Raw genomic sequence first — 175,274 nt, 5'->3', positions numbered from 1 at the left:
GGCTCAGTCGACAATCGTGGCCTCTGTGGCGGCGCGCAGGTCGGCTTCGGTCACGCCATCAGCCAGTTCGACGAGTCTCAGGCCGCCGGGGACGACATCGAGCACGCCGAGGTTGGTGATGATGCGGTCCACGACCGCGCGGCCAGTCAGCGGCAGGGTGCAGGATTTGAGCACTTTGGACTCGCCGTGTTTGCTGGTGTGGTCCATCACCACCACCACGCGACCGACGCCGGCGACCAGATCCATCGCGCCGCCCATGCCCTTGACCAGCTTGCCGGGAATCATCCAGTTCGCCAGATCGCCGTTTTCCGCCACTTCCATCGCGCCAAGGATGGCCATGGCGATCTTGCCGCCGCGGATCATCGCGAAGGATTGGGCAGAATCAAAGAACGCGGTCTGCGGCAGTTCGGTGATCGTCTGCTTGCCTGCGTTGATCAGGTCGGCGTCTTCCTCGCCCTCAAGCGGGAACGGCCCCATGCCCAGCATGCCGTTTTCCGATTGCAGCGTCACCTCCACCCCCTCGGGGATGTAGTTCGACACCAGCGTCGGGATGCCGATGCCAAGGTTCACGTACCAGCCGTCCTGCAGTTCAAGCGCCGCGCGGGCGGCCATCTGGTTGCGGTCCCACATGATCAGGATGCCTTTCTGACGGTACGTTGTTCGATGCGCTTTTCGTGCTGGCCTTGAATGATACGGTGTACATAGATGCCGGGCAGGTGGATCGTGTCGGGGTCAAGCGCGCCCAGCGGTACGATTTCTTCGACCTCGACCACGCAGATCTTGCCGCAGGTGGCGGCAGGTGGGTTGAAGTTGCGCGCGGTCTTGCGAAAGATCAGATTGCCCGACGGATCGGCCTTCCACGCCTTGACGATCGACAGGTCGGCGACGATGCCGCGTTCCATGATGTAATCCTGACCGTCGAAATTCATCACCGGTTTGCCGGTCGCGATCACCGTGCCAACGCCGGTCTTGGTGTAGAAACCGGGAATGCCCGCGCCACCCGCGCGCATCCGTTCAGCCAGCGTGCCTTGTGGGTTGAATTCCAGCTCCAGCTCACCAGACAGGTATTGGCGCATGAATTCGGCGTTTTCGCCGACGTAACTGGAGATCATTTTGCTGACCTGCCGGGTTTCCAGCAGCACGCCAAGGCCAAAGCCGTCAACGCCCGCGTTGTTGGACGCAACGGTCAGGTTTTTGGTGCCCGCATCCCGGATCGCCGCGATCAGCAGTTCAGGAATGCCGCACAGGCCAAAGCCCCCAGCAGCGATGAGCATCCCATCAAACAGCAACCCGTCGAGCGCTGATCGGGCATCTGGATAGACCTTTTTCATGGTGACCTTTCCGGTATGAGCTTTGCGCCATAAAGCGGAGGATGCGGGTCCATGTCAATTGCCGCGCTGCGGCGATGGCGATTGGCTTGGTAAATGCGTTTCAGGCGTACTGTTGGCCACCCGTCATCGGTTAAGTGTTTGAACAGTCGTTGCGCCTGACAGACAGACCCGCGCTGTTCCAGGCACACTGAGCTCCGGACCATGGTCGGCAAAAGCTGCGTGGGTGCTGTTAAAGGCCGATTGATCGGCTTGACGTGAGTTGATAAAGGGCAGCCTCGGACCCGTCACCCCACGTGGTGAAATTGGTAAACACAGGAGACTTAAAATCTCCCGCCGTATGGCTTGCCGGTTCGATGCCGGCCGTGGGGACGGTCCGATTGCTTGGTTGTGGGGCTTGTGATGCAAGCGGGCCTGCGCTGCACAGGTCCGCTTTTTCCGTTGCAAACCAAGACAGATTTCACCGCAAACCAGCTTCTGGTTCCCAACGTGGGAGGCTGTTTTTTGGCAAACGGGCCTGTCAGCCGCTGAACAGGAAGTGCAGCACGTCGCCGTCTTTGACCTCGTAGGCCTTGCCTTCTACGCGGAATTTGCCTGCCTCTTTCGCGCCAGCTTCGCCCTTGCCAGCGATGTAATCGACATAGGCGATGGTTTCGGAACGGATGAAGCCCTTTTCAAAGTCGCCGTGAATCACCCCTGCCGCCTGTGGCGCGAGGGTGCCTTTCAGGATGGTCCAGGCTCGGGCCTCTTTCGGGCCGACGGTGAAATAGGTCTGCAAGCCCAGCAATTCGTAGCCCGCGCGGATCAGCCGGTCCAGCCCGGCTTCATGCAGGCCCATTTCTTCAAGGAACATCGTGGCTTCATCTTCGGGAAGCTGGCTGATTTCTTCCTCGATCCGGGCAGAGATCACGACGGTTGCGGCACCTTGGGCCTTTGCCATTTCGGCGACACGGGCTGATTGGCTGTTGCCCGAGGCGGCAGACGATTCTTCGACATTGCAGACATATAGCACCGGCTTGGCAGTCAGCAGTTGCAGGAGGCGCCATGCGCGCATGTCGTCGGCGGCGACGTCGATGGTGCGGGCGGGTTTGCCCTCTTCCAGCACCTTTTGGGCCATGGCAAGCAAGCGGTCCTGATCGGCGCTTTCCTTGTCGCCACCCTTGATTTTGCGGCCCAGATTGACGCGGCGGCGCTCGATGCTTTCCAGATCGGCCAGCATCAATTCGGTTTCAATCGTTTCGGCATCTGCGACCGGGTCGATCCGGCCCTCGACATGGGTGATGTCGCCGTCTTCAAAGCAACGCAACACATGGGCGATGGAATCGCATTCGCGGATATTGGCAAGGAACTGGTTGCCCAACCCCTCACCCTTTGACGCGCCGCGCACCAGGCCTGCGATATCAACAAAGGTCATCCGCGTCGGAATGATCTGCTTTGACCCGGCAATCGCCGCCAGCTTGTCCAGTCGCGCATCGGGCACCGCGACTTCGCCGACGTTGGGTTCAATGGTGCAGAACGGAAAATTCGCAGCCTGCGCCGCTGCGGTCCGGGTCAGTGCATTGAACAGGGTCGATTTGCCGACATTCGGCAGACCCACGATACCCATTTTGAAACCCATGATATTCTCCATTCCGCAATGGATTGGCTCATAAGCGCGATATGGCGCGGGATCAAGCAGGCCGCGCTCGTGCCCCCAAAGTTTGACTGGCATTGATTTTCCCCGCCCGCCCGTGCAAACCGCAAAGGGACAAACGGGATGAGGCCAGACATGACCAGAATCGACGCAACCTTCGCACGCCTGCGCACGCAGGGGAAAAAGGGCTTCGTCGCCTACATCATGGCGGGTGACCCTGATGTGGCCACCTCGCTGGCCGTGATGAAGGGTCTGCCGGGGGCAGGGGTCGATATCATCGAACTGGGTATGCCCTTTACTGATCCGATGGCGGATGGCCCGACGATCCAGCTGGCGGGGCAGCGCGCACTGGACCATCACATGAAGATGGATCAGGTGCTGGATATGGTGCGCGATTTCCGCAGCACTGACACCACCACGCCCATTGTGCTGATGGGCTATTACAACCCGATCTATGCGCGCGGGGTGGATCGTTTTCTGGTTGATGCGGTGGGGGCCGGCATCGACGGCTTGATCGTGGTTGACCTGCCGCCTGAAGAAGATTCCGAACTGTGCCTGCCCGCACAGGCCGCAGGGTTGAACTTCATCCGGCTGGCCACTCCGACCACCGACGCCAAACGTTTGCCCGCTGTGTTGAAAAACACGTCGGGTTTTGTGTATTACGTCTCTGTCACCGGGATCACCGGCGCGGCCGCCGCGCAAGCAGCGGATGTGGGGCCAGAGGTGGCGCGTATCAAGGAATCGACCGACCTTCCGGTGATTGTCGGCTTTGGCATCAACACGCCAGAGGCGGCGCAGGCGATTGCAGGCGTGGCTGATGGTTGCGTGGTTGGCTCTGCGATTGTGAAAGATATTGGCGCAGGGAAACCTGTGGCCGAGGTGCTGGCGAATGTCGCGGCTCTGGCGGCAGGGGCGCATGCCGCCTGACCTGCCGCGCTCTCCACGCTCCCTGACGGTCGCGTCTCGCGAAGAGTGACCGCAAGTGAACGATGAGCGCTCTGGCGCGCCCCTGCGCCCCGCCCGGATTTCGCCTCAATACATCGACTTGCGATAGGCGTCCTCAAGATCGCTTTCCAGCTTTGCAAGTGTATCCGGGTGTTCTGGCGCACCCGTGGTCTGGTCCAGGATCATATGCACCAGCGATGGCATCTCGCGCCGATCCTGCCGCTGATCCGGGTTCCACAGGCCAGACCGGCGGAACGCCTTGGCGCAGTGCAGGAACACTTCCTTCACGCTGACCACGATGGCCACCATGGGCAGCCGGTCGTTCACCGCCAGACCGGACAGCAGATCCGGGTCGCGAGTCACCTGTGCGTGCCCGTTGATCCGCAACGTGTCGTCAAACCCCGGTACCATGAACAGCAGGCCAATGGCCGGGTTGGCGATCAGATTGCTCAGCGTGTCCAGCCGGTTATTGCCGGGCCGATCCGGGATCAGCAGGGTCCGGTCATCCAGCACCTTCACAAAGCCGCAGGGGTCGCCGCGCGGGCTGACATCGGCGCGCCCATCAGGGGATTGGGTGCCAATGCAGACAAAGGGCGCGCGCGATACAAATTCGCGCGCATGTTTGTCCAGATGGTCCTGGCATTTTCGCAGCGCCAGGTCATGCGTCGCCGGGAACAGAGTCCGCAGGTCCTGTTCCGTGCGGATCACAAAGGCGTCGTTCAGGGGGGCGTGTGGCATGATCGGGATATTTCTCGGGCAAAAAGCGGAGTTGGCCCGAACCCTAGGCGCAAGCGCGCCGCGCTGTCTATCCCCAAAGCCCCCCATCCGCGCCGGTATCCGGTCAGAAGGGGGGCGGGCAATGGCTAACAAAACGTACAAATAATTTAGCTAAGATTTTGATCTTAAACTATTATATGTCTTGTAGCGCAGAGGGAAACCCGCGCTACAACCCGGCGCCTTCGTCCATGCCCAGCATCAGGTTTAGGTTCTGCACCGCCGCCCCCGAGGCGCCTTTGCCAAGGTTGTCCAGCGTGGCCAGCAGAGCTACGCGGTCGCCTTCTGCACTGGCATGGACTGAGAGTTCCATCACATTGGTGCCGTTCAGCCGCTCAGGGTTGACGCGGGGCAGCAGGCTGGCCCCGTCGACCACTTTCACAAACGACCCGCCCGCATAATGCGCGCTGAGTGCGGCGTGCAGGTCACCGGCCGTCTGGCCTGCCGCCAGATGCAGCGGGATCTGAACGATCATGCCTTGGGCAAACTTACCCACCGACGGAATAAAGATCGGCCGCCGTGACAGCCCGGTATGCGCCATCATTTCAGGAATATGCTTGTGCTTGTGGTCCAGGCCATACACAAAAAACGCGCCCGCCGTGCCTTCGTCAAACTCGGCAATCATCGCTTTTCCGCCGCCGGAATATCCCGACACCGCGTTGATCGTAAGCGCCGCATCCGGGGCAACCAGCCCCGCCGCAACCAGAGGTGCCAGCAAGGCAATCGCCCCGGTTGAAAAGCAGCCGGGGTTGGAGACGCGGGCGGCGGACACGATCCGCGCCTGGTTGGCCGCCGACAGTTCGGCAAAGCCGTAAGCCCATTCCGGGTTGACGCGATAGGCAGTGCTGGCATCGATGATCCGCGTGGGCAGGCCTTCGCACAGCGCCACCGCTTCTATCGCCGCCGCATCGGGCAGGCACAGGATTGCGACATCAGCGGCGGCAAACGCCTCACGCCGGGCGTCGGGGTCTTTGCGCCGCGCCGGGTCCACCTGCACCAACTGAATATCCTTGCGCCCGATCAGACGCTCACGGATTTGCAACCCCGTTGTGCCTGCCTCGCCGTCAATGAATACCGCTGCTGTCATGATGAACTCCTGTCTTAACTGCGGGTGCTAGCGCATCTTGGCGAAGGGGGGAACCGTGTTTGGCCATCTTGTCTTTGCAATTGCGCTGAGCCTTGCCAATTGGTAACACGGGCTTACCAAAACCGAGGGGGTGGTGATGCCGGTGATTACTTGCATTGAGGATCTAAAGCGGATCTACAAACGTCGTACCCCCAAGATGTTCTACGACTATGCGGAATCGGGCAGCTATACCGAGCAGACCTTTCGCGAAAACACGTCGGATTTTGCGCAGCTGCACCTGCGCCAGAAGGTCGCCGTGGATATGCTGGGCCGCAATGTCGCCAGCACCATGGCAGGGTTTCCGGTCACGATGCCCGTCGCCCTTGCGCCGGTTGGTCTTACAGGAATGCAGGCCGCCGATGGCGAGATCAAATCTGCCCGTGCCGCTGCCAAATTCGGTGTGCCTTTCACCCTTTCCACAATGTCGATCTGTTCCATCGAAGATGTCGCGGCCAACTCGCCTGAGCCGTTCTGGTTTCAGCTGTACGTCATGCAGGACGAAGATTTCGTTGATCGCATCATCCAGCGTGCCAAGGATGCCAAGTGTTCTGCGCTGGTGCTGACGCTTGATCTGCAAATTCTTGGCCAGCGGCACAAGGATCTGAAAAACGGGCTGTCTGCCCCCCCGAAACTGACTTTGCCTGTGCTGCTGGACCTTGCCACCAAATGGGGTTGGGGGCTGGAGATGCTGGGCACCAAACGCCGCCAGTTCGGCAATATCGTTGGCCATGTGAAGGGGGTCGGGGATACCTCCAGCCTGATGAGCTGGATTTCTGATCAGTTCGATCCGCAACTGGACTGGACCAAGATCGCCCGCATCCGTGACCAATGGGGCGGCAAGTTCATCATCAAGGGGATTCTGGACGAGGATGACGCCCGCAAAGCCGCCGATTTCGGGGCTGATGCGATTATCGTGTCAAACCATGGCGGGCGGCAGCTGGACGGAGCGACATCGTCGATCCGCATGTTGCCGCGCATCGTAGATGCCGTGGGTGACCGGGTGGAGGTCTGGATGGATTCAGGCATCCGCTCGGGTCAGGATGTGTTGAAGGCGCTGGCGATGGGGGCAAAAGGCACCATGATTGGCCGCAGTTACATCTACGGGCTGGGCGCAATGGGAGAGGCCGGGGTTACCAAATCGCTGGAGGTGATCCGCAAGGAATTGGACACCACCATGGCGCTGTGTGGTGAGCGCGATGTTCACAACCTTGGTCGCCACAATCTTCTGATCCCCAAGGATTTCTCTGACGGCTGGCAGTAATCATCGGTTTGTGCGCGCCATCAGTGGCGACAGGACCAGCACTGCCAGCAGCAGGCAGGCGGCAAAGACAAAGGCCATACGCAGCCCGAAGCTTCCGGCGATAAAGCCTAGCATCGGCGGGCCGAAGAAATAGCCGAAATAGCCAAACAAGGTGGCGCGTGCGACGGCGCGCGCCCGTGCCTCTGGCCGGGCCAGCCTGCCGACAAGCGAAAAGGCGGTGGGGGCGATGACAGATGCGCCAAGCCCCATCACGATGAACCCGGCATAGGCCATCATCGGCGTCTGTGCCGCCGCAGCCCCCATTGCCCCGATTGCCGCAATCACAGCCCCACCCGTGAGCAGCCGATACGGGTTAACGCGTGACACCAGCCCTTGCCCTGCCAACCGGGCAAACCCCATGGTCAGCGCAAGCGCCGCTGGCCCCAGCGCACCCTGTTCGGGGCTGCCGCCAAGGGTCTTCTCGATATGCAACGCCGACCATGCCTCGGCTGCGTTCTCGGTCATAAAGGCGATCAGCACCACGCCGCCGCCCAGCACAGGCAACAGGCCCAACCCGGCCACGCCCGGCCCTTTAGGTTTGCGCAGGCCGTCAATCTTGCCATCGTGTTCCCAAGTGTTCAACGCAAGCCCCCCGGCGACCAGCGCCATGGTGCCCAGCACCCAACCCGGCCCCCATTCCGCCCCCCGCATAGCCCCGGTGCCAATCGCCGCACCCGCATAACCAAAGCTGTAGGCCGCATGGCACAGGTTCATCAGGTGGATCTTGCGGGTGTTTTCCAGCTCGGCCACGCGGGCATTCATCAAAACATCGGTCAGGCCGGTCCCCGCGCCGCAAACCATCATAGCCAGCGGAAACAACAACAAGCTGGCGGTCTGCCCCGGCAATGCGATGCCCAGACCCATTGTCACAGCCGCCAAAGGCAAGGCCATCCGCCCCATCGCCGCGCCAAAAGCCGGGGCCAACAGCATGGCGGTGACCGCTGCCAGCGGGGTGAACAGCAACAGCAGACCAAGCTCGGCCTCGTCCACCCCCAGCATCGCCTTTATGTCGGGCAAAGCCGCTGCAAAGGTGCCCCAGACCACCCCCATGGCAGCAAAAGCCGCCAGCGGCGCACGCGCGACTGTCAGGATATTGGTCATAGGGGGGACTCCGTTCTTGCCTGCTGCGTCTAGCAGAGCCCCCTTCGCGCCGCCATCCTTTGGGCGACCCAGAGCAGTTTGCCGGCGACATGCGAGGGTCGTTTATGGCTCGGGAAACAGCAATGCGTGATGCGTGGCGGTGCCTGCTCTTGCCCCATCGGCCGCAGCAAACAGCGCGCCATACATCGGGCGGCACAGATCGCCCGCCGCAAACACCCCGGCCACAGAGGTGCGCTGCATCATGTCCACACTGACAAAGGGGCCTGTCATGCCCTGTTCCATCGCACAGCCCAGTTGGGCGGGAAGGTCGCTGGACGGTTCAGATTGAGACACTAAATACAACACCGCCCGCTGCACCTGCACCCCATCTGCGAGCAGTATGCTGCGGGAAGCGCCGTCATCCTTGATGGCAACCACTGGCATGTCATAAACCGGAATGCCCCAAGCCTTTGCCTTGGCGCGCGCTTCATCCGGCAAGGGGTGGCCGTTGCAAAACAGCGCCAAGTCATCGGTCCAGTCGCGCAGCATGGTCAGGTGATGCGGTGCGGTCGCGCTGGTCATCAGGATGCCGGTCGGCTGGTCGGCGACCTCATAGCCGTGGCAATAGGGGCATTGCATGGCCCATTGACCCCAACCTGTCGCCAGCCCCGGAATGTCGGGCAGAATGTCACGCATGCCATGGGCAAGGATCACCTTTTTTGCGCGCCAGTTCTCACTGGCGTTTATGATGAAATCCCCATCTTGGCCGCTGATTGCGTTGACACGCGCAGCCATAATGCGGGCGCTGGGATAACTGAGCAGATCAGACTGCCCGCGCCGTTGCATCTCGGCCGGGGGTAGTCCGTCCATGCCAAAAAACCCATGGCCTGCATCGGCAAAGCGGTTGCGGGTGTGGCCTTCGTCAAACACGACAATCCGTCGTCTCGCCCGGGCTAGCATCAGGCCCGCCGCCAATCCGGCAAAGCTGCCACCCACGATCGCCACATCAATATCGTTGCCCATGACTTTTCCTTGCCTTAAACGAATCATGTAACTACAATAGTTACATGAAGCGGAACAACAAGCTATCTCTCGCCCTGCACACGCTGGGCCATATGGCGGCGGTCCCGGATCAGACGTTTACGTCAGAGGTGATTGCCGGACACAACGCCACCAACCCGGTAGTGGTGCGCCGCGTACTGGGCCTGTTGCGGGTGCAGGGAATTGTGGTGTCGGGCAAGGGCCATGCGGGCGGCTGGCGGCTGGCGAAACCGGCCGACAGCATCACCGTGGCCGATGTCTACGCGGCAATCGGCGCACCGCTGATGACGGTTGAACCGATTGTGGCGGAGCAGGGCTGCGCCATCGTCGCTGCGCTGCATTCCACCATGACCGAAGCGGTGGCCGAGGCAGAAGCGGTGCTGCGCCGCCACTTTGCAAGGCGCACGATTGCAGATCTGGCGCAGGCGATGGTTCAGGGGTCAATGACCAAAGGCGATTTACACTTTCCCCCGCGCTGATTCCCCGCTATAGCCCCCCGGTCGCGCTGCGCACCCTTGGAGGGCAGTGGACTTATTTATATGGAGAACTGCAATGGCTGGTGAGATCCCTGATCTGATCGCCGAGGCACGTACGGGGACAGGCAAGGGGGCCGCCCGTCAAGCTCGTCGTGAGCAACTCGTGCCCGGTATTGTTTACGGTGGTGGTGTAGACCCGCAACCGCTTAACATCAAATACAACTATCTTCTGACCAAACTGCGCAAAGGTCGTTTCCTTTCGACGCTGTTCAACCTGAAAGTTGAAGGTCAGGAAGACGTCCGCGTGATTTGCCGCGGTGTGCAGCGTGATGTGGTCAAGGATCTTCCGACCCACGTCGACCTGATGCGCCTGCGCCGCACGTCGCGGATCAACCTGTTCATTCACGTGAACTTTGAGAATCAGGACAAGGCTCCCGGCCTGAAGCGTGGCGGCACGCTGACCGTTGTGCGTCAGGAAGTCGAACTGGAAGTGACCGCCGGGGATATCCCGGATCACATCACGGTTGACCTGACTGGCAAGAACATCGGCGACGTCATCCACATCGACGACGTTGTGCTGCCCGAGGGCGTCAAGCCGTCGATCGCGCGCAATTTTGTCATCGCCAACATTGCGGCCCCGTCGGGTCTGCGGTCGGAAGACAACGCTGAAGACGCTGAATAATCTGTCTTACGGCACGACCTAAAAGGCGCGGCAGGAAAACCTGCCGCGCCTTTTACATTTGGTGCCTTGGTCAAGACTGTCTTCCCGATGGGCAGAACTGTTGATTAGCCATTCAGCATCATCTGATAGCTGACCGGCACATAGCGGAACCCGTCGTCCATCGCCTCGGCATAGCCGATACCGGGGAAGGGCATGTGATAGCCCACAAACGGAACTTTGTCGGTGGCCAGCATGCCAAACAGCGCGCGGCGTGTTGCGGCGGCGGCGGCTTTGTCCATGTCAAAGCGCACTTCCCAATCGGGCTTTTGCAGCGACCAGACATAGTGGTTGGCCGCATCGGCGATCAGTGCCAGACGTTGACCGTCGCTTTCCAGCATATAGGCCATATGGCCGGGGCTGTGGCCGAATGCGGCCATCGCGGTCACGCCAGACACCACCGAACCGCCATCCTCGAGGAATGTCATCTGGTCGTTCAGCGGGGCCACTTTGGTGTCAAAGCCCTCATTCCCGGCGGTGGTCCAGTGGTTATGCTCGACAGATCCGGTGACATAGCGCGCGTTGGCAAAGGTCGCTCCGGCATCGCCCGCAATGCCGCCGATATGGTCGCCATGCATATGGGTCAGCACCACCACGTCAATCTGGTCAGGCGTATACCCGGCAGCCGCTAGAACCCCGGTGATCGCGTCGGGCGCAAGTCCGGTGTCAAACAGCACCAGTTCGGCGCCGGTGTTCACGATGGTGGGGGTAAAGAAATTCTGGCTGATGTTCGAAGGGATAAAGTTTGCCTCGGACAACGCGGCGAAGTCTTCTGGGGAAGCGTTGGTGCCGAATGTTTCCTGCGGGTTCTCCAGCGGGCGGCTGCCCACCAAAAGCGTCGTCACCTCAAACCCACCCAGCTTGAAACGGTTGAAGGATGGCATGGCGGCCCCCATCATCTCGGCGGCGGCATGGGCCGGGGTGGAAAACAGGGCAGGTGCGAAAGGCGCGGCGGCAGCGGCGAACAAGGCCGAACGGCGGGTCATTTTGGGCGTTGTCATAGAGAAACCTCCTGTGATGCAATCACCGAGCAGTGTAGCCCCGATCAGGTCACGGGCCATTCACAGCCCCGTCATTGCCTGTGCTGTGGCGCGCGCTGGTCGCGCGCTGACGCGCATCTGATGTCCTGCGCTATTCCCACCAAGGATCAATGCGGGCGATATCCTCATCGCTCCAGCCGAAATGATGCGCCAGCTCATGCACCAGAACATGGGTGACCAGCTCTTGGAGCGACACATCCCCCCGGTCGAGCCATTCATCCAAGATGGGCCTGCGGAACAGCCAGATCACATCGGGCTGCATCGGTTGATCAGTGATAGATTTTTCTGTCAGCGGAATTCCCTCATAAAGCCCTGTCAAGTCAAAGGGATCGTCAATCTCCAGCGCCTCCAGAATCTCATCTGGCGCGAAATCTTCGATCCGCAGGCGCACCAGTGTGGCCGCAGCGCGATATGGGCCGGGCAGGCCCGCGATGGCGCCATGTGCAAGCTGTTCGATCAGGGCAAGGTCGGGGGCAATCGCGCCGGGCGAGGTATGGGTCATGGGGCAGATATAAGCGCGCTCGCAGGGCCAGAGAAGCCCCGCGCGCAAACTGGACAATTCACAGGCACTGTGACAGGGAGAAGCGGTTGCAGGAGAGCCCCGATGACCCGCCCCACGATTACCCGTTTCGCCCCGTCGCCCACTGGATACATCCATGTCGGCAATCTGCGCACCGCGCTGATGAATTACATGATCGCCCGCAAGTCAGGCGGTCAGTTCATTCTGCGGCTGGATGATACCGATCAGGAACGGTCAAAGCAGGAATACTCTGACGCGATCATGGCCGATCTGGAATGGCTGGGCCTGCACTGGGACCGGGTAGAGCGGCAATCGCTGCGCATGGACCGCTACCGCGAGGCGGCCGAAGACCTGAAGGCCAAGGCCCGGTTCTATGAGGTGTTCGAGTCCCCGGTCGAACTGGACCTGAAGCGCAAAAAACAGCTGAACATGGGCAAGCCCCCGGTCTATGACCGCGCCGGACTGCACCTGTCAGAAGATGACAAAGCCAGACTGCGGGCCGAGGGCCGCGCCGGATACTGGCGCTTTTTGCTGAACCAGAACCGGATTGAATGGACCGATGGCATCCTTGGCCCGGTGTCGATTGATGCGGCGTCGGTGTCAGATCCGGTGCTGATCCGTGGGGATGGGCAGGTGCTGTATACCTTTGCGTCGTCGGTCGATGACATTGATATGGGGGTGACTTTCATCGTGCGTGGTGCAGACCATGTGACCAACACCGCGACACAGATACAGATCATGGAAGCGATGGGCGGCACCCCGCCCGATTTCGCCCACCATTCGCTGTTGACCGGCGCGCAGGGCGAGGAATTGTCGAAACGCCTTGGCACGCTCAGCCTGCGCGACCTGCGGGCGCGCGGAGTGGAGCCGTTGGCGCTTCTCAGCCTGATGGCGCGGCTGGGGTCTTCCAAACCGGTGGAACTGGTCGGGTCGATGGACGAGCTGATTGACGGCTTTGATGTGGGCAGCTTCGGGTCTGCCCCTACCAAATTCGACGCCGAAGACCTGTTCCCCCTGACCCGCCATCATGTGCAGGGCCTGCCGTTCAGCGCTGTGCAAGCGCGCATCGCGGCGCTGGGCGTTCCCGCCGACAAGGCCGAAGGGTTCTGGGAGGTGGCGCGCGGCAATATCACCGTGCTGGCTGATCTGGAGGGATGGTGGACCCTGTTCCGCGACGGAGCCACACCTTTGGTTGCAGATGAGGACCGCGCGTTTGTCGCGCAGGCGTTTGACCTGCTGCCTGCCCAGCCCTGGACCCGCGACACTTGGGGCCAGTGGACGACGGCGGTGAAAGAGGCCACGGGCCGCAAGGGCAAGGGCCTGTTCATGCCGCTGCGCAAGGCGATGACCGGTCAGGAACATGGTCCTGAAATGGCCGATGTGCTGCCGTTGCTGCTCAAACGTCCCAGCCTTTGATTGGCTGAAGGCGACCGGGGAGCTACAGAACGCCCGAGCACTGCTTTCTGAAAGCGCCGGGGGGCTGTCTGCCCCCCGGACCCCCCGAGTGTATTTTTGCCAAGATGAAAGCCGGGATGGTGCGGTCGTGAACGGAGAAAGCGGAGCCACGCCACGGTTCGTGACCGGCAGCCTGATGCGGCATGTTGTGGTGATGTCGCTGACATCCTCGGTCGGATTGATGGCGATTTTCAGCGTTGATCTGATTAATATTCTTTACATTTCATGGCTGCAGGATCCGGTGGCGACGGCGGCGGTTGGCTATGCTGGGGCGGTGTTGTTTTTTACCACCAGCTTTGGCATCGGGATTTCGATTGCGGTGTCTGCGGTGGTGGCGCGCGCGCTTGGCCAGCGCGATGCCTATCTGGCGCGGCGGCGGGCGACCAATGGGCTGCTGTTGGGGCTTGGGCTTGGGGTGGCGTTTACCGGGGTCGTCTGGGCGCTGTTGGTGCCGATCGTGGACCTGCTGGGGGCAACCGGGGCGACGGCCGAGGCGACGGTGCATTACCTGCGATTGTCGATGATCGGGCAGCCGTTTTTGATGCTGGGCATCACCGGGGCGGGGGTGTTGCGCAGCCATGGCGATGCCCGGCGGTCAATGATGGTGACCGTTTGGGGTGCGGTGGCGATGGCGATTGCGGACCCGATCCTGATCTTCGGCTTTGGCTGGGGGCTTTCGGGCGCGGCCTGGGCGGCGAACCTGTCGCGTGTGGTGATTGCTGTTATGGCGCTGTGGCCGCTGTGGCGCAGATATGGCGGGTTCACTGCTGTGACCGGGGCGGGGCTGACCGAAGACACCGGCGCCATGGCCGGAATTGCCGGGCCAGCGATCCTTACCCAGTTGGCCACGCCGGTGGGGCAGGCTTTTGTGACCCGGCTGATCGCGCCTTATGGCGAGGCGGCGGTGGCGGGCATGGCCATTACGGGGCGGCTGACGCCAGTTGCCCTGGGGGTGATCTTTGCGCTGGCGGGGGCGGTGGGGCCGATTATCGGCCAGAACGCAGGCGCCGGGCAGATGGACCGGGTGCGGCGCACAGTCTGGGATGCGGTCATCTTTACTGCGGTGGTGATCAGCATTGTGACGCTGTTGCTGTTCGGCTTGCGCGGTCCGATTGCTGATCTGTTTCATGCCGAAGGCGTCACCCGCGATCTGGTGTTCCTGTTTTGCGGGCCGCTGTGTTTGCTGTTTTTCTTCAACGGGCTTTTGTTCATCTCGAACGCCGCGTGCAACAATCTTGGCCGCCCGTTTCAGTCCACTTTGCTGAACTGGGGCCGGCACACTTTGGGCACCGTGCCTTTTGCCATCTGGCTGGCAGCCTATTGGGGCGCCGAGGGCGTGCTGATCGGCCAGGCTTTTGGCGGGGTGCTGTTTGGCATTGTGTCTTTGTGGCTTGCCTTTCGGGTGATCGACCAGCACCCGGCATAGGCCGCCGCGCGTCGGTTTTTCCGTTTGATGCGTCGCTTTCGTTTTCCCTCTTGTCAGTTGGCGCAGGGCCGCGCTAGATCTGCCTTGTCAGGATCGGGAGAATCCGGGGCAGCGCTTGCGTTGGTCTCGGTGCCGAAGGAGCAACCGCCCCGGTAAACTCTCAGGCGCAAGGGACCGTTCTTGGCACCGGAACTCTGGAGAGTGGCCCCACCCGTAACAGGGCGGCCCGCCGAAGGGATAATGATCTCAGGCGCCGTAGCTGGCAGGGACAGAGGGGGCATCGCAGGGCAGGGATCAGTCTGTCCGAACGGTGCCGGAATGTCTTGTCCGGCGGAACAAGAGGGGGCGGAATGGCCGACCTGAATACGTCTGACCTGAAACAGCTCGTGCTGCACGATCTGCATGCATCGCTTGGTGGCAAGATGGTGCCCTTTGCGGGGTACTTCATGCCTGTGCAATATCCCGCCGGCGTGATGACAGAACATCTGCACACGCGCGCTGCCGCCGGTCTGTTCGATGTGTCCCACATGGGGCAGGTGATCCTGCGGCCCAAGGGCGACATGGCCACGCTGGTGGCCGCGTTCGAGGCGCTGATGCCCGTTGATGTGGCCAGTCTGGCCGAGGGGCGGCAGCGCTATGGCCTGTTCACCAATGAACAGGGCGGCATTCTGGACGACCTGATGTTTGCCAACCGGGGCGATCATCTGTTTGTCGTGGTCAACGCTGCCTGCAAAGAGGCCGATGTGGCCCATATGACGGCGCATCTGTCATCCGTTGCAACGGTGGAACACATCACCGACCGCGCGCTTCTGGCGCTGCAAGGGCCGGGGGCCGAGACGGCGCTGGCCGCCTGGGTGCCCGGTGTGGCCGAGATGCGGTTCATGGATGTACGGGTGTTTGACACCGCCTTTGGCCCGATGTGGGTCAGCCGTTCCGGCTACACCGGCGAAGACGGCTTTGAAATTTCGGTGCCCGATGGTGGGGCAGCCGACCTTGCCCGCACCCTGCTGGCGACCAATGGCGTCATGCCCATCGGCCTTGGCGCGCGCGACAGTTTGCGGCTAGAAGCGGGGTTGTGCCTGTATGGCCATGACATCGACACCATGACCTCCCCGGTCGAGGCTGGGCTTACCTGGGCGATTCAGAAATCCCGCCGCACAGGTGGGGACCGCGCCGGAGGCTTTCCCGGTGCCGAGCGTATCTTGCATGAGCTGAACCACGGCCCGGAGCGCCGCCGCGTCGGGCTGTTGCCGCAAACCCGCGCGCCGATGCGCGAAGGCACGCAGCTTTTTGACCCTGACGGAACCCCGTTGGGCGAGGTCACCTCGGGCGGCTTTGGCCCCTCGGTGAGCGCGCCCGTCGCCATGGGCTATGTGGCGGCCAGCCATGCCACCCCCGGCACGACGCTGGAGGGTGAAGTGCGCGGCAAGCGCATGCCCGTCATCGTTACCCCGCTTCCTTTCCATCCAACCACCTACAAACGCTGAGGCTTTGCGATGAAATTTACCAAAGAACACGAATGGATGCGCGTCGAGGGCGATCTGGTTGTCGTCGGCATCACCGAACATGCCGCCACCCAATTGGGTGATGTGGTGTTCGTTGAACTGCCCGAAACCGAAACCATGGTGGCCGAGGGCGACGAGGTTTGCGTGATCGAAAGCGTCAAGGCGGCATCGGATATTCTGGCCCCGCTGGATGGTGAGATTGTCGAGGTCAACACCAAGCTGGTCGATAAACCGGCGCTGGTGAACGAAGACCCGACCGGCGAGGCGTGGTTCTTCAAGATGAAAATCGACGATCTTTCAGCCCTTGATGACTACATGGACGAAGACGAATACGCCGATTTCATCGGCTGATCCCTTCCCCGCTTTGATAACAGACGGTGGGCGCTATCCTGCGCCCGCCCGCACGCTGATATTCGCAGGCAAGCCATGACTTATACCCCCGTCGCCTATAATCCCTATGATTTCGCCAACCGTCGCCACATTGGCCCGTCGCCTGCCGAGATGGAGGCGATGCTGAAAGCGGTTGGCGTGCCCACGTTGGATGCGCTGATTGACGAAACTGTGCCATCGTCGATCCGCCAGTCCACCCCGCTTAGCTGGGCGCCGCTGGCCGAGCATGAACTCTTGGACAAGATGCGAAGCGTGGGCAAGCGCAACACAGTGATGACCAGCCTGATCGGGCAGGGTTATTACGGCACAGTGACGCCGCCCGCGATCCAGCGCAATATTCTGGAAAACCCGGCGTGGTATACCGCCTACACCCCCTATCAGCCCGAAATTGCCCAAGGACGGCTGGAGGCGTTGCTGAACTATCAGACCATGGTGGCTGACCTGACCGGCCTGCCGGTGGCCAATGCCTCCCTGCTGGATGAGGCGACAGCGGCTGCTGAGGCGATGACCATGGCCGAACGCAGCGCGAAATCCAAAGCGCGCGGCTTCTTTGTCGACCGAAACTGCCACCCGCAGACCATCGGCGTGATCAAGACCCGGGCGGAACCGCTTGGTATCGAAGTGATTATCGGCGACCCGGCCAAGCTGGACCCCACAGCGGTGTTTGCCGCAATCTTCCAGTATCCCGGCACCTTTGGCCATGTGACCGACTTCACCGACCAGATCGCCGCCCTGCATGGCGCCAAGGCACTTGCGATTGTGGCGACCGACCTATTGGCGCTGTGCATGCTGAAAGAGCCGGGCGCGATGGGGGCTGATATTGCCGTCGGCTCGGCGCAGCGATTTGGCGTGCCGATGGGCTATGGCGGCCCGCATGCCGCCTTTATGTCCTGCCGTGATGATCTGAAACGGTCAATGCCGGGGCGCATCGTCGGCGTGTCGATCGACTCGCGCGGCAACAAGGCCTACCGCCTGTCGCTGCAAACCCGCGAGCAGCATATCCGGCGTGAGAAAGCCACGTCGAACGTCTGCACAGCACAGGCGTTGCTGGCGGTGATGGCCAGCATGTATGCGGTATTCCACGGCCCGCTTGGCTTGCGCGCCATTGCCGAACGCGTGCATTTTCTGACCACCCGCCTTGCCCGCGCGCTGAAAGCCGCCGGGGCCAAAGTCTCACCCGCCGCGTTCTTCGATACCATCACGGTAGAGGTTGGCGTGGGCCAGACCGGTATCCTTGCCGCCGCCCGGCACGAAGGGCTGAACTTCCGCAAGATCGGCACTGATCGCGTCGGCATCGCGCTGGACGAGACTACCGATGAACGGGTGCTGGTCCGCATCCTGCGCGCCTTTGGCATCGAGGGCGTGCCGCCGCACCGTGCCACCCTTGGCTTTCCCGAAGACATGGTGCGCACCACCGATTACCTGACCCATCCGGTGTTTCACATGAATCGGGCCGAGTCTGAAATGATGCGCTATATGCGCCGTCTGTCCGACCGTGATCTGGCGCTGGACCGCGCCATGATCCCGCTGGGTTCGTGCACAATGAAACTGAACGCCGCAGCAGAGATGATGCCGATCACCTGGCCGGAATTTGGGTCGCTTCACCCCTTTGCGCCCGCCGATCAGGCGCTGGGGTATAAGGAAGCGATTGACGACCTGTCAGCCAAGCTGTGCGAAATCACCGGCTATGACGCGATGTCGATGCAGCCCAATTCCGGCGCACAGGGCGAATACGCGGGCCTGTTGACGATTCAGGCGTATCACAAGGCGCGCGGCGACGCGCAGCGCAAGGTCTGCCTGATCCCCACCTCGGCCCATGGCACCAACCCTGCAAGCGCGCAGATGGTCGGCATGGATGTGGTGGTGGTGAAAACCGCGCCCAACGGCGATATTGATGTCGAAGACTTCCGCGCCAAAGCCCAAGCCGCCGGCGATCGTCTGGCGGCCTGCATGATCACCTATCCATCAACCCATGGAGTGTTTGAAGAAACAGTGCGCGAGGTTTGCAAAATCACCCACGACCAGGGCGGGCAGGTCTATATCGACGGTGCAAACATGAATGCGCTGGTCGGGCTGGTGAAACCGGGCAAGATCGGCGGAGATGTCAGCCACCTGAACCTGCATAAAACCTTTGCCATCCCGCATGGCGGAGGTGGTCCGGGCATGGGGCCAATCGGTGTGGGCGCGCATCTGGCGCCTTACCTTCCGGGCCACAGCGAACTGGGCGGCGATGGGGCTGTTTCCGCCGCCCCCTACGGCTCTGCATCTATCTTGCTGATCAGTTGGGCTTATTGCCTGATGATGGGCGGCGACGGGCTGACACAGGCGACCCGCGTGGCGATCCTCAATGCGAACTACATCGCGGCGCGGTTGGCGGGCGGTTACCCGATCCTGTTCATGGGCAACAAGGGCCGGGTGGCGCATGAATGCATTCTCGATACCCGCCCCTTTGCCGAGGTCGGCGTCACCGTCGATGACATTGCCAAACGCCTGATCGACAACGGCTTCCACGCGCCCACAATGTCTTGGCCCGTGTCTGGCACGCTGATGGTGGAACCAACCGAGTCGGAAACCAAGGCTGAAATCGATCGCTTCATCACCGCCCTTCTGGCCATCCGGGAAGAAATCCGCGCGGTAGAAGATGGCGAGATCAGTGCCGAGGACAGCCCGCTGCGCCACGCCCCCCATACGGTCAACGATCTCGTGGCCGACTGGGACCGCAAGTACAGCCGCGAGGCAGGATGCTTCCCGCCGGGGTCGTTCCGGGTTGATAAATACTGGCCGCCCATTGGTCGCGTTGACAACGTGTATGGTGACCGAAACCTGATCTGCACCTGCCCGCCGGTGGAAAGCTATGCGCAAGCTGCAGAATAGCCCCGACGCCCCGCGCCTGATGAACAGGCGCGGGGCGCACGCATTTATTGCCGAAACTGTCATCGCAACCTTGCACATACGCCCCTATCGGCGCAGCATGGGGCAGGGGGAAAGACCATGCTTGAAATCAGCCCGTCCAAAGTTGTTCAGATCATCTTTCAGCATCGCGAAGGCCCTGTTGCCTCCGCCGAACTGCACGCTTTTATCGAACACCTGAATGAGGATGAAAAAGCTCATCTGACTGCCCTGGCATGGGTTGGGCGCGGCGCGTTCGAGCCGGAAGATTTTGCCGAGGCCCTCGCTACCGCCTATACCCAAGCCACCACGCCCACATCGGATTACCTGACCGGCATGCCGCATCTGGCCGAGAACCTGGAGGCGGGGCTAGAGTCTATGGGCATCGACGTAACGGGTGAGGAAGAAGATCTGCTCTGACCCATCGCTTTTTTCTCTCGCCCCCTTGCAAGAGGGGAAAGGGTGCTCAATATATTCAGCATATAGAATATGAGGCCGCGATGACCGACAACCAGACCGCCAATAACGCTGGCAAAGACAGCCTGAAACTCGCCTGCACTACCTGTGGCCAGATAAACCGCATCCCCGCCACCCGTGCGGGCGACCGCCCCAAATGCGGCAGTTGCGGCGATGTTCTGGTCACGGAAAAGGTTGCAGAGCTTGACGCCACCAGCCATGACAAGGCCACCCGCAATGACGACCTGCCGATTCTGGTCGATTACTGGGCGCCATGGTGCGGCCCTTGCCGGATGATGGCCCCCGAATTCGCCAAAGCCGCCAAGACGCTGACCCCACATGCCCGTCTCGCCAAACTCAACACCGAAGACCACCCCGCCATCTCGCAACGCGCCGGCATCCGTGGCATCCCGGCTCTTATCCTTTACCACCGGGGCCGTGAGGTTGCCCGTCTGGCAGGCGCAAGGCCAGCGGCAGAGATTGTGGGGTTTGTGCAGGGGTATATTGGCAAGCTGGGATGAAGGGCGCACTCAGGCGCTATGTCGGCTTTGTGGACCTTCCGGTCATTCGCTGCACTTGCGCAGAAATCCTTCGCGCTTGTGGCATGACCGATGCAGTGGGCGGAGGCTGTGTGAAAACTCGGTGACAAGGGTCGCGACGGGCGCGGTTTTGGCCTGCACGCGGATTCTGGCTCGGATTGGCCGCAAACTTGGTTGTGGACGCGTCTTGGGGCTCGAAAAGAAGCCTTGGAGCACGCTGAACCGTCGATGGAAGCCCGTGCTGATCCGATCTACCCCGGAATTGCCGCCATCAGCCCCTTGATCCCGACCAAGGCGACCAAGCGCTTGATGTTGTAGGCCAGCACGTTCAGCGCCATTTCTGTGCCTACGCCACCCAACCGCCGGGTCAGGAAATGGCAGGGCCCCGTCCAGGACTTGATCGTGCCGAACGGGTGCTCGACCGTCGAGCGGCGCACGCTCATCGGGGCGGCAGGGCTGCGTCGACGGGCATTCGATGCCTCGACCAGATGTTCATGTTCCCATCTTGAGACCCGCCGCTCATATCCTGTGGTGCAGTGTTTTTTGAGGGCGCAAGTCTTGCAGGCATTTGTCCAATACCGCCGCATTTGCAGACCCTGCTGCTCGGTTGTGGTGCGGTGTGTCAGCGCCTGTCCCGCCGGGCAGCGATAGATGTCAGCGCTGTGGTCATAGGCAAAGTCAGCCTTCACATAATGCCCTTTGGACCGGGCGCCGGATGTGTCCGATCGCGGCACGGTCGCGGTGATGCTGGCGTTGTGGCAGGCAAGGATTTCGAGGGCGCTGAAATAGCCTTTGTCGGCAAGGATGTGCATATCCTCACGCTGCAATGCGGCCTTTGCCTGTTTGGCCATCTTTGTCAGCAGGTCCCGGTCATGCCCCTGGTTTGTGACCTCATGCGCGACAATCAGGTGGGTTTCGGCATCAACCACGCTCTGAACATTGTAGCCGACATGCCCGCTATGCTGCGCACGTGTTGCCATGGCCCGGGCATCCGGATCAGTGAGCGATATCTGCCCGTCAGGCGCATCGGCCAGTTTCTCTTCCATCTCCAACAGGCGCTCGATCTCTTTGCAGATGCGGTTATATCGGCCGGTCAGATGCGCGGCGCGCTCCGTTCGTGCAGCACCGGTTTCCTGACGGTCAATCCGGTCGGCCTCCTCGATATAGCGGCCGACCTCGGCTTCCAGATGCGCGAGGCGGCTGGCAATCTTACCCTTGGTGAAATTCCGGTCGCGATTGTTGACGGCCTTAAACTTGCTGCCATCCACGGCGACGACTTCGCCCTTCAGAACGCCGATCCGGCGGCACAACTCGACGAATTTCGCGCAGGTCTTCCGGATGGCCGGACCGTTCTCAGGGAAAACGATCCCCCGGATCGTTTTCTGATCCTTCGAACTGCCGCCGGAACTCCGCGATGGTCTTGTGATCGGGAACCAGCCGCCCGGTCAGCCACATCACCTCGACATTGCGACCTGCTTCACCCTCCAAGCGGCGGCTGGAGGGGATCCGGTTCAGATAGCCGTAGATGAAGAGCTTGAGCAGCACAGCCGGATGATACCCCGGCCGCCCCGTGCGCGCGGCGGTATGACGTTGACACGGTACGGTTGTGCTGGCACGCCAGACAAAAACCCGCTTGCCCGACACCATCAGAGGCCTGCATCCAGTTGCAGGCGCTGCGTTCCCAGTTGCGGCAAAACCGCAGCGGGCCAGGGTCTGGGCTTTCCCGCCTGCCAACTTGCAGATCCGGCAGGGCACGCCAGACTGGGCCCTCGGCCTGAACCGCGAGCATGCGGTCTTCGTCCGGCAAATATCCCAGAACATTGCCGCATCGCAGGCATACCGTGTTTTCAAAATACAGGATCTGGCCGCAGCACTGGCACTGAAAAAGCTTCATGACGGATATGTCCCCGGATCATTATCTTCTACCGCAGGCAGCCCCACGGGCCAAGCGATTGCCCCGTGTCTTCCGTCACCCGTGCCATTCAACCCACGCAACTGGGTCGGGTTCCGCAAAAATTGCGATTGTCGCTGAACAAAAACGCCCCAGCTTGATCTTGGTCAAGCCGGGGCTGCGCGCAAAATGGTATCATCTGACAAATGCCCATAGCACCGAGGCCACGATGACCCGTCTGACAGCACTTCTTTTCTCGATTATCGCGCCATCCCTGATGGGTATTGCGGTCATCGTTGCCCTGACGACAGGGCTTGATACCCTGCAACCGATCATCGTTGCCGCCACAATCGGCTTTTTTGCAGCGTTTCCCGTCAGTTGGATCGTCGCAAAGCAATTGGCCTGATCGCCGCCTCAGGCTGTCAGGAAGACCCTGACCGTTTCCTCGAATTCGCGCGGCTTTTCGGCGTGGAGCCAATGGCCGGTGCCGGGGATCTTGGCAAAACGTGCGGCGGGAAACAGTGCCCTGATGATGTCCCGGTGCTCAGGTTTGACATAGTGACTGTCTGCGCCTGTCAGAAACAGCGCAGGCCCGTCAAAGGTACCTTGCGTTCCCGGCCAGCCGACGATCTTGGTCATCTCGGCCTCAAGAACATCAAGGTTCAGCCGCCAGCGGGGCCCGTCTTGCGCCTTCATATCCAGCGATTGCAGGAAAAACGCACGCAGTGAGGCGTCTTGAATTGTCTCGGACAGCGCTTTGTCCGCCTCGCCCCGCGTGGTCACACCGGTCAGATCAAGGGACCGCATGGCTTGGGCGTGATGTGATTGGTCGTGGCCATAAGCCACAGGTGCGATATCGGCCACCACCAGCCGCCGGATCCGCGCGCCATCGGTCAGCGCAAGCTGCATCGCTGCCTTGCCGCCCATCGAATGCCCCAGCAGATCTGCCCGGCCACCAAGGCTGTCGATCACTTGCGCCAGATCGGCGGCCATCTCGGGGTAGGCATGGACCGGGTCGCGCGGGCTGTCACCATGGTTGCGCATATCCACCGCCACCACATCGCGCACATCTGCGAGCCGCCGCGCAATGACCCCCCAGTTGCGCCCAGAGCCATATAAGCCATGGGCGATGACCAGCGGCAAAGCATCAGAAGGGGTGGCGGCGGGGTGGTGGATTGTGGCAAGCATGCCACCTCTTTAATGCCAGTTGCCGCGTGCCGCCAGAGCAGTTGAGGATTTCGCCTCGCGCCCCTAGAGTCCCGACAAAAGGTGCAGGGCATGAGCGCAGTCACGATCCAGCAAATGGCAGACCGGATTGCCGGGCTGATGGAAGAACGCCTTGGCGTGCGGGGCAAGGGATTGTCCGAAAAGCTGCGGCGTGGCGGGCGACTTTTGCCACGGTCTGTGCGCGCACAGGCCAAGGAACTAGCTGATCTAGCAGAAAAATCCAAAAATCCCAAACTGCTTGTGCAAATTGATCAGGCGCGCGTTGCCACCTGCTATGACACCTGTCTGCGGCATTTGACGTCCCTGCGATATGGCTCTGCCCGGTTGCGCCTGTTGATCAGCGTGGCTGCGACGCTGGCGCTTGGACTATTGGTTCTTGGTGGGGTCATTTTGATGGTTCAGCGGATGAAGGGCGGGATTTGATCCGCTCTTTCCGTCTGCCAAGGCTGCGGGAAACAACGCCGCGCGCGTCACCAGCGTGACAGTGACAAAGGCCACATACAGCAGCAGATACCACGACCCCAGCTTGCCAAGGCTGACCCATTGCCCTGGCATCTGGCTGGCGTAAAGCCAGGTGCCGGTAGCGGTGCCGACATTCTCTGCGACCCAAAGCGCGAGGCTGGATGCCCCCGCCGCCCCCAGCAGCAGCGTTATACAGAACGGCGGATAAGGGGCAAAGCGCATGTCGAAAATACGGATGACGCGGGCCATATAACTGCCGGCAGCGGCATACATGAACCCCGAAAACAGTGGCACACCCATCAGCATGAACAGACCCGGTTTGGGATAGCCCCATGATCCGGCTCTGACCTTGAACCATTCCATCACCATACCGGTCAGGTGAAACAGCAAGATCACCCGCGCCTCATCCCATGTCTCGAGTCGCAGCGCCAGAAAGGCGGCCTGCGTAGCGATGGCAAAGACAAACAGCGCGTCGTAGCGGTGCAGCGGCCAATCCGCCTGCCAGATCAGCCTTGTGCCAATGATCGCCAGCAACAAAAGCCCGCCAAAAAGACAGGCCCAGCCCTGCTTGAGCACGAACATCACAAACTCGGCCAGCGCAAAAGGCAACCTCCCCCGCGCCCAGTCGCCAAGGCTGCGTTCAAGGCTGTGGGTGTTTTCTGTTTCAACCATGCCACGGTTGCAAAAGAGAAGGGACGCGAAGGAATCCCCCGCGCCCAATATCTGTCAATTTTGCAAAGTCACAAGGCTCAGAGTTCCGGGTAAATCGGGAACTGCTTGCACAGCACCTCAACTTCGGCCTTGACGCGGGACTCGACCTCGCCATTGCCATCTTCGCCATTGGCCGCCAGACCGTCCACAACTTCGGTGATCCACCGGCCAATCTGGCGGAACTCCTCCTCGCCAAACCCGCGAGTCGTGCCCGCTGGGGTGCCAAGGCGCACCCCAGAGGTGATCGTCGGCTTTTCGGTGTCAAACGGGATGCCGTTCTTGTTGCAGGTGATATGTGCCCGGCCCAGGGCCTTCTCGGTCGCATTGCCCTTCACGCCCTTGGGCCGCAGGTCCACCAGCATCAGATGGCTGTCGGTGCCGCCGGTCACGATGTCCAAGCCGCCCTGCATCAGCTGGTCTGCCAGCGCCTGTGCGTTCTTGATCACCTGTGCCTGATAGGTCTTGAACTCGGGCCGCAGCGCCTCGCCAAAGGCGACCGCTTTGGCGGCGATCACATGCATCAGCGGCCCACCCTGAATGCCGGGGAAGATGGCCGAATTGAATTTCTTGGCCAAAGCCTCGTCATTGGTCAGGATCATCCCGCCACGCGGCCCGCGCAGGGTCTTGTGGGTGGTGGTGGTCGCCACATGGGCATAAGGGAAGGGCGACGGATACAGCCCCGCCGCAACCAGGCCTGCGAAATGCGCCATATCGACCAGCAGGTAGGCGCCAACCGAATCCGCAATCTCGCGCATTTTCGCAAAGTCGATGATGCGCGGAATGGCGGATCCACCAGCGATGATCATCTTGGGCTTATGCTCGGTCGCCAAAGCCTGCACCTGATCGTAGTCCAGCAGCAGATCTTGCTTGCGCACGCCGTATTGCACCGCGTTGAACCACTTGCCCGACTGGTTTGGCGCCGCGCCATGGGTCAGGTGGCCGCCCGCATCCAAAGACATGCCCAGAATCGTATCGCCCGGCTGCAACAGCGCCTGAAAAACGCCTTGGTTGGCCTGAGAACCGGAATTCGGCTGCACATTGGCAAAGCCGCAGTCAAACAACTGGCACGCCCGTTCGATCGCCAGATTTTCGGCGATATCCACATATTGGCATCCGCCGTAATAGCGCTTGCCCGGATAGCCTTCGGCATACTTGTTCGTCATGACCGAACCCTGCGCCTCCATCACGGCGCGGCTTACGATGTTCTCGCTGGCGATCAACTCGATCTCATGGCGCTGACGGCCCAGCTCTTGCGTGATCGAGCCGAACAGCTCGGGGTCGCGCGAAGCCAAAGTTTCGGTGAAAAAGCCGTTGTCACGGTGCGGGGCGTTCATGGGCGTCTCCTGCCAGATCCGGGGGTCGGGATAGCGCCCATTTAGACCAAGCCCCGCTATCAGGAAAGGGAGGAAAACGACGCATCCCCGGATGGGGGCGAAATTTTGCAGAGAGGAAGGCGACGTTGGGTCAGGGGGAGAGGCGAAAGCCGCGCGCAGCAGGATCTGGCCGCGCCCTCTTTTCACGGCCCTGTGCGGGCGTTCCTGCCGTTTGCCGGATCGGCCCGAAAATTCCCAGGCTGGTGCAAGGCCAAGGATACCTGCATTGTCGCAGGGTATTTCCTGAAAGGTGGTTCGGATGGCGACGGCACTGACTTTAGCACTTATTCCGTGCCTTCTCGCGGCCACGGTTCTGATTCACTACGAGATCCTCCGCTTGACCGGGGCAAACCTGCCGCGCCTGCGGATCAGGCCCCGGCAGCGCATTCTCGTTGTGATTGCCGCCTGTCTGGCCGCACATCTGCTTGAAGTGGTGCTTTACGCTGCTGTGCTGGCGGGGCTGCTCCACTTTCCGGCTTTTGGGTCGATAGAGGGCGCGTTCGCCCGAACGGTGACGGATTTCCTCTATTTCTCGGCGACCAGCTACACCACACTTGGCATCGGCGAAATCTATCCGCTGGGCGCGCTTCGATTGATCGTTGGCCTTGAGTCATTGAACGGATTGCTACTGATCACTTGGTCGGCCTCTTTCTGCTATCTGAACATGCAGGCTGATTTTCACCCTGAACCCTCTGATCCGGGCTGAAAGGCGGCATTGCCAGAAACTGCAGCGGCGACAGATATGGCTCTGCCCGGAACTGATCTACCCTGTGGCGCGTTTGATGAAGGTCGTTGACGCATCCACTGCGCCTTGCCGCCGTCGCCATGCCAAACGCTTTAAGCGTTTAATCAGTAAGGGTTGAGTTCCCCTCCGCACCTCGTCAAGACTATGCTCAAGGGAGAACCGCCGTGCCCACATCGAAAATCGCCTTTCGTGCCAGCCCAACACCCATCGCGCAGGCGGCGCTTGCCGAGTTGACAGCCCGGCATGGTCAAACGCCGCTTGGTCATGCCAGCGTTGTTGTGGCGCTTGGGGGGGATGGGTTCATGCTGCAAACCCTGCACGATACCCAAAGTGCGGGCCTGCCGGTTTATGGCATGAACTGCGGCACAGTTGGCTTTTTGATGAACGGGTTTGAGGTTGACGGTCTGTCTGACCGTCTGGCATTGGCCGAAGAAACCACCATCAACCCTTTGCACATGCGCGCCACCACCGCCGATGGCCGGGTGGTTGAGGCACTGGCCATCAACGAAGTGTCGATCCTGCGCGCCGGGCCGCAGGCCGCCAAGCTTGCGATCTATGTCGATGGCAAGTTGCGGCTGGAAGAGCTGGTTTGCGATGGCGCGCTGCTTTGCACGCCTGCCGGGTCAACCGCCTATAACTATTCCGCGCACGGGCCGATTCTGCCGATTGGGTCCGATGTGCTTGCGCTGACTGCCGTTGCGGCCTTTCGCCCGCGTCGCTGGCGGGGGGCCTTGTTACCGAAAACCGCAGTTGTGCGGCTGGATGTGCTGGACCCTGACAAACGCCCGGTCATGGCCGATGCAGACAGTCGGTCGGTGCGTAATGTGGTGTCGGTGGAAATCCGGTCAGAACCCGAGATTTGCCACCGCATTTTGTTTGATCCCGGCCACGGCCTTGAAGAACGCCTGTTGGTCGAGCAATTCGCCTGAAGGTTTCGGCCTAAGGCTTAACGCCCCAGCCTTCCAGCTTGCGGTAGATGGTTGATGGCGACAATTCCAGCACCCGCGCTGCCCGCGGCACCGACCCCCCGTTGCGGGCGATGGTTTCTTCAATCACCAGCCGCTCGATTTCGGCCATGCTGCGCCCGACAAGGCTGTTCAGCCCATCGCCCCCGGCATGATCCGGTGCCAGTGCTGCGACGGGCCCTTCGCGGTGTAAAGAACCGGGCAACATATCCAGCGTCACCCGCCCGCCTTTGTTCAAGACGACAATGTTGCGAATAACGTTAAGCACCTGCCGCACGTTGCCCGGCCAGCTCAACCGACGGAACAGGTCCAGCACATCAGGTGCAAAGCCATCAAACCGCCGACTTTCTTCCCGTGCAAACCTCTCCAAAGCCATTTCAGCGATTTCGACAACATCATCGCCGCGGTCGCGCAAGGCTGGCATATGAACCGGCACCACGAACAACCGGTAATACAGATCTTCGCGGAACTCGCCGCGTCGTACAGCTTCGACCGGGTCACGGTTGGTGGCGCAAACGATGCGGACATTTACCTTGCTTGGCCGTGTTGCGCCAACAGGTTGCACGGTCGAGGTCTGGAGAAACCGCAGCAATTTGGTCTGCAAAGCCGGCGCCATCTCGCAAATTTCGTCCAGAAACAGCGTCCCGCCATCCGCCGCCGCCGCTGCGCCCGGTTTGTCAGATATCGCCCCGGTGAAGCTGCCCTTCATGTGGCCAAACACTTCGGATTCCAGCAGATCTTGTGGAATCGCCCCACAGTTGAGCGCAATGAACGGCCCGTTCGCACGCGGACTGCCCGCATGCACAGCAAGGGCGCACAGCTCTTTTCCGGTTCCGCTTTCGCCGGTGATAAACACAGTTGCCATTGACGTGGCAACCGACCGTATCGTGTCCTGTACCCGCTGCATGGCGGGAGATGATCCGATGAATGCCTCTGCCACCACTTCGGGCTCGGCCTTTGCCGCGCGCTTCTCGGCCCCTTTCGGCAAGGTGCGGGCCACCCCGCCCGCATTGGCCACCGCCCCCAGAAAGCGGGCCTCGTCAAAGGGCTTGACCAGAAAATCATGCGCCCCGGCACGCATGGCTTCGACGGCGCGGTTGATGCTGGCATTGGCCGTTATCACAATGATCCGCGCCTCTGGTCGCAGCACCAGCATATCGCGCATCAGCGTCAGTCCGTTGCGGTCGGGCAACATCAGGTCGAGCAGAACCGTCACCGCCCCGCTCTCTTGAAACAGCCGCATCCCCTCAGCTGCGGTCGAGGCCACACGCACCGAGTGCCCCGCTGTTTGCAGCACAGAGCGGTACACCATCTGCAAAGACGGCGTGTCTTCGATCAGCAGCAGCGGAGGCGCCACCCCTGTCATTTTTTCCCGCCCGGCGTGATCTGCGTGGCCTCGACAAACGCAATAAGCGTGCCCAACCCGGCCAAAAGGCCCGGACCCATCTCGTTTATCTGTGCGGTGTCACCATGATGCGCAGCCAGGTTCACCCGTTGCGCACCTTGTTCCAGGCCCCGTGCCCCTGCCGATCCGGCCAAAGCCACCAAGACATGTGTTTGCGCCTTGATCGCCTCAAGGTCCGGCAGCGCGAGTCCCCGCGCCAGAGCGATCGACACCGCCCGCAGGTCCGCCGCCATCTGGGCGACCAGCTCGGGGGCGATGTCTGGCCCCGCCATCGCCAGAAGCGAGTCAAACACACTGCGGTCAATCGCAGCACTGCCATTCAGCATCACGGTCTCTAGCGCACTTAGCGCCATCTGCGCCTCGGCCAGTGCCATCCGTGCCGTAGCTGGCAATGTGCTGCCCGCAAGCCGGGTAAGGGCCGCGCGCAACAGTGTCAGCTGCGGTGTCGGATCAAGCAATGGCAGTGCAAACGGGTCAACCATAACGCGAGTCTACCTTATGGCTTGCGGCTGTCCAGCGCCATTCCCGCTCTTTTCAGCTCTTTGCCAGCCCAAGGCTTTGCAGCGCGATCGTGATTTCGTCCAATATGGCCGGATCATCAATGGTTGCGGGCATCTTCCAAGGCTTGCCGTCGGCAATATTCACCATCGTCGCGCGTAGAATCTTGCCCGAGCGTGTTTTTGGCAAACGGTCCACCACAACGGCGCGCTTGAAATCTGCGACCGGGCCGATCTTTTCGCGCATCAGTCGCACGCATTCGGCCACCACATCGGCTGGCGTACGGTCCACCCCTTTGTTGAGGCACAACAGACCCAGCGGCGACTGGCCTTTAAGTGCATCGGCCACCCCGATCACTGCGCATTCAGCCACATCCTTATGCCCGGCCAAAACCTCTTCCATCGCGCCCGTCGAAAGCCGGTGGCCTGCCACGTTGATCACATCATCGGTGCGCGCCATGATATAAAGATAGCCATCAGCATCGACATAGCCCGCATCCCCGGTCTCATAATAGCCGGGGAAATGCGACAGATAGGATTTCTTGAACCTGTCTTCGGCATTCCAAAGGGTTGGCAATGTGCCGGGGGGCAGGGGCAGCTTTATTGCAATCGCGCCCAAAGTGCCCGGTGATACCTCGTGCCCGCCTTCATCCAGCACCCGCACGTCAAAGCCGGGCATAGGCACCGACGGGCTGCCAACCTTTATCGGCATCAGGCCAAGGCCCAGCGGGTTTGCGGCAATGGCAAAGCCGGTTTCGGTCTGCCACCAATGGTCGATCACCGGCACATTCAGATGTCGCCCGGCCCAGTCTACTGTATCGGGGTCGGCGCGTTCGCCGGCCAGAAACAGAGCCTGCATGCTGGAGGTATCGTAATCCTTTATCAGCAGCCCTTCGGGATCATCGCGTTTGATCGCGCGCAACGCGGTTGGGGCAGTGAAAAACGACTTGACCTTGTGCTCTTCGATCACCCGCCAGAACGTGCCCGCATCGGGTGTGCCCACAGGCTTGCCCTCAAAGACAAGCGTGGTGCTGCCGGCGATCAGCGGTGCATAACAGATATAGCTGTGCCCCACGACCCAGCCCACATCCGACGCAGCCCAGAACACATCGCCCACACCGCAATTGTAAATCGCACGCATGGTCCAGTTCAGCGCCACCAGATGGCCGCCCGTCGGGCGCACCACGCCCTTGGGCGCCCCGGTGGTGCCGCTGGTGTACAAGATATAAGCTGGGTGATTGCCTTCAACGGGCACGCAATCGGCAGGCTCTACCCCATATTGAAAGCTGTGCCAGGCCAGATCCCGGCCGTCAATCAGATTGGCAACCTCTTGTTCGCGCTGTAAGATCACGCAGAAATCGGGCTTGTGGGTGGCCATTTCAATCGCGCCATCCAGCAGCGGTTTGTAATGCACCACGCGCGAAGGCTCGATCCCGCAACTGGCCGCGATAATTGCCTTTGGTTTGCAATCGTCGATCCGCACCGACAATTCGGCAGCGGCAAAGCCACCGAAGACAACCGAGTGAATTGCTCCAAGCCGGGCACAGGCCAGCATCGCCTCAAGCGCTTCGGGCACCATCGGCATGTAGATGATAACCCGGTCGCCCTTGGTAATGCCCTTGGCTTTCAACGCCCCAGCCAGACGCGAGACCCGGTCCAGCAACTCGGCATAGGTGATGACATGCTTGGTGCCGGTCACCGGGCTGTCATGGATGATGGCGGGTTGCGCGCCACGTCCGGCCAGAACATGACGGTCCACCGCGTTCCAGCACGTGTTTACCATGCCATCAGTGAACCATTCATATAGAGGCGCTCGGCTGTCGTTCAGGGCGCGGGTCGGCCTTTGCACCCAGTCGATAGCCCCCGCCGCATCCATCCAGAACCCCTCGGGGTCGGCCTGCCATTTTGCATAGATGTCGGAATATCCCATCGCCCGCGCCTCCTCCCAACGCTTGGCGCTTTTGTTACGGCATCGCAGCCCGTTCATGCAACGCTGTTACCGTCTGACATCTACGGGATGCGACAAAATGTTTGCAAAATTGGCACTCTGCAAGGTGCAAACTTTTGCAAAGCGCGGATATCCTGCATGTTTGGTGCTAATTTGGCGAGAGTTTGCAAACTTAGCGCCCCGCGACGCTCCTGTGCCGCGAATCTGTCGGGGCGGGGGCACGACAGCCCCCGCCCCAGCACAGCCAAGGTCAGCCGTAATGCGCGACCGGGGTGCCCGCGATGGCCGAGACGTTTAGAAGGCCCCGCGCAGTGATCGATGGGGTCACGATATGGGCCTTGTTGCCCATACCCATCAGGATCGGCCCGACCTCCAGCCCGCCGGCCTTCATCTTCAGGATGTTCCGAACGCCCGAGGCCGCGTCGGCGCTTGCAAAGACCAGCACATTCGCTGCGCCGTCAAAGCGGCTTCCGGGCAGCAGACGGTCGCGCAGGGCCTGATCCAGCGCGGCATCGACATTCATCTCGCCTTCGTAAGAAAAGTCCGCTTCGCGTGCGTCCAGCATTTCCAGAGCCGCCCGCATCCGCTGTGCGCGTTCATTCTCCATATTGCCGAACTGGCTTTGCGTGCACAGCGCGACCTTGGGCGTAAGGCCAAACCGCCGCACATGCCGGGCAGCCCCAAGCACCGTTTGCATGATCTGCTGCGGGGTTGGTTCTGCATGAACATGGGTATCCGCGATGAACAGCGGGCCATCCTCAAGGATCATCAGGGAAAGTGCGCCCACCGGCTGCAACCCACCGCGCGCAAGCACTTGCCGGACATAGCCCAGGTGCCACAGATATTGCCCAAACGTCCCGCAGATCATGCTGTCAGCCTCGCCACGATGCACCATTACGGCGGCAATCGCGGTGGTATTGGTGCGCATGATCGCCCGCGCAATATCAGGCGACACGCCGCGCCGGGCCATCAACTCGGCATAGGTGCCCCAATAGTCGCGATAGCGCGGGTCGTTTTCCGGGTTCACCAGATGAAAGTCCTTGCCCGGACGAATGGGCAGGCCCGCCCGTTCGCAACGCGCCTCGACCACCTCGGGGCGGCCGATCAGGATCGGCAGGTCGGTGGTTTCTTCCAGCATCGCATTGGCGGCGCGCAAAACCCGCTCATCTTCGCCCTCGGCAAAGACGATGGTGCGCTCAGCCTGACGTGCGGCATCAAACACCGGGCGCATCAGCATCGCGGATTTGAAAACTGATCCGTCAAGATTGGTCTTGTAAGTCTCTAGATCGGCCAGCGGCCGGGTGGCAACGCCGGTCTCCATCGCGGCTTTGGCCACAGCACTGGCAACAACGCCCATCAAACGCGGATCGAACGGCTTGGGGATCAGGTAATCGGCCCCGAATGACAGCTTTTCGCCGCTATAGGCCGCCGCCGCCTCGGCACTGGTGGTCGCGCGGGCGAGGGCCGCGATGCCTTCGATGCAGGCGATCTTCATCTCGTCGTTGATGGTGGTTGCGCCCACATCCAGCGCACCGCGGAAGATGAAGGGGAAACACAGCACGTTGTTGACCTGATTGGGAAAATCAGACCGCCCGGTTGCAATGATCGCACCGGGGGCAACTTCGCGCGCAAGATCCGGCTGGATTTCCGGGCTTGGGTTGGCCAGCGCAAAGATGATCGGGTTGGGGGCCATGTTGGCCACCATCTCTTGCGTCAGAACGCCGGGGCCGGACAGGCCAAGAAACAGGTCCGCGCCGCCGATCACATCGCCAAGCGTCGCAGGGGTGGTGCCTTGGGAAAACGCCTCTTTCTGCGGGGTCATCTGGGCAGTGCGCCCTTTGTAGACCAGACCCTCCAGATCGCAGAGCCAGATGTTTTCGCGCCGGACCCCCAGCTTGACCAGCATCTCAAGGCAGGCGATTCCCGCCGCCCCGCCACCGGTCGAGACAATCTTGATCTGATCAAAGGACTTGCCCGCGATGATCATCGCATTGGTCGCCGCCGCGCCGACAACGATGGCCGTGCCGTGCTGGTCGTCGTGGAACACCGGAATGTTCATCCGCTCACGGCAAAGTTGTTCAACGATAAAACAATCGGGTGCCTTGATGTCTTCAAGGTTGATCGCGCCAAACGTCGGCTCCAGCGCGCAGACGATAGCGGCCAGCTTTTCAGGATCGGATTCGTTCACCTCGATGTCGAAACAGTCGATGTTGGCGAACTTTTTGAACAGGACGGCCTTGCCCTCCATCACGGGTTTGGATGCCAAAGCCCCAATATTTCCAAGGCCCAGAACCGCCGTGCCATTCGAGACAACGGCCACAAGATTCCCACGTGAGGTGTAGCGCGAGGCGGTGGACGGATCGGCCTTAATCTCAAGGCAGGCCTCTGCCACGCCGGGGGAATAGGCGCGGCTCAGGTCGCGGCCATTGGCCAGCGGCTTGGTTGCACGGATTTCCAGTTTTCCCGGCTTGGGAAATTCATGATAATCCAGCGCCGCCTGACGGGCGTTGTCCTGACGCACTTCTTCCATTTCTGCCTCCCGCAAAATTTGGTTTAGCCTTAAACTATTTTTTTTATTCCGCCAACCGGATGATAGCGCCAACAACGCTGCTCCGGCTTGCAAAATTTGCATGCCCGGACCAGCATGGCTGCAAACTCTGAGGAAATCCATGCCAGCGACATCCAAGCCTGAGACATCTGCCGAAATCCGTGCCGAGATCCTGCTGCCGACGCAAGAGCTGCGAAACGATCTGCCGTTTTACACCAAGGTGCTGGGGATGCGGCTGGATATGATCTACCCCGCCGACGACCCCGAGGTTGCGGTGCTGTCGGGCCATGGCCTGCGTCTGCGCATCCAGAAGGGTGCAACCGAAAGCCCAGGCACACTCCGCATCCTGACCGAAGACCCTGATGGCTTTGCGGGCGGTCAGCGCCATTTGACCGCACCAAATGGCACGCGGATTGAGATTGATGCGCTGAACCCGCCGTTGGTTTTGCCGCAAACAGATCATGCCTTTGTCGTGCGCCGTCTGGCTGATCAGGCTCCGTGGATCATTGGTCGCGCCGGAATGCACTACCGCGATCTGGTGCCAAGCCGTCTGGGCGGGGCGATGATTGCCAGCCATATCCGCATTCCCGATGGTGGCCCGGTGCCCGATATGGTGCATTTTCACCGGGTCGGTTTTCAGCTGATTTTCTGCATCAAGGGTTGGGTCGACGTGGTTTACGAGGATCAGGGCGGACCGATCCGGTTGCAGGCGGGGGATTGCTTTATCCAGCCCCCGGAAATCCGCCACCGGGTTTTGGAGGCCAGTGACGGGATCGAGGTGATCGAAATCGGCGTTCCCGCCGAACATGTGACCGAAATTGACCATGAGATGACCCTGCCCACCCCGCATCTGCGCCCCGATCGCGAATGGCAGGGGCAGCAGTTTGTGTTCAACCGGGGCAGCGAGGGGGAGTTTGTGCCATGTCGCCTGCCGGGCTTTGTGGCGCGTGATACCACGATCCACGACAACACGCGCGGGGTTGCCAGCGTAAAGGTGCTGCGGCCAGATGGCAGTTCGGCACCTTGGACGCGGCACAATGGCGATATCCTCTTTACCTTTGTGATGGCGGGAGAACTGACGCTGGAGGGTAAGGGCAAAGACCCCTACCGTCTTTCACCCGGCGATGCCTTTGTCATTCCACCGGGGATGGCGACGCGCTATTCCACCTCGACCCATGATCTGGAACTGCTGGAAGTAAGCTTGCCGGGCAATCCCGCCACCACCTTTCTGTGACCCTTGCGCTTTGGGCGGCATGCGCCCACAATTCCCGACCAATTGGTCAAGAACCGAGGCTGAGATGACCCTTTTGCAAGCTGCCACCGATGTTCGCCTGCACGCCTATGCGCCCTATTCCCGTTTCAAGGTGGGGGCGGCGCTGAGAACGGAAACCGGCACGGTCTATGTAGGGTGCAACGTGGAAAACGTGGCCTATCCCGAAGGCACCTGCGCCGAAGCGGGTGCGATTGCCGCAATGATTGCGGGGGGTGATACGCGCATTGCCGAGGTTTGCGTGATCGCCGACAGCCCGGATCCGGTGCCGCCCTGTGGTGGCTGCCGCCAGAAGATTGCGGAATTTGCTGCCCCAGGGGTCAAGGTCACACTTTGCACCACCGATGGAAAAGAGCGCAGTCTGACCGTGGGCGATTTGCTGCCCGGCGTCTTCACCGCCGCCCATATGGACCGCGCCTGATGGATGCGCGCGGCATTATTGCACAAGTGCGGGATGGGGAAACCCCTTCGGCCGAGGCACTGGTTTGGTTCGCCCAAGGCTTGGCCTCTGGCGCGGTGACCGATGCGCAGGCCGGGGCTTTTGCGATGGCGGTGCTGTTGCGTGGCTTTTCGGATGGAGGACGCGTCGCGCTGACCCGTGCCATGCGCGATTCCGGGCGCGTGCTGGAGTGGGATCTTCCCGGCCCGGTGCTCGACAAGCATTCCACAGGGGGGATTGGCGATTGCGTCTCGTTGCTGCTGGCCCCCGCGCTGGCTGTATGCGGGGCCTATGTGCCGATGATATCGGGCCGGGGCTTGGGCCATACGGGGGGCACTCTGGACAAGCTGGAAGCGATCCCCGGTTTCCGCACCACCCTGACAGATGACCACCTGTTAAAGCAGATGAAGGGTGTGCATTGCGCCATTGTCGCGGCAAGCGCCGATCTGGCCCCTGCCGATAAGCGGCTTTATGCCATCCGCGATATCTCGGGGACGGTTGAAAGCATAGACCTGATCACCGCCTCCATCCTGTCGAAAAAGCTGGCGGCGGGGCTGGAGGGGCTGGTGCTGGATGTCAAATGCGGGTCGGGCGCTTTTATGAAAACGCCTGAGCGGGCCGAAGCTTTGGCCCTTGCGCTGGTCCGCACGGCGCAGGGTGCGGGCTGTATGACGACCGCGCTGATCACCGATATGTCGCAGCCGCTTGCAACCGCTGCGGGCAATGCACTGGAGGTGATAGAGGTGATGGAGACGCTGACCGGTACGTCGGTCAATGCGGCGCTGTGGGATCTGACCTGTGCTTTGGGCGGTGAGGCGCTTGCCTTGGGAGGCTTGGCGGCGGATGCCGAAGACGGGGCCGGGCGCATCGCCCAAGCGTTGGAAACCGGTGCCGCTGCCGAGGTCTTTGGCCGCATGGTCGCAGCACAAGGCGGCCCTGCCGATTTCGTGGAACGCTGGCCGGATCGTCTGCCCGCTGCCCCGATTGTGCGTGAGGTGCCCGCGCTGGACGACGGCTATATCTCCCGCATTGATGGCGAGGCGTTGGGTCATGCAGTTGTGCATCTGGGCGGCGGGCGGCTGCGCGAGGGCGACCGTATTCACCCCGCCGTCGGCCTGTCCGACTTGATCGGTCTGGGCGAGGAGATCGGGGCCGGGGTGCCGCTGGGAATGGTGCACGCCGCGACAGAGGCGGCGGCAGATGCGGCGATAAAGGCAGTGCAGGCCGCATATACAGTCGGAACCTCTGTGTTGGACGAAGGGCCGCTTGTGCTGAAAAGGATCACCTGATGGCGCGCGCGTTTCTGGTCGTGCTGGATTCCGTGGGCTGCGGCGGCGCGCCCGATGCTGCTGAGTTTGGCGACGACGGGGCCAATACGCTGGCCCATATTGCGCAGGCCTGTGCCGCGGGTCATGCGGACAAAGGGCGCAGCGGTCTGTTGCAGATGCCCAACCTTGACGCGCTTGGCTTGGGGGCGGCGATTGGCCTGGCCTCTGGTGCCGATGCGCCGGGGCTGGGGGCTGCGCCGGTGGGGTTGTGGGGGGCGGCAACAGAGGTGTCGCGCGGCAAGGATACTCCATCGGGTCACTGGGAACTGGCCGGGGTTCCGGTGCCTTGGGACTGGACCTATTTTCCCACAACCGAACCGGCTTTTTCCGCTGATCTGGTGGCAGAGGTGTGCCGGTTGGCTGGGACGACCGGTATTCTAGGTAACTGTCACGCCTCGGGCGTCCCGATCATCGAAGCGCATTGTGAGGCCCATCTGCGCACGGGCTGGCCGATCTGCTATACGTCGGCGGATTCCGTGTTCCAGATCGCCGCGCATGAAGAAGCCTTTGGGCTTGACCGCCTGCTGACCCTGTGCGCCGACCTTGCGCCGACATTGCATGCAATGAGGGTTGGGCGAGTCATCGCGAGGCCGTTCACGGGCGGTTGCGGCGATTTCAAACGCACCGCCAACCGCCGCGATTATGCCATAGCACCGCCAGCCGATACCTTGCTCGATTGGGTGCTCGGGCAGGGGCGGGCCACACATGCTATCGGCAAGATCGGGGATATCTTTTCGATGCGGGGCATAGGAAAGCTGCACAAGGGCAAGTCTGACGCTGACCTTTTCGAACATCTGCTTCGATTGGGAGAGGAAGCCGAGACCGGATCACTGACCTTTGCCAACTTTGTCGAATTTGACAGCCTTTATGGCCACCCGCGCGATGTGGCGGGTTATGCCCGTGCGCTGGAACGGTTTGATGCCGCAGTGCCGCGCTTTCTGGCAACCCTTGGCCCCGGCGATCTGGTGATTTTTACGGCGGACCACGGCAATGACCCCACCTTCAGGGGCACCGAACACACACGCGAACGGGTGCCGGTGATTGGCTATGGTCTTGGCGCAAGGCCCATCGGCCTGTGCAGCTTTGCAGATGTCGGCGCAAGCATTGCGGCCCATCTTGGCGTTCCATCTCACCCCCCCGGAGTATCCTTCCTGTGACCCCGAAAATTGAGCTTCACCTGCACCTTGAAGGCGCAGCCCCCCCGGCATTCATCCGTGGTCTGGCCAAAGAAAAGCGGCTGGATATTTCGGGCATTTTCGACGAGCGCGGCAATTATCAATACAAGGATTTCTGGGATTTCCTGAAGGTCTATGAAGCCGCCACCAGCGCGCTTAAATCACCCGAAGATTATGCCCGCCTGACTCTTGCCGTGCTGGAGGAAAGTGCGGCAAGCGGTGTGGTGTATTCCGAAACCTTCCTCAGCCCCGATTTCTGTGGCGGGCGCGATATTGGCGCATGGCGCGAATACCTGCATGCGATCCGCGAGGCCGCCGATCAGGCCGAGCGCACAATGGGCATCACCCTGCGTGGGATCATCACTTGCATTCGCCACTTCGGCCCGGAAAAGGCCCGCGAAACCGCGCGATGTGCGGCGGACACGGCGGGCGACTGGATCGTTGGGTTCGGCATTGCGGGCGATGAAAAGGTTCTGGTTCCATCAGATTTCCTGTGGTCGTTTGACTGCGCACGTGAGGCGGGATTGCGCTTAACCGCGCACGCCGGAGAGTGGGGCGGGCCGGATTCGGTACGCGAAGCGGTCAATGATCTGGGCGTTGAACGGATCGGGCATGGCGTGCGCGCCATTGAGGATCTGGCGTTGGTGGACGAACTGGCCGAACGCGGCATCGTGCTGGAGGTGTGCCCCGGTTCCAACGTGGCACTTGGGGTTTACCCCGATCTGCGCAGCCACCCCATCGCCCAGCTTTATGAGCGGGGAGTGAAGGTTACTGTCAGCACCGATGACCCGCCGTTTTTCCACACCACCATGGCGCAAGAGTTTGAGGGCCTGCACCGGGCGTTTGACTGGGACGATGGTGTATTCGCGACCCTCAACCGAACGGCGCTTGACGCCGCTTTCTGTGATGCCGATACCAAGACGCGCATCGCCAAAATTCTGGAGCCTTGATCATGCTGGACCATCTGACCGTCGTTACGCACCCTCTGGTCCAGCACAAGCTGACCCTGATGCGTGAAAAAGACACGTCCACCGCGTCTTTTCGCCAGCTATTGCGCGAAATAAGTCTGCTTTTGGCATATGAGGTCACGCGCGAACTGCCGATGACCACAAAACGCATCGACACCCCGCTGGAGCCGATGGACGCGCCGGTGATTGAGGGCAAAAAACTGGCGCTGATCTCGATTTTGCGGGCGGGCAATGGGTTGCTGGATGGCATTCTGGAACTGATCCCGGCGGCGCGGGTGGGGTTTGTCGGCTTGTATCGTGACCCAGAAACGCTTCAGCCGGTGCAGTATTACTTCAAGGTGCCGACGCAATTGGAGGACCGTGTGTGCATCGTGGTCGATCCGATGCTGGCTACGGGCAATTCGTCAGTCGCGGCAGTGCAGCTTTTGAAAGACAATGGTGCCAAGAACCTGCGGTTCCTGTGCCTTCTGGCCGCGCCCGAAGGTATCAAGCGGATGCAAGAGGCGCATCCCGATGTTCCGATCGTGACAGCTTCGGTCGATAGCCACTTGAATGATCACGGTTATATCGTTCCGGGGCTAGGGGATGCGGGCGACCGGATGTTCGGCACAAAATAGCGGGTTAAGCCCTTTACTCGGAAACAATATTATTCCAGTATCCCCCATACGCTACTTGGGGGTAGTCATGGTGTTGAAGTTTGTTCCGGTTGCCATTTTGGCGGTCGTGGCTGGGTTGAGTGTTGCCAATGCTCAGTCCTCCGGTGATTTTGGTGGCCCGCGAGAGCAGCCACCTGCCTCCTTTCAGGGGCAGCAATATGTGGACAGTCGCGGCTGCGTTTTCTTGCGTGCCGGCGTCTCGGGGCGCACCAACTGGGTGCCGCGCGTTAGCCGCAACCGCGCGCCGCTGTGTGGATACCCGCCGACCTTCGGGAATAATCAGGTTGTGGTCACGGATCCCGCACCAAAAGCGGCCCCTGCACCGGTGGTGCGCGCCGCGCCAACCCCGGCGCCAGAACCTACCCCGATGTCCCGGCGCCCGATGGATACGGTCGCCAGCATAACCACCCCACCCCGCATTCGCAGCGTGCAGGCGCCCAAAACGGTTGCGCCGTCTGCATATGTGCCAGCCCCTGTTGCTGTTGCCCCACCCCCAAGGGTGGCTCAACAACCAGTTGCACAGCCCTCGAACCAACAGCAGGCTGATCGGGTCGCAACGACCGGCGGTTCCGGCAAGATTGGGTGCTACACCAATGCCCCGGTCGCCGAGCGGTTTCGGTTGCACAGTGGCGGCAGCATTGTGCTTTGCACCCGTGGCGATGGCGATATCGCCAATGCCCGCGCGCCCCGGCTGCTTGATGGCGCGGCCGCCGTCTCCCCGTCCGGTTATCTGGAAGGCGCAGACCCGGCCTCGCAAATCGGAACCCGGCAACAGCAGCGCGTTGCTATCTCGACGCAGGATCAGCACGCAGTGCCAAAGGGCTATAAGAAAGCCTTTACCGATGATCGTCTGAACCCAAATCGCGCCATAGGCACCCGCCAAGGGTGGGAGCAGCAAGATGAGGTCTGGACGCGCGATGTCCCCGCACAATTGGTTGTAGATGGGGCCCAACCAAGAGGCAAAAAGGTTGTGATCCGCAGGGTCTATGCCTCGTCAAAGTCTGAACCATCCGCGCCCAAAGTAAAACAGCAGCCGGAAAACGGGCGCAGCTATGTGCAGGTTGGCACCTTTGGCCTGCCGTCCAATGCCGATGGTGCGTCATCGCGTTTGTCGGGCCTGGGTCTGCCAGTCGCTCGCTCCAAGACATCGAAAAACGGCAAGGCCTTGCAGATTGTCATGGCCGGACCGTTCGGCTCGCGGGCCGAGGCGCAGGCTGCGCTATCTGCCGCGCGACGTGCAGGGTTCAACGACGCTTTCATCCGCTGAGCCTTTCCGCAAACTCCAAAAGGCTCCTGATCCAGTGATCGGGGGCCCTATTAATTTGTCGAACAGATGTCTTGCAGGCTGACCCATTCCCCGTCTGCCATCAGGGGCTCTGGCACCAGACCTGCCAATGGGTCGGCCTCTATCAGACCAATGGTGGACTCGCCGCTTGGGTCGATGGCGTAGGCATAGGGTGTGCTTGATACACCTGCCGATTTGAACCGCGCAAGCGCCACATCTTCGGGCACCGCCACACCCTTGTCTTGCAACAGCACCTCGCCATATCCGGTCAAAGCCGAATCCGGCAACGCACCAGACGTAAGCAGCCGGAAGGTTGCAGTCAGTCCGGCGTGTTTCAACACTGGCAGGATCGGATCACGCAACTCGGCCTGCAAACGCTCGGTCAGGGCGAGTCCGGCAAGCAGATCGGGGCCGCCCTCATCTTCCACAATTTTGCGCCCGATCAGAATGGTGCCGCCGGGCAGATGCGCAGATCGTGTCACCCCTTCTCGCAGGATCAGGATTTGCGCCCGATGTGGCCCGAACAGTTTGTCTGCCAGATCGGTCAGAGCAAAACTGCCCAAGGGGCTTGTGCAAGGTGATCCGGTCAGGCGCTGGACATCTGCCATTGCAGCCTGACCGATCGCGGCCCGTGTCGCCGCAGGAAGAACAGAGGCCGTGTGTTTCATCAACGTATCGGGCAGCCAGAAAATCCCAAGCCCAAGCACCAGAAAGGTGCCGGACCCTAGCAAGAAACCCCGCAAGCGCCCTGGCTTTGGCCTTTGTCCAGCAAGTGAACTGCGCACGGTTTCCAGTGCAGAAATCATGTCGCGATCATCCAGTTCCAGCGTCTCGATGGCCTCGGCGCCGGGGGCAAACAGGGCGGGGTTTTCTCCGGGGTTAAGCCGCTCTATGGCGGGCAAAGACCAATGGCTGACAGCCGATCCGCTTTTGGGATCAGACAAAACCAGTGTCGCCTCGCGAAAGGCCACAATGACCTCACGCCGTTGGGCCAGCGGGCTGTCACGCCACAGCCCGTTGCTTTCCAGCCGGGTGTATTTTTTCAAGGCCGTCATGGCGCGCGGTGCTTTGCCTGTCATGGTGATAACACTAGACGAAGGCTGTTCTGGCCACAATCACCCGCCATCAGATCAGGATGCCTCCAGCCTTGCCTATAATGTGTGGCAAATGTCGTTTTTGGGCGCGCTGGATGGCAGTGGACAGACTTCAAGATGGGAAAGAAGAAGGATCCCGCCATGCCCCCCGTGACACAGGACAGAACACTCGCCGCCACAGGGCTGATTTGCGGGTATGCCATGCTGATCGGCTTTACCGACAATTATGTGCGGGTGATTGCGCAAGAGCATGGGCTTTGGCAGTTCCATTTTACCCGCACGCTGATGGCGATGGCTTTGCTGGGGCTTGCAGTGCCACTTTTGGGCATGCGTCTGCGCCCGGTAAATGCGCTTGCCGTCGTGGCCCGCAGTCTGATTCATGGGCTGGCGATGGTGATCTATTTTGGCGCATTGGCGTTTTTGCCGGTGGCTATTGTTGCAGCGGGGCTGTTTACCGCGCCGATCTTTGTGTTGCTGATTTCGCGCTTTGCCTATGGCCATGCGATTGGCCCGGTGCGGATACTGGCAGTGGCCGTTGGCTTTGTCGGTGTTATTCTGGTGCTGGGACCCGAGGCGATGTCTGGCGCGTCGGCGGCTGCCATTCTGCCGGTTCTGGCCGGGGCACTTTACGCGCTGGGAAATGTTGCCACCCGTGAGTGGTGCCCAAAGGAAAGCGCGGAAACGCTGGTTGCCGGTTTCTTTGGCATGCTCGGCCTGTTCGGTGCCATCGGTATGGTGGCGTTAACCATATTGCCGCTGGTTTCCCCATCGGGACCAGACGGCTTTTTGATGCGTGGCTATGTGGCGCCAACCATGCCATTCCTGTGGTGGACCTTTGTGCAGGCAGCCGGGTCGCTGCTGGGGGTGGGTATGATGATCCGCGCGTATCAGATCACAGATGCGGGGCGTGCGTCGGTGATGGAGTATGTTATCCTGCCAGCCTCGGCCTTTTGGTCGTGGGTTCTGTGGGGCGAGATGCTTATGCCGATGGCCATGGTTGGGATGGTGCTGATCGCTGCGGCGGGCAGCATGATCGCCCTGCGCGCCAAGGCGGGCGAACCGGTCGCGCCTCAGGCCTGACGGTCTTTCTGGTTGGCGCCAGCAAATGGGGTTGAGAGGCCTGATGGGTGGGCACTCAATCGCCGACCGCCTCGCGCCAATGTCTACGGCACAGGCTGACATAGGTTTCATTCCCGCCGATCACCACCTGATCCCCGTCTCGCAGCGCCTGCCCGTCAGGGCCTTTGCGCACCACCATCGTGGCCTTCTTGCCGCAATGGCAGATCGTGCGTACTTCGCGCATTTCATCCGCCCAGGCCAGAAGTGCTGCCGACCCCGGAAATAACTGGCCTTGAAAATCGACCCGCAACCCGTAGCACATGACGGGAATGCCCAGATCATCCACCGCGCAGGCCAGTTGCCACACTTGCTCTTTGGTCAGGAACTGCGCCTCGTCAATGAAGACACAGGATACCGGGCCAAGCGCAAGGCGGGCGCGCAGTTTGGCAAGCATATCCTCGCCTGCGGCAAAGGTATCGGCGGGGTCGCCTATGCCGATCCGGCTGGCAATACGCCCTTCACCTGCGCGATTGTCGAATTGCGCGGTGATCAGATAGGTTTCCATCCCACGCTCGCGATAGTTATGTGCGGCCTGCAGCAGCAGGGTCGATTTGCCTGCGTTCATGGTGGAGTAGTTGAAGTACAGTTTTGCCATGGCAGAGGCCCTATCCGATTCCGTCAGCGCCCCGCAAGCGTGACCCGCGCTGTTTCAGCGACGGGCGGATAGATAAAACAACAGGTAGGGGCGCGGCAGGCCATCATGTTACATAACCACCGGTTGCCCGGAACTGACACCAATGACGGGCCCGCCGCATGGCCTTGCAGCCACCCCCTGCGGGACAAAAGCACGACGGACCCCCACCCAAACCGATGCTGGGGACATCGGCAACTCACTACTATTCCGGAAAACACCCAGAACATCTTTATCTATGACAATCTCTTACTTTATCATTAATGGGAAAAGCATGGGTGATTTCCCCGTGCTGGGAGATGAAGGAGTATGTGACATGTCGGTTGAAACCTATCTAAAAAAGCACAGCGAAGCCTTGGTCAAGGATGTTGGGATTGAGGCTGCTTGCAAGTTGACGGGTAAGTCAAAAGCGACCCTTGGGCGCTACTACTCGGATTCCAACGAACATGATGATCGTTTCATGCCGATCGACGTAGTGGCCCAGCTTGAGGCCGGGTCGCGGTTCCCGCATGTGACCTCAGCCTTAGCTGATCTGCGCGGGATCACGCTTTCCTACGATGGAGAAAAGCGCAATGCGACCTCAAAGGGCGTTAATCAGGATGTGGTGGTGCTCGCGCAGCGCTTTGCCATGTTGATGAGCGAGTATAACGCCGCCATCAGCGACGGCGTTATCACGGTCAACGAGGCAAAGCGGATGCTGCGCGAGACGTTGGCTATTCAGCAGGTTCTGCTGGAAATGAAGCTGAACCTTGAAGATGAGGTCAGCTAGTCCGGCGCTGTCCCGCTGGCTTGCCACCTTCAGCCCGGCGCGGTGCGTTGCCGCCACCCATGGGCTTTGGCTTGGCGGCCGGACGTGCCTGCTGCGGCTTTGATCCAGCAGGTTTTGCGCCTTGTGGGCGGCCACCTTGCGGACGGGCAGGGCGTTGGCCGCGGTTCTGACCGGGCTTGGGTGCCGCCGCCACGATATCAGCCGCCCAAGGCGCACCGCCAAGGATCGGCAGAGGCTTTTTCAGCAGCTTTTCAATCGCTTGCAATTCGCCCATTTCAGCGGGTGCGCAGAAGCTGACCGACGTTCCCTCGGCCCCGGCGCGCGCGGTGCGGCCGATGCGGTGGACATAGTTTTCCGGAACGTTGGGCATGTCAAAGTTATAGACATGGCGCACGGTCGGAATGTCGATACCGCGCGCGGCGACATCGGTTGCCACCAGCACATCCAACTCGCCATTGCGGAATTCGGTCAGGGTGCGGTCGCGTTGCGACTGCGATTTGTTGCCGTGGATGGACCCGGCCTTGAATCCCCAGCCCGCCAGCAGTTTCATCAGCTTTTCCGAGCCGTGCTTGGTGCGACCAAAGACCAGCGCCTGTTCGGTCGGGTGCTTCTTGAGGTAATCCTCCAGCACGCGGGCCTTGTCGCCGTTGGGCAGGAAGTGCACGCCTTGCGTCACCTTGTCGGCGGTTTTGCCTGCGGTGGTGACCTGAACACGGATCGGGTCGCGCAGGTAAGTGTCTGCAATCTCTGAGATATCCTTTGGCATCGTCGCGCTGAACAGAAGGGTCTGGCGTTTCAGCGGAATGTGCTTGGCGATTTTACGCAAGGAATGGATGAAGCCCATGTCGAGCATGTGGTCGGCCTCGTCCAGCACCAGATAGCCGCACTGGTCGAGCTTTACATCGCCGCGCTCCAGCAGGTCGATCAGACGACCGGGGGTGGCGACCAGAACATCGGTGCCTTTGGACAGGGCTTGCGCCTGCCGAAACAGCGATGCTCCGCCCACAACCATCGTCACTTTTACGGGCGTGCCTTTGGTGAAGACTTCAAGGTTGTCCTTGATTTGCAAGGTTAATTCCCGCGTCGGCGCAAGGATCAGGGCGCGCACGTTCTTTGGGCCAGGCGGGTGGCCGATATCGAGCAAGCGGTGCAAGAGCGGCAGACCGAAGGCTGCCGTTTTACCGGTGCCGGTCTGGGCCAGACCCATCAGGTCGCGGCCCTGCATGATATAGGGGATCGCCTGCGCCTGAATGGGCGTCGGCGTCTGAAGGTTGGTTTTCTCAAGGGCTTTCAGCAGCTTGTCGCTGAGGCCAAGATCGGCAAAAGTGGTCATTTGGGTCGTTCCATCAAACAAAAAGCAGGCGGTCCTCGCCCCCCAACAATTTGGGAGACCGTGCGCGCCGTCGGCGCCCCTGCGTGATGGTGGGAACCTGTATCCGGGCCTTTCGGTGCTCACGCGGCACGGGCTTCGGATAGGGGGGAAATGAGGGTTTTTGTGGCAGAAGTCAAGGGTCTGGTTTTTATAGGGTTCGGGTATGGCTTGCGTATGGCCTGCGTCATGACGTCAGCGCGCGGGCTGTTTACCCGTTTTGCGGCGGTTGTGATGCAGTCTGGCGGCGGAGGTGCGCCATGACAAAAGGGGACGATAATCGTAACGCCAGCTATCACCGGATGGCCGAGGGGCTGCGCAGTCTGGAACGCGCGCTGCACGGGTCCGCACGCGGCGCGGAGGCCGTGCCCGAGGAGTGGCACGCCATCGCGCAAGGTGTGGGCGCTGGCCGCAAGGTCAAGCTGACGCTGTGGGTGCAGGCCGACGTGCTGCGGTTTTTCCGCAGCATGGGGGCCGGGCACACGACACGCATGGCCGAGGTGCTGTCTACCTTTATGCATGCCCGTCTGGCGGGGGTGATCAAGGGGCCGGAGGCGGTGGATTATTCTGCGCCCTACCGCACGGAGGAGGAGGTGGCGGGCTTGGAGGAGCGGGCGCGGCGCGACCGGGCGGCGTTGGAGGCGGATCTGCGGCGGGCGGGGCGGGGGGAGTAGGGGGCTTGTGGTAAGTTGTTTCACTCGCAGGCGCGGGGATGATCCGCCCTACGTCTTCTTCTCTTGGCCCGGAATCAAGGCGCTTTAACGCCGCCGGGCCGCGCCCCACCGCTCGACAGGCGATTGTCTTTACAATCGCCGAGAGTGGACCTCCCCCCGGGAGGGCGCGTTGCAACGGGTGCGCCTAGAACTTCGGGGGAGGTGGGGGGATGAATAAGGTGCCTAGAACTGGCGTGGCCGCGTCATCCCGAGGTCGGGCGCGGCCTTGTGTGGAGACTGAATTAGTTTAACAAAGATTACACAAACACCACTTAAAATTCCTTACGGCCTGAACTTTGAGTAACTCAGAACGATGAAAAGAAATCTGAACAAATATGGTTATTCAGATAGACTCTTAGCAAATTCAGCTTTCTCTAGCCAGAAACGCCTCTGGCGGGTACATCTCACAAAGTAGCTTTCGGGTCTTACCAAGAGGCAGATACTTAAGTAATCGAAATTGGACAATCAAGTCACGCATATCTTTTGAAATTGGAGCAAGGCCATTTATTGCGATGAGCTTTATTTCAGTACTTGTGAGTTGACTGCGCAGAATGTTTCCATATTCAGCCTTCTGTGCGTCAGACAGAATTGTATCATCACGCAACTTTCCCAAAATAGTGTAAACTAGCCGGAAGTATGGAGCTAGCGTGCTTTCACTTCTGTTGTGTATGCGGGATAAGTAAATTATCGATAGCGTCTGGCTTGTTTGCTTTGGCGAATTAGACAGTTTTGCCCAGTGGTTGAATTCCAAAACAGATGCAACAAACGCTTTTCTGCCCGTCCTTGGAGCAGCAGTTAACTTTGGGTTTCGATTTAAGTTTCTAGCTTTGAGGTAGCCGGGTGAGTAAGAAAACGTAACTTCCTCTCGCACAATTCGCATCAAGCGCAGCAACTCAAAAAAATTCTCATCAAAACGTTGGATGTGTGTATCTTCTGCTTGTCTAGCAGACGCTTTTCGTTGTTCTGTCAAAGTCTGAACAACCATTGTAAAACCAAAAATTGAAATAAGCGCGTTCAGTGCACCAAAAGAGTCTCCCCACTGTCCAATTACTTCAAAGCGCTCATCATCGAATATTTTTCCAAAGATAAATTGTGAAAACAGCGCCCAAATCACCCAAAGAGCGGCGGCGCATATGAAAATTAGAAATGGAAGGTTCTTAGAAAAAAGCGACCCAACTGAAGAAAATCCTCTGCGGCAAGATTTGAGCATCTAGTTTATTCCAAAATTTGTTCTACGTTTTGCACATTAACGATCCTCGTTTGCGAAATCAAAACATTAGCCAGCTTACACGAGAATCTAGCCTCACCCCTGCAACGTCCGCACCCCATACCCCTCACCGCGTGCCTTCATCGCCGCGACCGCTGCGATGCTCGCCGCTGCGGTCGTAAAATACGGGATCTTGTCCATCAGGGCCACGCGCCGAATATCGCGGCTGTCGTTGATGGCTTGGGTGCCTTCGGTGGTGTTCAGGACGAGGGCTATGTCGTTGTTTTTCAGGCGGTCCACGATGTTGGGGCGGCCTTCATAGACTTTGGCGACGGGGGTGGTGGTCACGCCGACCGATGCCAGCCATATGGCGGTGCCTTTGGTGGCGACGATCTCGAACCCCATGGTCACGAGGTCGCGGGCGGCGCTGGCCAGGCTTTCCGTTTTGTCCATGTCCTTCACGGAGAGGAAGACGCGGCCCTGTTCTGGCAGGATGGTGCCTGCGCCCATTTGCGCCTTGAGGAAGGCCAGTGCAAAGGTGCGGTCCCAGCCCATGACCTCGCCGGTGGAGCGCATTTCAGGCCCGAGCATCGGGTCGACACCGGGGAAGCGGGCGAAGGGCAGCACCGCCTCTTTCACGCTGAACCACGGGGTGATCGGGTCGGCGAGGGTGAAGGGGTTGGCCAGCGGCAGGTCAGTATCGGGGCCGACGCCTGAGGCGTAAGGCGCGCGCAGCGGGAAGTTCGACATTGGCTCGCCGGCCATCAGGCGGGCGGCGATGGCGGCGATGGCAGAGTCGGTGGCTTTGGCGACGAAGGGCACGGTGCGCGAGGCGCGGGGGTTCACCTCCAGCACATAGATGGTGCCGTCCTTGATCGCGAATTGCACGTTCATCAGGCCCACCACGTTCAGCGCGCGGGCCATGGCGACGGTCTGGGTCTTGAGTTCCGCAATGGTGTCGGCGGAGAGCGAGTGGGGGGGCAGGCAGCAGGCGGAGTCGCCCGAATGCACGCCGGCCTCTTCGATATGTTCCATGATTCCCGCAACATGGACGTTGTGCCCGTCAGAGAGGGCATCCACATCAACCTCAATCGCGCCGGACAGGTAGCTGTCGAGTAGGACCGGGTTGTTGCCGGACACTTGCACGGCTTCACGGATATACCGCTCCAGCTGGGCATCGTCGCGAATGATTTCCATCGCGCGGCCACCCAGCACGAAGGAGGGGCGGATCACCAGCGGATAGCCGACCTGTTTAGCCACAGCGAAGGCCTCGTCACGCGAACGCGCCGTGCCGTTGATGGGTTGTTTCAGGTTGAGAGTGTTCAGGAGTTGCTGGAACCGCTCGCGGTCTTCGGCAAGGTCGATGGCGTCGGGGGTGGTGCCGAGGATCGGGATGCCTTCGTTCGCAAGCGCCTGTGCCAGTTTCAGCGGGGTCTGGCCGCCGAATTGCACGATGACACCGTGCAGGGTGCCGTTGTCTTGTTCCACGCGGAGGATTTCGAGGACGTGTTCCAGCGTGAGCGGCTCGAAATACAGGCGGTCGGAGGTGTCGTAATCAGTGGAGACGGTCTCGGGGTTGCAGTTGACCATGATCGTCTCATAGCCCGCATCGGTGAGCGCGTAGCAGGCGTGGCAGCAGCAGTAGTCGAACTCTATCCCTTGGCCGATGCGGTTGGGACCGCCGCCGAGGATGACGACCTTTTTGGCGGCTGATGGCCGGGCCTCGCATTCCACGTCACCCATGACCGGGGATTCGTAGGTGGAATACATGTAGGGGGTTTGCGCCTCAAATTCGGCGGCGCAGGTGTCGATGCGTTTGAAGACGGCGGTGACGCCGAGGCGCACGCGGGCGCGTCTGATTTGCGCCTCATCCCGGCCGGTGAGGGTGGCCAGACGGGCGTCGGTGAAGCCCATCATTTTCAGTTTGCGCAAGCCGGTGGCGTCGAGCGGCAGGCCGTCGTGGCGGATTTGCGCCTCGGCGTCGATGATTTCGCGGATGCGCGCGAGGAACCATGGGTCGAACGAGGTGATGGCGTTGATCTGGTCGTTGGTAAAGCCGTCGCGCATGGCTTGCGCGATGACGCGCAGGCGGTCGGGGGTTTGCAGCGACAGCGCCTTGGAGATGGCGGCTCGGTCGGGACCACCCGGAATGGCGATTTCGTCAAAGCCGGTGAGGCCGGTTTCCAGGCTGGCCAGCGCCTTTTGCATCGATTCGTGGATGGTGCGGCCAATCGCCATAACCTCGCCCACCGATTTCATTGCGGTCGTGAGGTTGTTTTCCGAACCGGGGAATTTCTCGAAGGCAAAGCGCGGGATTTTCGTCACGACATAGTCGATGGAGGGTTCAAACGACGCCGGGGTGACTTTGGTGATGTCGTTGTCCAGCTCGTCCAGCGTGTAGCCGACCGCCAGTTTGGCGGCGATTTTCGCAATAGGGAAGCCGGTGGCCTTGGAGGCCAGCGCCGAGGAGCGCGAGACGCGGGGGTTCATTTCGATGACGACCATGCGGCCATCGGCGGGGTTGATCGCCCATTGCACGTTGGAGCCACCGGTTTCGACCCCGATTTCGCGCAGCACGGCGATCGAGCCGTTGCGCATGATCTGGTATTCCTTATCAGTCAGCGTCAGTGCGGGGGCCACGGTGATGGAATCGCCGGTGTGGACGCCCATCGGGTCGATGTTTTCGATGGCGCAGACGATGATGGCGTTGTCGGCGGTATCGCGCACCACCTCCATCTCGAACTCTTTCCAGCCGAGGAGGGATTCGTCGACGAGGATCTGGGCCATGGGCGAGGCTTCCAGCCCCGAACGGCAGATCGCCTCGTAATCATCGCGGTTGTAGGCGACGCCGCCGCCGGTGCCGCCCAAGGTGAAGGCGGGGCGGATGATGGCGGGCAGGCCGACGTAGTCGAGGGTGTCGATGGCTTCGCGGATCGCGGCGTTGATGTCGTATTTGCCGTTGGGCAGTTTGGGGGCGGCGATGATGGTGGCCTTGGGGTTTTCCAGCCCGATCCGGTCCATCGCTTCGCGGAACAGCTTGCGGTCTTCTGCCATTTCAATGGCTTCGCGCTTGGCGCCGATCAGTTCAACGTTGAACTTTTCCAATATTCCCAGATCTGCAAGCGCCAGCGCTGTGTTCAGCCCGGTCTGGCCGCCCATGGTGGGCAGAAGCGCGTCGGGACGTTCTTTTTCGATGATCTTGGCGACGACTTCGGGCGTGATCGGTTCGATATAGGTCGCATCGGCCAGCCCCGGATCGGTCATGATTGTGGCCGGGTTGGAGTTTACCAGAATGACGCGGTAGCCTTCTTCGCGCAGCGCTTTGCAGGCCTGTGCGCCTGAGTAGTCGAATTCACACGCTTGACCGATGACAATGGGGCCCGCACCGATGATCATGATGGATTTGATGTCGGTTCTTTTCGGCATATCGGTGGCCCCTGTCCATGGCTGATCGCGGGCCCCGGTAACACCGGGTCGCGGATTCGTGCGGTCTGCGCAAATTGACGGGGGTTTAGGGGGTTGTGCGGCAAGGCGCAACCCTTTGCGAAGGGGTCGCTTGCGGCCTGTTCCGGTGGGGGGCTGCGTGCTAGATGCAGATGCGGTGTAACTGGCGGATTTCGGGCGATGATTGTCATTGAACATGGGCCGGGAGGGCAAGGCGTTGCGTTTCTGCGCCCGCAGCGGGTGTTCGTGGCGCATGAGGCCGATGAGGTCGCGGCATGTATTGCCGCCGCCGAAGCGGCGCGTGTGCAGGGCGCGTGGATTGCGGGCTATATCGCCTATGAGGCGGGCTATGCGCTGGAGCCGAAACTGGCGGCGCTGATGCCCACGGGCCGGCGCGGGCCGCTGGTGTGTCTTGCGGCGTTTGACGCGCCCGAGGAGCCAAGTGCGATGTTTGCCCGCGCGGCCGAGGAGGGCCGCGGCGTGGCGCTGGAGCCTTTGGTGCCCTGCGTTGCGCGCGAGGCCTATGCGGCGGCGTTCGAGCGGGTGCAGGACTATATCGCCGCAGGGGATTGCTACCAGATCAACCTGACCTTTCCGATGGCATCAAAGCTGCTGGGCGGCACCGCGCTGGGGCTTTATGGCGCGCTGCGGGTCGGGCAACCGGTAGGGTTCGGAGCCTTTGTCGATCTGGGCGTGGGGCCGGTGGTGGTGTCACGCAGCCCCGAGTTGTTCTTTCGCGTGGGGGGCGGAGTGATTGAAAGTCGCCCGATGAAGGGCACGGCGCCCCGGTCTGATGACCCGGTGGAAGATGCGTGGCTGGCCGGGGAGTTGCACGCCAGCGACAAGGCGCGGGCCGAAAACCTGATGATCGTGGACCTGCTACGCAACGATATTGCCCGGATGTCAGAGGTGGGATCGGTCAAGGTGCCGGAACTGTTCGCGGTGGAAAGTTTCGCGACGGTGCATCAGATGAGCAGCCGCGTGCAGGGCCGGTTGTTGCCCGGTGCGGGCCTGCCGGGGCTGATGGCGGCGCTGTTTCCGTGTGGGTCTGTCACGGGCGCGCCGAAAATCCGCGCGATGGAGATTATCCATGAGGTCGAAGACGAGCCGCGCGGGGTCTATTGCGGGGCGGTTGGCTGGGCCGGGCCGGATGGTGACCAGTGCTGGTCTGTTGCCATTCGCACTTTGCGGGTCTGGCCGGATGGCGAGGTGCGGCTGAATGTGGGTGGGGGCGTGGTCTACGATTCCACCGAAGACGGCGAATGGGAGGAGGCGCTGTGGAAAGCACGCTACGCGACGGGGCTGACACGCCGGGACTGAAGCTGATTGAGACGATGCTTTGGGACGGGGCCTGCGTGCCGCGCTGGCCGCTGCATGTCGCACGGCTGACGGCGGGGGCTGTGGCGCTGGGCTGGGCGGTGCCTGCGCTATCTGTTGCGGGGCCAGCGGGGCAGGCAGCGCGGCTGCGGCTGACGCTGGACTGTGCCGGAGTGGTCGAGGTTGAGGTGGGCGCGGTGCCGCCTGCGCTTGGACAGTGGCGGTTGGGGCTGGCGGCGGAGCGGTTGTTTTCGGGTGATCCGTGGCTTGGGGTGAAATCGACCCGGCGCGCGGTTTATGACCGGGCGCGGGCAGGGTTGCCTGCGGGTCTGGACGAGCTGGTGTTTCTCAATGAGCGGGGAGAGGTCTGTGACGGCACGATCACCACGCTGTTTTTCGATCGCGGCGCGGGGGTGCGGACTCCGCCCTTGCGCAGCGGGCTGTTGCCAGGGGTGCTGCGGGCAGAGACGGGTTGTCCCGAGGAGGTGCTGATGGCGGAAGATCTGCCAAGGGTGCGGCTATGGGTGGGCAATGCGTTGCGCGGGATGTCCGGGGCGGTGTGGGTTGGATAGGGCAGATGCGCTCCGCGCGGGGAGTATTTGGGGAAGCAGCAAGCCATGAGCGGTGTGCGTTTGCTGGGATGGACGGCGCTGGCGATGCTGGCTTTCGCGGCCAATTCGGTGCTGAACCGGATGGCGGTGGGGGCGGGGGCAATGGACCCGTTGGCCTTTGCTGCCGTGCGTGTCGTGGCCGGGGCGGTGATGCTGGCACTGCTGGTGGGATTGCGCGGCGGGGCTGTCTGGGCAGGGTGGCGCGGGCGGTTGCCAGGGGTGTTCGGGTTGGTGGTCTATCTGGTCGGGTTCTCGGTCGCCTATCTGGCGCTGGGGGCCGGGGTGGGCGCGCTGATCCTGTTCGGCGCGGTTCAGGTGACGATGTTTGCGGGGGCTGTGTTGTCTCGTGAGGTGGTGCCGGGGCGGCGCTGGCTGGGGGCGGGGCTTGCCTTTGCCGGGTTGGTTGGGCTGGTCGCGCCGGGCGGGGCAGAGGTGCCGGTGGCGGGCGCTGTCGCGATGGCCTGCGCGGGCTTTGGCTGGGGGATTTATTCGCTGGCCGGGCGCGGGGCTACCGATGCGCTGGGGGCGACGGCATGGAACTTTGTGCTGTCGGTCCCGGTGGTGATCGCGGTGGCGCTGCTGGTGGGGCAGATGCAGATGAGCGTGGCGGGCCTGTGGCTGGCGGTGCTGTCGGGGGCGGTCACTTCGGGCCTTGGCTATGCGCTTTGGTACCGGGTGGTGCCTGAATTGGGTGCGGCGCGGGCGGGTGTGGCACAGCTGACCGTGCCGATGCTGGCGGCGCTGGGCGGGGCTTTGGTGATGGGGGAGGCCGTGGGTTGGCGGTTCTGGGCGGCGTCAGCGCTGATATTGGGTGGCGTGGCCTTGGCGAGCCGTCAGAGTGCTTTGAGCAAACGGTGAATGGTGTGCCCGGTCTGTGCGTCATGGCGCGACAGGCCCGTGGGCACGAAACCCATGCGCGCCCAGAACGCCGCGCCGCGCGGGTTGGCCCCCAGCACGGCAAGGTAGAGCCGTTGGGCCTGCGCGTTACGGGCGAGGGATTCGATCTGGGCAAGGAAAGCCGCGCCGTGGCCTTGGCTGCGCGCCTGTGAAGCAAGGATCATCAGGCCGAGGTAAGCATCTGAGGGGGCAGGGAAGCCGAAGGAGAGTTCGGCGACACCTGACAGGGTGCCGTCGACAAAAAGGCCAAGGCGGTGTGAGGCGGCAGGGTCGCAACCGGGTGGGGTGGCTGTGAACACCTCCTCCACTTCGACCGGGCCGGGGGCGTGGCCCTTCCACAGCTGGTAGTAGTCTTGCGCGCGGGTCAGCATGTCTGCCACGGCAGCGCGGTCGCTGGCCGAGTTCAGCGCGCGGATCATGGGGTGGCGGATACTGGGGTGGAGGATACTGGGGTGGAGGATACTGGGGGCATCCGGCCCATCCAGTCGAAATCCCGTACTGAAATGACGCCCGAGGTGATGATCGCGGCCAGAATGCCCCAGACGATGATGGCGAACAGCGTGGTTACCTTGGCCTTGCGGCCGACCATTTCATCAAGCGGTGCGCCGCGCGGTGTGCCCGGCACAACGACGCCGGCGTCGCCTTGGGTGGTCAGGCGCAGCGGCAGCACGATGAAGAACACCATGAACCATACAACGGCGAACAGGACGGCAGCAGCGGTGATGGTCATATCTGTTCCAACTCGATCAGGCAGCCGTTGAAGTCTTTGGGGTGCAGGAACAGCACCGGCTTGCCATGTGCGCCGATCTTCGGCTCGCCCGTTCCCAGCACGCGCGCGCCAGAGGCTTTGAGCGTATCACGCGCGGCGAGGATGTCTTCGACCTCATAGCAGATGTGGTGGATACCGCCTGCGGGGTTCTTGTCGAGAAAGCCTTGAATGGGAGAGTTTTCGCCCAAGGGATACAGCAGTTCGATCTTGGTGTTGGGCAGGTCGATAAAGACCACCGTGACACCGTGGTCGGGTTCATCTTGCGCCGGGCGCACCGACGCGCCCAGCGTGCCTGCGTATTGGGCGGTGGTGGCGGCAAGGTCTGGCACGGCGATGGCAACATGGTTCAGGCGGCCGATCATGGGTGTCTCCTTCGGGCGAGTTGGCGAGGTTATGGGCGGGGGCGCGGTGTGAGGCAAGGGGCCGATCCGTCGCAGGGGGGAATTTCGCAGAGCCTTGCCTGTGTTTAACGGGTTGTTAGTCGATTCTGACGTCAGATTGATCTTGCCGCTTTCATGCTGGGGGATCGCCATGCCTGTGTCAAACCGACTGGAAACCGCCACGCGGCCAGCCTTTCTGCCCCGTGGGGTTGCAGCCCCGGAGGTGGGAGCACTGCCCTTGGCGGGCATCACGATTCTGCTGGTTGAAGACAGCCGCTTTGCCTCTGATGCGTTGCGGCTGATATGCCAGCGTTCTGGCGCGCGGTTGCGGCGTGCGGAGTCGATTGCAAAAGCGTGGGCACATCTGCGCACCTATTGCCCGGATGTGGTGATTGTTGATCTGGGCTTGCCCGACGGGCGCGGTGATCGGCTGATCCGGGATCTGGGCAACTCGGGGCGGGTGCAGGTGGTTCTGGGCCTGTCGGGGGACCCGGACGGGCGGGCGCTGGCGCTGGCGGCGGGGGCCAAAGGGTTTTTGGAAAAACCGCTTCACAGCCTTGGTGCATTTCAACGGGCGATTTTGCGCCATGTGCCGGGACGCTTTGCCCCCACCGTCCGCGATGACGACGATCCGTTCAACGTTGCAGCTGACCCTTTGGCCCTGCGCGATGATCTGGTCCATGCGGCGGCATTGCTGGCAGCCGCCCCGGATGCCGCGGCGCGGGGCTATCTGGCGCGCTTTGTTGCCGGCATTGCGCGCAGCGCGGGAGACACGGATCTGGCTGAAGCGGCCGGGGCGGCTGCGCGGGGGGATGAGGGTGTCGCGCGGTTGCGCAGCCTTGTGCAGCGCCGTCTGGGCGACAGCGCGGCCTTCTGACAGTGTTAGACGCCGGGATCAGACGCAGCGCGCACCAACCGGGACAGATCGGACAGGCGTTCGCGTTGCTTGCCCGTTGCGTCAAAATTTACCGGGGACAGCCATGCGGCAAACGCTTCGCGCAGGGCAGGCCATTCGCTGTCGATCACGGAAAGCCATGCGGTATCGCGGTTGCGTCCCTTGCTGACCATGTGGTTACGGAAAATACCTTCATAGCTGAAGCCAAGCCGCTGCGCCGCGCTGCGCGACGGCAGGTTCAAAGCGTTGCATTTCCATTCATAACGCCGATATCCGGCAGCAAAGGCCCAGTCCATCATCAGATACATCGCCTCGGTGGCGGCGGGTGTGCGTTGCAGCGCAGGTGACAGGCAGATGTGGCCGACCTCTATGCTGCCCGCCTCGGGTGAGATGCGCAGGTAAGAGGTGACGCCGACGGCATGGCCTGTGGTGGCGTCGCGCAGGGCAAAGAACACAGGGTCGTTGCGGCCCTGATGATCCTTTACCCAGCGGTGATAGGCCGAGGCCGAGGAGAACGGGCCATAGGGCATGTAATCCCACAAGGCATCATGGCCGGAAAAGGCGGCGAACAGATCGGCGGCGTGGTCATCCGCCTCCAGCGGTTCCAGCCGGATGCGCTTGCCTTCCAGCGTCAGCCCGGCGGGAGGAAGCGGCGGGGGAGACCAGTTTGCAAGCAAGTGTCCCTGTGGTGCCTGTATCTGCATTCCCGCGCCCTGTATGATCCTCGGACGGTTATGTCTTGCCTGTGGGGCGGGGCGCAATGGGGAATCTATCGGTGTGTCAGGCCAGAAGGCCGGGGTTATCGCCCATGGAAAGGCCGGGGAAAACATTGGTTTCCAGCAGGGTGCGGTCAAAGCCATACATACCGCGCATGGCCCAAGCCGCCCAAGCCCGCACATCCGACGTGGGCATCAGATCGCGGCGTTGATACAGCGCGGACTCGTCCAGCCCTGGCCATTTGCCCATGACGCGCCCGCCTTTCAGCGCGCCGCCTGCCATCAGCATGGCGCCGCCCGTGCCGTGGTCGGTGCCCTTGGTACCGTTTTCAGCCACGGTACGGCCAAATTCGGTCATCGCCAGCAACAGGGTCTTGCCCCAGATGTCGGGGCCAAGCTGTTCGGACATGCGCAGGACCACCCGCTCCAACCGGCGCAAGGGCAGGGTGATGCCGCCGGACTGGTTGCGGTGTGTGTCCCATCCGTTCAGCGAAAACGCGGCAACACGGGTATCTTCGCGCAGGCGGTCGGCGGCAAAATCGGTGAGGCGCTCAATATCGGCCAGCCGCCCCCCCGCGCCGGGGCTGGCCATGCCATCCATACGGGAAAGGTCGATGCTTTCGGTCAGCGACACGGCCTCGGTCGCGGCATCGCGGAACAGGGCGTCATCATGGTAGATGTGGTCGAGCAGCAGACGGCTTTGCGCCGACAGGTCCAACCGCAGATCGGGTTGCCAGTTGCTGACGGGGGCAGGGCCTTGCAGCAGAGGGGCAGAATCGGTGCCGATGGCAAAAGCGGTCTGCGCGCGCAGGCCGGGGACTGATTGCAGCATCCGGTTGAGCCAGCCATCGCGCACGGCGGCGTTAGGCACATCAAGCCCGGTGCCGGCCTCAAGGATATCTTGCCCGTCGAAATGACTGCGCTGGTCGCGGTAAGGGGTTGATGTGGCCTGCACAAAGCCCAGATGCCCGGCCTGCCACAAGGGCATCAGGCCGGTAAGTGTGGGGTTCAGACTGAAATACCCTGTCAGATCAGGGCCTTGGTTTGCTGACAGTGTGGGGCGGTAGCCGGCGAACAGCGGGTCACCCGAGGGGCGGACCAGATCAAGCCCGTCCATTGCGCCGCGCAGTATAACCACGATAAGCCGGTGATCGCCCAACGGCGCGCTGCCATCGGATGCGGCCAGCGTGACGGTGGTCATCATCGGGTGAGCGGCGAGTGAGCATGCGGTGCCGGTCAGGCCCTTGAGAAACAGGCGACGGTCCATTGGGCTACCTTCGGTTGAATTCGGGGCTGGCCAGCACCAGCCCCACCGCTTCGCGGATGTTTTCGGATTTCGGCACCGCCCAGGCCAACCGCTCGCCCAGATGCGCGCCAAGGCAGCGGGTCATCAGCGCCGTGGGGTCTGGCAGGGGGGTGATCAGGCGCTGTGGCATGTCCATCGCCCATGTGATCCGGGCGGCCATGGTTTCAGGGGTGATCCATGCCTCTGCCATCTCGGACCAGCCATCGGGACCGGGGGGCGATTGCCACGGCTGGCCCATGGCGGCCATCGGTTGCAGGATCACCTCGCGGAACACATCGTCGGCCATGCGCATCACATCAGCCCCATCCAACCCCAGTGCACGCAATGCGGCAGCTATGAAATCAAAGGGTTGGCGGGCCTTTTCCTGCATTTTCCCCCAAGCGGCGGGTTGGGTCAGCAGCGATTCCGTCACCGCCAGCAGATCGCCACCCGAAATCCGCCAAGCGTCGGTAAGGGCCTGCACCAGATCAGGGTTGGGTTGGTCTGACACGAAATGAATTGCCAGCTTGCGCGCCAGATGCGCGGCGGTGGACGGGTTTTCGGCCAGATCATCCAGCGCCTTTAACACCGTGGCCAGCGTGTCGCCCTCATAGACCGTGCCCAGCACGGTTTCGGGGCCCGGTTCGGCGCGGCGCGCATCGAAGGTGGGGCCTTTTTTGCCAACGGTCAGCCCGGTGAGCAGGGCCGCCATTTGCGTCACATCATCTTGGGTGTAGCCGCTGCCGACGGTGTGCAATTCCAGCAGTTCACGCGCCAGATTTTCGTTCAGACCCTTGGTCCGGCGCTGACCGATGCGCGAGTTGGGGCCAAAGCTGCGCGACTGGTCCAGATAGCCCAGCATCGCGGGGTGCTGAATCACGGCCTTGAGCATATCGGCAAAGCGGTCGGTGATGTAGGGGCGGATCGCTTCCTCTACCATCGTGGCGGGCAGGGGGCTGTCACGGCGCGAGCGGGCGACGGTGGTGAAATGGTCGGCCCAGAACTGCACAAGGCGTTCGCGAAAGCCGTCGGTGGCATCCAGCGCGCGGGCAAAGGTGGTCTTGGCCGCCATCAGGGTCACGCCCTCCAACTGGGCGATGGCCTGACGATAATCCTGGCGGGCGGCGTTCGCTTCGGCGGTTTCAGCCCGGCGTGAGGTGCGCAACATGCTGTCCGCGCGGGCCAGTGTTTCGGTCAGGTCATCCAGACGGGGGCCGGGATAGGTGGTGGCCATGGTATCGGGCCCGCGCAACGCAGCCAGCATTGACGCAGGTTCCGCCGGAGCCAAAGCGGGCAGGGGCAGGCCATAGCCAAATCGAAAGGCGGCAGTGGTCTTGTCTTGGGTCATCGGGCCGTCCTTGAGGTGCGTGCAGGATAAGGGCAAACGCGGCCCTTTGCACCGGGGATATGCACCAGCGCGGCGTCAGACGGGATTATTCAAAGATGAAATCCGGGGGATAGCCATGGAAACCATCGAAATCACCCTTGCCCAATGGGATGCCAGAAGCCCGAAGTGCGGCGTAACCCATTGTCATATGGAAGAAAAAATTTGGCATGCCGTATAGAAACACAAAGTCATGCGCAGATTGCTCCAGATCGGTAAAACCTGCGCGATGTTGGATGACGCGATCTGCCGCGCCGTCAAATTCGGCGGGTTTCATCGCACCAAGCGTGGCGCGGGCCACCGCCATGCGTGGCGCAAGGGCGGTCGGCAGGTCGGGCACCGCGCGCCCGGCCAGTGGACAGGTGATGCGCAGGGTAAAGCCCGCCGCGGTGGCGAAATGCTGTGACGCGGTGAAGCTGTCAGCAATTTGCGCAGTCATCGCCGCCCGCCCCGCTTTCTCCACGATCCCGGCCATCTGGGCGAGGTAGTGGCGAAAAACAGGGACGGTGGCGTGATACATCAGGCGTCTTTCGGCAGCACGCGCAGGCGTAATTCGCGCAGCTGGTCATTGGTGGGATCGCTTGGTGCGTTCATCAGCAGGTCTTCGGCGCGCTGGTTCATCGGGAACATGATGACCTCGCGGATGTTGGTGGTATCGGCCAGCAGCATGACGATGCGGTCGATTCCTGCCGCACAACCGCCGTGGGGCGGGGCGCCGTATTTGAACGCCTTGACCATGCCGCCAAAGCGCTTTTCAACCTCGGAATTCGGGTAGCCCGCCAGTTCAAACGCCTTGAACATGATTTCCGGCTTGTGGTTGCGGATGCCGCCCGACAGCAGTTCATAGCCGTTGCAGGCAAGGTCATATTGGTAGGCGTAAACATCCAGCGGGTCGCCCAACAGCGCGTCCATCCCGCCTTGGGGCATGGAGAAGGGGTTGTGGCTGAAGTCGATTTTGCCGTCGTCGGTTTTCTCATACATTGGGAAATCGACGATCCATGCGAAACGGAAGGTGTCTTTCTCGGTCAGGCCGAGTTCTTCGCCAATGACGTTGCGGGCGCGTCCGGCGACGGATTCAAAGGCGTCGGGCTTGCCACCAAGGAAGAAGGCCGCGTCGCCAAGGCCGAGGCCGAGTTGCTGGCGGATCGCTTCGGTGCGTTCGGGGCCGATGTTCTTTGCGAGGGGGCCTGCGGCCTCCATGCCAGATTTGTCTTCGGCTTCACGCCAGAAGATATAGCCCATGCCCGGCAAGCCCTGTTGCTGGGCAAAGGCATTCATGCGGTCGCAGAATTTGCGGCTGCCGCCTTTGGGGGCGGGGATGGCGCGGATCTGGGTGCCCTCTTGCTCCAGCAGTTTGGCGAAGACGGCGAAGCCGGAGCCTGCGAAATGGTCAGACACAATCTGCATCTTGATCGGGTTGCGCAGGTCGGGTTTGTCGGAGCCGTACCACAGGAGCGAGTCGCGGTAGGCGATACGGGGCCAGTTGGAATCGACCGGCTTTTCCGGGGCAAATTCCTGGAACAGGCCCTGAATCACCGGCTGGACCACGGCGAAGACGTCTTCCTGTTCGACAAAGCTCATTTCGATGTCGAGTTGGTAGAAATCGGTCGGCGAGCGGTCGGCGCGGGGGTCTTCATCGCGGAAGCAGGGCGCAATCTGGAAATAGCGGTCAAAGCCCGCAACCATGATCAGCTGCTTGAACTGCTGCGGCGCTTGCGGTAGGGCGTAGAACTTGCCCGGATGCAGGCGTGACGGCACCAGAAAATCGCGCGCGCCTTCGGGGGACGATGCGGTGATGATGGGCGTCTGGAATTCGTTGAACCCCATGTCCCACATCCGGTTGCGGATGGACCGCACCACGTTGGATCGCAGCATCATGTTGCGGTGCATACCGTCGCGGCGCAGGTCGAGGAAGCGGTAGGTGAGGCGGGTTTCCTCGGGGTATTCGGTTTCGCCAAACACCGGCATCGGCAGTTCGGCGGCCTCGCCCAGCACGGTGATGCCGGTGGCGTATACCTCGATCTCTCCGGTCGGCAATTTGGGGTTGATTAGCGCGGCGTTGCGGGCTTTGACGCGGCCTTCAACCTGGACCACCCATTCGGCGCGGACCTTTTCGATATCGGCAAAGGCCGGGCTGTCGCTGTCGGCCAGAATTTGCGTGATGCCGTAATGGTCGCGCAGGTCGATGAACAAGACGCCGCCGTGATCGCGCACCCGATGCACCCAGCCCGACAGGCGGATGGTTTCGCCCACATGGGCAGTGTTGAGGGCGGCGCAGGTATGGCTGCGATAGGCGTGCATCGGTAATCCCCTTTCAAGGGTTCAGTCGTCGTCGCGCCGATACACCCTTACCTGCGGCCGAAGTCAAGCTTGAGCGTACCGCAGGTGCCAGAATTCACGCGGCTTGGGGAACGCGATTTGCCTGCGTCAGTTCTGCGACAGCAGGTCTTCGACAGCACGGGCATAGGTGAGTGCAGGATCAAAGGCCCCGGTTTGCAAAAACAGGATGGTTTCGCGCATCGCAACCGGGTTCATCATCAGAAAGGTGTGCGTGGCGGGCAGGGTCAGATGGGCCGTCATGCCATCCACCTTTGTCGAGGCCACGCTGACCTTGCCGTCATCCGGGCCGGGGATCAGGCTGGAATAGACCGGGTTCAGCGACTGGTTGCCCGCGATGATGCCCAAGGGATAGTCGGGCCTTGGCAGGTTCAGGGGGATCGACCCCGGATCGGTGCCAAGCTGTGCGCCTGCGGGGCCGTTGACCCAGTCAAACGGCGCGGTATCAGAGAGCGCGTCCACCAGTTCAGACCCCTGATTGGGCGGGGCCAGCATCACCACACGGCCAAGCGCCTCGGGGCGGTGGTCGGTCAGGTAATGGCGCACCAGAATGCCGCCCATGGAGTGGGTGACAAAATGCACCTGCTCGTCCGGCTTCAGCGCGCAGGAGGCGATGCCCTCACCCACAAAACTAGCCAGATCAGGGATCGCGGCACTGGTTGAGGGGTAGGCCTGGTTGACGGTGCGAAAGCCCGCGTTGTTGAGCGCCTGAGCCATCAGGATCAGCGACGTATCACTGCGCGCCAGCCCGTGCAGAAGCACCACACAATCTGCATGGGCAGGTGAGGCCAGCAAGGCAGCAAGGGTGAGCGCGCGCAACATGTCCGCAAAATGGCGATCTTTCGTGGCGATGCCAAGGGGGAGTGGACAAATGGTGCGCAACGTCACAGGCTGCGGTCATGTCACACCGCTCGCCACGCCTTGCCACCCGCGCGCTTATTCTGGCCGATGACCGGCTTTTATTGGTCAACGCCTACCGCGGCGGGGTATCTGACCTGTGGTGCGCGCCGGGCGGCGGTGCGATGGTGGGCCAATCGCTGCATGACAATTTGATCCGTGAGATCTGGGAAGAAACCGGGTTGAGCGTCGAAGTTGGCGCGCCGTGCCTGGTGAATGAATTTCATGACCCAAGGCGCGGCTTTCATCAGGTGGATCTGTATTTCCGCTGTGAGATCGTCGGAGGCCAGATCAGTGACACATGGCGCGACCCTGAAGGCGTGGTGACCGAGCGGCGGTTTTTCAGCCGGGAGGATTTGGGCGGGATCAGGTTCAAGCCCGACAGCCTGCCCACCGCCGCATGGGGGGATGGCGAGAGCCTGTATGACCCGCTGGAGTTGATCGTGCGTTAGGGCATGCCCTTATCCAATCAACCGCGACGTGGTTTTGGACAAGAGGCGCTGTGAGCGCGGCGCCCCCGGGGCTCTGCCCCGGACCCCGGGATATTTTCAAACAGGTAATGACGTGTGGAAAGCAGGGCTCAGATTTCGAGCCAGATCGTGACGGGGCCATCGTTGTTCAGGCTGACATCCATATCCGCGCCGAAGATGCCGTTGGCGGTTGGGATGCCTGTAGCGGCGATGCGGGTGGTGAAATAGTCGTAGAGCCGTTTGCCTTCGTCCGGCGTGGCGGCGGTGGAAAAGCCGGGGCGATTGCCGCGCAGATCGGCGGCGAGGGTGAATTGCGAGACGATCAGGGCCGCGCCGCCGATGTCTCTCACCGAGAGGTTCATTTTGCCTTCGTCATCCTTGAAGATACGCAGCTTGGCGATTTTGGTGGCCATGGCATCGGCCTGCGCATCGGTGTCGTCCGCCATTGCGCAGATCAGGATGAGAAGGCCGGGGCCGATTTCGCCGGTGATGGTGCCGTCAACGCTGACCGAGGCGCGGCTGACGCGCTGAAGAACCGCCCTCACACTTCATGCGCCCAAGGCGGGTTGGCGCCGGGGCGGCTGACGGTGATGGCGGCAGAGCGGGTGCCAAGGGACAGGGCCGCATCAAGCGTGGCATCAGACAAGTCGGTGAGGGCAGTTTTGGTCAGGACCCCGGCCTGATGCAGCGCGGCCAGCGCGCCCGCGTTGAAGGTGTCGCCCGCGCCGACCGTATCGGCCACGGTGACCTTGGTGGCTGCGAAAAAACGATCCTGACTGGCCGTCACAGCCCGTGCGCCCGCCGCCCCTTCGGTGATGAAGACCACCTTTGGCCCGGTGGCGATGATCTGGCGGGCAAGCGCTGTCAGATCGCCCGCACCCATCAGCCAGTGCAGGTCTTCATCTGATAATTTGACGATATCGGCACGGGCGATCATCCGTTCGATCCGGGCACGGTACTGGGTTTCCTGCCCGGCGATGAAGCCGGGGCGGATGTTGGGGTCGATCATGGTGACGCGGGTTGCCGCCTCGCGGGTTTGAAGCGCCTCATAGGTGCTGGCAGCGGGGTCGTTCACAAGGCTGATGCCACCAAAAAACAAGGTCGAGACATCGCCGGGCAGGCTGGGCAGTTGATCGGTTGACAGCATGCGGCCCGCCGTCGCTTCATCATAGAAGGCGTAAGTGGCCTGACCATCCACCAGTTTGACAAAGGCAACTGTCGTGGACCGGTCCGAGCGGGCGAGGAATTGCGTGTCGACCTGTGAGGCCGTCAGCGTATCGGCAAGGATTTCGCCCAACATATCTGTCGAGACGCCGGAGAAAAACGCCGATGGCGCGCCAAGCCGCCCCAGTGCAATGGCGGTATTGAATACGGCGCCGCCTGCGTAGGGGGCAAAGCACGCCTCGCCCGTGGTGGCGGTGCGGGGCAGCATGTCGATCAGGGCTTCGCCACAGCTGAGAATCATTGGAGCCTCCGGCAGGTTCGGTTCGCAAATGCGTATAGCTTCATACCCGCTTTACGGCTGTTAGCGCAAACATTGGTTACGCCGCCGGAGAAAAATCCAGTGTGGTTGTCATTTTCCCCGCATCATAATGCCAGTCCAGAGAGCCTGACAAGGTGGCTGCATAGGTCTCACAGATCAATGTGCCCAGACCGGATCCGGCATGATCGCTTCTTGCAAGGGGACCACTGGCGGTATTGATCACACGAATTTCTGCTCTGGTATCGGTCTGATGTAGATGCACAGACACCTGATCGAGCCCGATACCATGGCGGACGCCATTGGCCACCAGTTCACTTACAATGATGCACAAAGCTGACGCGCGTTCGGACAGCATCGGAAGATCATCAACTGTAGTGGCACAGAACGGGATCTGGCGATCATAGGACAGCGTGAATTCGTCGCAAAGTCGCTGCAACAACGGCACGGCGGGAATGGATTTGAAATCAGTGCTGGATTGCAATTGCTCATGCACCCGCGCAATGGAGGCGACGCGGCGGGCGGCCTCATCCAGTGCCGCGCGCACCGTATCAGAGGAGCGGCGCGCCTGAAGACGCAGGATAGAGGCAACCTGTGACAGGCTGTTCTTTACCCGGTGGTCGATTTCGCGCATCAGAAAATCGCGCTGCATCAGCAGTTCGGATTTTTCTGCCAACTCTTGTTCCAGGGCTTTGGCATAGGCAAGCTGTTCACGCTCTCGCAAGACGCGTTCGGTGATGTCGCGCGATGCGGCAAGCAGCTTGTGAACAACGCCGTCGGGGCCGGATATCGGCAGGACTGTGATGTGCCACCATTTCAGAGTGCCCTTGGCGGTGGGACATTCGGCTTCAAGGCTGACACGCTCTCCGTTGCGGGCGCGGGTCATTGCGTCTTGCAGTGTGGTGCGCATCTGGTCAGGCCAGAGGTCAAACCATTGGCGGCCGGCAACCATGTCGAAGGTATCAATCTCCATCGCGCACATGCCGTTTTCGGTCATGAAGGACAATGTGCCGTCTGGTTCGACCAGCTTTACGCAATCGGGCGATGCATTCAGGACAGAGAGCAGGAAATCTCCCTCAAAACCGCTCATCAATGCCAGTGCATCACGATCACCAGACTGCGCCATGAGGGATCCTTTAAACACAACAAGTTACCGAAAGTATATGGCTAGATTATATTGAAAAACGCTGTTTGCAAAGCTGGGATCTCAGGTGAACCACGGCGAAAGATTGGCGCGGATACGGTCAAGCGGCGTGGGACCGGCGTGGTCTCCGTGGAAGGTCTGACCGGTGATGGCCTCATAAGCCTCGATATAGACATGTGCGGTCTGCGCGATGATGTCGGCAGGGATCTCGGGGATCGGGTCGGTATATGGATCACAGCGGGCAGCGACCCAAGCGCGGATCACGTCCTTGTCAAAGCTGGGCGGCCGGGTGCCGGTCTCAAAGGCGGCGGCATAGCCGTCGGCGCGCCAGTAGCGGCTGGAATCCGGCGTGTGGATTTCGTCGGCGATCAGGATGCGGCCCTGCGCATCGGTGCCGAATTCATACTTGGTGTCGGCAAGGATCAACCCGCGCTCTGCCGCCATCTGTTGCCCGCGTGCAAAAAGCGCAAAGGCATAGGCTGAAACCTCATCCCACTGGGCCGGAGTAAGCAGGCCCTGGGCGAGGATTTCATCGGGGGTCAAAGGCTCGTCATGGCCGCCGTCAAAGGCTTTGGAGGTCGGGGTGATGATCGGCTGCGGCAAGACCTGATTGTCGCGCATCCCATCAGGCAGGGTGTGGCCGTAAAGCCTGCGATGGCCCGCGCGATATTGGGTCAAAACCGAGGTAGAGGTGGTGCCCGCAAGATAGCCGCGCACCACGATTTCCACCGGCAGAATGGTGACGCGGCGGCCGATGACTACATTCGGATCGGGATAGCCCAGCACATGATTGGGGCAGATATCCACAGTGTGGTCGAACCAGTAGCGCGCGGTCTGGGTCAACACCTGCCCTTTGTAGGGAATGGCTGCCAGAATGCGGTCAAAGGCGCTGATCCGGTCTGACGAGATCAGGATGCGCCTGCCGTCCGGATACTCTGCAGTGGGGGGCAGATCGTAACAATCCCGCACCTTGCCGAAATACGGGTTTGGCAATTCCGGGATACGGGCATGGGGCAAAACGCGGTCTGGGTCGAACATAACGGCCTCCGTTCGGGGACGACTTGCGCTATTGCGCGGGCAGGGCGGCGAGTCAACGGCCTAAGGAAGCACCCGGGGCCGGCGATGATCTGAAGGAGCGCGCTTTGGGCGCAGGGTTTTGCCTCGTCGCGCGCGTGCCGCGCGGGAGTATTTTCGCAAGGTAAGGGGGGATTGGTGCTTTTAAAATACTCTCCGGGGGGGGCGGGGGGCGGAAAGCCCCCCGTCTGCCGGGTCAGCCGCGCAGGGTTTGCAGAAGGGAGAGCGAAGGCTCCCCCGTGACGGGCAGGCCGCGGGCGCGTTGGAACGCCGCGATTGCGGCGCGGGTTTTTGCGCCGATCACGCCATCGCTGCCGTCGGTGTCAAAGCCTGCGGCGGTCAGGCGGCGTTGCAGGTCTTGCCGGTCGGCCATCGTCATGCCGGTGGCGTCCGGTGGGAAATTGCTCCGGATTGGTCCGGCGCCGCGCAGGCGGTCGGACAAATGGCCCACGCCGATCACATAGTTCACCGCGTTGTTGTAGCGCGCGATGGCGTTGAAGTTGTTGAAGATCAGGAAGGCCGGGCCGTTTGCGCCTTGTGGCAGGATGATCGAGCCTGTGCCGTGGTTGGGCAGGCGGCCGCCGTCTGCCGTGGTGACGCCAAGGCCGGACCATGCGTCAGAGCTGCGCCCTTTGCCGCGCCCGGTGACGCCGGTGTTGAAGCCTGCAGGCAGGCGGATTTCGATCCCCCAGGGCTGGCCCTTGCGCCAGCCGGAGCGCGACAGGTATGCGGCGGCAGAGGCGAGCGCGTCGGTCGGATCATCCGCCCAGATGTCGCGGCGGCCGTCGCCGGTGAAATCCACCGCGAATTCCAGATAGCTGGTGGGGATGAACTGGGTATGGCCCATGGCACCTGCCCAGCTGCCGGTCATGTTGGCAGGCGTGGTGTCGCCGTTTTGCAAGATGCGCAGGGCGGCGGTCAGTTGTTGTTCAAAGAATGCCCCCCTGCGCCCGTCATAGGCGAGGGTAGCGAGCGCCGAGATCACGGGCACGGTGCCACGACGTTCGCCGTATTGGCTTTCCAGACCCCAGACGGCGGTGACCACCTCTGCCTCGACCCCGTAGCGCGATTCGATGGCCGACAGCGTGCCACGGTGTCGGGCCAGGGCCGCGCGGCCTTTGGCGATACGGTCGGGGCTGGCGGCGATGGCGAGGTAATCTTCAAGCGTGCGTTTGAATTCGGTCTGGTTGCGGTCACGCTCGATCACGCCGGGAAGGTAGCCTGCGCCGCGAAAGGCGGTGTCGATCGTGGATTGCGACAGGCCACGGCCTGCGGCGCGCGATTTGAAGCCGTTGACCCAGGTGTCAAAGCCTGCGTTGGCGACGGGCGACATGCCGGGTTCTGCCGCGCGCGAGACCACAGAGGCCATGCCTCCGCCACCACCGCCGCTGACGCAGCCAGACAACCACAACGCACCCAAGCCCAAAGTGAAGACGCGTCTGTTCGTTTGCATGACCTGCCCCTGCTTTTTATTGTTTCGCGATTCTAAACGATTGCGGCTGGATCGGAAAGGGCGGGCCTGTGCTACATCTGGCTTAGATACGCGATCCCGCCGATGATGATGGCAGCGACAATGACGGCAAAGGCGATTTTCCATGCCGAGTAAGGGCGTTCGCCCTGCACTTTTCCGGTCTGGCCGTTCACGACAAAGCGGTAGCTTTTGCCGTTGTATTTATAGGCTGCCATCCAGATCGGCAGCAGGATGTGCTTGAACGTTTCCGCCGAATAGGCGGTGTTGATCTGGTCGATCCGTTGTTCGTCGCCGCCAATGTCGCGGCGTACATCCTGCGCAATCTGGGCGGCCATCACGTCGCGCGCGATGGTCTGGCCGTCCGCGAGGCTCACGGTGTAGCCTTCCGAGGTGAAGCCAGCCAGAAAGTCGGGGGAATAGGGCAGCAAAGCGCCCAGATCCCATGGGGCCAGCGTATCGGTGTAGCGGCGGGGCAAAGAGCCGCTGGCCAGCACCAGAACATCGTCGAACCGGCGCGACACCCAGCCAGAGGCGCTATGCCAGCGGGTTTTGCGCACCTGTTCCTGACGGCGTTCAGACTTGCCGTTGACCTGCACGGTGACGGTGCGGGTTTCATAGTAATGCTCGCCCCGCGCGCCGGAATAGCGGCTGCGGGTGGCGGCGTCATAGGTCCAGTAGGGGACATAAAGGCCTGATAGCGTGCGGCCTTTGCGGGCGTATTCCACCAGACCGCCGGGGGCGAACCACAGGCCGCCCAGCCATTTGCCCATGGCCTCGCGCCCCTGCCTTTCGGTCAGGACAAACGGCAGAACCGCCTGGGGTTTGATGAGGCGCTGGGTGCCGGTGCCAATGGCCACGGGCGTGGCGCAAAACGGGCATTCGGTGGCATGCGCGGCGCCGTGGAATTCGACCTGCGATCCACAGGACGGGCAGGGAGTAATTCGCACCTCCTCCATCTCGGCGGGGGGCAGGTCGTTTTGCAGGGCAAGGTTCAGGTCCAACTCGTCCAGCGCCGAGTGCCGCGCGGGGGCTACATCGGGCAGGGTCTGGACATGGCCGCAATGGTCACATTTCAGCGCGGTATCGCCGGGGGAATATCGCAGGTCTGCGCCACAGCTTGCGCAGGGCCAACGGTGTTCCTGTTCTGCCATCACATGTCTCGGTTATTTGCCGGGCGGCGGTGGCGGAACGGAGTCGAACAGGCGTTTCAGAGCCGTATCTGTGGCCATTTTCCAGCCGTCCTGCCCTGCCGTCCAGACCATGCTGGCGCGTGAAATCTGGCCAGAGGTGGCCATGCTTGCAAGGGTGGCTTCGTCAAACGGGCCATTCGTCGCGCCGTTTTCGGCCACATGCCAGAGGGTTGTGGCGGGCGGTGGCGGTGGCGGCGGTGGTGTCGCCGCTGCGGCGGGGGCGGCGGGTGGCGCGCCCCATGGGCCGGCCTGTTGCGCCATGGCCGCACCCATTCCGGCCGCCATGCCGGCACCCATTCCGGCCGCCATGCCGGCACCCATCATTGCCCCGGCGCCAGAGGCGGGGTTGGCGATGCCTTCGGCCGCGTTGAACTGCATGTATTTGTTCAGATCGCCTGCAATCCCGATCGAGGTGCGCTTGTCGAGCACCTTTTCGACTTCTTCCGGCAGGCTGATGTTTTCGATGTAGAATTCCGGCAGGGTCAGGCCATATTCGGCCACTGTCGGGTTGATTGCAGTTGTGACAATGCGACCCAGATCGCGGGTGTTGGCGGCCATGTCCAGCACCGGAATGCCGGATTTGGCGATGGTCTGGCTGAACTCCTGCACGATGATGTTGCGGATCTGGTTGGACACTTCATCGGCGGTAAATTCCCCATCGGTGCCGACGATTTCGCGCAGGAACAGGGCGGGGTCGCTGACACGCATGGAATAGGTGCCAAAAGCACGGATGCGGACCGGGCCGAATTCCGGGTCGCGACACATGATCGGGTTTTTGGTGCCCCATTTGTGATCGTTGAACCGGGTGGTGTTGACGAAATAGACTTCGGACTTGAACGGGCTGGAAAAGCCATGATCCCAATGTTGCAGGGTGGTCATGATCGGCAGGTTGTTGGTTTCCAGCATGTATAGGCCGGGGCCGAAAACATCGGCCAGCTGGCCTTCATGCACGAACACCGCCGCCTGACCTTCGCGCACCGTCAGCTTGGCGCCGTATTTGATCGCCTGCCCCCGGCGTTCAAACCGCCAGACCATCGTGTCGCGTGTGTCATCCAGAAAGGAAATGACGTCGATGAATTCGCCCTTGAGGAAATCAAAAACCATGGAAACTCTCCTTTTGCCCGTCAGGGCAGGTCAACTTTCGCCGCCAACGAGGGCACGTGCAAGGGATTCGATGATCGGCCGCGCTTCGGATTCGGTCATGCCAGTGCGAAGGGCGGGATTGTAGAGCATGCGGAGCATCAACTCGTCCTGCCCTGTAAGCAGGGCGAATTCCTCATCGTCGTTGAAGATCGAGGGGCGCGCGCGCGGGCTGTCATTGGCGAGGCCAAGGCCTTGGGCAATTTCCTCGTGCATGCATGACAGGCGCAACAGATCGGGGTGCTCGGACCGGATCACCGCAAAAGCGCGGGTGTAGCGGCCCGAAGTGCCCTCGGACATCGCGTAAACAAGGCAATAGGTTGACAGCGGCATATTAGTGATGCCCGCCACCTCGCTTGCCGACAGGCCGGGCAGGGCCTGCGCCACGGTGGGGCCAAGCGCGCGGCGTTCGTCCTCATTCACGATGTGAATGAAGAAATTGGGCTCAGAATCGTTCAGGGCAATCGGATGGCCGGTCAGACGGCTGAGACGCCCAAGATAGGACCGGATTCGGGCCGTGTCGGTGGCGCGGCTGCTGGCGCTGACAGACGGGCCAAAGCGCAGGCCGACACGCACCGGGGTTTCCCAACGGCGCAGGCGACTGGCGGTCTGGCGCTGCACGGGGCCCGAAGGCCCGCGCGCATATTCATCATAAAGGGCAATGCGGATGAAGTTTTCTGCCAGCATGCGGTCAGTAAAAGGCGTATCGCGTCCACCCCCATCGGTGCGCAAAAGCCCATTCGACAGCAGATCTGCCTGCACCCGTGCATAATGCTGACGCACAGCCATACTCGCCGCAGAGGGCGGCGTTTGCGGGGTCACGACCGCCGCAGAGCTTGGGCGCGTGGGCGCGTTGGGTGAGCTGTGCGGAGCCTGAGGGTTGGCCACACAGCCCACAAGCGCCAACCCGCACAAAGCAGAGCCAGCCAGACGAAAGATGGCAGTCATACGCATCAGGTTGAGGTTATCCTTGGGGCTGCTGGGGGACGCTGCGTGCGGTGGCCGATGCAAGGGTATCGCGCAATTCGGCCTCCATCTTGTGCAGCTCGGCTTCGGCACTGGCGCGGCGGGCCTTGCCCTCATCCGCGATTTGCAGGCTGTCGTTGATTGTGGCGATCAGCTGTTCGTTCGCCTGTTTGACCGATGCGATATCGAACACGCCACGTTCCATTTCTTCGCGCACGACCCGGTTGGTTTCGCGCAGATTATCCGCGTTTTTGGTCAGCAGTTCGTTGGTCAGATCATTGGCGCCGCGCACCGCCTCGGCCGCTTCACGCGAGCGTTGGATGGTGACGGCCTGCGCCAGCTGCGTTTCCCAAAGGGGAACCGTGTTTACCAGCGTCGAGTTGATTTTTGTAACCAGAGACTTGTCGTTTTCCTGCACCAGACGGATCGAGGGCAGCGATTGCATGGTGACCTGACGGGTCAGTTTCAGGTCATGCACCCGGCGCTCCAGATCGTCGCGCGCGGCGCGCATGTCACGCAGTTCTTGCGCTTTTTTCACCTGATCATTTTCAGGAGCTGCCGCCACTTCGGCCTCTTTGGCGGGGATGGTTGTGGCATCCAGATCGGCCAGCTTCGCCTCACCCGCCGCGATATACAGCGCGAGTTCGTCGTAGAAATTCAGGGTCTTTTCATACAGCATATCCAAGGACCGGATGTCTTTGAGAAGCGTATGTTCGTGGCGCAGAAGGTCTTCGGTAACCTTGTCGATCTGGCCCTGCACGGTTTCATAGCGGGCCACGAAATTGGCGAAGGGGGCCGATTTTCCGATCAGCCGTTCCCACCAGCTGCGTTCGCGGCGCATGTCCAGTTCCTGCGCACCAAAGCCGCGGATCGTGGTCACGATCTTGCGCAAGCTGTCGCCTGCCGGACCTGCGTCCTTGTTTTTGACGTCGGCCAGCATTTCCTGGCTGATCACCTGCAATTCGGCCTGCGCCTTTGATCCGAAAGAGATGATCGACTGGGTGTTTTCCATATCCAGTTCAGCCATTCGTGTGCGGATTCCATCGGCCTTTTCACCGCTGGCGGTGGCCAGTGGCACGATTTCGCCCATGGGTTCGGGCAATATGACGGCCGTGACTTCCTCGATCTGGGTCAAGGCAAGGGCGGCTTGTTCACGGACGGTTTCGGTCATGGCATCACTCTCACTTTTGGCGTCACATTGGGAATGGGTCAGTTTTCGGTTTTCAGCCGGTCGCGCAAGACCGAGATTTCGACATCCAGATCGCTGCGGTTGTCGTTGAGCAGGCTGCGCGAGCGGTCGGCAAAGGTGGTTTCCAGATCATCCAGCAGGGCCAGATAATCGGAGCGTGCCTGCGTGTCACGCGCGCGGGCGTAAAGATCGGCAAACTTGATGGTCGAATCGCGCGCGCCCAGCAGATAGACTGACAGATACTTGCGGGCGGCGGTCAGGTCGCGGGGGTCATCTTCGACTGTGCGGAATAACTGGCGGGCGGCGGCGGCGAAACGGTCCACCCGCGTTTCCAGCTGGCGGTCATTCGCGCGCAGGATCGCATCACGCATCGCGGTCAGGTGTTTTTCCGCCTCATCCACCGCGCGGGCGACACGGTCGGTCTGGAAGGTATCAAGCCCCTCGGCACCCTTGTCGCGCAAGGGATCGGCGCCGAAGGTGTTGAAATGCAGCGCCGCCCCGGCAAGCCCGAACAACAGCGGGTAAAGCAAGCCGTCATGGGACATCAACCCGCCCGCCACCAATGCGGCACCGACCAGAACAGAGCCGAAGATCTTGCGCGGAAAGGCCGGACGGCGGGCGATTTTGCGCGCGTCAAAGGCGGCATGGGCCTTCATTCCTTCGCGCGTGAGGAAGGCGGCCGCCAGCATCAGCGCGGTTGCGGCAAGGCCAAACATCAGCGTGCGGGGCGTGCCGGTAAAGGCGGCAGGCAGAAAAAGCAGCGCCGAAATGCCCAGAAACTGGGCACGCCCCGCGCCTTTCAGCGGTTGTTTGCCATCAAACGGATGAGCGGGTGGCAAAGTGCCCTTGGCATCGGGCGCGGCGCCGGGGCTGAACTTTCCACCGAAACGTTGTGCCATTACAGCCCCCCACCAAAGGCCACATAGGCAACAAGGCCAATGAGCAGGATGAAAGACAGGGTTTGCATCCCGTTTCCGGACATTTCAGCCTCATTCTGGCGGCGGCATGGGGAAAACCCGGCCCTATCCGTTCGAGTATACGGGATGGAACAGCCCCTTGCCAGAGGCGACGCGGGGGGAAGTGGCATGATCTGTCCCCCGCGCCAGGACTATTTCCGGCGCGGTGGCGGTTTCGGGCCTGCGCCGCGTGGCGCGGCGGGGCGCGCATTGCGGGTGCTGGGCTTGCCGCCCGTGGTGGTGCGGCTGCGCGGTCTGGCGGCGGTGTCGCCTTCGGCTGTTTCGGTGGTGGTGCGGCGGGCGGGCTTGGTCGCGCTGGCCCAGGCATCCGACAACTGACCAAGTACCTTGCGCCCGCGTTGGCTGCTGATGGTGCCGGGGGGGGCGGATTTGGCGGTGCTGGTGCGGGGGCCGGGTTTTGCAGTGTCACTGCGCGCGCCGGGTTTTGCGGCAGCTGCGCGCGGGGATTTTGCCGTTTCTGGCCGGGGGGGGCGCGCGGGCTTTTCACCGGGTTTGGTTGCTGCGCTGCGCGAGATGCGGGCGGGGCGGTCGCTGTCAGATCCGGTGCGGCTGGTGGTGCGGACACGGGATTTCGGCTTGGTCTGCGCGTCGGAGGCGTCTTCGATCTGGCCGGAAATCAGTGCGCCCAACTGGTCACGCATCACCCGCGCCTTGATTTCCTCGACATCGCCCGGCTCCATCTCGTTCAGGCGGAACGGGCCATAGCTGACGCGGATCAGCCGGTTCACGGTCATGCCGATGGCAAACATGGCGCGGCGGATCTCGCGGTTCTTGCCTTCGCGCAACCCGATGGTCAGCCAGGCGTTGGCCCCCTGATGGCGGTCGATCTTGACCTCCATCGGTTGAAAGCGCTCGCCGTCGATGGTGATGCCCTTGCGCAAAGGTTCGATCTCGGGCTCGGTCGGGTTGCCTTTGACCCGCACGCGGTATTTGCGCAGCCAGCCGGTGGAAGGCAGTTCCAGCTGACGTTTCAGCGCGCCGTCGTTGGTGAGAAGCAGCAGGCCCTCGGAATTGAGGTCGAGGCGGCCAATTGACATCACGCGAGGCATATCTTCGGGCAGGTTATCAAAAACGGTGTCGCGGCCCTTTTCGTCGGAGGCGGAGGTGACGAGACCTTCGGGCTTGTAATACAGCCACAGCCGTGCGGGTTCGGGCGCACCGACAGGTTGGCCGGAGACGGTGATCTTGTCGGCGGCGGTGACATTTAGGGCCGGCGAGGTGACGAGTTTGCCATTGACGGTCACTTCGCCCGCCTCGATCAGCCGCTCGGCCTCACGACGCGACGAGATCCCGGCACGCGACAGCACCTTGGCGATGCGCTCGCCTTCGGGGGAGGTTTTGGCGGCGGCCTTGGGCGCGGCTTTCGGGCGGGGTGGCTTTTCATTTGTGGCCATGACTGTCATCCTCGGCTTTGGTGGCCAGTCCCGGGGCTGTCTGCCCCCAAGCCAATTGGTCTTTCGGACCAATGGCGAACCCGATTGGCTAGCCCAGAGAGTATTTGAGCCAAGATGAAAGAGCAACGCGGGTTTACCTCGTTTATGGAACTGGCGCTGGAGGAAGCGCGGGCGGCGGCTGTGCGCGGTGAAGTTCCGGTGGGGGCGGTGATGGTGTCGCCCGATGGCGTGGTTGTGGCGCGGGCGGGCAACCAGACGCGCGCGCTGAGCGATCCGACCGCCCACGCCGAGGTGCTGGTGATCCGCGAGGCGTGCCGGCTGGCGGGGTCGGAGCGGCTGCCGGGGCATGATCTGTATGTGACGCTGGAGCCGTGTCCGATGTGCGCGGCGGCAATTTCGGCCGCGCGGGTGGGGCGTCTGTATTATGGTGCGGCGGACCCGAAGTCTGGTGGCGTGACGGTGGGCGCGCGGGTGTTTGCACATGCGCAGTGCCATCACGTGCCGGAGGTTTACGACGGGATCGGGGCAGAGGACGCGGAAGCGCTGATGCGCGGGTTCTTTGCAGGGCGTCGGGGCCAGGGCCAGACAGGCAGTTTCTGACCTGTCTGGCTGAAGCGGTGGCAGTGGGACGCCACCACCGAATGGTGCCGCGCAGCCACAGGGGTTTGCGGCCGCGCCATCAAAAGGTGATCGGCTCCATCACCACCGGTTCAATCATGTTTGTGCCGGGGGGCAGGCCTGCCTTTAGCTCTGACGCGTCTTGTGCGAGCAGCCTGAAGGTCTTGTAATGGCAGGGAATCACGGTGCGGAAGTTGAAATAGCGCCGGGCGGCATAGGCGGCGCGGGCCATATCCATCGTGTAATGCCCACCACAGGACAGGATGCCGATGCTGGGTTTGTGGTAATCGGCCATCCAGTCCATATCGGCCATGATGTCGGTGTCGCCTGACAGGTAGATCACCTGACCCTCGCCCGCGATCATGAAGCCTGCCTCTGACCCGCCCGCGATGGCATTGCCGCTGGCAAAGTCGATGCTGGAGGAATGCGAGGCGTTGACCATCGTCACCTTGGCGCCGCCTGCAACAAGCGTGCCGCCCTTGCCAAAGCCGATAACATCTGTAGCGCCCTCACGTTTGAGGTATTCGGCAAGCTCATGAATAGCGGCGAGGGTGGCCCCGGTTTCGCGCGCAATGGCCAGCGCGTCCGAGGCATGGTCGCCATGCGCATGGGTCAGGAAAACATGGGTGACGCCTGCGAGTGCATCGGCCCGGCGGTCTGCGGGAAACATCGGGTTGCCGTCAAGCCACGGGTCGACCAGCAGGACGGCGTTTTCAATCTGTATCCGAAAGCCGGAGTGGCCAAGCCAGGTGATCTGCATGGGGGGGATCCTTCATGGGGTTGAAGGTGAAATTGAGGGCGCGGGGGCACTTTGACAAGGCCAGTGATGGTTTGCCGGGCTTGCAGCCTGTGGGGCGTGGGGCTAAACGATGCGGGATATTGCACGAAAAGGGGCCTCCCATGTCCATCGACATCGACACCGCCCGCAAGGTGGCGAAACTGTCCCGCATCCGGGTTGAGGAGGGCGATCTGCCCGCTTTGGCCGACAAGCTGTCGTCGATCCTTGGCTTCATGGAGCAGTTGAAGGAAGTCGATGTAGAGGGTGTCGAGCCGATGACCTCTGTCACGCCGATGCGGCTGAAGCGGCGGGTGGATGTGGTGACCGATGGCAATCAGCAGGCGGCGGTGCTGAAAAACGCGCCTGATGCGCGTGAGGGGTTTTTTGCGGTGCCGAAGGTGGTGGAATGAGCGCGAATAGCTGGACGATTGCGGCGGCGCGCGATGCGTTGCGCGCGGGTGAGGTGACGGCGGTTGATCTGACGATGGCTTGCCTGACCGCGATGGATGCGGGCGACGGGCTGAACGCCTTTGTCCACAAGACGCCCGAGATGGCGCTGGAGCAGGCGCGGGCGGCAGATAGGCGGCTGGCAGCGGGTGATGCGCCTGCGATGTGCGGGATTCCGGTTGGGGTAAAGGATCTGTTCGCCGTTAAGGGTGTGCCAACGCAGGCCGGGTCGAACATTCTGCGCGGGTTCCGGCCGGAGTATGAATCGACGGTGACCACCAAGTTGTGGGAGGCGGGGGCGGTCTGCCTTGGCAAGCTGAACATGGACGAATTCGCGATGGGGTCGTCGAACGAGTCGTCCTGCTATGGCCCTGCGGTGAACCCGTGGAAGGTCGATGAGCGGCGCTTGACGCCCGGCGGTTCTTCGGGCGGTTCTGCCGCTGCGGTGGCAGCAGATCTGTGTCTGGCGGCGACGGGCACCGACACCGGCGGGTCGATCCGCCAGCCAGCGGCGTTCTGCGGGATTACCGGGATCAAGCCGACCTATGGCCGGGTGTCGCGTTGGGGCGTGGTGGCCTATGCGTCGAGTTTGGATCAGGCGGGGCCGATGACCAAATCGGTGCGCGATGCAGCGATCATGCTGGGCGCGATGGCCGGACATGACGCGAAGGATTCGACATCTGCCGATCTGGCGGTGCCGAATTTTGAGGCGGCGTTGACCGGGGATATTCGGGGAAAGAAGATCGGTATTCCGCGCGAATACCGGCTGGACGGCATGCCGGCCGAGATTGCGGCGCTGTGGGACCGGGGCATGGATATGATGCGCGGGGCCGGAGCAGAGATCGTGGATATAAGCCTGCCGCATACGAAATATGCGCTGCCGACCTATTATGTGATTGCGCCCGCCGAGGCGTCGTCGAACCTCGCCCGCTATGACGGGGTGCGCTATGGGCACCGCGCGAAACTTGCGGCGGGCGATGGAATCACCGAGATGTATGAAAAGACCCGCGCCGAAGGGTTCGGGCCCGAGGTGCAGCGCCGCATCATGGCGGGCACCTATGTGCTGTCGGCAGGGTTCTATGACGCCTATTACAACCGGGCGCGCAAGGTGAGGGCGCTGATAAAGCGCGATTTCGAGCAGGCGTTCGCAGCGGGCATTGACGCGATTCTTGCGCCCACCACGCCGTCGTCTGCCTTTGGTCTGGGCGAGCAGGGCGGGGCGGACCCGGTCGAGATGTATCTGAATGACGTGTTCACGGTGACGCTGAACCTTGCCGGTCTGCCAGGGGTGGCGGTGCCCGTTGGGCTGGATGCCAAGGGCCTGCCGCTGGGATTGCAGCTGATCGGCCGGCCTTGGGAAGAGGCAGAGTTGCTAAATCACGCCTATGTGCTGGAGCAAGCAGCGGGTTTTGTGGCCAAGCCTGCCAAATGGTGGTAATTGCCGCCGTTGAATTAACCTTTGGGTCTGTCTGATCATGCGCGTTTCCCTGTTTTTGCTTTTGCCTTTGACCATCGCGGCCTGTGCGCCAGCGGTGCCGGACAGTGGGGCTGGGGTTGGGTTCCAAGACTATAACTCCTACATGCGAGAACGTGATGCTTCGGCGTCGCGCCCACAACCCATTGTGACGCCCGGCTTTTCCGCTGACCAGATCGGCGCGGCGATTGACCGGGCTGATGGTCGTGGCGGTATTGTCCCTTCGACAGGCCCGACGACGGGTGCCGTGATTGGTGCAACGGCGGTTGACACGTCAGCAAACCGTCCCCGCGGCAATGCGCCTGCAGGTATACGGGTGGAGTCCGGAGAAATGGCGCGGGCCGGGGGCGCGCGCATTTCAGACGAAAACGATTTTGACGCGGTTGCAGGCCGGGAAACCATCGAAAGCGACAGGGCCAGGATAGAGCGCAACCGTGCGCAGTATCAGGTCATCCAGCCCGGGGCCTTGCCCGTTCGCTCGGGGGCCGCAGGGCCGAATATTGTTGATTATGCGCTGGCCACCAGCCACCCGCGCGGAACGCAGCTCTACCGGCGCTCTGGCTTTGGCGGGGGTAATACGGCGGCGAAATGCGCAGGCTATGCTTCGCCGGATCTGGCGCAACAGGCGTTTTTGGAACGTGGCGGGCCAGAGCGTGACCGGCTGGGCCTTGACCCCGATGGCGACGGCTACGCCTGCGCCTGGGACCCGAGCCCCTACCGCCTGCGGTGAGTAAGCCTTCGTCCGATCAGGACGAGCGGCAGCCGTCGTCCATGATGGACGACCGGCGGCTATCGCCAAACTTTGGCGAGCGGCGCGGGGGGGCAGTGCCATCCCTGATCGTGATCCACTACACCGCGATGGAAAGCTGCGCCGCTGCCCGCGACCGACTGTGTGACCCCTTGGCCGAGGTGTCTGCGCATTGGCTGATCTCGCGCCATGGCACGATTGACGCCTTGGTCGATGAAGCCCATCGCGCGTGGCATGCCGGTGCGGGGGAATGGGGCGGGGTTGCGGATGTAAACTCGCATTCAATCGGGGTCGAGCTGGACAACCGTGGCAATGAGCCCTTCCCCGAACCGCAGATGGCGGCGTTGGAGCACGTGTTGCAGGGCATCATGACCCGCTGGTCTATCCCGCCACACCGGGTGATCGGTCATTCCGACATGGCGCCCGACCGTAAATCTGATCCCGGCACGCGCTTTGACTGGCAACGGCTGGCACGACAGGGCCTGTCGGTCTGGCCTGATCTCGCCACGCCGGGCGCTCCGGCGCGCGACTTCGTCTCGCAAGCCTGCCGCTTTGGCTACCCAGCATTGGGAGAAGACGTGGTGCTTCGGGCCTTTCGGTTGCGCTTTCGGCCCGGCGCAACCGGGCCAGTTTGTCTGGCGGATACAGCCATGGCCAACAACCTTGCACTGCGCTTTGGCGTTGACGAGGCAGACGCACAGGCGTAAGCGGTCCTCGCGCGGATGGCTGGATGACCGCGGGGGTGCAAACCTTCGAGGAAAGTCCGGACTCCATGAAGCAAGGGTGCCGGGTAACCCCCGGCGGGGGCAACCCCAGGGAAAGCGCCACAGAGAACAGACTTCCCTGTTGTTTGAGAAGGTTCGCCTTCGGCTTGGCAGGGAACAGGTGAAACGGTGGGGTAAAAGCCCACCGCGGGACTGGCAACAGAACCGGCACGGCAAGCCCCACCCGGAGCAACGCCAAATAGGGGCCTTGTGTGGAAAGGTCTGCGACGGTCAAAGGCGCAAGCCGGCGACGACAGCAGAGACCTCCACAGGGACGCTTCAGCCCAGAGGCCCGGGTTGGCAGCTTGACTGCATCTGGCAACAGATGTGGCAGAGGAATGGTCATCCAGAGGCGAAAGCCTTGGACAGAATCCGGCTTACAGGCCATCCGCGCATTTGTCCTACCCTTGCAAGGGGGCGTTGCCCCCTCGGCTTCGCCTCACCCCCAGGATATTTGAAAACAGAAAATGACCCTTACCTGTTCTTAAATATCCCCGCGCGGCGCGCACTGCCCGAGCCGGTTGCGGCACCGCCGCAGAGGCGAGATAAAAAGCTTGCGCGCACAGCGCGCTCAATAAGATCACAGGGGGCGACGTTTGGCTGTTGACTCTGACGGGGGCACGGGTAAAAGGCGGGCTTCAAGGATTTCGCGGGGCAACGGTGTTTCCCCGATGCAGGAGAGACGACTATGGCCAAACCGGCGACGATCAAGATCCGTCTGAACTCGACGGCTGGCACCGGGCATTTCTATGTCACCAAAAAGAATGCCCGGACCATGACCGAAAAGATGACGGTCCGCAAATATGACCCCGTCAAGCGGGAGCATGTCGAATACAAGGAAGGCAAGATCAAGTAAGATCGCGCTATTTTTTGACTGAGGGCCGCCTTTGGGCGGCCTTTTGCATTTTGAGGTCGTGGGGGAGGTTTTCTCCGTTGATCGCGGATGTTGCGGCGCTTTTCCGGTCAGTGCGGGGTCTTGTAGGGCGAGTCTGCGGGTCGCCCGTTGGCATCTGTCCAGCGCCGGGTTTCGGGGCTGCGGATGAAGTGTTGTACCCGGTCCTGATCGGGGTAGGTGATCACGTCGGATGGGCCACGGGTGCCGATCACCAGATAGCGGGCCTCGGCTGCGCTGTGGTTTTGCAGACAGTGGCCTTGCGGGCTGCCTGCCTTGAAGGTTGCGGTGTCGCCGGGGCGCATCAGGATGGTTGTGTCGCCCTCATACAGCGTGGCCTCTCCCGCCAGCATGTGGATCATCTCATCCTCATGTGCGTGCCAGTGTTTGATCGAGGACGCAGAGCCGGGCGGCAGGATCTCGATGAAGGCACCGAACTGGGTCAGCCCACCGGTGTCGGAAAGCAGATGCGCGCGGTAGGGGCCGCAGGGGCTGCCCTTGCCGTTGGACTGGTCGGTGAGCGTCTGGTCGAGGGGGAAATGCGGCATGCGGGCCTCCTTTGCGCCCAGAGTGGCGGGAGGGCTCGCAAAAGAAAAGGGCCACCCGAAGGCGGCCCGATCTGGTTGCTTTTTGTTCCGGGGTATCCGGGGTGTTATTCGCGGTTGCCCATGAAGGACAGCAGGAACATGAACATGTTGATGAAGTCGAGGTAGAGCCGCAGCGCACCCATGATCGCGGCTTTGCCAAGCCACTCATCATCCATCGATGCCGCATGCTGCACATACTCGTTCTTGATGCTTTGCGTGTCATAGGCGGTGAGGCCCGCAAAGATCAGGATGCCGATGACCGAGATCGCGAATTGCAGCGCCGAGGAGCCGAGGAAGATGTTCACGATCGACGCCACGATCAGGCCGATCAGACCCATCAGCAGGAACGTGCCCATGCCGGAGAGGTCTTTTTTGGTCGTGTAGCCGTAAAGCGACAGGCCGGCGAAGGCGACGGCGGTGGCAAAGAAGGTCTGCGCAATCGACACACCGGTGTAGACGGCGAAGATGAAGCTGATCGACAGGCCCATCAGGGCTGCGAAAGTGTAGAAGAACAACTGTGCTGCGGCTGCCGACAGACGGTTGATCATCGCGCTGAAGGCAAAGACCATGATCAGCGGCGCAAACATCACCACCCATTTCAGGGGCGTGCCGAAGATGGCGCTGATCATCGCATCGTTGGTGCCAACAGCCCAAGCGACACCACCCGTCAGCACCATGCCGACGGACATCAGCCCGTAAACTTTGTTCATATGGGCGCGCAGGCCCTCGTCGATCTGAGCGGCGCGGGCACCTGCGCCGGCCGTACGGATCGTTGTATAGTCAGCCATGTAAATGCCTCCGAAATTGACCCCGTGCCCCGCGCGGTTTGTCCGCACGGGATTTTATGGTGTTAATATCGGGAAGGATGCCGCCAATTTCAAGGATTTCCGACCGAAACATAAGTGGAAAAGCCCCAATTCGGTCGCGATCGTTGGCTTAGGCCAGAATACGGTTGTTCCAGTTGGCCGGAATGTCCCACATCGGGCGTTCGGCTTCGCTTACCGCCTGGTCGCGGGTGAGGCCGATATCAGCCAAGGTGCGGTCATCAAGCCGGGCGAGAAATTGGCGCTGGCGGTGCGCGGCAAGGGCCGAGCGCACGAGCGTCCAAAGGCGCGGGGCGCTACCAGCCGACTGCACGCGCCGGGTGGCAAGTGTGGCGGTGTGGAGCGAGGCAAACATAGTCTTTCCTTTCAGGATCATCATCAGGCGTGATGAGACGCGCTGTGGTCTCAAATCACTTGCCTCAGATAGCCGAATCAATGACATTAGGAAAGTGAATGCTTTTGAACTCTCATATCAGGATTTGTGATATGGCGCGTAATCTGGACCTGACCGCGCTGCGGTCTTTTGTGGCGGTGGCTGATGCCGGTGGGGTCACGCGGGCCTCGGGCTTTTTGAACCTGACGCAATCGGCGGTGTCGATGCAGATCAAGCGGCTGGAGGAGATGCTGGGCGTGGATGTGCTGGACCGCTCGGGCCGGCAGGTGGCCCTGACGGCGGCGGGGGAGCAGTTGTTGGGCTATGCGCGGCGGATGCTGGCGATGAATGACGAAGTGATGGGCCGCCTGACCCGTGATCCACATGAGGGTGAGGTGGTTCTCGGCGTGCCGCATGATATCGTCTACCCGGTGATCCCGCAGGTGTTGCAGCATTTCGCGCGTACTTTCCCGCGGATGAAAGTGTCGTTGATTTCGTCCTTTACACGCGTGCTGAAGGCGCAGTTCGGGCGCGGCGAGTGCGACATTATCCTGACGACAGAGGACACGATGGAACCGGGCGGCGTGACGCTGGCCGAATTACCCTTGGTCTGGGTTGGCGCGCCGGGGGGTATTGCGTGGAAGGGGCGACCGTTGAAGCTGGCCTATGAGCATAACTGCATTTTCCGCCAGGGCGTGCAGGCGGCGCTGGATGATGCGGGCATCGCCTGGCAGATGGCGGTCGAAAGCGACAGCACCCGCACGATTGAGGCCAGCGTCAGCGCAGACCTTGCCGTGCATACCGTGCTGGCCGGATCAGAGCCGCCCTATGTGGAGCGGATCAGTCATGGTGGTACCTTGCCGGACCTGAAACGGATGAAGGTGAACATGTATGTTGCAGACCCGGTGCACAGCCCTGTGGTGCTGGAAATGGCAGCGATGATCCAGCGGGCCTATCTGTCGCGAGGCGTGGGACGCGCGGCAGGGTAAGCCCGCCCGCGATGGCAAAGCTGACCACGCCGCAGTGGCCCGAGCCTTTGTGCACTGCACCCTTTTCAGGCGTTGGCCAAAGCCAGATGATGTGCGTGGCGCGGGTCATCCTCGGCCCTTAGGCCGGCTTTGGCGGCCAGTTGCGCAACGTAATCGGCGCAGCACAGGTGGTGCAGGCGGGTAACGCCGGGCAGGGCCATCATCGCGGCATGAGCGTCATCAAACGCGCGGGCATGCAGCAAGGCGCTGTCATCTGGCACTTCATTCCTGTTGTAGCGGTCAAAAAAGCCGTCGGTATAGCGATCTTTGCCCGCAACCGAAGACAGCGTCCCCTTTTTCAGACGGAAGCTTTCTTCGGACCGGATCATGTAATGGTTCATCTGCGCCGTCGCATGGCTGACCCGGTTCATCGGAACGCGGCGCAGGTAGTCGCCACCCGGCTGCCATTCGGGCAGATCCTCGCCATCGGCATTGACCCAGCGCATCCCCGGTTGCCCCCAGCGGGACGCCCGGCGCGGCAGCAACCGTTTTGGTCCATGTTCGGCCAGCCGCCGGAACCAGCCCGGATGCGCATGGATGGTCTTGACCCATGTTGACGGGAAGTCCTGGCTTTCACTGGTGGAAAGGAACTGGCGATGCGTCAGTCCATCTTGCCACGCGACCCGCCCCGAGGTTCCGAATACCCGCCAGTTGATCGCCATGCCCAGAAAATCGGCGTTCGGCGGGATCAGGTCATCTATCCGCCCGGTGCCCCGGTGAATGACCAGAAACTCATCCACGTCGCAGACCAGCACCCAATCGGCCTCGCTGACCTGCGGCAGTGCCTTTGCCGCCTCGAGCTTGCGGGCGCAGATATTGGTGCGGTCGGGAACATCGTGGCGCAGATGCGTGACGCCCATAGGTGCCAGCGCATCCAACAATGCGGGAGAGTGATCGGTGCAATCATTGGTGACCACAACAATATCGGTAAAGCCCAGACGCCGGTACCACGCCACCCATTCGACCAGAAAAGGCCCTTCGTTGCGGACAGAAGAAACGACTGTAAAGCGCATGGTGGCTTCCTTTTCCCGCCCGATGCTTGACGGCTGTGGCCCGCTTCGTCAAGGAAGGGGCAACAGGAGTGCGCAATGAAACTGATCGTCGGGCTTGGCAATCCGGGTGCGAAATACGCAGGCAACCGGCACAACATCGGCTTCATGGCCGTGGAACGCATCGCTGCGGACCATGGGTTTGGTCCATGGAAGTCTGTGTTCAAGGGTGAGGCCGCCGAGGGGCGGCTGGGCACGGAAAAGGTGCTGCTGCTGAAACCCGGCACCTTCATGAACCTGTCGGGTCAGTCGGTGCAGGGGGCGATGGCGTTTTACAAGCTGGGGCTGGACGATATCACAGTGCTGCATGACGAACTGGACCTTGCCCCCGGAAAATGCCGGATCAAGCAGGGCGGCGGCCATGCCGGGCACAATGGTTTGCGCTCTATCAGCGCAACGGTGGGCGAGGGCTATGGCCGCGTGCGGCTGGGCATCGGGCATCCGGGCCACAAGGATGCGGTGGCGGCCTATGTGCTGCACGACTTTGCCAAAGCCGATCAGGATTGGCTGGATGATCTATTGCGCGGCATCTCAGACGGTGCGCCCCATCTGGCGGCCGGGGACGGGCAGAAGTTCATGAACGCGGTCGCCCTGCGTGTGGCGCCGCCCCGGTCTTCGGACAGGGCCAAATCTGCGGTCTCTGCCGCGCCTCAGGCGAAGTCAGCGCCAGAGGCAAAGCCCGCGCCTGTGGTGCAAGACGTGGACAGTCGTAGCCCGATGCAAAAGCTTCTGGACCGGTTTCGTCAGGGGTAGCGGGCAAGAGCGCTCCGCGCGGGAGTATTTGCAAAGCAGCAAACTCATCGGGTGTGGACCTTTGCCGCTGGCGTGCCTAGCTATTGGGGCAAAGGAGACCCCAATGACCATTTTAGGCACTATTTTCGCGCAAGACTGGACCACGCCCTTTGGCTTGCCGCCGTTTGACCAGATCCGGGATGAGGATTTCGCCCCTGCATTTGACGCGGCCCTGACCGAGGCGCGGGTGAATATCGCGGCGATCGCTGATAGCACCGATGCGCCGACATTTGCCAATGTGATCGAGGCGTTGGAACTGGCTGAGGGCGCTTTGGACCGGGTGGCGGGGGTGTTCTACAACCTGTCGGGGGCAGATTCGAATGAGGCGCGCGAAGCCTTGATGCGCGATTTGGCCCCGAAGATGAGCGCGTTTTCATCGGAAGTGTCGAACAACAAGGCGCTGTTTGCCCGCATTGAGACCTTGTGGCAGGGGCGCGATGGCCTTGAGCTGACGCCCGAACAGATGCGCGTGCTGACGCTGTATCGCCAGATGTTCGTCCGCTCTGGCGCGCTGCTGGAGGGGGCTTCGGCGGAGCGGTTGACGGGGGTGAAATCGCGCCTTGCCGTGCTGGGTACCCAGTTCAGCCAGAACCTTTTGGCGGATGAGCGGGACTGGTTCATGCCCTTGGCCGAGGCTGATCTGGAGGGATTGCCGGAGTTTGTGGTGGCAAGCGCCCGCGCTGCCGGGCAGGAGCGCGATGCCGCTGGGCCGGTCGTCACGCTGAACCGCAGCCTGATTGTGCCGTTTTTGCAGTTTTCCCCGCGCCGGGCGCTGCGCCAGCGGGCTTATGAAGCGTGGGGCGCGCGCGGGGCCAATGGCAACGCCCATGACAACCGCGCCATTGCTGCCGAAACTCTGGCGTTGCGGAACGAGCGGGCAACGCTTTTGGGCTACGCCAGCTTTGCGGATTACAAGCTGGAGCCGGAGATGGCCAAGACGCCTGCCGCGGTGCGTGATCTTTTGATGCGGGTCTGGGGGCCAGCCCGCACCAAGGCCGAAGCGGATGCGGCGGTGCTGGAGGCAATGCTGCGGGCTGACGGCATCGACGGGCCTCTGGAGCCATGGGACTGGCGCTATTACAGCGAAAAGCGGCGCCGGGCAGAGCATGATCTGGACGAGGCTGTGCTGAAACCCTTTTTGTCCCTGGATGCGATGCTGGCGGCGCAGTTTGACTGTGCCAACCGGCTGTTCGGGTTGGAATTCCGGGAAATGGAAGGGCCGTTTTACCACCCGGATGTGCGGGGATGGGAGGTGACACGCAAGGGCGCGCATGTAGCGGTGTTCCTCGGCGACTATTTCGCCCGCGGGTCCAAGCGGTCGGGCGCGTGGTGTTCGGCGATGCGCTCGCAGCGTAAGCTGGGCGGTGAGGTGCGGCCGATTGTCGTCAATGTCTGCAACTTCGCCAATGGCGATCCGGCGCTTTTGTCCTATGATGACGCCCGCACGCTGTTTCACGAATTTGGCCATGCATTGCATCAGATGCTGTCGGACGTGACCTATGGCTTTATCTCGGGCACCTCTGTTGCGCGCGATTTCGTCGAGCTGCCAAGCCAGCTTTATGAGCATTGGCTGGAGGTGCCAGCGGTTTTGGAGCGACACGCGCGCCATTGGCAGACGGGCGAGCCGATGCCTGCGGCGATGCTGAAGCGACTGCTGGACGCGGGCACCTATGATCAGGGCTTTGCCACGGTAGAATTTGTGGCCAGCGCGTTGGTGGATCTCGCGTTTCACGAAGGCCCGGCCCCGGCGGACCCGATGCAAAAGCAAGCCGAGGTGCTGGAGGCGCTGGGAATGCCGCGCGCCATCCGCATGCGGCACGCAACACCGCATTTCGCGCATGTGTTTTCCGGTGACGGTTATTCGTCGGGCTATTATTCCTACATGTGGTCGGAAGTGATGGACGCTGACGCCTTTGCCGCGTTTGAGGAAGTCGGCGATCCTTTTGATCCGGCCACTGCCGCCCGGCTGGAGCGTTATATCCTTTCGGCGGGCGGGTCCGATGATGCCGAGCGGTTGTATATGCAATTCCGTGGCAAGATGCCGGGCGTTGAAGCGCTGCTGAAAGGCCGTGGCTTGCTGGACGCGGCTTAACGGCCCCACATGGTTGAAGCGGAGCGTCCGCCTAAGGGGCGGACGCACGCTTTTTGTCTCGTCGTCGGGCTGCGCCTCCTCCTCGGGGAAAAAGGTGCCGCGCTGACCTACGCTGTGCTGTCAGTTTGTCTGTCAAACCATGCATATTTGCGTGGTGAGCCACAGTCCCCCAACTTGTCCACAGAAGATTTGCCAAGAAAACGCTTTACAGGGTTTCGCTTCTGCAACACCATATCTAGTATGGCGCTGTCGGGTAATCGCAGAGCCTTGCCAGACACCCAGCATTTCGTGGGTCAGCCCCCGCGAAAGGCATCATCAAGAGGCCGGGCAATGTCACTTTCCGAAGATTTCATGTCATACGACGATATGCACCCTATCGACATCGTCGAAACCCTTGCCGAACACCATGCGTGGGAGTTTGACCGGGTAACCGATGACCAGATCGCGATGGCGGTCGAAGGGCAGTGGCGCACCTATTCTCTGACCCTTGCTTGGTCGGCACAGGATGAGACATTGCGCCTGATCTGCACGTTCGAGATGGAGCCGCCCGAGGGCAAGCTGCCAGGTCTTCTGGATGTGCTGAACCGCTGCAACGATATGGTCTGGACCGGTGCATTCACCTATTGGACCGAACAAAAGCTGATGGTCTGGCGCTATGGACTGGTGCTGGCCGGTGGGCAGGTTGCGGGGCCGGAGCAGATTGACCGGCTGATCTCCAGCGCGGTGATGGCGGCGGAACGCTTCTATCCGGCGTTCCAGTTGGTGGGATGGGGCGACAAGACTCCTGCCGATGCGATGAAGGTTGCCATTGCCGAGGCCTATGGCCGCGCCTAACCTTGCCCCACCAAGACGGGGATTGAGATGAATATGGAACTGATCAACCGCCGGGGCCTTGTGCTGCTGGGGTGCGGGAAGATGGGTTCGGCCATGCTGGAAGGCTGGCTGAACAACGGCTTGTTGCCGGCGGCTGCATGGGTGATAGACCCAAACCCTTCAGACTGGCTCAAGGCCCTTGCGCAGAAGGGGCTGACCCTTAATGGCGGCATGCCTGATGCCCCGGCGGTCGTGCTGATCGCGGTCAAGCCGCAGATGATGGGCGATGCGTTGCCGCAGATTGCCGGGTTCGGGGGGGGCGACACGCTCATCGTGACTGTGGCGGCCGGCACGACGATTGCCACCTATGAAGCGGCCTTTGGTCCCGGCACTCATATTGTGCGCGCGATGCCCAACACGCCTGCATCCGTAGGGCGCGGGATCACGGCGATTGTCGGCAATGCCGCCGCCCTGCCTGCTGATCTGGATCTTGCTGAAGCTCTGCTGTCGGCGGTGGGGCAGGTGGTCCGGCTGGACGGCGAGCATCAGATGGACGCGGTGACTGCGGTTTCAGGCTCTGGCCCGGCCTATGTTTTTCACCTCATCGAGGCTCTGGCGGCGGCGGGCGAGGCAGAGGGCCTGCCCGCCGGTCTTGCCATGCAACTGGCCCGCGCTACCGTGACCGGCGCGGGGGAGTTGGCGCATCTCGCGCCTGAAACTGCATCACAGCTGCGCATCAACGTCACATCGCCCGGCGGCACGACGGCAGCGGCGCTGTCGGTTCTGATGGCGCCGGACACGGGTTTTCCGGCCCTGCTGCGCCATGCTGTCAAGGCCGCTGCCGACCGGGGGCGGGAGCTGGGCAAATGATCAGCTATGATGATTTCCAAAAGGTCGATATCCGCGTGGGCGTGATCACCCGCGCCGAACCGTTTCCCGAGGCGCGCAAACCCGCCATCAAACTTTGGCTGGATTTCGGCGGTGAGATTGGTGAAAAGCGGTCGAGCGGGCAGCTGACGCGGCACTATACGCCAGAGACGCTGATCGGGCGTCAGGTGGTTGCCGTAGTCAATTTCCCACCCAGACAAATCGGCAAGGTGATGTCTGAAGTGCTGGTTCTTGGGGTTCCTGATGCGGAGGGTGAGGTGGTGCTGCTGACGCCCGATCAAACTGTGCCTGTGGGCGGAAGGATGTTCTGATGAAACTGCTGATCACGCGCCCCTTGCCCGAAACGGTGGTTGATGCCGCCCGCGCCCGGTTTGATGTGACACTGCGCAAACACACGATGCCGCTGACGGGCGATGAACTGCGCGCGGCCTTGCGCGATTTCGACCTGATCCTGCCCACGCTGGGCGACCGGTTTCAGGCGGATGTCTTTGCCGACGTGCCTGCCCCCCGCGCCCGGATGCTGGCGAATTTCGGCGTGGGCTACAACCATATCGATGTCACCGCCGCCCGCGCCGCCGGGTTGGTCGTTTCAAACACGCCCGGCGCTGTCACTGATGCGACGGCTGATATTGCCCTGACGCTAATTCTGATGACCGCGCGCCGCGCCGGAGAGGGCGAGCGCATGGTGCGTGCGGGTCTGTGGGAAGGTTGGCACCCGACCCAGATGCTGGGGATGAATGTCTCGGGCAAGCGTATTGGCATCATCGGCATGGGGCGCATTGGCAAGGCAATTGCAAAACGCGCGCAGGCCGGGTTCGGGATGGAGGTGGTGTTCTACAACCGCTCGCCCGTGGCCGAAGCCGGTGTGCCTGCACGTCAGGTCAGCCTGTCCGAGGCCATGGCTGCCGATGTGGTGGTGCTGGCCGTGCCCGGAGGCAAGGACACCCATCATCTGATCAACGCGGGGACATTGTCGCAGATGTTGCCACACGCCATCCTTGTGAACATCAGCCGCGGCGATGTGGTGGACGAGGCCGCTCTTGCCGCAGCGCTGGTTGCGGGCCAGCTTGCCGGTGCGGGGCTGGATGTCTATGAGTTCGAACCACAGATCAACCCTGAGCTGCTGGCCTTGGAAAATGTCACGCTGCTGCCGCATCTTGGCACGGCCGCCTTGGATGTACGCAGCAACATGGGAATGATGGCGGTGGATAACCTCATCGCCTTTGCCGATGGACGCGCGCTGCCCAATCCGGTGTAAGAGGCGTGGTTTTACCTTTCTGAAATACTCCCGTCGGAGCCTCCGGCGGGAGTATTTTGAAAGCAGCAATTCGCTGGAAGAGCGTGGGTTGCCGGACGTTCGGGGTGAGCGAAACCAACGGTGGCCACGCCGGATTTGATCAGGTGAAGCCTGCCTTGATCCGCGCCAGTTCCTTCCGTATTTCCTGCCCGTGCTGGTCAAGCAAGGGCGGCGGCAAAACGGTGGTGTGGGCCGCGCCGTCAAAGCTGTAGGGCGCGCGGACGGTGGTGAAGGTGCCCATCTGCGCATGGTCGGCACTGACCTTGATGCAGAGATGGCGGGCCTGCGGATCCTCCAGCGCTTCATCGCTGTCATAGGCGGGGGCATAGGGGACTTCGGCAGCCTCGAGTGCGGCGCACCAGTGATCCCGGGGCTTCTGTCTGAAGATTGGTGTCATAAGGCTGATCAGGTCGTCCTGATGCTTGATCCGCTCCAACCGGTCGGCAAAGCGAGGGTCGGTCGCCAGGTGGGGCTGGGCGGTCGCTTCCAAAAATCCGGTCCAGAATTTTGGCGGGCTGGACATGTGGATGGCAACCCATTTCCCGTCGGCACATTCAAAGGTGTAGGACTGGCTGACCACGGGGCGGGACAGCGGGCCCATCACCTCGTTCACCGAGTAAAAATGGGTGAAGCTGTCCAGATTGAAATGGCACATTGCCTCGAGCATCGAGATATCAAGCCGGCTGCCCTTTCCGGTTTGCCCTCGGTCTACCAGAGCGGCGAGGATGCCGGTCGCGGCATAGTGCCCGGTGACCGCATCGGCGATGGCCGGGCCGATCACCCGCGGGTTGGTGGGCGGTGTCATCAGACGCAGGAATCCGCTGGCCGCTTGCGCCACTGTGTCATAGGTCGGCCGGTCGCGGGCCGGACCCGACGTACCAAAGCCGGAAATGGCGCAATAGATGATGCGCGGATTAATGGCGCGCAGATCATCCTCGCCTGCGCCCAGTTTCTCGGCCACGCCGGGGCGGAAATTCTGGATGAACACATCCGCGCTCGCGATCAGATCATTGAACACAGCTAGATCTTCGGGTGCTTTGGTATCAAGCGCGATAGAGCGTTTGTTGCGGTTGTAGGTTTGGAAATGCGGGGAATAAAGCCCGCCTTTGAAGGCGCGGAACGGGTCGCCCTCGCCGGGGCGTTCGACCTTGATCACATCGGCGCCAAGATCGGCCAATTGCATAGCCGCCGCAGGGCCGGTGATATAGGTGCCCATTTCGATGACGCGGATGTTCCTGAGCGGCCTCATTTCGTGGTCAACCCGTCGTAGGTAATCGCCAGATCGGCGTTGTGCGACAGGATGAAACCGATGGGGCGCTGCGATTCTTCGTACAGATGCGCGGCGAGTCCACCGGCACGGGCGAGCAGCGGTACGGCCTTCATCGCCTCCAGCGGCCAGCCTGCATCAAGGATCACCGCCGGGATCGCGCCCGAGACGTTGATTGGCAGCGGGCGGTTCATGATGCCGGGCGCCTTGGCCCCCAGAAGACGCAAGGCCGTTACATGCTGGCCGGACACACCGATTTTGTCTGCGATTTCAAGCAGTTTTTCTGCGCGTGGATCGCCCGAGCTATGCTGCGGATGGCCAAGGCCGGGCACCTTCTGGCGCGCGGCTTTCAGGGCTTCAAGTGAGGCGACAGCGGCGGCCTCGTCGCCGCCTGCGGCGACAACCTCGACCAGATAGCGCCCCGCCGTTTCCGAAGAACCGGCCACCACCGACCCCATGCCCAACAGCCCGGCCGCCATCGCGCCCTGCCATGCCTCGGGCGCGGCGGCCAGCGTCATCCGTGCGGCCTGAACCGAAGGCACCAGCCCATGTTCGGCAATCGCCACCAGACAGGCGTTCATCATCGTTTTCTGGGTGTCGGTCGGGCGTATCCCGCAGACCAAGAGCCAGAAGTAGTCGGTAAAGTCGATCTCCCCGATCAGGTCTGATACCAGATCATGGCCCCGCACGGTGATCGAATCCTCGTCCGACGTGGCAATGGCCGTCCGGGCGTTGTCCTGCTTTCCGATCCTCATTGCGGGCTTCCCTTTTCGCATTGCGAATAAAAATTCACTTGCCGAATATTATGGAGCGTTCTAACTTTCCGTCAACAGCAGATTTCCGGGGGAGAGCTACGCCGTGAAAGAGATCAATCAGTTCACACTGGCAGAAGCGGTCAAAGAGTCGTTCCGGACAAAAGAGGGCAGCCGGTTCAAATTTCTGCTCGAGGGTTTCATTGACCATCTGCACGACTATACCCGCGAAGTGAACATGACCCATGAGGAGTGGATGGGTATTCTGATGTTCCTCTACGATTGCGGGCAGATATCAACGCCTGAGCGGCATGAGTTCATCTTGCTGTCGGATGTGCTGGGTCTGTCTGCGCTGGTTGACATGATCAATACCCGTGGCGGATCGACCGAAGGATCGAACCTTGGCCCGTTCTATCTGGACAATGCGCCCACGTTGGACTTGGGGGGCGATCTGGCCAAGGGGCGCGATGGGGCGACCATTCTGGTGCATGGCGTGGTACGTGATTCGCTGGGAAACCCGCTGGCGGGGGCGTTGATTGACACATGGCAGGCGGATGGGTCGGGCACGTATCCTATTCAGGAGCAAGCTTCAGGACAGAACAAGTATGATCTGCGCGGATTGATCACCACCAATGATATTGGTGAATATTGGTATACCACAGTGCTGCCCAAACCGTACACCGTGCCCTATGATGGCCCCGTGGGGCATCTGTTACGAGCGGGAAACCGGCACGCATGGCGGGCAGCGCATCTGCACTACATCGTGCGCGCCAAAGGCTACCGCGCCATTACGACCGAGCTTTTCTTTGAAAACACCGAATACATCGACAATGACGCGGTCTTCGGGGTGCGAAAATCATTGATCGCCAAGCTGGAACCAGTGAAAAAGACCGACACCCTTCCCGCAACCGAACAAAAGCCGGATGCCAAGTGCCGCTTTGATTTCGTTCTTGCACCAGAGGGTTAAGTCATGGACGGGAGTGGCACGATGGAATCGGAACGGCCGGCAGAGTTTGTCGAGGCGCTGGCCAAGGGGCTGGCGGTGCTGGAATGTTTTGATGCCGCCCATCCCGACATGACCCTTTCAGAGATCGCTCGTCGCGTCGGACTGTCACCCGCTGCTGCACGGCGCAGTCTGATCACGCTGGGCGCGCTTGGCTACGTGGGCCAGAACGGCAAGCGGTTTCATCTGCGGCCAAAGGTCATGAGTCTTGGGTCGGGGTTCTATTTCGCCGCCCGTATTGATGAATTGCTGCTGCCGGAACTGCGCAAGATTGTCGAGGCGCATGGCGATGCCGCCTCTGTTGCGATGCTGGACGGGGCCGATGTGATCTATATTGCGCATCATTCCACCCAACGCGCGCGGCGGGCAACGGCGGTGGTGGGCGCGCGCTATCCGGCACATGCCACCAGTCTGGGGCGGGTGCTCATGGCGGGCTTGGATGACGCGGCACTGGAGCGGACGCTGGCGGCTATGACGCCGGTGGCCCTGACCTCACGCACCGTGACCAGCAAAGTGGCGCTGCGGGCGCTGGTGGATCAGGTGCGCGAGACGGGATTTGCTACCACGGTCGATCAGTTGGACTACGGGATTACCGCCTTGGCAGTGCCCATTCGATGTGCTGAAGGGCATGTCGTGGCCGCTCTGAATTCATCGGGATATTCTGGGATGGTGACGCCGGATGAGATGGTTGCCAACCGCCTAGCCGATTTGCGCGCGGCGGCTAGCCGGATTGGTGCCGCGGCGGCGCGGGTGCCGGCACTTTCGGCGGTTTTTGACACGCGCTAGGGCCGGCCCTTTTGCGAGGGCGATCTTTGTCTTGTGATCAATGCGAACAAAATTTCGCTATACGAAAATCTGGGAGGATTAAGGGATGTGCAAAGTCTGTGATACCCGTACCAAGGCCCCGGCTGACAGCGGCGGCGCGTCTGCCACGCGCCCGGCTGTGGGTGCCCTGTCGGTAGCGCCCATGCCAGTGGGGATCGGCCAGCCGGGTCGGCGCACGCTGATCAGGGGCGGTCATGTGCTGTCGATGGATGCCGCTGTGGGCAACTTTGCCAAGGGAGATGTGCTGATGGAAGGGGCAAAGATCGTGGCCGTCGCGGCGCAGATCGACGCGGGCGACGCGGCCGTGATTGATGCCACCGGCCATGTGGTGATGCCGGGGTTCATCGACACCCATCACCACCAGTTTGAAACCGCCCTGCGCAGTCTGCTGTCGGATGCGATTCTGGTCAACGATGGCCGCCCGGAGAGCACTGCCAACTATTACGAATGGATGCTCCAAAAGTTCTCGGTGCTGTATCGGCCGCAGGATGTCTATATTTCGGAATTGTTCGGCGGCATCGCACAGATTGATGCGGGTGTGACCACGGTGATGGATGTCAGCCAGATCCATCACAGCCCCGAACACACCGACGCCGCGATCAGTGCGTTGCGCGATACCGGACGCCGGGCGGTGCTGGGATACTTTGAAGGCTGGGGCGATTTGGCCAAGTATCCGGGCGACGCGCGACGGGTAAAAACCGAGCATTTCTCGAGTGATAACCAGCTTTTGTCGATGGTTATGGGGGGCGAGATCTATCTGCCGTTCCACGAGGAAGCATGGGCCATAGGGCGGGAGTTGAGCATTCCGATTGCCTTGCATGTGGTGGGTACGTTCGGCATGCAGCCGACCTTTGACGGGCTGGCGATGGCGGGGAAGTTTGGCCCTGATAACATCTTCATCCATATGACGGGGATGAGCGATCTGGCATGGAAGGCGGCGGCGGATGCGGGGGCGCATATCTCGCTTTCGGTGCCGATCGAGATGCAGATGCGCCATGGCAACCCGCCGCTGCAACAGGCGCTGGATATGGGGATGCAGCCGTCGCTTTCGACCGATGTGGAATGCACCATGACGGCGGATATGTTCACGCAGATGCGGTCCACCATCACGCTGCAACGGATGATCGCCAACGAAAAGGCGCTGCGGGGCGAGGAGTATCCAAAGCTGCTGTCGGCGCTGGACGTGATCCGCTTTGCCACGGTGGAAGGGGCCAAGGGTCTGAAGCTGGATCATAAAACCGGTACCCTGACTCCGGGCAAAGAGGCCGATATCATCCTGCTGGACGCAACCGCGCTGAACGTGGCCCCACTCAACCATGTGCCGGGGGCCGTGGTCACGCTGATGGAGCGGTCCAACGTGTCGACCGTGATCTGCGCGGGCGTGGTGCGCAAGTGGCAGGGTATGATGCTGGGCCATGACATCGCCAAACTGCGGGCCGAGCTGGAGGCGAGCCGCGACTATCTGTTCGAGGCGGCGGGTGTTGAACAGGATCTGTTCCGCACCTGACCCAAGGTATGGGTCTGCCGCTGCGCCCGGCCCGGTCGTGGCGGCAAACGATTGAAAACGCAGAAAATTTCCGGTGTGTTTTGAGGCTGCGCCACGTCTGGTTCGTGTATGGCCTGCGTGATGACGTTGGTGCGCGGCAATGGCCGGTCAGATCGGGCCTTCCTTGACCGATTCCATCGCCACATAGGTTGAGGTGCTGGTGACATGGGGCAGGGCGCTGATGCGCTCTGCCAGCACGCGGCGATAGGCCTGAATATCTGCCGTGCGCACTTTCAGCAGGTAATCGAACCGGCTGGCGATCATGTGGCATTGCTCGACTTCGGGCACTGTCATCACTGCCTTGTTGAAGGCTTGCAACGCAGCTTCGCGGGTGTCGGCCAGCTTGACCTCGACAAAGGCGACATGAGCTTGCCCCATTTTGATAGGGTCCAGTCCGGCGCGGTAGCCGGTGATTACGCCCAATTCCTCTAGTCGTTTCATCCGCGCTTGGGTCGGGCTTTTTGATAGCCCGATACGGCGGGCGAGTTCTACCGCGCTGATCCGGCCCTCGGTGGACAGGACGCGCAGGATGGCGTGGTCGAAACGGTCCAGATCGGGTTCTGCAGTTGGCATCGAAAATTCCCTGATTTGCGGGCGGAATGGCTTTGGCAGGCATGATAATCGGGTGAACAGCCTTTGAATAGCGCGGTATGATGATCCAAACAGGAGATGCCAGATGCCGCATGAGTCCCCCGCCCTTGCCATGATGATCATACAGAATGAGGCGCTGCGCGATGAGGCAGCGCTGGTGCAGTCGCTGATCGCCGAGGCCGCATTGCCAGCCGAGGCGCGGGTGGCGATTTCGGCTCAGGGGGCCGATCTGGTGAGCCGCATCCGCAAAAGCGCCAAGCCGGGGTTGATGGAGGTTTTCCTCGCCGAATACGGCCTTTCCACCGATGAAGGCATCGCGCTGATGTGTTTGGCCGAGGCACTGTTGCGGGTGCCCGATGCGGAAACCATGGATGCGCTGATCGAGGACAAGATCGCGCCAAGCGACTGGGGGCGGCATCTGGGGCGGTCGGCGTCTTCGTTGGTGAATGCGTCTACATGGGCCTTGATGCTGACGGGCAAGGTGCTGGACGACCGCGAGCCGGGGGTGGTTGGGCACCTGCGCGGCGCGGTCAAACGGCTGGGTGAGCCGGTGATCCGGCGCGCGGTGGCGCAGGCGATGAAAGAAATGGGCCGCAATTTCGTGCTGGGCGAGACGATTGAGCGCGCGATGGACCGGGCGCGTGATCTTGAGGGCAAGGGCTATACCTATAGCTATGACATGCTTGGGGAAGCGGCCCGCACCGAAGGCGATGCGCGGCGGTATCATCTGGCATATACGCGCGCCATCACGGCAATAGCGGGTGCCGCCAAGGGCAACGACATACGCGCCAATCCGGGCATTTCGGTCAAGCTGTCGGCGCTGCATCCGCGCTATGAGGTGGCCAAGCGCGCGCGGGTGATGGCGGAACTGGTGCCGCGGGTGCGCGCACTGGCGGGGCTGGCGCGTGCGGCGGGCATCGGATTCAACATCGACGCCGAGGAAGCCGATCGGCTGGAATTGTCGCTGGAGGTGATCGAGGCGGTGCTGGCCGATACCTCGCTTGCCGGTTGGGACGGGTTTGGCGTGGTGGTGCAGGCTTATGGTCGGCGCGCAGGCGCGGTGATTGACTGGCTGCACGACACTGCGGAACGGCTGGACCGCAAGCTGATGGTGCGGCTGGTCAAGGGCGCCTATTGGGACGCCGAGGTCAAGCGGGCGCAGGTGCTGGGGCTGGAGTCTTTCCCGGTGTTCACCCGCAAAGAGGCGACGGACGTGTCCTATATCGCCAATGCGCGCAAACTGCTGGGTATGACCGACCGGATTTATCCGCAATTTGCCACGCATAATGCGCATACGGTCGCGGCGGTGCTGCACATGGCCGAAGACATGGGCGTGGATGCGATGGCCTATGAGTTCCAGCGCCTGCATGGCATGGGCGAGCGGCTGCATGATATTGTGTTGAGTGACCACGGCACGCGCTGCAGGATCTATGCGCCGGTGGGGGCGCATCGTGACTTGCTGGCCTATCTTGTGCGGCGATTGCTGGAGAACGGGGCCAACAGCAGTTTCGTCAACCAGATCGTGGATGAGGATGTGCCACCCTTGCGCGTCGCCGCCTGCCCGTTGACGGCGGTGGTGGGGCTGACCCTGCCCAACAAGGCGCTGCTGACCGGGCCGGAGCTGTTTGGCGACCGCCGCAATGCGCGCGGGTTTGACCTGAGCGCCGCGCCGGATCTGGCGGCGGTGGAGGCAGCGCGCGCGCCGTTTGCCGATGTGGTGTTTGAGGCGGCCCCGATGCTGGCAGGCCGGGCTGCGGGCGGGTTGCGGCATGAGGTGCTGAACCCGGCCACGGCTGCGCGGGTGGGGTTTGTGACGGATGCGGCGGGGCCGGATGTGGATACCGCGCTGCGTCTGGCCGAGCCATGGGCGGCAGAGGCCAGGGTGCGGGCCGACGTGCTGCACCGGGCGGCCGATCTGTATGAGGCGGAGTTTGGGCCAATCTTTGCGCTCTTGGCGCGGGAGGCGGGCAAAACCCACGCCGATGCGGTGTCAGAACTGCGCGAGGCGGTGGATTTCCTGCGCTATTATGCCGATGGGGCGGCGGCGCTTTGCCACCCCGCGCGGGGTGTCTTTGCTTGCATCAGCCCGTGGAACTTTCCGTTGGCGATTTTCTCTGGGCAGATCGCGGCGGCGCTGGCGGCTGGAAACGCGGTGCTGGCCAAACCTGCGGAACAGACACCGCTGATCGCGGCGTTTGCGGTGGGTTTGCTGCACAAGGCGGGCGTGCCGGTATCGGCTTTGCAGCTGTTGCCGGGTGATGGCGCAGTCGGGGCGATGCTGACGGCGGATACGCGGGTGGCGGGGGTAGCCTTTACCGGCGGCACGGATACCGCAATGAAGATCAGGGCCAGCATGGCCGAACATATGGCCCCCGGCGCGCCGTTGATCGCCGAAACGGGTGGTTTGAATGCGATGGTTGTCGACTCGACCGCGCTGCCAGAACAGGCCGTGCGCGACATTCTGGCATCCAGCTTTCAGTCGGCGGGGCAGCGCTGTTCGGCGCTGCGGTGCCTGTATGTGCAGGAAGACATTGCCGATACGGTGCTGGAGATGTTGTTCGGCGCGATGGACGATCTGAGCCTTGGCGATCCGTGGGATCTGGCGACCGATGTGGGACCGGTGATCGACGCTGAGGCACAGGCGGGAATTGCGGCCTATGTGGCGCAGGCCCGCGCCGAGGGGCGGGTGATGAAGGAAATGGCGGCACCTCGGGGGGGCACGTTTGTGGGCCCTACGGTGATCCGGGTGCCGGGCATTGCGGCCATGGCGCGCGAAATTTTTGGCCCGGTGCTGCATGTCGCAACGTTCAGGGCGGTCGATCTGGACCGGGTGATCGGGGCGGTGAATGCCACCGGGTACGGGCTGACCTTTGGTCTGCACACAAGGATTGACGACCGGGTGCAGCAGGTGGTGGCGGCCCTGCGCGTGGGCAATATCTATGTCAACCGTAACCAGATTGGCGCGGTGGTGGGCAGCCAGCCCTTTGGTGGTGAGGGGTTGTCGGGCACCGGGCCAAAGGCAGGCGGGCCGCATTACCTGCATCGTTTCACCCGCGCGGCAGCGCCCGAAAACGCGGGGAATACCGCTTCGGCGGTGACGAGCGATGCGCAGCTGCGCGCGGCCCTGAGTGCGCCGCAGGCGACGCCGGCACCGCTGACGGTTGATCTGCCGGGGCCTACGGGGGAGTCAAATCGTCTGACCCGCGTGGCGCGTGCGCCGATCTTGTGCCTTGGCCCGACGGCGGCGCAGGCGATGGCGCAGGCCGAGGCCGTTCGCGCCTTGGGCGGGTTGGCCGTTGAAGTGCCCGGACTGACGCCGGAGACGCTGGGCAGCGCCCTAGGGTTTTCCGGCGCGATCTGGTGGGGAGACGAGGCGGCGGCCCGCGACTATGCCCGCGCGCTTGCGGGGCGGTCGGGGCCGATCCTGCCGCTGATTACCGAGATGCCGGATGTGGCCCATGTCACGCTGGAGCGACACGCCTGCATTGATACCACGGCCTCGGGCGGGAATGCCCAGCTGCTTGCCGAGGTCTCTGGCTGAGGCGGTTGATCTGAAGGAGCGGCTGCGCCGCGCTGTTTTTGTCTCGTCGCGCGCGTGCCGCGCGTCTTCTCGGGCAAGCAATGGCGGGCGTGGTCGCGGTCAGGCCGGATGCCGCAAATCTTTCTGATCACGAAATCGTTATCTCATAAAGTATTGAAGTTAAGCGATAATTTATGATCTTATTGGGTGTGGCAAAATTCCGAGCAGCAAGAGCGCCGCATTTGCCATAGATTCAACCCGCAAAATCTCATTGATTTTGGTGTGTTCGCCCGGAAATGAAAAGGCCCGGTGCATGCACCGGGCCACTTTGTCGTCTTCGCCGTCGATCGGCTATTCATCATCGGAGTTGACCACCCGGGGCGTGCGTTTCCGAGGTGTGGAGGGAGGTGGTTCCTTCTCGAACAATTTGCTGGCATCGATCTTCCGCCACTCGACAGAAATGAACGGGTTGAACTCAGCGGTACAGCTTGCGCGCCGTTTGTACCCCGCGCAAAAATGCTCGAGCTCGACCGACGGGGACTCCGAAAAAACCGCGCAGCGAACCGCTTCAATCAGAACCTCGATGAAGATCCCGAACCGCGCACACGTTCCCACGATCATGCGCGGCAAAAAGTTGTCAGTCATTGAGGCATTGTCCTGAAGGCCAGCCCCGTCGATGTAGGTTTTGACAATTTTCTCGAGTCTCTTTCGATCCGTCGCGTAGTTCAGAGGCGCGAGGTTCATGGTGTTCAGGCGGCGGCCGAGCTGGTAGTCGTCGTTCAGCACCCGCTCGAGCTGTTCGGTCCCGGACAACACAAGGCACACAGGCCATGCGTTGTTCTGGGTGAGCGTTTTCAGGGTATTGAGGCAATTCCCTATTTTCTCAGCGCCTGACGGCTGTTCTTTGCGATCTTCGATATCAGATCGTCCAGCATCATCTTGTAGACAGCCTCGCGATCCGAAGTACGCGTGAACTTTGGTATCTGTGGCGGTGGCGGGGGGCCGATGAATGCCGCTTGTTTAGCTTGTATGTCATCAAGGGTTGGTCTTCGGGTCATGTTAGAAATCTCCAAAAGCTGCAGGTTTCATCAGACACTATCCTTCCTGCATTCGGAATAGGTGCCTTGAAATAAGCGTCGCAACCATCGACCAGATCTATGGGGAAGCCGCGCGCGCGAAGCCTTTCTGATCTGGCGATTTGGTGGTCTGCAGCAGGTTGTGGCCAGAGTCTCGACAAAGCCATAATTGATCTATATATAGATCTCATATCGCCTTTAAGGCTCTTTTGAGGATCAACTTCCAAGATGAAGCAAGCTCCGCAGGTCTCGACGCATGCTCGAGAGGCAGTCAGCATTCTTGGCGAAATGATTCGTGCAGCACGGGTCCAACGAGGCATGACTTCGGCTGAGCTTGCCGTGCGAACCGGAGTCTCGCGGGGGGTGATCCAGCGACTTGAAGCGGGGGAGCCCGGAACCTCCATTGGCGCGGCCTTTGAGGCGGCCGTTGTGCTTGGCATCCCGCTGTTCGACGTGCCCGTGGGATCGCTCGGCACCTTGCTGGCCCACAAACGGGAAATCAACGCACTGCTGCCGCGGAGGGCTTTCCAAGCTTCGCAGAGCAAGCCCGACAATGATTTCTGACAAGTCGAGTAATTCGGAGAGCTTAGCAATGAAGCCTAAACCCTACCAGCCGGCGTCGACCGCCTTCGTCTGGATCTGGCTCCCGAGACAGGCCGAGCCGGTGGTCTGCGGCAGGATTGATCTGGTCGATGGGATTTACCGCTTCACATACGGCCGCAGCTATCTCGCCCGAACGAATGCAATTGCGATCTGGACTCCTGAGTTGCCACTCGGCAGTTCCATCATCGTGCCGGAAGCGCCGCATGTGATTGCCGGTGCGCTGCGCGACGCCGCACCCGATCAATGGGGGCGGCGGGTGGTGCTGTACCGGCAGTTCGACAGCAGAGGGTCGGATGTCGACACAGGGGACCTCGATGAACTGAGCTATCTCTTGCTGTCTGGCTCAGACCGGATCGGTGCGCTCGATTTTCAGGCCTCACCGACTGAGTATGTTGCGCGCATTCAACAGGACGCCAGCCTCGCCGATCTTCTGAATGCTGCTGCTTCCATCGAGCAAGGCATCCCCCTTTCCGCAGAGCTGGAAGCTGCCCTGCGTCATGGCACTTCGATCGGCGGGGCACGCCCGAAGGCCTTGCTGGTGGATGGTTGCCGCAAACTTATTGCGAAGTTCTCCTCCTCACGGGACACCCTCAACGTCGTTCGTGGCGAATTCGTCGCCATGCGCATTGCCAAGTTGGCGGGTCTGAGCGTGGCGAACGTCGACCTGGCCGAGGTTGAGGGCAAAGACGTTCTATTGGTCGAAAGGTTTGACAGGGTCAAAGAAAAGTCCTTTTGGCTGCGCAAAGTGATCATCTCCTCCCTCACCCTTCAAGGGCTGGACGAAAACGGGGCACGCTATGCGAGTTACCCCGCTACCGCCGAGATTCTTCGGCATCGCGCACGTGACCCCGCAGGCGACATGGCTGAACTCTGGTCGCGGATGTGCTTCAACATCTTGGTGGGAAACACCGATGACCATGCGCGCAATCATGCCTGCTTCTGGGATGGCGAAACGATCAGTCTTACTCCGGCCTACGACATCGATCCGCGCCCGAGGCTGGGACGTGAGGCCAACCAAGCCATGGCGGTAAACGGAGAAGATCGCCGCAGCTTGTTGGCATCAGCGTTGGCCGCGGCGGGCAACTTCGGCCTTCGTCAGGAAAAAGCAATAAGTATCATTGCTGGACAAATTCGGACCATCCATTCCTACTTCAGGACGGTCGCGGCGGAGGCTGGTTTGACCAGGGTCGAACAGGATCGACTTGCCGGTCGGGCCATCCTCAATCCTTACGTCTTCGAGGGCGCACCAGAAGAAATCGCGCGGCTCGAAGCCCCCCTCTAAAAACCCTCAAGGCCCGGTCCGGGAGCGGTAACGCCTTGGTCGACCATTGACGGCGTGCGGGGCAGCCTGGTTGACCGTGGCCACGTCGAGGCAAACCGCTCGCCTATCTTGATGCGTCGATAGGCAAAACCATAGGGTCTTTCTGGCGGTCCGATAGGCCTGACCTTTGATGCTTGGAGCTCTTTCCGCGTCATGTCGCGATCGAGGTCGAGCCAAGCCGCTACGTGTTTCAGCGTGACGAAAGTCGAACAGAAGTCGCGCAGTTGCGCATCGGTCACGTAATACTGAGGTTTCTGCGTGATCGGATTGGGTGCCAGTGTGGCCAGCAGGACGCCATCCCTAATCAGAGCGCGCACTTCCCCTGCGGCAAGACCAAGGCTCTCGGAAACCTGCTCGACAGTCATGCCGATCGCCGTTTCGCGCAACAGAAGGGGTTGGATTTCGCGCACGTTCACGAGGATCGATAAGTAGCCGCTGCGACCAGTGTGTCTACCAATCCTTTGCAACCGCTCTTCGATCGCCAGACGGGCGATGTCCCTGGATGAGCACAGGAGCCGCCTCGCCGCCGTCGGGATGTCTGTAAAGTCATGCTGGGCGGCTGACATTGGCGTTGCCACGCCCAGAAAAACCCCGAGGAAGGCCGTGATTTCGGAAGCGAGAAAGGCGGGGTAGGTGCCTTCCCCGGTGGGGAGGGACTTGATGAAGCCAGCGCCTATCATGACTTCAAACTGGTCGCGGGGGAAATTGAAGTTTTGTACTACGTCAGAAAGCCCGAGGCCCTCCAGCATCGGAATCACCAGGGTCTCTGCGGTCTTGGCGTCAAACACGTCCCAGGCGTCTGACCGGGGCGAGCTTTCTGCGACCAACCCCGCGTCAAGCAAGGCTTTGCGCAAGCGCGCCGTGCCCAGACCGGTCTGATTTGCGAGGGATCGGACGGAGTGCAGGAGCCGTTTCTCCACCAATGTCCCAAGCACATTTTCACCTGCGGCCAACGGCCACGTGGTTAGCAAATGGTCCTGAAGGACCTTGCGAAATGGGTCGAACTCCGGACCATCAAGGTCTCGCGAAAAGCGATCGTAGAGTGGACCGAACCTGGCATGGGGGCCATCATTCGGTGATCCGCCGCGTTCCTGGACATCGAGCAGCGCTTTTCGAATTCCGGCTTGTCCTGCAGCCGCACTGCGAAAACCGAGGTCTGCCGCGTGCCGCCACTGGATTTCAGTCAGCTTTGAATTCTTTGAGACGCGATCCAGGAGGATCGCCCGACCCAAGAGCTCGCAAAACGTGGCTGCGGCGTAGAAATCGAATTGGTCAAGCCAATGGTCCCCAGTTTCCCCAGCAAGACGCTGTTCGATCCAGTGCTCGAAAGGCGAGGGCGGGACCGCAGCACCATCCAGCGCGCCTATCAGGATTGCCGGCAGGATGAGCCCGACACGGGAAGCAAAATCGTGGCGATGAACACGATCAGCACAAGACCAACCCGGGACAAGCGCAACATTGTGGCGGGTGCAGCTTCGAAGGAATGGCACCTGCCAATTGGACCGAAAGCCCATGCCGATCTGGTCGGCTTGGCCAGAGAGACGGGCATCCTCTCGCAAGCAGGCCGGGCAAATCCGCGCGATCTGGTACACAACGGACTGGCGAGGGAGCTGATGCCCTCCTCGCGCAAAAGACCTTGTCCCGATCCGCCGAAAGGTCGACCGTGCGATCCGGTCGGGTTCAATCCCACCGACCAGCGCCAACCACCCAATCGTAGCCGGCGCCCCGTCGATGACGTCAACGAGCTTGACGCCCAAAATGCTGGCCAGCTCTGTGAGATTGGATCCGTTTGCCATGGCAAGACGAGACAGGAAAGACGCGGGTGCCTCCCCCTCAATGTAGTCCAGTGTTTGAGGCAGTGCTCGGGGTTCGATGTGCATGGACCTGATATCGGTGACAAGCAGAAGAGTATCTGCAGTCGGATGCTTTGTTCAATGGGGCGCGCTCAACGCTGCCAACCGTCGAAAAGAACGAATGACGGCGAAAACCACTGATAATACTTAAGAATCACATCTGCGGCGCGTGCAAATGGCAATATTGCGGCGAATCCCTGTCAATGCGGCAACTTGGTATGGCAGAGAAGACCGGAGTCAGGTTGCTGTCAGAACCATTGACCCGGCTCCATCAGGCCCAGATCCATCAGTTGCTGGCTGTGCCATTCAAAAGCGGTGGAGTTGCGCCAGCGAAAATCGTGGATGTCAAACCGGGAGCCGGGATTGCTGCGCAAGGCTTTTGCGGTTCGGAACGACACCAGCGCAGTGGTGATATTGTTGTGCCACGGACAGGCGTAGGTGTTCATCTCCTCATCCGAGAGGGTGAAATCTGTGCGCAGTGTCAGGCCGCGTCTGGTTTTGAACAGGCAGATCCGGTCGATCTTGCGGCGCTGAGGTGAGATATGTTCCTCAAACCGCCAGCGCAGACCGCCAAAGAAATCAAGCTGCCGTTCCTTGGGGTGGTTCTGGTTCAGAGCATCGGGGCGGCCAAGCGCGTAATACCCGGATTTGTCCAGATGCGCGTCATGCAGTGACACGGCATTGGGAAAGCGGTTCAGGTCGCCTGCATAGAGATCGATGACATAGGCCAGCATCGCCTCGCGCCGTTCTTCGGTGTGAAAGGCAAGCATTTCCTGCACGTTGCGGGTTTCGCAAAATGGGTGGAAAAGATACTCGGCATTATAGCAGTAGAACAGCCAGACGTCGGGCACCGCGTCGGACAGGGCGTTCACAGCCGCGACAAGGGCACCTTCGGCATGAACATCATGATCCATGCGGTGAACCGCGTTTTCGATCCGGGGGTGCAGCGTGATCTCTGGCGGGGCCAGCAGCAGCACGGTTGGAAAGCCCGCAGTGAGGTGGTGGCGCAGGGTCGTGTCGACCTCTACCTCGTCTTCGGCCATGATCAGGGCGACCGGACCTTTGTCGATGATGCCTTTGGCAACGGTCAGAAACTGGGTCAATCCACTGTGGCGCATGTGTTCTCTCTGTCGCGGGCGGTGACCCGCCTTTGACGGTAGAATCGGTGATGGGCCGCCGTTTGGCAAGGGGTTGGTGCGTGACGCCGCGCGTTGCGCCCAACTGCGGTTCGCGGTAGAAGACGCGCTGATCCACGGCGGGGTAGAGCCATGACCGAAGCCAAGAAGCTGTTCATCAAGACATACGGCTGCCAGATGAACGTGTATGACAGCGAGCGCATGGCCGAGGCCATGGGCGCGGATGGCTATACGCTGACCGATGTGGTGGAAGACGCCGACATGGTGCTGCTGAACACCTGCCATATCCGTGAAAAGGCCAGCGAGAAGCTGTTTTCCGATCTGGGCAGGTTGCGGCCGCTGAAGGATGCCAAGCCCGATCTAAAAATCGGGGTGGCGGGGTGCGTCGCACAGGCCGAAGGTGCCGAGATTCAGCGGCGGATGCCGTTGGTGGATATTGTGGTCGGGCCACAAGCCTATCACCGCCTGCCCGCTTTGGCGCGGGCCAAGGGGCCGCAGGTGGATACCGAGTTTCCGGCCGAGGACAAGTTTGACCACCTGCCCGAGCGCAAAGCCCTGCGCGGGCCGACTGCGTTTCTGACGGTGCAGGAAGGTTGCGACAAGTTCTGCGCGTTCTGCGTGGTGCCCTACACCCGTGGGGCCGAGGTGAGCCGCCCCGTGGACCGGATCTTGCGGGAGACGCGCGATCTGGTGTCGCGCGGGGTGCGTGAGGTTACGCTGCTGGGGCAGAATGTGAACGGCTATCATGGGCTGGGCGAGGGCGGTTCGTGGACCCTTGGGCGGCTGATCCGGGCCTTGGGTGCGGTGGAGGGGCTGGAGCGCATTCGCTATATGACCAGCCATCCCAATGACATGGACGATGATCTGATTGCCGCGCATGGCGATGTGCCGCAGCTGATGCCCTATCTGCATCTGCCGGTGCAGTCGGGGTCTGACCGGATTTTGAAGGCGATGAACCGCAAGCACACGCGGGATGATTATTTCCGGGTGATCGACCGGATCCGGGCGGTGCGGCCGGATATTTTGTTCTCGTCTGATTTCATTGTGGGTTTTCCGGGCGAGTCGGACGCCGATTTTGCCGATACGCTGGATCTGGTGCGTCGGGTTGGCTTTGGGCAGTCCTATTCGTTCAAGTATTCCGCGCGGCCCGGCACCCCGGCGGCTGAAAAAGCACCGGTGCCATCAGAGGTTGCGGATTCGCGGCTGCAACAGCTTCAGGCGCTGATCCTGGAGCAGCAGCGGGCGGGGCAGGAAGCGATGGTCGGGCGCGAGGTGACGGTGTTGTATGAAAAGCCCGGACGCCAGCCCGGTCAGATGGTGGGCAAATCTGACCACCTGCACGCCGTTCACGTCAACGATGCGACGGGAAAAGTGGGCGAGCTTGCGCAGGTTCGTGTGTTAGCTTCGTCTGCCAACTCGCTGTCTGCGGTAAGAATTTCCTGAATCTGATCAGTGCTGCGGTCCGCCGCAGATTGTTTTCATTTTGGGGACAATGGCGCAACATGTTGCGGCCTGAACAGTCCGAACGCCTAAGGGTTGCCACATAAATGCCCTGAATTGTTCAGATTTCGCTTTACTTCACTTTTTCTCGACGGCAATTCTGGTTTAATATGTCTGCGTGTAACTAGTCACAATGAAGGGGGCTGCTGCTGTGGAACGTTTTTCCAAAGCGTTGCGGATGATCCTTGGGGGAGCTGCGCTCGCGGTCGGTATGTCGGGTGCGACATCCGCCATGGCGCAGGGCGCCCCTGAGGTCGTCGGAAAAATTGAATGGGGTGTGTGGATCGACGATGACGGTTGCATGCACTGGTGGGCTGATGGCGGACTTGAGGGCTATATGGTCCCTCGTCGCAACCCGAAAACCGGCAAGCCGGTCTGTCTGAAGCGCAACACCTGTCTGGTGGAAAACACGGACCAGATGTTCGCAACCGACAGCGCGCAGCTTACTGCGCAGGGGCGGTCACGGTTGCAGTCGTTCTTCCAGTCTGCCGGTGCGTTTGGGTATGTCATTTATGGCCACACCGACAGCCGTGCATCGGATGAATACAACATGGGTCTGTCGAAGCGCCGTGCTGCTGCTGTGGCGAATGTCGCCCGGTCGGCCGGTGCGCATGTTGAGCGTGAAATCGGCTTTGGCGAACGTCAGCCCATCGCCTCGAACAATTCGGCTGCTGGCATGCAGAAGAATCGTCGGGTCGAAGTCGTCTGCTACCGGTGGTGATCAGCATGAACAATACATTCAAAATCGGCGCAGCCCTTGCAGCTATGACATTGAGCGGCTGTGTGACCGAAAGTTTCGAGGGCACGCAGCGCTATAGCGGGCCGGATTCGATCATCGCGACCGGGTTGGACAAGGGCCGCGACACTGGCGTTCTGCGCAATGGCCAGGCGGCCATCGCCTATGATCCGGATGGGTGTCAGAACTGGATCATGGATGACGGTCTGGAAGGCTATTCCACACCGCGTTACGACCCGGTTTCGGGCCTGCCGGTCTGTAACAACCTCTACCCGCCGGGCACGGTTCTGAAAAACTATCAAACCGGGTCACCCGGCGTCAGAGATCGTGTTTCTGGGCCGGGGATCAAGACTGTGGTGCGGCGCGCGAACTGATCTTGCACCTGTGAAAGCGTCTAAGGGGCCACGGGAAACCGTGGCCTTTTTGGTTTTTCGGCCACCAGATCGTTTGCCTGCTTTTTGGGCGGGTGTCACAATTTCGTGCGGTGGCTGGACATAAAGTCGTAGCGACACGAAATCGGTGCTTGCCAGATCATGTGACGCGGCGCACCATACATACAGGCCCTAGATAAAGGAGACCTCATTGGGCATCAGCGCGCTGACCCCCCCGACCAAGCCCGAGGACATGATCGAGTCTGTTCTCGAATTTCCGGACAACCGTTTGTTGATTGATCTGTGCGGCGAGTTTGATCGCAATCTTGCGCAGGTGGAACACCAGATGGGCGTTCATATTCTGCGACGAGGCAATCGTCTTGCGGTGATTGGGGACAAGGGGGCGCGAGAGCAGGCGGCGGCAGTGCTGCGCAGCCTGTATGCCCGGCTTGAATCCGGCCGCACCGTCGCCGCAGGCGACATTGACGGGGCCATGCGTCTGGGTCAGTCGACCCTGAACGCTGAGGGCGAGCAGATTGAACTGTTCAACCCCGGCATGGAGATCCGCACCCGCAAGAAACCCATTGAGCCCCGGACCGAGGCGCAAAAGGCCTATGTGGCAAACCTGTTCAGCCATGAGCTTGGGTTTGGCATCGGGCCTGCGGGCACGGGCAAGACCTATCTTGCGGTTGCGGTCGGCGTCACCATGCTGATTTCCGGCGCGGTGGAAAAGATCATCCTGTCGCGCCCGGCGGTGGAAGCGGGCGAGCGGTTGGGCTTTTTGCCCGGCGACATGAAGGAGAAAGTCGATCCCTACATGCAGCCGCTGTATGACGCGCTGAACGACTTTCTGCCGGCAAAGCAGGTGCAGAAGCTGATGGAGGAGAAGCGCATCGAAATCGCGCCGCTGGCCTTCATGCGCGGGCGCACGCTGTCGAACGCCTTTGTGGTGCTGGACGAGGCGCAGAACGCGACCACCATGCAGATGAAGATGTTTCTGACCCGTCTGGGGCAGGGCAGCCGCATGGTGATCACTGGCGACCGCACACAGGTTGACCTGCCGCGTGGGATGCCGTCGGGGTTGGCCGATGCCGAGCGCATTCTGCATGGCGTGCGCGGCGTGACGTTCAACTACTTTACATCGAAAGATGTTGTGCGGCATCCGTTGGTCGCGCGGATCATCGAGGCCTATGAGTCGGACGAGGCGCCACAGGCCTGACGTCGGGGGCTGCTGAAAACGCCGGGGGGCTGTCTGCCCCCCGGACCCACCCCGAGAGTATTTTCGCCAGGATGAAGGGGCGGGCCATTGGTTTGGCTTGTTCACTTTGGTTGGTTGGGGTAGGGCGCGGGCATGGAACCGCTGGTCGATTGTGTGATTGAAGATGACCGTTGGGAGCGGCTGGGGCTGGAGTCTTTGTCCCTGCGTGCGGCCTCTGCGGTGCTGGCGGGGCTGGGAATGCCGGAGCCGGGATTTACCCTTTGTGTGATGGGCTGCGATGATGCGCGGATTTCGGTGCTGAACGCAGAGTTTCGTGGCAAGCCGCTGCCCACCAATGTGCTGAGCTGGCCATCGGAGGATCTGGCCGAAGATGGGCCGGGGGCAGACCCTGCGCGGCCCCTTGCAGGCGAGGCAGCAGAGCCTTGGTCCTTGGGCGACATTGCCATTTCTTATGACACCTGTGCGCGGGAGGCCAAGGCGGCGGGCAAGCCGCTGGCCGATCATGTCCTGCATCTGGTTGTTCATGGAGTGTTACATTTGCTGGGCTATGATCACGTTGATGATGCCGATGCAGCACTGATGGAAAAACATGAGGTGGCGATACTTGCCACTTTAGGGGTCGATGACCCATATTGAAGGCGCGCCCGAAGTGAGGGTATTTTTAGGACAAGGATCAATGGGCAGTAGTCACGACGGGTCTATGGCGGCGCAAGGCGCGCCGTCTGATGTGCAGGTCGAAGAAGACCAACCTCCGAGTAGAAATTTTTTCGGACGTTTGATGGGGGTGTTTTCGGGGGCCGACAGCCCGTCGGGTGGCAAGTCTGACGATTCTGTGCCTGCGGTTGCGTCTGGTGGCGGGTCGGTGCCGGGGCTGGGCAACCTGCGGCGGTTGCGGGTTGATGATGTGGCGATCCCCAAGGTGGATATTGCCGCCGTTCCCATTGATATTGGCCGCGATGATCTGGTGGAAGTATTCCGCGAGCAGGGGTTTTCACGTCTGCCGGTGTATAAGGGCACGCTGGACCATCCTCAGGGGCTGGTGTTGCTGAAGGATCTGGCCCTGCAGCATGGCTTTGGCTCGTCCGGCCGGTTCTCGTTGCGCAAATTGCTGCGACCGTTGCTTTATGCGCCGCCGTCGATGCCGATCGGCGTTTTGTTGCAAAAGATGCAGCGAGAGCGGGTGCATATGGCGCTGGTCATTGACGAATACGGCGGGGTTGACGGGTTGGTGACCATTGAAGACCTGATCGAAACCGTGATCGGTGAGATCGAGGACGAACACGACGAGGACGAAGGTCTGTTGTGGAAAGAGGAAAAGCCCGGCGTGTTTCTGGTGCAATCCACCGCGCCACTGGAGGAGTTTGAGGCCGCGATCGGGTTCAAGCTGCGCCATGACGAGGATGACGAGGAGATCGACACGCTGGGCGGGCTGGTCTTTGTGCGCACGGGCCGGGTGCCTGCGCGTGGTGAGATCGTGCCACATGAATCCGGGGCCGAGTTTGAGGTGGTTGATGCTGACCCGCGCCGGATCAAGCGGTTGCGGCTGCGTTTGCCGGGCAGTTTGCCTGATCCGGTTATTGAGGCTGCGGTGCCCGTGGTGATGGAGAAGGTCGCATCTTGAGCCTGCGGCGCAGGCTTATTGGAGCGGTCCCTGACCGACGGGTTGCAGCACTGGATGTGCTGGCAGGGGCGGCAATTGCCTTGGGGCAGGCCCCGTTGTCGGCGTGGTATCTGGCGTTTCCGGCGCTGATCTGGGCGATGGCGCGGATGATGCGGCCCGCATCGGTGGCGGGGTCGTTCTGGGCCGGCCTGCTGGTGGGGGCGGGGTATTTCGGGGCCTCGCTGAACTGGATCGTGTCGCCGTTTTTCATTGATCCGTGGGTCTATGGCTGGATGGCGCCGTTTGCGGTGGTGCTGATGGCCTTTGGTTTCGGGCTGTTCTGGGGGGTGGCGAATGCGGTGGCCTGCCGGTTTGTGCTGCGGCCCTTGGCGCTTGCGGCGGCTTTGGGCGCGGTGGAGCTATTGCGCGGCTATATCCTGACCGGGTTTCCTTGGGCTTTGGTCGGGCACATGTGGCACGGGGTGCCGGTGTTGCAGACCGTGGCGCTGTGGGGGGCGACGGGGCTGACCGTGGTAACACTGGCACTGGCGGCTTTGCCGCTGATCGGGCGCTGGTGGGGGGCGGGTGTTGCCGCCGTGGCGCTGGTGGCGGGCATGAGTTTTGGCCTTTGGCACCTTGGCCAGCCGGAACCTGCCCCACGTGCTGCATCGTTGCGGCTGGTACAGCCCAATGCCGAGCAGCATCTGAAATGGAACCCGGATCAGGCGCGCATTCTGTTCCAGCGCCAGCTTGATCTGACCCGTGATGGCTCGCCTGCGGATATGACGATCTGGCCTGAAACGGCGGTGCCCTATCTGCTGGAGTTCTCGCCCGAGGTGGCGCCGATCATCACGGCGGCGTCGGGTGGCAACAAGGTTGCCATCGGCATTCAGCGGGTTGAGGGCGACCGAGGCTGGAATTCCTTGCGGGTGCTGGAGGGTGAGGGCGCGCTGACCGCGACCTATGACAAGTTTCATCTGGTGCCATTTGGCGAATACATGCCGATGGGCGATTTGCTGCAAGAGTGGTTCGGGATCGGGGCTTTTGCGGCACAGGTCGGCAATGGCTATTCGGCGGGAACCGGGCCGCAGGTGCTGGATCTGGGCCCGGAGCTTGGATCTGTGCTGCCGCTGATCTGCTATGAGGCGGTGTTTCCTCAGATCCCGCGTGGCGCGTCCGTGCGCCCGGACTGGATGCTGCAAATCACCAATGATGCGTGGTTTGGCACGCTGACCGGGCCGTTCCAGCATTTTGAACAGGCACGGATGCGCGCAATTGAACAGGGTTTGCCGCTGATCCGGGTCGCCAACACCGGGGTGACGGCGGTGATTGATGCGCGCGGGCGCGTGGTGCAGGCACTGCCATTTGGCACGGCGGGCTATCTGGATGTGCCATCCGTTCCGGGGGCGCTTGGCGTGACACCCTATGCGGTATGGGGCGAAGGCCCGGCAATTGTAGCAATACTTATGCTTTTTGGTTTGTCCGGCTGGCGCAGGAGGCCCGGCGTCGCTTGACGCTTTGCTGCATTGGCCCTAGGCACGGGGCTGAACTGTCACAACGGCTTCCTGGCGTGACGGGGATCAATCAAATGGAGCACTACCCCATGAGCCGCAAGAATTACGTGTTTACCTCGGAGTCCGTTTCCGAGGGTCATCCTGACAAGGTCTGTGACCGGGTGTCGGACTCTATCCTTGATGCATTTTTGACCGAAGAACCCAATGCGCGCGTCGCCTGCGAGACCTTTGCGACGACGAACCGCGTGGTTGTTGGCGGTGAGGTGGGATTGTCGAGCAAGGAGGCCACCGATGCGATGCTGGAACGGGTCGAGGGCATTGTCCGCGACTGCGTCAAGGACATCGGTTACGAGCAGAAAGAATTTCACTGGAAAACCCTGACGGTGCAGAACTATCTGCACGGACAGTCGGCCCATATCGCGCAGGGCGTCGACAAGGACGGGGCGGGCGATCAAGGGATCATGTTCGGCTATGCCTGCCGTGACACCCCGGAACTGATGCCTGCGCCGTTGCAATACGCCCAAGCCATTCTGCGCCGTCTGGCAGAGGTGCGCAAATCGGGTGAACAGCCGACGCTGGGCCCGGATGCAAAATCGCAGCTTTCCTTGCGCTATGTAGATGGCCAGCCTGTAGAGGTGACATCCATCGTGCTGTCCACGCAGCATGCGCTGGAAAGCCAGACCTCGGCCGATATCCGCGCCATGGTGGAGCCTTATATCCGTGAGGTTCTGCCCGATGGCTGGCTGACGGATGACACGATCTGGCACGTCAACCCGACGGGCATTTTCGTGATCGGCGGGCCTGATGGCGATGCCGGGCTGACCGGGCGCAAGATCATTGTGGACACCTACGGCGGTGCGGCTCCGCATGGCGGCGGCGCGTTCTCGGGCAAAGACCCGACCAAGGTTGACCGCTCGGCCGCCTATGCCGCGCGCTATTTGGCCAAGAACGTGGTGGCTGCCGGGTTGGCGGATCGCTGCACCTTGCAGGTGTCTTATGCGATTGGCGTGGCGGAGCCGCAGTCGATTTATGTCGACACGCATGGGACAGGTGAGGTGGATGCCGCCCAGATCGAGCGCGCCATCGCGGCCTGCATGGACCTGACCCCGCGCGGCATCCGCACGCATCTGAACCTGAACCGCCCGATCTATGCGCGCACCAGCGCCTACGGACATTTTGGCCGCGCACCGGAAGCGGATGGCGGATTCAGCTGGGAAAAGACCGATCTGGTCGAGGCTTTGAAAAAGGCCGTTTAAAGCGTCTATCCCGCGCGCCCCATGATTTTGGGCGCGCGGGGCTTTGGTTTTCTCCTTCCCGGTTGCAGGATGGATCAATGTCATTTTTTGCCGTTTTGAAGGTGCTTTCCGCACTGGCCGTTGCCAGCGTTCTGGCGGGATGCGTGCCGTCGCAAGATCAGCTTTCCGCATCGCGGCTGGCCTCCGGCGCGCGTGAATGCCAGACTGTGGCGGATAGTTCTGCCGCCTGCTTTTTCCGCAACTCTCCGGTCCGGCTGGAAGACCGTGTGGTGCGTCTGCCGGGCCGCGCGCTGGAGTTTCGCCCCATGGCAGAGGCGCTGGCATTTGTGGATGGAGAGGGGCGGCAATGGCTGGCCCCCCGCGCGACCCTTACGGATGGGGCGTCAATTCCGGCGGTGTTCATTCCGATCGTCGGCGCCCCCCGGTCGCGGGAGTTCATCAACGCCGCTGTCGTGCATGATGCGTTTTGCGGTGTGGGCAATGAGACAGGTGCTGCGTATCACTCGCGCACCTGGCAGGAAACGCACCGGGTGTTCTACGACTCGCTGGTTGTTGGCGGGACCGAACCTGTGCGGGCAAAGGTGATGTTTGCTGCCGTCTGGTTGGGTGGCCCCCGGTGGGAGGTAAATGACCGCCGCGAGACCCGGTCGGAATCGCCGTTGCCGTCATCAGTTCTGATCGCAGGGATGCGTGAGGCGCGCGATTACATCCAGCGATCTGAGCCGACCATGCCAGAGCTGATCGGCTATCTGAACTGGCTGGAATGGGATATGGAGCGGCGCGCTTTTCGCGGTGGCCCAAGCCGCGGTTCATCAGTGCCCGTGCAGCAGTAAAACGCACCGGGGGGCGGCAATGGCCTTGATGATCTGGGGCTGACTGGCCCCTGATTCCCCTACGTTTGAATAGGTGTTGGGCGCGCCGGGTGCGGGCCAAGCCTTGACCCGCCGGGTCTGGCCTGACACTAGGCGCGGCAAAGTCGGGAACAGGATCACAGCGCATGACAGACCCAGCGGAACGTCGCAACTTTTATGGCCGGGTGCATGGCAAGACCCTGCGCGCGAGCCAAAAGGACTATCTGGAAAATGATCTGGAGTCCCTGCGCCTGCCGGGGGTGACGGCTGCGGATAACCCGGCCCGCTCGGCTCTGGACGTGGGGAAGGTCTTTGCCAGCCCGCGCCCCTTGTGGGTTGAGGTGGGCTTTGGCGGCGGTGAGCATCTGGTGCATATGGCCTCGCGCTACCCGGAGGTCGGGATCATCGGCTGCGAGCCGTTTGTGAACGGAATTGCCATGCTACTGGGCAAGATCCGGCAGGCGGAGGTGACGAACCTTGCGATCCACCCAGGCGATGTGCGCGATCTGTTTGATGTGCTGCCAGCGGAAAGCGTGGAGAAGGTGTTTCTGAACTATCCCGACCCATGGCCCAAAGCCCGCCATCACCGCCGCCGCTTTGTCACGCCGGGATATCTGGCGCTGCTGGCCCGCGTGATGAAACCGGGGGCAGAGTTCCGGGTGGCGACCGATATTCCCGACTATGTGCGCCAGACTCTCGAAGAAGTGCCGCAGGCGGGGTTTGAGCTGATCAGCCAGACCGGGCAGGGCGCTGCGTGGGAAGACTGGATTTCCACCCGCTATGAGCAAAAGGCCCTGCGCGAAGGCCGCGACCCGTATTATTTGACCTTCCGCCGCGCGGGTTAAGCCGCAGGAATAGCCCAGACGTCACCCGGAGCAAGCGGGCGGAAACGGTTTGGGGCGATCTGTCTGGCCGACAGGGCGGCGTTTAGGGCGACCAGGGGCGCCTCGCGGGCCTCATCCGTCAGCTGAAAGGTGCCCCAGTGATGGCCGATGGCATGGGCCGCTCCCGACATGAGGAAGCCCTCAACCGCCTCGGCCGGGTTCTGGTGCTGGCCGCGCATGAACCAGCGTGGCTCATAAGCGCCGATCGGCAGGATCGCAGCGCGGATTGGGCCGTGACGGGCCGCCAGATCGCGGTAGGGTCGCCCCCGATCAAAGCCGGTGTCGCCGATGTGCAGCACCTTGCCAGCCGGTCCCGCAATCACGAACGCCGCCCAAAGCGCCATGGAACGGTCGCCCATGCCCCGCGCGGACCAGTGATGGCAGGGTTCAAAATGTACGCTCAGCGGGCCGAACGGTGTCACATGCCCCCAATCGCCACAGTGATTTTGGCATCTGGAATGGTGCTGCGGATGATCGCATCATTGCCAAGTGGCGTGATGATCTGCGGTGCATGTGCGGCATGCAGGCTGGCCAGCGTGGTCAGATCAAGGTGGTCATAATGGTTGTGGCTGAGCAGGATTGCATCAATCCGGGGCAGGTCGGCAAAGGCAATGCCGGGTGCTGCCACCCGCTTTGGCCCGGCAAAGGCCAAGGGGCTGGCGCGGTCTGACCAGACCGGATCGGTCAGGATATTCACCCCCGCCATCTGGATCAGCATTGTGGCATGGCCGACCATGGTGATGGTCAGGTCATCTGCCAGCGCGGCCGGTTTGCTGGCGGCAACCGGCACCTGTTCAGGCCATTTGGCACGCGTGCCGCCAAACTGCCATTTGAGCAGATCCGAAAAGCCAGAAGGCGGCGTGCCCCCCGGATTGAAAAACCGTGTGCCGTCAAAATGATCCGAGGCTGGGCCGCCATAGTAGCGGTTGCGCGATGAGGATATGGCCATGGCTGCTGTGCCCCCGCCCAACCCGAGGGCGGTAAGAAGGGCGGTCCCTTTGAGGAAATTGCGACGTTTCATACCCATCCGATATGCGCTCTGACGCAACGACATCAACCCCCCATGGACCGCCGGCGCTGCTTGCGCTATCACGCGGGCGTTCACATTCGGGAGAAGATGATGTCCGGCCATGGCGATGCGCAACCGATGACTTCCGCGAAAAGCGGACCGCTGAAGGGGACTGCCGCCGTTCCGGGCGATAAATCCATCTCGCACCGTGCGCTGATTTTTGGCGCGATGGCGGTGGGTGAGACCAAGATCACCGGGCTGCTGGAAGGTCAGGACGTGCTGGATACAGCGCGGGCAATGCGGGCCTTTGGGGCAGAGGTGGTGCAGCACGGCGCTGGCGCATGGTCGGTGCATGGCGTGGGCGTGGGTGGGTTTTCAGAGCCTTCGGACGTGATCGACTGTGGAAACTCGGGCACCGGCGTTCGACTGATCATGGGCACTATGGCGACCACCGCGATGACGGCAACTTTTACCGGCGATGCGTCTTTGTGCAAACGCCCGATGGGGCGGGTGACTGACCCGCTGTCGCTGTTCGGCACGCAGGCTTACGGTCGCAAGGGTGGCCGGTTGCCGATGACGGTGGTGGGGGCCGCCAACCCGGTGCCGGTGCGCTATGCGCTGCCGGTGGCAAGCGCGCAGGTGAAATCGGCTGTGCTGTTGGCCGGTCTGAACGCGCCGGGTGAGACGGTGGTGATCGAGCGCGAGCCGACGCGGGATCATTCGGAACGTATGCTTATCGGTTTTGGGGCCGATCTGTCGGTGGAAAAGACTGCCGAGGGCCATGTCATCACCCTGAAGGGCCACCCCGAGCTGCGTCCGCAAGCCGTAGCGGTGCCGCGTGATCCGTCCTCGGCAGCGTTCCCGACCTGTGCTGCGCTGATCGTTGATGGTTCTGATATTCTGGTGCCGGGGGTGTCGCAGAACCTGACGCGCAACGGGCTTTATATCACCCTGTCCGAGATGGGGGCCGAGATCGAATTCCAGAACCCGCGAACCGAAGGCGGCGAGCCGGTGGCCGATCTGCGGGTGCGGTTCAGTGACAACATGAAGGGCATCGAGGTGCCGCCAGAGCGCGCGCCGTCGATGATCGACGAATACCCGATCCTGTCGGTTGTGGCCGCCTTTGCGACCGGTAAGACCGTGATGCGCGGCGTCAAGGAACTGCGTGTCAAGGAATCCGACCGCATCGACGCCATGGCGCGCGGGCTGGAAGCCTGCGGCGTACAGATCGAGGAAGACGAGGACACGCTGATCGTGCATGGCATGGGGGCGGGCGGCGTGCCTGGCGGCGCGGTCTGCGCCACCCATCTGGACCACCGCATCGCAATGTCTTTCCTTGTCGCCGGCATGGCGTCCAGGCACGAGATTTCGGTCGATGATGCCTCGCCTATCGTCACCTCCTTCCCGATCTTTGAAGGGCTGATGAACGGGCTTGGGGCCTCGATCCGCCGGGGGTAGGCGCGCCTGCTTTGAGGGTGCGCCATGGGGCACCGTTGCATGCCTCCGGCGGGAGTATTTTGAAAGCAGCAATTGTCAGGATCGTCTTTGCATTGCTGCTTTTGAAATACTCCCGCCGGAGGCGTTTCGGGCCGTGAGCGGTCAAGGTCTGACAGAACAGGTGGGGCAGCATGATCTTTACAGTCGCCATTGACGGGCCTGCGGCGGCGGGCAAAGGCACCATCAGCCGGGCGGTGGCAGAGACCTTTGGCTTTGCACATCTCGACACGGGCGCGCTCTATCGTGCCGTGGGCGTCAAGGGCGGCGATCCGGTTCTGGCGGCACAAACGCTGTCGGTTGAAGATTTGGCCCGCGATGATTTGCGCACGCTTGAGGCAGGGCAGGCGGCAAGCCGTGTTGCGGTGATCCCCGAAGTTAGGGCTGCATTGCTGGCGTTTCAGCGCCGCTTTGCGCGTCGTGAGGGCGGCGCGGTGCTGGATGGCCGCGACATTGGCACGGTGATCTGCCCCGAGGCCGAGATCAAGCTTTTCGTCACCGCCAACGCCGAAGTGCGGGCGCACCGGCGTTGGCTGGAACTGGGCGGCGACGAGGCGCAGGTGCTGGCCGCGCTGAGGGAACGCGATGCCCGAGACATGGGCCGCGCCGCTGCGCCTTTGAAACCTGCCGATGATGCGCTGGTTCTGGATACGTCTGAGCTTGCCATCGACGCGGCGATCGCGCGGGCAATCGCGCATGTTCAGGCACATCTGCGTGCCGCGCCGAAACAAAGCCCGCGTTGACAGCCGAAGTCTGAACAGCCGCTGTGCGCAGGCGCACTTTGGTTCCGGCGCCCTTCATCCTAAGTCAGTGACAGAACACAAAAGCCGGTCCATGCACGGATCGTCCTCATAAGGTCACGCAAGATGCTGAATGAAAAACTGAACTGGCGCTATGCCACCAAGAAAATGGACCCGTCCAGGTCTGTCGCACAAGACAAGGTTGACCGCATTCTGGAGGCGATCCAGCTTGCCCCCACATCCAGCGGCCTGCAGCCGTTTGAGGTAATTGTGGTCACCAATCCCGAAGTGAAGGCAAAGCTGCGCGAGGCGGCCTATGGTCAGGCGCAGGTCACCGATGGCAGCCATGTGCTGGTTTTTGCCGCGTGGGACAATTACACCGCCGAACGGATTGACGCCGTTGTGGATCAGACCGTGGCCGAGCGCGGCATCCCGCGCAGTGCTGTTGCCGAGTATTTCGACAGCCTGAAAGCCAAGATGCTGGCCCAAAGTGCCGAGGCGAATTTTGAGCACGCCGCGCGTCAGGCCTACATCGCCTTTGGCATCGGTCTGACCGCTGCCGCATTCGAGGCGGTGGATGCCACCCCGATGGAAGGCTTTGATCCTGCAAAGGTCGACGAAATTCTGGGTCTTCGGGCGCGCGGTCTGCGCTCGGTTACGCTGGTGCCGCTGGGCTACCGTGCGGCCGAGGGTGATTGGCTGCAAGGCATGAAGAAAGTGCGCAAGCCGCTGGCTGAACTGGTGACGGAAGTCGCCTGAACGGATCTGCCGCCGCGGCGCTTGCCCGTTCCGCTTGGCAAAACACTCCCGTTGTGGGCGGACCCGGTTTTTGACAGGCGCGACATCGCAGGATGTCGCGCCTTTTGCGTGCAAAGCCTTGCCACATTGGCCCGGACGGGCTATAGGCCCCCATCCTGACGCGCGCGTGCGGACCGGTTTACCGGTGCGTTCCACGTTTGTAGCCAGGGCGATCAAAGACCGGCGGAGCCAACCGCAAGGCCAGAAAACCACGAAAAAGGACAAACTGCATATGTGCGCTAAAGCTACCATGGAAGACTTTGAAGCCCTCTTGAAGGAAAGCTTCGAAATTGACACCCCCGAAGAGGGTTCGGTTGTCAAAGGCAAGGTCATCGCGATTGAAGCGGGCCAGGCCATCATCGACGTCGGCTACAAGATGGAAGGCCGCATCGATCTGAAAGAATTCGCAAACCCCGGCGAGCAGCCTGACATCAATGTCGGCGACGAAGTCGAGGTTTATCTGGACCGCGTTGAAAACTCGCGCGGGGAAGCCCAGATCAGCCGTGAAAAAGCCAAGCGCGAAGAAGCTTGGGATCGTCTGGAAAAGGCCTACGCTTCGGAAACCCGCGTCGATGGCGCGATCTTTGGCCGTGTCAAAGGTGGCTTTACCGTGGATCTGGGCGGCGCTGTTGCCTTCCTTCCCGGCTCTCAGGTTGATGTCCGCCCGGTGCGTGACGCTGGCCCGCTGATGGGTCTGAAGCAGCCGTTCCAGATTCTGAAAATGGACCGTCGCCGTGGCAACATCGTTGTGTCGCGCCGCGCCATCCTTGAAGAATCGCGTGCCGAACAGCGCGCCGAAGTCATTGGGAACCTTACCGAAGGCCAAACAGTGGACGGCGTGGTCAAGAACATCACCGAATACGGTGCGTTCGTTGATCTGGGCGGCGTTGATGGTCTGCTGCACGTCACCGACATGGCTTGGCGTCGCGTCAACCACCCGTCGGAAATCCTTGCCATTGGTGAAACTGTCAAAGTGCAGGTCATCAAGATCAACAAGGAAACTCACCGTATCAGCCTCGGCATGAAGCAGCTGCAGGAAGATCCGTGGGATGCAGTTGAGCGCGCCTATCCGCTGAACTCGGTCCACAAGGGCCGCGTCACCAACATCACCGACTATGGCGCATTTGTTGAGCTGGAAGCCGGTGTTGAAGGTCTGGTTCACGTCTCGGAAATGTCTTGGACCAAAAAGAACGTCCACCCCGGCAAGATCGTCTCGACCAGCCAGGAAGTTGACGTCATGGTTCTGGAAATCGACTCTGCCAAGCGTCGCGTTTCCCTTGGTCTCAAACAGACCCAGCGCAACCCGTGGGAAGTGTTCGCCGAGAACAACCCGATTGGTTCGACCATCGAAGGCGAAGTCAAGAACATCACCGAATTCGGTCTGTTCATCGGTCTCGACAACGACATCGACGGCATGGTTCACCTGTCCGACCTGTCGTGGGACCAGCGTGGCGAAGACGCCATTGCCAACTACCGCAAGGGTGACACCGTTCAGGCGTCCGTCTCGGAAGTCGATGTCGAGAAAGAGCGTATCTCTCTCTCGGTCAAGGCTCTGGGCGAAGACACCTTTACCGATGCGGTTGACGGCGTGAAACGCGGCTCGGTGATCACGGTCGAAGTGACCGCGATCGAAGAGGGTGGCGTCGAGGTGGAGTATAACGGCGCCAAGTCGTTCATCCGCCGCAGCGACCTGAGCCGTGACCGTGGCGACCAGCGCCCTGAGCGGTTCTCGGTTGGCGATAAGGTTGACGTTCGCGTCACCAATATCGACCCGAAAACCCGCCGCATGGGTCTGTCGATCAAGGCACGCGAGATCGCAGAAGAGAAAGAAGCGGTTGAGCAGTATGGCTCGTCCGATTCGGGTGCGTCCTTGGGTGATATCCTTGGCGCAGCGCTCAAAGGCGACAAGAACTAAGGCTTTACCTGCCATTGTTCACGAAAGGCCCTGCCGAAAGGCGGGGCCTTTTTGTATCTTACGGGGATTCCTGCATTTTCGTTTGTGTGGCGCAGATTTTTTTGCCTATAGTCTGTTCACAATAATCACAGTGGCGGCAGCATTTGCGTGATCTGAGCGCGAACCGACCACAGGGGGGACACTTCGGATGATCCGTTCGGAACTGATCCAGAAGATTGCGGATGAAAACCCGCACCTGACGCAGCGCCATGTCGAGCGCATCGTCAACACCGTGTTTGAGGAAATCATCGAGGCGCTGGCCAAAGGTGACCGGGTGGAATTGCGTGGATTTGGCGCATTCTCGGTCAAGTCGCGCGACGCCCGTGTGGGTCGCAACCCGCGCACCGGTGAGGCCGTTGAGGTTGAAGACAAAAAGGTGCCGTTCTTCAAGACCGGCAAACTGCTGCGCGACCGTCTGAACGGACGCGGCTGAGGATAGTCGGTTTGACGCCGTGCTTGTGGCGCTGCCCTTGCGCCTGACGGCCTGACAGCCGATACTTGGCCTATGACCTGTTATCGGAAAGGGTGCCCATGATCAGGATGTTGCGCTTTGTGCTGCTGGGCCTTTTGGCCATCATGCTGCTGACTGTGGCGTTGGCCAATCGGTCGGCGGTGACCCTGCGGGCTTTGCCCGATGATCTGGCCGCATTTGCCGGGTTGGGATGGCAGTTGGAATTGCCGTTATATGCCGTGATCTTTGCCAGCATTCTGGCGGGCGTATTGATTGGCTTTGTCTGGGAGTGGTTCCGGGAACACAAGCACCGGGCCGAGGCCAGCACCAAATCACGCGAGGTCTCCAAGTTGGAGCGGGAACTGGCTGTGATGCGCGACACCAAGCCCGAACAGCAGGATGATATTCTGGCCCTGCTTGATCAGCGCAAGGTTGGCTGACGCATCATGGTTGATATCCGTGTCAAGATCTGCGGTCTGCGGACCCTTGGCGATGTTGCGGCTGTGGCGGCAGCAGGCGCTGCCTATGCCGGGTTTGTGTTCTTTCCCAAAAGCCCCCGGCACCTGACGATTGCGCAGGCACGTGAGCTGACGCTGGCAGCACCTGTCGGTTTGGCCAAGGTGGCGTTGGTGGTGGATGCCGACGACGCCGCGCTGGATGCGATCACCGAGGCGATGCCCCTGGATATGCTGCAACTTCACGGCCACGAGTCGCCCGACCGCGTGGCAGAAATCCGCACGCGCTATGGTTTGCCGGTGATGAAGGCCGTGGGCGTGGCGGATGAGGGCGATCTGGCGGCGGTGCTGGATTACAGCCTTGTGGCCGATCAGATTCTGGTCGATGCCAAGCCGCCGAAAAATGCTGAGCTGCCGGGGGGCAACGGGCTGTCGTTCGACTGGCGGCTGGTGGCGCAGCGGCGCTGGCTGCGGCCATGGATGCTGGCTGGCGGGCTGACGCCGGACAATGTGGCCGAGGCGATCCGGCTGACCAATGCGCGACAGGTGGATGTGTCGTCGGGGGTGGAGGTGTCACCCGGCGTAAAGGGTGCGGCGCGCATCGCGGATTTTGTCGCGGCGACGCGTGCGCCTGCGGTGCCAAGGCTGCGGTAAGGTTTGCTGTGCCTGCGCCTGTGGCCCCTGAGGGAGCCTCTGGCGGGAGTATTTTGCCAAGATAAAATCGCAAGGCGTGCGCGAAAAAAAGGGGGACGAAAAACGCCCCCTTTGTCGGACTGTTCTGCGCTGCGGGCTTACATCGCGGGCATCACGGTGAGATCGCGCAGCACCTGATCCGTGCCGGTGATGGCCCAGGTGCCGGTGAGAGCGCCGGTGGCGAGGTCTACCGTGTGCAACCCGCCATTGGCGGCGAGCCAGGCGGTGTTGGTGCCGTCTGCCGTGGTGGAGACGTCAAAAGCAACCGGGCCTGTGAGGGTCGCGCCGAGCATCCCGATCGTGGCGTTGGTGCCGTCGTTCGGGGCTGTCTGCTGCAGCAGAGCCGACATGCCGGTGTCGATGTTGAACATCGCGGTTTTCTCTGGCTTGCCGAAGCTGTTGGTATAGGCGGTTGCGGCCACCATCAGGCCGGACCCTGCGTTGGCGTCGGCACCGTCCCAATTCAGCGCGCCGTCAACGGTCACTTCACCGGTATCCATGTTGATGCGGTGATTGGTGCTGCCTGACATGAATCGCAGGCGGTCTGCGGCCGGGTTCACGTCGACGATGACCGGGGCGCCATCGGCAATGTCCATCATCGTGTTCATGATCGACAGCGGCGTGGTTTCGCCCGTCATCGGGTCGATCACAACGATGGCTTGTTCATCGGTCACGCCGATCACGGTCATGGTGCCGGGGCGGTAGTCGATGCCGTACAGACGGGTCACGCCCTGCACTTCAACAGTTCCGGTCACAGCGGCGGTTTGCGTGTCGATCATCACCAGCGTTCTGTCGCCGGTCAGGCCGAGGGCGGTCTCGGCATAGGCGGGCGCGGTGAGGGCAGCGGTTGCCATAAGGGCGGTGAGGATACGTGTCATGGGGTCACTCCGATTTGGTATGGGAGGCCGGATTGGCCATTGCACAGCGGATACGTAAGACAGCCGGCCCGAGTTTCAGGCCGCGCGATAACGAAAGCGTTATTGCCGCACCATCGCGCGGCTTTACCCGACCCTATGGGCGCGCTAGGTAAGCCAAGACATATGAGGAGGCAGGCCATGGCCGAGGACGGAATCAACAGCTTTATGACCGGGCCGGACGAGTCTGGGCGGTTTGGCATCTTTGGCGGACGCTTTGTGTCGGAAACGCTGATGCCGCTGATCCTTGAGCTGCAAGAGCGCTATGAATTCGCCAAGACCGACCCGGAATTCTGGGCCGAGATGGATGATTTGTGGAAGCATTATGTGGGGCGACCGAGCCCGCTGTATTATGCCGAGCGGCTGACGCAGCACCTGGGCGGTGCCAAGGTCTACATGAAGCGCGACGAGCTGAACCACACCGGAGCGCACAAGATCAACAATGTGCTGGGGCAGATCATTCTGGCGCGGCGCATGGGCAAGACCCGGATCATCGCAGAGACCGGGGCTGGTCAGCATGGGGTGGCGACTGCGACGGTCTGCGCCAAGTTCGGGCTGAAATGCGTGGTCTACATGGGCGCGCATGATGTGGAGCGCCAAGCGCCCAACGTGTTCCGTATGCGGCTTCTGGGGGCCGAGGTGGTGCCGGTGACGTCCGGTCGCGGCACGCTGAAGGATGCGATGAACGATGCGTTGCGCGACTGGGTGACCAATGTGCGCGATACGTTTTATTGCATCGGCACGGTGGCGGGGCCGCATCCCTACCCGGCGATGGTGCGCGATTTCCAGAGCATCATCGGCAAGGAAGTGCGCTGGCAGCTGGCCGAACAGGAAGGCGCGGGGCGTCTGCCCGACACTGTGATCGCGGCGATTGGCGGCGGGTCGAATGCGATGGGGCTTTTCTACCCTTTTCTGGACGATCCGACGGTGAACATCATCGGGGTTGAGGCGGGCGGCAAGGGCGTCGATGACCGGATGGAGCATTGCGCGTCGCTGACCGGAGGCCGCCCCGGCGTGTTGCACGGCAACCGCACCTATCTGTTGCAGGACGAAGACGGGCAAATCCTTGAGGGTTTCAGCATCAGCGCCGGGCTGGATTACCCCGGCATCGGGCCGGAGCATGCCTGGCTGCATGACGTGGGCCGTGCCAAGTATGTCAGCATCACCGATGTGGAGGCGCTGGAAGCGTTTCAGCTGTCATGCAAGCTGGAGGGGATCATCCCGGCGCTGGAGCCAAGCCATGCCCTTGCCCATGTGATGAAAATCGCACCAACCCTGCCTGCGGACCATATCATCGTGATGAACATGTGTGGCCGGGGCGACAAGGACATCTTTACCGTGGCCAAGCATCTTGGCTTTGACATGAAGATCTGAGCGGCGCTGACCGTTTGATTGAATGACCCCGCAAGCGTTGTCTTGCGGGGTTTTTCTTTGGCAGGAGGGTCAGAACAGTTTTGGCGGGCCTGCGCTGTCACGATCCTGAATGGCGATATGCATGCCGCGCCCGATGCGGTGCGCAAGGGCTGACCATGCGGCGGCGGTGTCGGGCGGCAGGCTGCGGTTCAGGACCGAATCGAACAGCCCCAGCCACACACCGAACATCGGCGCGCGCACATCGCCTGCGGCCATATGCACTGCCATCGGGTTGCCGTCATATGCGCGCTCAAACAAAATTGCATTGCGCCAGAACCGGGCGATTTTTGCCTCATGCGCGGGCCAGTCCTGCACATGGCGGGCAAACACCGGGCCAAGGCCGGGGTGTTCGCGCACGCAGGCGTAGAACTCGGCGAGTGTTGTGTCGATCTGTTGGGCGGTGATGGGAAAACGGGGCGGGATCATGGGGCAGGGGTGCGCCTGTTTGTTTGGCGCTGCAATCGGGCCAGATGTCGCGGGGGGTTAGACGGCGTAAGTTTCAAGCACCTCTAGCGGCAGCACCTGCAGAGTGATCTGATGCGTCGCTTTCAGGTTCACATTCGGGGCGGCCCCTTCTTCATGCGCTTGCAGGAATCGCCCGGCGCACAGGCACCAGCGGTCGCCCGGATTAAGCCCGGCAAAGCCGTATTCGGGGCGCGGGGTAGACAGATCGTTGCCCAAGTATTTCGAAAAGGCCAGAAATTCTGCCGTCATCACCGCACAAACCGTGTGAAGCCCACGGTCCATCGGGCCGGTGTCACAACAGCCGTTGCGGAAAAAGCCGGTCATCGGCGCGGTGGAGCACGGCTCCAGCGTGCCGCCAAGGACGTTTACGGATGGTTCTTTCATGTGCTTCCCTTTGCTTGTCGCGATGATAGGCGGCGGGGCGGGGGTGTCCAGTCACGGTTTTGGAAAAGCCTGTCCGGCCAAGGGGGGCAGCATATCGCCCGACACCAGACGGGTCAGCAGACGGCGCACGCCGGGCAGGGGGGCCAAAGGCGCAAGCAGATAATCGCGCAACAGCGGCAGGCTGCGGCTGTCTGACTGATACATCGGGGTGAAAACCGCGCTCATCGCCTGATAGGTGCGCACATGCCAGCGGCGCATGGCGGCATAGGCCGGCAGGGGGGTGTCGGTATCCAGCGCGACAACTAGTGCCATGGCATCCAAAAGCGCCATATTCGCGCCCTGACCCAGCTGCGGGCTGGCGCGGTGGGCGCTGTCTCCGACAAAGGCCATTGCTTGTGCATAGGGACGGCGCAGGGTGCCGTGGGTATAGCGCGCCGGGGTCGTGTCTGTGCTTTGGGTCAGGGGTGACAGGAACGGGGCCATTTCGGGCCAAAGGGTTGTGGCCTGATTGCGCCATGCGGCCATATCGGTCTGTGGCCAGTGATCGAGGGCGGTGACGGGCAGTGACCAGAAGATCGCGGCATGGCGACCCGGCAGGCCGGGGCGCTGCCCCAGCGGCAGCACGCCAACCATAGTACGCGCGGCTGCATAACGTTGGCGCAACTGATCGGGGGCGAAATCGGTGCCATCAGGCCAGGGCACCGTGCCCCAGACCGCGCCAAAGGGCAGGGCGCGCGATTTTAGCGGCGACAGGCGCGACGTAGCGCCGCTGGTATCGACCACCAGATCGAACGGGCCAAAGCGGCGGCCGTCTGTCAGCGTGACCTCGCGCTTGTCGGCCAGCTGGGGGGCCGCTTGAACCGTGGCCGAGGTGATCACCGGAACGCCCCTCGCAACGCATTGATCCCACAGGGCCTGAAACAGCGCCGAGCGGTGAAGCGCCAGACCGGGGGCGGATGGCCGGTAGGCGACGTTCAGCACTTCGCGCCCCGAGACTTCATGCCCCAGCATATGGTGAATCGGTTGGCCCATCTGGCGCGCCGACGCACCTGCGCCGATGGCATCCAGCACGGCTAGTCCCACTGGCTGGATGACCAGACCGGAGCCGAGCGGGCGCGGGTTGTCGAACCGCTCGAACAGAGTCACCGAATGGCCTGCATCTTGGGCCAGGGCGGCACTCGCCAACCCGCCCACCCCGGCCCCGATGATGGCAATGGTGCTTCGCATGTCGCAGGCTTGCCGCGACTATTGAGCAAGTGCAAGCGGTGATCTGGACCACCGCCAATCTGCCGCGTATAAGGCGCGGCATGTGGATGACCCGGATCATAGCGCGAATTAGCCGCCCGGCGTTTTGACGGCTTCGTTGAAACGTCCGGGATGCCCTTTGCCTTGCGCGCGGCCGGTTCTGGCCGCTGTCTCCACGCCCCCTTCCAAGGATTTCGCCGATGTGCGCCGATACGCCTGAAACTGCCGCCACCGAAACTGTTGCCACCGATTACCGCGACTCTGTGTTTCTGCCCGAAACCACTTTCGCCATGCGCGCAGGATTGCCCGCGCGGGAACCCGAATGGCTGGCAAGGTGGGAGCGGCTGGGGGTCTATGACCGCTTGCGCGATGCGGGCAAAAGCCGCGCGCCTTTCGTGCTGCACGACGGCCCCCCCTATGCCAACGGGCACCTGCACATCGGCCATGCGCTGAACAAGGTGCTGAAGGATATGGTGGTGCGCAGCCAGCAGATGATGGGCCGCGACGCCCGCTATGTGCCGGGCTGGGATTGCCACGGTCTGCCGATCGAATGGAAGATCGAAGAGCAATACCGCGCCAAGGGTCTGAACAAGGACGATGTGGATATCGTTGATTTCCGTCAGGAATGCCGCCGCTTTGCCGAAGGCTGGATCGACATCCAGCGCGATGAATTCAAGCGCCTTGGTATCACAGGGAAGTGGGACCGCCCGTATCTGACGATGGATTACCACGCCGAAGCTGTGATCGCGGACGAGTTCATGAAGTTTGTCATGAACGGGTCGCTTTATCAGGGATCCAAGCCGGTGATGTGGTCGCCAGTGGAGAAAACCGCGCTGGCCGAGGCGGAGGTGGAATATCACGACCACACCTCGCATACCATCTGGGTGCGGTTCCCGGTCATTCGGTCGGGCGCCTCTGGCGGGAGTATTTTTACCAAGATGAAGACGGATGTGGTGATCTGGACCACCACGCCCTGGACCATCCCGCAGAACCGCGCGATCTCGTTCGGGTCGGGCATCGCCTATGGCCTTTACGAGATCATCGGGCGACCCGAGAGCAGCCAGCTGACCATAGGCCACCGGCTGATCCTTGCTGATGCGCTGTCGGAGGGCGTCTTTGCACAGGCAAAACTGGCGGGGCCAGAAATGGTGCGGCGGCTGTGTGATGTAACGGCCGAGGATCTGGCCGGCATGGTCTGCGCCCACCCCTATCACGGGATTGAGGGCGGCGCGGGCGAGTGGGATTTTGACGTCCCCCTCCTTCCCGGCGATCATGTCACCGATGATGCGGGCACCGGCTTTGTCCATACCGCGCCCAGCCATGGCGATGACGACTATCAGATGGGCCTGAAATTCGGCCTGCCTATGACCTATAACGTCGAGGCTGATGGCAGCTATCGCGCTGACCTGCCGGTGTTTGGTGGCCAAGCCATCCTGACACCCGAGGGCAAGGAAGGCCCGGCGAATGTGTCCAACATCCGCGCGCTGGCCGGGGCGGGGGCGCTGCTGGCCAAGGGCAAGATGAAGCATTCCTACCCGCATTCGTGGCGGTCGAAGGCGCCGCTGATTTTCCGCAACACCCCGCAGTGGTTTGTCGCAATCGACAAGACACTGGACGATGGCATGGCGACCTATGGCGAGACGATCCGCACCCGCGCCCTGAACTCGATCAACCAGTTGGTGCAATGGACCCCGCAGACCGGACGCAACCGCCTGCATTCGATGATCGAGGCACGGCCCGACTGGGTGTTATCGCGCCAACGCGCCTGGGGCGTGCCGCTGACCTGCTTTGTGAAGAAAGGCGCGCGCCCTGAGGCGCCCGACTTCCTGCTGCGAAACGCCGACGTGAACGCCCGGATCAAGGCCGCGTTTGAGGCTGAGGGCGCAGATGTCTGGTATGTGCAAGGATTCAAGGAAAAGATGCTGGATGGCATTGTCGATCCGGTGGAATATGAACAGGTCTTCGATGTGCTGGATGTGTGGTTCGACAGTGGCTCTACCCACGCTTTCGTGCTGCGCGACCGTGAGGATGGGGCAAGCGATGGCATTGCCGATCTGTATCTGGAAGGCACCGACCAGCACCGCGGCTGGTTCCATTCATCGATGTTGCAATCATGCGGAACCAAGGGGCGCGCGCCTTATCGGGGCGTGCTGACCCATGGTTTCACCCTGGACGAAAAGGGCATGAAAATGTCCAAGTCGTTGGGCAATACGGTCGCGCCGCAACAGGTGATCGACGAATACGGCGCTGATATTCTGCGGCTGTGGGTGGCGCAGTCTGACTACACGGTCGATCTGCGGATCGGCAAAGAGATCCTCAAGGGCGTGGCCGACAGCTATCGTCGCTTGCGCAATACCATGCGCTTCCTTCTGGGTGCGCTGAACGGCTTTGATGAGGCCGAGCGCTTGCCCATGGATCAGATGCCGGAACTGGAGCAATGGGTGCTGCACCGTCTGTCCGAGTTGGATCAGGACGTGCGCAGCGGCTATGCCAGCTATGATTTTCAGGGCGTGTTCCAGAAGGTGTTCACCTTTGCGACTACCGACCTGTCGGCGTTCTATTTCGACGTCATCAAGGACACGCTTTACTGCGATGCGCCCGATGCCCTTACCCGCCGCGCGGCGCGCACGGTGCTGGACATCCTCTACCACCGGCTGACGACATGGCTTGCGCCAATCCTTGTCTTCACAATGGAGGAGGTGTGGCTGGAACGCTTCCCCGGCGAGGAGTCTTCGGTCCACCTGACGGATATCCCCGAAACCCCGGCCGCATGGCGCAATGATGCGCTGGGCGCGAAATGGGCACAGGTCCGGCAGGTGCGCCGCGTGGTCACGGCAGCACTGGAGGTGCAGCGTACCGCCAAGGTGATCGGTTCATCGCTGGAAGCTGCTCCGGTGGTTTTTGTTGAGACTCCGGCGCTGAAGGCTGCCTTGTCAGCAGTTGATATGGCGCAGGTCACCATTACCTCGGCGATCGCGTTGACTTGGGGCGCCGCCCCGCCGGGCGCGTTTACCTTGCCGGATGTGCCGGGTGTCGGTGTGGTGTTTGGGGCGGCTCAGGGCCAGAAATGCCAGCGCTGCTGGCAGATCCTGCCCGATGTCGGCAACCACAAACACCCCGGCGTATGCAAGCGCTGCGACACGGTTCTGGGCTGATCCTGACAAGGCAATCCCGGCCTGATCGACCGACGCGCTCCGCGCGGGAGTATTTGGGAAGCAGAAAATCATCCTGCGCGCGCGTTGGGGGTTTGCGGATTTGAAAATACTCCCGCGCGGAGCGCGTCCGCAACCCGCGCAGTGTCAGTAGAAACTTTGCGGGTCGATGTCGATGGCAAGCCGAAGGTTGGCAGGCAGCTTTACTTGGGCGACCCATGCGGTAAGCGCGGCTTGTAGTTGGCTGCCCTTGTCCGCCTTGACCAGCAGACGCACGCGGTGGCGGCCGCGAACGCGGGCGATGGGGGCGGGGGCGGGGCCGAAGACCTGTGCGCCGATCTGGCGCAGCGGGCCGTCGCGCCGGGCGAGTTCAGCCCCGATGTCAAAGACTTGTGCCACATCCGGGCCAGACAGGATGATGCCGGCCATCCGGCCGTAGGGCGGCACGCCTGCGGCAAGGCGTTCGGCGGCTTCGGCCTTCCAGAACGCTTCTTCATCGCCGCCAAGGATTGCGCGGATCACCGGGTGATCGGGCTGGTGGGTTTGCAGCAGGGCAGTGCCGCGCAGCTCTGCCCGGCCTGCCCGGCCTGCCACCTGCCGCATCAGCTGAAAGGTGCGCTCCGCCGCCCGCAGGTCTGATCCCTGCAACCCGAGGTCGGCGTCTATGACGCCGACGAGGGTCAGCAGAGGAAAGTTATGGCCTTTGGCCACGATTTGCGTGCCAATGATGATGTCGGCGCCGCCCGCTGCAATCGTCTCGATCTGGGCTTTCAGCGCGCGGGCTGATCCGAACAGGTCGGATGACAGCACCGCCACCCGGGCATCTGGAAAACGGGCGGTTACCTCTTCGGCCAGACGCTCCACGCCGGGGCCGACGGCGGCCATTTTGCCGGTCACCTTGCAGGCCGGGCATTCGGTTGGCACGGGTTTGGTCGCCCCGCATTGGTGGCACACCAGCCGCTTGAGAAAGCGGTGTTCGACCATGCGCGCATCGCAGTGGTCGCAGCCGACCTGATGACCGCAGGCGCGGCACAGCGTGATCGGCGCATAGCCGCGGCGGTTCAGAAACAGCAGCGATTGCTCGCCTTTTGCCACCCGGGCAGTAACGGCGGCGGCAAGGGTGGGCGAGATGAAACGGTCATGCGACAGCGATTCTGCCCGCATGTCGATGGCGCGCATCTCGGGCATTTCGGCCGCGCCGTAGCGCGCGCCAAGATCAAGGCGCAGGTATTTGCCCGCATCGGCATTGGCCCAGGATTCCAGCGATGGCGTGGCCGAGGCCAGCACCACAGAACAGCCCTGAATCGCGCCGCGCAGCACGGCCATGTCGCGGGCGTTATACAGCACGCCTTCCTCTTGTTTGTATGAGGTGTCGTGCTCTTCATCCACCACGATCAGGCCAAGATCCTGAAACGGCAGGAACAGCGCCGACCGTGCGCCCACCACAAAAGATGCCCCCCCTTCGGCCACCATGCGCCACAAGCGGCGGCGTTCGGTCATGGTCACGCCAGAGTGCCATTCGGCGGGCCGCGCGCCGAAACGGGCCTGCACGCGGGTCAGGAAATCGGCGGTCAGGGCGATTTCGGGCAAGAGGACGAGCGCCTGCCGACCCTTGCGCAGGCATTCGGCCACGGCTTCCAGATAGACCTCGGTTTTACCCGAACCCGTCACGCCTTTCAGCAGGGTGCAGGAGTAATCCCCCCTGTCCACGGCAGCGACCATCGCGTCGCCTGCAGCGATCTGATCACCCGCCAGCCGGCCATCGGCGCGGGCGTTCAGGGGCGGGTAGGGGGTGTCTTTGGGCGCGTCTTCCTCGCTCAGCACGCCCTTGGCCACCAGACCCTTGACGACGGAAGCGGTGCAGCCTGCGGCTTCGGTCAGTTCGGCGAGCGTTACTGCGGCACCGCCATAGTCACGCAACGCCTCGATCACGCGAAAGCGGGCGTCGGTCAGCTGGTTCGGCACCGGGCCGGACAGGCGGTAGATCCGCCGGGTGGCAGCGCCCGACATCAGCCCCGGCGCGCGAGTGGCAAGGCGCAGCATGGCAGGCAGGGGGGTGAGGGTGTAGTCGGCGGCGCGGGTCAGAAAGCTGCGCAGTTCCGCCCGCATCGGCCTTGCATCCAGAACGCGTGCGATGCTGCGCAGTTTGGCCGGATCAAAGCGGCCCTCGCCCGGCCCCCAGACCACGCCCAGCACCTTGCGCGGGCCAAGCGGCACCTCGACAAAATCGCCATCCCCGCAGCCACCTTCGGGCGCGCGGTAATCCAGCACCCCAAGGCCCGACCGCCCGAGGGCTTCGGTTGTCAGCACCCCGACAGTTTGGCCTGTAGAATAGGTTCGATCTGCCACTGTTAGCGCTCACACCTATCTTTTGTTTTGCTCTGTCATGGGGTAAACCCCCATCGAACCCCTCGCAACCCATCGAAGGACGCGTCCCATGAGATTTTTCGTAGATACCGCCGATGTTGAGGCGATCGCCGAGCTGAACGACCTTGGCATGGTGGATGGTGTCACCACCAACCCGTCGCTTATTCTGAAATCCGGCCGCGATATTCTGGAGGTGACCAAAGAGATCTGTTCGATCATCTCGGGCCCGGTTTCCGCAGAAGTGGTGGCGCTGAAGGCAGAAGATATGATCGCCGAGGGCCGCAAGCTGGCCGAGATCGCCGAGAATATCGCGGTCAAGGTGCCGCTGACTTGGGACGGGTTGAAAACCTGTAAAGTGTTGTCGAGCGAAGGCTTCATGGTCAACGTGACCCTGTGCTTTTCCGCCAATCAAGCGCTTTTGGCGGCCAAAGCGGGCGCAACGTTTATCAGCCCGTTCATCGGGCGGTTGGATGACATCAACCTTGATGGGTTGGAGCTGATCAGCGACATCCGCCAGATCTATGACAACTATGGCTATGACACCCAGATTCTGGCTGCATCGGTGCGCACGGCGAACCACGTCACGCAATGCGCGCTGATCGGGGCGGATGTGATGACCGCACCGCCGAATGTGATCAAGGCGATGGCAAGCCATATCCTGACCGACAAGGGCTTGGATCAGTTCATGAAAGACTGGGCCAAGACCGGCCAGAAAATTCTGTAATCACGACAGCGACAGCCACAGACGGGCGAGCGCAAGTTCGGCCGTCTCGATGCCGCCATCGTCCACACCGACAGACCACAGCGCCGCACCTGCGGCGTAAGCGGCGGGCATCAGCCCGCCGTTTTCGCATTGGCTGACCGCCCGAAGGCGGCTGCCGTTGGCGATGGCATTTTGCAGGGCCAGCAGTAAGGCAGGATCTTGCATCATGGTGCCTGCGCCGTAAACCCGCAGCACCGCGCCATCCAACTGGGCCAAGGCGGCGCCAAGCGCGGCGGCGGGCAGGCCGGGGGAAAGCGACAGGATCGCCAGCCTGCGGTCGGCAAAGCGGCGGGCTGGTGCCGGCAGGGGGGCTTGAGCGATACTGCGAAAGGCATCCGCTGCATGGCTGTCTTGTTTCACCAGCCCGGCGGCGGGCAAAAGCCGGGCGGCAAAGGCCAACCAGACCTCGGCCGGTGCGGTCAGGGCAGAGGTCAGCGCCAGCGACAGGTTGGCCTCGGCATCACCGCCCGTGTTCAGCGGTGCCATCGAGCCGCACAGGATGACGGGCAGGCGCAGGTCTGACAGGGCCGATGACAAAGCCGCACCAGTATAAGCCATGGTGTCGGTGCCATGCACGATGATCACCCCGTCGCCCTGCCACGCATCGATCCGATCGAGCATGTGATTCCAGTCACTTGGGCGAATATTGGCGCTATCGATCAGGGGGGTGAAGTGTTCAACTCTGGTGGTGACGCCGGGAGGTGTCAGAGTGGCAAGCGCGGCCTCTAGCACGCCCGCGCCGGGCTGCAAGCCGTCGGGCCCGGGCACCATGCCGATGGTGCCGCCGGTGTAGAGGATCAATAGATGGGTCATGTCGCCCCCTTATGTCACGTTTGCGCGACATATCAGATACAGGACGGCTGCGGAATGCGGCTGTGAGCGCAGGGGCGGCGTGGAAATCCTTCGCCAGTCTTGTCTGTTTCCGCTATGGTGCGGCACAATTGACCAAGAAAAGCCGGACAAAGTTACCATGATCGAACAAGACCTGCGTGACCGCATCATCGCGGAGCCGGAGACGATTCTCGAAGACCGCGACCTGATGGCGGCGTTGATCGGCGCGAACGAGCGGGCCATGGGCAGCAATATCGTCGATCTGCGTGGCATTGCGATGGAGCGGCTGGAAAACCGCCTGGACCGGCTAGAAGACACGCACCGCACGGTGATTGCGGCGGCCTATGAGAATCTGGCCGGGACAAATCAGGTGCACCGCGCGATTCTGCAGATGCTGGACCCGCTGAGCTTTGAGGATTTCCTGAAAAACCTGTCGACGGATGTGGCGGCAACCTTGCGGGTGGATTGCATCCGGCTGGTGTTGGAATCGGTGCAGGATGCTGAAGACCCGGCGCTGCGGAAACTGGGCGAGGTGCTGTTTGTGGCCGAGCCGGGGTTTGTCGGTGAATATCTGTCGGGCGGGCGCAACGTGCCCCTGCGCCCGGTGACGCTGCGCCAGACGATCCCGTCGTCGGATGCAATCTATGGTGACCGTGCGGGGTGGATTCGGTCTGAGGCGCTGTTGAAGCTGGATTTCGGCAAGGGGCGTCTGCCCGGCATGCTGGTTATGGGGTCCGAAGACCCGCATCAGTTCAAGCCGACGCATGGCACGGATTTGCTGGCGTTTTTCGCTGGCGTGTTTGAACGGACCATGCGCCGCTGGCTGTCATGACGGCAATCTCGCCCCAGGTGCGCGAGGCGTTGGCCACATGGGGCCAGCAGCTTTCGGGGGTGCATGGGGCGGCGCAGAATACGGTTGCGGCCTATCTGCGTGATGTGACGGGATACCTGCATTTTCTGGCGATCCATCGTGGCGGAACCGAGGGTCTGGCGGGGTTGGCGGGGCTGCCACAGGGTGATTTGCGGGCGTGGATGGCGCATGAACGCGCGCGCGGATTGTCGGCGCGGTCACTGGCGCGCGCGCTGAGTTCGGTCAAGAGCTTTACTGCTTGGGTGGCCGACCGGAACGGGGTGGATGCGACCACGGTGCTGTCGGCCCGCGCTCCACGGTTCAAGCGCAAGCTGCCACGTCCGCTGTCGGTAGAGGGCGCCCAAGATATGATCGACACCGTGGCCGATCAGGGCTTTGAGGACTGGATCGGCGCGCGCGACCGGGCGGTGGTGACTTTGCTTTACGGCTGCGGGTTGCGAATATCCGAAGCCCTTGGCCTGACCGGTGCGGCGCACCCGCTGCCAGAGGTCTTGCGGATCACCGGCAAAGGCAACAAGACCCGGCTGGTGCCCGTGCTACCGGTCGCGCGGGCGGCGGTGGCGGATTATGTGCGGCTGTGCCCGTTTGATCTGGCGGCAGATCAGGCATTGTTTCGCGGCGCGCGCGGTGGTGCGTTGAATGCGCGGCTGATCTCGGCAGTGATGGAGCAGGCCCGGATGCAGCTTGGTCTGCCCGCAACCGCCACGCCGCACGCCATGCGCCACAGCTTTGCGACGCATCTTTTGTCAGCGGGCGGGGATTTGCGCTCGATTCAGGAATTGTTGGGCCATGCGTCTCTGTCGACCACGCAAATTTACACGGCAGTGGATGCGGCGCGACTGATGGAAGTTTATGAAAAGTCACATCCGCGCGCGTGATCCACGCCACAGCGGTTGCACCCGACAACGGATTGCTCCATCAAATCGCGATGGATCTTCGTTACAAAGCCCTATCCGTCCACCTGTTGACCGCCTCTGGCGCGGTTTTGTCGATGTTTGCCATGCTGGCAGCCGTTGAGGAAAACTGGAGCCTGATGTTTCTATGGCTGGTGGTTGCCCTGATCGTCGATGGAATCGACGGCCCCTTGGCGCGCCGCTATGAGGTTGACAAGAATTGGCCGAATTACGATGGGGTTCTGCTTGACCTGATAATTGACTTCCTGACCTATGTGTTCATTCCTGCCTATGCCCTGTTCAAATCGGGACTGTTGCCGGGGTGGACGGGGTGGATTGCGATTATCGTGATCGTCTATGGCTCGGTGATCTATTTCGCCGATACTCGCATGAAGACAAAGGATAAATCCTTTGCAGGCTTTCCGGCCTGCTGGAATATGGTCGTGCTGGTGCTGTTTGCAGTGGCCCCCGGAACCGGGTTGGTTCTGGCGATTGTGATTGCGTTGACGGTGGCGATGTTCTGCAACCTCAAGTTCATTCACCCCACGCGCACGAAACGGTGGCGCAACATCTCGCTGCCAGTGTCGCTTTTGTGGGTGGTGTTTGCCGGATGGGCGGCCTTTGTAGACTTTCATCCCGCGTCATGGGCGCATTGGGGGCTGATTGTGACCTCGCTTTACCTGACCTTTGCCGGGATCGCCCAGCAGGTGATCCCCGAACGGTTGGGCCGGCGCTAAAGCCGGGTCAGCAGCACTCCGGCAACGATGACGGCGGCGGCAACGGCTTTTTCGCCGCTCATCTTTTCGCCAAAGGCGATCCAGCCGATCAGCACCGCAAACAGGATCGAGGTTTCGCGCAAGGCCGCGACCACGGCGATTGGGGCGATGGTCATGGCCCAGATGGAAACGGCGTAGGCCGCGTAGCTGGCGGCTGAGGCGACCGAGCCAAACCCCCACGCCCTGCGATCCCGCGGCACAACTGACGTGCCGCGCAGGGCGAGCATGCCGAGGGTGAAGATAATCCCGTCGGCCACAAAGACCCAAGCCACATAGGCGGCAGGCGCGCCCGATATGCGCGCGCCCATGCCGTCAATCATCGTGTAGGTTGCAGTTGCGGCCGCAGAGCCAAGGGCAAAGGGCAGCATCCGGCGGTTCTCGCCACTGGAAAACACACCGCGCGCCATGAGCAGGATGCCAAGGCCCAACACCACAATGGCAACATACTGCCGCGCGCTGACCGCATCGGGCAGCATCATGGCCCCCGCCAGCGCCACAACCATCGGGGCCGCCCCGCGCGCAATGGGGTAGACGCGGGACAGATCGCCCCGGTCATAGGCGTAAGTCAGGAAAAACTTGTAGGCGAAATGGGTGCAGCCTGCGGCAATGACCCAAGGGATCGCGGCGGGGTTGATCGGCGGCGACAGGGCCACAACGGCCAAGCCTATGGGCACCTCGACAACCGACAGAATGACCATCGTGCCAACCTTGGAGGTGCCAAGTTTGATCAGCGCGTTCCACAGCGCATGCAGAAAGGCCGCCCCGAGGACCGCCAGAAACACACCAAGGCTCACGCAGCTGTCCTCGTTTTTCTTATGGGTAAGCGGGGGGCGGGGCATGCGCAAGGGCGGGGCTGTATCCAACACAATCGCGCCCTTGGCGGCGGTCGGGCTTCGGGTGTAGGAGATTGGGTATGTTTGAACGTATATCCCTTGATGATGCCCACCTTTTGCCGCGATGGCGCAGGCCGGAAGCGCTGCTGTATGTAATGGCAGCGGCGATGCCGCTGGCCTTTGCCACATGGTCGGCGGTGCTGAACAACTTTGTGATTGAAATCGCCGGGTTTACGGGCGTGGAGATCGGCTGGCTGCACACAGTGCGCGAGATTCCGGGCCTGCTGGCCGTGCTGGTGATCGCGCTGTTGCTGATCTTTCGCGAACAGGTGTTGGCGCTCTGCAGTCTGTTCCTTTTGGGACTGGCCACGGCGGTGACCGCGTGGTTTCCAAGCTTTGGCGGGCTGCTGATTGTCACCTTGCTGTCGTCGATCGGGTTTCATTATTTTGAAACGGTGAACCAGTCGCTGCAATTGCAATGGGTCGAGAAATCGCGCGCGCCGCAGGTGTTGGGGCGCATCGTGGCGGTGGGATCTGGGGCGGCGCTGCTGGCCTACGGTCTGCTAGTGCTGATGTGGGACCGGTTCAATCTGACCTACGATACTGTTTATATGGTGTCTGGCGGGGCGACGATTGCGCTGACGCTATTCGCGGCATTGGCCTATCCGCAGTTTGTGAACCCGATCAAACAGCGCAATTCCATCGTTTTGCGCCGGCGCTACTGGCTGTTTTACGCGCTGCAATTCATGGCCGGATCGCGGCGGCAGATCTTTGTGGTCTTTGCCGGCTTCATGATGGTGGAACGCTTTGGCATGAAAGTGTCAGAGATGACGGCGCTTTTGCTGATCAACTATGTGTTGCAGATGGTTGCCGCCCCCGCCATGGGCCGCGCACTTGGCCGCTTTGGCGAGCGCAGCGTGATGGCGTTTGAATACACCGGGCTGACGCTGGTGTTCCTGTTCTACGGTGGGATTTACTGGTTTGGCTGGGGCATCGTGATTGCGGGCGCGCTGTATATCGCCGACCAGATGTTCTTTGCGCTGTCCTTTGCGTTGCGCACCTATTTTCAGAAAATCGCTGATCCGGCGGATATTGCCCCTACAGCGGCGGTGTCGTTCACCATCAACCACATCGCGGCAGTGTTTTTGCCGGCGGCGATGGGGTATCTTTGGGCCACCTCGCCCGATTACGTATTCCTTTTGGGGGCGGGTATGGCGCTGATTGCGTTGGGACTGGTGTTGCTGATTCCGCGTCACCCCGAACCGGGCTATGAGACGATTTTTGGCCGGGGGCTGCCTGTCGCTGCACAGTGAGTGGCGTTTCGTGCGGCTTACCCTATATAACCAGTCTGGCTTTAGGAGAGTTTCAAGATGTTCTTCATGAACCGCACCAAATCGCAGATGGTTGACCCCAAACACGCGCTTCCGGGCCGGGCAGAGCCGCTGCCGACCGCAGAGACGCATTTCATTTCCGGCTTGCCGCTGAAATCGCCGGTGCCCGAAGGTATGGAAGAAGCGATGTTCGGCATGGGCTGCTTTTGGGGAGTGGAGCGCAAGTTCTGGCAGCATCCCGGAGTGTGGCTGACCATGGTAGGCTACGCTGCGGGCTATACGCCGAACCCCACCTACAAGGAAACCTGCACCCAGTTGACCGGGCACAATGAGGTGGTTCGGGTGATCTTTGACCCGGCTGTTGTGTCTTTTGACCAGTTGCTCAAGCTGTTCTGGGAAGGCCACGACCCGACCCAAGGCATGCGGCAGGGCAATGACATGGGGTCCACCTATCGGTCGGGTATCTACACCTATACCGACGCGCAGGCGCAGGCGGCCGAGGCGAGCAAAGTGGTGTATCAGGCGGCACTGAACGCGGCAGGGCGCGGGGGCATCACGACGGAAATCCTGCCCGCGCCAGTGTTTTATTTCGCCGAGGACTATCATCAGCAGTATCTGCAAAAGAACCCGAACGGCTATTGCGGCATTGGGGGAACGGGCGTGACCTGCCCGATTGGCACCGGCGTTTCGGCCTGATCTTGGCGCCGCCCGGCTTTGATGTGCTGGTGATCGGGGCGGGGCCTGCGGGCTCTGCTGCGGCTATCACCGCTGTCCGTGCGGGGTTGCGGGTGGCGCTGATCGACAAGGCGGCGTTTCCGCGTGACAAGCTGTGCGGCGGCGGGGTGACGGCGCGCGCGCATGGCTATGCCTGTGCAGTGTTTGGTGATCTGCCAGCGGGGTTGTTCCACATCAGCCGGACAGTGCGGTTTTCCAACGGTACTGAGACCTTGGCCCGGCTGGAGCAGGCCCCGGCGATTTACATGACCATGCGGGCGGGGTTTGATGCGGCCCTGCGTGCCCGTGCGATAGAAGCGGGCGCGGTGGATTATTGCGGCCATCGTATGGCGCACTGCGTGCCAGACGCGGGGCGGGTGGTGCTGGCGGATGGGCGGGTGCTGACCGCGCCGGTGGTGATTGGGGCTGATGGCGTGCATTCAGCGGTGGCGCGGGCGCTGTTTGGCCGGGCCTTTGACCCCGCCACCATCGGCTTTGCGCTGGAGGCAGAGGTGCCGGGCGGTCCGGGGCCGGATACAGAGCTGGACATGACCGCGTTGCCATGGGGTTACGGCTGGGTCTTCCCGAAAACCGGTGGCCGCACGCTGGGCATCGGTGGCGTCTCGGTGCAGGACAAGGACCTGCGCCCGCGGTTCCACGACTGGCTGCGCGCGCGCGGCGTCGACCCGGCGACGGTCAAGATCAAGGGGCATCACTTGCCGTCAGGTGCCTCTAACGCGGTGCCGGGTCGGGGTGCAGTGCTGCTGGCGGGCGATGCGGCGGGGCTGGTCGATCCGATCACGGGCGAAGGGATTGGCTGGGCGATCCTGTCGGGGCAACTGGCGGCAGAAGCGGCAGCAGAAGCGCTGGCGGCGGGCGCGCCGCAAACTGCGCTCAGGCGGTATCAGGTGCGGATGCGACCGATCCGGGCCGAGCTTGTGCGGGCACGGCTGCTGGCAAGACTGGTCTATCACCCGCTGTTGCAACCCCGCCTGCTGCGCGCGCTTGCGTCGTCTGATCATTTTCAGCGCCGCTATCTGGCGCTGTTGGCTGGTGAGATGGATTACGCTGATCTTGGCCCGCGCCGTCTGGTCAGCGTGGTCTTGCGGGTGTTGCGCGGACGGGGCGGTGGCACTCGGCTTGACGCCACGGGCGGCGGCGGCTAGGCCCTGAGGCGCACTTGTCCGAGGTTTTGCCATGCCCACCTATACCGTCCTGACCACCATTGCCGGTGATGATGCCGCCGAAGCCTTGGCGCAGGCGTTGGAGCGGATGCAGCCAGAGCCGCTGGAGGTCGAAATTTATGACGAGGCGGAAACGCCCGGTCTGGCCCGTGTGGTGGCGCTGTTTGCCAAAGAACCCAGTGCGGCGCTGCTGGACGTGTTGGCGCAAGCGTTTGGGGCCACGCCCTTTAGCGTAAGCGAACATGCACAGCGCACCTTTACCGCACTGACCACCCTGCCGGGTGAGGCCGCCGCCAAGGCTTTGGCCGAGGCGATCGAGACGATGGAACCGGCCCCCTACGGCGTGGGCGCGTTTGAGATCGAGGACGATTCCGGGCTGTGGGAGGTGGGGTCTTACTTCCTTGACCAGCCCGATGCCGGGATGCTGGATGCGCTTGGCGTCGCACATGGGGCCAAGCCTTTTGCCATTTCGGAACTGCCCGAAATTGACTGGGTGGCCAAGGTGCGGCGCGAATTGTCGCCGGTGGATGCGGGGCGGTTCTTTGTGTTCGGCAGTCATGATGCCGACCGCGCGGCGGATCTGGGGCCGGACCGCGTGGCCTTGCAGATCGAGGCGACGGTGGCCTTTGGCACCGGGCACCATGGCACGACTCTGGGCTGTCTGCGCGCCTTTGACCGCCTGTTCACCGGGGGCTTTGCGCCTGCGCGCGTGGCCGATATCGGCTGCGGAACGGCGGTTCTGGCGATGGCGGCGGCGGCGGTTCTGCCTGATGCGCTGGTGTTGGCCAGTGATATCGACGAGGTGGCGGTTGATGTGGCGCGCGCCAATGTGGCGATCAACGGTCTGGATGGCCGCATTGAGTGTATGGAGGCGGCGGGCTTTGCCCATCCGCGTCTGGCCGAGGCCGCGCCGTTTGATCTGGTCTTTGCCAATATCCTGAAAGGCCCGCTGATCGAACTGGCCCCGCCAATGGCCGCGCATCTGGCGCCGGGGGGGCTGTGCATTCTGTCAGGTCTGCTGGTTGTGCAGGCCGAGGCCGTCACGGCGGCCTATGTCGCTGCCGGGCATGAACTGGCCGGGCGTGACGACATCGGTGAGTGGTCCACACTGGTTATGCGGCGATTGTAAGACAAAGCCGGGCGATTGTCGCCAAAACGCCGCCACTTTTGCCCCATTATAGCCACATTTCCGCCTTAGGCTTCATCTGTGGGGCGTATGAGTGTGGAGACTGGTCATGTCGGACCCTAGCATCGCGGAATTCAATATGCGCATTGCGCGTATTGAAAATGGGCGCGCAAAAGGCCGTGGCTTTGAAGCGGAAGGGACGCTGGGTCGTTCCTTCTACACCCGGTCAGACCCAAGATATCGCCGCAAATTTCGGCTGCCTGTCCTGCGCCCTGTGTTCCTTGCACTTGTCTTTGGCACTGCCCTGAAGGCGATGTTTCTGTTTCAATTGGGCGCACCTGCCTATGATGCCCGCGTCGCGGGGCTGCTGTCGGGGCAAGGCGTGGACCGGGTTGGCGGTTGGCTCATGCAGGCCGATCCGGTGACAACGGCATTGGCCCGTCAGATATCATTGTTCGCGCGGCTGGACAGATGACGCTTTGACTGCGCCGATTATGGGCGGTCAGGCCTGAGAATGGCAAACCAACAAAAAGGCCGCCAGAGCGATGCTCGGCGGCCTTTGTCATTCGGCTGAACCCTTGTTCAAAGCCTTTGGCTTAGCGGGTCAAGGTCTCAATGTCGCCGCGGCACAGCCCGATATCATCAAGTTCACGGTCCGAAAGTTTGGACAGGGCCTTGCGGGTGATGCGAGCATCGTTCCAGGCAGAAACGGCGGCAAACATGCTGCCGACACCTTGAACGGCGCGGAAAATCGAGATGGCGCCGAACGGCGCCGTGCGGGACGTCTGATAGGCGGCCATGGCGGTTATCCTTTTTAAACTGCTTATACGAGAGGCGTTTTTGCACTCATTGTGCCAGATAACAATGCTGCATGCGCAAAGCAAGATGGCGTCTTGGCATGGCTGCCATGCGCCATTTGCATGAGGCGCCACCCCAATATTGCCTTTATTTTAAGGGCTCGGCGGCTTTCGGCAGGGTTTCGTCGCGCTTGATATGCGGAAGGTCGCTTTTGCTGCGTGTGCATAACGATTGAGTGACAAACCGGCAAGCTGATTGCAGGGCAATACCGGCATCTGGAATTGGCTTGGCCTATGTTCCCCTTTCGTGCTAACCCTTGGAAAAGCAGGAAATCTGGAAAACAGGGGCTGGGGCAGGCATGCGGGTTCTGGGAATCGATCCGGGGTTGCGAAACCTTGGCTGGGGCGTGATCGACGTGGCCGGTGCGCGGATCACCCATGTCGCCAATGGCATATGCCATTCGGACGGGGCCGAGGGGTCTTTGGCCGAACGGTTGCGCAGCCTGCATGCGCAATTGACCGATGTGCTGCGGATCTGGCAGCCGGAGTCGGCGGCGGTGGAGCATACTTTTGTCAACAAAGACGCGGTGGCCACGCTGAAACTGGGGCAGGCGCGTGGTATTGCGCTGCTGGTGCCCGCGCAGTTCGGGCTGGCGGTGGGGGAATATGCGCCCAATGCGGTGAAGAAATGCGTGGTGGGCGTGGGGCACGCGGCCAAAGTGCAGGTGGATCACATGGTGCGCCTGCATTTGCCGGGCGTTGTGATCGCCGGGCCGGATGCGGCAGACGCCTTGGCAATCGCGATTTGCCACGCGCATCATGTGCAATCGTCAGGCCGGCTTGAGGCCGCGTTGAAAAGGGCGGCAGGATGATCGGGAAAATCTCGGGTCGGTTGGACTGGCGCGGCACGGGCGAGGTGCTGATCGACGTGCGCGGCGTGGGCTACATCGTGCATGTGTCGGATCGCACGATGGCTGGGCTGCCACTTTTGGGTGAGGCAGTGTCGCTTTATACCGAGTTGGTGGTGCGCGAAGACCTGCTGCAACTGTTTGGCTTTCCAAGCATGCTGGAAAAGGAATGGCACCGGTTGTTGGTGACCGTGCAAGGTGTGGGTGCCAAGGCGGCACTGGCCATCCTTGGCACCTTGGGGCCAGAGGGAGTGGCGCGCGCGATCACGCTGGGCGATGCCCGCGCGGTACAGGCAGCCCCCGGCGTGGGGCCGAAATTGGCGCAGCGGGTTATCCTTGAGCTGAAGGCCAAGGCCCCGTCGGTGATGGCGGCGGGGGTCAGCCTGTCGGCACGGGCCGAGGTGGACGATAGCGTGATCGAGGACATCGCAGCGGATGCGCGCGCGCCGGCACATGCGGCCGCCAAAAAGCCTGGCAGGGCCGGGGAGGGCCATGCGTTGCGCGCGGCCTATACCGCTGATGCGCTGTCGGCCCTGCTGAACCTTGGCTATGGGCAGGGCGACGCCGCGCAGGCAGTCGCCACGATTGCGGGGGAGGAGCCAGAGGCGGACACTGCCACGATCATCCGCAAGGCGCTGCGACTGCTTGCGCCGAAGTAGGGGGTGCTGCCCCCCGCCTGCGGCCCCCTCGGAGTATTTTGGCCAAGATGAAGGCCGAAGGTCTTTTCAGGGCCTGCGCCATTTCCCATATCGGGGGTTGATCGGAAGGGGTTTGCAATGGGTGGATACGCCAAGACATTCATGTTGATGGCGGCGCTGACGGCGCTGTTCATGGGGTTGGGTGCGATGCTGGGCGGGACCAGCGGCGCACTGATTGCGTTGGCAATCGCAGCGGCGATGAACGTGCTTGCTTACTGGAACTCGGACAAGGCCGTGTTGTCGATGACCGGGGCGAAGGCTGTGGATGAGGCCAGCGCGCCGGGGTTGGTGCGGATGGTCAACCGGCTGGCGGATGGGGCGGGGATGCCGCGGCCCAAGGTTTATGTGATCGACACCGACCAGCCCAATGCCTTTGCCACCGGGCGCAACCCGGAGAATGCGGCGGTGGCGGCGACCACGGGGCTGCTGCGGCGGCTGACCGATCAAGAGGTGGCAGCGGTGATGGCGCATGAGTTGGCCCATATCCGCAACCGCGATACGCTGATCATGACGGTCACAGCGACGTTCGCCGGGGCGATTTCGATGTTGGCCAATTTCGCATTGTTCTTTGGTGGAAGCCGGGAGCGGCCCGGTGGGATGATCGGGACGATTGCCTTGATGATCCTTGCCCCTTTGGCGGCGGCCTTGGTGCAGATGGCGATTTCGCGCTCACGCGAATATGAGGCCGACCGGGTGGGTGCCGAGATTTGCGGCAATCCGTCCTGGCTGGCTGATGCGCTGCGAAAGATCGAGGCCTTTGCCAAGGGCATCGACAACAACGCTGCAGAGCGCAATCCGGCAATCGCCCATATGTTCATCATCAACCCGCTGCATGCCCATGCCCATGACAAGTTGTTTTCCACCCATCCCAATACCGCCAACCGGATTGCTGCGTTGGAGGCAATGCGCGGCGTGGCGCGGTCGTCGGTGCCGCGTGCGGGTGGGCAGGTTGCCCCGAAATCCGGGCCTTGGGCCTGATCTAGCGGCTTGCAAAAGGGCGGGCGTTCGGGGATTGTTCCGCCATGTTGGAACCAGACCCCGCCCTGCGCCCTGAGCGCCTTCCCGAAGACACTGACCGCGCCTTGCGGCCACAGGGATTGGACGAATTTATTGGGCAAGCGGAGGCGCGGGCCAATCTGCGCGTGTTCATCGAGGCCGCGCGGATGCGCGGTGAGGCGATGGATCACACGCTGTTCCATGGACCTCCTGGTCTTGGCAAGACCACATTGGCTCAGATTATGGCGCGTGAGTTGGGAGTGGGGTTTCGCATGACCTCTGGCCCGGTGCTGGCCAAGCCGGGCGATCTGGCAGCGATTCTGACCAACCTTGAGCCGCGCGATGTGCTGTTCATCGACGAGATTCATCGGTTGAGCCCGGTGGTGGAGGAGGTTTTGTATCCGGCGCTGGAGGATTTTGCGCTGGATCTGGTGATTGGCGAGGGACCGGCCGCGCGCACGGTGCGGATCGAGTTGCAGCCCTTTACGCTGGTCGGGGCGACCACGCGGCTGGGGCTTTTGACGACGCCGCTGCGCGACCGGTTCGGGATTCCGACCCGGTTGGAGTTCTATACCGAGGCGGAGTTGCATGAGATTGTCACCCGTGGCGCGCGGCTTCTGGGCGTACAGGCCGAGCCCGAGGGCTGCCGCGAGATTGCCCGCCGCGCGCGGGGGACGCCGCGCATTGCCGGGCGGTTGTTGCGCCGGGTGGTGGATTTCGCGCTGGTTGAGGAAGGCGGGCGGATCTCGCGCGCGCTTGCCGACCGGGCGTTGACGCGGCTGGGAGTGGATCATCTGGGTTTGGACAGCGCGGACCGGCGCTATCTGGTGCTGCTGGCCGAAAATTATGGTGGTGGGCCTGTAGGTGTGGAAACCATAGCTGCCGCGTTGAGCGAGCCGCGCGATGCGATTGAGGAAGTGATCGAGCCTTATCTTTTGCAGCAGGGGCTGATCCTGCGCACACCGCGCGGGCGTATGCTGGGGGCCAAGGCCTGGCGGCATCTGGGGCTGGAGGCCCCAAAGGTTCCGGGGCAGGGCGATCTGTTTGAGGGCTGAGACTGCGGTTGGCGGTGGATGCGCTCCGCGCGGGAGTATTTGGAAAGCAGCAAGCTTTTAGGCGCGCCTCCAATGGGTGAGGGTGTCCGGGCCGAGTGTCTGGTGCGTCAGCAGGTCGAACGCGGGAGCGTCTGCGAGCTGTGTCAGGCCAAATGGGCCGAGAGCTGCGGTGCCATCAGCGCCCATCAGTCTGCCGGCGGTCAGGTGAATCAGGTCATCGACGAGACTCGCTTTGACCAGGGCTGCGGCGATGGTGCCGCCGCCTTCGCTCAGAACGCGGGTGATGCCTTGGGTGGCGAGGATGCGCAGTGCAGCGGACAGATCGAGATGGGGTCCGGTTGTCGTGCAGGGTAGCAGGCGTGCGCCGGTCGCGGCCCAGGCGTGTTGTGCGGGCTCGGGCGCGTCGAGCGCATGCAGGATCCAGACCGGGTGCAGACGCGCTGTCGCGCCAAGGCGGCTGTCGGGGCGGTGGGACAAGTTGCGGTCCAGCAGGATGCGGATCGGTTGATGCGTCGCCCCGATGTCGCGTGCGGTCAGATCTGGGTCATCTGCGCGGGCGGTGCCGGAGCCGACCATAACCGCATCATGGTTGAGGCGAAGGCTGTGGACAAAGCGGCGGGCTTGCGGGCCGGTGATCCAGCGGGATTCGCCGTCTGATGTAGCGATACGCCCGTCGATGGTGGCGGCGAGTTTGAGGGTGACGAAGGGCAGACCTTGGGTCACGCGTTTGAGAAAACCGGCATTCAGGCGGCGTGCCATATCGTCAAGGATATGTTCGGTGACTGCGATGCCTGCCGCGCGCAGCATGGCGTGGCCTTTGCCTGACACGCGGGGGTCTGGGTCTGTGAGGGCGGTGACAACGCGGGTGAGCCCGGCAGCGATAAGGGCTTCTGCACATGGCGGGGTTTTGCCGTGATGGGCGCAGGGTTCGAGTGTGACATAGGCGGTTGCGCCCTGCGCGTCACCGGCCTGATCCAACGCGCGGCGTTCGGCATGGGGACGGCCGCCGGGTTGTGTCCAACCCCGGCCCAGAACGCGGCCGTCGCGCACAATCACGCAGCCAACGGCAGGGTTGGGCCAAGTGCGGCCAAGCCCCCGCGCGGCAAGCGCGAGGGCGTGGGCCATGTGGTCAGTGTCGCGATCGGTCGCTGTCACTCTTCCGCTTTTTCGCCGGGGCGCAGTTCGCTGACGAATTTGTCGAAATCATCAGCCGCCTGGAAGTTCTTGTAAACGCTGGCGAAACGCACGTAGGCCACCGTATCGATGCGGGCGAGGGATTCCATCACGATATCACCGATGGTGCGCGACGGGATGTCGGTATCGCCGATGGATTCCAGCCTGCGCACGATGCCCGAGATCATCTGGTCGATGCGTTCGGGATCGATGGGGCGTTTTTGCATTGAAATGCGGATGGCGCGCTCCAGCTTGTCGCGGTCGAAATCCTCGCGTTTGCCAGAGGATTTGATCACCACAAGGTCGCGCAATTGCACGCGTTCATAGGTGGTGAAGCGACCGCCGCAGGCCGGACAGAAACGCCGCCGCCGGATGGCAACGTGATCCTCTGCCGGGCGAGAGTCCTTCACCTGGGTGTCGATATTGCCGCAGAATGGGCAGCGCATGGGCCCCCTCCTTGCTGATCGTTGATGTGCCTGCCTCTAATCCCGGTGTTACCCCGGGTATTTATCCACAGACTATAGGGGTAAGCCTGTGATTTGGGCTAGGGCGAAGTTTGCGCCGCATCATCTGGGGGGGAAGGGTGTGGCGCGCAGGACTCAGGCGGGGCGGATTTGCATCTGTTTTGCGTATGGCAAAGGTATGGCTGACGTGGGGCTGGCGGTGCGCAAACGGCGCGCCCGGCCAGAGCGCGCGCGCCTACAAGGGCGCGTTCAGGAAAACAGGGTATCTCCCAACTGGTCGATGGCCTGCTTTGCCTTGGCGACCGAGGCCTCGGCGGCCTCTTCCAGAGAATTGCGGGTGTCGGCGCGGATCAGCTGGTGGGTCTTGACCGTGCCGTCGATGGTCTTTTCCACGCGGGCGGCGATGCGGAACACAGAGCCTTCGCGGATCGGCGCGGGGATGATGCGGAAGTCGTTGTGCAGGACCGGCTCGGCGCCTTTGGCGGGGGGCGAGGATTCGGTTTTGCCAAACAGGCGCGAGAGGAATGAGGGCATGGGGCGACTCCGGGCTTTTGGCCAGAATGATCGGTTTTGCCCGGAGGGGCAAGCGCGGGGCGCGGGTTTTGGCCGGGATGGCGGGGTGAACCCCGCCCTACGGCTGCGAGACCCGGCGCGGGCGATGAGACCGATTGTAGCCGGTGTCTGGGTCGTTTGAACGAAGGGTTCGGATGAACTCGCTCTCCTTTTGCGTGACAAGCAGCTTGTCGTCACTTTCAAACAGGATCGTTTTCCTCAGTGTGAAGTCGCGCAGGTCTTCGACGGTGAAATCGGCTTCGACGCTTTCATTGTGCCATGACCCAAAATACCGCAAGGCGTGACCCGGCTCGCCAATATCCTTGCCCACATAGATTTTTCCGTTTGGGAAGGTGATCTTGTAAACGACGTATCGCAGCTTTCGCATTCTGTGCCTGAGCTAAGAAAAAGCGCCCCGGGGGGCGCTTTTGGTTATTGGTCGAGGAAGCTGCGCAGCTTGCGGCTGCGGCTTGGGTGCTTCAATTTCCGCAGGGCTTTGGCCTCGATCTGGCGGATGCGTTCGCGGGTCACGCTGAACTGCTGGCCGACTTCTTCCAGCGTGTGGTCGGTGTTCATGCCGATGCCAAAGCGCATGCGCAGCACACGTTCTTCGCGTGGCGTCAGGGAGGCCAGAACGCGGGTCGTGGTTTCCTTCAGGTTTTCCTGAATGGCGCTGTCCAGCGGCAGGATCGCGTTCTTGTCTTCGATGAAGTCACCAAGCTGGCTGTCTTCCTCATCGCCGATAGGCGTCTCCAAGGAAATCGGCTCCTTGGCGATCTTCATCACCTTGCGGACCTTTTCCAGCGGCATTTGCAGCTTTTCGGCCAGTTCCTCGGGCGTCGGTTCGCGGCCGATTTCGTGCAGCATCTGGCGGCCGGTGCGAACCAGTTTGTTGATCGTCTCGATCATATGGACCGGAATACGGATGGTCCGCGCCTGATCAGCAATCGACCGGGTGATCGCCTGACGGATCCACCATGTGGCGTAGGTCGAGAATTTATAGCCGCGACGGTATTCGAACTTGTCCACGGCCTTCATCAAGCCGATGTTGCCTTCCTGAATAAGATCAAGGAATTGCAAGCCCCGGTTGGTGTATTTCTTGGCAATCGAGATCACCAGACGCAGGTTGGCCTCGACCATTTCTTTCTTGGCCTGACGCGCTTCTTTTTCGCCCTTTTGCACCTGATTGACGATGCGGCGGAATTCGGAAATGTCGACGCCGATATACTGGCCTACAACGGCCATCTCGGCGCGCAACTCTTCAACCTTGTCGCGCGAGCGTTCCATCAGTGCCTGCCAGCCGCGACCACCTTTGGCGGCCATGCGGTCGCACCATGACGGGTCCAGCTCATAGCCCTGATATTCGTCGATGAATTCGCGACGGTTGATCCGGGCGGCATCGGCCAGTTTCACCATGCCCGAGTTGATGGTCATGATCTTGCGGTTGATGCCATACAACTGGTCGATCAGCGCTTCGATTCGGTTGTTGTGCAGGTGCAACTCGTTCACCAGCACCACGATTTCAGACCGAAGTTTTTGGTAGGCGGCTTCATCCGTGGCGGAGAAGCTGCCTTTTTCGGACAGTGTCGCGCTCATGCGGGCTTCTTGCATGTCGGCCAGATTGACGTAGTCGCGGGCGATGACGGCCAGCGTTTCAAGCACTTTTGGCTTGAGTGCGGCTTCCATCGCGGCCAGCGACATGTTCGACGCTTCGTCATCATCGTCGTCGTCATCGCTGCCCATCAGCGGGTTGCCGTCGGCGTCGAGTTCCGGCTCGGCGCTTTCGGTGCGGCGTGGTGCGGCGGCGGCGGTGACATCTACGCCTTCGAGGCCGGGGGTGCCGATCGCGCCGTCCATGTCTTCTTCGCCGTCAAGGCTGCGGCCAAATGTGGCCTCAAGGTCGATGACGTCGCGCAGCAGGATATCTTCGTTCAGAAGTTCGTCGCGCCAGATGGTGATGGCCTGAAAGGTCAGTGGGCTTTCACAAAGCCCGAGGATCATCGTGTTGCGGCCAGCCTCGATCCGCTTGGCGATGGCGATTTCGCCTTCGCGTGACAGCAGTTCCACGCTGCCCATTTCACGCAGGTACATCCGTACCGGGTCATCGGTGCGGTCCAGCGTTTCGGTGGTGCTGCCGGCGACGGCCACCTCGCGTGAGGTGGAAGACGTTTCCACCAGATCGCCACCGATCACCGGTTCGGCGTCTTCGACTTCGTCATCCTCGATCACGTTGATGCCCATCTCGGACAGCATCGACATGACGTCTTCGATCTGTTCCGACGACACCTGCTCTGGCGGCATGACCTGATTAAGCTGTTCGTAAGTGATGTAGCCACGCTCCCGCGCGTCGGCGATCATCTTCTTGACGGCGGCCTGGCTCATGTCGAGAGAGACATCGGCCTCGTCTGCTTCGGGTTTGCCGTCGTCGGTGTCTTTCAGGGCCATGGGTGCTCCTTGAGGGCGCGAAGGGCGAATCGGTGCGGACGTTTCCGAATCAATACCGCGAATCACGCCGGATTAAAGGTCGAATGGCGCATTTTCTTGCCCGAGAGGGCCGGAAAAGGGTTACTCAATGCTTACCACCACGGCCGCCACGTGTGAAATCAATCGAGTCGTGGAGCGACCGGGCACGATTTAGTTCATCTCGGTCCAGTTCAATGCCATTCGGGGCGATCACCGATTCGCCCTTGGCATCTTGTGGTCCGCGTGCGGCGGAGTGTCTTGCCTCGGCGGCTTTGGACACGCGCCAGGTGAGGCCTTCATCAGCCACGCCTGTTACATCGTCTTCGGCATCGGCAATTTCAAGGCGGTGCGCGCGATCAGCTTGCAACCTTGCCAAGGCCTCGGCCAGACAGTGTTCGGCGGCGTCATCGGGGGCGTCTGCGCCAATGGCGGCGGTGATGCGCACATGGGGGTGCAGCAGGACGGCCTCGGTCGGGTGCGGAGCCTCGGCCATCAGGATCGCCCGCAGATCTGGGGCGGATTGGTGATACAGGATCAGACTGCGCAGAGTGTCATGACCAATGCCGACGAAATCCAGCCGCTCGATAGCGGACTCGAATTGTGCGATCAGGTTGGGGTGGTGGATGCAGGTGGCCAGAACCACCGCTTCACGCAAAGAGTCCTGCACCAGATCGGCGGGGGTGGCGAGCAGGGATAGCTTGGTGCTGGCCATCGGGGCCACGGGTTGGAACGGTTTACCCTTTTGGCCCGGCTGCCACGGCGCGCGGGGGGGGCGCGGGGTAAAGGGGCGGGCGGAGGTGCCGAACAGATCCCACCTCAGGCGTTTGATTTCCTCGCCGTAATGGCCCCTGATCGACGGATCGGCAATGCGCTTGAGCGCGGCGCGCAGGGTTTTATCAAGTGCTGCCTTGCGTTCCGGGCTGTCGAAATTTTTGCCCTCGGTTTCGCGCTTCCACAGCAGGCTGACCATCGGCTGCGCGGTGTCGATTACCTTTTGCATCGCCGCGGCTCCCTGTTGCTTGATCAGGTCATCGGGGTCGAGGCCGGGTGGCATGATTGCAAAGCGCAGGCCCTTGCCCGCCTCTAGCAGTGGCAGGGCAAGGTCGATGACGCGCAGGGCGGCACGGATGCCTGCCGTGTCGCCATCCAGCGCGATGACCGGCTCATCCGAGATACGCCACATCAGACGCAGTTGGTCTTCGGTGACGGCGGTGCCAAGGGGGGCCACGGTGGCCTGAAATCCGGCCTCGGACAGGGCGATCACATCCATGTAGCCTTCGGCCACGATCAGAGGCAGACCCTTGCCTGCCGCCTCACGCGCGGGGGCGTGGTTGTAGAGGTTGCGGCCCTTGTCAAAAAGATCGGTTTCCGGGCCGTTGTAGTATTTGGCAGGGTCGCTGGCCGACATTGCGCGCCCGCCAAGGCTGATGGCGCGACCACGGGCATCGCGTATGGGAAAAATGATACGGTTGCGAAATCGGTCATAAGGCTCGCGCTTGGGATCATCCGGTTTGGCGCAAAGCCCGGCCGCGACCAGCAGGTCGGCGGAGACGCCCTTTTGCGTCATCGCCTTGAAAAGACCATGCCAGCCATCCGGCGCAAAGCCGATGTCCCAACGGTCGATTGCGGCTTCGGTCAATCCGCGTTTGGCGATGTAGGCGCGGGCATCTGCCGCCGCCCCTGTCTTGAGTTGCAGGCGGAACCATTTGACGGCTTCTTCCATCACCTCCACAAGCTGGGTGCGGTGGTCTTGCTTTTCTGCTGCGCGCGGGTCGCGGGCGGGCATCTGCAACCCGGCCTCACGCGCCAGAATCTCAACTGCTTCCATAAAGCCGGTGTTTTCGCTTTCCTTGATGAAGGTCAGCACATCGCCTTTGGCATGGCAGCCGAAGCAGTAATAGAAACCCTTGCGGTCATCGACGTGAAAGCTGGCGGATTTTTCCTGATGGAACGGGCAGGGTGCCCACCAGTCGCCTTTGGCCATGTTCGACTTGCGCATGTCCCATGTGACCTTGCGCCCTACGACTTGCGAGAGCGAGATCCGGGTGCGCAGTTCATCTAGGAATCCGGGGGGCAGAGACATGACTTCTATATCGGGTCTCTTGGCTTTCGAGTCCAGCGCGGGTGGTGATGTTGAATGCGCTCCGCGCGGGAGTATTTGCCAAGCAGCAATTCGGGGGCGTTGTCACGACCGGCAAGCGGCGCTAAGTGCGGGCAAGGCAAGCGGAGGGGCAGCATGGACGCGGGCGAAGTGGGACACCTGTTCACGCGGGGCGATGGCAGCTTTTTATGCGCGCGCTGGGGCCGGCCCATTGTGCCGGTGGTGTTCGGGGTCGATGACGCGACGCTGCGGGTCGTGAAGGGTGCCGTTGAGGCGGTCGTGGCCTTGGCCGGCCATGAAATGTCGGAGACAGACCCGGAACTCGGCGCGAACCTGATGCTTTTTTTCGTGCGGGACTGGGATGAGTTGCGCGGTGTGCCCAATCTGGACCGGCTGATTGACGGGCTTGGGCCGTTGCTGGACCGGCTGGAGGCGGCCGAGGCCAATCAGTACCGGGTGTTCCGGTTTGACCAGAACGGCGCGATCCGGGCCTGTTTTGTGTTTTTGCGGATGGACGAGCATCTGTCTGCGGTGCCTGCCGAGATATTGGCATTGTCGCAGGCCGTGCAGTCGATCCTGCTGTGGAGCGACCGTGCCTTTGTCGGCACTTCGCCCCTTGGGCTGGTGGGCGAGGTGGCGGTGCTGAAGCCGCAGATTGCAGGCGTTATCCGCGCCGCCTATGACCGGGCGCTGCCGGTGATGGCGCAAGACCCAAGCCACGCGCTACGGTTGCTGGCGCGGATTGGCGCGATCAATTAGCGGCCGGATTGTCCGCCACATTGCCCAGCGGGATGACCGACATAGACATTTTGCCCGAGCCTTGGGTCAGCTCGTTTGCATGGGCAAGATACACCAGCGCATTGTTGGTCGCATCATAGATGCGGGTGACACGCAGGGATTTCAGGATCAGCGACTGGCGTTCGGAAAAGACCGTCTCGCCCTTGCGGTCCCGGGCGATATTGCCCAGTGTGATCGGACCGGTCTGGACGCAATCCACCGCAGAATAAGACGGATCCTCAAACCAGTTGCCATTTGCCAGCCGGTCAATCAGGGAGCGGTCGAAATAGGCAACATGGCAGGTGATGCCTTGCACTTTCGGGTCGGGCACGCTTTCGATGATGATGTCATTGCCAACCCAGTCCACACCGACGCGGCCGATCTGTTCGGACAGGGCGGGGGTGGCGAGGGTCAGGGCGACAAGAAAAGCGGCGCGGTACATGGCAAACTCCGGTTATGGCGGTCGGGAACGTGGCGGGGGGCTTCGGGTTCCGCGGTTTGAAAAAGAAAGGATCGGCTGTGGCGCATCGGCATGACGTTCGGGTTTATTACGAGGACACCGATCTGGCGGGGATTGTCTATTACGCCAACTATCTGAAATTCATCGAGCGGGGGCGCAGTGAATGGGTGCGCTCGCTTGGGGTTGATCAGGGGCGGCTGCGGGCGGAGGAGGGAATTGTCTTTGCCGTGCGGCGGGTAGAGGCGGATTATCTGCGGCCTGCGGTGTTTGATGATCTGCTGGCGGTGACCACCGAGTTGGTCGAGTTGGGGGGGGCCAAGATCGTGCTGGATCAGGCGGTTTGGCGCGGCGAGGTGCGGCTGTTTGCGGCCCGCGTGGTGCTGGTCTGTGTGGGGCCCGCGATGGGGGCGGCACGGATACCTGCGGCGGTAAGGGCCGCGTTGCAGGGCGGCTGAGCTGCTGATTTCGGCATTGGCCTGCGCCATGCCCTGCGCGCGTGCTGCATGTTTCAGCAATCCACCGCCTTGTGACGCAGATGTGTTGGCAATCCGCTTCATTTCCAGATAGAATCACTGGTAACAGGCGGTCGATAAGGCCCCGATAACAAGAGCAGGCGTAATGGAAACGGAAACCCTTGCGATGGCGCAGGAGATTGATTTCTCTTTGATCGCCCTTTTTGCACGCGCAACTGTGACGGTGAAAGTCGTCATGATCATGCTGATCGTGATGTCATTCTGGTCATGGGCCACGATCGTGCAAAAGCACATCATGTATCGTCTGGCCCGGCGTGAGGCCGAGGTGTTTGACCGGGCCTTTTGGTCGGGCGAGCCGCTGGATGAGCTGTTTGAGAAGATCGGGCCGACGCCGGACGGATCAAGCGAAAAGATTTTTGCTGCTGGGATGCTGGAGTGGCGGCGCAGCCACCGGCAGGATGGTGCGCTGATCGCGGGGGCGCAGGCACGGATTGACCGGGCGATGAATGTGGCAATCTCACGCGAGAGCGAGCGGCTGAACAACGGGTTGTCGTTTCTGGCGACCACAGGGGCGACCGCGCCGTTCATCGGGCTGTTCGGCACGGTCTGGGGGATCAAGCACGCGTTTGAGCAGATTGCCATCAGCCAGAACACCAACCTTGCCGTCGTGGCCCCCGGTATTGCCGAGGCATTGCTGGCGACGGGCATCGGTCTGGTCGCGGCTATTCCGGCGGTGGTGTTCTACAACAAGCTTAACGCCGACAGTGAGCGGATCCTGGGCGGCTATGAAAGCTTTGCCGACGAATTCGCGACGATCCTGTCGCGCCAGTTGGACGCCTGAGCCATGGGTGGTGGGGTTCAACAGAAATCGGGCGGCGGGTCGAATCGCCGGCGTCGCGGCAAGTCGGCGGCGATGGGTGAGATCAACGTCACGCCTTTTGTCGATGTGATGCTGGTGCTGTTGATCATCTTCATGGTGGCCGCACCGATGCTGACGGTGGGCGTTCCAGTGGAATTGCCGCGCACGGCGGCCAGTGCCTTGCCGACCGAACAAGAGGAGCCGCTGACGATCACATTGACGGCGGATGGGCGGACGTTAATCCAGAACTCTGATGTCGAAGTGGGCGAGTTGATCGTGCGGTTGACGGCGATTGCGGCAGAGCGGACCAGCAACAAGGTGTTTTTGCGCGCCGATGGGGCCATTCCCTATCAGCGGGTGGCGCAAGTCATGGGCGCGCTGAACGCGGGTGGGTTCAACTCTATCGGTCTGGTGACCGATACGGACGGGCCTGCCATGAACGGCAGCGGCAACTAGGGCCGATTGGGAAGCAACGCGCGCGATGCAGACGGGCACCCTCATTTCCGGCGTTGGCCATGCGGCCTTGATCCTCTGGGTAATTCTGGGGGATTGGCTGTTTGCGCGCAAGGATGCCCCGGCGGTCGAGGTGGCAGAGGTGTCGTTGATCTCGGCGGCAGAGTTTGATGCGATGGTGGCGGCAGCGCCGTCAACGCCCGAGCCTGCGCCGACCGCGGAACCCGCACCAGAGCCGCCCGCCCCTGCGCCGGAACCAGAGCCTGCGCCAGTGGTAGAGCCGCCGCCGCCCGTGGTGCCGGAATTGCCTGCGCCCAGCCAGACCCCTCCGCCTGCGCCGGAACCAGAGCCCGTGCCCGAGCCTTTGCCGGAAAACAACGGTGTAGCGGATGCGCTGCCCTTGCCGGTGAACCCGGACCCGATCCCCGAGGTCCCGCTGCCGCCAACCTCCAGCCCGCGGCCCAAGCCTGCGCCGCGTGTGGCCCCTGTGCCGGTGGATGCGCCCCAACCCGCGGTAGAGGTGGCTGAAGCCCCCGCCCCGGCGGTGACGCCCGACCCGGTGGACGTGCCCGATGTGGTAGAGCCGGAACAGCCCGAAGCGCAGCAACAAGAAGCGGGCACCGTGCTGGAAACCGAAGCGAATCGCGATCAGCAGGTTGCGGCGTCTGGTGCGCCGCCGACCAGCCCGCGTCCACGCGGCCGCCCGGCGCGCAGTGAGGCCCCGGCGGTGGAAACCGCACGGCCAACGCCGACCCCGACACCCACGCCCAATACCAATGCGGATGCAGTGGCGGCGGCGCTGGCCGAGGCACTGGCCGAACCCGCAGAAACGCCGCGCCCCAGCGGCGCAACCAATGCGCCGCAAGGCCCACCGATGACCAGTGGCGAGCGCGACGCCATGCGGGTTGCGGTGCAGCAGTGCTGGAATGTGGGCAGCCTGTCGTCGGATGCGCTGAACACGACTGTCGTGGTCTACGTCTCTGTTCTCCAGACCGGGGTGCCGGATGCAGGGTCGATTCGCCTGATCAGCTCGACCGGTGGCACGGATGCAGGCGCGCGTGGCGCGTTTGAAGCGGCACGGCGGGCGATTATTCGTTGTGGCGCAGGTGGTTTCCCGCTGCCGCCCGAGAAATACGAACAGTGGCGCGAGATGGAACTGGTGTTCAACCCGGACGGGATGCGGATGCGATGATCACATTTACGCCAAAAGATGCTGAAACGGGGCGACCCCTGTTCCTTTTCCCCCTAACCCCGGCGAAGGCTGCGCTATGCTGCCCGCAACAGACCGAGGAAAACCCGAGGCCATGATGACAGTAAACAGTTTGTCGATCCGTGCGCTTGCGCCCGTTCTTGCCATAGCCTTGATGGGCCTGTTCGGGGTGCAAGCCCCGGCGCAGGCACAATCGGGGCCGCTGCGCATCGAGATCACCGAAGGGGTGATCGAGCCGCTGCCCTTTGCCGTGCCCGATTTTGTGGACGAGGGCGGCGCAGGCGAATACGCGCGCAACATCGCCCGCGTGATAGCAAGTGACCTGTCGGGCACAGGTCTGTTCCGCGAAATCCCGCGTGAGGCGCATATCAGCCGGGTCAGCAGCTTTGACAGCTCTATCGCCTATGAAGACTGGAAGGCGATCAACGCTCAGGCCGTGATCACCGGGGCCGTCACGGTGTCGGGCGGACGGATCGTGGTAAAGTTCCGCCTGTTTGACGTGTTCAGCGGCCAGCAACTGGGCGAGGGCCTGCAATTTGCCGGCACCCCGCAAAGCTGGCGGCGGATGGCGCATAAGGTGGCCGATGCCGCCTATAGCCGGATCACCGGCGAGGGCGGGTATTTTGATACGCGCGTGGTCTATGTCAGCGAGTCCGGGCCAAAGAACCAAAGGCTGAAGCGGCTGGCGGTGATGGATTACGACGGCGCGAATGTGCAGTATTTGACCGACAGCAGTTCCATTGTTCTGGCGCCGCGGTTCTCGCCCACGGGTGACCGTATCCTCTACACCAGCTATGCCACCGGATTTCCGCGCATCACGCTGATGGATGTGGGGTCTTTGCGCACCCAGACCCTTGCCGAACAGCAGGGCACAATGACCTTTGCCCCGCGATTTTCGCCCGATGGTGGGCGGATTGTGTTCAGCCTTGAGCGCGGCGGCAACTCTGACCTGTATATGCTGACCGTTGGCTCGGGGAACCTGAGCCAGCTGACCAATGCACCGTCGATTGAAACCGCGCCAAGCTTTAGCCCCGATGGCAGCCAGATCACGTTTGAATCCGACCGCTCCGGCACGCAACAGCTGTATATCATGTCTGCCACTGGCGGTGAGGCGCGGCGGATTTCGGGCGGGCAGGGGCGCTATAGCACCCCGGTCTGGTCACCGCGTGGCGATATGATTGCGTTTACAAAGCAGCATCAGGGCCGGTTCCATATCGGTGTGATGCGCACCGATGGCAGTGAAGAACGTTTGCTGACGGCCTCATTCCTGGATGAGGGCCCGACTTGGGCACCGAATGGCCGGGTGATCATGTTCACCCGTGAAACCAGCGGTGCGGGCGGATCGGCGGCGCTGTATTCGGTGGATATTTCCGGGCGCAACCTGCGCCAGATTCCGACCGAGGGCGCAGCATCGGACCCGGCGTGGTCGCCCCTGCTGCCCTGACCCTTTCCCTTGCGCGCCCGATTAACAGGGCGTGCGAAACCTGATACGATCATGGCATCGAGCCAAGAATAAAGGAAACTGAGTATGTCGCTTCTTCCCAAGGCCCTTCTCCTTGTCGCTGCCCTTGGGCTGGCAGCCTGTAACAACCCTGACCGTTTTGGCGCTGGTGGCGCAGGGGCGGGCGGCGCAGGTGGTGCGGGCGGCATCGGCGGTGGCTTTGTGGATACCACCGGCCTTGGCGATCCGAATGATCCGCGCTCGATTGCGTATTTCAACCAGCGCGTCGGTGACCGTGTGTTGTTCCCGGTTGATCAGCATACGCTGACTGCCGAAGGCCGTCAGGTGCTGACCGGGCAGGCGCAGTGGCTGAACACCAACAGCAGCTATGCCGTGATCATCGAGGGCCATGCCGACGAGCAGGGCACGCGCGAGTATAACTTGTCGCTGGGCGCGCGCCGGGCGGCATCGGTGCAGAACTTCCTGATCTCGCAGGGTGTTGCGGCAGGTCGGATGCGGACCGTAAGCTATGGCAAAGAGCGCCCGATCGAGGTGTGTTCGACCGAGGCGTGCTATTCGCAGAACCGTCGTTCGGTGACGGTGTTGTCGATGGGCGCGGGGATGTAAGCGGATGCTGCGCGCTGCCTTAACCGCGCTGGTGCTGATGGCGGGGCCTGCGTTTTCGCAGGCCAGCGCGCAGACGCTGGCGGATATTCGGGCCGAGCTGGGATTGCTTTCGGCAGAGTTCAACCGGTTGAAATCCGAGTTGGTGCAGACTGGTGCCTCTGGCGGGGCGTTGGCTGGCGGGTCGGCGTTGGAGCGGATGGATACGATGGAGGCGACGCTGTCGCGGTTGACCGCGCGGGCCGAGGATATCGAAATGCGGCTGAGCCGGGTGGTGACGGATGGCACCAACCGGATCGGCGATCTGGAGTTCCGGTTGTGCGAAGCAACGCCGGGCTGTGACATCGCAAGCGTGGGCACGACGCCCACGTTGGGCGGTGGTTCAGGTGGTGGCGTTGCTGCCCCTGCGCAATCGCCCAATGCTGTTGTGATTGAAGAACCTTCTGCCCCGTTCGCGGGTGGAGCCGAGCTTGCCATCGGAGAACAGGCTGATTTTGACCGGGCCCGGGCGGTGCTCGGTCAGGGTGACTTTCGCACCGCCGCGGACCTCTTTGCGACCTTTGCCCAATCCTATCCTGGCTCGCCGTTGAGTCAGGAGGCGCAGTTCAGCCGGGGCGAAGCTTTGGTGCAGCTTGGCGAAACCTCGAATGCGGCGCGGGCCTATCTGGAGGCGTTTTCGGTGAATGCCGACGGGCCATACGCAGCGGAGTCGCTGTTGAAGCTGGGTGAGCAGCTGGGCGTTCTGGGTCAGACCCCCGAGGCCTGCGTTACGCTGGCTGAAGTGGGGGTGCGATACCCCGGCACCATTTCCGCGACGCAGGCGCAGCTGGCGATGCAAGGATATCAGTGCCAGTGAGCGACGGCCCGGACCGGAGTTTGATTGAAAGCGCCCGTCGGGCGCTTTCAACCGTTCCGGGGCAGGGTGTTGTCGGGCTGGCGGTATCGGGTGGCGGCGATTCCATCGCTATGCTGCACCTGATGGCGGCGGTGGCCCAGCGGCCTTTGGCGGTGGCGACGGTCGATCATCGCTTGCGCGCGGAGGCAGCGGCAGAGGCGGATCAGGTGGCGCAGGTCTGCGCGGGCTTGGGGGTGGCGCATGAGGTGCTTGTCTGGTCGCATGGCGCGGTGACGGGCAACCTGATGGATGCGGCGCGGCGCGCGCGCTACGGCTTGCTGGCCCAATGGGCAGCAGCGCGCGGGATCAGCGCGGTCATGGTGGCGCATACGGCGGATGATCAGGCCGAGACGGTGCTGCTGGGGCTGGCGCGGGCGGCGGGTCTGGACGGGCTGACCGGGATGCGGCCCAGCTGGCAGCAGGGAGGTGTGGCGTTTCACCGGCCGTTTCTGGACGCGACGCGGGCAGATTTGCGGGCCTATGTGCAGCGGCGCGGTTTGTGGTTTGTGGATGATCCCAGCAATGACGATCCGGGCTTTGACCGCGTGAAGATGCGCCTTGCGCTGGCGTCTTTGCATGAGGTGGGCATTACCGCGCCGGGGCTGGCCATGGTGGCGCGCAATCTGGCGGCGGTGCAGGCCGACCTGCGCAGATTGGTGGCCGAGGCGGCGGGGCGCCTGGTGGTGGAACGGGCGGGCGCGTTGGAGATCGACCGGGCGGGCTTTGCCGCGTTGCCGGGCGAGGTGGCGCGGCGGCTGGTGCAGGCGGGGCTGTTGTGGCTGTCGGGCGCGGATTATGCGCCGCGCGCGGAGGCGCTTGCCCGGATGGTGCAGGCATTGATAGGCGGGCGGGGCGCGACGTTGTGGGGCTGTCGGCTGGTGCATCGCACGAGTGGGGCACTGTTGGTGCGTGAGCCGCGCAGCGCAGGACCAGAGGTGGCGTTGGGCGCGGTCTGGGATGAGCGCTGGCGGGTGACAGGGCCCGGCGAAGGCGTGGTGCGTGCCGTGGGCGCTGTGGGTCTGGCGCAGTTGCCGGACTGGCGCGCGGCGGGGATTGTCCGTGATGCGGCCTTGGTCACGCCGGGCGTTTGGGACGCAGATCGGTTGATTGCAGCGCCATTGCTGCGGTCAGATGCAGAATATAGTGCGACATTGACGGCAGGTTTCGGCTTATTCCTGTTATCGCATTGAACCCCGCGCGGTTCTGTCTATCTTAGGAAGGAAGACCGCAGCCCCGTTCCGGGCAGCGGACATGTGGGGAGACGCTTCGTGGGCAATGCACGAAATATCGCATTTTGGGTCGTTCTGTTCTTTCTGATCCTTGCGCTGTTCAATCTTTTTAGCGGGAATCAGACAACGACATCTTCGCGCCAGATTTCCTATTCGGATTTCGTGCAGCGCGTGGATGCGGGTGAAGTGACCAGCGTGGTCATCGATGGCGAACGGCTTCAGGTGCGCGGGCGCGATGGCAACACCTATTCCGCCATTGTGCCGCAGGGTACGGATGTGACCGACCGTCTGGTATCGAAGGGCGTGGAAGTGCGGGCCGAGGCGCAGCAACAGTCTGGGCTGGTGTCCATTCTGATGACGTTCCTGCCGTTCCTGTTGCTGATCGGTGTCTGGATCTTCTTTATGAACCGGATGCAGGGCGGCGGCAAAGGCGGGGCGATGGGTTTTGGCAAATCGCGCGCCAAACTGCTGACCGAAAAGCATGGCCGCGTGACTTTTGATGACGTGGCTGGCATCGACGAGGCCAAAGAAGAACTTGAGGAAATCGTGGAATTCCTGCGCAACCCGCAGAAATTCAGCCGCCTTGGCGGCAAGATCCCCAAAGGGGCGCTGCTGGTTGGCCCGCCGGGCACGGGTAAAACCCTGCTGGCGCGTGCCATTGCCGGTGAGGCCGGAGTGCCGTTCTTTACCATCTCGGGTTCTGACTTTGTGGAGATGTTTGTGGGCGTGGGTGCATCCCGCGTGCGCGATATGTTCGAGCAGGCCAAAAAGAACGCGCCTTGCATCGTGTTCATCGACGAGATCGACGCTGTGGGCCGTGCGCGTGGCGTGGGCATCGGCGGTGGAAATGATGAACGTGAGCAGACGCTGAACCAGCTTCTGGTCGAGATGGACGGGTTTGAGGCCAACGAGGGTGTGATCATCGTTGCGGCCACTAACCGTAAAGACGTGCTGGACCCGGCGCTGTTGCGTCCCGGCCGTTTTGATCGTCAGATCCATGTGCCTAACCCCGACATCAAGGGCCGCGAAAAGATCTTGGGCGTGCATGCGCGCAAGACCCCGCTGGGCCCGGATGTTGACCTGCGCACAATTGCGCGCGGCACGCCCGGCTTTTCGGGGGCTGACCTGATGAACCTTGTGAACGAGGCGGCGCTGATGGCCGCACGGATTGGCCGTCGCTTTGTCGCGATGGACGATTTTGAAAATGCCAAAGACAAGGTGATGATGGGGGCCGAGCGTCGGTCGATGGTTCTGACACAGGACCAGAAGGAAATGACCGCCTATCACGAGGCTGGCCACGCGGTTGTGGGCATGTCTTTGCCGAAGTGCGATCCGGTGTACAAAGCCACGATCATTCCGCGTGGCGGTGCGCTTGGCATGGTGATGAGCCTGCCGGAGATGGACCGTCTGAACTGGCACCGCGACCAGTGCGAACAGCGCATCGCGATGACCATGGCCGGAAAGGCCGCCGAGATCATCAAATGGGGTGAAGATTCGGTGTCAAACGGGCCATCGGGTGATATTCAGCAAGCGTCGGCTTTGGCGCGGGCCATGGTGTTGCGCTGGGGTATGTCGGATCTGGTGGGCAACGTGGACTATGCCGAAGCGGCAGAGGGCTATTCCGGCAATACCGGCGGGTTTTCGGTCTCGGCTGAAACCAAGCGTCTGATTGAGCAGGAAGTGAAACGCCTGATCGATGAGGGCTATGACACCGCGCGGCGTATCCTGCTTGAGAAGAACACCGAGTTTGAGCGTCTGGCACAGGGTCTGTTGGAATATGAAACGCTTACCGGTGACGAGATCAAAAAGGTTGTCGCGGGCGAAAAGCTGGGCGGCGATGATGATGCCGACAAGCCGACATCGGGCGGTGGGCTGGCTTCCATTCCGAGCATTCCAAAGCTGAAGCCAAAGGCTTCGGGCGGGCTGGAGCCGGAGCCTTCGGTTTGAGGTCCGGTCTGATCTGATTGCAAAAGCCCCGGAACCGTAGCAGGTTCCGGGGCTTTTCTTTGGCCACGGTGTAAGGGAATTCATATGGCTGCGCTGAAACCAACCGGCTTTGTGGGGCGGATCATCTGGCTGGGCATGGTGCCCGACCGCGACCGGCAGTTGCGCTCTGATCCGGTGAGCAGCCTGCGTGCAGGGTTCGGCGGGCCGGAGGGTGAGGCGCATGGCGGGCTGACGCGGCCATCGTGCAGCCGGGTCAAGGCGCAGTATCCGCGCGATACGGTCATTCGCAACACGCGGCAGTTTTGCCTGCTGGGGGCGGAAGAGCTGGCCGATATTGCGCAGCGGATGGGTCTGAAGGCGCTGGACCCGGCTCTGGTAGGGGCGACCATGGTGATCCAGGGCCTGCCGGATTTCACCCATCTGCCGCCGTCGTCGCGGTTGCAGGGGGCCGGGGGGGCAACGCTGGTGGTGGATATGGAAAACCGCCCCTGCGTGCTGCCGGGCAAGCCGATTGAGGCGGTGCATACGGGCTTTGGCGCAAAGTTCAAGGCGGCGGCCAAGGGGCGGCGCGGGGTGACGGCCTGGGTCGAGCGTGAGGGGGTTTTCATGCTGGGCGAGGCGGTATCGCTGCATATTCCCGACCAGCGGGTCTGGGCGCATCTGGCCGAGGCGCGGCGCGCATAGGCGATACGCGACAAAAGGCGGCGATTTTGGCCGGTTTCAGGTCGGAAATGCCGCTGTTTTAAGCTCTTGCCCCGGTAAGACTGGCCCCAAGCGCCGCAAAAAAGGCGCATGCCTTACCTTGGGAGAGAGACATGGCCTTTACGTCCGACATCGAGATCGCCCGCGCGGCGAAAAAGCTGCCGATCCAACAGATCGGGGCGCGGCTGGGGATACCCGAGGCGGATTTGCTGCCCTACGGCCATGACAAGGCCAAGGTCGGACAGGGGTTCATCACATCCTTGCAGGGGCGGCCTGATGGCAAACTGATTTTGGTGACGGCAATCAACCCGACCCCGGCAGGGGAAGGCAAGACGACAACAACGGTTGGCTTGGGTGACGGGCTGAACCGCATTGGCAAAAAGGCGGTTGTGTGTATCCGCGAGGCCAGCCTTGGCCCGAATTTCGGGATGAAGGGCGGGGCTGCGGGTGGCGGATACGCGCAGGTCGTGCCGATGGAAGAAATGAACCTGCATTTCACCGGCGATTTCCACGCGATTACCAGCGCCCACAACCTGCTGTCGGCGATGATCGACAACCACATCTACTGGGGCAACGAGCTGGAGATTGACGAGCGCCGTATCGTCTGGCGCCGGGTGATGGATATGAACGACCGGGCGCTGCGTGACATGGTGGTGTCGCTGGGCGGCGTGTCGAACGGCTTTCCGCGCCAGACCGGATTTGACATCACTGTGGCGTCGGAAGTGATGGCGATTTTGTGCCTGTCGCGCGATCTGGAGGATCTGCAAAAGCGGCTGGGCGATATTGTGGTCGCCTACACCCGCGCGAAAAAGCCGATCTATGCCCGTGATATCAAGGCCGATGGCGCGATGACTGTGCTGCTGAAAGACGCGATGCAGCCCAATCTGGTGCAGACGCTGGAAAACAACCCGGCCTTTGTGCATGGCGGCCCGTTTGCCAATATCGCGCATGGCTGCAATTCGGTGATTGCGACCACGACCGCGCTGAAGCTGGGTGAGTATGTGGTGACCGAGGCCGGGTTTGGTGCGGACCTTGGGGCCGAGAAGTTCTTTGACATCAAGTGCCGCAAGGCGGGGCTGAAGCCTGCGGCGGCGGTGATCGTGGCCACGGTGCGCGCCATGAAGATGAACGGCGGCGTGGCCAAGGCCGATCTGGGGGCCGAAAACGTGGCGGCGGTGCAAAAGGGCTGCCCCAACCTTGGCCGCCACATCGGCAATGTGAAATCCTTTGGTGTGCCGGTGGTGGTGGCCATCAATCATTTCGTCACCGACACAGATGCCGAAGTGCAGGCGGTCAAGGACTACGTTGCAGGGCAGGGCGCGCAGGCGATCTTGTGCAAGCATTGGGCGCAAGGCAGCGCCGGCATTGAGGAATTGGCCCATAAGGTGGTGGAGCTGGCGGAAAGCGGTGCCGCCAGTTTCGCGCCGATCTACCCCGATGCGATGCCGCTGTTTGACAAGATCGAGACGATTGCCAAGCAGATCTATCACGCCGATGCGGTGTTGGCGGACCCTGCGATCCGCGATCAGCTGAGAGCGTGGGAAGCGGCGGGCTACGGTCATCTGCCGATCTGTATTGCCAAGACGCAATACAGCTTCACCACCGACCCCACCGTGCGCGGCGCGCCCACGGGGCATACAATCCCGGTGCGCGAGGTGCGGCTGTCGGCGGGCGCTGGCTTTGTCGTGGCCATCTGCGGTGAGATCATGACCATGCCCGGCCTGCCACGCGTGCCATCGGCCGAGGTGATCCGGCTGAACGCGGATGGGGATGTGGAAGGATTGTTCTGAAGCCTGTTCTGAGGCAAAAGCCCGCGTTGCCCTTTGCCGGTCTGCGCCTTATGTCGGGGCAGATTTATGGCTGATCTGAACGGGAAGTGTCCGATGCGCAAACCTGCCGAGTGTGAAACCATGGTCCATATCCGGGCCGAGATTGATCGGCTGGACGATGACCTCGTCCGGCTGCTGGCAGAGCGGGCGGGCTATATCGACCGCGCCGCCGAGATCAAGGCCGAGGTGGATCTGCCCGCCCGGATCGGGTCGCGCGTCGAAGAGGTGGTGCAGAATGTGCGCCGCCACGCTGAAACCTACGGCCTGCCGCCCGAGCTGGTGGAAAAGCTGTGGCGGCGGTTGATTGATTGGTCCATCGCGCGCGAAGAAAACCGCCTTGGCCCGGACAGCATGCGAAAGGAAGACTGACATGAGCGCGGTGGTAATCGACGGCAAGGCCTTTGCTGCGGGGGTGCGCATTCGTGTGGCCGCCCATGTGGCGCGTCTGGCCGAGGAGCATGGCGTGGTGCCGGGGCTGGCCGTGGTTCTGGTCGGGCAAGACCCGGCCTCACAGGTCTATGTGCGCAACAAGGGCGTGCAGACGGTTGAATGTGGGATGGTCAGCTTTGAGCATAAGCTGTCGGCTGACACGTCCGAGGCCGATCTGCTGGCGCTGGTGCGCGCCCTGAATGCTGACCCGAAGGTGCATGGCATTCTGGTGCAGCTGCCGCTGCCGGGGCATCTGAACTCTGACCTGATCATCAACACGATTGACCCGGCCAAGGATGTGGACGGGTTCCACATCTCGAACGTTGGGCTGCTCGGGACGGGGCAAAAGTCGATGGTGCCCTGTACGCCGCTGGGCTGCCTTATGATGCTGCGCGATCATCACGGGTCTTTGGCGGGGCTGAATGCGGTTGTGGTCGGGCGGTCCAATATTGTGGGTAAGCCGATGGCGCAACTGCTGCTGGGTGACAGCTGCACGGTGACGATTGCGCATTCGCGCACCAAGGATCTGGCAGCGGTTTGTCGCGGGGCCGATATTCTGGTGGCCGCAGTGGGGCGTGCCGAGATGATCACCGGCGATATGGTCAAACCGGGGGCCACGGTGATTGATGTCGGGATCAACCGGGTGGAGCGTGACGGTCGGGCAAAGCTGGTGGGCGATGTCGATTTTGCGTCTGCCGCAGCGGTGGCGGGGGCAATCACCCCGGTGCCGGGCGGTGTCGGGCCGATGACCATTGCCTGCCTGCTGGCAAACACACTTACTGCCTGTTGCCGGGCGCATGGTCTGCCGGAACCGGACGGGCTGACCGTTTAGCGCGGCATCGGGATGGCGCGTGTGGCGGTGCCGCCGGTTAACAGAGCCAGCGCACCGGGCTGCATCAGCCCGGTCAGCGCCTGATCGTCAGCCCAGAGCCCGCCGGTATAGGTGCCAAAGGCGGGCAGGATCAGCCGCGCGGTATCGGCCAGAAAACAGCGCCACGCCTTGCCCGCCAGCCGCGCCTTGGGGTGGTAGTGGCCTGAAACCTCGCCCCGCGCCCCCGGCTCTGCGATGTGGCGAAACGTCAGCGCGCCAAGCCGCACCTCGGCCCGGTGGCTGCCGGCAATCTCCAGCGGCCCGGCATCGTGGTTGCCCGCGATCCAGACCCAGTCGCGCCCCGCAATCAACCGGGTCAGCCACAGCCGGTCGCTCTCCTCCATCCCGTCAAGGCTGGCGGCATCATCAAAGCTGTCGCCCAGACAGATCACCGATCCCGCCCCGGTCGCCTCGATCTCGGCTTCCAGCCGCAGCAGGGTTTCGTGCGTCTCATAGGGTGGCAGCAGGGTGCCCGCCCGCCGCGCAAACCGTTCGGATTTGCCCAAGTGCAGATCCGACACGCACAGCAGACGGCGCTCGGGCCAGAACAGCGCGCCCGAGGGGCGGGCGACTAGCGACTCATGGGCAAGGGTCAGGGTGTGGCTCATGCCACCGGGTCTGCCCGCGCACCAGGCTCAAGACAATCCCCCCTGTGCATTGCTGCTTTCAAAATACTCCCGCCGGAGGCATCCCACCGCTTCCCAAGCGCGACGAGTCAGGCCAGTCCCGCCGCCTCCATCAGTTTACGGGCCGCCTCATCGGCCAGCCGCTCGCGGCCCATCCCCTGCACGGGGATGCGGCCCGGTTCCAGAAACAGCGGGGCCGACAGCGGCGACAGGCGGGGCAGGCGGCGGGTTTCTATCCGTCCGGCGACGCGGGTCAGCAGGTCTTCGATGCGGGAAAAGTCGATCAGGCCGCGCATCGCCTCTTCGCGGGTGATTTGCAGCAGCAAGTGGTCGGGGTCGTATTTGCGCAAGGTATCGTAGAGGATATCGGACGAAAACGTCGCCTGTCGCCCCGATTTGCGCCGACCCTGATGGCTGCGCTCGATCAGGCCGGCGATGATGGCACTGGCGCGGAAGGTGCGTTTCATCACGGCGTTTCCGGCCAGCCATGTCTCTAAGCCCTGTTGCAGGGCGGTCAGGTTGAACAGGGGCTTGGCGTCATGCACCGCGTCGATACCCCAGATCAGCGTGGCGTAATCGGTGGCCACAAAGCCTAAAGGCGCAAGTCCTGCTTCCTCCATCGCCTTGGTTAGTAAAAGGCCAAGGGTCTGCTGGGCGTTGCGGCCTGCAAAGCCGTAGACCACCAGATGTTCGCGCCCGTCATGCGGGAAGCTTTCGCACAGCAGCGTCTCGGCATTGGGCAGGCGTGACACCTCGCGTTGCAGCGACAGCCATTGCGCGGTGTGGGCGGGCAGCTCGGGCCAGCGGTCTCGTTTGAATATGTCAAGAATCCGCTGGGTCAGCAGGGTGGACGTGGCGAATTTTGTGCCATTGAACACAGCGACCTTTGGATCGCGACCGGGTTGGTTGCTGACCTCGACCGTCATTTCGCGCAAACCTTCATAGCGCACCACCTGTCCGCCGATCAGAAAGGTGTCGCCGGGGGTCAGGGTGGCGGCGAAGGCTTCCTCAACCTCGCCCAAGGGCGTGCCGCCGGAGCGGTTCTTCAGGCGCACCTTCAGGGTTTCGGTGTCGATGATGGTGCCAAGGTTCTGGCGGATCACGGCGGCTGCGCGCGGGTCGCGCAAGGCCCATGTGGTCCCCGTCAGCTTCAGCCGTTGCCAGCGGTCATAGGCACGAAGCGCGTAGCCCCCGGTGGCGACGAAATCCAGCGTGGCGTCAAACTCGGGACGGGTCAGGGCCGCGTAGGGGCCGGCGGTGAGGATCTCGGCATAGAGATGGTCGGCGTCGAAGGCGCCAGAGCAGGCGGTCAGCAGGATATGCTGGCACAACACATCGCGCGGACCGGGGCCGCGGGGTTCACCATCAAGTGTGCCGCCCTGCACGGCATCAAGGGCCGCTTTGCATTCCACCACTTCGAACCGGTTGGCGGGCAGCAGCAGCGCCTTGGACGGCGCGTTGTAGCGGTGGTTGGCGCGGCCGATGCGCTGCACAAGGCATTTGACGTTCTTGGGTGCACCGACCTGAATCACCAGATCCACATCGCCCCAGTCGATGCCCAGATCTAGGCTGCCGGTACAGACGATGGCACGCAAGGCACCTGCGACCATAGCCGCCTCTACCCGTTCGCGCTGTTCGCGCGACAGGCTGCCATGGTGGATGCCGATGGGCAGGTCTTCAGTGTTGGCGAGCCAGAGGTCGCGGAAGAACAGTTCGGCCTGCGCGCGGGTGTTGTGGAAGATCAGCGTGGTGCGGTGCTGTTTGACCTGCTCCAGAATGGCGGCAATGGCATAGCGCCCGCCGCCGCCTGCCCATGGCGGGGGGGTGTCGGTTTCCAGCATCTGAATGTCCGGCGGCGGGCCGGGATCGGCCAGCAGGATGCCGGTGTTCGGGGCCAGAAAACGGGCCAAGGCGGGCGGGTCTTCAACCGTGGCGGACAGGCCGACGCGGCGCAGGCCGGGTGACAGGCTTTGCAGGCGGGCCAGCAGCAGGGTCATCTGGTCGCCGCGTTTGGATTCGGCCAGCGCGTGCAGCTCGTCCAATATCACCCGTTGCAGCCCGGCGAAGATGCGCGGCGCGTCCTCATAGGACAGCAGAAGCGCCAGCGATTCCGGGGTGGTCAGCAGGATATGCGGCGGGTCGGCGCGTTGGCGGCGGCGCTGTGTATAGGTGGTGTCGCCGGTGCGGTCTTCGACCCGGATCGGCAGGTTTGCGCCCTCTATCGGGGTGCGCAGGTTGCGGCGTATGTCGGCGGCAAGCGCTTTGAGTGGGGAAATATAGAGCGTATGCAGGCCCTTGGCGGGTGTTTGAGCCAGTTCGGCAAGGGTGGGCAGAAAGCCTGCGAGGGTTTTGCCCCCCCCCGTGGGCGCGATCAGCAGGGTGGCGGGATCGGGCGCGCGCGCCAGCATGTCCCACTGATGCGGATGCAGGGTCCAGCCCTTTGCGGTGAACCAGTCTGACAAAGCGGGGGGGAGGGTTTTCATGGTCCAAGGGTAGCGGGGTGGCGGCCCGCGTCAACGGCGCGCATCGCCCGCGCTGATTTTGCTTGAAGGGCGGTGCGGCGGGGCCTAATCGGTGCGTATGCGAATGCTTTTCCTTGGCGATGTGATGGGTCGGACCGGGCGCGCGGCGATTGCCGAGCGGTTGCCGGGTTTGCGGCTGGAATGGAACCTCGATTTTGTGGTGGTGAACAGCGAGAACGCGTCTTCGGGCGCGGGGCTGACTTCAGAGCACGCCAAGATCTTGCTGGCGGCAGGGGCGGATTGTCTGACGCTGGGCGACCATGCCTTTGACCAAAAGGACATGCTGTCGTTTATCGAGCAGGAACCGCGCATCGTGCGGCCGATCAATTTCTCTAAAGTCGCTCCGGGCAAGGGCTGGCGCGTGTTTACCGCGACCCAAGGCCGTAAGGTTCTGGTGGCGCAGGTCTTGGGGCAGGTGTTCATGAAACGCCCGTTTGATGACCCGTTTTCGGCCATTGAGCAGGTGCTGCGATCGCACCCGATGGGCGGCTTGGTGCAGGCGGCGATTGTCGATGTGCATGCCGAGGCAACCAGTGAAAAGATGGCGATGGGGCATTGGTGCGACGGGCAGGCAAGCCTTGTTGTCGGCACGCATACCCATGTGCCGACCGGGGATGCGCAGATTTTGCAAGGCGGCACCGGGTATCTGACAGATGCGGGCATGTGCGGCGATTACAACAGCGTTATCGGGATGGAAAAGCTGGAGCCGTTGCGGCGGTTTATCACCGGCATGCCGAAAGCGCGGTTCGAGCCTGCGGGCGGGCCTGCGACGCTGTCTGGTGTGTTTGTGGAAACCGATGACCGCACGGGCAAAGCGGTCAGGGTGCGGATGATCCGCGTGGGTGGGCGGCTGCAAGAGGCGCACCCTTGAGCAACCACCGTCTGTTTGCCCTTGTGCTGGTGGCGTTGGGCGTGGGCTGGGGGCTGACACAGCCGTTGGGCAAGCTGGCGACCAGCACCGGGTATCAGCCGTTTGGCCTGATCTTCTGGCAATTGGTGATCTGCACACTGGTTCTGGGCACGATGTCGCTGGCGCGGGGCAAGGGGCTTTTGTTCACGCGGCCCGCGCTGATCTTTGCGCTGGTGGTGGCGGTGCTTGGCACGCTGGTGCCGAATGCGACGTTCTACACCAGTGTGCAGCACTTGCCTTCGGGGATCATGTCGATCCTGATTTCTGCTGTGCCGATGTTGTCGTTTCCCATCGCGCTGGCCTTGGGGATGGACCGGTTTTCGATTGCGCGCGTTGCCGGGCTGATGCTGGGGTTGATCGGGGTGGCGATGATCGCAGCGCCGGGGGCCGGGTTGCCGGGGCATCTGCTGGCCTTTATCCCGCTGGCGCTCATAGGGCCGCTGTTTTACGCGATGGAGGCGAATTACGTCGCCCGTAGCGGCACTGGCGGCATGGATGCGGTGCAGGCGATGTTTATGGCCAGTCTGGTGGGGATGATCCTGTGCCTGCCGGTCACGCTGGCGACCGGCCAATGGATTGACCCTCGTGGCGCGTGGGGCGTGGCGGAGTGGGGGCTGGTCGGGTCCAGCGTTGCACATGCGCTGTGCTATGCGGGCTATGTCTGGCTGGCTTCGCGCGCGGGGGCGGTTTTTGCGGCACAATGCTCGTATCTGGTCACCGGAGCAGGCGTTATCTGGGCGATGTTGCTTTTGGGTGAGCGGTTGCAGCCTTTGGTCTGGGTCGCGCTTGTGGTGATGCTGTCTGGCGTGGCATTGGTGCAGCCAAGGGCCGTGGCACGCGCGGATCAGGGGGAATGATGCTGGGGATCGAGTTGGATCAGGCGATGCAGGCCTATGTGGCGCTGGCCATTCTGGCGGGCATGCTGGTGCTGTTTGTGCGCGAAACCTATCCGGTAGAGGTGACGGGGATCGGTGGCGCGTGCCTGATGCTGGTGCTGGGCATTCTGCCGCAGGCCGATGCGGTCAATTCGCTGTCGAATGCGGCGCCGTGGACGATTGCGGCGATGTTCATCATTGCGGGCGGGTTAGTACGCACGGGGGCGTTGGACACGGCAACGCAATATGCGCTGCGCTATGTGAAGACGCATCCGAAGGCGGCGCTTGTGGTCATTGCGCTGGGCGTGATCAGCATGTCGGCGTTCATGAATAACACGCCGATTGTGGTGGTGATGATCCCGGTGTTCATGCAGATCGCACGGCAGTTGTCGCTGTCACCATCCAAGCTGATGATTCCGTTGTCTTATCTGGCAATTCTTGGTGGCACGATCACGCTGATCGGCACATCTACCAACATTGTTGTGGATGGGGTGGCGCGTGAACGTGGGCTGGCACCGTTCGGGATTTTCGAGATTGCACCCTTGGGGATTGCGGCGTCGCTGGTCGGGTTGACCTATCTGGCGCTGTTCACCAAGCGGTTGCTGCCCGACCGCGACAGCATGGCGATGATGCTGACCGACCGCAGCCGGATGAAGTTCTTTACCGAACTTGCGGTGCCGGAAGACAGCCCGATCATTGGCCAAAAGGTCGATGCGGTGGGGCTGTTCAAACGCGACAACATGCGGGTGGTGGATGTGTTGCGCGGTGATGCATCGCTGCGCCGCCAACTGGCCGAGGTAGAGCTGGAGGTCGGCGACCGGGTGGTGCTGCGCACGCCGATGTCTGAGGTGCTGGCGCTGCAAGAGTCGAAGGAACTGCGGATGGTGGACAAGCTGTCCTCGGTCCAGACCTCGACTGTAGAGGTGCTGATCACGCCGGGCTGTGCGATGGTGGGGCGGTCTTTGGGCAGTCTGCGCTTGCGCAGGCGGTATGGGGTTTACCCGCTGGCGGTGCATCGCAAGAACCAGAACATCGGGCGGCAGTTGGATGATCTGGTGGTGCAGGTCGGCGACACGCTGCTGCTGGAAGGCGCGCCGGCCGATATTCAGCGGCTGGCGTCGGAAATGGATGTGGTCAATATCTCGGAGCCGTCGGACCGGGCCTACCGCCGCACCAAGGCGCCGATTGTGGTTCTGGTGCTGGCGGCGGTGGTCGGCTTGTCGGCAATGAATGTGGCCCCCATTCTGCTGTTGGCGATGATCGGTGTGGGGGTGGTTCTGGTCACGCGCTGCATTGATGCGGATGAGGCCTTCAGCTTTGTCGATGGC

The 175,274-nt window shown here is 62.0% G+C and carries 171 protein-coding genes, 1 tRNA gene, 1 other RNA gene, 1 pseudogene and 2 riboswitches (1 of these 176 cut by a window edge); of the genes and pseudogenes, 100 read left to right on the top strand and 74 right to left on the bottom strand.

Features of this window, described 5'->3' with window-relative positions; translation table 11 throughout:
- Positions 1-3 precede the first annotated feature (3 nt).
- Positions 4-633, bottom strand: coding sequence for a 3-oxoacid CoA-transferase subunit B (locus Q8K08_RS07705; RefSeq protein ID WP_304801234.1), 630 nt, complete (start codon positions 631-633; stop codon positions 4-6).
- Positions 633-1,331: a CoA transferase subunit A gene (locus tag Q8K08_RS07700; protein WP_304801212.1), complete on the bottom strand. Its 699-nt coding sequence runs from the start codon at positions 1,329-1,331 to the stop codon at positions 633-635. The genes Q8K08_RS07705 and Q8K08_RS07700 overlap by 1 nt, the downstream gene beginning before the upstream one ends.
- Positions 1,332-1,618: 287 nt before the next feature.
- Here Q8K08_RS07700 and Q8K08_RS07695 point away from each other — a divergent pair.
- A tRNA-Leu gene (locus tag Q8K08_RS07695) sits at positions 1,619-1,700 on the top strand.
- 148 nt (positions 1,701-1,848) lie between these two features.
- Here the strand turns inward: Q8K08_RS07695 and ychF are convergent.
- Positions 1,849-2,946, bottom strand: coding sequence for a redox-regulated ATPase YchF (gene ychF / locus Q8K08_RS07690; protein ID WP_304801232.1), 1,098 nt, complete (start codon positions 2,944-2,946; stop codon positions 1,849-1,851).
- Between the two features lie 150 nt (positions 2,947-3,096).
- Here ychF and trpA point away from each other — a divergent pair, with 150 nt between their 5' ends.
- Positions 3,097-3,888 carry a tryptophan synthase subunit alpha gene (gene trpA / locus Q8K08_RS07685; RefSeq protein WP_305249672.1) on the top strand — a complete coding sequence of 264 codons (792 nt, stop codon included), beginning with the start codon at positions 3,097-3,099 and terminating at the stop codon, positions 3,886-3,888.
- A 105-nt stretch (positions 3,889-3,993) separates the two neighbouring features.
- Here trpA and Q8K08_RS07680 read toward each other — a convergent pair whose 3' ends face one another.
- Positions 3,994-4,644: a pyridoxamine 5'-phosphate oxidase family protein gene (locus tag Q8K08_RS07680; protein WP_304802228.1), complete on the bottom strand. Its 651-nt coding sequence runs from the start codon at positions 4,642-4,644 to the stop codon at positions 3,994-3,996.
- A 205-nt stretch (positions 4,645-4,849) separates the two neighbouring features.
- Positions 4,850-5,767 carry an N-acetyl-gamma-glutamyl-phosphate reductase gene (gene argC, locus Q8K08_RS07675; RefSeq protein ID WP_304802227.1) on the bottom strand — a complete coding sequence of 306 codons (918 nt, stop codon included), beginning with the start codon at positions 5,765-5,767 and terminating at the stop codon, positions 4,850-4,852.
- 136 nt (positions 5,768-5,903) lie between these two features.
- Here argC and Q8K08_RS07670 point away from each other — a divergent pair, with 136 nt between their 5' ends.
- On the top strand, positions 5,904-7,067 hold the full coding sequence (locus Q8K08_RS07670; protein ID WP_304802226.1) for an alpha-hydroxy acid oxidase: 1,164 nt from the start codon (positions 5,904-5,906) through the stop codon (positions 7,065-7,067).
- On the opposite strand, the gene Q8K08_RS07665 is transcribed toward Q8K08_RS07670, so the two are convergent.
- The gene (locus tag Q8K08_RS07665) at positions 7,068-8,207 is read right to left on the bottom strand and encodes an MFS transporter (RefSeq protein WP_304802225.1); all 1,140 of its coding nucleotides are present in this window, start codon (positions 8,205-8,207) and stop codon (positions 7,068-7,070) included.
- 102 nt (positions 8,208-8,309) lie between these two features.
- Positions 8,310-9,209, bottom strand: coding sequence for an NAD(P)/FAD-dependent oxidoreductase (locus Q8K08_RS07660; protein WP_305249671.1), 900 nt, complete (start codon positions 9,207-9,209; stop codon positions 8,310-8,312).
- Between the two features lie 44 nt (positions 9,210-9,253).
- Between Q8K08_RS07660 and Q8K08_RS07655 the strand changes: the two genes are divergently transcribed.
- Entirely contained in the window at positions 9,254-9,706 is a 453-nt protein-coding gene (locus Q8K08_RS07655; protein ID WP_305249670.1) for an Rrf2 family transcriptional regulator, read from the top strand.
- Positions 9,707-9,779: 73 nt separating this feature from the next.
- Positions 9,780-10,385: a 50S ribosomal protein L25/general stress protein Ctc gene (locus Q8K08_RS07650; RefSeq protein WP_304802222.1), complete on the top strand. Its 606-nt coding sequence runs from the start codon at positions 9,780-9,782 to the stop codon at positions 10,383-10,385.
- Between the two features lie 104 nt (positions 10,386-10,489).
- On the opposite strand, the gene Q8K08_RS07645 is transcribed toward Q8K08_RS07650, so the two are convergent.
- On the bottom strand, positions 10,490-11,422 hold the full coding sequence (locus Q8K08_RS07645) for an MBL fold metallo-hydrolase (protein ID WP_305249669.1): 933 nt from the start codon (positions 11,420-11,422) through the stop codon (positions 10,490-10,492).
- A gap of 130 nt (positions 11,423-11,552) precedes the next feature.
- Entirely contained in the window at positions 11,553-11,963 is a 411-nt protein-coding gene (locus Q8K08_RS07640; RefSeq protein WP_304802220.1) for a metallopeptidase family protein, read from the bottom strand.
- Between the two features lie 102 nt (positions 11,964-12,065).
- Here Q8K08_RS07640 and gltX point away from each other — a divergent pair, with 102 nt between their 5' ends.
- The 7 genes from gltX (at position 12,066) to trxA (ending at position 20,623) form a co-directional block, all read left to right on the top strand.
- Entirely contained in the window at positions 12,066-13,397 is a 1,332-nt protein-coding gene (gene gltX / locus Q8K08_RS07635) for a glutamate--tRNA ligase (RefSeq protein WP_304802219.1), read from the top strand.
- Positions 13,398-13,524: 127 nt separating this feature from the next.
- Positions 13,525-14,862, top strand: coding sequence for an MATE family efflux transporter (locus Q8K08_RS07630; protein ID WP_304802218.1), 1,338 nt, complete (start codon positions 13,525-13,527; stop codon positions 14,860-14,862).
- Between the two features lie 84 nt (positions 14,863-14,946).
- Positions 14,947-15,049, top strand: a riboswitch (glycine riboswitch).
- Positions 15,050-15,212: 163 nt separating this feature from the next.
- A complete protein-coding gene (gcvT, locus tag Q8K08_RS07625) occupies positions 15,213-16,349 on the top strand; it encodes a glycine cleavage system aminomethyltransferase GcvT (RefSeq protein ID WP_305249668.1) in 1,137 nt (378 codons plus the stop codon).
- Between the two features lie 9 nt (positions 16,350-16,358).
- Positions 16,359-16,718, top strand: coding sequence for a glycine cleavage system protein GcvH (gene gcvH / locus Q8K08_RS07620; RefSeq protein ID WP_304802216.1), 360 nt, complete (start codon positions 16,359-16,361; stop codon positions 16,716-16,718).
- Between the two features lie 75 nt (positions 16,719-16,793).
- Positions 16,794-19,631 carry an aminomethyl-transferring glycine dehydrogenase gene (gene gcvP, locus Q8K08_RS07615; protein ID WP_304802215.1) on the top strand — a complete coding sequence of 946 codons (2,838 nt, stop codon included), beginning with the start codon at positions 16,794-16,796 and terminating at the stop codon, positions 19,629-19,631.
- Between the two features lie 117 nt (positions 19,632-19,748).
- Complete coding sequence (locus Q8K08_RS07610; RefSeq protein WP_305249667.1) at positions 19,749-20,066, top strand: DUF3775 domain-containing protein; 318 nt, start codon at positions 19,749-19,751, stop codon at positions 20,064-20,066.
- Between the two features lie 80 nt (positions 20,067-20,146).
- Complete coding sequence (trxA, locus tag Q8K08_RS07605; RefSeq protein ID WP_304798448.1) at positions 20,147-20,623, top strand: thioredoxin; 477 nt, start codon at positions 20,147-20,149, stop codon at positions 20,621-20,623.
- Positions 20,624-20,892: 269 nt separating this feature from the next.
- Here the strand turns inward: trxA and Q8K08_RS07600 are convergent.
- Positions 20,893-22,231, bottom strand: a pseudogene (locus Q8K08_RS07600) (IS1182 family transposase); the annotation flags it as partial.
- A complete protein-coding gene (locus Q8K08_RS21960; protein WP_370870530.1) occupies positions 22,119-22,535 on the bottom strand; it encodes a zinc-ribbon domain-containing protein in 417 nt (138 codons plus the stop codon). The pseudogene Q8K08_RS07600 and the gene Q8K08_RS21960, both read right to left, overlap by 113 nt.
- Positions 22,536-22,689: 154 nt before the next feature.
- On the opposite strand from Q8K08_RS21960, the gene Q8K08_RS07595 reads away from it, so the two are divergent.
- Positions 22,690-22,938 carry a CTP synthetase gene (locus tag Q8K08_RS07595; RefSeq protein ID WP_322573381.1) on the top strand — a complete coding sequence of 83 codons (249 nt, stop codon included), beginning with the start codon at positions 22,690-22,692 and terminating at the stop codon, positions 22,936-22,938.
- 8 nt (positions 22,939-22,946) lie between these two features.
- On the opposite strand, the gene Q8K08_RS07590 is transcribed toward Q8K08_RS07595, so the two are convergent.
- Complete coding sequence (locus Q8K08_RS07590) at positions 22,947-23,720, bottom strand: alpha/beta fold hydrolase (RefSeq protein WP_304797817.1); 774 nt, start codon at positions 23,718-23,720, stop codon at positions 22,947-22,949.
- 90 nt (positions 23,721-23,810) lie between these two features.
- Between Q8K08_RS07590 and Q8K08_RS07585 the strand changes: the two genes are divergently transcribed.
- Positions 23,811-24,182, top strand: a complete 372-nt coding sequence (locus tag Q8K08_RS07585; RefSeq protein ID WP_304797819.1) for a hypothetical protein — start codon at positions 23,811-23,813, stop codon at positions 24,180-24,182.
- Here Q8K08_RS07585 and Q8K08_RS07580 read toward each other — a convergent pair.
- On the bottom strand, positions 24,126-24,893 hold the full coding sequence (locus Q8K08_RS07580) for a DUF817 family protein (RefSeq protein ID WP_305249666.1): 768 nt from the start codon (positions 24,891-24,893) through the stop codon (positions 24,126-24,128). The genes Q8K08_RS07585 and Q8K08_RS07580 overlap by 57 nt on opposite strands.
- Positions 24,894-24,970: 77 nt before the next feature.
- The gene (glyA, locus tag Q8K08_RS07575; RefSeq protein WP_304797823.1) at positions 24,971-26,266 is read right to left on the bottom strand and encodes a serine hydroxymethyltransferase; all 1,296 of its coding nucleotides are present in this window, start codon (positions 26,264-26,266) and stop codon (positions 24,971-24,973) included.
- Between the two features lie 298 nt (positions 26,267-26,564).
- Here glyA and Q8K08_RS07570 point away from each other — a divergent pair, with 298 nt between their 5' ends.
- Both Q8K08_RS07570 and Q8K08_RS07565 read left to right on the top strand, forming a co-directional pair.
- Entirely contained in the window at positions 26,565-27,011 is a 447-nt protein-coding gene (locus Q8K08_RS07570) for a potassium channel family protein (RefSeq protein ID WP_304797825.1), read from the top strand.
- A gap of 203 nt (positions 27,012-27,214) precedes the next feature.
- A complete protein-coding gene (locus tag Q8K08_RS07565; RefSeq protein WP_304797827.1) occupies positions 27,215-27,979 on the top strand; it encodes an NAD kinase in 765 nt (254 codons plus the stop codon).
- 10 nt (positions 27,980-27,989) lie between these two features.
- On the opposite strand, the gene Q8K08_RS07560 is transcribed toward Q8K08_RS07565, so the two are convergent.
- The 4 genes from Q8K08_RS07560 to Q8K08_RS07545 form a co-directional block, all read right to left on the bottom strand.
- The gene (locus Q8K08_RS07560) at positions 27,990-29,381 is read right to left on the bottom strand and encodes a sigma-54 dependent transcriptional regulator (protein ID WP_305249665.1); all 1,392 of its coding nucleotides are present in this window, start codon (positions 29,379-29,381) and stop codon (positions 27,990-27,992) included.
- Positions 29,378-29,902, bottom strand: coding sequence for a hypothetical protein (locus Q8K08_RS07555; protein WP_304797831.1), 525 nt, complete (start codon positions 29,900-29,902; stop codon positions 29,378-29,380). Before Q8K08_RS07555 ends, Q8K08_RS07560 begins: the two co-directional genes overlap by 4 nt.
- Positions 29,903-29,954: 52 nt before the next feature.
- A complete protein-coding gene (locus tag Q8K08_RS07550; protein ID WP_305249664.1) occupies positions 29,955-31,847 on the bottom strand; it encodes a propionyl-CoA synthetase in 1,893 nt (630 codons plus the stop codon).
- Positions 31,848-32,115: 268 nt separating this feature from the next.
- A complete protein-coding gene (locus Q8K08_RS07545) occupies positions 32,116-34,395 on the bottom strand; it encodes an NADP-dependent malic enzyme (protein ID WP_305249663.1) in 2,280 nt (759 codons plus the stop codon).
- Positions 34,396-34,534: 139 nt separating this feature from the next.
- Between Q8K08_RS07545 and Q8K08_RS07540 the strand changes: the two genes are divergently transcribed.
- The 6 genes from Q8K08_RS07540 to upp all read left to right on the top strand — a co-directional run bounded on the left by Q8K08_RS07540 (position 34,535) and on the right by upp (position 40,210).
- The gene (locus tag Q8K08_RS07540) at positions 34,535-35,647 is read left to right on the top strand and encodes a cupin domain-containing protein (RefSeq protein ID WP_305249662.1); all 1,113 of its coding nucleotides are present in this window, start codon (positions 34,535-34,537) and stop codon (positions 35,645-35,647) included.
- Between the two features lie 64 nt (positions 35,648-35,711).
- Positions 35,712-36,104 carry a cytidine deaminase gene (locus tag Q8K08_RS07535; RefSeq protein WP_304797838.1) on the top strand — a complete coding sequence of 131 codons (393 nt, stop codon included), beginning with the start codon at positions 35,712-35,714 and terminating at the stop codon, positions 36,102-36,104.
- On the top strand, positions 36,104-37,411 hold the full coding sequence (locus Q8K08_RS07530) for a thymidine phosphorylase (protein ID WP_304797840.1): 1,308 nt from the start codon (positions 36,104-36,106) through the stop codon (positions 37,409-37,411). Before Q8K08_RS07535 ends, Q8K08_RS07530 begins: the two co-directional genes overlap by 1 nt.
- The gene (locus Q8K08_RS07525; protein ID WP_304797842.1) at positions 37,411-38,607 is read left to right on the top strand and encodes a phosphopentomutase; all 1,197 of its coding nucleotides are present in this window, start codon (positions 37,411-37,413) and stop codon (positions 38,605-38,607) included. Before Q8K08_RS07530 ends, Q8K08_RS07525 begins: the two co-directional genes overlap by 1 nt.
- Complete coding sequence (locus tag Q8K08_RS07520) at positions 38,604-39,575, top strand: adenosine deaminase (protein ID WP_304797844.1); 972 nt, start codon at positions 38,604-38,606, stop codon at positions 39,573-39,575. Before Q8K08_RS07525 ends, Q8K08_RS07520 begins: the two co-directional genes overlap by 4 nt.
- Positions 39,576-39,577: 2 nt before the next feature.
- The gene (gene upp / locus Q8K08_RS07515) at positions 39,578-40,210 is read left to right on the top strand and encodes a uracil phosphoribosyltransferase (RefSeq protein ID WP_305249661.1); all 633 of its coding nucleotides are present in this window, start codon (positions 39,578-39,580) and stop codon (positions 40,208-40,210) included.
- A 318-nt stretch (positions 40,211-40,528) separates the two neighbouring features.
- Here the strand turns inward: upp and Q8K08_RS07510 are convergent, their stop codons facing one another.
- On the bottom strand, positions 40,529-40,651 hold the full coding sequence (locus Q8K08_RS07510) for a hypothetical protein (protein WP_305249660.1): 123 nt from the start codon (positions 40,649-40,651) through the stop codon (positions 40,529-40,531).
- Positions 40,652-40,748: 97 nt separating this feature from the next.
- Here Q8K08_RS07510 and Q8K08_RS07505 point away from each other — a divergent pair, with 97 nt between their 5' ends.
- Entirely contained in the window at positions 40,749-41,516 is a 768-nt protein-coding gene (locus tag Q8K08_RS07505; RefSeq protein WP_305249659.1) for an SPOR domain-containing protein, read from the top strand.
- 50 nt (positions 41,517-41,566) lie between these two features.
- Here the strand turns inward: Q8K08_RS07505 and Q8K08_RS07500 are convergent, their stop codons facing one another.
- On the bottom strand, positions 41,567-42,589 hold the full coding sequence (locus Q8K08_RS07500; RefSeq protein ID WP_304797850.1) for a hypothetical protein: 1,023 nt from the start codon (positions 42,587-42,589) through the stop codon (positions 41,567-41,569).
- A 180-nt stretch (positions 42,590-42,769) separates the two neighbouring features.
- On the opposite strand from Q8K08_RS07500, the gene Q8K08_RS07495 reads away from it, so the two are divergent.
- Positions 42,770-43,708, top strand: coding sequence for a DMT family transporter (locus tag Q8K08_RS07495; RefSeq protein WP_305249658.1), 939 nt, complete (start codon positions 42,770-42,772; stop codon positions 43,706-43,708).
- 55 nt (positions 43,709-43,763) lie between these two features.
- On the opposite strand, the gene Q8K08_RS07490 is transcribed toward Q8K08_RS07495, so the two are convergent.
- A complete protein-coding gene (locus Q8K08_RS07490) occupies positions 43,764-44,342 on the bottom strand; it encodes a thymidine kinase (RefSeq protein WP_305249657.1) in 579 nt (192 codons plus the stop codon).
- Positions 44,343-44,652: 310 nt separating this feature from the next.
- Between Q8K08_RS07490 and Q8K08_RS07485 the strand changes: the two genes are divergently transcribed.
- Complete coding sequence (locus Q8K08_RS07485; protein WP_370870529.1) at positions 44,653-45,147, top strand: hypothetical protein; 495 nt, start codon at positions 44,653-44,655, stop codon at positions 45,145-45,147.
- On the opposite strand, the gene Q8K08_RS07480 is transcribed toward Q8K08_RS07485, so the two are convergent.
- Positions 45,140-46,480 (bottom strand): DEAD/DEAH box helicase, encoded by a 1,341-nt coding sequence (locus Q8K08_RS07480; RefSeq protein ID WP_304802405.1) that lies wholly within the window; start codon positions 46,478-46,480, stop codon positions 45,140-45,142. The genes Q8K08_RS07485 and Q8K08_RS07480 overlap by 8 nt on opposite strands.
- Positions 46,481-46,776: 296 nt before the next feature.
- Between Q8K08_RS07480 and Q8K08_RS07475 the strand changes: the two genes are divergently transcribed.
- Positions 46,777-47,190, top strand: a complete 414-nt coding sequence (locus tag Q8K08_RS07475) for a BrnA antitoxin family protein (protein WP_305249656.1) — start codon at positions 46,777-46,779, stop codon at positions 47,188-47,190.
- Positions 47,191-47,593: 403 nt separating this feature from the next.
- On the opposite strand, the gene Q8K08_RS07470 is transcribed toward Q8K08_RS07475, so the two are convergent.
- Entirely contained in the window at positions 47,594-48,439 is an 846-nt protein-coding gene (locus Q8K08_RS07470; protein WP_305249655.1) for a putative phage abortive infection protein, read from the bottom strand.
- A gap of 93 nt (positions 48,440-48,532) precedes the next feature.
- Positions 48,533-51,862, bottom strand: coding sequence for a carbamoyl-phosphate synthase large subunit (gene carB, locus Q8K08_RS07465; protein WP_305249654.1), 3,330 nt, complete (start codon positions 51,860-51,862; stop codon positions 48,533-48,535).
- 198 nt (positions 51,863-52,060) lie between these two features.
- Between carB and Q8K08_RS07460 the strand changes: the two genes are divergently transcribed.
- The 3 genes from Q8K08_RS07460 to Q8K08_RS07450 are packed head-to-tail and all read left to right on the top strand — an operon-like array spanning position 52,061 to position 54,666.
- Positions 52,061-53,200 carry an aminodeoxychorismate synthase component I gene (locus tag Q8K08_RS07460; RefSeq protein WP_305249653.1) on the top strand — a complete coding sequence of 380 codons (1,140 nt, stop codon included), beginning with the start codon at positions 52,061-52,063 and terminating at the stop codon, positions 53,198-53,200.
- Positions 53,158-53,769, top strand: a complete 612-nt coding sequence (locus Q8K08_RS07455) for an aminotransferase class IV (RefSeq protein ID WP_304804611.1) — start codon at positions 53,158-53,160, stop codon at positions 53,767-53,769. Before Q8K08_RS07460 ends, Q8K08_RS07455 begins: the two co-directional genes overlap by 43 nt.
- A gap of 45 nt (positions 53,770-53,814) precedes the next feature.
- Entirely contained in the window at positions 53,815-54,666 is an 852-nt protein-coding gene (locus Q8K08_RS07450) for a DMT family transporter (RefSeq protein WP_304804609.1), read from the top strand.
- Here the strand turns inward: Q8K08_RS07450 and Q8K08_RS07445 are convergent.
- The 3 genes from Q8K08_RS07445 to mce are packed head-to-tail and all read right to left on the bottom strand — an operon-like array spanning position 54,642 to position 55,836.
- Positions 54,642-55,124: a GNAT family N-acetyltransferase gene (locus tag Q8K08_RS07445; RefSeq protein ID WP_305249652.1), complete on the bottom strand. Its 483-nt coding sequence runs from the start codon at positions 55,122-55,124 to the stop codon at positions 54,642-54,644. The two genes, Q8K08_RS07450 and Q8K08_RS07445, sit on opposite strands and share 25 nt — an antisense overlap.
- Entirely contained in the window at positions 55,121-55,435 is a 315-nt protein-coding gene (locus tag Q8K08_RS07440; protein WP_305249651.1) for a DUF1467 family protein, read from the bottom strand. Before Q8K08_RS07440 ends, Q8K08_RS07445 begins: the two co-directional genes overlap by 4 nt.
- Positions 55,432-55,836 carry a methylmalonyl-CoA epimerase gene (gene mce, locus Q8K08_RS07435; RefSeq protein ID WP_305249650.1) on the bottom strand — a complete coding sequence of 135 codons (405 nt, stop codon included), beginning with the start codon at positions 55,834-55,836 and terminating at the stop codon, positions 55,432-55,434. The genes Q8K08_RS07440 and mce overlap by 4 nt, the downstream gene beginning before the upstream one ends.
- A 169-nt stretch (positions 55,837-56,005) precedes the next feature.
- Between mce and Q8K08_RS07430 the strand changes: the two genes are divergently transcribed.
- A complete protein-coding gene (locus Q8K08_RS07430) occupies positions 56,006-56,731 on the top strand; it encodes a response regulator (RefSeq protein ID WP_304804602.1) in 726 nt (241 codons plus the stop codon).
- Positions 56,732-56,736: 5 nt separating this feature from the next.
- On the opposite strand, the gene Q8K08_RS07425 is transcribed toward Q8K08_RS07430, so the two are convergent.
- The 6 genes from Q8K08_RS07425 to Q8K08_RS07400 form a co-directional block, all read right to left on the bottom strand.
- Positions 56,737-57,453, bottom strand: coding sequence for a GNAT family N-acetyltransferase (locus tag Q8K08_RS07425; RefSeq protein ID WP_305249648.1), 717 nt, complete (start codon positions 57,451-57,453; stop codon positions 56,737-56,739).
- A 76-nt stretch (positions 57,454-57,529) separates the two neighbouring features.
- Entirely contained in the window at positions 57,530-58,732 is a 1,203-nt protein-coding gene (locus Q8K08_RS07420) for a DUF1501 domain-containing protein (RefSeq protein WP_305249647.1), read from the bottom strand.
- Between the two features lie 4 nt (positions 58,733-58,736).
- Positions 58,737-60,098: a DUF1800 family protein gene (locus tag Q8K08_RS07415; protein ID WP_304804596.1), complete on the bottom strand. Its 1,362-nt coding sequence runs from the start codon at positions 60,096-60,098 to the stop codon at positions 58,737-58,739.
- 85 nt (positions 60,099-60,183) lie between these two features.
- Entirely contained in the window at positions 60,184-60,654 is a 471-nt protein-coding gene (locus tag Q8K08_RS07410; RefSeq protein ID WP_304804594.1) for a DUF1993 family protein, read from the bottom strand.
- Positions 60,654-62,435, bottom strand: a complete 1,782-nt coding sequence (aspS, locus tag Q8K08_RS07405) for an aspartate--tRNA ligase (protein WP_305249646.1) — start codon at positions 62,433-62,435, stop codon at positions 60,654-60,656. The genes Q8K08_RS07410 and aspS overlap by 1 nt, the downstream gene beginning before the upstream one ends.
- 126 nt (positions 62,436-62,561) lie before the next feature.
- Entirely contained in the window at positions 62,562-63,293 is a 732-nt protein-coding gene (locus tag Q8K08_RS07400) for a triacylglycerol lipase (protein ID WP_304804590.1), read from the bottom strand.
- Between the two features lie 77 nt (positions 63,294-63,370).
- Here Q8K08_RS07400 and Q8K08_RS07395 point away from each other — a divergent pair, with 77 nt between their 5' ends.
- Positions 63,371-63,820 carry an NUDIX domain-containing protein gene (locus Q8K08_RS07395; RefSeq protein WP_304804588.1) on the top strand — a complete coding sequence of 150 codons (450 nt, stop codon included), beginning with the start codon at positions 63,371-63,373 and terminating at the stop codon, positions 63,818-63,820.
- Positions 63,821-63,948: 128 nt separating this feature from the next.
- Here the strand turns inward: Q8K08_RS07395 and dtd are convergent, their stop codons facing one another.
- From dtd to Q8K08_RS07340, 11 genes are all read right to left on the bottom strand, one after another.
- Positions 63,949-64,383: a D-aminoacyl-tRNA deacylase gene (dtd, locus tag Q8K08_RS07390; protein WP_304804585.1), complete on the bottom strand. Its 435-nt coding sequence runs from the start codon at positions 64,381-64,383 to the stop codon at positions 63,949-63,951.
- Positions 64,380-65,303, bottom strand: coding sequence for a carbohydrate kinase (locus Q8K08_RS07385; protein ID WP_305249645.1), 924 nt, complete (start codon positions 65,301-65,303; stop codon positions 64,380-64,382). Before Q8K08_RS07385 ends, dtd begins: the two co-directional genes overlap by 4 nt.
- A 76-nt stretch (positions 65,304-65,379) precedes the next feature.
- Positions 65,380-66,444, bottom strand: a complete 1,065-nt coding sequence (locus Q8K08_RS07380; protein WP_305249644.1) for a sensor histidine kinase — start codon at positions 66,442-66,444, stop codon at positions 65,380-65,382.
- 81 nt (positions 66,445-66,525) lie between these two features.
- Positions 66,526-67,500, bottom strand: coding sequence for a phosphoribosylaminoimidazolesuccinocarboxamide synthase (locus tag Q8K08_RS07375; RefSeq protein WP_305249643.1), 975 nt, complete (start codon positions 67,498-67,500; stop codon positions 66,526-66,528).
- 232 nt (positions 67,501-67,732) lie between these two features.
- Positions 67,733-68,989, bottom strand: coding sequence for a lytic murein transglycosylase (locus Q8K08_RS07370; protein ID WP_305249642.1), 1,257 nt, complete (start codon positions 68,987-68,989; stop codon positions 67,733-67,735).
- A 71-nt stretch (positions 68,990-69,060) separates the two neighbouring features.
- Positions 69,061-70,158, bottom strand: a complete 1,098-nt coding sequence (locus Q8K08_RS07365; protein WP_304801539.1) for a primosomal protein N' (replication factor Y) - superfamily II helicase — start codon at positions 70,156-70,158, stop codon at positions 69,061-69,063.
- A gap of 12 nt (positions 70,159-70,170) precedes the next feature.
- Positions 70,171-71,301 (bottom strand): SPFH domain-containing protein, encoded by a 1,131-nt coding sequence (locus tag Q8K08_RS07360; protein ID WP_305249641.1) that lies wholly within the window; start codon positions 71,299-71,301, stop codon positions 70,171-70,173.
- Between the two features lie 30 nt (positions 71,302-71,331).
- Complete coding sequence (locus Q8K08_RS07355) at positions 71,332-72,285, bottom strand: DUF2927 domain-containing protein (protein WP_370870531.1); 954 nt, start codon at positions 72,283-72,285, stop codon at positions 71,332-71,334.
- A gap of 16 nt (positions 72,286-72,301) precedes the next feature.
- Positions 72,302-73,474, bottom strand: coding sequence for a toxic anion resistance protein (locus tag Q8K08_RS07350; RefSeq protein ID WP_305249639.1), 1,173 nt, complete (start codon positions 73,472-73,474; stop codon positions 72,302-72,304).
- 38 nt (positions 73,475-73,512) lie between these two features.
- Entirely contained in the window at positions 73,513-74,391 is an 879-nt protein-coding gene (locus Q8K08_RS07345; protein ID WP_305249638.1) for a 5-bromo-4-chloroindolyl phosphate hydrolysis family protein, read from the bottom strand.
- Between the two features lie 209 nt (positions 74,392-74,600).
- Positions 74,601-75,863 (bottom strand): pseudouridine synthase, encoded by a 1,263-nt coding sequence (locus Q8K08_RS07340; protein ID WP_304801527.1) that lies wholly within the window; start codon positions 75,861-75,863, stop codon positions 74,601-74,603.
- Positions 75,864-75,977: 114 nt separating this feature from the next.
- Between Q8K08_RS07340 and Q8K08_RS07335 the strand changes: the two genes are divergently transcribed.
- Entirely contained in the window at positions 75,978-76,463 is a 486-nt protein-coding gene (locus Q8K08_RS07335; protein ID WP_304801524.1) for a nucleoside deaminase, read from the top strand.
- Positions 76,464-76,542: 79 nt separating this feature from the next.
- Here Q8K08_RS07335 and Q8K08_RS07330 read toward each other — a convergent pair whose 3' ends face one another.
- Positions 76,543-77,241 (bottom strand): metal-dependent hydrolase, encoded by a 699-nt coding sequence (locus Q8K08_RS07330; protein WP_305249637.1) that lies wholly within the window; start codon positions 77,239-77,241, stop codon positions 76,543-76,545.
- Positions 77,242-77,381: 140 nt separating this feature from the next.
- Here Q8K08_RS07330 and gatC point away from each other — a divergent pair, with 140 nt between their 5' ends.
- The 6 genes from gatC to rpmG all read left to right on the top strand — a co-directional run bounded on the left by gatC (position 77,382) and on the right by rpmG (position 81,548).
- On the top strand, positions 77,382-77,669 hold the full coding sequence (gatC, locus tag Q8K08_RS07325) for an Asp-tRNA(Asn)/Glu-tRNA(Gln) amidotransferase subunit GatC (RefSeq protein ID WP_304801519.1): 288 nt from the start codon (positions 77,382-77,384) through the stop codon (positions 77,667-77,669).
- On the top strand, positions 77,666-79,144 hold the full coding sequence (gene gatA / locus Q8K08_RS07320) for an Asp-tRNA(Asn)/Glu-tRNA(Gln) amidotransferase subunit GatA (RefSeq protein WP_305249636.1): 1,479 nt from the start codon (positions 77,666-77,668) through the stop codon (positions 79,142-79,144). Before gatC ends, gatA begins: the two co-directional genes overlap by 4 nt.
- A gap of 37 nt (positions 79,145-79,181) precedes the next feature.
- Positions 79,182-79,910 carry a hypothetical protein gene (locus Q8K08_RS07315; RefSeq protein WP_304796968.1) on the top strand — a complete coding sequence of 243 codons (729 nt, stop codon included), beginning with the start codon at positions 79,182-79,184 and terminating at the stop codon, positions 79,908-79,910.
- 44 nt (positions 79,911-79,954) lie between these two features.
- Complete coding sequence (locus Q8K08_RS07310) at positions 79,955-80,635, top strand: N-acetylmuramoyl-L-alanine amidase (protein WP_304796972.1); 681 nt, start codon at positions 79,955-79,957, stop codon at positions 80,633-80,635.
- An 11-nt stretch (positions 80,636-80,646) separates the two neighbouring features.
- Positions 80,647-81,088, top strand: an RNA gene (rnpB, locus tag Q8K08_RS07305) — RNase P RNA component class A.
- A 292-nt stretch (positions 81,089-81,380) separates the two neighbouring features.
- On the top strand, positions 81,381-81,548 hold the full coding sequence (rpmG, locus tag Q8K08_RS07300) for a 50S ribosomal protein L33 (protein WP_100197186.1): 168 nt from the start codon (positions 81,381-81,383) through the stop codon (positions 81,546-81,548).
- 107 nt (positions 81,549-81,655) lie between these two features.
- On the opposite strand, the gene Q8K08_RS07295 is transcribed toward rpmG, so the two are convergent.
- From Q8K08_RS07295 to Q8K08_RS07285, 3 genes are all read right to left on the bottom strand, one after another.
- Positions 81,656-82,132 (bottom strand): cupin domain-containing protein, encoded by a 477-nt coding sequence (locus tag Q8K08_RS07295; protein ID WP_305249635.1) that lies wholly within the window; start codon positions 82,130-82,132, stop codon positions 81,656-81,658.
- A gap of 104 nt (positions 82,133-82,236) precedes the next feature.
- Entirely contained in the window at positions 82,237-82,959 is a 723-nt protein-coding gene (locus Q8K08_RS07290; RefSeq protein ID WP_304803606.1) for a Bax inhibitor-1/YccA family protein, read from the bottom strand.
- A 148-nt stretch (positions 82,960-83,107) separates the two neighbouring features.
- Positions 83,108-83,350, bottom strand: a complete 243-nt coding sequence (locus tag Q8K08_RS07285) for a DUF1127 domain-containing protein (protein WP_304803604.1) — start codon at positions 83,348-83,350, stop codon at positions 83,108-83,110.
- Between the two features lie 131 nt (positions 83,351-83,481).
- On the opposite strand from Q8K08_RS07285, the gene Q8K08_RS07280 reads away from it, so the two are divergent.
- Positions 83,482-84,357 carry a LysR family transcriptional regulator gene (locus Q8K08_RS07280; RefSeq protein WP_305249634.1) on the top strand — a complete coding sequence of 292 codons (876 nt, stop codon included), beginning with the start codon at positions 83,482-83,484 and terminating at the stop codon, positions 84,355-84,357.
- Positions 84,358-84,422: 65 nt separating this feature from the next.
- Here the strand turns inward: Q8K08_RS07280 and Q8K08_RS07275 are convergent, their stop codons facing one another.
- Complete coding sequence (locus Q8K08_RS07275) at positions 84,423-85,409, bottom strand: glycosyltransferase family 2 protein (RefSeq protein ID WP_305249633.1); 987 nt, start codon at positions 85,407-85,409, stop codon at positions 84,423-84,425.
- A gap of 75 nt (positions 85,410-85,484) precedes the next feature.
- Between Q8K08_RS07275 and pth the strand changes: the two genes are divergently transcribed.
- From pth to Q8K08_RS07245, 6 genes are all read left to right on the top strand, one after another.
- Entirely contained in the window at positions 85,485-86,198 is a 714-nt protein-coding gene (gene pth / locus Q8K08_RS07270) for an aminoacyl-tRNA hydrolase (RefSeq protein WP_304803597.1), read from the top strand.
- Between the two features lie 103 nt (positions 86,199-86,301).
- Positions 86,302-88,329 (top strand): M3 family metallopeptidase, encoded by a 2,028-nt coding sequence (locus tag Q8K08_RS07265; RefSeq protein ID WP_305249632.1) that lies wholly within the window; start codon positions 86,302-86,304, stop codon positions 88,327-88,329.
- 330 nt (positions 88,330-88,659) lie between these two features.
- On the top strand, positions 88,660-89,163 hold the full coding sequence (locus Q8K08_RS07260) for a YbjN domain-containing protein (RefSeq protein WP_304798882.1): 504 nt from the start codon (positions 88,660-88,662) through the stop codon (positions 89,161-89,163).
- 27 nt (positions 89,164-89,190) lie between these two features.
- Positions 89,191-90,012 carry a pyrroline-5-carboxylate reductase gene (proC, locus tag Q8K08_RS07255; protein ID WP_304798884.1) on the top strand — a complete coding sequence of 274 codons (822 nt, stop codon included), beginning with the start codon at positions 89,191-89,193 and terminating at the stop codon, positions 90,010-90,012.
- Entirely contained in the window at positions 90,009-90,341 is a 333-nt protein-coding gene (locus Q8K08_RS07250) for a tRNA-binding protein (RefSeq protein ID WP_305249631.1), read from the top strand. Before proC ends, Q8K08_RS07250 begins: the two co-directional genes overlap by 4 nt.
- A complete protein-coding gene (locus Q8K08_RS07245) occupies positions 90,341-91,288 on the top strand; it encodes a D-glycerate dehydrogenase (RefSeq protein ID WP_304798889.1) in 948 nt (315 codons plus the stop codon). The genes Q8K08_RS07250 and Q8K08_RS07245 overlap by 1 nt, the downstream gene beginning before the upstream one ends.
- Before the next feature lie 139 nt (positions 91,289-91,427).
- Here Q8K08_RS07245 and Q8K08_RS07240 read toward each other — a convergent pair whose 3' ends face one another.
- Complete coding sequence (locus tag Q8K08_RS07240) at positions 91,428-92,576, bottom strand: CaiB/BaiF CoA-transferase family protein (RefSeq protein ID WP_305249630.1); 1,149 nt, start codon at positions 92,574-92,576, stop codon at positions 91,428-91,430.
- A complete protein-coding gene (locus Q8K08_RS07235; RefSeq protein WP_305249629.1) occupies positions 92,573-93,349 on the bottom strand; it encodes a citryl-CoA lyase in 777 nt (258 codons plus the stop codon). The genes Q8K08_RS07240 and Q8K08_RS07235 overlap by 4 nt, the downstream gene beginning before the upstream one ends.
- A gap of 103 nt (positions 93,350-93,452) precedes the next feature.
- Between Q8K08_RS07235 and Q8K08_RS07230 the strand changes: the two genes are divergently transcribed.
- From Q8K08_RS07230 to Q8K08_RS07220, 3 genes are all read left to right on the top strand, one after another.
- Entirely contained in the window at positions 93,453-94,313 is an 861-nt protein-coding gene (locus tag Q8K08_RS07230) for a dioxygenase (RefSeq protein WP_304803164.1), read from the top strand.
- A 21-nt stretch (positions 94,314-94,334) separates the two neighbouring features.
- Positions 94,335-95,135 (top strand): IclR family transcriptional regulator C-terminal domain-containing protein, encoded by an 801-nt coding sequence (locus Q8K08_RS07225; protein WP_304803162.1) that lies wholly within the window; start codon positions 94,335-94,337, stop codon positions 95,133-95,135.
- An 85-nt stretch (positions 95,136-95,220) separates the two neighbouring features.
- Positions 95,221-96,681, top strand: a complete 1,461-nt coding sequence (locus Q8K08_RS07220) for an amidohydrolase family protein (protein ID WP_305249628.1) — start codon at positions 95,221-95,223, stop codon at positions 96,679-96,681.
- 147 nt (positions 96,682-96,828) lie between these two features.
- On the opposite strand, the gene Q8K08_RS07215 is transcribed toward Q8K08_RS07220, so the two are convergent.
- On the bottom strand, positions 96,829-97,293 hold the full coding sequence (locus Q8K08_RS07215; RefSeq protein WP_304803158.1) for an Lrp/AsnC family transcriptional regulator: 465 nt from the start codon (positions 97,291-97,293) through the stop codon (positions 96,829-96,831).
- A gap of 103 nt (positions 97,294-97,396) precedes the next feature.
- Here Q8K08_RS07215 and putA point away from each other — a divergent pair, with 103 nt between their 5' ends.
- Entirely contained in the window at positions 97,397-100,852 is a 3,456-nt protein-coding gene (gene putA, locus Q8K08_RS07210) for a bifunctional proline dehydrogenase/L-glutamate gamma-semialdehyde dehydrogenase PutA (protein WP_304803156.1), read from the top strand.
- A gap of 330 nt (positions 100,853-101,182) precedes the next feature.
- Here the strand turns inward: putA and Q8K08_RS07205 are convergent, their stop codons facing one another.
- Positions 101,183-101,644, bottom strand: coding sequence for a hypothetical protein (locus Q8K08_RS07205; RefSeq protein WP_305249627.1), 462 nt, complete (start codon positions 101,642-101,644; stop codon positions 101,183-101,185).
- Between the two features lie 491 nt (positions 101,645-102,135).
- On the opposite strand from Q8K08_RS07205, the gene Q8K08_RS07200 reads away from it, so the two are divergent.
- Complete coding sequence (locus tag Q8K08_RS07200; RefSeq protein WP_305249626.1) at positions 102,136-102,471, top strand: helix-turn-helix transcriptional regulator; 336 nt, start codon at positions 102,136-102,138, stop codon at positions 102,469-102,471.
- Positions 102,461-103,792, top strand: coding sequence for a type II toxin-antitoxin system HipA family toxin (locus Q8K08_RS07195; protein ID WP_305249625.1), 1,332 nt, complete (start codon positions 102,461-102,463; stop codon positions 103,790-103,792). Before Q8K08_RS07200 ends, Q8K08_RS07195 begins: the two co-directional genes overlap by 11 nt.
- Here the strand turns inward: Q8K08_RS07195 and Q8K08_RS07190 are convergent.
- Together Q8K08_RS07190 and Q8K08_RS07185 are read right to left on the bottom strand one after the other, a co-directional pair.
- A complete protein-coding gene (locus Q8K08_RS07190) occupies positions 103,789-105,711 on the bottom strand; it encodes a TniQ family protein (protein ID WP_305249624.1) in 1,923 nt (640 codons plus the stop codon). The two genes, Q8K08_RS07195 and Q8K08_RS07190, sit on opposite strands and share 4 nt — an antisense overlap.
- Positions 105,712-105,932: 221 nt before the next feature.
- The gene (locus Q8K08_RS07185) at positions 105,933-106,802 is read right to left on the bottom strand and encodes a hypothetical protein (protein WP_304803154.1); all 870 of its coding nucleotides are present in this window, start codon (positions 106,800-106,802) and stop codon (positions 105,933-105,935) included.
- 150 nt (positions 106,803-106,952) lie between these two features.
- On the opposite strand from Q8K08_RS07185, the gene miaB reads away from it, so the two are divergent.
- The 10 genes from miaB to trmB all read left to right on the top strand — a co-directional run bounded on the left by miaB (position 106,953) and on the right by trmB (position 116,712).
- Positions 106,953-108,263, top strand: coding sequence for a tRNA (N6-isopentenyl adenosine(37)-C2)-methylthiotransferase MiaB (miaB, locus tag Q8K08_RS07180; protein WP_305249623.1), 1,311 nt, complete (start codon positions 106,953-106,955; stop codon positions 108,261-108,263).
- A gap of 208 nt (positions 108,264-108,471) precedes the next feature.
- Positions 108,472-109,041 (top strand): OmpA family protein, encoded by a 570-nt coding sequence (locus Q8K08_RS07175; RefSeq protein WP_322573383.1) that lies wholly within the window; start codon positions 108,472-108,474, stop codon positions 109,039-109,041.
- 5 nt (positions 109,042-109,046) lie between these two features.
- Positions 109,047-109,430 (top strand): hypothetical protein, encoded by a 384-nt coding sequence (locus tag Q8K08_RS07170; RefSeq protein ID WP_304803150.1) that lies wholly within the window; start codon positions 109,047-109,049, stop codon positions 109,428-109,430.
- A 208-nt stretch (positions 109,431-109,638) separates the two neighbouring features.
- A complete protein-coding gene (locus tag Q8K08_RS07165) occupies positions 109,639-110,646 on the top strand; it encodes a PhoH family protein (RefSeq protein ID WP_370870526.1) in 1,008 nt (335 codons plus the stop codon).
- Positions 110,647-110,778: 132 nt separating this feature from the next.
- Positions 110,779-111,282: an rRNA maturation RNase YbeY gene (gene ybeY / locus Q8K08_RS07160; protein ID WP_304797698.1), complete on the top strand. Its 504-nt coding sequence runs from the start codon at positions 110,779-110,781 to the stop codon at positions 111,280-111,282.
- 40 nt (positions 111,283-111,322) lie between these two features.
- Positions 111,323-112,267 carry a transporter associated domain-containing protein gene (locus tag Q8K08_RS07155; RefSeq protein WP_305249681.1) on the top strand — a complete coding sequence of 315 codons (945 nt, stop codon included), beginning with the start codon at positions 111,323-111,325 and terminating at the stop codon, positions 112,265-112,267.
- Complete coding sequence (gene lnt, locus Q8K08_RS07150; protein WP_305249622.1) at positions 112,264-113,760, top strand: apolipoprotein N-acyltransferase; 1,497 nt, start codon at positions 112,264-112,266, stop codon at positions 113,758-113,760. The genes Q8K08_RS07155 and lnt overlap by 4 nt, the downstream gene beginning before the upstream one ends.
- Before the next feature lie 32 nt (positions 113,761-113,792).
- Positions 113,793-113,842: riboswitch (SAM-SAH riboswitch) on the top strand.
- Between the two features lie 7 nt (positions 113,843-113,849).
- Complete coding sequence (gene metK, locus Q8K08_RS07145; protein ID WP_304796725.1) at positions 113,850-115,016, top strand: methionine adenosyltransferase; 1,167 nt, start codon at positions 113,850-113,852, stop codon at positions 115,014-115,016.
- Between the two features lie 77 nt (positions 115,017-115,093).
- Positions 115,094-115,849: a DUF1353 domain-containing protein gene (locus Q8K08_RS07140; protein ID WP_305249621.1), complete on the top strand. Its 756-nt coding sequence runs from the start codon at positions 115,094-115,096 to the stop codon at positions 115,847-115,849.
- A gap of 164 nt (positions 115,850-116,013) precedes the next feature.
- The gene (gene trmB / locus Q8K08_RS07135; RefSeq protein ID WP_304796706.1) at positions 116,014-116,712 is read left to right on the top strand and encodes a tRNA (guanosine(46)-N7)-methyltransferase TrmB; all 699 of its coding nucleotides are present in this window, start codon (positions 116,014-116,016) and stop codon (positions 116,710-116,712) included.
- On the opposite strand, the gene Q8K08_RS07130 is transcribed toward trmB, so the two are convergent.
- Both Q8K08_RS07130 and Q8K08_RS07125 read right to left on the bottom strand, forming a co-directional pair.
- Complete coding sequence (locus tag Q8K08_RS07130; protein WP_305249620.1) at positions 116,709-117,173, bottom strand: MBL fold metallo-hydrolase; 465 nt, start codon at positions 117,171-117,173, stop codon at positions 116,709-116,711. The two genes, trmB and Q8K08_RS07130, sit on opposite strands and share 4 nt — an antisense overlap.
- Complete coding sequence (locus tag Q8K08_RS07125) at positions 117,170-117,772, bottom strand: MBL fold metallo-hydrolase (RefSeq protein WP_305249619.1); 603 nt, start codon at positions 117,770-117,772, stop codon at positions 117,170-117,172. Before Q8K08_RS07125 ends, Q8K08_RS07130 begins: the two co-directional genes overlap by 4 nt.
- 99 nt (positions 117,773-117,871) lie before the next feature.
- Between Q8K08_RS07125 and aroA the strand changes: the two genes are divergently transcribed.
- The 7 genes from aroA to Q8K08_RS07090 all read left to right on the top strand — a co-directional run bounded on the left by aroA (position 117,872) and on the right by Q8K08_RS07090 (position 124,306).
- Positions 117,872-119,218 (top strand): 3-phosphoshikimate 1-carboxyvinyltransferase, encoded by a 1,347-nt coding sequence (gene aroA / locus Q8K08_RS07120; protein WP_305249680.1) that lies wholly within the window; start codon positions 117,872-117,874, stop codon positions 119,216-119,218.
- A gap of 170 nt (positions 119,219-119,388) precedes the next feature.
- Positions 119,389-119,997 carry a d(CMP) kinase gene (locus tag Q8K08_RS07115; RefSeq protein WP_304796715.1) on the top strand — a complete coding sequence of 203 codons (609 nt, stop codon included), beginning with the start codon at positions 119,389-119,391 and terminating at the stop codon, positions 119,995-119,997.
- Between the two features lie 123 nt (positions 119,998-120,120).
- A complete protein-coding gene (locus tag Q8K08_RS07110; protein ID WP_304796718.1) occupies positions 120,121-120,753 on the top strand; it encodes an NAD(P)H-dependent oxidoreductase in 633 nt (210 codons plus the stop codon).
- 211 nt (positions 120,754-120,964) lie between these two features.
- On the top strand, positions 120,965-122,707 hold the full coding sequence (rpsA, locus tag Q8K08_RS07105; protein WP_305249679.1) for a 30S ribosomal protein S1: 1,743 nt from the start codon (positions 120,965-120,967) through the stop codon (positions 122,705-122,707).
- Between the two features lie 187 nt (positions 122,708-122,894).
- A complete protein-coding gene (ihfB, locus tag Q8K08_RS07100) occupies positions 122,895-123,179 on the top strand; it encodes an integration host factor subunit beta (RefSeq protein WP_304800235.1) in 285 nt (94 codons plus the stop codon).
- A gap of 98 nt (positions 123,180-123,277) precedes the next feature.
- Positions 123,278-123,637, top strand: a complete 360-nt coding sequence (locus Q8K08_RS07095; RefSeq protein ID WP_304800237.1) for a LapA family protein — start codon at positions 123,278-123,280, stop codon at positions 123,635-123,637.
- 6 nt (positions 123,638-123,643) lie between these two features.
- On the top strand, positions 123,644-124,306 hold the full coding sequence (locus tag Q8K08_RS07090) for a phosphoribosylanthranilate isomerase (protein ID WP_304800239.1): 663 nt from the start codon (positions 123,644-123,646) through the stop codon (positions 124,304-124,306).
- Positions 124,307-124,443: 137 nt separating this feature from the next.
- Here the strand turns inward: Q8K08_RS07090 and Q8K08_RS07085 are convergent, their stop codons facing one another.
- On the bottom strand, positions 124,444-125,223 hold the full coding sequence (locus tag Q8K08_RS07085; protein ID WP_305249618.1) for a DUF4394 domain-containing protein: 780 nt from the start codon (positions 125,221-125,223) through the stop codon (positions 124,444-124,446).
- A 177-nt stretch (positions 125,224-125,400) separates the two neighbouring features.
- On the opposite strand from Q8K08_RS07085, the gene trpB reads away from it, so the two are divergent.
- The gene (trpB, locus tag Q8K08_RS07080; protein WP_304800244.1) at positions 125,401-126,633 is read left to right on the top strand and encodes a tryptophan synthase subunit beta; all 1,233 of its coding nucleotides are present in this window, start codon (positions 125,401-125,403) and stop codon (positions 126,631-126,633) included.
- A gap of 69 nt (positions 126,634-126,702) precedes the next feature.
- Here trpB and Q8K08_RS07075 read toward each other — a convergent pair whose 3' ends face one another.
- Genes Q8K08_RS07075 through Q8K08_RS07065 form a run of 3 tightly spaced genes read right to left on the bottom strand, consistent with a single transcriptional unit; the run spans position 126,703 to position 128,748 of the window.
- Positions 126,703-127,098 (bottom strand): group III truncated hemoglobin, encoded by a 396-nt coding sequence (locus Q8K08_RS07075; RefSeq protein WP_304800246.1) that lies wholly within the window; start codon positions 127,096-127,098, stop codon positions 126,703-126,705.
- A gap of 57 nt (positions 127,099-127,155) precedes the next feature.
- Entirely contained in the window at positions 127,156-127,521 is a 366-nt protein-coding gene (locus Q8K08_RS07070) for a DUF2237 family protein (protein WP_304800248.1), read from the bottom strand.
- 51 nt (positions 127,522-127,572) lie between these two features.
- A complete protein-coding gene (locus tag Q8K08_RS07065; protein WP_305249617.1) occupies positions 127,573-128,748 on the bottom strand; it encodes an NAD(P)/FAD-dependent oxidoreductase in 1,176 nt (391 codons plus the stop codon).
- A 218-nt stretch (positions 128,749-128,966) separates the two neighbouring features.
- Here Q8K08_RS07065 and ileS point away from each other — a divergent pair, with 218 nt between their 5' ends.
- The gene (gene ileS, locus Q8K08_RS07060; RefSeq protein ID WP_304800252.1) at positions 128,967-131,921 is read left to right on the top strand and encodes an isoleucine--tRNA ligase; all 2,955 of its coding nucleotides are present in this window, start codon (positions 128,967-128,969) and stop codon (positions 131,919-131,921) included.
- A 144-nt stretch (positions 131,922-132,065) separates the two neighbouring features.
- Here ileS and Q8K08_RS07055 read toward each other — a convergent pair whose 3' ends face one another.
- The gene (locus Q8K08_RS07055) at positions 132,066-134,267 is read right to left on the bottom strand and encodes a primosomal protein N' (protein ID WP_305249616.1); all 2,202 of its coding nucleotides are present in this window, start codon (positions 134,265-134,267) and stop codon (positions 132,066-132,068) included.
- An 88-nt stretch (positions 134,268-134,355) separates the two neighbouring features.
- On the opposite strand from Q8K08_RS07055, the gene fsa reads away from it, so the two are divergent.
- A complete protein-coding gene (gene fsa / locus Q8K08_RS07050) occupies positions 134,356-135,009 on the top strand; it encodes a fructose-6-phosphate aldolase (protein ID WP_305249615.1) in 654 nt (217 codons plus the stop codon).
- Here fsa and Q8K08_RS07045 read toward each other — a convergent pair whose 3' ends face one another.
- Positions 135,010-135,861, bottom strand: a complete 852-nt coding sequence (locus tag Q8K08_RS07045; RefSeq protein ID WP_305249614.1) for an asparaginase domain-containing protein — start codon at positions 135,859-135,861, stop codon at positions 135,010-135,012. It abuts the gene before it with no gap.
- Between the two features lie 157 nt (positions 135,862-136,018).
- On the opposite strand from Q8K08_RS07045, the gene Q8K08_RS07040 reads away from it, so the two are divergent.
- Genes Q8K08_RS07040 through Q8K08_RS07030 form a run of 3 tightly spaced genes read left to right on the top strand, consistent with a single transcriptional unit; the run spans position 136,019 to position 138,380 of the window.
- A complete protein-coding gene (locus Q8K08_RS07040) occupies positions 136,019-136,711 on the top strand; it encodes a DUF484 family protein (protein WP_304800260.1) in 693 nt (230 codons plus the stop codon).
- Entirely contained in the window at positions 136,708-137,628 is a 921-nt protein-coding gene (locus Q8K08_RS07035) for a tyrosine recombinase XerC (protein WP_305249612.1), read from the top strand. The genes Q8K08_RS07040 and Q8K08_RS07035 overlap by 4 nt, the downstream gene beginning before the upstream one ends.
- A 50-nt stretch (positions 137,629-137,678) precedes the next feature.
- Positions 137,679-138,380 (top strand): phosphatidylcholine/phosphatidylserine synthase, encoded by a 702-nt coding sequence (locus Q8K08_RS07030; protein ID WP_304800264.1) that lies wholly within the window; start codon positions 137,679-137,681, stop codon positions 138,378-138,380.
- On the opposite strand, the gene Q8K08_RS07025 is transcribed toward Q8K08_RS07030, so the two are convergent.
- Positions 138,377-139,213, bottom strand: a complete 837-nt coding sequence (locus Q8K08_RS07025) for a DMT family transporter (protein ID WP_304800266.1) — start codon at positions 139,211-139,213, stop codon at positions 138,377-138,379. The genes Q8K08_RS07030 and Q8K08_RS07025 overlap by 4 nt on opposite strands.
- Before the next feature lie 119 nt (positions 139,214-139,332).
- Here Q8K08_RS07025 and Q8K08_RS07020 point away from each other — a divergent pair, with 119 nt between their 5' ends.
- The 5 genes from Q8K08_RS07020 to Q8K08_RS07000 all read left to right on the top strand — a co-directional run bounded on the left by Q8K08_RS07020 (position 139,333) and on the right by Q8K08_RS07000 (position 144,082).
- Positions 139,333-140,565 carry an MFS transporter gene (locus tag Q8K08_RS07020; RefSeq protein ID WP_304800268.1) on the top strand — a complete coding sequence of 411 codons (1,233 nt, stop codon included), beginning with the start codon at positions 139,333-139,335 and terminating at the stop codon, positions 140,563-140,565.
- 57 nt (positions 140,566-140,622) lie between these two features.
- Positions 140,623-141,279 (top strand): peptide-methionine (S)-S-oxide reductase MsrA, encoded by a 657-nt coding sequence (msrA, locus tag Q8K08_RS07015; RefSeq protein ID WP_304800270.1) that lies wholly within the window; start codon positions 140,623-140,625, stop codon positions 141,277-141,279.
- Between the two features lie 2 nt (positions 141,280-141,281).
- Positions 141,282-142,463 carry a geranylgeranyl reductase family protein gene (locus tag Q8K08_RS07010; RefSeq protein ID WP_304800272.1) on the top strand — a complete coding sequence of 394 codons (1,182 nt, stop codon included), beginning with the start codon at positions 141,282-141,284 and terminating at the stop codon, positions 142,461-142,463.
- A 217-nt stretch (positions 142,464-142,680) separates the two neighbouring features.
- Complete coding sequence (locus Q8K08_RS07005; protein ID WP_305249678.1) at positions 142,681-143,610, top strand: 50S ribosomal protein L11 methyltransferase; 930 nt, start codon at positions 142,681-142,683, stop codon at positions 143,608-143,610.
- Between the two features lie 106 nt (positions 143,611-143,716).
- The gene (locus Q8K08_RS07000) at positions 143,717-144,082 is read left to right on the top strand and encodes a hypothetical protein (protein ID WP_304800274.1); all 366 of its coding nucleotides are present in this window, start codon (positions 143,717-143,719) and stop codon (positions 144,080-144,082) included.
- A 121-nt stretch (positions 144,083-144,203) separates the two neighbouring features.
- Here the strand turns inward: Q8K08_RS07000 and Q8K08_RS06995 are convergent, their stop codons facing one another.
- On the bottom strand, positions 144,204-144,407 hold the full coding sequence (locus Q8K08_RS06995) for a DUF1127 domain-containing protein (RefSeq protein WP_304800277.1): 204 nt from the start codon (positions 144,405-144,407) through the stop codon (positions 144,204-144,206).
- Between the two features lie 356 nt (positions 144,408-144,763).
- Between Q8K08_RS06995 and ruvC the strand changes: the two genes are divergently transcribed.
- The 4 genes from ruvC (at position 144,764) to ruvB (ending at position 148,061) form a co-directional block, all read left to right on the top strand.
- Positions 144,764-145,276 carry a crossover junction endodeoxyribonuclease RuvC gene (gene ruvC / locus Q8K08_RS06990; RefSeq protein WP_304800279.1) on the top strand — a complete coding sequence of 171 codons (513 nt, stop codon included), beginning with the start codon at positions 144,764-144,766 and terminating at the stop codon, positions 145,274-145,276.
- Positions 145,273-145,971: a Holliday junction branch migration protein RuvA gene (ruvA, locus tag Q8K08_RS06985; RefSeq protein ID WP_305249611.1), complete on the top strand. Its 699-nt coding sequence runs from the start codon at positions 145,273-145,275 to the stop codon at positions 145,969-145,971. The genes ruvC and ruvA overlap by 4 nt, the downstream gene beginning before the upstream one ends.
- Positions 145,972-146,088: 117 nt before the next feature.
- A complete protein-coding gene (gene htpX, locus Q8K08_RS06980) occupies positions 146,089-146,988 on the top strand; it encodes a zinc metalloprotease HtpX (RefSeq protein WP_304800283.1) in 900 nt (299 codons plus the stop codon).
- Between the two features lie 44 nt (positions 146,989-147,032).
- Entirely contained in the window at positions 147,033-148,061 is a 1,029-nt protein-coding gene (gene ruvB, locus Q8K08_RS06975; protein WP_304800285.1) for a Holliday junction branch migration DNA helicase RuvB, read from the top strand.
- Positions 148,062-148,118: 57 nt separating this feature from the next.
- Here ruvB and ribD read toward each other — a convergent pair whose 3' ends face one another.
- The 6 genes from ribD to dnaG all read right to left on the bottom strand — a co-directional run bounded on the left by ribD (position 148,119) and on the right by dnaG (position 154,796).
- Positions 148,119-149,186, bottom strand: coding sequence for a bifunctional diaminohydroxyphosphoribosylaminopyrimidine deaminase/5-amino-6-(5-phosphoribosylamino)uracil reductase RibD (gene ribD, locus Q8K08_RS06970; protein ID WP_304800295.1), 1,068 nt, complete (start codon positions 149,184-149,186; stop codon positions 148,119-148,121).
- 26 nt (positions 149,187-149,212) lie between these two features.
- Complete coding sequence (gene nrdR / locus Q8K08_RS06965) at positions 149,213-149,680, bottom strand: transcriptional regulator NrdR (protein ID WP_304800287.1); 468 nt, start codon at positions 149,678-149,680, stop codon at positions 149,213-149,215.
- Positions 149,681-149,947: 267 nt separating this feature from the next.
- The gene (locus Q8K08_RS06960) at positions 149,948-150,232 is read right to left on the bottom strand and encodes an HlyU family transcriptional regulator (protein WP_305249610.1); all 285 of its coding nucleotides are present in this window, start codon (positions 150,230-150,232) and stop codon (positions 149,948-149,950) included.
- 97 nt (positions 150,233-150,329) lie between these two features.
- Entirely contained in the window at positions 150,330-150,638 is a 309-nt protein-coding gene (locus tag Q8K08_RS06955) for a GIY-YIG nuclease family protein (RefSeq protein WP_305249609.1), read from the bottom strand.
- Between the two features lie 44 nt (positions 150,639-150,682).
- The gene (rpoD, locus tag Q8K08_RS06950; RefSeq protein ID WP_305249608.1) at positions 150,683-152,695 is read right to left on the bottom strand and encodes an RNA polymerase sigma factor RpoD; all 2,013 of its coding nucleotides are present in this window, start codon (positions 152,693-152,695) and stop codon (positions 150,683-150,685) included.
- Between the two features lie 124 nt (positions 152,696-152,819).
- Complete coding sequence (dnaG, locus tag Q8K08_RS06945; RefSeq protein WP_304803403.1) at positions 152,820-154,796, bottom strand: DNA primase; 1,977 nt, start codon at positions 154,794-154,796, stop codon at positions 152,820-152,822.
- Positions 154,797-154,949: 153 nt separating this feature from the next.
- Between dnaG and Q8K08_RS06940 the strand changes: the two genes are divergently transcribed.
- Positions 154,950-155,573, top strand: a complete 624-nt coding sequence (locus Q8K08_RS06940) for a hypothetical protein (protein WP_305249606.1) — start codon at positions 154,950-154,952, stop codon at positions 155,571-155,573.
- Here the strand turns inward: Q8K08_RS06940 and Q8K08_RS06935 are convergent.
- Complete coding sequence (locus Q8K08_RS06935) at positions 155,566-156,033, bottom strand: CreA family protein (RefSeq protein ID WP_305249605.1); 468 nt, start codon at positions 156,031-156,033, stop codon at positions 155,566-155,568. The two genes, Q8K08_RS06940 and Q8K08_RS06935, sit on opposite strands and share 8 nt — an antisense overlap.
- 14 nt (positions 156,034-156,047) lie before the next feature.
- On the opposite strand from Q8K08_RS06935, the gene ybgC reads away from it, so the two are divergent.
- From ybgC to folD, 13 genes are all read left to right on the top strand, one after another.
- Positions 156,048-156,506, top strand: coding sequence for a tol-pal system-associated acyl-CoA thioesterase (gene ybgC / locus Q8K08_RS06930; protein ID WP_370870524.1), 459 nt, complete (start codon positions 156,048-156,050; stop codon positions 156,504-156,506).
- Between the two features lie 163 nt (positions 156,507-156,669).
- The gene (gene tolQ, locus Q8K08_RS06925; protein WP_304803397.1) at positions 156,670-157,365 is read left to right on the top strand and encodes a protein TolQ; all 696 of its coding nucleotides are present in this window, start codon (positions 156,670-156,672) and stop codon (positions 157,363-157,365) included.
- Between the two features lie 3 nt (positions 157,366-157,368).
- Positions 157,369-157,839: a protein TolR gene (gene tolR / locus Q8K08_RS06920; RefSeq protein ID WP_304803394.1), complete on the top strand. Its 471-nt coding sequence runs from the start codon at positions 157,369-157,371 to the stop codon at positions 157,837-157,839.
- A gap of 25 nt (positions 157,840-157,864) precedes the next feature.
- Entirely contained in the window at positions 157,865-159,028 is a 1,164-nt protein-coding gene (locus Q8K08_RS06915) for a cell envelope biogenesis protein TolA (RefSeq protein ID WP_305249604.1), read from the top strand.
- Positions 159,029-159,143: 115 nt separating this feature from the next.
- Positions 159,144-160,490 carry a Tol-Pal system beta propeller repeat protein TolB gene (gene tolB / locus Q8K08_RS06910; RefSeq protein WP_305249676.1) on the top strand — a complete coding sequence of 449 codons (1,347 nt, stop codon included), beginning with the start codon at positions 159,144-159,146 and terminating at the stop codon, positions 160,488-160,490.
- A gap of 84 nt (positions 160,491-160,574) precedes the next feature.
- Positions 160,575-161,114, top strand: a complete 540-nt coding sequence (gene pal / locus Q8K08_RS06905; RefSeq protein ID WP_304803390.1) for a peptidoglycan-associated lipoprotein Pal — start codon at positions 160,575-160,577, stop codon at positions 161,112-161,114.
- Positions 161,115-161,118: 4 nt separating this feature from the next.
- Positions 161,119-161,967, top strand: a complete 849-nt coding sequence (ybgF, locus tag Q8K08_RS06900; protein WP_305249603.1) for a tol-pal system protein YbgF — start codon at positions 161,119-161,121, stop codon at positions 161,965-161,967.
- Positions 161,964-163,196 (top strand): tRNA lysidine(34) synthetase TilS, encoded by a 1,233-nt coding sequence (gene tilS, locus Q8K08_RS06895; RefSeq protein ID WP_305249602.1) that lies wholly within the window; start codon positions 161,964-161,966, stop codon positions 163,194-163,196. Before ybgF ends, tilS begins: the two co-directional genes overlap by 4 nt.
- Positions 163,197-163,274: 78 nt before the next feature.
- Positions 163,275-165,182 (top strand): ATP-dependent zinc metalloprotease FtsH, encoded by a 1,908-nt coding sequence (gene ftsH / locus Q8K08_RS06890; protein ID WP_304796551.1) that lies wholly within the window; start codon positions 163,275-163,277, stop codon positions 165,180-165,182.
- Between the two features lie 84 nt (positions 165,183-165,266).
- Positions 165,267-165,866, top strand: coding sequence for a sulfurase (locus Q8K08_RS06885; protein ID WP_305249601.1), 600 nt, complete (start codon positions 165,267-165,269; stop codon positions 165,864-165,866).
- Between the two features lie 131 nt (positions 165,867-165,997).
- Positions 165,998-167,674 carry a formate--tetrahydrofolate ligase gene (locus Q8K08_RS06880; protein WP_305249600.1) on the top strand — a complete coding sequence of 559 codons (1,677 nt, stop codon included), beginning with the start codon at positions 165,998-166,000 and terminating at the stop codon, positions 167,672-167,674.
- A 93-nt stretch (positions 167,675-167,767) separates the two neighbouring features.
- Positions 167,768-168,082 carry a chorismate mutase gene (locus tag Q8K08_RS06875; RefSeq protein ID WP_304796545.1) on the top strand — a complete coding sequence of 105 codons (315 nt, stop codon included), beginning with the start codon at positions 167,768-167,770 and terminating at the stop codon, positions 168,080-168,082.
- Position 168,083: 1 nt separating this feature from the next.
- Positions 168,084-168,974, top strand: coding sequence for a bifunctional methylenetetrahydrofolate dehydrogenase/methenyltetrahydrofolate cyclohydrolase FolD (folD, locus tag Q8K08_RS06870; RefSeq protein ID WP_304796543.1), 891 nt, complete (start codon positions 168,084-168,086; stop codon positions 168,972-168,974).
- Here the strand turns inward: folD and pdeM are convergent.
- Positions 168,971-169,621, bottom strand: coding sequence for a ligase-associated DNA damage response endonuclease PdeM (gene pdeM, locus Q8K08_RS06865; RefSeq protein ID WP_305249599.1), 651 nt, complete (start codon positions 169,619-169,621; stop codon positions 168,971-168,973). The genes folD and pdeM overlap by 4 nt on opposite strands.
- Before the next feature lie 107 nt (positions 169,622-169,728).
- Complete coding sequence (locus tag Q8K08_RS06860) at positions 169,729-172,122, bottom strand: ligase-associated DNA damage response DEXH box helicase (protein WP_305249598.1); 2,394 nt, start codon at positions 172,120-172,122, stop codon at positions 169,729-169,731.
- Positions 172,123-172,219: 97 nt separating this feature from the next.
- On the opposite strand from Q8K08_RS06860, the gene Q8K08_RS06855 reads away from it, so the two are divergent.
- The 3 genes in view from Q8K08_RS06855 to Q8K08_RS06845 are tightly spaced (each overlapping or abutting the next) and all read left to right on the top strand, a layout consistent with a single transcriptional unit that may run on beyond the window.
- The gene (locus Q8K08_RS06855) at positions 172,220-173,032 is read left to right on the top strand and encodes a TIGR00282 family metallophosphoesterase (protein WP_304802010.1); all 813 of its coding nucleotides are present in this window, start codon (positions 172,220-172,222) and stop codon (positions 173,030-173,032) included.
- Positions 173,029-173,928 (top strand): DMT family transporter, encoded by a 900-nt coding sequence (locus tag Q8K08_RS06850; protein WP_304802008.1) that lies wholly within the window; start codon positions 173,029-173,031, stop codon positions 173,926-173,928. Before Q8K08_RS06855 ends, Q8K08_RS06850 begins: the two co-directional genes overlap by 4 nt.
- On the top strand, positions 173,925-175,274 hold the 5' portion of the coding sequence (locus Q8K08_RS06845; RefSeq protein ID WP_370654152.1) for an SLC13 family permease. Its footprint extends 432 nt past the window's final position; only the first 1,350 of its 1,782 coding nucleotides appear in the window; its start codon is at positions 173,925-173,927; its stop codon lies beyond the right edge, outside the window. Before Q8K08_RS06850 ends, Q8K08_RS06845 begins: the two co-directional genes overlap by 4 nt.

This window comes from Pseudotabrizicola sp., assembly GCF_030684215.1.
GTDB lineage: Bacteria > Pseudomonadota > Alphaproteobacteria > Rhodobacterales > Rhodobacteraceae > Pseudotabrizicola.
The sequence above is the reverse complement of the archived record's forward strand: the minus strand, read 5'-3'. Positions and strand labels throughout refer to the sequence as shown.

Coding starts and splice junctions, on each gene's coding strand:
- Q8K08_RS07680 (WP_304802228.1), bottom strand. CDS start 4,644: ATGCCACACGCCCCCCTGAACGACGCCTTTGTGATCCGCACGGAACAG.
- Q8K08_RS07560 (WP_305249665.1), bottom strand. CDS start 29,381: ATGACAGGGGTGGCGCCTCCGCTGCTGCTGATCGAAGACACGCCGTCT.
- upp (WP_305249661.1), top strand. CDS start 39,578: ATGCTGGACCATCTGACCGTCGTTACGCACCCTCTGGTCCAGCACAAG.
- Q8K08_RS07310 (WP_304796972.1), top strand. CDS start 79,955: ATGGACGACCGGCGGCTATCGCCAAACTTTGGCGAGCGGCGCGGGGGG.
- Q8K08_RS07410 (WP_304804594.1), bottom strand. CDS start 60,654: ATGTATCACGCCACCGTCCCTGTTTTTCGCCACTACCTCGCCCAGATG.
- carB (WP_305249654.1), bottom strand. CDS start 51,862: ATGCCGAAAAGAACCGACATCAAATCCATCATGATCATCGGTGCGGGC.
- Q8K08_RS07315 (WP_304796968.1), top strand. CDS start 79,182: ATGCGCGTTTCCCTGTTTTTGCTTTTGCCTTTGACCATCGCGGCCTGT.
- ileS (WP_304800252.1), top strand. CDS start 128,967: ATGTGCGCCGATACGCCTGAAACTGCCGCCACCGAAACTGTTGCCACC.
- Q8K08_RS07420 (WP_305249647.1), bottom strand. CDS start 58,732: ATGGACCGTCGCCTGTTTCTCAAGGGCCTGACCGGCACCGCATGCTCA.
- Q8K08_RS07340 (WP_304801527.1), bottom strand. CDS start 75,863: ATGGCCACAAATGAAAAGCCACCCCGCCCGAAAGCCGCGCCCAAGGCC.
- argC (WP_304802227.1), bottom strand. CDS start 5,767: ATGACAGCAGCGGTATTCATTGACGGCGAGGCAGGCACAACGGGGTTG.
- miaB (WP_305249623.1), top strand. CDS start 106,953: ATGACCGAAGCCAAGAAGCTGTTCATCAAGACATACGGCTGCCAGATG.
- Q8K08_RS07395 (WP_304804588.1), top strand. CDS start 63,371: ATGTCACACCGCTCGCCACGCCTTGCCACCCGCGCGCTTATTCTGGCC.
- ybgF (WP_305249603.1), top strand. CDS start 161,119: ATGCTGCGCGCTGCCTTAACCGCGCTGGTGCTGATGGCGGGGCCTGCG.
- Q8K08_RS07660 (WP_305249671.1), bottom strand. CDS start 9,209: ATGGGCAACGATATTGATGTGGCGATCGTGGGTGGCAGCTTTGCCGGA.
- Q8K08_RS07195 (WP_305249625.1), top strand. CDS start 102,461: ATGATTTCTGACAAGTCGAGTAATTCGGAGAGCTTAGCAATGAAGCCT.
- glyA (WP_304797823.1), bottom strand. CDS start 26,266: ATGAACGCCCCGCACCGTGACAACGGCTTTTTCACCGAAACTTTGGCT.
- Q8K08_RS07645 (WP_305249669.1), bottom strand. CDS start 11,422: ATGACAACGCCCAAAATGACCCGCCGTTCGGCCTTGTTCGCCGCTGCC.
- Q8K08_RS07540 (WP_305249662.1), top strand. CDS start 34,535: ATGCCAGCGACATCCAAGCCTGAGACATCTGCCGAAATCCGTGCCGAG.
- Q8K08_RS07275 (WP_305249633.1), bottom strand. CDS start 85,409: ATGCGCTTTACAGTCGTTTCTTCTGTCCGCAACGAAGGGCCTTTTCTG.
- ruvC (WP_304800279.1), top strand. CDS start 144,764: ATGCGGGTTCTGGGAATCGATCCGGGGTTGCGAAACCTTGGCTGGGGC.
- Q8K08_RS07525 (WP_304797842.1), top strand. CDS start 37,411: ATGGCGCGCGCGTTTCTGGTCGTGCTGGATTCCGTGGGCTGCGGCGGC.
- msrA (WP_304800270.1), top strand. CDS start 140,623: ATGTTCTTCATGAACCGCACCAAATCGCAGATGGTTGACCCCAAACAC.
- Q8K08_RS07265 (WP_305249632.1), top strand. CDS start 86,302: ATGACCATTTTAGGCACTATTTTCGCGCAAGACTGGACCACGCCCTTT.
- Q8K08_RS07445 (WP_305249652.1), bottom strand. CDS start 55,124: ATGATCCGCGCGCTGAACTCGGCCAGCGACCGCGCTGCCGTGGCAGAC.
- gcvT (WP_305249668.1), top strand. CDS start 15,213: ATGGCCGACCTGAATACGTCTGACCTGAAACAGCTCGTGCTGCACGAT.
- Q8K08_RS07000 (WP_304800274.1), top strand. CDS start 143,717: ATGTCGGACCCTAGCATCGCGGAATTCAATATGCGCATTGCGCGTATT.
- Q8K08_RS07235 (WP_305249629.1), bottom strand. CDS start 93,349: ATGAGGATCGGAAAGCAGGACAACGCCCGGACGGCCATTGCCACGTCG.
- Q8K08_RS07360 (WP_305249641.1), bottom strand. CDS start 71,301: ATGGTTTTTGATTTCCTCAAGGGCGAATTCATCGACGTCATTTCCTTT.
- Q8K08_RS07650 (WP_304802222.1), top strand. CDS start 9,780: ATGGCTGGTGAGATCCCTGATCTGATCGCCGAGGCACGTACGGGGACA.
- Q8K08_RS07020 (WP_304800268.1), top strand. CDS start 139,333: ATGTTTGAACGTATATCCCTTGATGATGCCCACCTTTTGCCGCGATGG.
- Q8K08_RS07085 (WP_305249618.1), bottom strand. CDS start 125,223: ATGACACGTATCCTCACCGCCCTTATGGCAACCGCTGCCCTCACCGCG.
- Q8K08_RS07285 (WP_304803604.1), bottom strand. CDS start 83,350: ATGTTTGCCTCGCTCCACACCGCCACACTTGCCACCCGGCGCGTGCAG.
- Q8K08_RS07670 (WP_304802226.1), top strand. CDS start 5,904: ATGCCGGTGATTACTTGCATTGAGGATCTAAAGCGGATCTACAAACGT.
- Q8K08_RS07490 (WP_305249657.1), bottom strand. CDS start 44,342: ATGGCAAAACTGTACTTCAACTACTCCACCATGAACGCAGGCAAATCG.
- Q8K08_RS07110 (WP_304796718.1), top strand. CDS start 120,121: ATGCTGAATGAAAAACTGAACTGGCGCTATGCCACCAAGAAAATGGAC.
- Q8K08_RS07480 (WP_304802405.1), bottom strand. CDS start 46,480: ATGACCACTTTTGCCGATCTTGGCCTCAGCGACAAGCTGCTGAAAGCC.
- Q8K08_RS21960 (WP_370870530.1), bottom strand. CDS start 22,535: ATGAAGCTTTTTCAGTGCCAGTGCTGCGGCCAGATCCTGTATTTTGAA.
- gatC (WP_304801519.1), top strand. CDS start 77,382: ATGTCCATCGACATCGACACCGCCCGCAAGGTGGCGAAACTGTCCCGC.
- Q8K08_RS07170 (WP_304803150.1), top strand. CDS start 109,047: ATGAACAATACATTCAAAATCGGCGCAGCCCTTGCAGCTATGACATTG.
- Q8K08_RS07250 (WP_305249631.1), top strand. CDS start 90,009: ATGATCAGCTATGATGATTTCCAAAAGGTCGATATCCGCGTGGGCGTG.
- Q8K08_RS07495 (WP_305249658.1), top strand. CDS start 42,770: ATGCCCCCCGTGACACAGGACAGAACACTCGCCGCCACAGGGCTGATT.
- Q8K08_RS07545 (WP_305249663.1), bottom strand. CDS start 34,395: ATGGAAGAAGTGCGTCAGGACAACGCCCGTCAGGCGGCGCTGGATTAT.
- Q8K08_RS07280 (WP_305249634.1), top strand. CDS start 83,482: ATGGCGCGTAATCTGGACCTGACCGCGCTGCGGTCTTTTGTGGCGGTG.
- dnaG (WP_304803403.1), bottom strand. CDS start 154,796: ATGTCTCTGCCCCCCGGATTCCTAGATGAACTGCGCACCCGGATCTCG.
- Q8K08_RS07585 (WP_304797819.1), top strand. CDS start 23,811: ATGAGCGCAGTCACGATCCAGCAAATGGCAGACCGGATTGCCGGGCTG.
- Q8K08_RS07365 (WP_304801539.1), bottom strand. CDS start 70,158: ATGGCAGAACAGGAACACCGTTGGCCCTGCGCAAGCTGTGGCGCAGAC.
- Q8K08_RS07075 (WP_304800246.1), bottom strand. CDS start 127,098: ATGATCCCGCCCCGTTTTCCCATCACCGCCCAACAGATCGACACAACA.
- folD (WP_304796543.1), top strand. CDS start 168,084: ATGAGCGCGGTGGTAATCGACGGCAAGGCCTTTGCTGCGGGGGTGCGC.
- Q8K08_RS07430 (WP_304804602.1), top strand. CDS start 56,006: ATGCCTGTGTCAAACCGACTGGAAACCGCCACGCGGCCAGCCTTTCTG.
- Q8K08_RS06875 (WP_304796545.1), top strand. CDS start 167,768: ATGCGCAAACCTGCCGAGTGTGAAACCATGGTCCATATCCGGGCCGAG.
- mce (WP_305249650.1), bottom strand. CDS start 55,836: ATGATCGGCCGCCTGAACCATGTTGCCATCGCCGTGCCAGACCTTGCC.
- Q8K08_RS07295 (WP_305249635.1), bottom strand. CDS start 82,132: ATGCCGCATTTCCCCCTCGACCAGACGCTCACCGACCAGTCCAACGGC.
- Q8K08_RS06855 (WP_304802010.1), top strand. CDS start 172,220: ATGCGAATGCTTTTCCTTGGCGATGTGATGGGTCGGACCGGGCGCGCG.
- Q8K08_RS07475 (WP_305249656.1), top strand. CDS start 46,777: ATGACAAAAGGGGACGATAATCGTAACGCCAGCTATCACCGGATGGCC.
- trmB (WP_304796706.1), top strand. CDS start 116,014: ATGACAGACCCAGCGGAACGTCGCAACTTTTATGGCCGGGTGCATGGC.
- Q8K08_RS07640 (WP_304802220.1), bottom strand. CDS start 11,963: ATGACCCATACCTCGCCCGGCGCGATTGCCCCCGACCTTGCCCTGATC.
- metK (WP_304796725.1), top strand. CDS start 113,850: ATGAGCCGCAAGAATTACGTGTTTACCTCGGAGTCCGTTTCCGAGGGT.
- htpX (WP_304800283.1), top strand. CDS start 146,089: ATGGGTGGATACGCCAAGACATTCATGTTGATGGCGGCGCTGACGGCG.
- Q8K08_RS06960 (WP_305249610.1), bottom strand. CDS start 150,232: ATGCCCTCATTCCTCTCGCGCCTGTTTGGCAAAACCGAATCCTCGCCC.
- Q8K08_RS07485 (WP_370870529.1), top strand. CDS start 44,653: ATGGGTGATTTCCCCGTGCTGGGAGATGAAGGAGTATGTGACATGTCG.
- Q8K08_RS07460 (WP_305249653.1), top strand. CDS start 52,061: ATGATTGTCATTGAACATGGGCCGGGAGGGCAAGGCGTTGCGTTTCTG.
- Q8K08_RS07115 (WP_304796715.1), top strand. CDS start 119,389: ATGATCTTTACAGTCGCCATTGACGGGCCTGCGGCGGCGGGCAAAGGC.
- nrdR (WP_304800287.1), bottom strand. CDS start 149,680: ATGCGCTGCCCATTCTGCGGCAATATCGACACCCAGGTGAAGGACTCT.
- Q8K08_RS07570 (WP_304797825.1), top strand. CDS start 26,565: ATGGCGACGGCACTGACTTTAGCACTTATTCCGTGCCTTCTCGCGGCC.
- Q8K08_RS07555 (WP_304797831.1), bottom strand. CDS start 29,902: ATGGTTGACCCGTTTGCACTGCCATTGCTTGATCCGACACCGCAGCTG.
- gcvP (WP_304802215.1), top strand. CDS start 16,794: ATGACTTATACCCCCGTCGCCTATAATCCCTATGATTTCGCCAACCGT.
- Q8K08_RS07220 (WP_305249628.1), top strand. CDS start 95,221: ATGTGCAAAGTCTGTGATACCCGTACCAAGGCCCCGGCTGACAGCGGC.
- Q8K08_RS07155 (WP_305249681.1), top strand. CDS start 111,323: ATGGGCAGTAGTCACGACGGGTCTATGGCGGCGCAAGGCGCGCCGTCT.
- Q8K08_RS07375 (WP_305249643.1), bottom strand. CDS start 67,500: ATGTTCGACCCAGACCGCGTTTTGCCCCATGCCCGTATCCCGGAATTG.
- pal (WP_304803390.1), top strand. CDS start 160,575: ATGTCGCTTCTTCCCAAGGCCCTTCTCCTTGTCGCTGCCCTTGGGCTG.
- Q8K08_RS07535 (WP_304797838.1), top strand. CDS start 35,712: ATGACCCTTTTGCAAGCTGCCACCGATGTTCGCCTGCACGCCTATGCG.
- Q8K08_RS07330 (WP_305249637.1), bottom strand. CDS start 77,241: ATGCAGATCACCTGGCTTGGCCACTCCGGCTTTCGGATACAGATTGAA.
- Q8K08_RS07425 (WP_305249648.1), bottom strand. CDS start 57,453: ATGCAGATACAGGCACCACAGGGACACTTGCTTGCAAACTGGTCTCCC.
- ybgC (WP_370870524.1), top strand. CDS start 156,048: ATGGCGGTCGGGAACGTGGCGGGGGGCTTCGGGTTCCGCGGTTTGAAA.
- ychF (WP_304801232.1), bottom strand. CDS start 2,946: ATGGGTTTCAAAATGGGTATCGTGGGTCTGCCGAATGTCGGCAAATCG.
- trxA (WP_304798448.1), top strand. CDS start 20,147: ATGACCGACAACCAGACCGCCAATAACGCTGGCAAAGACAGCCTGAAA.
- Q8K08_RS07040 (WP_304800260.1), top strand. CDS start 136,019: ATGATCGAACAAGACCTGCGTGACCGCATCATCGCGGAGCCGGAGACG.
- Q8K08_RS06940 (WP_305249606.1), top strand. CDS start 154,950: ATGGACGCGGGCGAAGTGGGACACCTGTTCACGCGGGGCGATGGCAGC.
- Q8K08_RS07530 (WP_304797840.1), top strand. CDS start 36,104: ATGGATGCGCGCGGCATTATTGCACAAGTGCGGGATGGGGAAACCCCT.
- Q8K08_RS07290 (WP_304803606.1), bottom strand. CDS start 82,959: ATGGCTGACTATACAACGATCCGTACGGCCGGCGCAGGTGCCCGCGCC.
- Q8K08_RS07370 (WP_305249642.1), bottom strand. CDS start 68,989: ATGCAAACGAACAGACGCGTCTTCACTTTGGGCTTGGGTGCGTTGTGG.
- aspS (WP_305249646.1), bottom strand. CDS start 62,435: ATGCACGCCTATCGCAGCCATACCTGCGCCGCCCTCAACACTGCCCAT.
- ybeY (WP_304797698.1), top strand. CDS start 110,779: ATGGAACCGCTGGTCGATTGTGTGATTGAAGATGACCGTTGGGAGCGG.
- trpA (WP_305249672.1), top strand. CDS start 3,097: ATGACCAGAATCGACGCAACCTTCGCACGCCTGCGCACGCAGGGGAAA.
- ruvA (WP_305249611.1), top strand. CDS start 145,273: ATGATCGGGAAAATCTCGGGTCGGTTGGACTGGCGCGGCACGGGCGAG.
- trpB (WP_304800244.1), top strand. CDS start 125,401: ATGGCCGAGGACGGAATCAACAGCTTTATGACCGGGCCGGACGAGTCT.
- Q8K08_RS07200 (WP_305249626.1), top strand. CDS start 102,136: ATGAAGCAAGCTCCGCAGGTCTCGACGCATGCTCGAGAGGCAGTCAGC.
- Q8K08_RS07590 (WP_304797817.1), bottom strand. CDS start 23,720: ATGCTTGCCACAATCCACCACCCCGCCGCCACCCCTTCTGATGCTTTG.
- Q8K08_RS07190 (WP_305249624.1), bottom strand. CDS start 105,711: ATGCACATCGAACCCCGAGCACTGCCTCAAACACTGGACTACATTGAG.
- Q8K08_RS07345 (WP_305249638.1), bottom strand. CDS start 74,391: ATGGCACAACGTTTCGGTGGAAAGTTCAGCCCCGGCGCCGCGCCCGAT.
- Q8K08_RS07215 (WP_304803158.1), bottom strand. CDS start 97,293: ATGCCAACTGCAGAACCCGATCTGGACCGTTTCGACCACGCCATCCTG.
- Q8K08_RS07030 (WP_304800264.1), top strand. CDS start 137,679: ATGGATCTTCGTTACAAAGCCCTATCCGTCCACCTGTTGACCGCCTCT.
- Q8K08_RS07045 (WP_305249614.1), bottom strand. CDS start 135,861: ATGACCCATCTATTGATCCTCTACACCGGCGGCACCATCGGCATGGTG.
- gcvH (WP_304802216.1), top strand. CDS start 16,359: ATGAAATTTACCAAAGAACACGAATGGATGCGCGTCGAGGGCGATCTG.
- aroA (WP_305249680.1), top strand. CDS start 117,872: ATGTCCGGCCATGGCGATGCGCAACCGATGACTTCCGCGAAAAGCGGA.
- tolB (WP_305249676.1), top strand. CDS start 159,144: ATGACAGTAAACAGTTTGTCGATCCGTGCGCTTGCGCCCGTTCTTGCC.
- Q8K08_RS07380 (WP_305249644.1), bottom strand. CDS start 66,444: ATGGCGCAGTCTGGTGATCGTGATGCACTGGCATTGATGAGCGGTTTT.
- Q8K08_RS06995 (WP_304800277.1), bottom strand. CDS start 144,407: ATGGCCGCCTATCAGACGTCCCGCACGGCGCCGTTCGGCGCCATCTCG.
- Q8K08_RS07090 (WP_304800239.1), top strand. CDS start 123,644: ATGGTTGATATCCGTGTCAAGATCTGCGGTCTGCGGACCCTTGGCGAT.
- putA (WP_304803156.1), top strand. CDS start 97,397: ATGCCGCATGAGTCCCCCGCCCTTGCCATGATGATCATACAGAATGAG.
- pdeM (WP_305249599.1), bottom strand. CDS start 169,621: ATGAGCCACACCCTGACCCTTGCCCATGAGTCGCTAGTCGCCCGCCCC.
- Q8K08_RS07500 (WP_304797850.1), bottom strand. CDS start 42,589: ATGACGGCCTTGAAAAAATACACCCGGCTGGAAAGCAACGGGCTGTGG.
- Q8K08_RS07065 (WP_305249617.1), bottom strand. CDS start 128,748: ATGCGAAGCACCATTGCCATCATCGGGGCCGGGGTGGGCGGGTTGGCG.
- Q8K08_RS07035 (WP_305249612.1), top strand. CDS start 136,708: ATGACGGCAATCTCGCCCCAGGTGCGCGAGGCGTTGGCCACATGGGGC.
- Q8K08_RS07245 (WP_304798889.1), top strand. CDS start 90,341: ATGAAACTGCTGATCACGCGCCCCTTGCCCGAAACGGTGGTTGATGCC.
- ruvB (WP_304800285.1), top strand. CDS start 147,033: ATGTTGGAACCAGACCCCGCCCTGCGCCCTGAGCGCCTTCCCGAAGAC.
- gatA (WP_305249636.1), top strand. CDS start 77,666: ATGAGCGCGAATAGCTGGACGATTGCGGCGGCGCGCGATGCGTTGCGC.
- Q8K08_RS07185 (WP_304803154.1), bottom strand. CDS start 106,802: ATGCGCCACAGTGGATTGACCCAGTTTCTGACCGTTGCCAAAGGCATC.
- Q8K08_RS07335 (WP_304801524.1), top strand. CDS start 75,978: ATGAAAGAGCAACGCGGGTTTACCTCGTTTATGGAACTGGCGCTGGAG.
- Q8K08_RS07700 (WP_304801212.1), bottom strand. CDS start 1,331: ATGAAAAAGGTCTATCCAGATGCCCGATCAGCGCTCGACGGGTTGCTG.
- rpmG (WP_100197186.1), top strand. CDS start 81,381: ATGGCCAAACCGGCGACGATCAAGATCCGTCTGAACTCGACGGCTGGC.
- Q8K08_RS07550 (WP_305249664.1), bottom strand. CDS start 31,847: ATGGGATATTCCGACATCTATGCAAAATGGCAGGCCGACCCCGAGGGG.
- Q8K08_RS07665 (WP_304802225.1), bottom strand. CDS start 8,207: ATGACCAATATCCTGACAGTCGCGCGTGCGCCGCTGGCGGCTTTTGCT.
- tolR (WP_304803394.1), top strand. CDS start 157,369: ATGGGTGGTGGGGTTCAACAGAAATCGGGCGGCGGGTCGAATCGCCGG.
- pth (WP_304803597.1), top strand. CDS start 85,485: ATGAAACTGATCGTCGGGCTTGGCAATCCGGGTGCGAAATACGCAGGC.
- Q8K08_RS07450 (WP_304804609.1), top strand. CDS start 53,815: ATGAGCGGTGTGCGTTTGCTGGGATGGACGGCGCTGGCGATGCTGGCT.
- Q8K08_RS06885 (WP_305249601.1), top strand. CDS start 165,267: ATGGCTGCGCTGAAACCAACCGGCTTTGTGGGGCGGATCATCTGGCTG.
- ribD (WP_304800295.1), bottom strand. CDS start 149,186: ATGGCCCACGCCCTCGCGCTTGCCGCGCGGGGGCTTGGCCGCACTTGG.
- gltX (WP_304802219.1), top strand. CDS start 12,066: ATGACCCGCCCCACGATTACCCGTTTCGCCCCGTCGCCCACTGGATAC.
- Q8K08_RS07225 (WP_304803162.1), top strand. CDS start 94,335: ATGGAATCGGAACGGCCGGCAGAGTTTGTCGAGGCGCTGGCCAAGGGG.
- Q8K08_RS07125 (WP_305249619.1), bottom strand. CDS start 117,772: ATGAAACGTCGCAATTTCCTCAAAGGGACCGCCCTTCTTACCGCCCTC.
- Q8K08_RS07140 (WP_305249621.1), top strand. CDS start 115,094: ATGTCATTTTTTGCCGTTTTGAAGGTGCTTTCCGCACTGGCCGTTGCC.
- Q8K08_RS07470 (WP_305249655.1), bottom strand. CDS start 48,439: ATGCTCAAATCTTGCCGCAGAGGATTTTCTTCAGTTGGGTCGCTTTTT.
- Q8K08_RS07260 (WP_304798882.1), top strand. CDS start 88,660: ATGTCACTTTCCGAAGATTTCATGTCATACGACGATATGCACCCTATC.
- ihfB (WP_304800235.1), top strand. CDS start 122,895: ATGATCCGTTCGGAACTGATCCAGAAGATTGCGGATGAAAACCCGCAC.
- rpoD (WP_305249608.1), bottom strand. CDS start 152,695: ATGGCCCTGAAAGACACCGACGACGGCAAACCCGAAGCAGACGAGGCC.
- proC (WP_304798884.1), top strand. CDS start 89,191: ATGAATATGGAACTGATCAACCGCCGGGGCCTTGTGCTGCTGGGGTGC.
- Q8K08_RS07385 (WP_305249645.1), bottom strand. CDS start 65,303: ATGATTCTCAGCTGTGGCGAAGCCCTGATCGACATGCTGCCCCGCACC.
- Q8K08_RS07400 (WP_304804590.1), bottom strand. CDS start 63,293: ATGTTGCGCGCGCTCACCCTTGCTGCCTTGCTGGCCTCACCTGCCCAT.
- Q8K08_RS06915 (WP_305249604.1), top strand. CDS start 157,865: ATGCAGACGGGCACCCTCATTTCCGGCGTTGGCCATGCGGCCTTGATC.
- Q8K08_RS06860 (WP_305249598.1), bottom strand. CDS start 172,122: ATGAAAACCCTCCCCCCCGCTTTGTCAGACTGGTTCACCGCAAAGGGC.
- fsa (WP_305249615.1), top strand. CDS start 134,356: ATGAGATTTTTCGTAGATACCGCCGATGTTGAGGCGATCGCCGAGCTG.
- Q8K08_RS07580 (WP_305249666.1), bottom strand. CDS start 24,893: ATGGTTGAAACAGAAAACACCCACAGCCTTGAACGCAGCCTTGGCGAC.
- Q8K08_RS06880 (WP_305249600.1), top strand. CDS start 165,998: ATGGCCTTTACGTCCGACATCGAGATCGCCCGCGCGGCGAAAAAGCTG.
- Q8K08_RS07440 (WP_305249651.1), bottom strand. CDS start 55,435: ATGACCATCACCGCTGCTGCCGTCCTGTTCGCCGTTGTATGGTTCATG.
- Q8K08_RS07655 (WP_305249670.1), top strand. CDS start 9,254: ATGAAGCGGAACAACAAGCTATCTCTCGCCCTGCACACGCTGGGCCAT.
- Q8K08_RS06955 (WP_305249609.1), bottom strand. CDS start 150,638: ATGCGAAAGCTGCGATACGTCGTTTACAAGATCACCTTCCCAAACGGA.
- Q8K08_RS06935 (WP_305249605.1), bottom strand. CDS start 156,033: ATGTACCGCGCCGCTTTTCTTGTCGCCCTGACCCTCGCCACCCCCGCC.
- Q8K08_RS07510 (WP_305249660.1), bottom strand. CDS start 40,651: ATGCTGGCGACCGTATCCATCGGGCGCCGGGACATCGGGGTAGGTTCT.
- Q8K08_RS07240 (WP_305249630.1), bottom strand. CDS start 92,576: ATGAGGCCGCTCAGGAACATCCGCGTCATCGAAATGGGCACCTATATC.
- tolQ (WP_304803397.1), top strand. CDS start 156,670: ATGGAAACGGAAACCCTTGCGATGGCGCAGGAGATTGATTTCTCTTTG.
- Q8K08_RS07350 (WP_305249639.1), bottom strand. CDS start 73,474: ATGACCGAAACCGTCCGTGAACAAGCCGCCCTTGCCTTGACCCAGATC.
- Q8K08_RS07415 (WP_304804596.1), bottom strand. CDS start 60,098: ATGACCCAAGACAAGACCACTGCCGCCTTTCGATTTGGCTATGGCCTG.
- Q8K08_RS07610 (WP_305249667.1), top strand. CDS start 19,749: ATGCTTGAAATCAGCCCGTCCAAAGTTGTTCAGATCATCTTTCAGCAT.
- Q8K08_RS07355 (WP_370870531.1), bottom strand. CDS start 72,285: ATGACTGCCATCTTTCGTCTGGCTGGCTCTGCTTTGTGCGGGTTGGCG.
- Q8K08_RS07095 (WP_304800237.1), top strand. CDS start 123,278: ATGATCAGGATGTTGCGCTTTGTGCTGCTGGGCCTTTTGGCCATCATG.
- Q8K08_RS07070 (WP_304800248.1), bottom strand. CDS start 127,521: ATGAAAGAACCATCCGTAAACGTCCTTGGCGGCACGCTGGAGCCGTGC.